Source organism: Agromyces sp. PvR057, assembly GCF_040547485.1.
Lineage (GTDB): Bacteria > Actinomycetota > Actinomycetes > Actinomycetales > Microbacteriaceae > Agromyces.
Window position 1 is genome coordinate 1134278 of sequence record NZ_JBEPPT010000001.1, and the last position, 224507, is coordinate 1358784.

General features: G+C 71.7%; 212 protein-coding genes, 4 tRNA genes, 1 pseudogene and 2 riboswitches (1 of these 219 cut by a window edge). Of the genes and pseudogenes, 130 read left to right on the forward strand and 87 right to left on the reverse strand.

Features of this window, described 5'->3' with window-relative positions:
* The first annotated feature begins 146 nt into the window (after window positions 1-146).
* Together ABIC29_RS05060 and ABIC29_RS05065 are read left to right on the forward strand one after the other, a co-directional pair.
* Complete coding sequence (locus tag ABIC29_RS05060; RefSeq protein WP_354243280.1) at window positions 147-722, forward strand: hypothetical protein; 576 nt, start codon at window positions 147-149, stop codon at window positions 720-722.
* A gap of 26 nt (window positions 723-748) precedes the next feature.
* A tRNA-Arg gene (locus tag ABIC29_RS05065) sits at window positions 749-820 on the forward strand.
* Between the two features lie 44 nt (window positions 821-864).
* Here the strand turns inward: ABIC29_RS05065 and ABIC29_RS05070 are convergent.
* Both ABIC29_RS05070 and ABIC29_RS05075 read right to left on the reverse strand, forming a co-directional pair.
* Entirely contained in the window at window positions 865-1281 is a 417-nt protein-coding gene (locus ABIC29_RS05070) for an arsenate reductase ArsC (RefSeq protein ID WP_116081118.1), read from the reverse strand.
* Between the two features lie 59 nt (window positions 1282-1340).
* Window positions 1341-2657, reverse strand: coding sequence for an FAD-dependent oxidoreductase (locus ABIC29_RS05075; protein WP_354244603.1), 1317 nt, complete (start codon window positions 2655-2657; stop codon window positions 1341-1343).
* 92 nt (window positions 2658-2749) lie between these two features.
* Here ABIC29_RS05075 and ABIC29_RS05080 point away from each other — a divergent pair, with 92 nt between their 5' ends.
* Window positions 2750-3100, forward strand: coding sequence for a metalloregulator ArsR/SmtB family transcription factor (locus ABIC29_RS05080; protein ID WP_116081120.1), 351 nt, complete (start codon window positions 2750-2752; stop codon window positions 3098-3100).
* A gap of 39 nt (window positions 3101-3139) precedes the next feature.
* Here the strand turns inward: ABIC29_RS05080 and ABIC29_RS05085 are convergent, their stop codons facing one another.
* Window positions 3140-3448, reverse strand: coding sequence for a hypothetical protein (locus ABIC29_RS05085; RefSeq protein WP_116081121.1), 309 nt, complete (start codon window positions 3446-3448; stop codon window positions 3140-3142).
* 175 nt (window positions 3449-3623) lie between these two features.
* Between ABIC29_RS05085 and ABIC29_RS05090 the strand changes: the two genes are divergently transcribed.
* Complete coding sequence (locus ABIC29_RS05090; RefSeq protein ID WP_116081122.1) at window positions 3624-4688, forward strand: ATP-dependent DNA ligase; 1065 nt, start codon at window positions 3624-3626, stop codon at window positions 4686-4688.
* A gap of 73 nt (window positions 4689-4761) precedes the next feature.
* Here ABIC29_RS05090 and ABIC29_RS05095 read toward each other — a convergent pair whose 3' ends face one another.
* A complete protein-coding gene (locus ABIC29_RS05095; protein WP_116081123.1) occupies window positions 4762-5280 on the reverse strand; it encodes an Lrp/AsnC family transcriptional regulator in 519 nt (172 codons plus the stop codon).
* Between the two features lie 128 nt (window positions 5281-5408).
* On the opposite strand from ABIC29_RS05095, the gene ald reads away from it, so the two are divergent.
* Window positions 5409-6509, forward strand: a complete 1101-nt coding sequence (gene ald / locus ABIC29_RS05100; protein WP_116081124.1) for an alanine dehydrogenase — start codon at window positions 5409-5411, stop codon at window positions 6507-6509.
* A 32-nt stretch (window positions 6510-6541) separates the two neighbouring features.
* Here the strand turns inward: ald and ABIC29_RS05105 are convergent, their stop codons facing one another.
* Both ABIC29_RS05105 and ABIC29_RS05110 read right to left on the reverse strand, forming a co-directional pair.
* Entirely contained in the window at window positions 6542-6850 is a 309-nt protein-coding gene (locus ABIC29_RS05105; protein WP_116081125.1) for a metal-sensitive transcriptional regulator, read from the reverse strand.
* Between the two features lie 2 nt (window positions 6851-6852).
* The gene (locus ABIC29_RS05110; protein WP_354243287.1) at window positions 6853-7239 is read right to left on the reverse strand and encodes a rhodanese-like domain-containing protein; all 387 of its coding nucleotides are present in this window, start codon (window positions 7237-7239) and stop codon (window positions 6853-6855) included.
* Window positions 7240-7399: 160 nt separating this feature from the next.
* On the opposite strand from ABIC29_RS05110, the gene ABIC29_RS05115 reads away from it, so the two are divergent.
* Both ABIC29_RS05115 and ABIC29_RS05120 read left to right on the forward strand, forming a co-directional pair.
* Window positions 7400-11086, forward strand: a complete 3687-nt coding sequence (locus ABIC29_RS05115; protein WP_354243290.1) for an AAA family ATPase — start codon at window positions 7400-7402, stop codon at window positions 11084-11086.
* Window positions 11083-11289 (forward strand): hypothetical protein, encoded by a 207-nt coding sequence (locus ABIC29_RS05120; RefSeq protein ID WP_354243293.1) that lies wholly within the window; start codon window positions 11083-11085, stop codon window positions 11287-11289. The genes ABIC29_RS05115 and ABIC29_RS05120 overlap by 4 nt, the downstream gene beginning before the upstream one ends.
* Before the next feature lie 55 nt (window positions 11290-11344).
* Here the strand turns inward: ABIC29_RS05120 and mscL are convergent, their stop codons facing one another.
* Genes mscL through ABIC29_RS05135 form a run of 3 tightly spaced genes read right to left on the reverse strand, consistent with a single transcriptional unit; the run spans window position 11345 to window position 12765 of the window.
* A complete protein-coding gene (gene mscL, locus ABIC29_RS05125; RefSeq protein WP_116081128.1) occupies window positions 11345-11782 on the reverse strand; it encodes a large conductance mechanosensitive channel protein MscL in 438 nt (145 codons plus the stop codon).
* Between the two features lie 29 nt (window positions 11783-11811).
* Window positions 11812-12150 (reverse strand): FmdB family zinc ribbon protein, encoded by a 339-nt coding sequence (locus tag ABIC29_RS05130; RefSeq protein WP_354243296.1) that lies wholly within the window; start codon window positions 12148-12150, stop codon window positions 11812-11814.
* Between the two features lie 36 nt (window positions 12151-12186).
* Entirely contained in the window at window positions 12187-12765 is a 579-nt protein-coding gene (locus ABIC29_RS05135) for a 5-formyltetrahydrofolate cyclo-ligase (protein ID WP_354243299.1), read from the reverse strand.
* Between the two features lie 71 nt (window positions 12766-12836).
* Here ABIC29_RS05135 and galU point away from each other — a divergent pair, with 71 nt between their 5' ends.
* From galU to ABIC29_RS05160, 5 genes are all read left to right on the forward strand, one after another.
* Complete coding sequence (gene galU / locus ABIC29_RS05140; RefSeq protein WP_116081131.1) at window positions 12837-13736, forward strand: UTP--glucose-1-phosphate uridylyltransferase GalU; 900 nt, start codon at window positions 12837-12839, stop codon at window positions 13734-13736.
* Between the two features lie 2 nt (window positions 13737-13738).
* A complete protein-coding gene (locus tag ABIC29_RS05145; RefSeq protein WP_116081132.1) occupies window positions 13739-14401 on the forward strand; it encodes a GNAT family N-acetyltransferase in 663 nt (220 codons plus the stop codon).
* 52 nt (window positions 14402-14453) lie between these two features.
* Window positions 14454-15485 carry a hypothetical protein gene (locus ABIC29_RS05150; protein WP_147309129.1) on the forward strand — a complete coding sequence of 344 codons (1032 nt, stop codon included), beginning with the start codon at window positions 14454-14456 and terminating at the stop codon, window positions 15483-15485.
* 67 nt (window positions 15486-15552) lie between these two features.
* Window positions 15553-15628 (forward strand) — tRNA-Ala (locus ABIC29_RS05155).
* A 93-nt stretch (window positions 15629-15721) separates the two neighbouring features.
* Window positions 15722-17233 carry an MFS transporter gene (locus tag ABIC29_RS05160; protein ID WP_116081134.1) on the forward strand — a complete coding sequence of 504 codons (1512 nt, stop codon included), beginning with the start codon at window positions 15722-15724 and terminating at the stop codon, window positions 17231-17233.
* Between the two features lie 39 nt (window positions 17234-17272).
* On the opposite strand, the gene ABIC29_RS05165 is transcribed toward ABIC29_RS05160, so the two are convergent.
* The 4 genes from ABIC29_RS05165 to ABIC29_RS05180 form a co-directional block, all read right to left on the reverse strand.
* Window positions 17273-18004, reverse strand: coding sequence for a DNA alkylation repair protein (locus tag ABIC29_RS05165; RefSeq protein WP_116081135.1), 732 nt, complete (start codon window positions 18002-18004; stop codon window positions 17273-17275).
* Between the two features lie 27 nt (window positions 18005-18031).
* Window positions 18032-19489, reverse strand: coding sequence for an MFS transporter (locus ABIC29_RS05170; RefSeq protein ID WP_354243304.1), 1458 nt, complete (start codon window positions 19487-19489; stop codon window positions 18032-18034).
* A gap of 158 nt (window positions 19490-19647) precedes the next feature.
* Window positions 19648-21033 (reverse strand): M20/M25/M40 family metallo-hydrolase, encoded by a 1386-nt coding sequence (locus tag ABIC29_RS05175; protein ID WP_116081137.1) that lies wholly within the window; start codon window positions 21031-21033, stop codon window positions 19648-19650.
* 32 nt (window positions 21034-21065) lie between these two features.
* Window positions 21066-21770, reverse strand: coding sequence for an NADPH-dependent F420 reductase (locus ABIC29_RS05180; protein ID WP_502915444.1), 705 nt, complete (start codon window positions 21768-21770; stop codon window positions 21066-21068).
* A gap of 140 nt (window positions 21771-21910) precedes the next feature.
* Between ABIC29_RS05180 and ABIC29_RS05185 the strand changes: the two genes are divergently transcribed.
* Window positions 21911-23035, forward strand: coding sequence for an LLM class flavin-dependent oxidoreductase (locus ABIC29_RS05185; protein ID WP_116081139.1), 1125 nt, complete (start codon window positions 21911-21913; stop codon window positions 23033-23035).
* A 5-nt stretch (window positions 23036-23040) separates the two neighbouring features.
* Here the strand turns inward: ABIC29_RS05185 and ABIC29_RS05190 are convergent, their stop codons facing one another.
* From ABIC29_RS05190 to hrpA, 9 genes are all read right to left on the reverse strand, one after another.
* Window positions 23041-24222 (reverse strand): cation:proton antiporter, encoded by a 1182-nt coding sequence (locus ABIC29_RS05190; protein ID WP_354243309.1) that lies wholly within the window; start codon window positions 24220-24222, stop codon window positions 23041-23043.
* Between the two features lie 16 nt (window positions 24223-24238).
* Window positions 24239-24733: a cation:proton antiporter regulatory subunit gene (locus tag ABIC29_RS05195; RefSeq protein ID WP_157413452.1), complete on the reverse strand. Its 495-nt coding sequence runs from the start codon at window positions 24731-24733 to the stop codon at window positions 24239-24241.
* 68 nt (window positions 24734-24801) lie between these two features.
* On the reverse strand, window positions 24802-25689 hold the full coding sequence (locus ABIC29_RS05200) for a metal-dependent hydrolase (RefSeq protein WP_354243312.1): 888 nt from the start codon (window positions 25687-25689) through the stop codon (window positions 24802-24804).
* A gap of 11 nt (window positions 25690-25700) precedes the next feature.
* Window positions 25701-25877: a hypothetical protein gene (locus ABIC29_RS05205; RefSeq protein ID WP_354243315.1), complete on the reverse strand. Its 177-nt coding sequence runs from the start codon at window positions 25875-25877 to the stop codon at window positions 25701-25703.
* A 79-nt stretch (window positions 25878-25956) separates the two neighbouring features.
* Window positions 25957-27111, reverse strand: coding sequence for an acyl-CoA dehydrogenase family protein (locus ABIC29_RS05210; protein WP_354244606.1), 1155 nt, complete (start codon window positions 27109-27111; stop codon window positions 25957-25959).
* A gap of 13 nt (window positions 27112-27124) precedes the next feature.
* Complete coding sequence (locus ABIC29_RS05215) at window positions 27125-28276, reverse strand: DUF4349 domain-containing protein (RefSeq protein WP_354243318.1); 1152 nt, start codon at window positions 28274-28276, stop codon at window positions 27125-27127.
* A 134-nt stretch (window positions 28277-28410) separates the two neighbouring features.
* Window positions 28411-29247, reverse strand: coding sequence for an aldo/keto reductase (locus ABIC29_RS05220; RefSeq protein ID WP_354243321.1), 837 nt, complete (start codon window positions 29245-29247; stop codon window positions 28411-28413).
* A gap of 12 nt (window positions 29248-29259) precedes the next feature.
* A complete protein-coding gene (locus ABIC29_RS05225; protein WP_354243324.1) occupies window positions 29260-30468 on the reverse strand; it encodes an MFS transporter in 1209 nt (402 codons plus the stop codon).
* 96 nt (window positions 30469-30564) lie between these two features.
* Entirely contained in the window at window positions 30565-34698 is a 4134-nt protein-coding gene (hrpA, locus tag ABIC29_RS05230; protein WP_354243326.1) for an ATP-dependent RNA helicase HrpA, read from the reverse strand.
* 86 nt (window positions 34699-34784) lie between these two features.
* Between hrpA and ABIC29_RS05235 the strand changes: the two genes are divergently transcribed.
* On the forward strand, window positions 34785-35621 hold the full coding sequence (locus tag ABIC29_RS05235; RefSeq protein ID WP_354243328.1) for an aldo/keto reductase: 837 nt from the start codon (window positions 34785-34787) through the stop codon (window positions 35619-35621).
* A gap of 73 nt (window positions 35622-35694) precedes the next feature.
* Window positions 35695-37671, forward strand: a complete 1977-nt coding sequence (locus ABIC29_RS05240; RefSeq protein ID WP_354243330.1) for a thioredoxin domain-containing protein — start codon at window positions 35695-35697, stop codon at window positions 37669-37671.
* Between the two features lie 39 nt (window positions 37672-37710).
* Here the strand turns inward: ABIC29_RS05240 and ABIC29_RS05245 are convergent, their stop codons facing one another.
* Window positions 37711-38223 (reverse strand): O-acetyl-ADP-ribose deacetylase, encoded by a 513-nt coding sequence (locus ABIC29_RS05245; protein WP_354243334.1) that lies wholly within the window; start codon window positions 38221-38223, stop codon window positions 37711-37713.
* A gap of 202 nt (window positions 38224-38425) precedes the next feature.
* Between ABIC29_RS05245 and ABIC29_RS05250 the strand changes: the two genes are divergently transcribed.
* Both ABIC29_RS05250 and pnuC read left to right on the forward strand, forming a co-directional pair.
* On the forward strand, window positions 38426-38890 hold the full coding sequence (locus ABIC29_RS05250; protein ID WP_354243337.1) for a DUF3054 domain-containing protein: 465 nt from the start codon (window positions 38426-38428) through the stop codon (window positions 38888-38890).
* Window positions 38887-39564: a nicotinamide riboside transporter PnuC gene (pnuC, locus tag ABIC29_RS05255; RefSeq protein WP_116081149.1), complete on the forward strand. Its 678-nt coding sequence runs from the start codon at window positions 38887-38889 to the stop codon at window positions 39562-39564. Before ABIC29_RS05250 ends, pnuC begins: the two co-directional genes overlap by 4 nt.
* A gap of 5 nt (window positions 39565-39569) precedes the next feature.
* Here pnuC and ABIC29_RS05260 read toward each other — a convergent pair whose 3' ends face one another.
* On the reverse strand, window positions 39570-39902 hold the full coding sequence (locus tag ABIC29_RS05260; RefSeq protein ID WP_116081150.1) for a hypothetical protein: 333 nt from the start codon (window positions 39900-39902) through the stop codon (window positions 39570-39572).
* A 154-nt stretch (window positions 39903-40056) separates the two neighbouring features.
* Between ABIC29_RS05260 and ABIC29_RS05265 the strand changes: the two genes are divergently transcribed.
* A complete protein-coding gene (locus ABIC29_RS05265; protein WP_354243341.1) occupies window positions 40057-41682 on the forward strand; it encodes a DUF7059 domain-containing protein in 1626 nt (541 codons plus the stop codon).
* 6 nt (window positions 41683-41688) lie between these two features.
* On the opposite strand, the gene ABIC29_RS05270 is transcribed toward ABIC29_RS05265, so the two are convergent.
* Entirely contained in the window at window positions 41689-42114 is a 426-nt protein-coding gene (locus tag ABIC29_RS05270) for a DUF1761 domain-containing protein (RefSeq protein WP_116081152.1), read from the reverse strand.
* Window positions 42115-42283: 169 nt separating this feature from the next.
* On the opposite strand from ABIC29_RS05270, the gene ABIC29_RS05275 reads away from it, so the two are divergent.
* The 3 genes from ABIC29_RS05275 (at window position 42284) to ABIC29_RS05285 (ending at window position 45254) form a co-directional block, all read left to right on the forward strand.
* Window positions 42284-43216, forward strand: coding sequence for a DnaJ domain-containing protein (locus ABIC29_RS05275; RefSeq protein ID WP_116081153.1), 933 nt, complete (start codon window positions 42284-42286; stop codon window positions 43214-43216).
* A 77-nt stretch (window positions 43217-43293) separates the two neighbouring features.
* Complete coding sequence (locus ABIC29_RS05280) at window positions 43294-44571, forward strand: M18 family aminopeptidase (RefSeq protein ID WP_116081154.1); 1278 nt, start codon at window positions 43294-43296, stop codon at window positions 44569-44571.
* Between the two features lie 149 nt (window positions 44572-44720).
* Entirely contained in the window at window positions 44721-45254 is a 534-nt protein-coding gene (locus tag ABIC29_RS05285; RefSeq protein WP_116081155.1) for a rhodanese-like domain-containing protein, read from the forward strand.
* Window positions 45255-45307: 53 nt separating this feature from the next.
* On the opposite strand, the gene ABIC29_RS05290 is transcribed toward ABIC29_RS05285, so the two are convergent.
* Window positions 45308-46693, reverse strand: a complete 1386-nt coding sequence (locus tag ABIC29_RS05290; RefSeq protein ID WP_116081156.1) for an L-serine ammonia-lyase — start codon at window positions 46691-46693, stop codon at window positions 45308-45310.
* 291 nt (window positions 46694-46984) lie between these two features.
* On the opposite strand from ABIC29_RS05290, the gene ABIC29_RS05295 reads away from it, so the two are divergent.
* The 3 genes from ABIC29_RS05295 (at window position 46985) to ABIC29_RS05305 (ending at window position 50191) form a co-directional block, all read left to right on the forward strand.
* The gene (locus tag ABIC29_RS05295; RefSeq protein WP_116081157.1) at window positions 46985-48088 is read left to right on the forward strand and encodes a ThuA domain-containing protein; all 1104 of its coding nucleotides are present in this window, start codon (window positions 46985-46987) and stop codon (window positions 48086-48088) included.
* Window positions 48089-48320: 232 nt separating this feature from the next.
* Complete coding sequence (locus tag ABIC29_RS05300) at window positions 48321-49349, forward strand: ATP-binding cassette domain-containing protein (RefSeq protein ID WP_116081158.1); 1029 nt, start codon at window positions 48321-48323, stop codon at window positions 49347-49349.
* A complete protein-coding gene (locus ABIC29_RS05305; protein ID WP_354243349.1) occupies window positions 49346-50191 on the forward strand; it encodes an ABC transporter permease in 846 nt (281 codons plus the stop codon). The genes ABIC29_RS05300 and ABIC29_RS05305 overlap by 4 nt, the downstream gene beginning before the upstream one ends.
* 27 nt (window positions 50192-50218) lie before the next feature.
* Here the strand turns inward: ABIC29_RS05305 and ABIC29_RS05310 are convergent, their stop codons facing one another.
* Complete coding sequence (locus tag ABIC29_RS05310; RefSeq protein WP_354243352.1) at window positions 50219-53434, reverse strand: ATP-binding protein; 3216 nt, start codon at window positions 53432-53434, stop codon at window positions 50219-50221.
* Window positions 53435-53511: 77 nt separating this feature from the next.
* On the opposite strand from ABIC29_RS05310, the gene ABIC29_RS05315 reads away from it, so the two are divergent.
* From ABIC29_RS05315 to ABIC29_RS05340, 6 genes are all read left to right on the forward strand, one after another.
* Window positions 53512-54033 carry a DUF3060 domain-containing protein gene (locus ABIC29_RS05315; protein WP_354243355.1) on the forward strand — a complete coding sequence of 174 codons (522 nt, stop codon included), beginning with the start codon at window positions 53512-53514 and terminating at the stop codon, window positions 54031-54033.
* 72 nt (window positions 54034-54105) lie between these two features.
* Window positions 54106-54897, forward strand: a complete 792-nt coding sequence (locus ABIC29_RS05320; RefSeq protein ID WP_354243358.1) for an alpha/beta hydrolase — start codon at window positions 54106-54108, stop codon at window positions 54895-54897.
* Window positions 54898-54977: 80 nt separating this feature from the next.
* Complete coding sequence (locus ABIC29_RS05325; RefSeq protein WP_116081163.1) at window positions 54978-55229, forward strand: helix-turn-helix domain-containing protein; 252 nt, start codon at window positions 54978-54980, stop codon at window positions 55227-55229.
* The gene (locus ABIC29_RS05330; protein ID WP_354243361.1) at window positions 55222-55713 is read left to right on the forward strand and encodes a Clp protease N-terminal domain-containing protein; all 492 of its coding nucleotides are present in this window, start codon (window positions 55222-55224) and stop codon (window positions 55711-55713) included. Before ABIC29_RS05325 ends, ABIC29_RS05330 begins: the two co-directional genes overlap by 8 nt.
* Window positions 55710-56657, forward strand: coding sequence for an ABC transporter ATP-binding protein (locus ABIC29_RS05335; RefSeq protein ID WP_354243364.1), 948 nt, complete (start codon window positions 55710-55712; stop codon window positions 56655-56657). The genes ABIC29_RS05330 and ABIC29_RS05335 overlap by 4 nt, the downstream gene beginning before the upstream one ends.
* Window positions 56654-57496 carry an ABC transporter permease gene (locus ABIC29_RS05340; RefSeq protein ID WP_354243367.1) on the forward strand — a complete coding sequence of 281 codons (843 nt, stop codon included), beginning with the start codon at window positions 56654-56656 and terminating at the stop codon, window positions 57494-57496. Before ABIC29_RS05335 ends, ABIC29_RS05340 begins: the two co-directional genes overlap by 4 nt.
* A 144-nt stretch (window positions 57497-57640) precedes the next feature.
* On the opposite strand, the gene ABIC29_RS05345 is transcribed toward ABIC29_RS05340, so the two are convergent.
* Both ABIC29_RS05345 and ABIC29_RS05350 read right to left on the reverse strand, forming a co-directional pair.
* Complete coding sequence (locus ABIC29_RS05345) at window positions 57641-58132, reverse strand: CoA-binding protein (protein WP_502915463.1); 492 nt, start codon at window positions 58130-58132, stop codon at window positions 57641-57643.
* Window positions 58133-58257: 125 nt separating this feature from the next.
* A complete protein-coding gene (locus ABIC29_RS05350) occupies window positions 58258-59553 on the reverse strand; it encodes an O-acetylhomoserine aminocarboxypropyltransferase/cysteine synthase family protein (RefSeq protein ID WP_354243370.1) in 1296 nt (431 codons plus the stop codon).
* A 161-nt stretch (window positions 59554-59714) separates the two neighbouring features.
* Here ABIC29_RS05350 and ABIC29_RS05355 point away from each other — a divergent pair, with 161 nt between their 5' ends.
* The 10 genes from ABIC29_RS05355 (at window position 59715) to ABIC29_RS05400 (ending at window position 68555) form a co-directional block, all read left to right on the forward strand.
* Window positions 59715-61220, forward strand: coding sequence for an AAA family ATPase (locus ABIC29_RS05355; protein ID WP_354243373.1), 1506 nt, complete (start codon window positions 59715-59717; stop codon window positions 61218-61220).
* Window positions 61217-61903: a potassium transporter Kef gene (locus ABIC29_RS05360; RefSeq protein ID WP_354243376.1), complete on the forward strand. Its 687-nt coding sequence runs from the start codon at window positions 61217-61219 to the stop codon at window positions 61901-61903. Before ABIC29_RS05355 ends, ABIC29_RS05360 begins: the two co-directional genes overlap by 4 nt.
* The gene (locus ABIC29_RS05365) at window positions 61900-63882 is read left to right on the forward strand and encodes a VWA domain-containing protein (RefSeq protein WP_354243379.1); all 1983 of its coding nucleotides are present in this window, start codon (window positions 61900-61902) and stop codon (window positions 63880-63882) included. The genes ABIC29_RS05360 and ABIC29_RS05365 overlap by 4 nt, the downstream gene beginning before the upstream one ends.
* Entirely contained in the window at window positions 63875-64486 is a 612-nt protein-coding gene (locus ABIC29_RS05370; RefSeq protein WP_354243382.1) for a phosphohydrolase, read from the forward strand. Before ABIC29_RS05365 ends, ABIC29_RS05370 begins: the two co-directional genes overlap by 8 nt.
* Window positions 64483-65901: an AMP-binding protein gene (locus tag ABIC29_RS05375; protein WP_354243385.1), complete on the forward strand. Its 1419-nt coding sequence runs from the start codon at window positions 64483-64485 to the stop codon at window positions 65899-65901. Before ABIC29_RS05370 ends, ABIC29_RS05375 begins: the two co-directional genes overlap by 4 nt.
* Window positions 65898-66200 (forward strand): antibiotic biosynthesis monooxygenase family protein, encoded by a 303-nt coding sequence (locus ABIC29_RS05380; protein ID WP_354243388.1) that lies wholly within the window; start codon window positions 65898-65900, stop codon window positions 66198-66200. The genes ABIC29_RS05375 and ABIC29_RS05380 overlap by 4 nt, the downstream gene beginning before the upstream one ends.
* An 89-nt stretch (window positions 66201-66289) precedes the next feature.
* A riboswitch (guanidine-III (ykkC-III) riboswitch) is annotated at window positions 66290-66355 on the forward strand.
* 14 nt (window positions 66356-66369) lie between these two features.
* The gene (locus tag ABIC29_RS05385) at window positions 66370-66696 is read left to right on the forward strand and encodes a DMT family transporter (protein WP_116081173.1); all 327 of its coding nucleotides are present in this window, start codon (window positions 66370-66372) and stop codon (window positions 66694-66696) included.
* A gap of 153 nt (window positions 66697-66849) precedes the next feature.
* Complete coding sequence (locus ABIC29_RS05390; protein ID WP_354243391.1) at window positions 66850-67281, forward strand: hypothetical protein; 432 nt, start codon at window positions 66850-66852, stop codon at window positions 67279-67281.
* Window positions 67275-67496: a helix-turn-helix transcriptional regulator gene (locus ABIC29_RS05395; protein ID WP_116081175.1), complete on the forward strand. Its 222-nt coding sequence runs from the start codon at window positions 67275-67277 to the stop codon at window positions 67494-67496. The genes ABIC29_RS05390 and ABIC29_RS05395 overlap by 7 nt, the downstream gene beginning before the upstream one ends.
* Before the next feature lie 6 nt (window positions 67497-67502).
* A complete protein-coding gene (locus ABIC29_RS05400; RefSeq protein ID WP_354243394.1) occupies window positions 67503-68555 on the forward strand; it encodes an NAD(P)-dependent alcohol dehydrogenase in 1053 nt (350 codons plus the stop codon).
* A gap of 44 nt (window positions 68556-68599) precedes the next feature.
* On the opposite strand, the gene ABIC29_RS05405 is transcribed toward ABIC29_RS05400, so the two are convergent.
* Together ABIC29_RS05405 and ABIC29_RS05410 are read right to left on the reverse strand one after the other, a co-directional pair.
* On the reverse strand, window positions 68600-69580 hold the full coding sequence (locus ABIC29_RS05405; protein WP_116081177.1) for a YeiH family protein: 981 nt from the start codon (window positions 69578-69580) through the stop codon (window positions 68600-68602).
* Window positions 69581-69615: 35 nt separating this feature from the next.
* Window positions 69616-71403 carry a dolichyl-phosphate-mannose--protein mannosyltransferase gene (locus tag ABIC29_RS05410; RefSeq protein WP_354243398.1) on the reverse strand — a complete coding sequence of 596 codons (1788 nt, stop codon included), beginning with the start codon at window positions 71401-71403 and terminating at the stop codon, window positions 69616-69618.
* 73 nt (window positions 71404-71476) lie between these two features.
* On the opposite strand from ABIC29_RS05410, the gene rsmI reads away from it, so the two are divergent.
* From rsmI to ABIC29_RS05465, 11 genes are all read left to right on the forward strand, one after another.
* Window positions 71477-72298, forward strand: a complete 822-nt coding sequence (rsmI, locus tag ABIC29_RS05415; RefSeq protein WP_116081179.1) for a 16S rRNA (cytidine(1402)-2'-O)-methyltransferase — start codon at window positions 71477-71479, stop codon at window positions 72296-72298.
* A gap of 225 nt (window positions 72299-72523) precedes the next feature.
* The gene (locus tag ABIC29_RS05420; protein ID WP_354243402.1) at window positions 72524-73624 is read left to right on the forward strand and encodes an NADP-dependent oxidoreductase; all 1101 of its coding nucleotides are present in this window, start codon (window positions 72524-72526) and stop codon (window positions 73622-73624) included.
* 41 nt (window positions 73625-73665) lie between these two features.
* Complete coding sequence (gene metG, locus ABIC29_RS05425) at window positions 73666-75225, forward strand: methionine--tRNA ligase (RefSeq protein ID WP_354243405.1); 1560 nt, start codon at window positions 73666-73668, stop codon at window positions 75223-75225.
* On the forward strand, window positions 75222-76115 hold the full coding sequence (locus ABIC29_RS05430; RefSeq protein WP_354243408.1) for a TatD family hydrolase: 894 nt from the start codon (window positions 75222-75224) through the stop codon (window positions 76113-76115). Before metG ends, ABIC29_RS05430 begins: the two co-directional genes overlap by 4 nt.
* 42 nt (window positions 76116-76157) lie before the next feature.
* On the forward strand, window positions 76158-77036 hold the full coding sequence (rsmA, locus tag ABIC29_RS05435) for a 16S rRNA (adenine(1518)-N(6)/adenine(1519)-N(6))-dimethyltransferase RsmA (RefSeq protein ID WP_199471348.1): 879 nt from the start codon (window positions 76158-76160) through the stop codon (window positions 77034-77036).
* Between the two features lie 4 nt (window positions 77037-77040).
* On the forward strand, window positions 77041-77967 hold the full coding sequence (locus ABIC29_RS05440; RefSeq protein WP_116081183.1) for a 4-(cytidine 5'-diphospho)-2-C-methyl-D-erythritol kinase: 927 nt from the start codon (window positions 77041-77043) through the stop codon (window positions 77965-77967).
* A gap of 71 nt (window positions 77968-78038) precedes the next feature.
* Window positions 78039-79904, forward strand: a complete 1866-nt coding sequence (locus tag ABIC29_RS05445) for an ABC-F family ATP-binding cassette domain-containing protein (protein WP_354243412.1) — start codon at window positions 78039-78041, stop codon at window positions 79902-79904.
* Window positions 79905-80087: 183 nt separating this feature from the next.
* Window positions 80088-80978, forward strand: coding sequence for a MetQ/NlpA family ABC transporter substrate-binding protein (locus ABIC29_RS05450; protein ID WP_354243415.1), 891 nt, complete (start codon window positions 80088-80090; stop codon window positions 80976-80978).
* Between the two features lie 102 nt (window positions 80979-81080).
* On the forward strand, window positions 81081-82109 hold the full coding sequence (locus ABIC29_RS05455) for a methionine ABC transporter ATP-binding protein (protein WP_116081186.1): 1029 nt from the start codon (window positions 81081-81083) through the stop codon (window positions 82107-82109).
* On the forward strand, window positions 82109-82768 hold the full coding sequence (locus ABIC29_RS05460) for a methionine ABC transporter permease (RefSeq protein ID WP_354243419.1): 660 nt from the start codon (window positions 82109-82111) through the stop codon (window positions 82766-82768). Before ABIC29_RS05455 ends, ABIC29_RS05460 begins: the two co-directional genes overlap by 1 nt.
* A 70-nt stretch (window positions 82769-82838) precedes the next feature.
* A complete protein-coding gene (locus ABIC29_RS05465) occupies window positions 82839-83486 on the forward strand; it encodes a Pr6Pr family membrane protein (RefSeq protein WP_147309131.1) in 648 nt (215 codons plus the stop codon).
* 22 nt (window positions 83487-83508) lie between these two features.
* Here the strand turns inward: ABIC29_RS05465 and ABIC29_RS05470 are convergent, their stop codons facing one another.
* Window positions 83509-84000 (reverse strand): MarR family winged helix-turn-helix transcriptional regulator, encoded by a 492-nt coding sequence (locus ABIC29_RS05470; RefSeq protein ID WP_116081189.1) that lies wholly within the window; start codon window positions 83998-84000, stop codon window positions 83509-83511.
* A 109-nt stretch (window positions 84001-84109) separates the two neighbouring features.
* Here ABIC29_RS05470 and ABIC29_RS05475 point away from each other — a divergent pair.
* The 5 genes from ABIC29_RS05475 (at window position 84110) to ABIC29_RS05495 (ending at window position 88916) form a co-directional block, all read left to right on the forward strand.
* Window positions 84110-84181 (forward strand) — tRNA-Gln (locus tag ABIC29_RS05475).
* Window position 84182: 1 nt separating this feature from the next.
* Window positions 84183-85625 (forward strand): bifunctional UDP-N-acetylglucosamine diphosphorylase/glucosamine-1-phosphate N-acetyltransferase GlmU, encoded by a 1443-nt coding sequence (glmU, locus tag ABIC29_RS05480; protein WP_116081190.1) that lies wholly within the window; start codon window positions 84183-84185, stop codon window positions 85623-85625.
* A gap of 38 nt (window positions 85626-85663) precedes the next feature.
* On the forward strand, window positions 85664-86641 hold the full coding sequence (locus tag ABIC29_RS05485) for a ribose-phosphate diphosphokinase (RefSeq protein WP_116081191.1): 978 nt from the start codon (window positions 85664-85666) through the stop codon (window positions 86639-86641).
* A gap of 6 nt (window positions 86642-86647) precedes the next feature.
* The gene (locus ABIC29_RS05490; RefSeq protein ID WP_116081192.1) at window positions 86648-88348 is read left to right on the forward strand and encodes a long-chain-fatty-acid--CoA ligase; all 1701 of its coding nucleotides are present in this window, start codon (window positions 86648-86650) and stop codon (window positions 88346-88348) included.
* Window positions 88349-88361: 13 nt separating this feature from the next.
* Complete coding sequence (locus ABIC29_RS05495; protein WP_116081193.1) at window positions 88362-88916, forward strand: hypothetical protein; 555 nt, start codon at window positions 88362-88364, stop codon at window positions 88914-88916.
* Window positions 88917-88976: 60 nt separating this feature from the next.
* On the opposite strand, the gene ABIC29_RS05500 is transcribed toward ABIC29_RS05495, so the two are convergent.
* The 5 genes from ABIC29_RS05500 to ABIC29_RS05520 form a co-directional block, all read right to left on the reverse strand.
* Window positions 88977-89339, reverse strand: coding sequence for a hypothetical protein (locus tag ABIC29_RS05500; protein WP_116081194.1), 363 nt, complete (start codon window positions 89337-89339; stop codon window positions 88977-88979).
* Window positions 89336-89677, reverse strand: a complete 342-nt coding sequence (locus tag ABIC29_RS05505; RefSeq protein ID WP_116081195.1) for a DUF202 domain-containing protein — start codon at window positions 89675-89677, stop codon at window positions 89336-89338. Before ABIC29_RS05505 ends, ABIC29_RS05500 begins: the two co-directional genes overlap by 4 nt.
* Window positions 89678-89682: 5 nt before the next feature.
* Window positions 89683-90039 carry a YidH family protein gene (locus ABIC29_RS05510; protein ID WP_116081196.1) on the reverse strand — a complete coding sequence of 119 codons (357 nt, stop codon included), beginning with the start codon at window positions 90037-90039 and terminating at the stop codon, window positions 89683-89685.
* Between the two features lie 49 nt (window positions 90040-90088).
* Window positions 90089-91549, reverse strand: coding sequence for an NADP(+)-dependent, decarboxylating phosphogluconate dehydrogenase (gnd, locus tag ABIC29_RS05515; protein WP_502915446.1), 1461 nt, complete (start codon window positions 91547-91549; stop codon window positions 90089-90091).
* 83 nt (window positions 91550-91632) lie between these two features.
* Complete coding sequence (locus tag ABIC29_RS05520; protein ID WP_116081198.1) at window positions 91633-92595, reverse strand: NAD(P)-dependent oxidoreductase; 963 nt, start codon at window positions 92593-92595, stop codon at window positions 91633-91635.
* A gap of 145 nt (window positions 92596-92740) precedes the next feature.
* Here ABIC29_RS05520 and ABIC29_RS05525 point away from each other — a divergent pair, with 145 nt between their 5' ends.
* The 8 genes from ABIC29_RS05525 to pth all read left to right on the forward strand — a co-directional run bounded on the left by ABIC29_RS05525 (window position 92741) and on the right by pth (window position 100423).
* Entirely contained in the window at window positions 92741-93799 is a 1059-nt protein-coding gene (locus ABIC29_RS05525) for a D-2-hydroxyacid dehydrogenase (RefSeq protein ID WP_116081199.1), read from the forward strand.
* 32 nt (window positions 93800-93831) lie between these two features.
* Window positions 93832-94638 (forward strand): IclR family transcriptional regulator, encoded by an 807-nt coding sequence (locus tag ABIC29_RS05530; protein ID WP_116081200.1) that lies wholly within the window; start codon window positions 93832-93834, stop codon window positions 94636-94638.
* Window positions 94639-94824: 186 nt separating this feature from the next.
* Window positions 94825-96237, forward strand: coding sequence for an MFS transporter (locus ABIC29_RS05535; protein ID WP_116081201.1), 1413 nt, complete (start codon window positions 94825-94827; stop codon window positions 96235-96237).
* Window positions 96234-97007: an SDR family oxidoreductase gene (locus ABIC29_RS05540; RefSeq protein ID WP_116082416.1), complete on the forward strand. Its 774-nt coding sequence runs from the start codon at window positions 96234-96236 to the stop codon at window positions 97005-97007. Before ABIC29_RS05535 ends, ABIC29_RS05540 begins: the two co-directional genes overlap by 4 nt.
* The gene (locus ABIC29_RS05545) at window positions 97007-97738 is read left to right on the forward strand and encodes a fumarylacetoacetate hydrolase family protein (RefSeq protein ID WP_354243433.1); all 732 of its coding nucleotides are present in this window, start codon (window positions 97007-97009) and stop codon (window positions 97736-97738) included. Before ABIC29_RS05540 ends, ABIC29_RS05545 begins: the two co-directional genes overlap by 1 nt.
* A 25-nt stretch (window positions 97739-97763) precedes the next feature.
* A complete protein-coding gene (locus tag ABIC29_RS05550; RefSeq protein ID WP_354243436.1) occupies window positions 97764-98819 on the forward strand; it encodes a zinc-binding dehydrogenase in 1056 nt (351 codons plus the stop codon).
* Window positions 98820-99017: 198 nt separating this feature from the next.
* Window positions 99018-99644: a 50S ribosomal protein L25/general stress protein Ctc gene (locus ABIC29_RS05555; RefSeq protein WP_116081204.1), complete on the forward strand. Its 627-nt coding sequence runs from the start codon at window positions 99018-99020 to the stop codon at window positions 99642-99644.
* 146 nt (window positions 99645-99790) lie between these two features.
* A complete protein-coding gene (gene pth / locus ABIC29_RS05560) occupies window positions 99791-100423 on the forward strand; it encodes an aminoacyl-tRNA hydrolase (RefSeq protein WP_354243439.1) in 633 nt (210 codons plus the stop codon).
* Window positions 100424-100485: 62 nt separating this feature from the next.
* Here pth and ABIC29_RS05565 read toward each other — a convergent pair whose 3' ends face one another.
* A complete protein-coding gene (locus ABIC29_RS05565; protein WP_354243442.1) occupies window positions 100486-101235 on the reverse strand; it encodes an RNase H family protein in 750 nt (249 codons plus the stop codon).
* A 162-nt stretch (window positions 101236-101397) separates the two neighbouring features.
* Here ABIC29_RS05565 and mfd point away from each other — a divergent pair, with 162 nt between their 5' ends.
* The gene (mfd, locus tag ABIC29_RS05570) at window positions 101398-105105 is read left to right on the forward strand and encodes a transcription-repair coupling factor (protein ID WP_354243445.1); all 3708 of its coding nucleotides are present in this window, start codon (window positions 101398-101400) and stop codon (window positions 105103-105105) included.
* A gap of 104 nt (window positions 105106-105209) precedes the next feature.
* Here mfd and ABIC29_RS05575 read toward each other — a convergent pair whose 3' ends face one another.
* Complete coding sequence (locus ABIC29_RS05575) at window positions 105210-106409, reverse strand: Na+/H+ antiporter NhaA (protein WP_354243448.1); 1200 nt, start codon at window positions 106407-106409, stop codon at window positions 105210-105212.
* Window positions 106410-106545: 136 nt separating this feature from the next.
* Here ABIC29_RS05575 and ABIC29_RS05580 point away from each other — a divergent pair, with 136 nt between their 5' ends.
* The 11 genes from ABIC29_RS05580 (at window position 106546) to ABIC29_RS05630 (ending at window position 116205) form a co-directional block, all read left to right on the forward strand.
* A complete protein-coding gene (locus ABIC29_RS05580; protein WP_116081208.1) occupies window positions 106546-107187 on the forward strand; it encodes a LysE family transporter in 642 nt (213 codons plus the stop codon).
* A 34-nt stretch (window positions 107188-107221) separates the two neighbouring features.
* Complete coding sequence (gene mazG, locus ABIC29_RS05585; protein ID WP_354243451.1) at window positions 107222-107923, forward strand: nucleoside triphosphate pyrophosphohydrolase; 702 nt, start codon at window positions 107222-107224, stop codon at window positions 107921-107923.
* Between the two features lie 82 nt (window positions 107924-108005).
* Window positions 108006-109274, forward strand: a complete 1269-nt coding sequence (gene hisS / locus ABIC29_RS05590) for a histidine--tRNA ligase (RefSeq protein ID WP_116082420.1) — start codon at window positions 108006-108008, stop codon at window positions 109272-109274.
* Between the two features lie 175 nt (window positions 109275-109449).
* Window positions 109450-110730 carry a phosphopyruvate hydratase gene (eno, locus tag ABIC29_RS05595; RefSeq protein WP_116081210.1) on the forward strand — a complete coding sequence of 427 codons (1281 nt, stop codon included), beginning with the start codon at window positions 109450-109452 and terminating at the stop codon, window positions 110728-110730.
* 82 nt (window positions 110731-110812) lie between these two features.
* The gene (locus ABIC29_RS05600) at window positions 110813-111406 is read left to right on the forward strand and encodes an FtsB family cell division protein (RefSeq protein WP_354243455.1); all 594 of its coding nucleotides are present in this window, start codon (window positions 110813-110815) and stop codon (window positions 111404-111406) included.
* A complete protein-coding gene (locus ABIC29_RS05605) occupies window positions 111403-111969 on the forward strand; it encodes a DUF501 domain-containing protein (RefSeq protein ID WP_116081211.1) in 567 nt (188 codons plus the stop codon). The genes ABIC29_RS05600 and ABIC29_RS05605 overlap by 4 nt, the downstream gene beginning before the upstream one ends.
* Complete coding sequence (locus tag ABIC29_RS05610; protein ID WP_116081212.1) at window positions 111966-113231, forward strand: S8 family serine peptidase; 1266 nt, start codon at window positions 111966-111968, stop codon at window positions 113229-113231. Before ABIC29_RS05605 ends, ABIC29_RS05610 begins: the two co-directional genes overlap by 4 nt.
* A 34-nt stretch (window positions 113232-113265) precedes the next feature.
* A complete protein-coding gene (locus ABIC29_RS05615) occupies window positions 113266-114687 on the forward strand; it encodes an NAD(P)/FAD-dependent oxidoreductase (protein WP_116081213.1) in 1422 nt (473 codons plus the stop codon).
* Window positions 114688-114940: 253 nt separating this feature from the next.
* On the forward strand, window positions 114941-115534 hold the full coding sequence (gene msuE / locus ABIC29_RS05620) for an FMN reductase (protein ID WP_116081214.1): 594 nt from the start codon (window positions 114941-114943) through the stop codon (window positions 115532-115534).
* Window positions 115535-115613: 79 nt separating this feature from the next.
* A tRNA-Leu gene (locus ABIC29_RS05625) sits at window positions 115614-115687 on the forward strand.
* 128 nt (window positions 115688-115815) lie between these two features.
* Window positions 115816-116205 carry an SHOCT domain-containing protein gene (locus ABIC29_RS05630; protein ID WP_116081229.1) on the forward strand — a complete coding sequence of 130 codons (390 nt, stop codon included), beginning with the start codon at window positions 115816-115818 and terminating at the stop codon, window positions 116203-116205.
* Window positions 116206-116268: 63 nt separating this feature from the next.
* Here the strand turns inward: ABIC29_RS05630 and ABIC29_RS05635 are convergent, their stop codons facing one another.
* Window positions 116269-117195, reverse strand: coding sequence for a Ppx/GppA phosphatase family protein (locus tag ABIC29_RS05635; protein WP_116081230.1), 927 nt, complete (start codon window positions 117193-117195; stop codon window positions 116269-116271).
* Between the two features lie 131 nt (window positions 117196-117326).
* Here ABIC29_RS05635 and ABIC29_RS05640 point away from each other — a divergent pair, with 131 nt between their 5' ends.
* The 4 genes from ABIC29_RS05640 to ABIC29_RS05655 are packed head-to-tail and all read left to right on the forward strand — an operon-like array spanning window position 117327 to window position 121775.
* Window positions 117327-117923, forward strand: a complete 597-nt coding sequence (locus tag ABIC29_RS05640; RefSeq protein WP_158551776.1) for a TetR/AcrR family transcriptional regulator — start codon at window positions 117327-117329, stop codon at window positions 117921-117923.
* Window positions 117920-119182 carry an MFS transporter gene (locus ABIC29_RS05645; RefSeq protein ID WP_116081232.1) on the forward strand — a complete coding sequence of 421 codons (1263 nt, stop codon included), beginning with the start codon at window positions 117920-117922 and terminating at the stop codon, window positions 119180-119182. The genes ABIC29_RS05640 and ABIC29_RS05645 overlap by 4 nt, the downstream gene beginning before the upstream one ends.
* The gene (locus tag ABIC29_RS05650; RefSeq protein ID WP_354243463.1) at window positions 119182-120444 is read left to right on the forward strand and encodes an amino acid deaminase/aldolase; all 1263 of its coding nucleotides are present in this window, start codon (window positions 119182-119184) and stop codon (window positions 120442-120444) included. The genes ABIC29_RS05645 and ABIC29_RS05650 overlap by 1 nt, the downstream gene beginning before the upstream one ends.
* Entirely contained in the window at window positions 120441-121775 is a 1335-nt protein-coding gene (locus ABIC29_RS05655; protein WP_354243466.1) for a D-arabinono-1,4-lactone oxidase, read from the forward strand. The genes ABIC29_RS05650 and ABIC29_RS05655 overlap by 4 nt, the downstream gene beginning before the upstream one ends.
* Here ABIC29_RS05655 and ABIC29_RS05660 read toward each other — a convergent pair.
* Together ABIC29_RS05660 and ABIC29_RS05665 are read right to left on the reverse strand one after the other, a co-directional pair.
* Window positions 121750-122484: an ABC transporter permease gene (locus ABIC29_RS05660; protein WP_116081234.1), complete on the reverse strand. Its 735-nt coding sequence runs from the start codon at window positions 122482-122484 to the stop codon at window positions 121750-121752. The genes ABIC29_RS05655 and ABIC29_RS05660 overlap by 26 nt on opposite strands.
* Window positions 122481-123389 (reverse strand): ABC transporter ATP-binding protein, encoded by a 909-nt coding sequence (locus ABIC29_RS05665; RefSeq protein WP_116081235.1) that lies wholly within the window; start codon window positions 123387-123389, stop codon window positions 122481-122483. Before ABIC29_RS05665 ends, ABIC29_RS05660 begins: the two co-directional genes overlap by 4 nt.
* A gap of 170 nt (window positions 123390-123559) precedes the next feature.
* Between ABIC29_RS05665 and ABIC29_RS05670 the strand changes: the two genes are divergently transcribed.
* Together ABIC29_RS05670 and ABIC29_RS05675 are read left to right on the forward strand one after the other, a co-directional pair.
* Window positions 123560-124126 carry a LemA family protein gene (locus ABIC29_RS05670; RefSeq protein WP_116081236.1) on the forward strand — a complete coding sequence of 189 codons (567 nt, stop codon included), beginning with the start codon at window positions 123560-123562 and terminating at the stop codon, window positions 124124-124126.
* A gap of 9 nt (window positions 124127-124135) precedes the next feature.
* Window positions 124136-125011: a M48 family metalloprotease gene (locus ABIC29_RS05675; protein WP_354243475.1), complete on the forward strand. Its 876-nt coding sequence runs from the start codon at window positions 124136-124138 to the stop codon at window positions 125009-125011.
* A gap of 92 nt (window positions 125012-125103) precedes the next feature.
* On the opposite strand, the gene ABIC29_RS05680 is transcribed toward ABIC29_RS05675, so the two are convergent.
* Complete coding sequence (locus ABIC29_RS05680; protein ID WP_354243478.1) at window positions 125104-126315, reverse strand: winged helix-turn-helix domain-containing protein; 1212 nt, start codon at window positions 126313-126315, stop codon at window positions 125104-125106.
* A 75-nt stretch (window positions 126316-126390) separates the two neighbouring features.
* Between ABIC29_RS05680 and ABIC29_RS05685 the strand changes: the two genes are divergently transcribed.
* Together ABIC29_RS05685 and ilvA are read left to right on the forward strand one after the other, a co-directional pair.
* On the forward strand, window positions 126391-127626 hold the full coding sequence (locus ABIC29_RS05685; RefSeq protein ID WP_116081239.1) for an AI-2E family transporter: 1236 nt from the start codon (window positions 126391-126393) through the stop codon (window positions 127624-127626).
* A gap of 4 nt (window positions 127627-127630) precedes the next feature.
* Window positions 127631-128869 carry a threonine ammonia-lyase gene (ilvA, locus tag ABIC29_RS05690; protein ID WP_354243481.1) on the forward strand — a complete coding sequence of 413 codons (1239 nt, stop codon included), beginning with the start codon at window positions 127631-127633 and terminating at the stop codon, window positions 128867-128869.
* 108 nt (window positions 128870-128977) lie between these two features.
* Here ilvA and greA read toward each other — a convergent pair whose 3' ends face one another.
* Together greA and ABIC29_RS05700 are read right to left on the reverse strand one after the other, a co-directional pair.
* A complete protein-coding gene (greA, locus tag ABIC29_RS05695) occupies window positions 128978-129469 on the reverse strand; it encodes a transcription elongation factor GreA (RefSeq protein ID WP_116081240.1) in 492 nt (163 codons plus the stop codon).
* Window positions 129470-129554: 85 nt separating this feature from the next.
* Window positions 129555-129965 carry a DUF4307 domain-containing protein gene (locus ABIC29_RS05700; RefSeq protein ID WP_158551777.1) on the reverse strand — a complete coding sequence of 137 codons (411 nt, stop codon included), beginning with the start codon at window positions 129963-129965 and terminating at the stop codon, window positions 129555-129557.
* A gap of 131 nt (window positions 129966-130096) precedes the next feature.
* Between ABIC29_RS05700 and ABIC29_RS05705 the strand changes: the two genes are divergently transcribed.
* Window positions 130097-130477, forward strand: coding sequence for a hypothetical protein (locus ABIC29_RS05705; RefSeq protein WP_158551778.1), 381 nt, complete (start codon window positions 130097-130099; stop codon window positions 130475-130477).
* A gap of 84 nt (window positions 130478-130561) precedes the next feature.
* Here ABIC29_RS05705 and trhA read toward each other — a convergent pair whose 3' ends face one another.
* Window positions 130562-131368: a PAQR family membrane homeostasis protein TrhA gene (gene trhA, locus ABIC29_RS05710; RefSeq protein ID WP_116081243.1), complete on the reverse strand. Its 807-nt coding sequence runs from the start codon at window positions 131366-131368 to the stop codon at window positions 130562-130564.
* A 73-nt stretch (window positions 131369-131441) separates the two neighbouring features.
* Between trhA and ABIC29_RS05715 the strand changes: the two genes are divergently transcribed.
* From ABIC29_RS05715 to phoH2, 3 genes are all read left to right on the forward strand, one after another.
* Window positions 131442-132227: an isoprenyl transferase gene (locus ABIC29_RS05715; protein WP_116081244.1), complete on the forward strand. Its 786-nt coding sequence runs from the start codon at window positions 131442-131444 to the stop codon at window positions 132225-132227.
* 60 nt (window positions 132228-132287) lie between these two features.
* The gene (locus ABIC29_RS05720) at window positions 132288-133406 is read left to right on the forward strand and encodes an aminotransferase class V-fold PLP-dependent enzyme (RefSeq protein ID WP_116081245.1); all 1119 of its coding nucleotides are present in this window, start codon (window positions 132288-132290) and stop codon (window positions 133404-133406) included.
* A 243-nt stretch (window positions 133407-133649) separates the two neighbouring features.
* On the forward strand, window positions 133650-135029 hold the full coding sequence (phoH2, locus tag ABIC29_RS05725; RefSeq protein WP_354243488.1) for an RNA 5'-3' helicase PhoH2: 1380 nt from the start codon (window positions 133650-133652) through the stop codon (window positions 135027-135029).
* A 176-nt stretch (window positions 135030-135205) separates the two neighbouring features.
* Here the strand turns inward: phoH2 and ABIC29_RS05730 are convergent, their stop codons facing one another.
* The 6 genes from ABIC29_RS05730 to xseA form a co-directional block, all read right to left on the reverse strand.
* Window positions 135206-135832: an MSMEG_1061 family FMN-dependent PPOX-type flavoprotein gene (locus tag ABIC29_RS05730; RefSeq protein ID WP_354243491.1), complete on the reverse strand. Its 627-nt coding sequence runs from the start codon at window positions 135830-135832 to the stop codon at window positions 135206-135208.
* Window positions 135833-135981: 149 nt separating this feature from the next.
* On the reverse strand, window positions 135982-137397 hold the full coding sequence (locus ABIC29_RS05735) for a class II fumarate hydratase (protein ID WP_502915447.1): 1416 nt from the start codon (window positions 137395-137397) through the stop codon (window positions 135982-135984).
* A 78-nt stretch (window positions 137398-137475) separates the two neighbouring features.
* A complete protein-coding gene (locus ABIC29_RS05740) occupies window positions 137476-138129 on the reverse strand; it encodes a carbonic anhydrase (RefSeq protein WP_116081249.1) in 654 nt (217 codons plus the stop codon).
* A gap of 114 nt (window positions 138130-138243) precedes the next feature.
* On the reverse strand, window positions 138244-138888 hold the full coding sequence (locus ABIC29_RS05745) for a DUF4245 domain-containing protein (RefSeq protein ID WP_116081250.1): 645 nt from the start codon (window positions 138886-138888) through the stop codon (window positions 138244-138246).
* Window positions 138888-139142 (reverse strand): exodeoxyribonuclease VII small subunit, encoded by a 255-nt coding sequence (locus ABIC29_RS05750; protein WP_502915448.1) that lies wholly within the window; start codon window positions 139140-139142, stop codon window positions 138888-138890. Before ABIC29_RS05750 ends, ABIC29_RS05745 begins: the two co-directional genes overlap by 1 nt.
* 10 nt (window positions 139143-139152) lie before the next feature.
* Window positions 139153-140457, reverse strand: a complete 1305-nt coding sequence (gene xseA / locus ABIC29_RS05755) for an exodeoxyribonuclease VII large subunit (RefSeq protein ID WP_116081252.1) — start codon at window positions 140455-140457, stop codon at window positions 139153-139155.
* A gap of 134 nt (window positions 140458-140591) precedes the next feature.
* On the opposite strand from xseA, the gene ABIC29_RS05760 reads away from it, so the two are divergent.
* Window positions 140592-141638 (forward strand): 4-hydroxy-3-methylbut-2-enyl diphosphate reductase, encoded by a 1047-nt coding sequence (locus ABIC29_RS05760; protein WP_116081253.1) that lies wholly within the window; start codon window positions 140592-140594, stop codon window positions 141636-141638.
* Between the two features lie 133 nt (window positions 141639-141771).
* Here ABIC29_RS05760 and ABIC29_RS05765 read toward each other — a convergent pair whose 3' ends face one another.
* The gene (locus ABIC29_RS05765; protein WP_354243499.1) at window positions 141772-142410 is read right to left on the reverse strand and encodes a DUF6264 family protein; all 639 of its coding nucleotides are present in this window, start codon (window positions 142408-142410) and stop codon (window positions 141772-141774) included.
* Window positions 142411-142421: 11 nt separating this feature from the next.
* On the reverse strand, window positions 142422-143453 hold the full coding sequence (gene fbaA / locus ABIC29_RS05770; RefSeq protein WP_116081255.1) for a class II fructose-bisphosphate aldolase: 1032 nt from the start codon (window positions 143451-143453) through the stop codon (window positions 142422-142424).
* 110 nt (window positions 143454-143563) lie between these two features.
* Between fbaA and ABIC29_RS05775 the strand changes: the two genes are divergently transcribed.
* The 6 genes from ABIC29_RS05775 (at window position 143564) to ABIC29_RS05800 (ending at window position 148351) form a co-directional block, all read left to right on the forward strand.
* Window positions 143564-144589 (forward strand): fructose-bisphosphatase class II, encoded by a 1026-nt coding sequence (locus tag ABIC29_RS05775; protein ID WP_158551779.1) that lies wholly within the window; start codon window positions 143564-143566, stop codon window positions 144587-144589.
* Window positions 144590-144737: 148 nt separating this feature from the next.
* Window positions 144738-145739, forward strand: coding sequence for a class II fructose-bisphosphatase (glpX, locus tag ABIC29_RS05780; protein ID WP_199471516.1), 1002 nt, complete (start codon window positions 144738-144740; stop codon window positions 145737-145739).
* A 46-nt stretch (window positions 145740-145785) separates the two neighbouring features.
* Window positions 145786-147168 carry an MFS transporter gene (locus ABIC29_RS05785; protein ID WP_354243503.1) on the forward strand — a complete coding sequence of 461 codons (1383 nt, stop codon included), beginning with the start codon at window positions 145786-145788 and terminating at the stop codon, window positions 147166-147168.
* 78 nt (window positions 147169-147246) lie between these two features.
* Window positions 147247-147636, forward strand: a complete 390-nt coding sequence (locus ABIC29_RS05790) for a VOC family protein (RefSeq protein ID WP_116082436.1) — start codon at window positions 147247-147249, stop codon at window positions 147634-147636.
* Between the two features lie 37 nt (window positions 147637-147673).
* Window positions 147674-147985: a hypothetical protein gene (locus ABIC29_RS05795; protein ID WP_147309136.1), complete on the forward strand. Its 312-nt coding sequence runs from the start codon at window positions 147674-147676 to the stop codon at window positions 147983-147985.
* Window positions 147986-147997: 12 nt separating this feature from the next.
* Window positions 147998-148351 (forward strand): hypothetical protein, encoded by a 354-nt coding sequence (locus ABIC29_RS05800; RefSeq protein WP_116081258.1) that lies wholly within the window; start codon window positions 147998-148000, stop codon window positions 148349-148351.
* Window positions 148352-148446: 95 nt separating this feature from the next.
* Here ABIC29_RS05800 and ABIC29_RS05805 read toward each other — a convergent pair whose 3' ends face one another.
* On the reverse strand, window positions 148447-149916 hold the full coding sequence (locus ABIC29_RS05805) for a DNA recombination protein RmuC (protein WP_354243508.1): 1470 nt from the start codon (window positions 149914-149916) through the stop codon (window positions 148447-148449).
* A gap of 103 nt (window positions 149917-150019) precedes the next feature.
* Window positions 150020-150637 (reverse strand): exonuclease domain-containing protein, encoded by a 618-nt coding sequence (locus ABIC29_RS05810; RefSeq protein WP_116081260.1) that lies wholly within the window; start codon window positions 150635-150637, stop codon window positions 150020-150022.
* Between the two features lie 66 nt (window positions 150638-150703).
* On the opposite strand from ABIC29_RS05810, the gene ABIC29_RS05815 reads away from it, so the two are divergent.
* Entirely contained in the window at window positions 150704-151507 is an 804-nt protein-coding gene (locus tag ABIC29_RS05815; RefSeq protein ID WP_354243511.1) for a class I SAM-dependent methyltransferase, read from the forward strand.
* Between the two features lie 35 nt (window positions 151508-151542).
* Here ABIC29_RS05815 and ABIC29_RS05820 read toward each other — a convergent pair whose 3' ends face one another.
* The gene (locus tag ABIC29_RS05820; RefSeq protein ID WP_354243514.1) at window positions 151543-153375 is read right to left on the reverse strand and encodes a histidine-type phosphatase; all 1833 of its coding nucleotides are present in this window, start codon (window positions 153373-153375) and stop codon (window positions 151543-151545) included.
* A 186-nt stretch (window positions 153376-153561) separates the two neighbouring features.
* Between ABIC29_RS05820 and ABIC29_RS05825 the strand changes: the two genes are divergently transcribed.
* Both ABIC29_RS05825 and ychF read left to right on the forward strand, forming a co-directional pair.
* A complete protein-coding gene (locus ABIC29_RS05825) occupies window positions 153562-154827 on the forward strand; it encodes a glycosyltransferase (RefSeq protein WP_116081262.1) in 1266 nt (421 codons plus the stop codon).
* Window positions 154828-154909: 82 nt separating this feature from the next.
* Complete coding sequence (gene ychF, locus ABIC29_RS05830; RefSeq protein WP_116081263.1) at window positions 154910-155983, forward strand: redox-regulated ATPase YchF; 1074 nt, start codon at window positions 154910-154912, stop codon at window positions 155981-155983.
* 42 nt (window positions 155984-156025) lie between these two features.
* Here the strand turns inward: ychF and ABIC29_RS05835 are convergent, their stop codons facing one another.
* The 3 genes from ABIC29_RS05835 to ABIC29_RS05845 form a co-directional block, all read right to left on the reverse strand.
* Complete coding sequence (locus ABIC29_RS05835) at window positions 156026-156592, reverse strand: hypothetical protein (RefSeq protein ID WP_116081264.1); 567 nt, start codon at window positions 156590-156592, stop codon at window positions 156026-156028.
* Window positions 156593-156912: 320 nt separating this feature from the next.
* Window positions 156913-157674 (reverse strand): patatin-like phospholipase family protein, encoded by a 762-nt coding sequence (locus ABIC29_RS05840; protein WP_116081265.1) that lies wholly within the window; start codon window positions 157672-157674, stop codon window positions 156913-156915.
* A gap of 142 nt (window positions 157675-157816) precedes the next feature.
* On the reverse strand, window positions 157817-158215 hold the full coding sequence (locus ABIC29_RS05845; RefSeq protein WP_116081266.1) for a hypothetical protein: 399 nt from the start codon (window positions 158213-158215) through the stop codon (window positions 157817-157819).
* 87 nt (window positions 158216-158302) lie between these two features.
* Between ABIC29_RS05845 and ABIC29_RS05850 the strand changes: the two genes are divergently transcribed.
* Together ABIC29_RS05850 and ABIC29_RS05855 are read left to right on the forward strand one after the other, a co-directional pair.
* Window positions 158303-158890, forward strand: coding sequence for an RNA polymerase sigma factor (locus ABIC29_RS05850; RefSeq protein ID WP_354243519.1), 588 nt, complete (start codon window positions 158303-158305; stop codon window positions 158888-158890).
* Between the two features lie 142 nt (window positions 158891-159032).
* On the forward strand, window positions 159033-160484 hold the full coding sequence (locus ABIC29_RS05855) for a hypothetical protein (RefSeq protein WP_354243522.1): 1452 nt from the start codon (window positions 159033-159035) through the stop codon (window positions 160482-160484).
* Between the two features lie 42 nt (window positions 160485-160526).
* Here ABIC29_RS05855 and ABIC29_RS05860 read toward each other — a convergent pair whose 3' ends face one another.
* Complete coding sequence (locus ABIC29_RS05860) at window positions 160527-161105, reverse strand: 1-acyl-sn-glycerol-3-phosphate acyltransferase (protein ID WP_116081268.1); 579 nt, start codon at window positions 161103-161105, stop codon at window positions 160527-160529.
* Window positions 161106-161195: 90 nt separating this feature from the next.
* Here ABIC29_RS05860 and ABIC29_RS05865 point away from each other — a divergent pair, with 90 nt between their 5' ends.
* From ABIC29_RS05865 to ABIC29_RS05880, 4 genes and pseudogenes are all read left to right on the forward strand, one after another.
* On the forward strand, window positions 161196-161510 hold the full coding sequence (locus tag ABIC29_RS05865; protein ID WP_116081269.1) for an NIPSNAP family protein: 315 nt from the start codon (window positions 161196-161198) through the stop codon (window positions 161508-161510).
* Window positions 161511-161598: 88 nt separating this feature from the next.
* Window positions 161599-161757 (forward strand): annotated as a pseudogene (locus ABIC29_RS05870) (GNAT family N-acetyltransferase); the annotation flags it as partial.
* A gap of 132 nt (window positions 161758-161889) precedes the next feature.
* Complete coding sequence (locus ABIC29_RS05875; RefSeq protein WP_354243526.1) at window positions 161890-163572, forward strand: ABC-F family ATP-binding cassette domain-containing protein; 1683 nt, start codon at window positions 161890-161892, stop codon at window positions 163570-163572.
* Window positions 163573-163678: 106 nt separating this feature from the next.
* Window positions 163679-164233 carry an RBBP9/YdeN family alpha/beta hydrolase gene (locus ABIC29_RS05880; RefSeq protein ID WP_116081271.1) on the forward strand — a complete coding sequence of 185 codons (555 nt, stop codon included), beginning with the start codon at window positions 163679-163681 and terminating at the stop codon, window positions 164231-164233.
* Between the two features lie 39 nt (window positions 164234-164272).
* Here the strand turns inward: ABIC29_RS05880 and ABIC29_RS05885 are convergent, their stop codons facing one another.
* Window positions 164273-165091, reverse strand: a complete 819-nt coding sequence (locus tag ABIC29_RS05885) for a hypothetical protein (RefSeq protein ID WP_354243529.1) — start codon at window positions 165089-165091, stop codon at window positions 164273-164275.
* A gap of 118 nt (window positions 165092-165209) precedes the next feature.
* On the opposite strand from ABIC29_RS05885, the gene ABIC29_RS05890 reads away from it, so the two are divergent.
* The gene (locus ABIC29_RS05890; protein ID WP_354243532.1) at window positions 165210-166064 is read left to right on the forward strand and encodes a DNA-formamidopyrimidine glycosylase family protein; all 855 of its coding nucleotides are present in this window, start codon (window positions 165210-165212) and stop codon (window positions 166062-166064) included.
* Window positions 166065-166166: 102 nt separating this feature from the next.
* Here the strand turns inward: ABIC29_RS05890 and ABIC29_RS05895 are convergent, their stop codons facing one another.
* Entirely contained in the window at window positions 166167-166391 is a 225-nt protein-coding gene (locus ABIC29_RS05895; RefSeq protein WP_354243535.1) for a hypothetical protein, read from the reverse strand.
* A gap of 63 nt (window positions 166392-166454) precedes the next feature.
* Window positions 166455-166820 (reverse strand): DUF4180 domain-containing protein, encoded by a 366-nt coding sequence (locus ABIC29_RS05900; RefSeq protein WP_354243537.1) that lies wholly within the window; start codon window positions 166818-166820, stop codon window positions 166455-166457.
* 103 nt (window positions 166821-166923) lie between these two features.
* Between ABIC29_RS05900 and ABIC29_RS05905 the strand changes: the two genes are divergently transcribed.
* On the forward strand, window positions 166924-167838 hold the full coding sequence (locus ABIC29_RS05905; RefSeq protein WP_354243539.1) for an Fpg/Nei family DNA glycosylase: 915 nt from the start codon (window positions 166924-166926) through the stop codon (window positions 167836-167838).
* A gap of 82 nt (window positions 167839-167920) precedes the next feature.
* A complete protein-coding gene (locus ABIC29_RS05910; protein WP_158551780.1) occupies window positions 167921-168508 on the forward strand; it encodes a GNAT family N-acetyltransferase in 588 nt (195 codons plus the stop codon).
* Window positions 168509-168565: 57 nt separating this feature from the next.
* On the opposite strand, the gene ABIC29_RS05915 is transcribed toward ABIC29_RS05910, so the two are convergent.
* Together ABIC29_RS05915 and ABIC29_RS05920 are read right to left on the reverse strand one after the other, a co-directional pair.
* On the reverse strand, window positions 168566-169795 hold the full coding sequence (locus ABIC29_RS05915; RefSeq protein ID WP_354243542.1) for a phosphotransferase: 1230 nt from the start codon (window positions 169793-169795) through the stop codon (window positions 168566-168568).
* Window positions 169796-169804: 9 nt separating this feature from the next.
* Window positions 169805-171769, reverse strand: a complete 1965-nt coding sequence (locus ABIC29_RS05920) for an anthranilate synthase family protein (RefSeq protein ID WP_116081277.1) — start codon at window positions 171767-171769, stop codon at window positions 169805-169807.
* 216 nt (window positions 171770-171985) lie between these two features.
* On the opposite strand from ABIC29_RS05920, the gene ABIC29_RS05925 reads away from it, so the two are divergent.
* Window positions 171986-172942, forward strand: coding sequence for a putative protein N(5)-glutamine methyltransferase (locus ABIC29_RS05925; RefSeq protein ID WP_354243545.1), 957 nt, complete (start codon window positions 171986-171988; stop codon window positions 172940-172942).
* A gap of 28 nt (window positions 172943-172970) precedes the next feature.
* Here ABIC29_RS05925 and ABIC29_RS05930 read toward each other — a convergent pair whose 3' ends face one another.
* On the reverse strand, window positions 172971-173615 hold the full coding sequence (locus ABIC29_RS05930; RefSeq protein ID WP_354243548.1) for a phosphoribosyltransferase: 645 nt from the start codon (window positions 173613-173615) through the stop codon (window positions 172971-172973).
* 255 nt (window positions 173616-173870) lie between these two features.
* Here ABIC29_RS05930 and ABIC29_RS05935 point away from each other — a divergent pair, with 255 nt between their 5' ends.
* Complete coding sequence (locus ABIC29_RS05935; protein WP_147309137.1) at window positions 173871-175685, forward strand: VWA domain-containing protein; 1815 nt, start codon at window positions 173871-173873, stop codon at window positions 175683-175685.
* Between the two features lie 101 nt (window positions 175686-175786).
* Here the strand turns inward: ABIC29_RS05935 and ABIC29_RS05940 are convergent, their stop codons facing one another.
* The 7 genes from ABIC29_RS05940 to ABIC29_RS05970 all read right to left on the reverse strand — a co-directional run bounded on the left by ABIC29_RS05940 (window position 175787) and on the right by ABIC29_RS05970 (window position 183484).
* Window positions 175787-177319 (reverse strand): MDR family MFS transporter, encoded by a 1533-nt coding sequence (locus ABIC29_RS05940; protein ID WP_502915449.1) that lies wholly within the window; start codon window positions 177317-177319, stop codon window positions 175787-175789.
* Between the two features lie 164 nt (window positions 177320-177483).
* On the reverse strand, window positions 177484-177675 hold the full coding sequence (locus tag ABIC29_RS05945) for a hypothetical protein (RefSeq protein ID WP_116081281.1): 192 nt from the start codon (window positions 177673-177675) through the stop codon (window positions 177484-177486).
* The gene (locus tag ABIC29_RS05950; RefSeq protein ID WP_116081282.1) at window positions 177672-178817 is read right to left on the reverse strand and encodes a cysteine desulfurase family protein; all 1146 of its coding nucleotides are present in this window, start codon (window positions 178815-178817) and stop codon (window positions 177672-177674) included. Before ABIC29_RS05950 ends, ABIC29_RS05945 begins: the two co-directional genes overlap by 4 nt.
* Window positions 178814-179722 carry a carboxylating nicotinate-nucleotide diphosphorylase gene (gene nadC / locus ABIC29_RS05955; protein WP_354243552.1) on the reverse strand — a complete coding sequence of 303 codons (909 nt, stop codon included), beginning with the start codon at window positions 179720-179722 and terminating at the stop codon, window positions 178814-178816. Before nadC ends, ABIC29_RS05950 begins: the two co-directional genes overlap by 4 nt.
* Window positions 179719-181374, reverse strand: coding sequence for an L-aspartate oxidase (gene nadB / locus ABIC29_RS05960; protein WP_354243554.1), 1656 nt, complete (start codon window positions 181372-181374; stop codon window positions 179719-179721). The genes nadC and nadB overlap by 4 nt, the downstream gene beginning before the upstream one ends.
* A 2-nt stretch (window positions 181375-181376) precedes the next feature.
* Complete coding sequence (nadA, locus tag ABIC29_RS05965) at window positions 181377-182735, reverse strand: quinolinate synthase NadA (protein WP_354243557.1); 1359 nt, start codon at window positions 182733-182735, stop codon at window positions 181377-181379.
* Window positions 182732-183484: an NUDIX hydrolase gene (locus tag ABIC29_RS05970; RefSeq protein ID WP_354243560.1), complete on the reverse strand. Its 753-nt coding sequence runs from the start codon at window positions 183482-183484 to the stop codon at window positions 182732-182734. Before ABIC29_RS05970 ends, nadA begins: the two co-directional genes overlap by 4 nt.
* 335 nt (window positions 183485-183819) lie before the next feature.
* Window positions 183820-183949: riboswitch (glycine riboswitch) on the forward strand.
* Window positions 183950-184098: 149 nt separating this feature from the next.
* Here ABIC29_RS05970 and gcvT point away from each other — a divergent pair.
* The 3 genes from gcvT (at window position 184099) to gcvP (ending at window position 188694) form a co-directional block, all read left to right on the forward strand.
* Window positions 184099-185292 carry a glycine cleavage system aminomethyltransferase GcvT gene (gene gcvT / locus ABIC29_RS05975; protein WP_354243563.1) on the forward strand — a complete coding sequence of 398 codons (1194 nt, stop codon included), beginning with the start codon at window positions 184099-184101 and terminating at the stop codon, window positions 185290-185292.
* Window positions 185293-185407: 115 nt separating this feature from the next.
* A complete protein-coding gene (gene gcvH, locus ABIC29_RS05980; RefSeq protein WP_354243565.1) occupies window positions 185408-185779 on the forward strand; it encodes a glycine cleavage system protein GcvH in 372 nt (123 codons plus the stop codon).
* A 23-nt stretch (window positions 185780-185802) separates the two neighbouring features.
* On the forward strand, window positions 185803-188694 hold the full coding sequence (gcvP, locus tag ABIC29_RS05985; RefSeq protein ID WP_354243568.1) for an aminomethyl-transferring glycine dehydrogenase: 2892 nt from the start codon (window positions 185803-185805) through the stop codon (window positions 188692-188694).
* An 87-nt stretch (window positions 188695-188781) separates the two neighbouring features.
* Here the strand turns inward: gcvP and ABIC29_RS05990 are convergent, their stop codons facing one another.
* Window positions 188782-189819, reverse strand: coding sequence for an LLM class flavin-dependent oxidoreductase (locus ABIC29_RS05990; protein ID WP_354243571.1), 1038 nt, complete (start codon window positions 189817-189819; stop codon window positions 188782-188784).
* A gap of 41 nt (window positions 189820-189860) precedes the next feature.
* Window positions 189861-191051: a pyridoxal phosphate-dependent aminotransferase gene (locus ABIC29_RS05995; protein ID WP_055856776.1), complete on the reverse strand. Its 1191-nt coding sequence runs from the start codon at window positions 191049-191051 to the stop codon at window positions 189861-189863.
* A 152-nt stretch (window positions 191052-191203) separates the two neighbouring features.
* On the opposite strand from ABIC29_RS05995, the gene ABIC29_RS06000 reads away from it, so the two are divergent.
* Window positions 191204-191965 carry an HpcH/HpaI aldolase family protein gene (locus ABIC29_RS06000; RefSeq protein ID WP_116081291.1) on the forward strand — a complete coding sequence of 254 codons (762 nt, stop codon included), beginning with the start codon at window positions 191204-191206 and terminating at the stop codon, window positions 191963-191965.
* A gap of 30 nt (window positions 191966-191995) precedes the next feature.
* Here the strand turns inward: ABIC29_RS06000 and ABIC29_RS06005 are convergent, their stop codons facing one another.
* Genes ABIC29_RS06005 through ABIC29_RS06020 form a run of 4 tightly spaced genes read right to left on the reverse strand, consistent with a single transcriptional unit; the run spans window position 191996 to window position 195912 of the window.
* Window positions 191996-192778 (reverse strand): CPBP family intramembrane glutamic endopeptidase, encoded by a 783-nt coding sequence (locus ABIC29_RS06005; protein ID WP_354243576.1) that lies wholly within the window; start codon window positions 192776-192778, stop codon window positions 191996-191998.
* A 43-nt stretch (window positions 192779-192821) separates the two neighbouring features.
* Window positions 192822-193400, reverse strand: coding sequence for an Lrp/AsnC family transcriptional regulator (locus ABIC29_RS06010; RefSeq protein ID WP_116081293.1), 579 nt, complete (start codon window positions 193398-193400; stop codon window positions 192822-192824).
* Complete coding sequence (locus ABIC29_RS06015) at window positions 193397-194746, reverse strand: M20/M25/M40 family metallo-hydrolase (RefSeq protein WP_354243579.1); 1350 nt, start codon at window positions 194744-194746, stop codon at window positions 193397-193399. Before ABIC29_RS06015 ends, ABIC29_RS06010 begins: the two co-directional genes overlap by 4 nt.
* Window positions 194747-194748: 2 nt before the next feature.
* On the reverse strand, window positions 194749-195912 hold the full coding sequence (locus ABIC29_RS06020) for a M24 family metallopeptidase (RefSeq protein ID WP_158551782.1): 1164 nt from the start codon (window positions 195910-195912) through the stop codon (window positions 194749-194751).
* 414 nt (window positions 195913-196326) lie between these two features.
* Between ABIC29_RS06020 and ABIC29_RS06025 the strand changes: the two genes are divergently transcribed.
* The 6 genes from ABIC29_RS06025 (at window position 196327) to ABIC29_RS06050 (ending at window position 204861) form a co-directional block, all read left to right on the forward strand.
* Entirely contained in the window at window positions 196327-197946 is a 1620-nt protein-coding gene (locus tag ABIC29_RS06025) for a peptide ABC transporter substrate-binding protein (protein ID WP_116081296.1), read from the forward strand.
* A gap of 124 nt (window positions 197947-198070) precedes the next feature.
* Entirely contained in the window at window positions 198071-198997 is a 927-nt protein-coding gene (locus ABIC29_RS06030; RefSeq protein ID WP_116081297.1) for an ABC transporter permease, read from the forward strand.
* Complete coding sequence (locus ABIC29_RS06035) at window positions 198990-199934, forward strand: ABC transporter permease (protein ID WP_116081298.1); 945 nt, start codon at window positions 198990-198992, stop codon at window positions 199932-199934. Before ABIC29_RS06030 ends, ABIC29_RS06035 begins: the two co-directional genes overlap by 8 nt.
* Window positions 199931-201667, forward strand: a complete 1737-nt coding sequence (locus ABIC29_RS06040) for a dipeptide ABC transporter ATP-binding protein (RefSeq protein ID WP_116081299.1) — start codon at window positions 199931-199933, stop codon at window positions 201665-201667. The genes ABIC29_RS06035 and ABIC29_RS06040 overlap by 4 nt, the downstream gene beginning before the upstream one ends.
* Window positions 201668-201904: 237 nt before the next feature.
* A complete protein-coding gene (typA, locus tag ABIC29_RS06045) occupies window positions 201905-203809 on the forward strand; it encodes a translational GTPase TypA (RefSeq protein ID WP_116081300.1) in 1905 nt (634 codons plus the stop codon).
* Between the two features lie 185 nt (window positions 203810-203994).
* Window positions 203995-204861, forward strand: coding sequence for a M23 family metallopeptidase (locus ABIC29_RS06050; protein ID WP_354243584.1), 867 nt, complete (start codon window positions 203995-203997; stop codon window positions 204859-204861).
* A gap of 17 nt (window positions 204862-204878) precedes the next feature.
* On the opposite strand, the gene ABIC29_RS06055 is transcribed toward ABIC29_RS06050, so the two are convergent.
* Window positions 204879-205682 (reverse strand): enoyl-CoA hydratase/isomerase family protein, encoded by an 804-nt coding sequence (locus ABIC29_RS06055; protein ID WP_354243587.1) that lies wholly within the window; start codon window positions 205680-205682, stop codon window positions 204879-204881.
* Between the two features lie 153 nt (window positions 205683-205835).
* Here ABIC29_RS06055 and ABIC29_RS06060 point away from each other — a divergent pair, with 153 nt between their 5' ends.
* The 5 genes from ABIC29_RS06060 to ABIC29_RS06080 all read left to right on the forward strand — a co-directional run bounded on the left by ABIC29_RS06060 (window position 205836) and on the right by ABIC29_RS06080 (window position 209824).
* Complete coding sequence (locus ABIC29_RS06060; protein ID WP_354243590.1) at window positions 205836-206324, forward strand: hypothetical protein; 489 nt, start codon at window positions 205836-205838, stop codon at window positions 206322-206324.
* A complete protein-coding gene (locus tag ABIC29_RS06065) occupies window positions 206321-206794 on the forward strand; it encodes a histidinol dehydrogenase (protein ID WP_116081303.1) in 474 nt (157 codons plus the stop codon). Before ABIC29_RS06060 ends, ABIC29_RS06065 begins: the two co-directional genes overlap by 4 nt.
* Window positions 206795-206831: 37 nt before the next feature.
* On the forward strand, window positions 206832-207152 hold the full coding sequence (gene fdxA, locus ABIC29_RS06070) for a ferredoxin (protein WP_055853876.1): 321 nt from the start codon (window positions 206832-206834) through the stop codon (window positions 207150-207152).
* Between the two features lies 1 nt (window position 207153).
* On the forward strand, window positions 207154-208272 hold the full coding sequence (dapC, locus tag ABIC29_RS06075; RefSeq protein WP_116081305.1) for a succinyldiaminopimelate transaminase: 1119 nt from the start codon (window positions 207154-207156) through the stop codon (window positions 208270-208272).
* Window positions 208273-208540: 268 nt separating this feature from the next.
* Window positions 208541-209824, forward strand: coding sequence for a citrate synthase (locus tag ABIC29_RS06080; protein WP_116082455.1), 1284 nt, complete (start codon window positions 208541-208543; stop codon window positions 209822-209824).
* A 118-nt stretch (window positions 209825-209942) separates the two neighbouring features.
* On the opposite strand, the gene ABIC29_RS06085 is transcribed toward ABIC29_RS06080, so the two are convergent.
* Together ABIC29_RS06085 and dapD are read right to left on the reverse strand one after the other, a co-directional pair.
* Window positions 209943-212606, reverse strand: coding sequence for a penicillin acylase family protein (locus ABIC29_RS06085; RefSeq protein ID WP_354243595.1), 2664 nt, complete (start codon window positions 212604-212606; stop codon window positions 209943-209945).
* A 99-nt stretch (window positions 212607-212705) separates the two neighbouring features.
* The gene (dapD, locus tag ABIC29_RS06090; protein ID WP_116082457.1) at window positions 212706-213653 is read right to left on the reverse strand and encodes a 2,3,4,5-tetrahydropyridine-2,6-dicarboxylate N-succinyltransferase; all 948 of its coding nucleotides are present in this window, start codon (window positions 213651-213653) and stop codon (window positions 212706-212708) included.
* 118 nt (window positions 213654-213771) lie between these two features.
* Here dapD and dapE point away from each other — a divergent pair, with 118 nt between their 5' ends.
* From dapE to ABIC29_RS06105, 3 genes are all read left to right on the forward strand, one after another.
* Window positions 213772-214869: a succinyl-diaminopimelate desuccinylase gene (gene dapE, locus ABIC29_RS06095; protein WP_354243598.1), complete on the forward strand. Its 1098-nt coding sequence runs from the start codon at window positions 213772-213774 to the stop codon at window positions 214867-214869.
* Window positions 214870-214876: 7 nt separating this feature from the next.
* The gene (locus ABIC29_RS06100; protein ID WP_354243601.1) at window positions 214877-216160 is read left to right on the forward strand and encodes a hypothetical protein; all 1284 of its coding nucleotides are present in this window, start codon (window positions 214877-214879) and stop codon (window positions 216158-216160) included.
* A gap of 173 nt (window positions 216161-216333) precedes the next feature.
* Window positions 216334-216507 (forward strand): DUF3117 domain-containing protein, encoded by a 174-nt coding sequence (locus ABIC29_RS06105; protein ID WP_067875042.1) that lies wholly within the window; start codon window positions 216334-216336, stop codon window positions 216505-216507.
* 183 nt (window positions 216508-216690) lie between these two features.
* Here ABIC29_RS06105 and ABIC29_RS06110 read toward each other — a convergent pair whose 3' ends face one another.
* Window positions 216691-217323, reverse strand: a complete 633-nt coding sequence (locus ABIC29_RS06110) for an O-methyltransferase (RefSeq protein ID WP_354243606.1) — start codon at window positions 217321-217323, stop codon at window positions 216691-216693.
* An 89-nt stretch (window positions 217324-217412) separates the two neighbouring features.
* Here ABIC29_RS06110 and ABIC29_RS06115 point away from each other — a divergent pair, with 89 nt between their 5' ends.
* Window positions 217413-217802, forward strand: coding sequence for a sec-independent translocase (locus ABIC29_RS06115; protein ID WP_116081309.1), 390 nt, complete (start codon window positions 217413-217415; stop codon window positions 217800-217802).
* Window positions 217803-217847: 45 nt separating this feature from the next.
* Here the strand turns inward: ABIC29_RS06115 and ABIC29_RS06120 are convergent, their stop codons facing one another.
* Entirely contained in the window at window positions 217848-219398 is a 1551-nt protein-coding gene (locus tag ABIC29_RS06120) for a succinic semialdehyde dehydrogenase (protein ID WP_354243609.1), read from the reverse strand.
* Between the two features lie 69 nt (window positions 219399-219467).
* Between ABIC29_RS06120 and ABIC29_RS06125 the strand changes: the two genes are divergently transcribed.
* A complete protein-coding gene (locus ABIC29_RS06125) occupies window positions 219468-220916 on the forward strand; it encodes an MFS transporter (protein WP_354243612.1) in 1449 nt (482 codons plus the stop codon).
* Between the two features lie 2 nt (window positions 220917-220918).
* Complete coding sequence (locus tag ABIC29_RS06130) at window positions 220919-222445, forward strand: pyridoxal phosphate-dependent decarboxylase family protein (RefSeq protein ID WP_354243615.1); 1527 nt, start codon at window positions 220919-220921, stop codon at window positions 222443-222445.
* 21 nt (window positions 222446-222466) lie between these two features.
* Here the strand turns inward: ABIC29_RS06130 and ABIC29_RS06135 are convergent, their stop codons facing one another.
* Both ABIC29_RS06135 and ABIC29_RS06140 read right to left on the reverse strand, forming a co-directional pair.
* Window positions 222467-223378, reverse strand: a complete 912-nt coding sequence (locus tag ABIC29_RS06135) for a hypothetical protein (protein ID WP_354243617.1) — start codon at window positions 223376-223378, stop codon at window positions 222467-222469.
* 5 nt (window positions 223379-223383) lie between these two features.
* A protein-coding gene (locus ABIC29_RS06140) for an Mrp/NBP35 family ATP-binding protein (RefSeq protein ID WP_116081314.1) crosses the window boundary here: on the reverse strand, window positions 223384-224507 show its 3' portion. 67 nt of this gene lie beyond the right edge of the window; the window shows 1124 of its 1191 coding nt (coding positions 68-1191); its start codon lies beyond the right edge, outside the window — the gene reads right to left on this strand; its stop codon occupies window positions 223384-223386.

Below are 224507 nucleotides of genomic sequence, written 5' to 3' on the forward strand. Positions count from 1 at the left end.
GTTCTCCGATCGTCATGGCCTGCTCGCGGGTGCTCGGATGCCGTCCGCGTTGGAAGGCCGTCGGAAAGGCTACCGCGAGCGGCGAGGTCAGCGCGTCGCCGTGCGCCGGAGGCCGGCGCTCGGCACAATGGCGTGCGGGGGTGCAGATGAGCGGGCAGGTCGGGACATCCGCGGATGCGCGAGGCGCACGCCGGCCGATGCACGGCGTCGTCGTCGTCGCCGCGAGCCTGTCGGTCTGGTGGCCCGCGTTCACCCTCGGCGCGTGGGGCGTGCTCTTCTTCGACCAGAACCTGATGGTGTGGGTCGCGTCGACCGCCGCGTTCGTCGTGGTGGCGTTCCAGCCGCGGCCGTTCCGGCATCGCGTTCGCCGGCTCATCGCGTTGTCGGTGCCGAGCCTCTGGCTGGTGCTCTCGTTCGTGCCCGATTCGGGCGACGACGACGTCGTGATGGGGTTGATCGACCTGCTCGCACTGGTCGTAGCCCTCGTCGGCATCCCGTTCACGCTCTGGGTGCTGGCCGCCATCTTCTGGCCCGATCTCGGCGCGGGGCTCTCGCGCGGCGCCGTGGCCGTCGGCATCGGCGCGATCGCCGGCATCGCGGTCGTCAGCTTCGTGCTCGGCGCGAACCAGGCGGCGTTCCTCACCTGCGAGGACTTCGAGTTGAGCGGCAACTCGAACCCGCCCGGATGCGTGCACGCCGACCCCGACGGTTCGGCGGATTGATCGACTCGGGTAGGCTTTTGCGGTCAGCCTCTGTAGCTCAATGGAAGAGCAGTTCCGTCCTAAGGAAAGGGTTGGGGGTTCGAGTCCCTCCAGGGGCACCGGTGCGGTGCGATCCGATCCGATGGATCGAGCGGCGCGATCGTCAGACCGATGTCGGCAGCAGCTCGGCGAGCAACGCCGTGACGCGGCCCCTGATGTCGTCGCGAACGCGCCGCACGGTGTCGAGGTCCTTGCCGGCCGGGTCCTCGAGCTCCCAGTCCTCGTAGCGCTTGCCGGGGAAGATCGGGCACGTGTCGCCGCAGCCCATGGTGATGACCGCATCGGATTCCTGTACGGCGTCGACGGTGAGGATCTTGGGCACCTGGTCGGCGATGTCGATGCCCTCCTCGGCCATCGCCTGCACGGCGACGGGGTTGATCTGGTCCCGTGGCTCGGATCCCGCGCTGAGCACCTCCACGCGCCCGTCGGAGAGGGCGCGCAGGTATCCGGCGGCCATCTGGGAGCGGCCGGCGTTGTGGACGCAGACGAACAGGACGGTGGGGCGACGATCAACGCTCATACTCAAAGGATAGACAGCCGTCGATGGAACCGGTGCCGCCGGCCTCGGTCGGATCGCCGTCACGAGCAGCAGGACCCGCCCGACGGGGCGGAATCGGTCGAGCAGACGCCGGTCGCCGGAAGCACGAGCTGCACGGTGCCGGCCGCCCCCAGGTCGCCGGCGAGCCACGCGGTGATCGAGCGGACCTGTTCGTACCCGGTCGCGAGGAGGAAGGTCGGAGCGCGTCCATAGCTCTTCATCCCGGCGATGAAGAAGTTCGGTTCAGGCTGTTCCAGTTCCGCGAAGCCATGCGGCTCGACGGTGCCGCAACTGTGCACGTTCGGGTCGATCAGGGGCGCGAGCCGGCGCGGGGCCTCGACGACCTCGTCGAGGTCGAGGCGGACCTCGCGCAGCATGGCGAGATCCGGACGGAACCCGGTGGCGTTGACGACGACATCCGCGGTGAGGGTCTCGATGCCGCCATGACGGGTGCCGATGAGGGACACCCCGCCCTCGGCCTTCGCCAGGCGCACGATCTCGAAACCGTCGACCATGGTGACGGCGCCGGAGGCGACGAGGCGTTCCATCCGCGCTCCGAGCGAGGCGCGGGCGGAGAGCTCGTCATCCGTCGATGCCGACACTCGTCCCGCGCGGGCGTTGCGGATCGCCCAGGTGACCCGCGTGCCCTCCGCCTGCCGGGCGAGCTCGGCGAGGTCGATGAGGGTGTTCGCCGCGGAATGGCCCGCACCGACGACGACCGTGTGACGTCCGGCGAATCGATCCCGCTCCGCCCCGAGCACGTCGGGCAGCGCGTGGCTGACCTGCGCGGCGACCTCCTCGAGGCCGAGCGGCTCGAGACCGTTCGAGCCGAGGCTGTTGGGGTTCCGGTAGGTGCCTGACCCGTCGATCACCGCACGCGCCAGGACCTCGGTGACCGACCCGGATTCGCGGAGCCGGAGGATGAACGGCGTCGTCGCGCGACCGGCCGAACGCGTGCGATCCATGCCCTCGCGGGTGACGGAGGCCACCTCGACTCCAGTGTTCACGCGGGAGGCGATCGCCTCGATGCCGGCGAGCGGGAGGAGGTAGTCGTCGATCAGCTCGGCCGCGTACGGTGCCGCGCCTGCGGTCGGTTCGGTCCAGCCGGTCTGCTCGAGCAGGCGCCGCGCGGCCGGGTCGACGAGGTGCTCCCATGGGGAGAACAGGCGGATGTGGCGCCACGCGGCCATGCTGCTCGCGACCGTTTCACCTGCCTCGAAAACGACGAAGTCGATGCCGCGCTCGACGAGGTGAGCCGCGGCGGCCAGCCCGATCGGCCCGGCTCCGATGATCGCGATCGGCAACGTGTCCAGCTGCGGTGAGCGACGGGCGGTCGGCGTGAGGTCGAGCAGGGTCATCTTCAACTCCCGATCCTTATATCGACGTGTTTCGATATGGAGAGTCTCGCCTGCTATATCGACAGATGTCAATATGAGGGTAGGCTGGCGGCGTGTCGACCGTCACCCTCCTCCCCGTGATCGACGCGGCAGCCTGCTGTGCGCCGCTGACCCGAGAGGCGCTCGATGCCCAGCAGGCCGACGATCTCGCCCGCTCACTGAAGGCGCTCGCCGATCCGACGCGACTCCGACTGATCTCGATCGTCGCCGCCTCCGAGGGCGAGGAGGCGTGCGTCTGCGACCTCACCGAGCCTGTCGGGCTCAGCCAGCCGACGGTGTCGCATCACCTGAAGATCCTCACCGAGGCCGGTTTCCTGAGCCGCACACAGCGCGGCACGTGGGCATACTTCAGGCTCGTCCCGGGTGCGCTCGACGCCGTCGCCCGGCTTCTCGTCACCGCCTGAGCGCCCGCGGGCGTCGGGCTTCCGCGGCTCCTCGGGGGTTCAGGTCCAGTCCACGGCGTGCGCCCAGCCGGCGATGTACGCCCGCTCGTTCGCGCCGAGGCGTACGGCCTGCACGGGAACGCCGTCGACGGCGAGGCCGCAGATCTCGAACACGCGACGCACGACGAACGGGCGCAGCGGTGCGGTCGGGTTCGCCAGGATCTCGCGCTGGAGTCCCCGGTCGAGCAGGGTCCACCACGTTCCGATGGGTGGGAGGCCGATGGGCGGGAGGCCGATCGGCGGGAGCCCCGTCTGCGGCAGCGATGGCGTGGCGCGCCCGGGCGAATCGGCGGTGATGCGGTGGTACATGGGTGTTTCCTCGTTCTGGTCGGCCACATCGTCGGGGCGACCGCAATAGACCATACGCCACGAACCCGAACAAAGGCAGGGCTTCGCCTGCGGGTTCTCCGGATGTCTCCGCCGGCCGTGCGAATGCTCCTGCGCGGGTCTGGGCGAACGGGCGTCCACGGAGCATGATGGGGGGATGGACCTGCCGGTGATGCCTCCTGTCTCGCCCATGCTGTCGAAGGCCGTCAAGGAGATCCCCGACGTCGGGCACGTCGAACCCAAGTGGGACGGCTTCCGCACGATCGTGTTCCGCGACGGCGACGAGCTCGAGCTCGGCAGCCGCAACGAGAAGCCGATGACGCGCTACTTCCCCGAACTCGTCGAGGCGCTGCGCGCGAACCTGCCCGAGCGCTGCGTGGTCGACGGCGAGATCATCCTCGTGCGAGACGGTCGCCTCGACTTCGACGCGCTGCAGCAGCGCATCCACCCCGCTGCGTCCCGGGTGGCGCTGCTCGCCGAGCAGACGCCAGTGTCGTTCGTCGCGTTCGACGTGCTCGCGCTCGGCGGCGACGACCTCATGGAGCGGCCGTTCGGGGAACGACGTGCTGCGTTGGTCGAGGCGCTCGCCGCGGCATCCGACCCGATCTTCGTGACCCCGGCCACGGCCGACCTCGACGAGGCGCGCGAATGGTTCACGCGCTACGAGGGCGCTGGGCTCGACGGTGTCGTCGCGAAGCCGCTCGACGGTGCGTACCTGCCCGACAAGCGCACGATGTTCAAGGTCAAGCACGAACGCACCGCCGATTGCGTGGTCGCCGGGTTCCGCTGGCACAAGACGGGAGGCATCGTCGGCTCGCTGCTGCTTGGACTGTACGACGACGACGGCCGGCTGCACCACGTGGGCGTCGCGGCCTCGTTCACCATGGCGAAGCGGGCGAATCTGGTCACCGAGCTCGAGCCGTTCATCGAAGAGGACCTGTCTCGGCATCCGTGGGGCGAATGGGCGGCCGCAGAGGGGCAGCAGGGCACGCGGATGCCGGGGGCGGTGAGTCGCTGGTCGGCGGGCAAGAACCTGTCGTTCGTGCCGTTGCGGCCAGAGCTCGTTGTCGAGGTGGGGTACAGCCAGATGGAGGGCGACCGGATTCGCCACACGGCGCAGTTCAAGCGGTGGCGCCCCGATCGGGATGCCGCGTCGTGCACGTACGCGCAGCTCGAATCGCCCGACGGGCTCGACCTGTCGCAGATCCTGCCCGTGCGCTGACGTCGAGCGCCACGCGGCGCTTCGCGTCCGCGGCCGTCCGCCGGCCATCGGTGGTCGCCCCGGTGGCGGTGCCTCAGATCACCGCGCGGAGGCCCGCCGAGAGCGCGGTGTGGTGCTCGAACACGAGGTTCGTCTCGGTGAGGGCGACGGCGGGATTGGCCGAGAGGTTCTTCAGCACGAACTGCCGCACGTGCTCGCTGTCGCGCACGCGCACGTGGATGAGGAAGTCCTCGGTGCCGCCGAGGAAGAACAGCTGGGCGACCTCGGGCTCGCGGCGCAGCTCGTCGGAGATCTGCTCCATGAGGTGTCGTGCGCCGGGCCGGATGCGCACGCTCACGAGTGCCTGCAGCGTGAACCCGAGCGCGATGGGATTGATCTCGGCGGTGTAGCGCACGATGACGCCGCGTTCGCGGAGCGAGCGCACGCGGGCGAGGCAGGTCGACGGGGAGATGCCGACGGCCCTGGCGAGGTCGACGTTCGGCGTGCGGGCGTTCTCGTGCAGGCGGGCGATGATCGCGCGATCGACCTCGTCGAGCTCCACCGGGCCCGAGGCGCTGCCGGGCGCTGTGCTGATCTGCGGCGCATCGGCCATGTCGCGGCATCCCTTCGAACAATCGGATTGGATACGGCTATGCTACCGAATTCTGTGCGGTCGATCTTTTGTTCGAGCGAATAAGCGGCGACCATTGTTCGTACAGTCCCATATCGTTCGGAGCCCCCATGTACATCGGCGTGCCTGCTGAGATCAAGAACAACGAATTCCGCGTCGCGATGACGCCCGCCGGCGTGCACACGCTCGTCCTGCGCGGGCACCGCGTGGCCATCCAGGCCGGTGCCGGCCTCGGCGCCGGGTTCACCGACGACGAGTACGTCACCGCTGGTGCCGAGATCGTCGCCACCGCCGCCGAGGCATGGTCGGCTGAACTGGTGCTCAAGGTGAAGGAGCCGATCGAGGCCGAGTACGGGTTCCTCCGCGAGGACCTCACGCTCTTCACCTACCTGCACCTGGCCGCCGACCTGCCGCTCACGCGCGCGATCCTCGACTCGGGTGTCACCGCGATCGCCTACGAGACCGTGCAGCTCGCCGACCGCTCGCTGCCGCTGCTCACGCCCATGAGCGAGGTCGCCGGCCGTCTGGCGCCGCAGGTCGGCGCCGCCGAGCTGCTCGCCTCCAAGGGCGGCCGCGGCGTGCTGCTGGCCGGCGTTCCCGGAACCACCCCCGCGAAGGTCGTCGTCATCGGCGGCGGCGTCGCGGGGGAGCAGGCGGCCGCGACCGCGCTCGGCCTCGGCGCCGACGTGACGGTCTTCGACATCTCGCTGCCGAAGCTCCGCGAACTCGACGCGCGCTACGACCACCGGATCAAGACCCTCGCGTCCTCTCCCTACGAGATCGCGCGGCAGGTCGCCGACGCCGACCTCGTCGTGGGCGCGGTGCTCGTGCCGGGCGCCGCAGCGCCGAAGGTCGTCACCGACGAGATGGTCTCCCGCATGCGCCCTGGTGCCGTGCTCGTGGACATCGCGATCGATCAGGGCGGATGCTTCGAGGGCTCGCGCCCGACCACGCACGCCGAGCCGACCTTCCGCGTGCACGACGCGATCTTCTACTGCGTCGCGAACATGCCAGGCGCCGTGCCCGCGACGTCGACGCCCGCGCTCACGAACGCCACGCTGCCCTACGCCGTGCGCATCGCGGATCTCGGTTGGCAGGAGGCGCTCGCCGCGGACCCGGCGCTCGCCAAGGGCCTGAACGCCACGGCGGGGCGCCTGACCAACGAGGGCGTCGCAGTCGCGCACGGGCTGGAGCTGCAGACGGCGCCGTGACGCCGAACGCGTGATCGCCTCGGTCGGCGGGGTCAGGAGAGCGTGAGGAACAGCTTCTCGAGCTCGTCGACCGTGAGGCGATCGCCTCGGGCTTCGGATGCCGCGCCGGGGCGATCCTCGTCGAGGCAGTCGCGCATGGCCGCGGCGACGATCGCGAAGCCCGCCTTGTCGAGTGCGCTCGACACCGCCGACAGCTGCGTCACGACCGTGCGGCAGTCGGATCCGGCTTCCACGGCGTCGATGACCGCGTTGAGCTGGCCGCGCGCACGCTTCAGCCGGTTCAGGATGCGACGCTGCGCGTCTGAGGCCGCCGCGCCCGCCGCCGCGGCATCCGTCGTCATGGTCACTCGGTGCTGCCGAGCGTGAGCGGCAGGCCCTGCCGGTGCCACTCGACGATGCCGCCCGAGATGTTCACCGTGTCGACGCCGAGGCTCTCGAGGTAGGCGGCGGCCTGGGCGCTGCGCCCGCCGACGTGGCAGAGCGTGTAGACGGTCGTGTCGCGGGGCACCTCGTCGACCCGGGCGACGAGTTCGCCGAGCGGGATGTGCAGCGCGCCCTCGATGCGGGCCTGCTCGAGTTCGCGCGGCTCGCGCACGTCGAGGATGACGGCGCCGTCGAGGTCGTGCACTTCGGTGGGGGTGATCTCGTGCATCGCGGCGGGTTCCTTCGGGTCGATGCCGTGCATTCGAAGGGGCACGGCGGGAGCGGTCGAGGCTATCACGATACCCATGGGGTATCCGAAGCGGGTCGGAACGGCGCTGCATCCCACGATTCCGCCGTCCTGGCCTTATCGTGTCGGTGTGCGGCGGCTCGATCGGAACGAAGAAGAAGAGGACCTCCTCCTCGACCCGGAGTCGGATGCCGCTGCCGAAGAACCCGAGCCGGAAGCGATGACTCAGAACCTCACGAGCCCTCACAGCCTCAGCCTCGGCGACCCAGACCTGGTCGCGGGCAACGTCGCCGAACCCTCGTGGCGCCGGTGGCAGCGCGAGCTCGAGACCGTCGGGGGCCGCTCGCCGCTCGTGCGCTTCGTCGACACGCCGCGCACGCGCATCGAGCTCTCGACGACGCACCCCGGCGGGCTTCCCCAGTTCATCACCGGCCGTTCGACGCTGCTCTCGAGCCTGATCCGCGACGAGCTCGCGCTTCGCAACGCCCGCCTCGCGGCCGCCGAGATCACCCAGAAGGGCGTCGAGCTGCGCTCGGTGCGCGGCGTCGAATCCGTGCACCTCGCGATCGGCCTCGCCTCGTGGCGCAACGGCGGCGAGGAGTTCCTCGCTCCGGTGCTGCTGCGCCCGCTGGCGATCCGCCGCTACGGCCGCGACTTCGAGCTGAAGCTCAAGGGCCAGCCGTTCCTCAACCCCGCGCTCGCCCGCGAGCTCCGCGAACAGTTCCAGATCACCCTCGACGCCGACGCGTTCGTCGCGCTCGCGATCACGAACGGCGTCTTCAAGCCCCAGCCCGTCATCGATCGGCTGCGTGGGCTCACGAGCCACCTGCCGTGGTTCCAGGTCGCCCCGCGCCTCGTGGTCTCGTCGTTCGCCGAGGTCGGCCCGTCGATGGCCGCGGATGCCGCCGAGCCCGACCATCCCCTCATCGACGCGATCGCGGGCAACCCGACCGCGCGTGCGGCCTTCGCCCACGGCGGCGAACGCGTTCGCCCGGTGCCGCAGGACGAGCGGCCGCCGTCGACCGACACGCTGCTGCTCGACGCGGACCCGGAGCAGGAGCGCGTGGTCGCCGAGATCGAGGCCGGCACCTCGCTCGTCGTGAAGACCCTCCCTGGCACCGGTGGCACCCAGACGATCGTGAACGCGGTCGGCGCACTCGTCGCGAAGGACCGTCGCGTGCTCGTCGTGGGCGCGCGCCGCGCCAGCCTCGACGGCATCGTGCACCGGCTCGGGCAGGTCGGGCTCGGGGGAGCGGCCGTCACGACGGCCGGCCTCCGCCGCGACCTGATCACGTCGATCTCGCGCAACGAGAAGGTCGAGCGGCCGAGGGTCGCCGATGTCGACGACGCGCTCGTGCGACTGCGCAAGGCGCTCGTCGACTACCGCTCGGCGCTCACCCGACCCGAGCCCTCGCTCAAGGTCTCGGTGCTCGACGCCCTCGGCGAGCTCGCACGCCTCGCACTGCTGCCCGCGCCGCCGTCGACCACCGCGCGGCTCTCGCATGCGTCGCTGGTGGCGCTCGCGGACGGCCGCGAGAAGGTGTCGCGCGACCTCGTGCGCGCCGCAGCGCTCGGCGAGTTCAAGTACGGCCCGGGCGACTCGCCCTGGTACGGCGCCTCGTTCGCGTCGTCGGCCGAGGCCACGGAGGCGCACGAGCTCGCCAAGCGGCTGAGCAACGTCGACGTGCCCCGCCTCATCGACCGGGGCCGCACCCTCATCGGCCAGACGCGGCTCCGCACGTTCGAGTCGATCGCCGAACTCGGCGTGTTCCTGCGCCTCCTGCTCGACGTGCGCGAGACCCTCGACCGGTTCCGCCCGTCGGTGTTCGACCGCCCGCTCGGCGAGCTCATCGCCGCGACGTCACCGCGACGCGACTCGCCCGGCATGTCCGGTGCGAACCGCCGCCGGCTGCGGCGGCACGCGCTCGAGTACGTGCGCCCCGGCGTGCACGTCACGGACCTCAACGCGGCCCTCCGCGGCATCCAGCAGCAGCGCACGCTGTGGCAGCGGTACTCCGAGGCCGGGTCGATCCCGGGCGTGCCGGTCGGACTCGACGACGTGCACGTCGCGCATCGCTCGGTCGAGAACGACCTCGCCGTGCTCGACGGGCCGCTCGGCCTCGTCGGCACGCCGCGTCGGCTCGCCGCCCGACCGGTGCGCGACCTGACCACGATGCTCACGGGGCTCGCGGCCGAATCCGAGGTGCTCGCGAACCTGCAGGAGCGCACCGCGCTGCTCGGCACCCTGCGCGACCTCGGCCTCGACCCGCTGCTCGTCGACCTGGCCAGGCGCCACGTGCCCGAGCAGGTCGTCGCCGCCGAGCTCGAGCTCGCCTGGTGGCAGTCCGTGCTCGAGCAGATGCTCGCGACCGACACCGCGCTGCTCGGCGCCGACACCGCGCTGCTCGACCGGCTCGAGGGCGATTTCCGCCTCGTCGACGAGGCGCACGCGTCGTCGGCCGGTCCGCAGCTGGCCTGGCACCTCGGCGAGAACTGGAAGGTCGCACTCGTCGACCACCCCGAGGAGGCCGGTCACCTCAAGCGCATGCTCCGGGGCGACCGCGTCGACGCCGCCAGGCTGCAGCACGACACCCCGCACCTGTTCCGGGCGCTCGCCCCGATCTGGCTCGCGTCGCCCTACGACGTCGCGGCCATCGATCCCTCGGTCTCGTTCGACACCGTGATCCTCGTCGACGCAGGCTCGACGACCATGGCCGAGAACCTCGGCGCCATCCGGCGTGCGAAGCAGGTCGTCGCGTTCGGCGACCCCGTGACGCAGACGCCGACCATCTTCGAGACCGGCCTCGACGATCCCGACGCGACGGATGCCGCGGCCGCCGACCAGCACGAATCCGACGGGGTCGACGCGCTGCACGCCGACTCCGCGCTCGCCCGCCTCGGCGAGCTGCTGCCCACCATGACGCTCACCCGCAGCTACCGCGCCGGCGGCGAGGACCTCGCCGAGCTCGTCAACCGCCGCTTCTACGGCGGCCGCATCGAGTCCCTGCCCTGGGCGGGGAGCTTCCTCGGACACGGCAGCCTGGGGCTGCACTACGTGCGCGGCAACGGCCTGCCCGACCAGGTCACCGGAACCGTCGAGAGCATCGACTCCGAGGTCGCCAAGGTCGTCGAGCTCGTCATGGAGCACGCCGTCAAGCGCCCGCGAGAGTCGCTCATGGTCGTCACCGCGAGCACGCGCCACGCGGCCCGCGTGCACCAGGCCGTGCTTGCGGCGTTCGCCAAGCGCACCGACCTCTCGGACTTCATCCTCAAGGACCGCGCCGAACCGTTCACGGTGCTCACGCTCGAGCAGTCCGTCGCGCAGAGCCGCGACCGGGTCATCTTCTCGGTCGGCTACGGGCGCACGCCGCACGGCCGGCTGCTCTCGAACTTCGGATCGCTCGGCGAACCCGGCGGCGACCGCCTGCTCGCCGTCGGCATGACGCGCGCGCGCCGGTCCATGGACATCGTCTCGGCGTTCCGGCCCGACGACATCGACGAGGAGCGCCAGTCGCACGGCGTGCTCGCCCTCGCCAGCATCCTCAGCCAGACCGAGGAGCGCGCCGCCGAGGAGTCGCGCGGCACGTCGGGCGCCTCGATGCTCGACGACCTCGCGGCCAGGCTCGAGCGCCGCGGCATCCGGGTCAGCTCCGGGCACCGCGGACGGCTCGCGCTCGCCGCCGCGAACGCGGGCAAGGCCGTCGTCGTCGAGACCGATGAGGTGCTCACGGCGTACAGCCTGCGCGAATCGCTTCGCCTGCGGCCCGACGTGCTGCGGCGCCTCGGCTGGCACTACCTGCGCGTGCACAGCTTCGAGCTGTTCGGCAACCCCGAGGCGGTCGCCGACCGGGTCGCGACGCTGCTCGGCAAGCCTCCGGTGCTGCCGCCGGATGCCGCGTCCGCATGAACGACGAACGTCAACGCGTCGAGCGGGCGAAGGGTCGCTCCCGGCGCGCACGCCTGACGCCGGCGCCCGGCACCGATCCGACGCCGGAGGCGCCCGCGCCCGGTCGCGACGCGGTCGCCGACGACGAGGACGCCGGACACGCGGCATCCGCCCACCCCGACGACGAGCGCCTGAGGCGCGAGAAGCCGCCGCACTGGGGCTGACGCGCGAATCGTGCGCGATGCCCGGGTGCGACGGCGTCTCCGGTCCGAAGCGGCGTCAGTGCCTGGGCTGGTGGGCCTCGCCGGTCGGGCGCTCGGCGAGCAGGTCGCGGATCTCCGACAGCAGCGTGAGCTCCGACTCGGGCGCGTCGGGGTCGGGCTGGCCGGCCTTGCGCTTCGCCTCGGCGCGTTCCTTGATGGTGTTCATCGGGAGGACGAAGACGAAGTAGACGACCGCCGCGACGATGACGAACGTGATGATCGCACCGAGCACGGCGCCGAACTTGACGTCGGAGGTGCCGCCGTCGAGGGTCGGAATGGAGACGACCAACGCCGTGTCGAGGCTGTCGGCGCGGAAGACCGCGCTGATCAGCGGGTTGATCAGGTTGTTCACGATCGAGGTCACCACCGCCGTGAACGCCGTGCCGATCACGACCGCGACGGCCAGTTCGATCACGTTGCCCCTGAGGATGAATTCCTTGAAGCCCTTCAGCACCGTGCCCCCTGCTGTCTCGTCGGTCAGGTCTAGGCCACGCTAGCGGTGGAGCCGCCCGAAGACGAACCCGACGAACCCGACGACGAGCCGCCCGAGGACGAGCCGCCCGACGAGCCCTTCGACGAGCCCTTCGAGGAATCGCTCGACGACCCCTTCGCCGCGGGCGCCGAGGAGCCGCCGGCGGAGCCGCCGCTGCGCGAGTCGGTGCGGTAGAAGCCCGACCCGTTGAAGGTGACGCCGATCGAGTTGAACACCTTGCGGAGGCGGCCTCCGCAGGACTCGCAGACGGTCAGGCTGTCGTCGCTGAAGGACTGCTGGATGTCGAAGGCGTTGCCGCACTCGGTGCAGCGGTACGAATACGTGGGCATGATGGGGCTTTCGGCTCGAGGGGGTGCGAACGCCGGTCAGAACGCGAGGATGCGCGTCGGGGTGACGACGCCGTTGACCGGCTGATCGTGCACCTCCCGCGGAACGTCCTCGACGAACTCGCTGTCGAAGACCACGGCGTACACCGGAGGACATTTTCCCATCGAACCGAGGGTTTTGTCGAAATAGCCTCGACCCCAGCCCAGACGCATGCCGGTTCGGTCGATCGCGGCGGCCGGAACGATGATCAGGTCGACGTCGTTGATCGCCATCGGACCGAGCAGTTCGCCGACCGCCTCTGGGGTGCCGTGCAGGCCGAGCACCTCGTTCTCGGACTCGCCGATGGTCCAGTCGAGGAGTCCGTCGTCGCGCGTCACGGGGAACAGCACCCGGATGCCGTGGCCCTCGGCCCACTCGACGAACGGACGCGTGTCGGGTTCGGACGGCATCGAGAGGTAGCACGACACCGACGCGGCATCCGTCGACCCGACCAGCTCCTCGAGCCTCGAGGTGAAGCCCTCGGTCGCGATCCGGCGTTCGTGGGTGGACATGTTCCGGCGGCGTTCGCGGAGCTCGGCGCGCAGAATCCGCTTCTGGACGGACGGATCGTCGGACATGCCCCTCATCCTAAGACGATGTTCAGCTTTCGTGACCGCGCGGGAACGGGCTTCCGGATACGCTGAAGCGCATGACTGAACGCATCACCAAGGCAGTGATCCCGGCGGCCGGCCTCGGCACTCGATTCCTTCCCGCGACGAAGGCGATGCCGAAGGAGATGCTGCCGGTCGTCGACAAGCCCGCGATCCAGTACGTCGTCGAAGAGGCCGTCGCCGCCGGGCTCGACGACGTGCTGATGATCATCGGACGCAACAAGAACGCACTCGCGAACCACTTCGACCGCGTCACCGAGCTCGAGCAGACGCTCGAGACGAAGGGCGACGACTCCAAGCTCTCGAAGGTCAAGGAGTCCAGCGACCTCGCCGACGTGCACTTCGTGCGCCAGGGCGACCCGAAGGGCCTCGGGCACGCCGTGCTCCGCGCTCGCAAGCACGTCGGCAACGAGTCGTTCGCCGTGCTCCTCGGCGACGACCTCATCGATGCCCGCGACCCGCTCCTCACGCGCATGCTCGAGGTGCACGCCGAGCGCGGCGCCACGGTCGTGGCCCTGCTCGAGGTCGACCCCGACAGCATCCACCTCTACGGCGCCGCGGCCGTCGAGGCGACCGACGAAGACGACGTCGTGCGCGTCACCGGACTGGTCGAGAAGCCGGCGAAGGAGGTCGCGCCCTCGAACTACGCCGTGATCGGCCGCTACGTGCTGAAGCCCGACGTGTTCGACGTGCTCGAGCACACCGAGCCGGGCAAGGGCGGCGAGATCCAGCTCACCGACGCGCTCATGGAGATGGCGGGCGACGTCGAGGGCACCGGCGGCGTCTACGGCGTCGTCTTCCGCGGGCGCCGCTACGACACGGGCGACAAGCTCGACTACATCAAGGCCGTCGTGCAGCTCGCGGCCGATCGCGACGACATCGGTCCCGAGCTCAAGCCGTGGCTCGTCGAGTACGTCGCCGGCCTCGGGCGCGACTGACGATGCCCGCCGCCGCGATCCCGACGCTCCGCGACGGCGACCTGGTGGTGCGCCCGATCCGGGCGCGCGACGCGAAGCAGCTCGAGCGCGTGCTGCTCGACAACCGCGCCTGGCTGCGGCAGTGGGAGGCCACGTATCCCGGCGGCGGATCGATCATCGACACGCGCGCGAGCATCCGCAACCTGCTCGCGCACGCGCGCGCCGGGCATGCGCTCCCGTTCCTGCTCGAGGTCGACGGCGAGATCGTCGGCCAGCTCAATGTGTCGTCGATCACCTACGGGTCGCTCTCGTCGGCCTCGATCGGGTACTGGGTCGCGCAGGGCGTCGCGGGTCGCGGCATCACGCCCGCCGCCGTCGCGCTCGCGACCGACTACTGCTTCCGGGTGCTGCGGCTGCACCGCATCGAGATCTGCATCCGACCCGAGAACGGGCCATCGCTTCGTGTCGTCGAGAAGCTCGGGTTCCGCTACGAGGGCCTCCGTCGGCGCTTCATCCACATCGACGGTTCGTGGCGCGACCACTTCTCGTTCGCGCTCGTGGCCGAGGAGATCCCGGGCGGCGTGCTCACGCGATGGCGCGACGGTCGCGTCCCGGTGGATGCCGCACGCATCCCGCTCGACGATCGCACCGCCGCGGCGCAGCCGCTTCGGCTATCAGATCATTGACACACCCCGCAAGCGCCCCCGGCATCCGTCCGTGGTGACCTAGCGTATTCACATGGGTGTGATCGGCGGGGGTCTGCTCGTGGCAGTGGCCGCGGCATTGTGGATCGCGTACCTCATGCCCATCTGGTTCCGGCGTCGGCAGTACCTCGCGACCGAGCGCAATGCGGTTCGGCTGCAGCAGACCCTGCGCATCCTCGCCGAGACGGCAGAGACGCCCGAGCCGGTGCTCATCGAGGCCAACGCACGTCAGATCGCCCTGCACCAGCGCGCCCTGCGCGAGCAGGAGCGCACGGCGCGCCTCGAGGCGCAGACCACCGAGCGACTCGCCATCGCCGAGCGCCGGGTCGCCCAGGCGGCGGCGGAGGCCGCGGCCGAGGTGGTCGCGCACACGCCCGTCGTCCCGCCGGCCGCGCCCACCGAGCCAATCACGGTCATCGCGCCGGATGCCGCGGCCGCTGTCCGCGCCACGACCGGAGCGTCGGCCGGGTCGCCCGTCGCGTCGCGTCGCGTGCTGCGCCGGCGCCGCGCCCTCTGCTCGCTGCTCCTGCTCGTCGGGCTGCTGACGGCCGTCGGCGGACTCGTCGGGCTCGTCTTCGGGGCCTCGCCGCTCGTCGCCGTGGCCGGCGGGGCGCTCGTCGCGCTGGCCTTGACCGCACTCGCGTCGCTCGCCCGTGTCCGCACGACCGCACCGGTCGCGGCGCCCGTGGCGCGTCCCGTCGTCGAGGCCTTCGAGCCCGTCGAACTCGCCGCAGACGCCGAGCGCCACGAGGGCTGGACCCCGCAGCCGCTGCCGAAGCCGCTCACGCTCTCGCGCGGCACGATCGCGGCCACCGCGATGGCCTCGATCGAGGCCGCCGCCGAACTGCAGCGCCTCGCGCAGGAGGCGGAGCGCGCCAAGCGCATCGACGAACTCGCGACGCCCGTTCCCACGATCGCTCCCGCCGCACCGGCGTCGGAGCCGGCGCCGGCGAAGGCCGCGCCCGAGCCGGCGAGCCCCTACGCGGGCATGGGTCTGGTCGGCGAACCGCAGCGCCGGTTCGGCGATCTCGACGCCGTCCTGCAGCGTCGGCGCAAGGTCGGCTGAGCGTCCGATCGAGCCCGCGGCGGTGGTCGGAACCACCCGTTCAGTGGTGATAGGCTCGTACTCGCTCGGGCCCATGGCGCAGTTGGTAGCGCGTCTCGTTCGCAATGAGAAGGTCGGGGGTTCGAATCCCCCTGGGTCCACCAGCAACCTGAAGGCTCCGGAGAAATCCGGGGCCTTCGGTGTTTCCCGGCCGGTGTTCTCGGCCCGGGTTTCCGAGGCGGCGTAGTCTGGCATGGATGTCGCAGCCACCGGTCACCAGGTCCATTCCCGTCTCCGAGCGGCACCGGTGGCGGGCGTACTGGATCTGCGTCGGCGTGGCCGCGCTCACGATCCTCGACCTGTCGAAGGTCAACGTCGGGCTCCCGTCGATCGAGGCGGCCTTCGACGCCTCGGCGACGCAGCTGCAGCTCATCGTCGCCGGTTACGTGCTGACGTTCGGGCTCACGCTCGTGCCCGCAGGTCGCATCGGCGACCAGCGGTCGCGCAAGACGCTGTTCGTCACCGGCCTCAGCCTCTTCCTCGTCACGAGCCTCGTGGCGGCGATCGCCCCGAACATCACGGTGCTGCTCGTGGCCCGACTGCTGCAGGGGGTCGCGGCCGGCATCCAGATGCCGCAGGTGCTCGGCATCATCCAGGAGCTGTTCCGTGGCAAGGAGCGCGGCAAGGCCTTCGGCCTCTTCGGGGCGACCATCGGCCTCGCCACGGCGTTCGGGCCCACGCTCGGCGGACTCATGATCGCGATCGGCGGGCCGACCGACGGCTGGCGCGGCATCTTCCTCATCAACGTTCCGCTCGTGATCATCGCACTCGTGCTGGCGATCTGGTTCCTGCCGGTGACGCGGCGGCCGTCGAACGATCCGCTCTCGCTCGACCCCGTCGGCCTGTCCCTCTTCGCCGTGACCGTGATCGCGCTCATGTGGCCGTTCCTGTTCACGACCGGATCGCCGAGCGACAACCCGGCGCGCTGGTGGGTGCTCGTGGTGTTCGTGCTCGCGCTCATCGGGTTCCTCTCGTGGGAACGGCGGTACGCGGCATCCGGAAACCAACCGCTCGTGCCGCTCGCCCTGTTCGGCGTCGCGTCGTTCCGCAACGGCATCTCGCTCGCGAGCGTCTACTTCGCCGCCATGCCGTCGATGTTCCTGCTCACGACCCTGTACCTGCAGGACGGGCTCGGACTCGAGGCCGTGTTCGCCGGCATGGTCAGCATCGGCTTCGCCCTCGTCAGTGCCGTGAGCTCGTGGATCGGCGGCAACCTCGTGAACCGCCTCGGTCGTCCGCTCGTCGTCGCCGGCCTCGTGCTGCTCCTCGTGGGCATCGCCCTGCTCGTGCTCGTCGCGATCACGACACCGCCCGAGATCACCCCGTGGGCGATGGCCGGCGCGATGGCGATCGCCGGTGCGGGCGGCGGCCTCGTGGTCTCGCCGAACCAGACGCTCACGCTCATGGACATCCCGGTGCGGCAGGGCGGGCTCGCCGGCTCGGTCGGGCAGCTCGGGCAGCGGATCGGCACGGCGATCGGCACTGCGGTGACGCTCTCGCTCTTCTACTCGACGATCTTCCGGGAGTCGGACGGCAAGCCCGACCTCGCCGTCTATCACCACGCGTACGGCTACGGCATGCTCGCGGTCGCCGTGCTCATCGCCGTCGCGTTCGGCATCGGGGTCGCCGACCTCGGCTCCCGGCGTCGGCGGCGCGGCCAGGACGGCACCGGTCCGGTCGACGGCGACGACGCCGCGGCCGTGGGCTGAGCGAGCTCAGCGCACGGCGCAGTGCGCACGGCGCCTCGCTCAGCCGATCGCGAGGATGCGGGCGCGTTCGGGCTTGTCGAAGTGCTCGAGCGCGGCACGCAGGGCGACCCGGGGCATGCCGGCCGCTCGGGGCTCGAGGAACGCGGTGAGCCGTGGACGGTCGAGATCGCCCGCCGAACGCAGGACCCAGCCGAGCGCCTTCGCGACGTACGGCTCCTGGTCGGCGGCGAGGGTCTCGGCGATCGCGTAGGCGTCGTCGAGCTCGCCGCGCTTGAGGAACGCGAAGGTCGCGACGAGCGCCGTGCGACGCTCGGGCCAGGCTCCGGATGCCGCGAGCCGCCCGAGGGGCGACCGATCGCGTTCGAGCAGCCACGCGCCGACCACGTCGCGTGCGGCGAGGTCGACGAGGTCCCACTGGTCGATGCGGTCGTGGCGGCGCAGGTAGAGGTCGTAGAGCTCGTGCCGCCGGGACTCGGGCGCGCGGCGATGCGAGGCCGACTTGCCCATGATGCTGCATGCGAGGGCGCGCACCTCGTGCGTCGGCTGCTCGAGCAGTGCCTCGAGCTCGGCCACGGGCAGGTCGAGCGCCGTCTTCGCGACGTCGAACACCGCGCCCATGCGCACCCCGATGAAGGGCGCCGAATCGTCGGGCGGGAAGAACCGCGTGTACTTCTGGCGCTCCTCGGGCGTCGCGAGGGCTTCGAGCCGGGAGACCAGCGCCGCGGCATCCGTCGCCGACGCCGGATCGGGCGACCCCGCGGCATCCGTCATCCCGCGCCCCCTCCCGTGCGCACGGCGTCAGCTTACGGCAGCGTGCTCCTGCGCCTCGGGAGCGTCGGAGAACGCGAGCTTCGGCACGAAGGCGAGCAGCACGACCGAGACCGCGGCCGTGAGCCCGCACACGATCCAGACGGTGAGGTAGCCCGAGAGCGAGCCGGCCGTGCCCTCGACCTCGCCCGACCCGCCCGTGAGGTGACTCGCGAGCGCGATGCCGAACACGCACGAGGCGATCGCGCCGCCGACGGTCTTGACCGAGTTCGTGAGCCCGGTCGCGACGCCCGTCTGACGCGGGGGAGCGGCCGCCGCGGCTGCGGCGGGCAGCGCGGCGACGAGGGCACCGGAGCCGATGCCCGCGATCACCATGTTCGTGAGCGTCTGCGCGTACGTGTCGTGCAGCGGCACGAACAGCAGGTAGCCGACGGCGACGAGGGAGGAGGCGACCATGAGCGTGATGCGCGGCGTGAGCCGGCGCGCGACCGACGAGTACGAGAGGGCGCCCGCGATCATCGCGATGAGGTAGACGCCGATGAGCAGCGACGTCTGGAACCCCTGCGTGCCGAGTCCGTAGCCGTAGACCTCGGGATCCGTTCGTGCGAACGTCGAGAGCGGCGCCTGGGCGCCGAGCACGCTGACGCCGAACAGGCCGGCGGTGATGAACACCGGTCGCAGCGACGGCGACGCGAACATGCGCACGTCGATGAGCGGGTCGTCGTGGTGGAGCTCGAACCGGGCGAAGACCGCGCCGAGCGCGATGCCGAGCACGATGAGCCCCCATGACAGCGGGTCGCCGACGCCATTCAGGCGGAGGAAGCTGAGACCGCCCGTGACGGACAGCAGCGAGAGCGAGACGAGGACGAGTCCGACCAGGTCGAGGCGACCGCCCGTGAGGTCGGGCGACTCCTTCACGCCGAACAGGATGACGAAGAAGCAGGCGGTCACCGCGATCGCGGGGATCAGCAGCACGGTCGTGAGCGGGAGCGCGTCGATCAGGGCGCCGCCGGCGAGCGCACCCGAGATGGCGCCGATCTCGAGCGCGGCGACGAGGACGCCGGCGGACTTCATGGTGAGCGAGGCCGGGTGTCCGGCCCGACGCGAACGCGACCAGATCAGCGCGATCTCGAGGGGCAGCCAGACCACGTAGAAGCCCTGCAGCGCCCACGCGGCGAGGAAGACGGGGAACGAGTCGGTGAAGGGCAGCACGAACGACGCGGCCGCGGTGATGGCGGTCGACCACACGAGCATGCGCTTGTGGCCCACCATGTCGCCGAGCTTCGCGAAGGCGGGCACGACGAGCGCCGACAGCATGAGCTGCGTGCCCTCGAGCCAGTTCACGTCGGCGTCGTGGATGCCGAGGTTGCGCGCGATGTCGGTGAGCATCGGGGTGTAGAAGCCCTGCAGGATGCCGCTCGTGAACTCGACGAACGCGAGGAATCCGACGATCGCGGCGAGTGGTCCGAGGCTGACGGCACGCGGCATCGGGGGCTCCTTCGGGTTGGGGTGGATTCACCCTAAGCCCTCGTGAGAGCGCTCCAGATCCGGGCACGGCCCCGGTTGGTCACGCTTCGGTCACACCTGGGCGGATGTCGCGACGGCGCGTCGCGACATCCGGCGCCCGGGTGCGTGGCCGGCCGTGCTCAGTCCGTCAGCGAGGCGAGGAGCGCGCGGTGGAACCGTTCGCCGCGTTCGAGGCTGTCGAACGTGACCGACTCGTCGACGCCGTGGATCGCCGCGCGCTGTGCCGCGGTCATCGCGAGCGGCGCGAAGCGGAACACGGCCGGCGAGAAGCGGTGGAACCAGCGCGAGTCGGTCGCCGCCATCACGAGGTACGGCGCGGTGATCGCCTCGGGATACGACGCGGCGACGGCCGCCTCGATCGCACGGAACGCCGGGCCGTCGGTCGCCGACTCCGGCGAGGGCTCGCTGCCGTCGAGCACGGTGACGCTCACGTGCCGATCGCGGATGACGCGGCGCACCCGCTCGGCGGTGCCTGCCACGGTCTCGCCGGGTGCGATGCGCAGGTTCAGCACGGCCGCGGCCTGCGACGGCAGCACATTGTGCGCGGTGCCGCCCTCGAGCATCGTCGCCGCGACGGTCGTGTGCACGATGGCCGCCGGCTCGCCGCCGAGCCGCGCGAACACGCGGGCCGTGACCCACGGCATCGCCGTGAGCGCCTGCAGCAGGAGTCGGGGAGCGCCCTTCGTGTGCGGCGTGAAGCTGCGCAGCATGGCACGCGCCGAGGCGGGAACGCGCTTCGGGAACGGGTTCGGGTGCAGGCGGTGCACCGCACGGGCGATGCGGTCGGTCGGCGTGTGCGCGGGCGGCGCCGACGCGTGGCCGCCCTTGCTCTCGGCGGCGAGCCGCAACGACACGATGCCCTTCTCGCCGACGCCGACCATCGCGGAGGGCAGTGCGACGAACGGGAACGGCGCGTCGACGACCGCGCCGCCCTCGTCGAGGACGAGCCACGGCGTGATGCCGCGAGACTGGAAGAGGTCGGCGATCGCCCTCCCGGCGCTGCCGTGATCCTCCTCGTTGCCGCCGAACGCGAGGTACACGTCGCGCGCGGGCGTGAAGCCGTCGGCGAGCAGGTTCTCGACCGCCTCGAGCAGCACGAGCATCGGGCCCTTGTCGTCGAGCGCGCCGCGACCCCAGACCGAGTCGTCGTGGATGCGGCCCTCGAAGGGCGGGAAGGTCCAGCCGTCGGCCTCGACCGCGGGCACGACGTCGTAGTGCGCCATGAGCACGACCGGGTCGGCGTCGCCACGGCCGCGCCAGTGGAGGAGCAGGCCGAGCGGATGCGGCTGCTCGAACACGAGGTGCTCGTGGGTGAGCGGGTAGAGCTCGGCCAGCAGGTCGCGGAAGGCGTCGAAGTCGGCCATGCCGCGCTGCTCGAGCTCGGCCGAGACGGTCGGCAGCGAGATCATGCGGGACAGGCGCTCGGGGGCGCCGGCGCGGACGGTGGGAGCCAGGGGCGTTGCGGGCGTCGCAGGAACCGCCGGCGCCGTGGGGGAGTCGGGCATGCGACCCAGCGTACGACGGGTTCGGCGCCCCGTCAGGCCGCGAGGTGCGCCGCGGGCGTCACGAGCGCGGTGAGCTCGGCCGCGCTGAGTTCGCGGCCGAAGGCGGGATGCCCCGGCTCGAGCGCGCGTCCGTTCACGAGGGGTCCGCCGTCGACGGCGTCGAAGCCGAGGTCGTCGATGATGCCGGCGAGCACCGCGCGGGCGTCGGCGTCGTCGCCGACGACCGCGAGCGCACGACGGAGGGGGGATCCGGCATCCATGCTGTCGTCCTCCATCTCGTGGTAGCCGAGGTGGTTCAGCGACTTGACGACCCGCGCGCCGGGGTTTCGGGCGGCCATGATCTCGCTCGTCGACCGCTCGTCGGCGTCGATCTCGGCGATGTGGCCGTCGACCGGAGGCCAGTAGTTCATGGCGTCCACGACGATGCGGCCGCCGAAGTCCGCCCACGGCACGCTCCCGGCCTTGCCGAACGGCACCGCGACGATGATCACGTCGGCGCCGGCCACGAGCTCGGCGGGTGACGCGACCTTCGCTCCGGGGGCGACGACCGAGACGAGGAGGTCGAGGGCGGTCTGGCGCGGCGAGCCGGCGAGGACGACCTCGTATCCGGCTGCCACGAGCAGCCGAGCGAGGGCGGTGCCCACCTTTCCCGCCCCGAAGATGCCGATCGCCGGCAGATCTGCCACGTGCATGTCTCCATTCTCGCGCGCACGCCCGACGGCGCCCGAAGGTTCCATGCGTGTGCATCAGGTTCAACCCGTCGAACGGATGCCGCATTCCCGGCGCCGCCCGTCATGGCCGACCGCCCGCGCGAGGAATACCATCGGGGAAGGCGGGGTTGGTCTATGCGAACGCATACGGATGAAGACGGAGCATCATGACCCACTACGAGTTCGGCGTCGACACGTTCGGCGACATCACCCTCGACGCCGACGGCGCGAAGCTCTCGCACGCGCAGGTGCTGCGCAACGTCGTCGAGGAGGGCGTGCTGGCCGACCGGCTCGGACTCGACTTCTTCGGGGTCGGCGAGCACCACCGCCACGAGTTCGCCGTCTCGGCGCCCGAGGTCGTGCTCGCCGCGATCGCCGCCCGCACCGAGCGGATCCACCTCGGATCCGCGGTCACCGTGCTGAGCAGCGACGACCCCGTGCGCGTGCACCAGCGCTTCGCCACGCTCGACGGCATCTCGAACGGACGCGCCGAGGTGATCCTCGGCCGTGGCTCGTTCATCGAGTCGTTCCCGCTGTTCGGCTACGACCTCGCCCAGTACCAGGAGCTCTTCGACGAGAAGCTCGAGCTCTTCGCCGCCCTGCTGCCGCAGGAGCCCGTCACCTGGAGCGGCAAGCTTCGGCCGGCACTGACCGACCAGCTCGTGTACCCGACCGTCGAGCACGGCTCACTGAAGACCTGGATCGGCGTCGGCGGCAGCCCCGAGTCCGTCGTGCGCGCCGCGCACTACGGCCTGCCGCTCGTGCTCGCGATCATCGGCGGCAGCGCAGCGCGCTTCGCACCCCTCGCCGACCTCTACCGGCGCGCGCTCGACCAGTTCGGCCACGAGCCGCAGCCCGTCGCGATCCACTCGCCCGGCTTCATCGCCGACAGCACCTCGGAGGCCCTCGACACGCTCTGGCCGCACTACGAGGCGATGATGAACAAGATCGGCCGCGAGCGCGGCTGGGGTCCCACGAACCGGCGGCACTTCGAGGACGAGGCCGTCGCCGGCGCGCTCTACGCGGGCGAGCCCGAGGCCGTCGCCCACCGCATCGCCGACGCGCTGCGCGTCACCGGCGCGACCCGGTTCGACATGAAGGTCTCCAACGGCGGGCTCTCGCACGAGGCCATCATGGGCAGCATCGAGCGCTACGCCACCCAGGTGGTGCCACGCGTGCGCGAGCTGCTCGCAGCGGACGCCGACATCGACGGCGAACTCGCCGCCGCGCGCGAACTCGCCGCACAGGACCGGGCGGATGCCGCGGCCGAACGGGCGAGCTCGGTCGAGTAGCCCGCTCAGGCGGTGGCCCGCGCGGCGCGACGCCGCACGATCGCGCGGAACCACGCGGCATCCGGGACCCGCGCGAGGAACGTGCCCGAGATGATCGTGATGAGCACGTAGGCCGTCGCGAGCGAGGCGAGCTCGGGTGCGGCACCGGATGCCACGGCGATGCCCGCGATCACGATCGAGAACTCGCCGCGCGGCCCCAGCGTGAAGCCGGCGCGCCACTGCCCGAGCGTGCCGACGCCCGCGCGCCTCGCCGCGTAGGCGCCCGTGACGACCTTCGTGGCGATCGTGACGACCGCGAGCAGGAAGGCCGGCAGCAGCATCGACCAGAGCGCCGACGAGTCGGACGTGATGCCGAAGAACACGAAGAACGTGGCCGCGAACAGGTCGCGGAGCGGCGTCAGCACGCGGCTCGCCGCCGCGGCGACGCGCCCGGAGAGCGCGATGCCGACGAGGAACGCGCCGACCGCCGAGGACACGCTCACCTGGGCCGCGAGCCCGGCGACGAGCATCGTGAGCCCGAGCACGCCGAGCAGCAACGGCTCGGCGTGGTCTGCCGGGAACAGGCGCGACACGATGTGGCCGTGCCGGAGCGCGACGTAGAGGATCACGCTGACCACGCCCACGGCGATCGCCACGCCGATGGCGCCCTGCAGGATGCTCGCACCCACCGCGAGCGCCGAGAGGATCGGCAGGTAGAACGCCATCGCGAGGTCTTCGATGACGAGCACGCCGAGGATCGCGGGCGTCTCGCGGTTCGACAGGCGCCCGAGGTCGCGCAGCAGCGTGGCCACCACACCGGAGGACGACACCCAGGTGACGCCCGCGAGCGCGACCGCCGCGAGCGGCCCCCACCCGAACATGAGCGCCACCAGGGCGCCGGGCACGGCGTTCAGCAGCGCATCGACGATGCCCGCCGCGCGCGTGGACTTGAGGCTCCCGAAGAGCTCCGGCGCGGTGTACTCGAGCCCGAGCAGCGCGAGCAGCAGGATGATGCCGATCTCGGAGCCGGCCTCGAGGAACTCGGCGCTCGCGTCGAGCGGCACGAGGCCGCCCTCGCCGAACGCGAGCCCGATCACGAGGTAGAACGGGATCGGCGACATGCCGATGCGCAGGGCGAGGCGCCCGGCCAGGCTCATGATGAGCAGTAGCGCGCCGACTTCGATCAGCAGCAGGGTGGTGTCGTGCATCGGCGGCGCCCGGCGATCAGTCGGGGCCGTTGGCGAGCAGCTTGGCTACTCCGTCGAGTCCTTCTCGCGTTCCGACGGCGACGATGACGTCGCCCGCCCGCAGGTGATCGGCCGGCGTCGGGGAGGGGATGATCGTGCCGTCGCGGACGATCGCCACGATCGACGCGTGCGTGCGCGTGCGGGCCTTCGTCTCGCCGAGGGTGCGATTCAGGTACGGGGAATCGGTCGGCAGGGCGATCTGCTCGGTGTACAGGCCCGCGGTCTCGTCGCTGAGGCTCGTGAGACGGCTCAGCATGACCGAGGCGCCGAGCACGTCGGCCAGCGCCGCCGCCTCGTCGTCGTTCAGCTGGATCGAGTCACGGCACGCGTCGGGATCGTCCCGATCGAAGACGCCGAGATCGCGCTCGCCGTCGCGGTGCGAGACGACGCTGATGCGACGCCCGCCTTCGGTCACCAGGTCGTGACGCACGCCGATGCCCGGCAGGTCGACCTTCTCGATGCGAATACCCACAGCGGATATCGTAACCCCGCTGACGGGGTGGCCGTCCGGTTCGGCGCGGCTCGCCTCGCCGCTGGACGTCAGCCCGTGACGCGCGTGCGCATCTCGAGCACCGGGGTGCCGTCGTCGTCGCCCAGGTCGAACTCCACGCGCGCCTCGACGAGCTCGCCGAGCGAGCCGACATGCGTGCCGCCGCACGGGATCTCGGCCGTGCCGTCCGGCAGCTCGGCGACCCAGGTGCGGCGGTCGGTGAGGCCCTCGCCCGGGCGGTCGATGCGAACGGGGGTGCCGGCGGCGATCCACTCGGCGATGGTCGCGGAGACGGCCTGCGCCAGGGCGTCGAGGTCGGCGTCGAGCAGGCTCGCGACGTCGAAGCCGGCGCGCCGCAGCGACTTGTTGAGCCGGTAGCGGTCGACCGATGCGCGGGGCTCGATGCGGCTCGATGCGATCGCGATGCCGTCGAAGTCGGGGCGGCCGAGCGCATCGGTGCGGGCGGCCTTCGACCAGTGCCCCTCGAGCGCGGCGTTCAGGGCGAGGGATGCCGCGTGGCACGCCGTGTGGCCGAGCGACAGGGCGCGGCGCGCCGTGGCATCCGCCGTGATGACGACGTCGTCGCCTTCGGCGATCGCCGCGTCGCCGGCGGCGGGGGCGTCGACGAGGTGCGCGACGACGAACGCCCAGCCCTCGGTGCCCTTGCGCACGGGGATGTCGGCGCCGAGGTGCAGCGTCGTGCCGTCGGTCGCCGCGACGACCGCGTCGACGACCGGCAGCTCGACGCCGCGCACGGCGATGGTGCCGGAATCGGCCGGCTGGTCGGGCCAGGCGGCGTCGACGGGGTGGAAGCTCGTGACGTCGGTCACGACCGCGAGCCGGTCGTCACCGACGCCCGCGACGTGCAGCACGACCGCACGCTGCATGAGCTCGCCGGCGGGATACGTGACGCGGGTGTCCTGCGTGGGGAGGGGCATCGGGGCGGTGCTCAGGCCTTGTCGCTGCGGCCGAGGAAGCTCAGCGGGATCGCCATCGAGATCGCGATGCAGACGATGCCCGCGAAGAAGACGATCGCCTCGAACCCGGCCACGTGCGTGGCATTGCCCATGAGCCACATGCCGAACACGAACACGGCCATGGCGATGATGAACAGAACGGCGCTCACGACGACCCCCTTGACGAGTACGCGGCGCTGCGCCGCACGAGGCCAGTCTATCGAGCGGATGTCGCGACCCGCCGGAACCTCATTCGGGGACGGGCCCCAGCCAGGCGTTCGCGACCGTCGCGTGGGCGGACTCGTCGTCGGAGGGGTGGAAGATGCCCGCGAGCACGTCGCGGGAGAGGCGCCCGATCTCGGAGCCCGCGAAGTAGCTCGATCCGCCGGAGACCCGCACGGCCTGGTCGACGACCTGCTTCGCCGTCTCGGTCGATCGCACCTTCACGCCCACGAGCTTCGCGAACCAGCGCGAGCCGTGGTCGACGAGCCCGTCGAGGTCGTGGGCCACGGCGAGCAGCTGCGGTTCGAGGGCGTCCTGCGCGAGCGCGGCGTCCGCGATGCGCCAGCGGATGTCGGGGTCGTGCGCGTACGGGGCGCCGTCGCGCTTCATCGAGGTGCGGCGGTGGGCCGCGGCCACCGCCAGGTCGAGGGCGCGGGCGCCGATGCCCGCGTACACCGAGGCCAGGAGCAGCTCGAAGCTCGCGAAGATGCCGAACACGAGCGGGTCGGCGTTGGGCCCGGGGTCGAGCCGGCGCACGATGCGATCGGATGCCGCGTAGGCGCCGTCGAGCACGGTCGTGCGGCTCTGGCTGGCGCGCATGCCGAGCGTGTTCCAGTCGTCGAGGATCTTCACGTCGGGGTCTTCGCGGTCGATGAAGCCGTAGACGAGCTTCGGGGCATCCGCCGACGCCGTGTCGAGCCCCATGGTGCCGAGCCTGGTCCACGCGGGCGAGAGCGAGGTGAAGATCTTTCGGCCCGAGTAGCGGTAGCCGCCGTCGGGCTGCGGATCGGCATCGGTGCGGGAGCCGAAGAGCATGAGGTCGTTGCCGGCCTCGCTGATGCCGAAGCCGAAGATCTCGCCCGCCCCGGCCTCGCGCTGCAGGAACTCGAGCGTGTCGTCGCCGCGGTCGGCGAGGATCTTCGCGACCGCGGTCCAGACGAGGTGCATGTTGACGGCGAGGGCGGTGGCCGGGGCCGCGCCCGCGAGGCGCATCTGCCCTCGCACCGCGTCGTCGAGTCCCCAGCCGAGGCCGCCGAACCGCGTCGGCACGAGCGCGCGCAGGTAGCCGATCTCGCGGAGCTCGACGAGGTCCTCGTCGAAGAACGCGTTCTCCCGGTCGTAGCGCGCGGCTCGTTCTCGGAAGCGTTCGAGCAGGTCGTCGTCGAGCAGGGTCTCGGGCATCGAGGTCACGTCGTCAGACTACGCCGGGGCGGTTCGCGTCGTCACCGGCGGTGCGGTCGGCACCGACGCCGACCGCCTCGCCCCGATCGTTCGGCGTGCCCGGCGTGCCGGTGGTGTCCGTGGTACTCGGCGTGCCCGGCTCGCCCTGCTCCCGGGCCTCGGCCTCGCGGGCACGACGGCGGGACGGACCCTGCGCGAGTCGCAGGATGCCGAGCACGATCGCGACCACGACGGCCGCCGCGAGCAGCCACGGAAGGATCACGCCGACGGCGACGCCCAGCCAGCCGAGGAAGAGCAGGAGCCCGTGCCAGCCGGCGACGAGTCCGCCCCAGAAGCCGTCGGGCGCAGGGGAGGGCGCGACCTCGACCGTCGTGAATCCGACCGTGAGGGTCGAGTACGCGATCTGGTCGTCGAGCTGCTCGCGCTGCTGCACGAGTCCGTCGAGCTCGCCCTGCCTGGTCGTCAGCTCCGACTCGATCGCGATCAGGTCGCCGAGGTCCTTCGCCTCGGCGAGCAGCGCGGTCATGCGCCCGACCGACGTCTTCAGCGCGCTGATGCGCGCGTCGAGGTCCTGATGCTGCTGCGTGACATCCGACGCGTTCATCGAGATCGAGGTGACGTCGCCGAGCTCGCGCAGGTCGTCGAGCACGGCGTCGAGGTCGTCGGCGGGAATGCGCAGCGTCAGCGACGCCCAGGCGGGCTCGACCTCGCTGCCGGGGTTCTCGGTGCGGCTGTCGACCCGCCCGCCCGCCTGCTCCACGATCTGCACGGCGTCGGCCGCGGCCACCACCGGGTCGTCGACCGTGACGTGCACGTCGCCCGTGGTGACGACGCTGCGCTCGACGGCGATCGAGCCCGCATCGCCGCCGGCCGCGTCGTCGCGCGCCGCCTCGTCGGACAGCGCGGCCTCGTCTGAGAGCGGCTGGGGCGCCGAGCCGTCGGCCGAGCCGTTCATCGCGGGCGCCTGCTCGGACATCGACGAGCCGCCGGCGCTGCATCCGGCGAGGAGTGCGAGGAGCAGCACCGCGCCGGCGCCGGCCATCGGAGCCACGACGGCGTCCCGTCGTCGTCGTCGGGCGAGCGGATGCCGGTGGTCGCCGACCTCCGATGCGGGCTGCTCATGACGCTCGACTCCGGTGCGGTTGCTGCGCTGCGAGGCTCTCATGGGCACACGGTACTGCGGGGCCCGAACCCGCTGTCTGGGCCTCGGCTGGGAGTGCGATCACGATCGGATTGCGCTTTGCTGGGAGTCGTCGGACGGCCCCAACGAACCCTGCGGCCCGCTCGTTCGGCTGCGCGTCAGTCGAGGTCGGGGTCTCGACCGGTGCGCTCGCCCGTCTCGAGGGCCGCGATCGCCGCGAGGTCCACCTCGTCGAGCTCGAAGTCGAACACGTCGAGGTTCTCGCGCAGGCGCGCGGGCGACGAGGCCTTCGGGATCGCGACGACGCCCTGCTGCATGTGCCACCGCAGCACGACCTGCGCGGGGCTGCGGTCGTGCCGTGCGGCGATGAGCGCGAGCGTCGGGTCGTCGAGCACGCGGCCGCGCGCGAGCGGCGACCACGCCTCCACCCGGATGCCGCGTGCCGCGTGATCGGCGCGGAGGTCCCGTTGCGGCAGCCACGGGTGCAGCTCCACCTGGTTGACCGCCGGCGCGACGCCCGTCTCGGCGACGATGCGGTCGACGTGGTGCACGTGGAAGTTCGACACGCCCACCGAGTGCACGCGACCCTCGGCCTGCAGCCGCACGAGCGCACGCCAGGTGTCGACGTAGCGGTCGGTCGACGGCACCGGCCAGTGGATCAGGTACAGGTCGATCGCCTCGAGGCCGAAGCGATCCATCGACGCGTCGAAGGCGCGGAGCGTCTCGTCGTACCCGTTGTCGTCCTTCCAGACCTTGCTCGTGACGAAGAGGTCCTCGCGGGCGACCTCGGTCTCGCGCACGGCGCGGCCGACCTCGGCCTCGTTCGCGTAGAACGCGGCCGTGTCGAGATGCCGGTAGCCGGCGTCGATGGCCGCGAGCGCCAGCCCCGTGGCATCCGCCGCCGGCACCTTGTAGAGCCCGAAGCCGAGCTGCGGGATGCGCGCGCCGTCGGCGAGGGCGAGTCGCGGGGCGGGCGGGAGCGGTGCGTCGGTCATGCGGGTCTCCGATCAGCTCGGTTGCAGCGGCACGGGTTCGGTGTCGGGGATCGGGCTCGCGTCGCGGCCGCGCAGGTCTGGATGCCAGCGACGTCCGAATGTCGGCACCAGCACCCCGACGAAGGCGAAGGCCGAGGCGATCCAGAAGGCGCCCTGCGCGCCGTAGCCGTCGATGAAGAAGCCGGCGAGGGCGGATCCGAGCGCCGCGCCGATGAGCTGCCCCGTGCCGACCCAGCCGTACGCCTCGGCGGTGTCCGAGAACTTCACGCTCGCCGAGACGATCGAGAACAGCACCGCGAGCGCCGGGGCGATGCCGATCCCGGCGATGAACAGGGTCGCCGAGAGCCACCAGAAGTCCATGACGAAGGCGGCGAGCGACATGCCCGCGAAGACGATGAACATGCGGCGCGCCGTGGCCCACGGCCCGATCGGGATGTGGCCGAAGAGCAGGCCGCCGGCGAGCGAGCCGACCGAGAAGATCGCGAGCACGAGGCCCGCCTCCGGGCCGCCGTGGCCGAAGACGGCCACGACGCCGGCCTCGACCGCCGCGCACGCGCCGATGAGGAGGAACCCGACGACGGTCGCGAGCAGCACCGCGGGGCGGGCGAGCACGACGCCGAACCTGCGCTTCGAGCGTGGGATGCGCACGCGCCCGAGTTCGGGGGAGCTGATGAACCAGGCGCCGCCGCCGACCATCATCACGGCGGCGAGCATGATCGCCCAGATGGTGCCGATCTGCGTGGCCACGAGCGTGGTGACGACGGGGCCGACGACCCAGATGATCTCCTGGGCCGAGGCGTCCAGCGAGAAGAGCGGGGTCAGCTGGCGCGAGTTGACCATCTTCGGGTAGATCGTGCGCACGGCCGGCTGCACGGGCGGCGTCGCGAGCCCGGTGATGAACCCGACGAGCATGTAGAGCGGCACGGTGAGGGGCAGCACCCCGATCGACACGATGCCGGTGACGCAGAGGGCCGTGGTGACGATGAGCACGGGGCGCATGCCGAGGCGGCCCATGACCCGGCTCGTCAGGGGGCCGGCGATGGCCTGGCCGATCGAGGTCGCCGCGAGCACGAGGCCGGCCGAGCCGTACGAGCCCGTCTGCTGCTCGATGTGCAGCAGGAACGCGAGCGAGAGCATGCCGGACGGGAAGCGCGCGGTGAGCTGGGCGGCGATGATGCGAGCGACGCCCGAGGTTTTCAGAAGGTCGGTGTAGCTTCCCACGGTGGCACCACTCTATCGATCCGGATGTCGCGGGCGAGGGGCCGTCGAGTCGCGTCCGGAGGCGCCTCGTGGACGCCGTGTCGGGCGCGCCGGCGCCTACTCGGCCGGCGCGGCGAGCGCCTTCGCGATGCGCTGGGGCGAGACGGTCTCGGCGGTGCGCAGCTCCTGCGCGAAGAGGCTGACGCGCAGCTCCTCGAGCATCCACCGCACGCGCACGAGTCGCTCCGGCGCCTCGGGGTCGATCGGCACGCGTCCGCCCGCCGCCTCGAACGCCTCGAACGACGGCGTGAACTGGTTCATGGCCTGCCGGTCGCGGCCGGGGTTCTCGACGAGCTTGGCGATGCGGGCGTTGATCGCGTCGAGGTACCGCGGCAGGTGCCGGAGTCGTTCGAGCCCGGTCGCCGAGACGAACCCGGCCGGCACGAGGCCCTCGAGCTGCGCGCGGGCGTCGCCGAGGGACGACATCAGGTTGATGCTCGAGGCCTTCGCGATCGCCCGGTCGACGTCGCGGGCCGTGCGGAGGATCCTGGCGACGAGCGCGACGGTCTCGAACATGCGGTCCACGACCGAGCCCGCGATCGCATCGCGCACGGCCTCGAACCCGTCCCGCGTGCGCACGAGCCCGTCGGGGTGCCTGGCCCGCAGCTCCGCATCGACGCAGGCCGCGACGCAGTCGTCGAGGAGCGCCCGCGTGCCCGTGTAGGAGCTCGTCGCGAGGGCGAGCTTCTCCTCGTTCGACAGGTGCTCCTGCACGTACGCGACGGGCGTCGGCGTGGCGAGCACGAGCAGGCGACGGATGCCGCGGCGCGACGCCCGGTCGCGCTCGGCGGCCGTGGCAACGAGCCGGAGCGCCACGGCCGTCTTCTCGTCGACGAGTGCGGGGTAGGCGCGGATCACGTTGCCCGCCTGACGCGTGTCGAGGTGCGCCGGCAGCTCGCTCCACTCCCACGTCGTGATGCCCGAGCGCTCGGCGAGGGCGGGATCGACGGCGGTGGGCGTGCCCGAGGCGGCGTCGCCCTGCGAGTCGGACGGTCGCCCGGATGCCGCGTCCCGGCCCGGTCGGCGCCGGCCACCGGCATCCGGGGTCGCCGTGACGGCCTTCGCGACGGCCTCGCGCGTGCGGTCGGCGAGCTGCTGCTGCAGGGCGGGCAGGTCCTTCGACGTGCCGAGCGTGCGGCCGCGCTCGTCGACGGCACGGTACGTGACGCGCAGGTGCGGGGGAACCCGCTCGAGGTCGAAGTCGCCCGGGTCGACCGGCGCGTAGGTGAGCGCGCGGATCGTGCGGCCCACCACGGCCGTGAACGGCTCGCGCTCCTCGCCTCGCTCCGGGCCCTGCGGGAGTTCGGCGGCGATCTTCGCAGCCCACTCGGCCGCGGGGACGACCTGCCGGCGGATCACCTTCGGCAGCGTGCGCAGCAATGCGGTGATGAGCTCGTCGCGGAGCCCGGGCACCTGCCAGTCGAAGCCGGCGGGGCTGATGCGCGGCAGCAGCACGATCGGCACGACCACGGTCACGCCGTCATCGTCGGTTCCGGGTTCGAACCGGTACGAGAGCGAGTAGGTCTGGTCGCCCTGGCGCCAGCGGTCGGGGAACCCGTCGCCGGTGTCGGCCACGGCGTCCTCGCCGAGCAGGTCGGCCCGCGTCATCGTGAGCAGGTCGGGAGTGCGGCGGTGCTCGGCGCGCCACCAGCGTTCGAACGAGCGGGTGTCGGCGACGTCCGCCGGCACGCGCGCCTCGTAGAAGCGCATGACCGTCTCGTCGCCCACGAGGATGTCGCGCCGCCGCGTGCGCTCCTCGACCTCGCCGAGCTCGCGCCTGAGCTCGCGGTTGGCGCGCACGAAGCCGAAGACGCGCTTGTCGAGTCGGCCGAAGTCCCAGTCCTCCTCGACGAGCGCGTGCCGAACGAACAGCTCGCGTGCGAGCGCGGCGTCGACGCGGGCCAGCAGGATGCGGCGCTTCGGGACGATCGGCACGCCGAACAGCGTGATCTTCTCGTCGGCCACGGCGGAGCCCTGGCGGCGCTCCCAGCGCGGTTCGCTGAACGTGCGCTTCGCCAGCGGGCCGGCGAGCTGCTCCGCCCATGCCGGGTCGATGGCCGCGTTCGTGCGGGCGAAGAGGCGGCTCGTCTCGACGAGCTCGGCGCTCATGATCGCGGCCGGCGGCTTCTTCGCGAGCGCGGACCCGGGGAACACGACGAAGCGCGTGTTGCGGGCGCCGACGAACTCGGCCTGCTGCCGGCGGCCCTTGCGCTCGGACTCGCGCGCCGAGCCGGCCCCGCCGCGCCCGGTCGACGTCTTGCTGTCGTCGCGGAGCCCGATCTGCGAGAGGAGGCCCGCGAGGAGGGCCCGGTGGATGCCGTCGCCGTTGGGTTCGCCGGCCTCGCTCGCGACGTGGAGCCCGAGCGGCTTCGCGAGGCTGCGGAGCTGCCGCACGAGGTCCTGCCACTCGCGCACGCGCAGGTAGTTGAGGTACTCCGACTTGCACAGACGGCGGAACGCGCTGCCCGAGAGCTCCCGCTGCCGGGCCTCGAGGTGGTTCCAGAGGTTCAGCAGGCTGAGGAAGTCGCTCGTCGGGTCGACGAAGCGTGCGTGGAACTGGTCGGCCTGCTCGCGCCGCTCGAGCGGGCGCTCGCGCGGGTCCTGCACGGTCAGGCCCGCGACGATCGCGAGCACCTCGCGCGAGACGCCCTGCGTCTTGGACTCGAGCACCATGCGCGCGAAGCGCGGCTCGATCGGCAGGCGCGAGAGCTGGCGGCCGATGCGGGTGAGCTGCGGGCCGCGTGCGGCCGCGGCATCCGCTCGCCCGTCGCCGCGCGTGCGCTCGTCGCGGCCTGCGCGCTCGTCGCGGCCTGCGCGGTCGCCGCGGTCGCCGCGGTCGTCGATGGCGCCGAGCTCGCGCAGCAGGTCGAGGCCGTCGCGGATGCCGCGCCCGTCTGGCGGGGTGAGGAACGGGAACTCCTCGATGGGCCCGAGCCCGAGCGACGCCATCTGCAGGATGACGGCCGCGAGGTTCGTGCGAAGGATCTCGGGGTCGGTGTACTCGGGGCGGCGCTCGAAGTCCTCCTCGGAGTAGAGGCGGATCGCGATGCCGTCGCTGGTTCGGCCCGAGCGACCCGAACGCTGGTTCGCCGAGGCCTGCGAGATCGCCTCGATGGGCAGGCGCTGCACCTTCGACCGCACCGAGTAGCGGCTGATGCGCGCCGTGCCGGCGTCGACGACGTAGCGGATGCCCGGCACGGTCAGGCTCGTCTCGGCGACGTTCGTGGCGAGCACGACGCGTCGGCGGAGCCCCGCGACCTTCGACGGCTCGAACACCCTGTGCTGGTCGGCCGACGAGAGGCGGCCGTAGAGGGGGAGCACCTCGGTCTCGCCGCCACGGCCGCCGCGGGCGGTGCCGTAGTGGGCCCGCACCGCGGCCTCGGCGTCGCGGATCTCGCCCTCGCCCGAGAGGAACACGAGCACGTCGCCCGACGACTCCCGGTCGAGTTCGTCGAGGGCGTCGAGGATGCCGCGCTGCACGTCCTTGTCGTCGGCCGCGGCGCCCTCGTCGTCGCTGTCGTCGCCGCCGGGGCCCGTGCCCTGCTCGGCGACGAGCGGGCGGTAGCGCACCTCGACGGGGTAGGTGCGCCCGGAGACCTCGATGACGGGCGCGGGCTCGGGTTCGGGCAGCGGCGCGCCAGAGGCATCCGTCTCGCTCGCGAAGTGCCGGGCGAAGCTCTCGGGGTCGATCGTCGCGCTCGTGACGATGACCTTGAGGTCGGGGCGGCGCGGGAGCAGGCGCTTCAGGTACCCGAGCAGGAAGTCGATGTTGAGGCTGCGCTCGTGCGCCTCGTCGATGATGATCGTGTCGTACTTGCGCAGGTCGCGGTCGCGGTGGATCTCGTTCAGCAGGATGCCGTCGGTCATCACCTTCACGCGCGTCGCGTCGCTCACCTTGTCGGTGAAGCGCACCTGGTAGCCGACGAGGTCGCCGAGCTCGACCTGCAGCTCCTCCGAGATGCGCTCGGCGATCGTGCGGGCCGCGATGCGCCTGGGCTGCGTGTGCGCGATCGAGGTGCGCCCGAGCTCGAGGCAGATCTTCGGCAGCTGCGTGGTCTTGCCCGACCCGGTCGCGCCAGCGACGATGACGACCTGGTGGTCGCGCAGGGCGCGCGCGATCTCCTCGCGCTGCCCGGAGACGGGCAGTTCGGGAGGATAGGTGATCACGGGGATCTGCGCAGGCGAGGACATCAGCCATCCATCGTATGTCGCCCGGTCGGCCTTCGCGCTCGGCGAACCCCCTGTCGGATCGCGTGGCCCCGTGATGGGATGGAGCCATGACCGACCAGCTCGTTCCCCGTGTCCAGCTCAACGACGGCTTCTCCATCCCGCAGCTCGGGTTCGGGGTGTTCAAGGTCGATCCGGGCGAGACCGAGCGCATCGTGAGCGACGCGCTCGAGGTCGGCTACCGGCACCTCGACACGGCGCGCATCTACGGCAACGAAGAGGGCGTCGGGCGTGCGATCGCGGCCTCCGGCATCCCGCGCGAGGAGCTCTTCATCACGACGAAGCTCTGGAACGACGACCAGGGCACCGAGTCGGTGCGCACGGCGTTCGAGCAGAGCCGCGAGCGCCTCGGCCTCGAGTACCTCGACCTCTACCTCATCCACTGGCCGACGCCGGCGCGCGACCGCTACGTCGAGACCTGGAAGGCGTTCGAGCAGCTCCGCGAGACCGACGGCCTGCGTTCGATCGGCGTCTCGAACTTCCTCGCGCACCACCTCGAGCGGCTCATCGCCGAGACCGAGGTCGTGCCGGCGGTCGACCAGATCGAGCTGCACCCGTACCACCAGCAGCCCGCGACCACGGCGTTCGCCGAGGAGCACGGCATCGGCATCGAGGCCTGGGGCCCGCTCGGCCAGGGCAAGTACCCGCTCTTCGACCTGCCCGAGGTGGCCGCCGCAGCCGTGGCGCACGGCGTGACGCCCGCCCAGGTCGTCATCCGCTGGCACCTGCAGCGCGGCCACATCCTGTTCCCGAAGTCGAACCGGCGCGAGCGCATGGCCGAGAACTTCGACGTGTTCGGCTTCGGGCTCAGCGACGACGAGGTCGCCGCGATCACCGGCCTCGAACGCGAGGGGCGCGTGAGCGCGCACCCCGACGAGTTCAACTGAGTCCGATGACGCGACGGCGGATGCCGCAGCCGCGCGCGGCACGTCGGTGCGGGTTCCCGGGGGCGGGCGCCAGATGAACCGCCTCGCCTCCGCGCTGAGCCCCTACCTGCGCTCGCACGCCGGCAACCCCGTCGACTGGTATCCGTGGGGTGAGGAGGCGTTCGCGGCCGCGCGCGAGCGCGACGTGCCCGTGCTCCTCTCCATCGGGTACGCGACCTGCCACTGGTGCCATGTGATGGCCCGTGAGAGCTTCAGCGATCCGGGCGTCGCGGCGTACCTGAACGAGCACTTCGTGGCGATCAAGGTCGACCGTGAAGAGCATCCCGACGTCGACGCGAGCTACCTCGCCGCAGCCTCGGCGTTCACGAAGCAGCTCGGCTGGCCGCTCACGGCGTTCGCGACCCCCGAGGGGCGGGCGTTCTACGCCGGCACCTACTTCCCGCCTCGGGCCGTGCAGGGCGTTCCGGCGTTCCTCGACGTGCTCGTGGCGGTGACGGATGCCTGGCGCGAGCGCCGCGGCGAGCTCGACGACACGGCGGCGGCCGTGGCCGAGGCGTTGGCGGCGTCATCCGTCACGTCGACCGAGGGGCCGCTGCCTGGAGCCGCCGAGCTCGCCGCGGCCGTCGCGTCGCTCGCGGCCGATGAAGACCCGGTGCACGGTGGATTCGGCGGGGCGCCGAAGTTCCCGGTCGCGCCCGTGCTCGACTTCCTCGTCGCGGCCGGGGCCGCGCCCGATGGCGGGGGGCGCGCGCTCGCCGAGCGCACCCTGCTCGCGATGGGGGCGTCGCCGCTCCGAGACCCCGTCGAGGGCGGGTTCTTCCGGTACGCGACGCGGGCCGACTGGAGCGAGCCGCACTACGAGCGCATGCTCACCGACAACGCGCTCCTGCTCCGGGTGCTCGCCGAGCTCATGACCGGGGCGGATGCCGCCGACGCGCTCGATGGGCTCGACCGGCTCGACCGGCTCGATGGGCTCGCGTCGGGCGTGAGCGCGTTCCTGCGGAACGTCATGCAGCTGCCGTCCGGCGGCTTCGCGAGCGCGCAGGACTCCGAGAGCGATGTCGACGGCGAGCGCTCGGAGGGCGGGTACTACGCGCTCACGGCCGACGAGCGCACGTCGCAGCCGTCGCCCGCGCTCGACGACAAGGTGCTCGCCGGCTGGAACGGGCTCGCGATCGGCGCCCTCGCACGCTACGCCGCGGTCGTCGGCGGCCCAGAGGCCGACGACGCGCTCGCCGCGGCGACCCGCGCTGCCGCGCACGTGCTCGCGCTGCACCTGCGCGCCGACGGCGCGTTCGTGCGCGCGTCGCTCGGCGACGCGGTCTCCGACGCGGTGGCGACCCTCGAGGATGTCGGCATGCTCGCGGGCGGCCTCATCGACCTCGCGCTCGCCACGGGCGAGGCGTCGTACGCCGTCACCGCGCGAGGGCTCGTCGACGGCGCGCTCGTCGACGGCCGGTTCGCGCCGTCCGGCGGGGCCGACCCGGTGCTCGCGTCGCGCGGACTCGCCCTGCCCGACGACCCCGCCGAGGGCGCGACGCCGTCAGGGCTCACGTCGTGCGCCGACGCCGCCCGGCGGCTCGCCGCCCTCGGCGCCGGCGACCGCTACCTCGACGCCGCGCGGTCGGCCATGGCCTCGGTGGCCGGCATCGCCGTGCAGCGTCCGATCGCGTTCGGCGGGTCGCTCGCGCTCATGGCCAGGCTCGACGCGCCGCTCGTGCAGCTCGTCACGGTGGTTCCGGATGCCGCGAGCACAGCCTCGGTCGACCCGTTCGCCGAGCCGACGGCCGTGTTCGACCCGCTGCTCGGCGAGGGCTTCCGGCCCGCGTTCGACCCCGCGGTCGAGCTGGCCGACGCGACCCGGCGGCACGCGGCATCCGTCACCGCGATCGTCACCGGGTCTCAGGCGCTGGCGTTCGCCGATGCGGGCTTCGAGCTGTTCGAGGGGCGCACCGCGACGGGCGGCGAGGCCACGGCCTATCGCTGCGAGTCGTTCGTGTGCGCCCTGCCCGTGCGGGCCGCCGACGCGCTCGCCGCGCTCGCGCGCTGAAGCGACCGACGTCTTCGCGCCGCCGGACCGCTCGTCGACTCATTCGGCACGACGAGCGTCGAGCGCGGCCCTCACCGCCTGGAGGGCATCGTCGGTACGGCACACGATCCGGACGAGGTCGACGCGCGTGCTCGCGGACGCGATCGTCTCGACGGCTGCCGCGACGGCGTCATGGAGCGGCCAGGCATAGACGCCCGCGCTGATGAGCGGGAACGCCACCGTGCGCGCACCGAGGTCGTCGGCGACCTCGAGCGCTCGCCGGTAGCAGGAGACGAGCAACGATCGATCCCGCTCACCGGCCGCGAAGTTCGGGCCGACCGTGTGGATCACCCAGCGCGCCGGCAGCTCGCCCGCCGTCGTCCACCCGGCGTCGCCCGTCGCGAGTCCGTCGGGGAACCGGGTGATGCAGTCGCGGAGGATCGCCGGCCCGCCTGCCCGGTGGATCGCGCCGTCGACGCCACCGCCTCCGCGCATGGCGCGGTTCGCGGCGTTCACGATCGCATCGACGTCCTGGGTCGTGATGTCGCCGGGCACAGCGGTGATGACGGGCACCAGGCCAGTCTCCCGCATCTCCGGTCTGAACGCCCGGGCGGTCGCGAGCGGTGCCCTCGTGTCGTCGAGGCCCTTCGCGTTCGAATCGTTGTTGCGTTGTTGCGTTGTTGCGTTGTTGCGTTGTTGCGTTGTTGCGCCGGTTCGCGGGGCAGAAGTCCCCAGAGCGGAGAAGCCCTGGCCGCGCCCGCCGTACGATGAGGGCGTGACTTCACCCTCGCACGAGCCGCGGTCGACCGGCGCCGGCACGATCGCGCTCGCCGCCGCACTCGACGCCGTGCTCGTCGTCGTGTTCGCGGTCATCGGCCGCAGCAGCCACGCCGAGGCGCTCGACCCCGCCGGACTCTGGGGCACCGCGTGGCCGTTCCTCGTGGGCGCCATGCTCGGCTGGACGGCGGCGCGCGCCTGGCGTCGCCCGATCGCGGTGTGGCCGACCGGCGTCATCGTGTGGGTCGCGACCGTCGTCGTCGGCATGCTGCTGCGAGCGGCATCCGGTCAGGGCACCGCGGTGGCGTTCATCATCGTGGCGACCCTCACGCTCGCGCTGCTGCTGCTCGGATGGCGGGCGATCGCCGGCCTGGTGCTGCGCCTGCGGGCGAGGAATGGCCGACCCGCGGCATCCGGAACCGAGGCATCGGCGACCGAGGCATCGGCGAGCGCCGCCTCGTGAACCCGATCGAGTGGCTCTTCGACGCCCAGCTCGTCATCGGCGACCAGGTGATCCTCTGGCGCGAGATCGTGGGAAACCTCTTCGGGCTCGCGAGCGCCCTCGGCGGGTTGCGGCGCAAGATCTGGGCGTGGCCGGTCGGCATCGTCGGCAACGCGCTGCTCTTCACGGTGTTCCTCGGTGCCGTGTTCGACACCCCGAACCCGGTGAACCTGCTCGGCCAGGCCGCGCGCCAGGTCATGTTCATCATCGTCTCGATCTACGGCTGGATCCGCTGGTCGCAGCACCAGCGTGCGGGCGGCGCGGACACGCCCGCGGTCGAGCCCCGCTGGGCGAGCTGGAAGGTTCGCGTGCTGCTCGGCGTCGGCATGGTCGGCGGCACGCTCGCGCTCACGCCGATCTTCCGTGCCCTCGGCTCGTTCGAGCCCGTCTGGGCCGACGCGTGGATCTTCATGGGGTCGCTGCTCGCGACCTACGGCATGGCCAAGGGCTGGACCGAGTTCTGGCTCATCTGGGTCGCGGTCGACCTCGTCGGCGTGCCGCTGCTGATCAGCGCGGGGTACTACGCCTCGGCGTTCCTCTACCTGTTCTACGGCGCGTTCACCATCTTGGGATTCATCACCTGGATGCGCGTGCAGCGCAGGGCCGAGGCCAGGCTGACCGACCTGCCAGGCTGACCGACCTACCAGGCCGACGGCACGCGATCGAGGACCTTCCACACGGCCGAGCTGAGTTCGGGGTGCTCGAGCGCGATCTCGCGCAGCAGCTCGAACTCGAACTTCGCGGCGGCACCCTCGCGGGCGGTCGGGTGATACGCCCGCGCTCGCGCCGGGCTCCAGCGCTCGGAGTGCAGGCGCTCCTCGCGGAGCGTCGCCACCACCTGCTCGTCGACCGACGGCAGGTCGGGCAGGAAGACCCAGGGGTCCTCGCCGAGACGGCATCGCAGTTCGATGAGCGCCGAGAGCTCGTCACGGGCATCCTGCCGCAGGTTCTCCAGCGTCGTCGCGTGTGTCATGGCGACCTCCCCTCGCTGTCTAGATCGTAACCAACGGTACGGGGGTCGTGTGTCGCGCGGGTTACGGGCCATGACCCCAGATGGCCATCGGATGACACGTGCGTGACGCCCCGTGTCGACGGGGCCTGCCGGGGGCGTGCGCTTGAATGGACGGATGGACGCGCACGAAGGATCCGACCCCGACCGCATCGGCACCGCGACGGCCGAGCGTCGGGGCGAGCTGCTCCGGCGGCTCCGCGACGACCTCGGGTCCTCGCGGTTCCACGTCGCGGCGCTCGAGTCGCTGTGGGGCGCCGAGGCGGCCGCGGCCCTGCACCGCGGGCAGCGCGTGCCGGCCAGGCGGGTGCTCGACGCCAGGCGTGCCGAGCACGCGGCCTCCGCCGACCTGGCGACCCTGGCCGAGCTGTTCGTGCTCGGGCTGCCGGTTCCGCGTGCCGAACTCGAGCGGGCACTGCCCACGGTCGGCGTCGACGGGGCGATCGAGCTCGGCCTGGTCGGCTCGGCCGGCACGGCGTCGGGCGACGACGTCGGGGGAGCGGATGCGGCGGCACGCGACATCCGGGCCCTGCTCGACCTCCGCCCGTACGCGTTCACCGACGCGCTCGGGTCCGGACAGTGGTGGATCGTCTCCGACCTCGGCGAACTCGCGCTCGGCCACGCACTCGGCGAGCATCACGTGCTCGGCGTCGGCGGCGCCTCGTCGACGCTGTCGGGCCTGATGATCCCGGATGCCGCGGCCAGCGTGCTCGACCTCGGCACCGGATGCGGCATCCAGGCGATGCACGCGTCGCGGTTCGCCGACCGCATCGTCGCGACCGACATCTCGGAGCGGGCGCTCGCGATCGCGCGCATGAACATGGAGCTGAACGGCATCGAGGGCGTCGAGTTCCGCCTCGGGAGCCTCTTCGAGCCCGTCGCCGGCGAACGCTTCGACCGCGTGGTGTCGAACCCGCCGTTCGTCATCACGCCGCGACGCGAGGGCGTGCCCGAGTACGACTACCGCGACGGCGGCATGGTCGGCGACGGCATCGTCGAGGCCGTGGTCACGGGCGTCGGCGAGCACCTCGAACCCGGCGGCGTCGCCCAGTTGCTCGGCAACTGGGAGTACCGTGCCCGCGACGACGCCTTCGACCGCGTCGCCGGCTGGGTCGAGCGCAGCGGCCTCGACCACTGGATCGTCGAACGCGAGGTGCAGCACGTCACCGAGTACGCCGAGACCTGGATCCGCGACGGCGGCACCCGGCCGGGCGAACGCTTCGACGCCCTCTACGACGCCTGGCTCGACGACTTCGCCGACCGCGGCGTGCGCCAGGTCGGCTTCGGGTACGTGCTGCTGCGGCGGCCCGAGGCATCCGACGCCCCGCGCCTTGCACGCCTCGAACGCCTGCACGGACCGCTCGGCGGCGACGGGTCGACGCTCGGCTCGCACCTGTCGGAGTGCCTCGTCGCGCATGACGCGCAGGCGCTCCTCGACGACGTCGAGCTCGCGCGCACCCGACTCGTGGTCGCACCCGACGTCACCGAGGAGCGCCACCACTGGCCAGGCGACGAGAACCCGACCGCGATGCTGCTGCGCCAGGGCGGCGGGTTCGGCCGCGCCATCACGCTCGACACCGGCCTCGCCGCGCTCGTCGGCGCCTGCGACGGCGACCTCGAGATCGGGCAGATCATCGCGGCCATCGCGCACCTGCTCGAGGTGGATGCCGCGGCGCTCACCGCCGAGCTGCTGCCCGCCGTGCGCACCCTCGTCGACGACGGGATGCTGCGCTTCGCGGAGTGACCGTCGTCAGACCGTGCCGGCCGGCGGCCACGCGCCGATGATGAGGCCCATGACGACGAACGTCACGAGCTCGTGCGCGATGTTCAGCAGTGTGAGCCCGGCGGGCCGGCCCTCGAACGCGTCGTGCGTGATGAACCGCGCGGCCGTGAATCCGGCCCAGCCGAGCAGCGCCGTCGCGAGCGCCACGAGCAGGAAGCCGCCCCCGATCGCCGTCCAGGCGACCGTGACCGCGACCGCGAGCACCCACGCCGAGATGAAGCTCACGAGCAGCGTGGTGAGGATCGGGCCGACGGCGCTGCGATCCTCCATGTCGACCTTCGCGACGCGCATCCAGTAGTTGCCGAACACCGCGGGGGTGTACCAGAACGAGCCCACGATCATCGTGGACAGGGTCGCGAGCAGCACGGTCCAGTAGTTGACCTCGATCGACATGGTTCGCCTCCGTCCGCGGCGTGGCCGCCCGGCCGGAGTCTATCGACGAGGAAACCTCAGGTGCGGGAGGCGGAGCGTGCGCGCGAACCGTGTCGGCGCGGCATCCGTCGCTCCGCCGACGTGCAGCGACACGGCGGTAGTCTCGTCTGCGCACAACGAAAGCGAGCCCATGCCCGACAGTCCGCTCTCCGCCTCACCGTACGAGGTGCTCGGGGTCCGCGCCGACGCGAACGCCGACGAACTCCGCCGTGCGTACCGCCGCGCGCTCCGGCACGCGCATCCGGACACCGGCGGCTCGACCACGCAGTTCGACGCCGTGCAGCGCGCGTGGACCCTCGTGGGAACGCCCAGCGCGCGCGCAGCGTTCGACCGCGGCGGCCGCAGTGCCGCGGCCGAGCCCACGCGGGCGACCTGGGCCCCCGCGCCGCCGCGCCCGCCGCGCGACTCGCGTCCGCTCGCGCGCTCCTACGGCCACCCCGGCGGGCTCACCCGGCAGCGCTACCTCGACGGCATCCGCGAGTGGGTCGGCCTCGGCGACGAGATCCCCGACCCGTACGACCCCTCGCTCGTGCGCCGCGCGCCGCGCGAGATCCGGCACCTCCTCGCCGATGCGCTCGCCGAGGAGGCCACGGCGCGTTCGCTCTCGACGCTCGGCATCGCGTTCACCGTCTGGCACGACGTGGCGACGGATGCCGCGGGGCCGGGGCTTCCCCCGAAGCTCGACCACCTCGTGCTCGGCCCGACGGGCCTGTTCGCCATCCAGTCGGAGGACTGGGGCGGCCCCGTGCGCTTCCGCCGGGGCGAGCTCGTCGGCGACGCGCTCGCGGGCGAGCGCCCGATCCGCGCCCTCGCGGCCCGAGCGAAGGCGATCGGGCGCGCCGCGAAGGTCAAGCCGACCGGGCTCGTCGTCGTCGTGCCCGACGAGTTCGCCGAGGAGCCGCTGCAGGTCGGCGGCACCAATCGCGGCGCCGTCGTCGTCCTCGCGCGGGCGTCGCGGGTCGCGAGCGCCGTGCGCGAGGGCATCCCCGGGTCCCCCTTCATCGGCGGCGCCGAGGTCATGGAGGTGCGCACGCGGCTGCAGCAGAGCGTGCGTTTCGCCTAGGTCACGATCGGGCGAACACCTCGCGGCGCGACCTCGGCCGGTTCGCGTCGGTCCCGGGCACGGTGTTGGATTGGACCATGCCCCTCGTTGACCGTGACGCCCACATCGAAGATCTCTCCGCCTTCATCCGCGAATCGCCGTCGTCGTACCACGCGGCGGCCGCCGTCGCCGATCGCCTCGTCGCCGCCGGCTTCCAGCGGCTCGACGAGCTCGACGAGTGGCCCGTCGGCCCCGGCCGGAGGGTGGTCGTGCGCGACGGCGCCGTCATCGCGTGGGTGCAGCCCGAGGCCGCGAGCGCGACGAGCGCCTACCGCATCATCGGCGCGCACACCGACTCGCCCTCGTTCAAGCTGAAGCCCGGCGCCTCCACGAGCTCCGAGGGCGTGCTGCAGGCGGGCGTCGAGGTCTACGGCGGTCCGCTGCTGAACTCGTGGCTCGATCGCGAGCTCGAGCTCGCCGGTCGTCTCGTGACCGCCGACGGCGCCGAGCACCTCGTGCGCACGGGCCCGCTGCTGCGCATCCCGCAGCTCGCGATCCACCTCGATCGCGAGGTGAACAAGGGCCTCACGCTCGACCGCCAGCGCCACCTGCAGCCGATCTGGGGCTCGGGTGCCGCGGGCGACGTGCTCGCGCACCTCGCGGGCATCGCCGGCCTCCACGCGGAGGAGGTCGCGGGGCACGACGTGCTCGTGGCCGACACGGCGGCTCCCGCGCGCTTCGGACTCGACGACGTGTTCTTCGCCGCCGGTCGCCAGGACAACCTCACGTCGGTGCATGCCGGGCTCGTGGCGCTGCTCGCGGCGGGCGACGACGCGGCATCCGACCATGTCAGCGTGCTCGCCGCCTTCGATCACGAGGAGCTCGGCTCCGAGTCGCGCTCGGGCGCGAGCGGGCCGTTCCTCGTCGACGTCCTCGCGCGCATCGCCGCCGGGCTGGGCGCCGACGAGCACGACCGCCGCCGCGCGTTCGCCGCGTCGTGGCTGCTCTCGTCCGACGCCGGCCACGCCGTGCACCCGAACTACCCCGAGCGGCACGACCCCGTGAACCGCCCGCACCTGGGCGACGGTCCGCTGCTGAAGCTGAACGCCAACCAGAAGTACGCGACCGACGCGCACGGCTCGGCGCTGTGGGCGCGGGCCTGCGAGCAGGCGGGCGTGCGCTTCCAGCCGTTCGTGTCGAACAACGCGATCCCGTGCGGCTCGACGATCGGTCCGCTGAGCGCGACGCGCCTCGGCATCCGCACGGTCGACGTCGGCACGCCGCTGCTGTCGATGCACTCGGCGCGCGAGCTCTCGCACGTCGACGACCTGGCCGCGCTCGCGGCGGCGGCGACCGCGTTCCTCACGCCGGCCTGACCCGCACGTCCGACCCGCCGGCCCGACGTGCAGGCAGGACCCGCCCGCCCGGCCAAGGCGGGCGGGTGCGACGGCACGTGGCCGGATGTCGCGGGTCGTCGTCCGGATTTCACGACCGCGGCGCGGCATCCCGATGGCAGCATCAAGGCATGACGCAAGATACCGCCACCGCCTCCCTGTTCGAGCACGTCGCAGCGCCGGTCGACGCGATCGCGCACTTCCGCGGACGCCTCGGCTTCGAGGCCGACGTCTCCGACGTGCACGCCGCCCTCGCCGACGGCGAGCCGTTCGTGCTCATCGACACCCGCAACGACGCGGCCTGGGCCCAGGGGCACGTGCCCGGCGCCGTGCACCTGCCACGTCGCGACATCGCCCGGCTCGCGGCATCCGTCGTGCCGACGGGCACCCCGGTCGTCGTCTACTGCTGGGGCCCGGCGTGCAACGGCGCGACGAAGTCGGCGCTCGAGTTCGCGACGCTCGGCCACCCGGTGAAGGAGATGATCGGCGGCTTCGAGTACTGGGTGCGCGAGGGCTTCGCGTTCGACACGGCCGACGGCCTCGCCCAGCGGGTGCCCGACGGGCTCACGAACGTCACGCCGACCGGGCTCACGGGGGCCGGTGCCGCGACCGGCGCCGCGGCATCCGTGACGGCGATCGACAGCGGCATCACCTGCGCCTGCTGAGCCCACGACGGGCGAACCGGCTCGGGCCGCGCAGCGCCGCCTGCACGGCCCGGTCAGCACTCCACGACATTGACGGCGAGTCCGCCGAGGCTCGTCTCCTTGTACTTCGACTTCATGTCGATGCCCGTCTGCCGCATGGTCTCGATGACCGTGTCGAGCGAGACGAGATGCGTGCCGTCGCCGTGCAGCGCGAGGCGCGCGGCCGAGACCGCGGTCGACGACGCGATCGCGTTGCGCTCGATGCACGGCACCTGCACGAGGCCGCCGACCGGGTCGCACGTGAGGCCGAGGTGGTGCTCCATCGCGATCTCTGCCGCGTTCTCGACCTGGCGGGGCGTGCCGCCGAGCACGGCGCAGAGCGCGCCGGCGGCCATCGCGCACGCGGATCCGACCTCGGCCTGGCATCCGCCCTCGGCGCCCGAGATCGAGGCGTTGCGCTTGACGAGGGAGGCGATCGCCGCGGCCGTCAGCAGGTAGCGACGGATGCCGGCGGCATCCGCGCCCGGAACGAACCTCAGGTAGTAGTGGCCGACCGCGGGGATGATGCCCGCGGCGCCGTTCGTGGGCGCGGTGACCACGCGACCGCCCGACGCGTTCTCCTCGTTCACCGCGAGCGCGAACGCGTGCAGCCACTCGGTCGACGTGTCGCGGGCGCCGGGGTGCGCGGCCTCGTCGCGTTCGTACGCCTCGAGGCGGCGGCGCACGTGGGGGGCCCGGCGCTTGACCTTGAGGCCGCCGGGCAGCGTGCCCTCGGTCGCGAGCCCGTGCTCGACGCAGACGGCCATCGCCGACCAGATCGCGTCGAGACCGGCGTCGATGCCGGCCTCGCCGTGCAGGGCGACCTCGTTCGAGCGCACGATGTCGCACATCGACACGTCGTGCAGCTCGCAGAGCTCGAGCAGTTCGGCCGCGGTGGAGTACGCGAGCGGGTATCGCACGACCTCGGACTCCTGCGGGGCGTCGCCGTCGCGACGGATGAACCCGCCGCCCACCGAGTAGTAGGTCTCCTCGACGAGCGGCAGCGCGTCGTCGTCGTGCCAGGCGTGCAGCGTCAGCGCGTTCGGGTGGCCCGGCAGCCGGGTGCGCGGCGCGAACGAGACGTCCTCGCTCGACATCGTGATCTGATGCCGCCCCGCGAGGAGCACCTCGGCGCCCTCGCCGAGCGCCGTCCAGGCGTTGCGCACGTCGTCGGGGTCGCAGTCGTCCGGCCGGAGGCCCCTGAGGCCCGCGACGACGGCGTCGGGGGTGCCATGGCCGAGCCCGGTCGCGCCGAGCGAGCCGTAGAGCGTGCACGTGACGCGGTCGACCCGGTCGAGCAGGCCGTCGTCGGCGAGGCGTTCGGCGAACGCCCGAGCCGCCCGCATGGGACCGACGGTGTGCGAACTCGATGGGCCGATCCCGATCGAGAAGAGATCGAGGGCGGAGACGAACGCTGTCACGGGTTCCAGCGTACGCCGCAGACCGTGCACGCATTCGCCGGCAGGGTGCACGGATCCTGCGTGGTCTGGCCGATCGTCGCCGAACTCGCGCGCGGCGATCGTCCGCGCACTTCTGCCGAGACTCGAGCGAAAGTTGAGCTTGGAACAACCGGGTATTGTCCGGACCGTTGACATCGATCGGACCGCCGCAATAGTCTCGTGGTGGTAGATATGTCGTCTGAGGCAACATATGGCGCAGGCGGCGAACGGTCCAGCTCGGAGAAACGGTCCACTCGAAGAGGAGAACGACCTATGAAGCACCATGTCCAACGTGCGATCACCGGCCTCTGCGCCGTCGGCGTCACGCTCGGCCTCGGCATCGCGGCTGCCCCCGCGAACGCCGCAGACAACGAGTACCAGGTGCTCGTCGTCGGGGAGACCCTCGGCTTCCGTCACTCTCACATCGACGACACGACCCGCGCGATCATCGAGCTCGGAGAGGCGCACGGGTTCGGCGTCGACGTCTGGGATCCGCCCCAGGGCAGCTCGCCCGGCCAGCCGGCGCTCACACTCGCGAGCTCGCCGTTCACCACCGCGGCCGACCTGTCGAAGTACGCGACGATCATCTTCGCCTCGCCGGTCGACGGCACGAACAATCTCGACCCCAACCGCCCGCGCCTGCTCGATGACGCCGAGCTCGCAGCCTTCCAGGGATACATCCGCGGTGGCGGCGGCTACGTCGGACTTCACGCCGCGACGGACTCGATGCACACGGTGCCGTGGTACAGCGAGCTCACCGGCGGCAGCGCACGCTTCCGCAACCATCCCGCCCAGCAGACGGCCACCATGCGCGTCGAGAGCCCGGGGCATCCGTCGACGAGCATGCTGCCCGCCGCGTGGGTGCGGTTCGACGAGTGGTACAACTTCACGACGAATCCGCGTGACGACGTGCACGTGCTCATCACCCTCGACGAGTCGACGTACAACCCGGGCGGTGGCGCGATGGGTGCAGACCACCCGCTCGCGTGGTGCCAGAACTTCGAGGGCGGTCGCTCCTGGTACGAGGGCGCCGGACACACGGATGCCTCCTGGACCGACCCGCTCTTCCTCAGCCACGTGCTGGGCGGCATCGAGTGGACGGCGGGCGAGGTGACCGGTGGCGGCGACTGCGTGACCTTCGGCGAGGTCGGCGGGATCCTGACGGGCCTCGCCGGCGAGTCGAAGAAGAACCAGAAGCTCGCCGGCGACGTCGCGGCGTACCTCGAGACCGCTGAAGCCGCGGCCGGCGCCGGCGATCACGAGCGTGCGACCCACGTGCTGAAGCAGGCCCGGGGCAAGGCGAACGGCATCCAGGACGCTGTGCTCGTCGCGAAGATCGCCGACCTCATCGAGTGGCAGGAGGCGCTCGCGTCCTGACGCGCGCAGCGGCAGTGAATCAACGGGACGGGCTCCGCCGCGACGGCGGGGCCCGTCCTGTGGCGCATGTCGCGGGCCGGCAGGCGGGCGGGCCGGCAGGCGGGCGGGCAGGCGGGCGGAGGCACCCGGTCCGGCGGCCGCATGCGGCCGAGTCCGAGCGCTGACACGTCCTGCCGTGGCATGTCAGCGCCGTGAAAGCCCCGTGTGAGCGCCGGCGCGCACCATGGTCGACATGACCACATTCACTTCACACGACACCACCGCCGGGCGCGGCTGGGCCGTCGAGGCCGAGGGCCTCGTGAAGACCTTCGGATCCAATCGCGCCGTCGACGGCGTGGACCTCCGCGTCGCGACCGGCACCGTCTACGGCGTGCTCGGCCCCAACGGCGCCGGCAAGACCACCACGATCTCCATGCTCGCGACCCTGCTGCGACCCGACGGCGGCACCGCCCGCATCTTCGGCCACGACGTGCAGCGCGAGTCGCAGGTCGTGCGCCAGCTCATCGGCGTCACCGGGCAGTACGCCTCGGTCGACGAGACGCTCTCGGCGAACGAGAACCTCTACCTGTTCTCACGCCTGCACGGCCTGAGCGGAGCGGCGTCGCGGCGCAAGTCGGCCGAGCTCCTCGAGGAGTTCGGGCTGACGGAGGCCGCCAAGCGACCGCTCAAGAACTTCTCGGGCGGCATGCGCCGACGCCTCGACCTCGCCGCGAGCCTCATCGCGCAGCCGCCGCTCATCTTCCTGGACGAGCCGACCACGGGCCTGGACCCGCGCACCCGCATCCAGATGTGGGAGACCATCCGCCGACTCGTGTCGTCGGGTTCGACGGTCCTGCTCACCACGCAGTACCTCGACGAGGCCGACCAGCTCGCCGACCGCATCGCGGTCATCGACCGCGGCCGGGTCGTCGCCGAGGGCACCGCGAACGAGCTGAAGGCGTCGGTCGGGGAGTCGACCCTCGAACTGCGCCTCGCGAGCGTCTCCGACACCGACGACGTCCGCGTCGCGATCCAGCGCGTGCTCGGCGTCGCGGCGTCCGTCTCGCCGGAGGCCGGTCGCATCACCGCACCCATGAACAACCCCGACCTCGTCACCGAGCTGCTCGTGACGCTCCGCGACGAGGGCATCCGCCTCGCCGAGATGAGCGTGCAGAAGCCCACGCTCGACGAGGTGTTCCTCACGCTCACCGGTCACGGCGTCGAATCCGACGACGAGGCCGAGTCCGCAGCATCCGCAGAGCTCGAAGGGAGCCGCGCATGACCACCACCACGCTTTCCCCGAAGGCGACCACCGAGTCGCCGATCGTCCCTGGTGCGCAACGCACCCTGAGGAACCGGGTCTCGATCCCCGAGACCGTCTCGCACACGTTCACGATGGCCTATCGAGGCCTCCTGAAGATCAAGCGCACCCCGGAGCAGCTGTTCGACGTGACGCTGCAGCCGATCATCTTCACCGTGATGTTCGTCTACATCTTCGGCGGTGCGATCTCCGGCGACATCCAGAGCTACCTGCCCATCATCATCCCGGGGATCCTCGTGCAGACCGTCATCACCGGCTCCATCGTGACGGGCGTGCAGCTGCGGGAGGACATGGACAAGGGCGTGTTCGACCGGTTCCGCTCGCTGCCCATCGCCCGCATCGCGCCGCTCTCCGGCGCGTTGCTCGCCGACACCCTCCGCTACGCGATCGCCACCACGATCACCCTCGCCATGGGCTTCCTGATGGGCTTCCAGCCCGGCGGCGGTGCCGGCGGCGTCGTGGTCGCGGCGCTGCTCGTGATCGCCTGCGCCTGGGGCCTCAGCTGGATCTTCGCCTTCTTCGGCGTGATCGCGCGCACGGCGTCGAGCGTGCAGGGCATCTCGATGCTCGTGCTGTTCCCGCTGACCTTCCTGTCCGGCGCCTTCGCTCCGACCGACACCATGCCGGACTGGCTGCAGACCGTCGTCGCCTACAACCCGGTCACGCACCTGGTGAACGCCGCACGCGAACTCATGAACACCGGCGTCTTCGGCGCCGATGCGTGGCTCACGCTGCTCGGCGCGGCCGTCATCGTCGCGGTGTTCGCCCCGCTCACCGTGAAGGCGTACATGCGCAAGGCGTGACCCGAGCGCCGGCCGCGGTCGGCGCCGTCACATTCCAGGAACGGGCTCCGCGATCAGCGCGCGAGCCCGTTCCGTGCGTTCGGCGTTCGACAGCACGGATGCCGCGGCGCGCGCGGCGGCGAGGCGCTCGGCGCCCGCGTGGTCGGCGATGACCGCGGCGATGTTCTCGAGGCGCAAGGCGGGAAGGTCCTGCCGCGAGTGCAGCACCTCGGCGAGCGCGAACGTCTCGACCGCGCGCTCGGAGAGCGACGGATGCCGCACCGCCCACGCGCTCCACCCTGCGGCGACCGTGCCGAGCACCGGCCGGTCCGTGAAGACGTCGCCCCGAACGCGCAGCGCCGCGACCGTGCGCCGCCGCATCAGCTCGGCCCACTCGGCGACGACGGCCTCCGGCCAGCCGGACTCCACGCCGCCCGCCACGAGCGCGGCGAGCGCGATCTGGTACCACGGCGACGATCGCTGGCGCGCCTGCGTGAACTGCGCGAGCACCTTCGGCGCCCGCTGGAGCGCGAGCGTGGTCTCGCCCCGGAGCCGGGCGATCTCGACGAGCCCGAGCTGCGCGGTCATCGCCTGGGGGATCCCGTCGCTCGTGATGCGGTCGTCGGCGGCCTGGATCGCGAGCCGCTCCTCGGCGTCGTCGAGGCGGCCGGCCGAGATGAGGTGGCTCGTGACCATCCAGTCGATCTGGAGCAGGTCCTGGGTCGCCTCGAGCCGCACCATGCCCGCGCGTGCCTCGGTCGCCCACTCGAGGGCTTCGTCGGAGGCGCCGCGCTGCCCGGCGAGCTCGGCGAGCATGAGCGCGGACATCGCGGAGGCCCAGGCGTCGCCGACCTGCTCGGCGAGGCGGTGCGTTCGCAGGGCGTACTCGGCGGCCAGGCCGGGCTCGCCCTCGTTCTCGGTGAACTGCGACTGCAGGATGTTCGCGAGCAGGGCGGTCTCGGGGTCGTCGGACTCCGTCATCGACGCGATGAGGGTGCCGGCCAGTTCGAGGTCGGGCATCGCGAGGAGGAACTGCGTGATGGCGTCGATCCACGGCGCCCCCGGGAGTCCGAGCCTGGCGACCGCGCGCAGGCGGGCGAGGGCGCGCAGGCCGACGGGGGTGTCCGCGGCGAAGTTCGTGCCGGCGATGAGGATGAGGCCGAGCGTCGCCGCCTCGGCGTGCGCGGCATCCGGCCGGGTGCCCCTGGTCGCGTCGAGCACGGCATCGCTGAGGCCGAGGATCTCGGAGTGCGCGCTCCTGACGGTCCAGAAGTAGCCGAGCGCGGCGAAGACCGAGGTGATCGTCGGCGCATCGCGTCGCTGGATCGCCGAGCGCAGCACGGCCACGAGGTTGTCCTGCTCGATCGCGATCGCGGCGAAGGTGGGCAGCTGCTCCGGCCCCCGCACCCGACCGAGCGAACGCCGCGAGAACTCGGAGGCCCAGCCGGCCATCGCCGCGATGACCTCGGCGCGGTCGTCGGCGCCGAGCCGCAGCTGCCCGAACTCGCGCACGGTCTCGAGCATGCGGAACCGCGGTTGGCCGAGCGCGTCCTCGGCGACGGCGAGCAGCGACTGGGCGATGAGCCCGTCGAGCACCCAGACGGCGTCGGCGGTGCCGAGCACGGCGTCCGCGGCATCCGCGCCGAACCCGTCGACGAACCAGGAGAGCCTCGGCAGCGCGGCCTGCTCGGCGGGCGTCAGCAGGGCCCAGCTCCACTCGATGACCGCGGCGAGCGTGCGCTGGCGTTCCGGCGCCGAGCGGTCGCCGCTCGCGAGCAGCGTGAACCGGTCGGCGAGCCGCGACTCGATCTGCTCGACGCTCATCGACCGCACCCGGGCCGCGGCGAGCTCGATCGCGAGCGGCAGCCCGTCGAGGCGATCGCAGAGGCGCTGGACGACGTCGAGGGGGAGGGACGCCGCGGGGCGGGCCGACCTCGCACGCTCGAGGAACAGGCGGGCCGCCGGGCCGGGCTCGGAGTCCGATCCGTCGCCGGCGAGCGTGGCGAGGGTCGCGAGCGGGTACACCTGCTCCGCGCCGATCGCGAGCGGGCTGCGGCTGGTCGCGAGCACCCGCAGGGTCGGCACGGCGGCCAGGAGCTCGGCGGTCCAGGTGGCGACGCCCTCGACGATCTGCTCGCAGTTGTCGAGCACGAGGAGCGTGGGCCGTTCGGCGAGCTGTTCGATGATGCGCGTGCGCGCGTCGCGACGCCCGACCGCCGTCTCGGCGAGCCGCTGGGCGGTACTGGCCTCGCGGATGCCGAGCGCGGAGCCGAGCGCGAGGGCCACGTCGTCGTCGGTGCGCACGCTCGCCAGCTCGACGACCACGACGGCGGGTGCCTCGGATCGCAGCGCGAGCTCCTGGGCGAGGCGGGTCTTGCCGAGGCCGCCAGGCCCGAGGATCGTCACGAGCCGGTGTGCGGCCATGGCGTGCTCGACCGCCTCGAGGTCGTCGTCGCGGCCGATGAGCGCGTTCGGCGCCGCGCGCACGCCCACCCTGCGGCGCGTGCCCGACGCTCCGGGGGGTGCGGGCTCGTCGCGCAGCAACTCGGCGTTCAGCGCGACGAGCCCGGCCGACGGCGAGACGCCGAGCTCCTCGCCGAGGCGTTCGCGGAACGCGGCGAACGCCGCGAGGGCGTCGACACGTCGTCCGGATGCCGCGAGCTCGCGCAGGTGCGCCTCGACGAGCTGCTCGTTGAGCGGGTGCAGCGCGAGCAGCACGTCGAGGTCGGCCGCGGCGCCCGCGTGGTCGCCGAGGTCGGCGCGCAGGCGCGCGCGGCGCTCGAGCAACGCGGATCGCGCCGCGGACGCCCGCTCGGAGAGCGCCTCGGCGATCGGCGCATCGCCGAGGTCGGACCCGGGGTCGCCGCGCCAGAGGGCGAGGGCGTGATCGAGCGCGGCGAGGTCGGATTCGGCGTCCGTCGACGACTGCGCGGCGAGCGCGAGGTCGAGCTGCGACGCATCGACCCCGAGCGCGTAGCCGCCGGGAACCGAGCGCAGCACGCCGTCGGCGGCGACCGTTCGCAGCCGGCTGACGAGCGTCTGCAGCGCGGCCTTCGCGTTGCGCGGCGGTGCGTCGCCCCAGATCTCGTCGACGATCGCCTCGACCCCGACCCCGCCGCCGGCGGCCCGCGGAAGTACCGCGAGCACGGCGATCAGCGCCTTCGCGAGCGCGCCGGGAGGCTCGACCCGGCTGCCGTCGGGGCCCTCGACCGAGATCGGGCCCAGCACGCGCACGCGGGGGGACTCGCCGGGGTCGGTGTGCACGGCACGAGCCTACCGGCGAGGTTCCGGGGCTGGAGCGCGGCGCGGTCGCCTGTCTAAGCTGGGCTCGGGGGGATGACATGCGCGCACCTGTGGGGACACTGCTCGGACTGACCGGAATCCTGCTGCTCGCCGGATGCGTCGGGCCGCCCGGCGGCCAGGGCGGGGGCGACGGCTCCAGTGGCTCCGGCGATGGGGCGGGCGCCGGCGGCCGAGAGCAGGTCTCGTGCGCGGAGGCGTCGAGCGTGACGCTCGACGGCGAGCGCGTGGCGTACGAGATCGTCGGCGACTGCGCCGAGGTCATCGTGCGCGGCAACGGCCTCGACGTGCGCATGGGGGCGACCACCGCGCTCAGCATCGATGGTCGTGCGAACGAGGTCGATTCGGGCTCCGGTGTGGGCGCCGTCACGATCAAGGGCGACGACAACGACGTCGAGGCGACCACCATCGCGTCGATCGTGATCGCGGGCAACGACAACGACCTCGAGGCCGAGACCGTCGGATCGGTCGAGATCAAGGGCGACGACAACGGCGTCGAAGCCGGCAACGACCCGCAACCGGTACGCGTGACGGGCGACGGCAACATGGTCGAGCGCCACTGACGTCGAGCTCGTCGACGCCGAACCGTCCGAAAGTCGCACGCGTCGCCGCGGCCGAACTGCGAGACTCGGGGTATGACGAACGCCGCCGAGCACGAGCCAGCACACGAACGATCGACCGGGCGCCGCGTCATCCGGATCCTGCTCGCGGTGCTGACTGTGCTCGTGCTGATCGTCGTCGGCTTCCTCGTGTGGGCGAACACGGTCATGCAGGGCGAACGGCCTGCGGCCCTCGAGGCGTGGACGGACGACCGGGTGAGCATCGAGTCCTTCGACGACTCGGTCGTGATGACCCCCGTCGACGCGGCATCCGATCGCGGCCTCGTGTTCATTCCCGGGGCGAAGGTCGACCCGTACGCCTACCTGGCGAAGCTCGTCGACGCCGCCGCCGAGACCGGCACGACCGTCGTCATCACGAAGCCCACGCTGAACCTCGCCTTCTTCGACCAGCGCCCGCTCGACACCTTCACGAGCCACGCGCCCGACGTCGACGAGTGGTACATCGGCGGGCATTCGCTCGGCGGGGTGCGTGCGTGCATGATGGCGGCCGACGGCGAGGAGGTCGCCGGCCTCGTGTTCTTCGGCTCGTACTGCGCGAACGACGTGAGCGGCACCGACCTCGCCGTGCTCAGCATCTCGGGCAGCGAAGACGGGCTCAGCACGCCCGACAAGATCGAGGGCGCCGCGCACCTGGTTCCGGCCGACACGACCTACGTCGAGATCGAGGGCGCGAACCACGCGAGCTTCGGCAACTACGGCGTGCAGCCGGGCGACGGCGTCGCGACGATTCCCGACGGCGACGTGCGGGCGGCGATCACCGATGCCCTCGTGGCGTTCTGGGGCGATTCGGGCGCGTCGGGGGAGTAGCGCGAGCGGATGCCGCGGCATCCGATCGCTTCTGAGCAACTCTGGTTGACAATCCCTGATAAGCAACATAGGTTGCTTCCATGACCCCGCCTACGCCGATCGGCCAGAGCCCGGACCCCACCGGCGCCGAGTCCGACGATCTCGCCGCCGTCGTCGCACTGCGCGATCTCGCCGACCGCCTCGAGGACGCCGCCGTCGAGCGCGCCATGCGCGCAGGCTGGAGCTGGGCCCAGGTCGCCGAGGCCCTCGGCGTCACCCGCCAGGCCGTGCACAAGAAGCACCACCGGCGACTGGAGACCGCGGGGCTCGAACTGAGGAGGCGCAATGCCTGAGCACCTGCCCGACGGTCTCGCCCCGACCCTGAAGTCGGTCGTGGTCGGCTCGATCGACGAGGCCGCATCGCGAGGCGCGGCCAAGGTCGAATCCGAGCACCTGCTCCTGTCCATCGCGGCGAGCGGCGACATCGCGGCGGACTCGTTGGCCGAGGTCGGGCTCGACTACGAGGGAATCGAGTCGGCGCTGCGCGTCGAACGGGAGCACGCGCTGCGGGCTGCGGGCATCGAGCCGGTCGCCGAGCAGCGGCTGCTCGCGACACGCGACTCCCGTCCCGGCTGGGGCGCCTCGATCCGCGACGCGCTGCGACGCGCGAACTTCAGAGCTCACCGGGGCCGATCCCGCGACGAGCGCGAGCGGCTCGCCGTCGCCGATGCGGCCGTCGGCGCGCTGCGCGCCGATCTCGGCACCGTTCCCAGGGCGATCGCCTACGCCGGCATCGACCGGACGGCGCTCATCGCGCGTCTCGAGGCACTCGGATGACTCCGTCCGCGACGAGCGGAGGGAGCGCCCCGCCGGCCATCGCCGTCGAGGGGTTGTGCATGGACTACGGCACGCAGGAGGTGCTCCGCGATGTGACCTTCGAGATGCGCACCGGCGAGGTGCTGGCACTCCTCGGTCCGAACGGCGCAGGCAAGACGAGCACGATCGAGATCCTCGAGGGATTGCGGATCCGATCGGCCGGGCGCGTCGACGTGCTCGGCGTCGACCCGGCGCTGGCCGATGAACGGTGGCGTGCACGCGTCGGCATCGTGCTGCAGTCGTGGCGCGACCACGCCAAGTGGCGCGTGCGCGAGATCCTCGCGTATCAGGGTTCGCTCTACGCTCCGTATGCGACCGAGGAGGTCGCGCGGCCATGGGACGTCGACTCGCTCCTCGCCGCGGTCGGGCTCGCCGAGCACTCCGACCGGATGCTCAGATCGCTCTCCGGAGGCCAGCGCCGTCGCCTCGACGTCGCGATCGGTCTCGTCGGCCGTCCGGAACTCGTGTTCCTCGACGAGCCGACCGCGGGGCTCGACCCGCAGGCGCGCCGGGACTTCCACGACCTCGTGCGCCGCATCCGGGAGGAGTTCGACGCGACGATCCTGATGACGACGCACGACCTCGCCGAGGCCGACGAGCTCGCCGACCGCATCGTCATCCTCGCCGACGGGCGCATCGTGGCCGACGGCACCGCCGACGAACTGGCCCGGGAGATCGTCGGCGACGACGAGGTGCGCTGGAAGCTCGACGGGCGGCCCGTCGCGTGCCGGGTGCCGGACTCGACCGCGTTCGTGCGAGAGCTCCTGCAGGAGCACGAATCCGGCATCGCCGACCTCGAGGTCCGGCGTGCAACGCTCGAGGACACGTACCTCGCCATCGTGCGGTCGGCCGAGTCGACGACCGGGCCTGTGCGCGACCACGACCTCGCGGAGGCGAACCGGTGAGCATCACTGCCACCGGTGCGCGTGCCGGGCTGTCGCGCGGGCTGACCGAGCTCCGGCTCGCCTTCAGCGGCGCCGAGCTGGTCGGCCAGCTGCTCTGGCCCGTCGCGACGCTCGTCGCCGTGTTCCTCGTGCGCGACGTGCCGGTCGGCGACGGCTACACGCTCGACACGTTCATCCTGCCCGGCGCGCTCGGCATGTTCGTCGCGCTCGGCATGCTCCTGGTGGTGCAGCAGCTCGCCGCCGACCGCGAGGACGGCTCGCTCCTGCGAGCGAAGATCACTCCCGACGGCATCCCGGCGTACCTCGTCGGCAAGCTCGTGCAGATCTCGACGACCGTCCTCGCGTACCTCGCGATCGTGCTCCTGCCCGGGCTGTCCTTCGTGGATGGGCTCGACCTCGGCCGGCCGGGCTCCTGGCTGACGTTCGCGTGGGTGGTGCTGCTCGGGCTCGTCGCCACGCAGACCGTCGGCGCGGTGCTCGGATCGCTCGTCGCGAGCTCTCGCGGCGCGGGCTACGTCTCGTTGCCGATCCTCGGACTCATCGCGATCTCGGGCATCTTCGCCCCGATCACCGCGCTCCCCGCCTGGCTGGCGTGGATCGCCCAGGCGTTCCCGGTCTACTGGCTCGGCCTCGGCATGCGCTCGGCGCTCCTCCCGGACTCTGCGGCCGTCGTCGAGATCGGTGCATCGTGGCGAACCGTCGAGACGGCCCTCGTGCTCGGGGCATGGGCGATCGCCGGACTCATCGTCGCGCCTCTCGTGCTTCGCCGGATGGCGCGCAAGGAGTCGGGTTCGCGCGTCGCCGCGCGGCGCGAGCGGGCGCTGCAGCGGGTCGGTTGAGCATGCGACCGGCCGCGCGCTTCGAACAGCCGAATCCGCCGATGCGTGCGGTCGGGGCGATCAGCGCGGCGGATGCCGCGGCGGACGACGGATGCCCCGGGACCGCGCGGTTCCGGGGCATCCGAGGTTCAAGGCGACCAGCGCCTAGCGGACGGTCTTGCGCGCCGTGATCTGGCCCGTGTCGAAGCCGAGGAGGTGCAGTCCACCGTGGAAGCGGGCGTGCTCGACCTTGATGCAGCGGTCCATGACGACGGTGAGGCCCTGCTCCTCGCCGGAGTAGGCGGCATCCTGGTTCCAGATGCCGAGCTGCACCCAGATGGTCTTCGCGCCGACGGCGACGACATCGTCGATGACGCTCGGGATGTCGCTGCCGCGGCGGAACACCACGACGATGTCGGGCACCTCTGGCAGGTCCTTCAGGCTGGCGTACGCCGGCTGGCCGAGGATCTCGGTCTCCATCGGGTTGACGAAGTACAGGCGGTAGTCGCTCGACTGCTGCAGGTACGTGCCGACGAAGAAGCTCGAGCGCTGCGGCTTCGGCGAGGCGCCGACGATCGCGACCGACTTCGCGGCTCGGAGGATCGCGAGGCGCTGCTTGGCGTCGGGGCCGACCCAGGTGCGCTGCGACTTCAGCAGCTTCGCGAGCGGCGAGCTCGCGGGCAGGTCGCACGAGAGGCCGTTGACGAGGCGAACGGTCTCGAGGTCTTCGGATGCCGCGGCATCCGTCGTGGCGGTGGTGCTGTCGGTGTCGGTCACGGTGCTCATCGTGCTGCTCCAGTCGCGGCCGTCAGGGCCTGGTCGAGGTCGTCGATGATGTCTTCAACGTCTTCGATGCCCACGCTAATCCGCACGACGCCGGGAAGCACGCCCGCGTCGACGAGCTGCTGCTCGGTCAGCTGCGCGTGCGTGGTCGACGCCGGGTGGATGATGAGCGTCTTCGCGTCGCCGATGTTCGCGAGGTGCGACGCGAGGTTGACCGACTCGATGAGGGTCTGGCCGACGGCGCGACCGCCCTTGACCTCGAAGCTGAAGACGCTTCCGGCGCCCTTGGGCAGGTACTTCTGGGCCCGGTCGAAGTGCGGGTGGTTCGGCAGGCCGGCCCACCAGACGTTCTCGATGCGCGGGTCGGACTCGAGCCACTCGGCGACCGCGCGCGCATTGTCGATGTGGGCCTGGATGCGGTACGGCAGCGTCTCGACGCCCTGCGCGAGCAGGAAGGCGGAGTGCGGAGCGAGCGCGGGACCGATGTCGCGGAGCTGCTCGGCGCGCAGGCGCGTGAGGAACGCGTACTCGCCGAAGTTGCCCGACCACTCGAGTCCGCCGTAGCTCGGCACGGGCTGGCCGAACAGCGGGAACTTCTCGGAGTGCCAGTGGAACCGGCCGGACTCGACGACGACGCCGCCGAGGGTGGTGCCGTGCCCGCCGAGGAACTTCGTGGCCGAGTGCGTGACGATGTCGGCGCCCCACTCGATCGGGCGGTTCAGGTAGGGCGTCGCGATCGTCGAGTCGACGATGAAGGGGATGCCGTGGGCGTGTGCCACGTCGGCCAGCCCCTCGAGGTCGGCGATCTCGCCCGACGGGTTCGCGATGGTCTCGACGAAGAGCGCCCTGGTCTTGTCGGTGATCGCGGCTGCGTAGTCGGCGGGGTCGGAGGAGCGCACGAACGTCGTGTCGATGCCGAAGCGGCGGAGCGTGACATCCAGCTGGGTGATCGAGCCGCCGTAGAGGTTCGCCGAGGCGACGATGTGGTCGCCGGAGCCCGCGAGGCTCGCGAACGTGATGTACTGCGCCGCGAGGCCCGAGGCGGTGGCGACGGCGCCGAGGCCGCCTTCGAGGCTCGCGACCCGCTCCTCGAAGCTCGCGACCGTCGGGTTCGCGAGGCGCGAGTAGATGTTGCCGTACTTCTGCAGCGCGAAGCGCGCCGCGGCGTCCGCGGTGTCGTCGAAGACGAACGCACTCGACTGGTAGATCGGGAGGGCGCGTGCGCCCGTCACCTGGTCGGGGATGTTGCCCGCGTGGATGGCGCGGGTCTTGAAGCCGTATTCGCGGTCTGCCATACGGCAACGCTAGCCGCGCCGCACACGCCCGCCCGCGGCATCCGTAATGCGGAGCAATCAGATCGCGGAACGCGACCGGTTAGGCTGGCGCGATGTCGGATCGATGGCACAGGGTCTCCGCTTCGCCCACCGCGCCCGGGGCGGGCCATGGCGTGGCCCCGATGGCTGCCGAAGACCTGTTCGCGCAGCCCGTCGAGGCCGCCGACGCCATCGCGCTCGACGAGAAGCTGCGCCAGGCGTACTACTGGATCGTGAACCGCGCGGTCATCTCGCCGTACTACGACCTCGAGTTCTCGTCGGGTGCGCCGCTCTCCTTCGGGCTCGGCGACGCCGGCGCTCAACTGACCCTGCCGACCGAGGCGTCGTTCTCGTCGAACGTGCTGGTGCCCCTGCTCTCGTTCGCCCTGGGCGGCAAGTGCCTGCTCGTCGGCGGCCCCGGGCGGGGCAAGACGACGGTCGCGGTGATCATGGGCGTGCTCGCCGGCTCGTCGGCCGACGACGTGCGCCGCGGCGTGCAGCAGGGCCAGCCGCAGCTGACCGTGAGCGACCTGGTCGGCATCCCGTTGCCGAGAGACCTCGTGAACGCGTCGCGACTGGCCGACATCGGCATCGCGTGGCGCGAGTGGCTCACGCGGCCGGTGAAGATCGTCGACGAGTACAACCGCATCCCGACGAAGACCCAGTCGGCGCTGCTCACCATGGTCGCCGAGGGCTATGTCGAGAGCCACGACCAGATGCGGCGCACCGCACCGGAGTCCGGCGTCGAGAGCTGGTTCTTCACCGCGAACGACGACGCCGGCGGCGGCACCTTCCCCGTCATCCAGGCGTTGCGCGACCGCATGGACGTGACCGTGCAGTCGGCCGGATTCAACAGCCGCTTCTTCGACGAGCTCATCGCACGGGTCGAGGCCGGCGAGAAGCCCGAGGAGCACGTGCCGCAGGAACTCGTGTTCTCGGGCGAGGAGCAGGAGCGCATGCGCGCCGAGATCCGCGCGGTGCCGATGCCGCGAGCGGTGCGGCGACGGCTCGAGTACTTCTTCGGCCACTTCGAGTTCGTGCAGCACGCCGGACGGCGCTTCGAGTACCGCACGAAGGACACCGCGACGACCGCGGGCGGCCGGGTCGGCGAGATCATCGAGGCGAACTCCGGCGCCGACCTCGAGGCCGACCTCGGCGCGCAGACGCTCAACGGGCTCTCGGTGCGGGCCATGCAGACGCTCATCGTCTACGCCAAGGCGATGGCGTGGTTCCGCGGAACCGGCGCGGTCTCGCTCGCCGACGCGGCCGCGGTGCTGCCGTTCGCGTTGCGCGGCAAGCTGCTGCCGAACCTCGCCCATCCGCGATTCGACGTCGGAGCCGAACGCGAGCTCGCGACCGACACGGCGAGCTGGCTCGGCGACCTCTTCGCCGAGTCCTGCCGGCAGTACGACGCGCTCGGGCGCGACCACGACGACCCGGTGGGCGACCTGCTCGCCGAGCTCGATCGCGGGCTCGGCGGCGTCTCTCCGGTCGACGTCTCCCGCCGCATCACCGCCGTCGAGACCCGCATCCGTCGCATCGCCGACACCGGCAAGCTCTACGGACGCGACTTCGACGACCTCATGACGCTCAAGTACCTGCACCAGCGGTACACCGCCTATCTGCGGTGGGCGGAGCAGGCGCGGTGATCCGCGTCGCGGGCACCGCGGCGAACTCGCCGCTCGCCGCGGTGCCGCTCGAGACGGCGCTGTCGGATGCCGCGGCCCACTGCCCCGACCTCGATCTCGCGCTCGCGGCGGCCAACGTCGGGCGCAGCGGGGGAGATCCGCTGCGCTTCGCCGTGACGCTCGGCGCCGGGTTCGCCGAACTCGAGGCGGCGCCGTCACGGGCCGATGCCCTCGACCTCGTGGCCGTCGCGGGCTGGCGGGCCGGCGTGCTCGGCCTTCGCGACGACGCGCTTCGGCGCCTCGAGACGATCCGGTCCGACGAGCGGATGCGGCCGGCAGCGGCGGCCGTGCTCGGGCTCGACACCGACGAGGTCGACGGGTTCATCGAGCGCCAGGCGCGGGACCGTTACTGGTGGCCCGGCCGGGATCGCCTGCGCGGGTACGTGTGCTCGGCCGGCGGATTCGCGGGCCTCGGCGGTGCGTGGATCGCGCCGCCTGACGGCTGGTGCGCCCTCGCCGAGCCCGGCGCGTTCGGCGTGCACGCCGCCGGTGACTGGTGGCGACTCGACGCCGATGTCTGGGGCGCGAGGCTCATCCGCCTCGCCGAGGCACCCGAGGCATCGGCGACGGCGGACCCGTGCGTGAGCATCGTGTGCCGCCCCGACACGCACCTGGCCTGGCTGCACGTTCGGGATGCCGGGTGAGCGGCGCGGGGGGCGAGGCTCCCGTCATCGGGCCGGCCGACGCCGTGAGCGTGCCGCTCGTCGGCGAGGCGCGCGCGGCCTGGGAGCACGCGCAGGGCCTGTGGGGTGTGCGCATGCACGACGCCGAGCTGCGGCCGGGCGCCGGCGATGCGCAGGGCGCGGCGGCGTGGTTCACGTTCCCGCCGTCGATCGCCGTCGACCCGGTCATGCTCGTCGATGACGGCATCTCGGGGGAGCTCGAGAGCGTCTTCGCCCACGAGCTCGGCCACCACGTGCTCGCGCCGAGTACGCGTGTCGACTCGTTCAAGATCGTGCAGCAGATGGCGCGCGCGCTCGCCGCCGCGGGCGCCGTACCCGTTCGGCCCGAGCCCGCGCAGCGGCTGGCGAACCTCTGGTGCGACCTGCTCGTCAACGCCCGCGTCGCCGTGCTCCAACGTCGACGCGGCGTTCCGGGCGTCGACATTCCCGAGCCCGGCGCCGCGCCGGGTTCGGCCCCCGGGGTCGTCCGGCTCATGCACGGCCTCTTCCGGAGCGGGTTCGATGCGCAGAGCCGGCTGTGGTGGGTGTACCGCCGCGCCTACGAGCACGTGTGGGGCCTGCCGGCCGGCACGATGTGCCCGGTCGACCCGCCGCCGGTGCCGGTGCGACCCGTCTCGGCGGCCGCCGCCGCGCACGTGCCGAAGCCGCTCTCCGAGGTTCCCGAGAAGTTCCGCGAGCAGGAGCGCGAGCTCCGCGAAGCCCAGGAACGCGCGGCGCGCATCGCTGACGAGCTCTCGCGCATCACGATGACGACGCCCGAGTTCGACGCGGATCGCGTGGCCGGCCTCGTGCGCACGTTCGCGAGCGATCCCGTCGCGGGGGCGCTGCGATTCGGGGTGCTGACCGCGCCGTACCTCGTCGAGGCCGAACGCGCCGAGCAGTCGGGCGGCGGGCTCTCCGGTGCCCGCGCCATCGGCGGCAGCGGTGGGAACGCCGGCGGATGCTCGTCCGACGCGGCGCCGCCGACCGCCGAGGAGCTCGGGCGCGTGCTCGCCGATCGTCGGCTGCACGAACCCGTGCCGGCGCGCGACCTCACCAGCAGGGCCCGCACCGCAGACGGCGAGGGCGACGTCGGCCCCGGCGGCGACGGTCAGGGGGCGGGTCAGGGGCAGGGCTTCAGCGTCGCCCAGACCCTGCGGCTGTACCCCGCATCGGTCGCCGACGACGTGATCGCCACGTGGTACCGCACGACCGCGGCGCCGTGGGTCAGGCCGTTCACCGAACGCAGGCCGGACCGCCCCGTCGCGGACCTGCCGGGGCCGATCGAGCTGTGGGACGCCGGCGACGAGCTCGCGGACCTCGACTGGTCGGCGACGTTGCAGGCGGGTGCGGTGGTCGTGCCTGGCGTGACCACGCGCCGGCGCTCACGGATCGACGACGACCCCGAACCCGAGGAGGCGAGCATCGAGCTCGACCTCTACCTCGACTCGTCGGGGTCGATGGCGCGCCCGAGCGAGGGCTCCCCGGCCGTGCTCGCCGGCACGATCCTCGCGCTCTCGGTGCTCCGCGGCGGCGGCCGGGTGCGGGTCACGAGCTTCTCGGCGGCGGGTCAGGTCGCGGGCGGCGAGCGGTTCAGCCGCAATCCCCGCGAGATCGTCTCGTCGCTGGCGTTCTTCTTCGCCAGCGGCACGAGTTTTCCCCTCGACGTCTACGGCGATCGCTATCGACGGCTCGCGCCGCCGCGCGACGGGGTGCGCCGCCATGTCGTCGTGCTCTCCGACGACGGCCTCGTCTCGATGTTCGGCGTCGGCAACGAGCCGTTCGCCGATGTGGCCCGACAGGTTCGCGAGAAGCTCACGACCGGAACGCTCGTGCTCCAGGACCGCTGGCGGCGGGTCGGGCCGCTCGCCGAGGCCGCCGGCTACGACGTCGTCTACCTGGATTCGATGGAGGAGGCGCCGCGCGTGTGCGCGCGCCTCGCGGAGGTGTTGCGTGGCTGACCAGGACGACCTGCTCGCGGCCTGGGCCGTGCTCGTCGGCGACATCGACGCGGTGTGGGCCGCGGCCCGACCCGGCCCGTCGATCGATGCCGTCGCCGCCCGGCTCGCGAGTGCACCACGGGCGTTCCTCGACGACCGCGTCGTCCTCTCGGCGCTCGCGGGCGACGTGCTGGGCGGTCGGCCGCTCACGGCGCTCGCCTTCGCCGACGATCCGCGGGTTCGACTGGGTGCGGCCCTCGCGCTGTGGCTCGTCGCGAGCGAGGAACTGGTCGAGCCCTTCGTTCCCGCGTTCCGAAGCGGGACCCCCGCGCTCGCGGTCGACGCGCTCGCGCTGCGGGTCGCGTCGGTCGCCGACCCGCGCGACTGGCTCGCCGACGACGATCGGCGCGACGAGGCGGCCCGCACCTTCCTGCTGTGGTGCGGGTTCCTGCCGGCCGGGGAGGACGCCGTGGCGGCGCGCTCACTGCTCGTCGCGCGGGATTCGCTGGCCAGGCACCGCGAGCTCGCAGACGCATACGCCGAGCACCGGCACCGCGCCGAGGTCGCACGCCGGCTCGCCGATGCGCGTGCGAAGGAGGCCGCGGCGAGGTACTCCACCGAATGAGCGACCCCGACCGGCCCGATCCGCTCGAGCTCGCCGAGTACGCCCCGGGCGGGGCCGCCGTGCTGAGCGACGCCGAGCGGTGGCCGACGCTGTCCGAGGAGGGGCGCACCCGGCTCGAGCGGTGGCGGCGGCATCCGCACGCCCCGCGCTGGGTGCACGCGACCGGCGACCGCCTGCGCGAGGAGCAGCTCGACCGCGTGCGGCGGCCGCTGCCCGTCGAGGGGTGGCTCGACGGGCACCTCGCGACGGCGCGTCGCCTCATCCGCTATCGCCGCATGTCGGGGCTCGACCGGCTCGAGGACTTCCCGACCTCGTCGCGCCGCGACCTCGTCGACGACCTCGCCGCGTTCGTGCCGCTCGACGCCGACCTCGACCTCGCCGTGCACGGCACGAGCTCGGGGTCGACGGGGGCCGCGCTGGTGCTGCCCGACGACGTCGAGGAGGTGGCGCGCGGATTCCACCTGCTCGTGGGTCTCGCGGCGAGGGCGGGAGTGGACTGGCGACCCGACGGCGAGCGCCTCGCCGTCGTGCAGGTCGTGCACCAGCGGCAGGCGTTCACCTACGTGTCGATCGTGAGCTCGTTCGACCAGCGTGCGATGGCCCGCGTCAACCTGCACGGGTCGGCCTGGCCGACGGATGCCGCGCGCGCGGCGTTCCTCGCCGATGCCGACCCGCAGGTGGTCACCGGCAATCCCACGAGCCTGGCCGAGCTGCTCGCGCCCGAGTTGCGATCGGCGATCCGTCCGCTCGCGATCTTCTCGGGCGCCATGGCGTTGTCCGCGCCGTTGCGCGCACGGCTCGAGCAGGCCTTCGGATGCCCGGTCTTCGACGTCTACGGCCTGCACGAGACCCGGCCGGTCGCCGTGCGCACCGACGATGGGCCGTTCCGCGTGCTCGATCGCCGGGTGCTCGTCGAAACGCTCGACCCCGCCGGACGCCCGGTGCCCGATGGCGAGGTCGGCGAGCTCGTCGTCACGGCGGGCGAGAATCCACTGCTGCCCCTCGTGCGCTACCGCACGGGCGACTTCGGTCGTCTCGTGCGACTGGCCGACGGAGGGGTCGGCATCGCCGACCTGGAGGGGCGCGAGCACACGCGCTTCGTCGCGGCGGGCGGCGGCCTCGTGCCCGGCGTCGATCTCACACAGCAGCTCCAGGCGCATGGCGCGCTCGGGTGGAGCGTCGAGCAGGCGGCCGACGGATCCGTCGCGGCGCGCATCGCCGGCGGTGATGCCGACGCCATCGGCGCTGCGCTCGGCGCGCTGCTCGGCCGCACGGTGGCGGTCGATCGGGTGGATCGGGTCGCCGACCTCGGCGAGGGCAAGCCGCGTCGGTACCGCAGCCTGGCGGGCGATGCGCCAGGTCGCGCGGACTCCGCGAGACCTGGCGCGCCTCCCGCCGATACGATGGGCCGATGATCCTCGAGCACGCGCTGCTGCCCGTCCTGCCCGGCCTCGAGCTCGAGTTCGAGGCGGCGTTCGACGAGGCGCGCCACATCATCGCCTCGATGCCCGGCTTCGTCGACCTCACGCTGTCGCGCGGCGTCGAGTCGCCGTCGACCTACCTGCTGCTCGTGCACTGGCAGAGCGTCGAGGCGCACGAGGTCGGGTTCCGCCATTCGCCCGAGTACGAGCGCTGGCGCGCCCTGCTGCACCGCTTCTACGAGCCCTTCCCCGTGGTCGAGCACTTCGCCGAGGTCGCCGCCGTCGAGGCCTGAGCGGCGCGAGCGGGAGCAGGCGAGCCGCCGCACCGCCGCACAGGCAGGGCTGCACAGGGCCTGCACAGTGGGCTTCGCTATCGTCGACGGCAGTACCGCGAACGCGGTCTCCGGACGAGGGCACCCAGTACCCGGAACGCGACAAGACTGGCTCAGGGAGTGAGCAGTCATGGCTTGGATCATCCTCATCGCGTCCGGTGTCCTCGAGGCCGTCTGGGCCACCGCGCTCGGTCGTTCCGAGGGCTTCACGAAGCTCTGGCCGTCGGTCGTCTTCGGCGTCGCGCTCGTGGCCTCGATGGGCGGCCTCGCCTTCGCCATGCGCGACATCTCGACCGGCACCGCCTACGCCGTGTGGGTCGGCATCGGCGCGGCCCTCACCGTCGTGTGGGCGATGATCACGGGCGACACGGATGTCTCGTGGGCGAAGGTCGCGCTGCTCGTCGGCCTCGTCGGCTGCGTCGTCGGCCTGAAGTTCGTCGACGCGGGCAGCCACTAGGGCCTCGCCGCGGGTTCGGTGACGGGCGGATGCCGGCGGCGCTGCCGGCATCCGCTGCCCCGCCCGGAGGGATGTAAAGAATGCTTGACCTCCAGTACGAAATGTCTTACATTCAGGGTGTCAAGAATTCTTGACACACCGAAGGGGGAGACGATGTCGTACGAGGAGAAGGGCGTCTGGTCGTTCCTGGCGATCGCCGTCATCGGCTACGCGGTCTACCTGGGCATCCTGCTCCCGCGCCTCGCGGGCACGCCGATCGCCGACGTCGACTACGTCTGGCCGATGGTGTGGACCATCGGCGGCGCGATCGTCGCGGGCATCGTCTCGCGCATCCTCATCGAGATCGTCGCGCCCAGCGAGACATACCGTGCAGACCAGCGCGACCGCGAGATCGAGCGCACCGGCGAACGCGTCGGCAACTCGTTCGTCGTCATCGGCGCGCTGGCCGCCCTGATCCTGGCCTGGTTCGAGGTCGACTGGTTCTGGATCGCCAACGCGGTGTACCTGTGCTTCGTGATCAGCGGCATCCTCGCGAGCCTCACCAGACTGGCGGCCTACCGCACCGGGGGGTTCCAGGAATGGTGAAGCCCACGCGCGTGACCAACGCCATCCGCGGCCTGCGGTTCGCCCACGGCGAGATGACCCAGGCCGACCTTGCAGGCCGCATCGGGGTCACCCGCCAGACCGTCATCGCCATCGAGCAGGGCCGGTACTCGCCGTCGCTCGAACTGGCCTTCCAGATCGCGCGCGTGTTCGGGGTGCCGCTCGACGACGTCTTCCAGTACCCCGACGGGGAGTGAACGACCATGAACGAGACGCAGCCTGGGATCCATGCCGGCGGGCGGCCCGCCACGACCGCGATGACGGCCGTCGCGCAGCACCGCTACGGCGGTCCCGACGTGCTCGCGCTCGAGACCGTGACGGCGCCCGTGCCGAAGGTCGACGAGGTGCTCGTCGCCGTGCATGCCGTCGACGTCGCCTCCGGTGACGTGCGGGTCATGCGGGGCGAGCCGAGGCTCATGCGGGCCTTCTTCGGACTCCGCAGGCCGAGGGTTCCGACGGTCGGCCGCGACATCGCCGGCACCGTCGCGGCGGTCGGGTCGGCGGTGACCGGGTTCGCCGTCGGCGACCGCGTCTGCGGCGAGGCCTCGCAGGGCGGCTGGGCCGAGTACGCCGTGCTGCCCGAGCGGTTCGCGGTCCGACTGCCCGACGGCATCCGGTTGGAGGATGCCGCGACGCTGCCGGTCTCGGCCGGCACCGCGCTGCAGGGGTTGCGGCTCGCGGGCATCGACCCCGCGCGGCCGGTCGACGCGTCGGGCGACCGCCCTCGCCTGCTCGTCATCGGCGCCTCGGGCGGCGTCGGGGGATTCGCGGTGCAACTCGCTGCGCTCGCCGGCTGGGAGGTCGTGGGGGTCTGCAGCGGGGCCAAGGCCGACCACGTGCGCGCCCTCGGCGCCGACCGGGTGCTCGACCACGGCACCCCGTGGACTGCGGCGGAGCCCGACGGCCGGTACGACGCCGTGTTCGACCTCGCGGGCGCCCAGTCGCTCAGCCGACTCGCCCGGCTGGTGCGGCGCGGGGGCACCGTGGTGCTCTCGGCCGGCGGCGGAGACGGGCTGCTCGGACCGATCCCGCGGCTGCTCGGGGCGATGCTGCGAGGGCCGTTCATGCACGCCTCGCTGAAGCCGCTCGCTGCGGCACGCAGTGCCGAAGACCTCGATGCGCTCGTGGCGCTGCTCGCCGACGGTCGCCTCCGCCCGATGATCGACCGCATCGTGCCGCTCGCCGAGGTTCAGAGCGCGGTGCGCGCCTACCTGGCCGGCGAGATCCGCGGCAAGCTCGTGCTCTCGGTGCGCTGAGCGGCGAGCGCCCGCCGAGCCCTCGTTCGACGAGTGGCGCCCGGTCAGCCGAGCAGCACCGCGCCGTAGGCGAGCGTCGCGACGAGCACCCACGACGTGAGCCCGACGACCAGCGCCCGCCATCCGGTGGCCGCGAGGTCGGTGAAGCGGATCGACGCACCGAGCGCGAAGAGCGCCATGGCCAGCAGCGCGGTCTGCACGACGTCGGCCGCCTCGAGCACCGGTGCGGGCACCGGAAGGAACGACGCGACCAGCACCGCCACGAGGAAGCCCGCGATGAAGAGCGGCACGATCGGGGGGCGCGGGCCGTCTGCCGACACGTGCCTGCGGCGTTCGACCGCCGCGGTGACCGCGACCATCGGCGCGAGCAGCAGCACGCGGGTGAGCTTCACGACGACCGCGATCGCAAGGGCCGCCTGGCCGCCGAGCTGGGCGGTCGCCACGACCTGCCCCACGTCGTGCACCCCCGCACCGACCCAGTGACCGAACTCCACGTTCGACAGGCCGAGCGGATGCCACAGCGCGGGCAGCACGGCGATCGCGAGGGTGCCGCACAGCGTGACGAGCGCCACGGGCACCGCCTGGTCCTCGGCGCGGGCGCGCACCGTCGAGCCCATCGCCCCGATCGCGGAGGCGCCGCAGATCGCGAATCCGCTCGCGACGAGCAACGGCTGGTGGCCCGGGAGTCCGAACGCCCGACCGAGCCCGATCGTGCCGACGAAGGTCAGCACCACGACCGCGACCGTCGTGACGATCGTCACCCAGCCGAGGTCCGCGATGTCGACGAGGCTCAGCTTGAGGCCGAGCAGCACGATGCCCGCGCGGAGCAGGCTGCGTGACGCGGTGCGGAGCCCCGGAGCGAGCCTGCCGTCGAGGAGGCGCTGCACCGCCGGAACCTGTCCGACGACGATGCCGATGGCGACCGCGCCCGTGAGCAGCGGCAGCGCCGGGAGCGCCAGGTGCACGAGCCACGCGACGACGGCCGCGGATGCCGCGACCGCGAGTCCCGGCATCCGTTCGCGCATTCCGACAGGCTAGCCGAGCGCGGCTGGGCGGCCGATCAGCCCCAGGACGGCAGCCAGAAGTGCAGCTGCCGGAAATCGGGCGTGATCGGGATGCCGGTCCAGAGCGGGTAGAAGAACGCCGAGACGAGCACCGCGAGCACGAGGTACACGCCCACGGTCGCGATGCCGCGTTCGCGGCGCCACCACACGTCGTCGCGTCGACCGAGCACGAGCCCCGCGACCGCCGTGAGCGCGAGGAGCATGTACGGCTCGAACGCGATCGAGTAGAACTGGAAGACCGTGCGATCGAGGTACATCAGCCACGGCAGGTACCCGGCGCCGAGCCCGAGCAGGATGAGCCCGGTCTGCCACTGCCGATACCGCACGAGCCGGTACACGAGATAGAGGCACGCGATCGCCGCCGCCCACCAGATGATCGGGTTGCCGATGCCCATGATCGACGACCAGCAGGTGTCGGCGCCGCACCCGCCGGAGCCGTCGTCGGTCGAGGCGAAGTACATGTTCGTCGGCCGGATCATGAACAGCCAGGTGAGCGGATTCGACTGCCACGGATGCGTCGCGTGCACGCCGATGTGGTAGCTGTAGGCCGACTGGTGGTAGTGCCACAGGCTCTGCAGCGCGAGCGGCACCCACGAGAAGAACCCGGAGGCCCGGTTCGCCGGATCGTCGGCCCAGTGCCGGGCGTACCCGCCATCGGTGACGAGCCAGCCGGTCCACGAGGCGACGTACACGACGAACGCGACCGGCACGTAGAGCAGGAACGTCACCGGGCCCTGCTTCAGGATGGCGGCGGTCGCCCAGAACGGCACGCCGGCGCGCCGCCTCGCGAGCGCGTCGACGACGACGAGGTAGACGCCGAACGCCGCGAGGAACCACAGGCCGGACCACTTCACCGCCGTGGTCGCGCCGAAGGCCGCGCCCGCGGCGATCACCCACGGGCGCGCCCAGAGCGCGGGCCCGTAGTGCGGATCGGCGCCCGATTCGCGCGCCAGGTCGAGCCCGCGCTGGAGCCGATCCCGCGCCCAGGCACGATCGAGCAGCACGAACCAGAAGCCCAGCAGTGCGAAGAGCATGACCCAGTTGTCGAGCAGGGCAACGCGCGACATCACGATCGCGTTGCCGTCGATCGCGAACAACAGGCCGGCGATGACCGCCAGGATCGTCGACGGCCACAGGCGACGCGCGACCATCATGAGGATGAAGACGGCGGCCGTGCCGGCGAGGGCGGTCGTCGCACGCCACCAGAACGCGCTCTCGGCCCCGCCGACGAGGCCCATGCCGAGCGCGATCATCCACTTGCCGAGCGGCGGATGCACGACGTACGAGCCGTCTTCGGTGAACGTGTCGGTGTCGCCGTTCGCGAACGGCTCGTCGGCGGCCTCCGGCCACGTCGACTCGTAGCCGTTGTGCAGGAGCGTCCACGCGTCCTTCACGTAGTACGTCTCGTCGAAGACGATCGCCTGCGGGTGCCCGAGGTTCCAGAAGCGCAGCACGGCGGCGAGCAGCACGACGATGGCCGGGCCGCCCCAGTACCAGAGCGCCCGCCGGCGCGGCGTCGAGAGCGTGCGCGCCCACCACTCGTCGAGGCGCGTGCCGCGCGGCTCGGGCTCGTGCGCGGGCTCGGCATCGTCGCCAGGCCGGGGCTCGGCGTCGCGTTCGGTCGCGGATGCGGCCGCTGCGTCGTCCGGCGGTGCCTCCTCTGGCCGCGGCGAGGAGGACGGATCCGGTGCGGCCTCGGTCGCCTGCTGCGTCGTGGGCGCTGGCTCGATGGTCGCGACAGGCCCGGTGTCGGGGTCGCCCGCGGCAGCCGTTCCTGAACTCATGCGCCCCAGAGTAACCCGCGCGGGCCGGGCGTGAAGCGACACCCCGAACCGCGCGGTGCGCGAGACTGGGGGCATGATCATCCTCGCGGCGACGCCCATCGGAAACCTCGGCGATGCGTCGGTGCGCCTGCGCGAAGCGCTCGAGGAGGCGAAGGTCGTGGCATCCGAGGACACGCGCGTCACGCAGCGCCTGCTCGCGGGCCTCGGCATCGCCAACCGCCCCCGCCTGATCGCGCTGCACGAGCACAACGAACGGCAGAAGGCGGCCGAGCTCGTCGAGCTCGCGCGCGACACCGACCTGCTCGTGCTGAGCGACGCGGGCATGCCGACCGTCTCGGACCCGGGGTTCCCGCTCGTGCAGGCCGCGGTCGCGGCGGGCGTCGACGTCACGGCGATCCCTGGTCCGAGCGCGGTCATCACGGCGCTCGCCGTGGCCGGCCTGCCGACCGACCGGTTCTCGTTCGAGGGGTTCCTGTCGCGCAAGGCCGGCGACCGGTCGCGCCGCCTCGCCGAGCTCGCGGGCGACCGTCGCACGCTCGTGTTCTTCGAGGGGCCGTCGCGTCTGGCCGCGAGCCTCACGGCGCTCGCCGAGGCGTTCGGCCCCGATCGCCGGGCCGCCGTGTGCCGCGAGCTCACCAAGCTGCACGAGGAGGTCCGTCGCGGTCCGCTCGGCGAACTGGCGGAGTGGGCGGCCGCCGGCGTGCGCGGCGAGATCTGCATCGTCGTCGCCGGGGCCGAGGAGCGGGCGGCGGATGCCACGACGGCCCTCGACCGCGTGCTCGCGCTCGCGGCATCCGGAACCCGGCTGAAGGACGCCGCGTCGCTCGTGGCCGCCGAGACGGGCCTCGGCAAGCGCGATCTCTACGAGGCCGCGCTCGCGGCACGTTCGAGCTGAGCCGCGCCCCGGCCGCGCCGCACCGGACCGCGCCGAACCGCACTGAACCGCACCGATCCGCGCTGGACCGCACCGATCCACCACGAGTCGCACCGGCGCGCGAAGAAGTGCGCTCTCGTGCGCAGGTGCGCGAGGACCCGACAGCGGGCTGGGAATCCGAGGTTCTGTCACCATTTCGGGGGTGAAAGGCGGAGAATGGGAGGACCACGCACAGGGAGGTGCGACATGGCCCACGAAGTCAGGTTCGCAACGTTCGGCGGCCCCGAGGTGCTCGAGATCGCCGAGATGCCGACGCCCGTACCGGGCGAGGGCGAAGTGCTCGTCGAGGTGTACTCGGCAGGCCTCAACCCGGTCGAGAGCGCGATCCGCCGCGGAGAGCATCCCGAGCGATGGCGGATCGAGCCGCCCTCGTCGCAGGGGCGCGACCTCGCCGGCCAGGTGATCGCGGTCGGCCCAGGCGTCGCCCGGTTCGACCGGGGCGATGAGGTGCTCGGCTTCGTCGAGCGCGGCGCGCAGGCCACGCACGTGGTCGTGCCGGAGGCGAACCTCATCGAGCGCCCGCCCGCCCTCTCCTGGGAGGTCGCGGGGTCGCTCTACACCGCGGGCACCACCGCATGGACGGTGATCGAGGGGCTGAACCTGCAGCCCAACGACACCGTCGTCGTGACCGCGGCCGCCGGTGGCGTCGGATGCCTCGCCGCGCAGCTCGCACGGCTCAGGGGCGCGAGCGTCATCGGCACGGCGCCCGACGCGCGGTTCGACTTCCTGCGCCAGTTCGGCGTGATCCCCGTGTCGTACGGACCGGACCTCGCCGGGCGGGTGCGCGACCTCGCCCCGCATCCGGTGAGCGCGTTCCTCGACTTCCTCGGCGGCGAGGCCGACGAGGCGCGCGCGCTCGGCGTGCACCCCTCGCGCGTCTTCACGCTGACCGACTGGGACGCCGTCGAACGCGACGACGCCGTGCGCGCGCGAGCGGGCGACGTGGTCGCGCTCGGCCGGGTCGCCGCGCTCGTCTCCGCCAGGCGCATCCGCCTGCCGATCGCCGACGTGTTCCCGCTCGGCCGGGTGGCCGACGCCTACCGCGCGCTCGAGAAGCGCGAGGCGCCGGGCAAGATCGTGCTCGGCATGCGCGTCGTCGACTACCCCAATCAACGCGTGAACGTGCCGGAGCTCAAGGAGCAGGACGTCACGCTCGGCGTTCCGACCGAGCACGCGCACGTCGACGTCGAGGAGGCCGTGCCGTCCGCCATCGGCGACGGCAGCGTGCGGCGTCGTCGTCGCGAGGCGCACGAGCATGCGGAGGCCGACGCCGTCGGCCGCGAGTAACGCGGCGATCGGGGCATCCGCTCGCCCGTAGGATTGAGGGCATGGCCGAAGGCTCCTCGTTCTATGTCACCACGCCCATCTTCTACGTCAACGACGTGCCCCACATCGGGCACGCGTACACGGAGGTGGCCGCCGACGTGCTCGCGCGCTGGCACCGCCAGGCGGGCGAGCGCACCTGGATGCTCACGGGCACCGACGAGCACGGCCAGAAGATCCTCCGCACGGCGACCGCGAACGGCGTGACCCCGAAGCAGTGGGCCGACAAGCTCGTCGACGAGGCGTGGAAGCCGCTGCTCGAGACCGTCGACATCGCGAACGACGACTTCATCCGCACGACCGACGCGCGCCATGAAGAGAACGTGCAGAAGTTCCTCCAGAAGCTCTACGACGACGGCCACATCTACACCGGCGAGTACGAGGGCTACTACTGCGTCGGCTGCGAGGAGTACAAGCAGGAGTCCGACCTCGTGCCGGGCACCGGCGAGTACGAGGGCCAGCTCGTCTGCGCGATCCACTCCAAGCCCGTCGAGCTGCTGCATGAGAAGAACTACTTCTTCCGCACCTCCGCCTTCGCCGAGCGCCTGCTCGCCCTCTACGAGGAGCGGCCCGACTTCGTGCAGCCCGAGTCGGCGCGCAACGAGGTGCTCGGCTGGGTGCGCTCCGGCCTGTCCGACCTGTCGATCTCGCGGTCGACGTTCGACTGGGGCGTCAAGGTCCCGTGGGACGAGACGCACGTCGTCTACGTCTGGTTCGACGCGCTGCTGAACTACATCACCGCCGTCGGCTACGGCCAGGACGACGAGGAGTTCGCGAGCCGCTGGCCCGCGCAGCACGTCGTCGGAAAGGACATCCTCCGCTTCCACGCGGTCATCTGGCCGGCCATGCTCATGGCGGCCGAGCTCGACGTGCCGCGCGGCGTGTTCGGCCACGGCTGGCTGCTCGTCGGCGGCGAGAAGATGTCGAAGTCCAAGCTCACGGGCATCGCGCCCGAGCAGATCACCGACACCTTCGGCTCCGACGCGTTCCGCTACTACTTCCTGCGCGCGATCGCGTTCGGCCAAGACGGCTCGTTCTCGTGGGAGGACCTCTCGGCGCGCTACCAGGCCGAGCTCGCGAACGGCTTCGGCAACCTCGCGTCGCGCGTCATCGCCATGATCACGCGCTACTGCGACGGCGTGGTGCCCGCATCGACCGCCCCGACCGAGGCCGACCTGGCGATCGCCGCGGTCGAGCAGCGGGCGACGGATGCCTCGTGGTCGGCCATCGACCGCATCGCGATCCACGAGGCGATCGCCGCCGTGTGGGAACTCGTCGACGCGCTCAACGGCTACATCACGAGCGAGGAGCCGTGGGTGCTCGCGAAGGATCCCGCGAACCGGGCCCGCCTCGAGACCGTGCTCGCGACCGCGTACCACGGGCTCGGCACGCTCGCCGTGCTGCTGTCGCCCGTGCTGCCCAAGGCGACGGCGAAGCTCTGGACCTCGCTCGGCGCGCCGGGCACCGTGCAGGAGCAGCGCATCGACCGGGCGAACGAGTGGGCCGTCGGCTCGCAGGTCGCCGCCCTCGAGGCGCTCTTCCCGCGCATCGAAACGGCTGAATGAGCGCCGAGCACCTCCGCACCAGGAGCGACGGCGGCCGACCCGTCGAGTACCCGCCGCTGCCCGAGTCGCTCGCGATCGGCGTCTACGACAACCACACGCACCTCGAGATCGCCGACGGCGCACTGCCGCTCAGCGTGCACGAGCACCTCGAGCGCGCGGCATCCGTCGGCGTGATCGGCGCGGTGCAGGTCGGTACGGATGTCGCGACGAGCCGTTGGTCGGCCGACATGGCCGCGCGCGAGCCGCGCCTGCTGGCCGCCGTCGCCCTGCACCCCAACGAGGCGCCGGAGCTCGAGGCGGCGGGCACCCTCGACGACGCGCTCGCCGTGATCGACGAGCTCGCGGCGCAGCCCCGCGTGCGCGCCGTCGGCGAGACCGGTCTCGACTTCTATCGCACCGAGGCCGACGGCCGGCCCGCGCAGTTCCGCTCCTTCGAGGCGCACATCGACATCGCCAAGCGGCACGACGTGGCCATGCAGATCCACGATCGCGATGCGCACGACGACGTCGTGGCGACCCTGCGACGGGTCGGCGCGCCCGAGCGCACGGTGTTCCACTGCTTCTCGGGGGGCGACGAGCTGGCGCGGCTCGCGGCATCCGAGGGTTGGTACCTCTCGTTCGCGGGCAACGTGACGTTCAAGAACGCCGAGAACCTGCGCGACGCGCTGCGGATCACGCCGCGCGATCGCATCCTCGTCGAGACGGACGCCCCCTACCTGACGCCCGCGCCGTTGCGCGGCCGCCCGAACGCGCCCTACCTCGTGCCGCACACGGTCCGGTTCATGGCCGACGTGCTCGGCGTCGACCTCGACGAGCTCAGCGCCGATCTCGCGTCGAACACGCGGCGCGTGTACGGCTCGTGGGAGGATGAAGCCCGTGTGGGGGAGTGAACGACCGACCGGGTCCGGTGCGACCGGCGTGAGGTGCGAGGCATGAACGCGCATCGCCACGAGGCCGAGGGCGCGCCGACGATCGCGCGCCTGCTCGGGCCGGCGGAGATCCGCGACCTCGCCGAGCTGCTCGACGTGACGCCGACCAAGAAGCTCGGCCAGAACTTCGTGCACGACGGCAACACCGTTCGCCGCATCGTGCAGGTCGCCGGCGTGCAGTCGGGCGAGACCGTGCTCGAGATCGGGCCGGGGCTCGGGTCGCTGACGCTCGGCCTGCTCGAGGCCGGCGCCGACGTCATCGCCGTCGAGATCGACAAGCGCCTCGCCGCCCAGCTGCCGCACACCGCGAGCGTCATGCAGCCGGGCACGCAGCTCACGGTCGTCACCGAGGACGCGCTGCGCGTGACCGAGCTGCCCGGCGAGCCCGTGCGCCTCGTCGCGAACCTGCCGTACAACATCTCGGTGCCGGTGCTGCTGCACCTGCTCGAGCACTTCGCCTCGCTGCGGTCGGGCATCGTCATGGTGCAGGCCGAGGTCGGGCACCGGCTCGCGGCCGAGCCCGGCTCGAAGGTCTACGGCGCGCCGAGCCTCAAGGCGGCCTGGTACGGCGACTGGCGCACGGCCGGCCAGGTCTCCCGCATGGTCTTCTGGCCCGTTCCGAACGTGGACTCCGTACTCGTCGGCTTCGAGCGCGGCACCGAGCCCGGCACGATCCAGGAGCGCCGGGCGACGTTCGCGCTCATCGACGCGGCGTTCCAGCAGCGCCGCAAGATGCTGCGCCAGTCCCTCTCCGGCGTGCTCGGCGGGTCGGCTGCGGCGGCGAGCGAGGTGCTGGTGCGCGCCGGCGTCTCGCCGGAGTCCCGCGGCGAGCAGCTCGTGATCGACGACTTCCTGCGCATCGCCCGGGCGGCCGGGGAATGACCCGATGACGATCGCCTGGACCGAGGAGGCCGTGCACGTGCGCGCGCCGGGCAAGGTCAACGTCTTCATGCGCGTCGGCGACGTGCAGCCCGACGGCTACCACGATGTCGCGACCGCCTACCAGGCCGTGTCGCTCTACGAAGACGTGCGGGCGTGGCCCGACGACGAGTTCAGCGTCGCGTTCGGCGGCAGCATCGACACCTCCGGTCTCGTGACCGACGGCTCGAACCTCGCGATCCGCGCGGCGAAGCTGCTCGCGCGTGCCACCGGGGTCGCCGGCGGCGTGCGCCTCGAGATCGACAAGCACGTCCCGATCGCGGGCGGCATGGGCGGCGGTTCGGCGGATGCCGCGGCCACGCTCGTCGCCTGCGACGCCCTCTGGGGCACGGCCCTGCCGAAGGAGGAACTGCTCGCCCTCGCGGCGCAGCTCGGCGCCGACGTGCCGTTCTCGCTCACGGGCGGAACGGCGATCGGCACCGGACGAGGCGACCGGCTGAGCCCGGCGCTGGCCACCGGTTCGTTCCACTGGGTGCTCGCGGTCGCGGAGTTCGGCCTCTCGACGCCGGCCGTGTACGGCGAGCTCGACCGCATCCGCAGCGAAGACGGACGCAACGTGCCGCGTTCGCCGGTCGTCGACGCCGAGGTGCTGCAGGCGCTCCGCGCCGGCGACCCGGTGCTGCTCGCGCAGTCGATGCACAACGACCTGCAGGAGGCGGCGATCCGGCTCGCACCCGGGCTCGGCCGCATCCTCGAGCTCGGCGAGTCGCACGGCGCGCTCGCGGGCATCGTGTCCGGATCCGGGCCGACGGTCGCGTTCCTCGCCGTCGACTCCGACTCGGCGCTCGAGCTGCAGGTCGCACTCTCGGCCGCGCGCCTGCATGCGATCCATGTGCACGGCGCGGTGCACGGCGCGCGCGTGCTCGCGAACTGAGCCGGCGAACCGAGCCCGAGCCCGAGCCGACGCGCCGCACGCTCAGGCTCGACGGCTAGGCTCGACGGGACATGGCACATCTTCTGGGCGCCGAGCGCCTGCACCTCGAGTTCCCGACGCGCACCGTCTTCGACGAGGTCACCCTCGGCATCGACGAAGGCGACCGCATCGGCGTCGTCGGCCGCAACGGCGACGGCAAGTCCACGCTCCTGAAGCTGCTCTCGGGCCGCATCGAACCCGACGGCGGGCGCGTGACGATGCGTCGCGGCATCCGCATCGGCATGCTCGACCAGTCAGACGTCGTCGATCCCGGCCAGACCGTGGCCGAGGCCGTCGTCGGCGGCATCGACGAGCACGTCTGGGCCGGCGACCCGAAGGTGCGCGACGTCATCGGCGGCCTGCTGTCCGACGTGCCGTGGCACGCGCAGATCTCGAGCCTCTCGGGCGGCCAGCGCCGCCGTGTCGGCCTGGCGGGCCTGCTCGTCGGCGACTGGGACGTCGTGTTCCTCGACGAGCCGACGAACCACCTCGACGTCGAGGGCATCGCCTGGCTCGCCGGGCACCTGAAGCAGCGCTGGGCCTCCGGGCAGGGCGCGCTCGTGGTCGTCACCCACGACCGCTGGTTCCTCGACGAGGTCTGCACCGACACGTGGGAGGTGCACGACGGCATCGTCGAGCCCTTCGAGGGCGGATACGCCGCCTACGTGCTGCAGCGCGTCGAGCGCGACCGCATGGCCGCGGCATCCGAGGCGAAGCGGCAGAACCTCATGCGCAAGGAGCTCGCGTGGCTGCGCCGCGGCGCGCCGGCGCGCACGTCGAAGCCGAAGTTCCGCATCGACGCGGCGAACGAGCTCATCGAGAACGAGCCGCCGATCCGCAACAAGGTCGAGCTCGACCGGCTCGCCGTCTCCCGACTCGGCAAGGACGTCGTCGACCTCATCGACGTGTCCGTCGAGTACCCCGTGTCGGATGCCGCGCCGGGCGCCCCGGCGACCCGCACCGTGCTGCACGACATCGAGTGGCGCATCGCGCCGGGGGAGCGCACCGGCATCCTCGGCGTCAACGGCGCCGGCAAGTCGACCCTGCTCGGACTCGTGACGGGTGCGGTCGAACCGACGAGCGGCAAGGTCAAGCGCGGCAAGACCGTGCGCATCGCGACCCTCAGCCAGGAGTTGAACGAGCTCACCGAGTGGGCCGAGCAGCGCGTCTCCGCGGTCGTCGCCGAGCAGCGCACGAGCTACGAGGTGGGCGGCAAGGAGATGACGCCGGGGCAGCTGCTCGAGCGCCTCGGCTTCACGACGGCGCAGCTCTCGACGCCCGTCAAGAACCTCTCGGGCGGGCAGAAGCGCCGACTGCAGCTCCTGCTGATCCTGCTGCAGGAGCCGAACGTGCTCATCCTCGACGAGCCGACGAACGACCTCGACACCGACATGCTCGCGGCCATCGAGGACCTCCTCGACTCCTGGCCCGGCACGCTGCTCGTCGTCTCGCACGACCGCTACCTCATCGAGCGCGTCACCGACCGCCAGTTCGCGATCCTCGACGGGCACCTGCGCGACCTGCCCCGTGGCGTCGACCAGTACCTCGAGCTGCGCAGGGCGACGGATGCCGCGCGCCGCAGCGATGCGGCGGACTCGCGTCGATCGGACTCCGCGTCCACGGCCCCCGCTTCCCCCGCGACGGCGCAGGCCGCCGCCGCTGCCCCGGCACTCGCGGGCGCCGAGCGGCGCACCGTCGAGAAGGAGCTCGCCTCGATCGACCGTCGGCTCGAGAAGCTGCAGGGCGAGATCGCGCGTGCGCACGAGCGGCTCGCGAAGCACGACCAGAGCGACTACGTCGGCCTCGGCGAGCTGGGCGACGACCTGCGCGCGCTCGAGACTTCCGTCGTCGACCTCGAGACCCGCTGGCTCGAACTTTCTGAGATTCTCGAGGCCTGAGTTCGCAGATACTGTGACGATCTGTGTCCAGTGGCGGATTCGGGCAAAGAATCTTCACCTAACGTAGAACTGCGCCCGCGTTCGCGGCATCGAAGCCCCCACTGTGACCGACCGTGGCGGAGCCATGCCTGCTCCACAGCCATCAGCACCAGGACGCGCGCGTCGACGTGAAAGGAACACACCATGGCACACCGCACCAAGCTCATCGCCGCACTCGCAGCCGTCCCCCTCCTGCTCGGCCTCGCCTCCTGCGCCTCCGCGGGCTCCGGCGACGCGGCCGACGAAGTCGTGAAGATCGGCGTCGTCGGCAAGGCCGACCCGCAGTGGGCCGCGTTCGAGAAGGCCGCCGAGAAGGAGGGCATCGACATCGAGCTCGTCGACTTCTCCGACTACGCGCAGCCGAACCCCGCCACGACCGAGGGCGAACTCGACCTCAACCAGTTCCAGCACATCGTCTACTTGGCCGACTACAACGTGTCCGCCGGTGAAGACCTGACGCCCATCGGCTCGACCGCGATCTACCCGCTCGGCCTCTACTCCACGAAGTACGACTCCGTGAAGGACATCCCCGCGGGCGAGACCGTCGCCGTGCCCGACGACGCCTCGAACCAGGCCCGTGCGCTGCTCGTGCTGCAGTCTGCTGGACTCGTCGAGCTCAAGAGCGGCGGCACGACCTTCTCCGACCTCGCCGACATCGACGAGGCGAAGTCCAAGGTCAAGGTCACCGCGCTCGAGGCCTCGCTCACGCCGACGTCGCTGCCCGACGTCGCGGCCGCGATCATCAACAACGACTACGTCGCCGACGCCGGCCTCTCGTTCGACGACGCCATCGCGCAGGACGACCCGACCGACCCGAACGCGCTGCCGTACGTGAACATCTTCGCGACCCGCGCCGAGGACGCCGACAACGAGACCTACCTCAAGCTCGTCGAGATCTTCCAGACCGACGCAGACGTGCAGGCGGGCCTCCTCGAGTCGTCGGGCAACACGGCCGTGCCGCTCGAGGTCTCGGTCTCCGACCTGAAGGACTCGCTCGCCAAGGTCGAGGCCGACACGAAGGCCGCCAAGGGCTGATCGCGCCGACGTCCGCATCCGCGGATCGTCCGCACCGTGCGGGCGGCGGGAACCGTAGCATCGGTCCCGTCGCCCGTTCCGGCGTTCTGGAAGGAGCACCACATGGCCCTCGTCAGCCTCACCGACGTCACCAAGTCCTACCCCTCACCCGAGAAGGGCGCGGCGCCGGTCGTCGCCGTCGACTCGGTGAGCCTCGAGATCGAGGCCGGCGACGTCTACGGCATCATCGGCTACTCGGGCGCGGGCAAGTCCACGCTCGTGCGGCTCATCAACGCCCTCGAGCCCACGACGTCGGGCACGATCGAGGTCGGCGGACGCGCGATCACGACCATGCCCGAGCGCGAACTCCGCGGCATCCGGCTCGAGATCGGCATGATCTTCCAGCAGTTCAACCTCTTCAACTCCAAGACGGTCAGGGCGAACGTCGCCTACCCGCTCCAGGTCGCCGGTGCCTCGAAGGCCGAGATCACGGCGCGCGTCGACGAGCTGCTCGCGTTCGTCGGACTCACCGACAAGGCGCGGAGCTACCCCGACCAGCTCTCGGGCGGACAGAAGCAGCGCGTCGGCATCGCCAGGGCGCTCGCGACGTCGCCGCGCCTCCTGCTCGCCGACGAGGCGACGAGCGCGCTCGACCCCGAGACGACGCAGGAGGTGCTCGAGCTCCTCAAGCGCGTGAACCGGGAGTTCGGCGTCACCATCGTGATCATCACGCACGAGATGGACGTGATCCAGTCGATCGCCACCAAGGTCGCGGTCATGGACGGCGGCCGGGTCATCGAGTCCGGCGACGTCTTCGACGTGTTCTCCTCGCCCCGCAACCCCTCGTCGGCGCGGTTCGTCTCGACGGTCGTCAAGGGCATCCCGTCGCCGGCCGAGGCGGCCGTGCTGCGCGACCGCCACGACGGTCGTCTCGTCACCATCTCGTTCCGAGACGGCGACGTGTCGCAGGCGGCCGTGTTCCTCGACCTCGCGAACGCCGGGCTCGAGTTCGAACTCGTCTACGGCGGCATCAACGACATCCAGGGGCGGGCGTTCGGTCACCTGACGCTCGCGATCAGAGGGGCGGATGCCGCGATCGACTCGGCGCTCGCGAAGATCGGCGCCCGCGCCGAGGTCACGGAGGTGGCGTGATGGATCGCCTGTTCGAACTCGGATCCGAGTTCTGGGTCGCCGCGGCCGAGACGCTCTACATGGTGGCGCTCACGCTGCTCGTCGGCGGGCTGTTCGGCCTTCTGCTCGGCATCGTGCTCTACACGACGAGGCCGGGCAGCCTGCTCTCGAACAAGCCGGTCTTCAACATCGTCAACGTCGTCATCAACTTCTTCCGCCCCATCCCGTTCATCATCTTCATCGCGGCGGTGCAGCCGCTCTCGCGCCTCGTCATCGGCACGGGCATCGGCAACGACGCGATGATCTTCGCGCTCTCGATCGCGTCGTCCTTCGCGATCTCGCGCATCGTCGAGCAGAACCTGCTCACGGTCTCGCCCGGCGTCATCGAGGCCGCGCGGGCGATGGGAGCCGGACCGATCCGCATCCTGCGCACCGTCGTGCTGCCGGAGGCCCTCGGCCCGCTCATCCTCGGCTACACCTTCGTGCTCGTGGCACTGGTCGACATGACGGCCGTCGCGGGCGCGGTCGGCGGCGGCGGACTCGGCGCGTTCGCGCTCACGTACGGCTACCGGCAGTTCGAACCGGTGGTCACGTGGGCCGCGGTCATCCTCATCGTCGTGTTCGTGCAGCTCGCGCAGTTCCTCGGCAACTGGCTGGCCCGCAAGGTCATGCGCCGATGATCACCTCGGGCGGGTCGCGCGGGCGGCGGGTCGCCTCGCCCGTCGTGGAGCCGTCGGTAGGATCACCGGCATGAGAGGTCGCATCGCACCCGTGGTGTTCCGCCTGGTGTTCGCGATCGCCGCGCTGTCGGCCATCGCGTTCCAGCTGTTCGCCGTGCACATCCCCAAGGGCTACAGCGTCTTCAACTTCTTCACGTACTTCACCAACCTGTCGAACATCCTGATCAGCATCGTGTTCATCGTCAGCGCGGTGCGCCTGCTCCGCGATCGGGCCGCCCCGACGCCGACCGACTCCGCGATCCGGGGCGCGGCCGTCGTCTACATCGCGTTCGTCGGACTGGTCTTCAACACCCTGCTGCGCGACGTCGACCTCGGAGACCTCGACCCGGTGGTGAACGCCATCCTGCACTTCGTGCTCCCGATCGCGGGCGTCGTGGATTGGCTGGTCTGGCCGCCGAAGAACCGGATCCCGGCTCGCGCGATCCTCTGGTGGATGGTGTTCCCCGTCGTCTACACGGTGTTCTCGCTCATCCGCGGGGCCGCGACCGGCATCTACCCCTACCCGTTCTTCAACCCCGGCGCGGTCGGCGGGTACGGCGCGGTCGCGCTGTACTGCCTCGGCATGCTCGTCGGGTTCCTCGCGCTCTCGTTCGGCGTGCGCGGTCTCGGGAACCTGCGCAACAGCCCGGCTCGCGCGCTCGCCACCGACCGCACCTGACGGACGCGAGTCGTCGGTCTCGTCAGTCGAAGCCGAGGCTCAGCTTGCGCAGCAGGCCGGCGAGCCGCTTCTGCTCGCCCGCCGGGAGGCCGGAGAGCAGCTCGGCCTCGGCATCGACGAGGCGCGTGATCGCGGCATCCACCCTGGCGAGTCCCGCCGGGCTCATCTCCACGAGGATGCCGCGGCCGTCGTTGGGGTCGGTCTGCCGGTTCACGAGCCCTCGCTCGACGAGCCGGTCGATGCGGTTGGTCATGGTGCCGCTCGAGACGAGCGTCTGCTGCAGCAGCTGCTTCGGGGAGAGGCGGAACGGCGCGCCCGCGCGACGCAGCGCCGAGAGCACGTCGAACTCGCTCGACTCGAGCTCCGAGCGCGTGAACGCCTGGCGCCGGGCACGATCGAGGTGCTTCGAGAGGCGGGCGACGCGCGAGAGCACCTGCAGGGGTGCGAAGTCGAGGTCGGGGCGTTCGCGCTCCCAGTCCTCGACGATGCGGTCGACCTCGTCGGCATGCGTCATCCACCCAGTATCCCGCGAACGGAGCGGCGCGCGTGCCGCCCGGACGCACCGGACACGGCGGCGCGTCTGGCAGACTGGAGGCCGCTCGTGCGCCGCGGCGCCCGAGTGGTCCGCCATAGTGTAACGGCAGCACGACAGCCTTTGGAGCTGTTCGGTCCAGGTTCGAATCCTGGTGGCGGAGCATGGACCGCAACCTCGCCATCATCGTGCTCGCCGCAGGCCAGGGCACCCGCATGAAGTCCGCCATCCCGAAGCTGCTGCACCCGCTCGCGGGCGCGCCGGTCGTCGGGCACGTCCTCGCGACGGCGCGTGCGCTCGACGCCGCCCACGTCATCGCGGTCGTGCGCCACGAACGCGACCTCGTCGCAGCCGCCGTCGAGGCCGAACTCCCCGGCACCCGCATCGTCGACCAGGACGAGATGCCGGGCACCGGCCGTGCCGTCGAGCAGGCGCTCGCGGCGCTCCCCGCCGACTTCGAGGGCGAGGTGCTCGTCCTGAACGGCGACGTGCCGCTGCTGAACGCCGACACCCTCGCCGGATTCCTCGAACTGCACCGCGGCCGCGCCGCGGCGGCATCCGTCATGTCCGCGCTCTACGACGACCCGACCGGCTACGGCCGCATCGTGCGCGACACGGCGGGCCAGTTCGACCGCATCGTCGAGCAGAAGGACGCGAACGCGGCCGAGCAGTCGATCGGCGAGATCAACGCCGGCATCTACGCCTTCGGCGCGGCAGCCCTGCGCGACCAGCTCGCGAACCTCACGACCGACAACGCGCAGGGCGAGAAGTACCTGACCGACGTGATCCAGCTGCTGCGCGCAGCGGGCTCCGAGGTCGAGGCCGTGCCCGTGTCCGAGCCGTGGCTCGTCGCCGGCATCAACGACCGCGCCCAGCTCTCCGAGACGGCGGCCAGGCTGAACGCCCTCATCATCCGGGGATGGCAGCTGAACGGCGTCACGATCGAAGACCCCACCACCACGTGGATCGACCTGACCGTGCGCATCGCACAGGACGTGACGATCCGCCCCGGCACCCAGCTCAAGGGTGCGACGCTCATCGAGACGGGTGCGGTCGTCGGCCCCGACACGACGCTCACCGACTGCGAGGTCGGCGAGAACGCCGACGTGCGCCGCACCGACGCCACGCTCGCCGTCATCGGCGCGGGCGCCACGGTCGGACCCTTCTCGTTCCTGCGGCCGGGCACCGTGCTCGGCGCCGACGGCAAGATCGGGGCGTTCGTCGAGACGAAGAACACCACGATCGGCACGGGCAGCAAGGTGCCGCACCTGTCGTACGTCGGCGACGCGACCATCGGCGAGCACTCCAACATCGGCGCAGGCTCGATCTTCGCCAACTACGACGGCATCCGGAAGCACCACTCCGAGGTCGGGTCGCACGTGCGAACCGGCTCACACGGCGTCTTCGTCGCGCCGGTTAGGATTGGGGACGGCGCCTACACGGCCGCCGGCACCGTCGTCCGAAAAGACGTCCCGTCCGGCGCCCTCGCCGTGAACGTGGCACCGCAACGCAACATCGAGGAGTGGGTCCAGACGCACCGGGCCGGTTCTGCGGCGGCTGACGCCGCCGGGGCCGCGCGCGAGGCATCCGGTTCCGACGCCGACTGAACGCACCGCGCCGAGCGCAGGTGGAGAGGACACAGCACATGTCGGGAATCGAGACCACCGGATCGAAGCGGCTCGTGCTCGTGTCGGGGCGGGCGCATCCCGCCCTCGCCGAGCAGATCGCGCACGAGCTCGGCTCGGAGCTCGTGCCCACCGACGCGCGCACCTTCGCGAACGGCGAGATCTACGCCCGGTTCGACGAGAGCGTGCGCGGTTCCGACGCGTTCGTGATCCAGTCGCACACCGCGCCGATCAACGAGTGGCTCATGGAGCAGCTCATCATGCTCGACGCGCTCAAGCGTGCCTCGGCGAAGCGCATCACGGTCGTCGCGCCGTTCTACCCCTACGCACGTCAAGACAAGAAGGGGCGCGGCCGCGAGCCGATCTCGGCCCGTCTCGTCGCCGACCTCTTCAAAGCGGCCGGGGCCGACCGCATCATGTCGATCGACCTGCACGCCGCGCAGATCCAGGGGTTCTTCGACGGGCCCGTCGATCACCTCTTCGCCATGCCCGTGCTGCTCGAGGAGTTCAAGAACTCGCTCGACCCGTCGACGCTGACCGTCGTCTCGCCCGACATGGGCCGCGTGCGCGTCGCCGACATCTGGAGCGACAAGCTCGGCGCACCCCTCGCGATCATCCACAAGCGCCGCGACCCGCTGGTGCCGAACCAGGTCTCGGTGCACGAGATCGTCGGTGACGTGAAGGGTCGCGTCTGCCTCCTGGTCGACGACCTCATCGACACCGGTCGCACCATCGTCAAGGCGGCCGAGGCCCTCAAAGACGCCGGCGCGATCGGCGTCGTCGTCGCGGCGACGCACGCGGTGTTCTCGCCGCCCGCGACCGAGATCCTGCAGTCCGAGGTCATCGACCGCGTCGTCGTCACCGACACGCTGCCCGTGCCCGAGGAGAAGCGCTGGGACCGCCTCACCGTGCTCCCCATCGCGCCGCTGCTCGCACGCGCCATCCACGAGGTCTTCGAAGACGGTTCCGTCACGAGCATGTTCGACGGGGCGGCGTAACCGCCGATGACCATCTCGACCCCGCGACCCTGGCTCGCCGGGTACGCCGAGGGCGTGCCCCACGACCTCGAGCTGCCAGAGGGCTCCCTGTACGACCTGCTCGCGACCTCGATCGCGGAGCACCCGTCGAGCGTCGCGCTCGAGTTCTTCGGACGGGAGACGACGTACGCCGAGCTCGGCGAACACGTCGATCGCGCCGCGGAGGGCCTCCGCCTGCTCGGCGTGCAGAAGGGCGACACGGTGGCCATCGTGCTGCCCAACTGCCCGCAGCACATCGTCGCGTTCTACGCCGTGCTCCGGCTCGGCGCGATCGTCATCGAGCACAACCCGCTCTACACCCCGCGCGAGCTCCGGCACCAGTTCGAGGACCACGGCGCGCGCTTCGCGATCGCGTGGGACAACGTCGTCGAGACGATCCGCGAGTTCCCCGCCGACCTCGGCGTGAAGCACGTCGTCTCGGTCGACGTCACGCGGGCGATGCCGTTCCTCACGCGCGCGGCCCTCAAGCTCCCGATCGCGAAGGCCCGCGAGTCGCGTGCGGCGCTCACCTCCGGCGCCAAGGGCACCACGACGTGGTCCGACCTCGTCGGCGCCCAGCGCATCGCCCCGAACGTCGTCGCGCCCGAGGCATCCGATGTCGCGCTCATCCAGTACACGAGCGGCACCACCGGGTCGCCGAAGGGTGCGACGCTCACCCACCTGAACCTGCTCGCGAACGCGGCGCAGTCGCGGGCGTGGGTGCCGACGATCGAGCGCGGCAACTGCGTCGTCTACGCGGTGCTGCCGATGTTCCACGCCTACGGGCTCACCCTCTGCCTCACCTTCGCGATGAGCATGGGCGCACGCCTGGTGCTCTTCCCGAAGTTCGACCCCGACCTCGTGCTGCCGGTCATCAAGAAGCGGCCGCCGACCTTCCTGCCGGCGGTGCCCCCGATCTACGACCGGCTGACGAAGGCCGCTGCAGCCAAGGGCGTGTCGCTCGAGGGCATCCAGATCGCGATCTCCGGTGCGATGGCGCTCACCCCCGCGGTCGTCGAGCCGTGGGAGGCCGCGACCCGCGGCGTGCTCGTCGAGGGCTACGGCCTCTCGGAGTGCTCGCCCGTGATCTCCGCCAACCCGGTCGCCGGCAACCGCAAGCCAGGCACCATCGGGCTGCCGCTTCCCTCGACGGAGTGTCGCGTGGTCGATCCCGACGAGCCCACGGCGGATGTCCCGGCCGGCGGCGAGGGCGAACTCGTCGTGCGCGGGCCGCAGGTGTTCCAGGGGTACTGGAAGAAGCCCGACGAGACGGATGCCGTGTTCGTCGCCGACCCCGATGGCGGCGCGCCGTGGTTCCGCACCGGCGACATCGTCGCGATCGACGACGACGGCTTCGTGCGCGTCGTCGACCGGATCAAGGAGCTCATCATCACCGGCGGGTTCAACGTCGCCCCGACCGAGGTCGAGGAGGCGCTGCGCACGTACCCCGGCATCGACGACGTCGCGGTCGTCGGCCTGCCAGACGAGCACTCGGGCGAACAGGTCGTCGCGGCGGTCGTGCTCGCCGACGGACAGCGTCTCGACGAGGCGGCGATCCGCGAGTTCGCGCGCGAGCGCCTCACGCCGTACAAGGTGCCCAAGCGCATCGTCGAGGTCGACGAGCTGCCGCGGTCGCTCATCGGCAAGGTCATCCGCCGCGAGGTGCGCAACCGCCTCCTGGCCGGCTGAGGGGCCCGAGCCCATGTCCTTCCTGTCTTCGGATGCCGCGGCCGCCCTCGCGGCGCTCGCAGCACTCGAGGGCGCAGAGGGCGAGGTCGCCCCGCTCGACCGGCTGCGCGCCATCCGCTCGCTCGTGACGGCCCTCGAGGGCGACTCGGCCTCGCTCGCGGCCGCACGCGAGGCGGTCGACGCCGGCGCGAGCTGGGAGGACATCGCGGAGGCCGCGGGACTCAGCGCGTCGGCGGCGAAGTACCGCTGGGCGGGTGACGACCACACGATCGCCGACCGTCAGGAGGCGAGTCGCCGTCGCAAGCGCGAGCGCCCGTCGAGCGTGCCGACCGACCTGCCCGGCGAGAGCGTCTCCGAGGCCGCCAGGCGTCTCGGCCTGACGCCGCAGGCGATCTACCAGCGCGTGACGCGGGGCCTCGTCGAGGCCCGCACGGTGACCCTGCCCGACGGGCGGTCGTACAAGCGGGTGTTCTTCGAGCCGGCCGAGACCGTCGGCGACGACACGGGAGCGCGCACCGACGCCCCGTCCGTCGCCGGCGGCGGCCCTGAGGGCGCTGACCGCGCCTGAGCCGACGACGGCATCGACGCCCTCCCTCCGACCAGGCAGGTCGGGGCAGGCCGGGCCTGGTCAGGTGGGGGTGCCGACGCCGTAGCGCGGAGCGGCCGGAAAGAGGCCGAAGTTCGCGAGGTGGTGGCGCGCGCCGTTCTCGGTGGTGACGTAGCACTGCCAACCCGGCCCGCCCGCGGCGAAGAGCTCGAACGGGGCATCCGTCGACAGGTCGCCACCCGTGGCGCCTGCCGCGGCGGTCGCGAACGCCGCGCAGGCGGAGCGCGCGGTGGAGGTCGCGACCGAGAACGTCGAGAGCACGATCGGCAGCACCATGGCGGCCAGGGCGAGCATCACCGCGACGCGCATCGCGCGCTGGCGTCCGGGGCGGCGAGGACGGTCGACGGGCTCGTAGCCCGCGAGTTCGGGGTGGTCGTCGGTCATCTGGTCGCCTCGATCGAGATGGACACGACGCCGGCGAGCGCGGCGAGCAGGACCGTGGCCGTGACGCCGAGCATGGCCCATGAGGACGGCGGCACGAGCCCGTGGCGCGCGTCGAGCTGCCGGCGCCGGATGGCGCCGTGGGCGATCGCCACGCCGGCGAGGACGAACAGCGCGATGCCCGCCGAAGCGAGTGCCGGCTGGTTCGAGATGAGCCCGTAGCGTAGGGCGAGCACCGCGTTCACGGCGATCGCCAGCCCGGTGCGACTCCACGACAGCGCCGTTCGCTCCGCCTGCAGGCCGGGGTCGCGGGGCGGGGGATCGGAGTGGGCCAGCGTCATGGGCGTCAGCGGGACAGCAGGATCATGACGGCGATGATCGCCGCCGAGAGCAGGGCGATGCCGGCCAGCAGCGGCACGACGAAACTGTAGGCGAGCGGCCGATCGTTGCGGATCGCGATCTCGTTGGCGCGCCAGCGCACGTAGGAGAGGCCTCCGAGCAGCGCGGCCGCGACGGCCAGGCCGAGCGCGAGGATGAGCACGAGGATCCGCGGGCCGATGCTCTGCGCGAACTCGAACAGCAGCACGCCGCCCGCCAGCAGGGCGAACGCCGTGCGGACCCAGGCGAGGAATGTGCGCTCGTTGGCGAGGGTGAAGCGGTAGTCGGGGTCCTGGCCCTCGTCCTGCCACGCCGGCTTGCGCATTCGTCCTCCGTCGTGCTCGGCCCCGGACTCGCGTCCGGGGCCAAGGATACTAGTGGGTCGACGGGGTGGTGGCGATCTCGCTGCGGTCGCCCGACCAGAGGGTGTGGAACACGCCCTCCTTGTCGATGCGCTTGTAGGTGTGCGCGCCGAAGAAGTCGCGCTGGCCCTGCACGAGCGCGGCCGGCAGGCGGTCGGCGCGGAGGCCGTCGTAGTAGGCGAGCGACGAGGCGAAGGCCGGGGCCGGGATGCCGGTCTCGACCGAGCGCACGACCACGCGGCGCCAGGCGGCCTGCGCCCGCGTGAACGCCTCGGCGAAGTACGGGGCCGAGAGCAGCAGCTCGAGGTTCGGCGTCTCGTCGTAGGCGTCGGCGATGCGGTTCAGGAACTGCGCGCGGATGATGCAGCCGCCGCGCCAGATCTTCGACACGGCGCCGAGGTCGATGTTCCAGTCGTACTCGACGGCACCGGCGCGGATCGCGTCGAAGCCCTGCGAGTAGGCGACGATCTTCGAGGCGTAGAGCGCGAGGCGCACGTCTTCGATGAACGCGTCGACCTGGTCGGCCGGGATGCGCTCGGCCTCGTCGGGGCCGGCGAGGCCCTTGGCGACGGCGCGCTGCTCGGGGTGCGACGACAGGCCGCGGGCGAACACGGCCTCGGCGATGTTCGAGACGGGGGTGCCCAGGCTGAGCGCGGTCTGCACGGTCCAGACGCCGGTGCCCTTCGAGCCGGCCTCGTCGAGGATGACGTCGACGAGCGGCGCACCGGTCTCGGCGTCGACCTGCTTCAGGACCTCGGCGGTGATCTCGATGAGGTAGGACTCGAGCTCGCCCTTGTTCCACTCGGCGAAGACCTCGGCGATCTCGGCGGGGGTCTTGCCCGTGCCGCGGCGGATGAGGTCGTACGCCTCGGCGATGAGCTGCATGTCGGCGTACTCGATGCCGTTGTGGATCATCTTGACGAAGTGGCCGGCGCCGTCGTGCCCGATGTGGGTGACGCAGGGCTCGCCCTCGGCGACCGCGGCGATCGACTTCAGGATCGGGCCGAGGGTGACCCACGACTCGTCGGAGCCGCCGGGCATGATCGAGGGGCCGTTGAGGGCGCCCTCCTCGCCGCCCGAGATGCCGGCGCCGACGAAGTTGATGCCGGTCTCGCGCACCTCGCGCTCGCGGCGGATGGTGTCGGTGAACAGGGCGTTGCCGCCGTCGACGATGATGTCGCCCGGCTCGAAGCGGCTCGCGAGTTCGGAGATCACGGCGTCGGTGCCCTTGCCGGCCTGCACCATGATGATCGCGGTGCGCGGCTTCGCGAGCGAGGCGACGAACTCGTCGTACGTCTCGGCGGCGACGAAGCCCGCTTCGGGGTGCTCGGCGATCAGGGTGCTCGTGCGCTCGAAGGAGCGGTTGAACACGGCGACGGTGTTGCCCTCGCGACTGGCGAGGTTGCGGGCGAGGTTCGACCCCATCACCGCGAGTCCGACGACGCCGATGTTTGCTGATCCGGTTGCAGGCACGAACACTCTCCTCGAAAAGATGTGGGGGGACGTCTCAAGCGTACTGTGAGGCGGCCTCACCGTTGCACGGTGTTGCTGAGAGGTCATCGGGACCGCTCGGCGATGAATCTGCGGGTCACGGCGATGTCCCGGTCGCCGAGTCCGCGTTCGACGAGTTCGTCGAACGCGGCGCGGAGGGTCGGCAGCAGCACGGGATCCGTGCCGGTGGCCGCTGCGGCCTCGGCGGCGAAGCGCAGGTCCTTGACCATGTACTCGGCCACGCCCGAGGGGGAGTCGTCGCCCGTGACGAGCTTCTCCTTGCGGCTCGCGAGCAGGTTCGATCCGGCGTATCCGCCCGAGAGCAGGCCGAAGAGCGCGTCGAGGTCGATCCCCGAGCGCTCCGCGAGCACGGCGGCCTCGCCGAGCGCGAGGATCGTGGCCGAGACGATGAGCTGGTTGCACGCCTTGGCGACCTCGCCGGCGCCGAGCGGGCCGAGGTGCACGGGCGTGCCGCATGGCGCGAGCAGGGCGGCGGCGCGGGCGGCGTCGGCCTCGTCGCCGCCGAGCATGATCGAGAGGGTGCCGGCCTTCGCGCCGTCCTCGCCACCCGAGACGGGGCAGTCCACGACACGGACGCGACCGTCGGATGCCGCGGCGAGCCGCTCGGCGAGGTCGCGCACCTGCGGAGCCGACGACGTCGACCCGATCATGAGCGTGGATCCGCCCTCGCGTTCGAGCAGGCCGGCCAGCATCCCGTCTGGGCCGTCGAGCACCTGCTCGAGCTGGGGCAGGTCGGGCAGCATCGCGAGCACGGCGTCGGCGCGGAGGCCGAGCTCGCGCGGCGTGGCGGCCCACTCGGCGCCGAGCTCGAGGAGTTCGGGCTGCGGGCGACGTGCGGTGATGACGACACGGCGTCCGGCGGCGAGCAGGCGTCGGGCCATCGGCGCGCCCATCGACCCGACTCCGACGACGCCGATGACGTGGTCGTCGGGGCGGGGGACGGGCCCCTCGGAGGGGAGCGGGTCTGCCGCGCGTTCGGCGTCGGCGGGATGTTCGGCGTTGGACATGCTGGCATCCTATCGGAATCACAACCAGTCGTACATGGTTCAACCTGCTGAACATCCGCTATGCTGAACACGCTGACCGCGTCGGAGGGGCCCGTGGGCCCGTCCCTCGCCCGGTCGCCGAAACCGCACTGAAGGGGAAGACCGGATGCCCGACACCCAGAACCGCCTGCGAGCCGTGGTGGCGGTGCCGCTCTCCGAGGAGCACTGCCGCCTCATCGAGACCCTCGAGCCGCGCATCGACCTTGTGCGCGATCACGCGCTGACCCGCCCGATGCGCGGACCGGCCGACTGGTCGGGCGATCCGGACCACGTGCGCACGCCCGACGAGCAGGCCGAGTTCGACGCCATGGTCGACTCCGCCGAGGTGCTGTTCGGCATCCCCGACGTCGAGCCCGCCGCGCTCGCGCGCACGGCCACGGCGAATCCGGCGCTCCGCTGGGTCATGACGATGGCCGCGGGCGGCGGCAGTCAGGTCAAGGCGGCCGGTCTCGACCGCGAGCAGCTCGATCGCATCGCCTTCACCACGAGCGCCGGCGTGCACGGCGGCCCTCTCGCGGAGTTCGCTGTGTTCGGAGTGCTCGCCGGCGCCAAGGGCCTGCCTCGCCTGCTCGCCGACCAGCGGTCGACGACGTGGCCCGAGCGCTGGGAGATGCGCCAGGTCGACGAGATGACCGTGCTCGTCGTCGGCCTCGGCGGCATCGGCGCCGAGTGCGCGCGACGCTTCAGCGCGCTCGGCGCCCGGGTCTGGGGTACCACGCGCACCGGCGATCCGGTCGAGGGCGTCGACCGGCTCATCCCCATCGACGAGCTCGAGTCCGCCGTCGCCGACGTCGACGCGATCGTCATGACGCTGCCGGGCACCGAGGCCACGCACCACCTGCTCGACGATCGGATCCTGCACGCCGTCAGGCCCGGCGTCATCGTCGCGAACGTCGGGCGCGGTACGGTGATCGACGAGGCGGCGCTCACCGCGGCGCTCGATGACGGGCGGGTCGGCTTCGCCGCACTGGACGTCTTCGAGTCCGAGCCGCTCACGGCGGCGTCGCCGTTGTGGTCCCACCCGTCCGTGCTCGTGAGCCCGCACACCGCGGCGCTCTCGCGCAAGGAGGAGGAGCGCATCGCCCGGCGCTTCGCCGACGACGCCTCCCGGTTCCTCGACGGCCTGCCGATGCGCAGCGTGGTCGATACGGTCGAGTTCTACTGATTCCCGCGGATGCCGCGGACGAGAGGGGTGGCATGTCCGACGAGTCAAACGCGAAGGCCGACCGCCAGGGGCGCGACCCCGCGCCGGCCGTCACCCGCAGCATGCGGATCCTCGGGCTGCTGGCCGAGGCATCCGGGCCGCTGACCCTCACCGAGATCGCGAGCGGGCTCGGGCTCGCGAAGTCCTCCACCGCGAACCTCTGCCTCGCGCTCGAGGCGGCGATGATGGTGCAGCGCGTGCCGCTCGGCTACCAGCTGGGCCGTCGCACGATCGAGCTGGGCGGCGCGTACGCGTCGCAGTTCAGCCAGGTGCGCGAGTTCTACACGGTCTGCGAGACCTCGCCCGTGCTCGTGCACGAGGTCGTGCAGGTCGCGATGCTCGACGACACCGAGGCGCTCTACCTCGCGCGGCACGAGGGCTCGCGCAGCGTGCGCTTCGGCACCCCGCTCGGGTCGAGGCTGCCCGCCGCGCTCAGCGCGACGGGCAATGCCCTGCTGATGGCGATGGACGACGCGGATGTCGCGGCGCTCCTCTCCGACCAGGCGCCGTTCCCTCGGCTCACCGACCGCAGCATCCGCGACATCTCCGACCTGCTCGTGAAGCTCGCCGCCGCGCGCGACCGAGGCTGGGCGCTCGACGACGGGGAGTCCTTCCCCGGCATCGTCGGGGTCGCCGTGCCCCTCGAGGGCTGGGCGCCGAGCGACCCGAGCCTCGCGCTGGGCGTCGCGCTGCCGGTCGCCGAGGCGACGCCCGGGCGCGTCGCCTCCGTGGCGGCCGCGCTGGTCGACGCCGCGGCGAGGCTCACGAATCCCCTGAGCGCGGGCCGCAGCCGGGGCTGAGGCCCGCCCGCGGCATCCGCTCGCCCGGATCCCGTCGTGCCCCCGCACGGCGGGATTCGTCGCGCCTCCACGCGCCCGCGCGCCATCCGCTCCATCGAACTGCGTCCAAAGGGTTGAACTAAGTACAACACGTTGGTACAGTGGCCGTCATCGCGACTCGTGCGAGCCGATCAAAGGAGATGGCACATGACCGGTACAGCCCCCAGTCCCACCGCGGTGAACGACGATCCCGAGTACGCCGCCAACCTCAAGCGCGCGACCTACGCGTCGAGCGTCGGCAGCGCACTGGAGTACTTCGACTTCGCGCTGTACGGACTCTCGACGGCGCTGATCTTCAACGTGCTGTTCTTCCCGCAGGACGACCCGGCCATGGCCACGGTCGCCGCGTTCGCGACCTACGGCGTCGGGTTCCTCGCCCGCCCGTTCGGTGGGCTCTTCTTCGGCCGGCTCGGCGACCGGCTCGGCCGCAAGTGGGTGCTCGTCATCACGATCATGCTCATGGGCGGCGCCTCGACGGCGATCGGCCTGCTGCCGACCTACGAGGCCATCGGCATCTGGGCGCCGATCCTGCTCGTCACGATGCGCCTGCTGCAGGGCTTCGGCGCCGGGGCCGAGCAGGCCGGTTCGACCGTCCTGATGGCCGAGTACGCGCCCGTGCGGCGGCGAGGCTTCTTCTCCTCGCTGCCGTTCATCGGCATCCAGGCGGGCACCCTGCTCGCCGCGCTCGTCTTCAGCCTCATCACGCTGCTGCCAGAGGAGGCGCTGCTCAGCTGGGGCTGGCGCGTGCCGTTCCTCGCCTCGTTCCTGCTCATCATCGTCGCGCTGTTCATCCGCATGCGCCTCAAGGAGACGCCGACCTTCATCGAGCTCGAGAAGCACGAGCAGGTCGCCGAGAAGCCCGTGAAGGAGATCTTCACGAAGGGGCTGCCCGGTGTCATCGTCGGCATCGGCCTGCGCATGGCCGAGAACGGCGGCTCCTACATGTTCCAGGCGCTCGCGCTCGCGTTCTTCGTCTCGGTCGTCGGCCCCGAAACCGACAAGAGCCTGCTCACCTGGGGCGTCACCTTCGGTTCGCTGCTCGGCATCTTCACGGTGCCGCTCACCGGTGCGATCTCCGACCGCGTCGGCCGGCGCACCGTGTACCGCTTCGGCGCCGTGTTCATGCTCCTCTACGCCGTGCCGGCGTGGTGGCTCATCTCGCTCGGCAGCTACCCCATCGCCATCGCGGCCGTCGCGGTCGGCATCGGCATCGCCGTGAACACCATGCTCGGCCCGCAGTGCGCCATGCTGCCGGAGCTCTTCGGCAACCGCCACCGCTACCTCGGCGTCGCCATGGCCCGCGAGCTCTCCGCGGTGCTCGCCGGCGGCCTGGCCGGCGTGCTCGGCGCCTACCTCATCGCCGTCAGCGACGGCAACTGGGTGCTCCTCGCGATCTACATGGTCGTGCTCGCGCTCATCACGACGGCGTCGACCTTCCTCGTGCCGGAGACGCTGCGCCGCGACCTCACCCGCACCGACGACGCGATCAAGGTCTCGAGCGCCGAGTCCGGCGACGACGTCGACGCGAGCACGCTCTCCATCCGGACGATCCAGTGGTGACCGGGCTCGCCGCCTTCGACCTCACCGGGCGCACGGCGCTCGTGACGGGCTCGAGCCAGGGCATCGGGCGAGCGCTCGCCGGGGGCCTCGCGGCCGCGGGTGCGACGGTCGTCGTGCACGGTCGCGACGCGGGCAAGGCCGCACGCGCGGCCGACGAGATCGCCGAGGCGACGGGTGCGCGCACCCTCAACGCGGTCTTCGACGTGACGGATGCCGCGGCGGTCGACGCGGGCATCGCCGCCCTCGAGGCCGAGCTCGGCACGCCCGACATCGTGGTCAACAACGCGGGCATCCAGCGGCGTGCACCGATCGCGGAGTTCAGCGACGCCGACTGGCACGACCTCGTCGAGACGAACCTGTCGAGCGCGTTCCACCTGTCGCGGCGCGTCGCCCGCGGCATGATCGAGCGCGGGTCGGGCAAGCTCATCCAGATCGGCAGCGTGCAGTCGCAGCTCGCCCGCCCCTCGATCGCGCCGTACGCGGCGACCAAGGGCGCCATCGTGATGCTGACGAAGGGGCTCTGCGCCGACCTCGCACCGCACGGCGTGCAGGCCAATGCCATCGCGCCCGGCTACTTCGCGACCGAGCTCACGCAGGCGATCGTCGCCGACGAGACGTTCTCGGCGTGGGTCCGCGGCCGCACCCCGGCGGGCCGCTGGGGCGAGGTCGACGACCTCGTCGGCGCGCTCGTCTTCCTCGCGAGCGGCGCGAGCGACTTCGTGAACGGCCAGACGATCTACGTCGACGGCGGCATGACGGCGGTGGTCTGATGCGCATCGCCAGGATCGCCACGCCCGCCGGGCCGATGCACGTGCGGGACTCCGTCGACGGCTGGGTGCCGATCGAGGACCCGTATCCCGCGTTCGCCGAGGGGAGGCGCCCGGTCGACGCTGGGACGCCGATCCTCGGCGAGCTCCTCCCTCCGTGCGAGCCGCTCGTCGTCGTGGGCATCGCGCAGAACGGCCCGGAGCATGCCTCGCCCGTGCAGGCGTGGCTGAAGAGCCCGCGCTCGGTCGTGGCATCCGGTGAGCCCGTGACCCTGCGCCGCGACGCGGGCGTCACGGTCGCCGAAGGCGAGATCGCGCTCGTGATCGGGCGCGACACGACCGGACTCACCGCGGCGAACGCGCACGAGTACGTGCTCGGCGTCACCGCGGTGAACGACCTCTCGAGCCCCGACCGCGCCTCGAGCGATCCGCGCAACTTCGAGTCGAAGGCGGGGGAGGGCTACACGCCGCTCGGCCCCCTGATCGACACGGATGCCGACCTCGACGACGTCGCGCTCGAGCTGCGCATCGACGGCGAGCTCGTCGGATCGACGAGCAGCCGCGCGCTGCCGGCGTCGCCGCGCGAGTGCCTCGCCTACCTCGCGGCCTGGACCACGCTCGGCCCGGGCGACGTCGTCATGACGGGCGCACCGACCTCGCAGGCGCCCATCGACCCCGGCGCGCTCGTCGAGGTCGAGGTCGCCGGCATCGTGCTCGTCACCCCCACCCGCTGACCGACCACCGTTCCCCGGAGGACCCATGCCGAACCTCGGCGTCGTCGCCCACGCGGCCGACGACCTGCGCATCGAAGCGCTGCCGGAACCCGAACCCCGAGCCGACGAGGCGGTGCTCGAGATCGCGTTCGGCGGCGTGTGCGGCTCCGACCTGCACTACTGGCGGCACGGCGCGGCCGGGGCATCGGTGCTGCGCGAGCCCATGGTGCTCGGGCACGAGATCTCGGGCACCGTCGTGCGGTCGGCCGCCGACGGATCCGGGCCGGCGGCCGGCACGCGGGTCGCGGTGCACCCGCTGACCCCGCACGGCGACGGGAGCACGCCGTGGCCGGCGGACCGCCCGAACCTCGCGCCCGCGTCGAGCTACCTCGGCTCCGCGCTGCACCTGCCGCACACGCAGGGCGGGTTCGCGAGGCGCGTCGCACTGCCGACCCGCCTGCTGCACGCCGTGCCCGAGGCGCTGCCGCTCGACGTCGCGGCGCTCGCCGAGCCCGCCGCGGTCGCCTGGCACGGACTCGAACGCGCGGGCGACGTGCGCGGCAAGCGCGTCGTCGTCATCGGGGCCGGGCCGATCGGCCAGCTCGTCGTGGCGGTCGCACGCCACCATGGCGCGGCCGAGGTCATCGCGACCGACCTCCACGACCTGCCGCGTCGGCTCGCCGAAGCGCACGGCGCGAGCTCGCTCGCAGCGACGGATGGCGCGGCCATCGCCGCGCTGCATGCCGACGTCGTCGTCGAGTCGAGCGGCACGGTGCCCGGCCTCGCGAGCGCGATCGAGGCCGCCAGGCGCGGCGGCACCGTCGTGCTGCTCGGACTCCAGCGCGCCGGGGACGTGCCGGCCGCCGTGGCCACCGCGATCACGCGCGAGCTCACGATCGTCGGCTCGTTCCGCTTCGCCGACGAGTTCGACGACGTCATCGCGGCCCTCGCCGACGGCAGCCTCGACGTGTCGGGCATCGTCACGCACGTGCTGTCGGCAGACCGGGCGCTCGACGCGTTCGGCATCGCGGCCGACGCCTCGATCTCCTCCAAGGTGCTGCTCGACTTCGCCGCAGATCCGGCCGGCGACGACATCGGGTAGACTCTCCCATTGAACTTCGGCGAGGGATGCCGTGCACCCGCGAGAGCGGGCGGCGCACGACATCCGTGATCGACGCGGTGGGAGCAGGCTCAACGGCTCATTCCTCACGCATCCGCGCATCTTGCATGCCGCGCGTTCGAGTTGAAGAAGACATCAGACACACGATCTGGGCCGACTGAGCCCGCAAGGAGAAGAACCATGGCTGAAGACAACAAGGTCGTCGCAGACATCCGCGACTCGTTCGGCAAGGGCGCCGCCCGCAAGATCCGCGCCGTGGGCAAGATCCCCGCCGTGATCTACGGCCACGGCACCGAGCCCCAGCACGTCACGCTGCCCGGCCACCAGGTCGCGCTGCTCATCCGCAAGGCGAACGCCGTGCTCGACCTCCAGATCGAGGGCAAGAGCCAGCTCGTCCTCGTCAAGGACGTCCAGAAGGACCCCGTGCACCAGATCATCGAGCACATGGACCTCATCGTCATCAAGAAGGGCGAGAAGGTCCAGGTCGAGGTCCCCGTGCACGTCGAGGGCGAGACCGCTCCCGGCACCATCGCCGACCTCGACTCGCACACCCTCCTGCTCGAGGTCGAGGCGACCCACATCCCCGAGAGCGTCGTCGTCTCGGTCGAGGGCCTCGAAGAGGGCTCGCAGATCCACGCCAAGGACGTCGAGCTGCCCAAGGGCGCCTCGCTCATCACCGACGCCGAGTCGCTCGTCGTCAACGTGCACACCCCGCAGAAGGCCGACCTCGGCGAAGAGGCCGCCGAGGCCGAGGCCGCTGAGGCCGAGGCCGCCGAGGCTCCTGCCGAAGAGGCTGCCGCCGAGTAATCTCAGCGCACGCACGCCGATCGGGCCTGCGGCATCGCACCCGGGTACGCTCGGATGCGGGCCGCGGGCCCGTTCCCGTCCCGCCCGCGTGCGCCGGCTCGCCGGCACCGACACGCATCGACATCGCAACGAACGGAGACGATCGCATGGGCCTGACCGACCTGTTCCGCCTCCGCCGGAAGGAAGACCCCACCGTGGCCGCGAACACCTGGCTCGTCGTGGGCCTCGGCAATCCCGGAGCCCAGTACGCCGGCAACCGGCACAACGTCGGGCAGATGGTCGTCGACGAGCTCGCGTACCGCATCGGCGCGAGCTTCAAGACCCACAAGACGCCGTCGCGCGTGGCCGAGGGCTTCCTGCGACCCGGCGGGCCGAAGCTCGTGCTCGCGAAGTCGAACGGCTTCATGAACACCTCGGGCGGGCCGGTCTCGGCGCTGCTGAAGTTCTACGGCCTCGAGCCCGATCGGCTCATCGTCGTGCACGACGAGCTCGACATCCCCTTCGACACCGTGCGCCTGAAGGCGGGCGGCGGCCACGGCGGCCACAACGGCCTCCGCGACATCCTGAAGGCCACCGGCAACGCCGACTTCACGCGCGTGCGGGTCGGCGTGGGGCGCCCCCCTGGCCGCCAGGACGCGGCCGACTACGTGCTCAAGGACTTCTCGGGCACCGAGCGGGCGACGCTCGCGAACCTGGTCTCGGATGCCGCGGACGCCGTCGAGGCCATCGCCGACGTCGGACTCGTGGCGGCGCAGCAGAAGTTCCACTCGCCGGCCTGAGCCGTCTCGCCGCAGGCGCCTCGTGGCCTCGTCGGCCGGTCGTCGCGTGCGCGGCGACCGCGTCAGATCAGCCCGCGGAGGTACTCCTCGGGCGAGGTGCCGGCCGCGCGCGCGAGCTGCAGCAGCCGCTCGTGCTCCTCGGTCGAGAGCTCGACCGTGAGCTGGTGCCACGCGTCGGGCGCGTCGTCGAACGAGAAGAGGGCGTCGTCGTCATCGGCGCCGGCGTCGGCCGGGACGGACTCGTCGATGACGGATGCCGCGGCGAGTTCGAGCTCGACGTCGTCGATCGCGTCGACGGATGCCGCGGCATCCGTCGACACGGAGGCCCCGCGCGTCGCGTGCCCGCCGACCTCGTCGCGCCACCCGGGACCGGACGGCACCGACGTGCCGCTCCGGTACGCCTCGGCGACCGCGCGCGCCCGCGCGTCGGCGGCCTCGTTCATGGGGTGGCCGACGTGGCCCTTGACCCATTCGAACCGGTAGCGGCGTCCGGCGAGCTCCTCGTCGAGCTCCTTGAGGAGCTCGACGTTCAGCACGGGCTTGCCGTCGGCCTTGCGCCAGCCCTTGCGCTTCCAGCCCTGCATCCACTTCGTGATGCAGTTGATGACGTACTGGCTGTCGCACAGCACGAGCAGCTCGTCGTCGAGGTGCGCGGTCGCGCGGAACAGCTCGAGCACCGCCCGCAGCTCGCCCTGGTTGTTCGTCGCGTGCTTCCAGCCGCCGGCCGCCCAGCGGTCGTCGTCGACGTACCAGGCCCACCCGGCGGGGCCGGGGTTTCCGAGGGCGGATCCGTCGGCGGCGGCAGTGATCACGGGGTCTCCTCCATGGGGTTCGGTGCGGCGCCCATCGTATCGGGCGGGGCCGACGGCGCCCGACCGGCGCAGCAGCCGGGCGACCGGCGCAGCAGCCGGGCGACCGGCACAGCAGCACGGGTGGCCTGCGGCGGTGTCCGAGGCCGCGCGTAGACTCGCATGGTGATCCTGCAGGGCTTGAACACGGCGCTTTCGCGCGCCTCCACCATCGACCGCGCGCTCGGCGAAGCCCTGCGCAGCGCCGATTTCTCCGCGCCCGACGGCCTCGATGCGCCGCTCCTGGCCGGGCTGCTGCAGCGCCGCGCCGAGGCCGGGCTCCCGCCCGCGCTGCTCGTCATCACCGCGACGAGTCGCGAGGGCGAGCAGGTGCGCACCTCGATCACGCCATACCTCCCCGATGCCGAGGTGCTCGAGTTCCCCGCATGGGAGACCCTGCCGCACGAGCGCCTGAGCCCCTCGGCCGAGACCGTCGGCCGTCGGCTGCACGCCCTGCGACGCCTGCGCGACTGGCACGCCGCCGGGGCGCGGCATCCGCTCGTCGTGGTCGCGTCGGTGCGCGCCGCGCTGCAGCCGCTCGCCGACAACCTCACGGCGCACGAGCCCATCGAGCTCGTGCCCGGTGGCCGGGGCTACGACCTGCCCGAGATCTCGCGCACCCTCGTCGATCTGGCCTACGCGCGCGTCGACATGGTCGCCAGGCGCGGCGAGTTCGCGCTCCGCGGCGGCATCCTCGACGTGTTCCCGCCGACCGCCGACCACCCGGTGCGCGTCGAGTTCTTCGGCGACGAGGTCGAGGAGCTCCGCGCGTTCTCGGTCGCCGACCAGCGCTCGCTGCCCGAGGTCGTCGAGCGGGTCGTGCTCGCGCCGAGCCGCGAACTCCTGCTCACGCCGCCCGTGCGCCAGCGGGCCCGCGAGATGGTGCTCGAGTTCCCGAGCCTCGCGGGGCTCCTCGAGAAGGTCGCCGAGGGCATCCCGGTCGAGGGCATGGAGTCCCTCGCGCCCGCGCTGCTCGAACGGCTCGTGCCGCTCGCGCACTACCTGCCGGTCGGCGCGGCCGTCGCGGTGATCCATCCCGAGCGGGTCGCGGGGCGCGCCGTGAGCCTCGCCGAGACGAACCAGGAGTTCCTCGGTGCGGCGTGGAGCGCCGCCACCGCCGGGGCCGACGCGCCGATCGACCTCGCCTCGGGCGACTTCCTCACGGTGCGCGAGTTCCGCGAGGCCGTGCTCTTCAGCGCACCCGGCGAGCCCGACCCGAAGCGCGCCTGGTGGACCTTCTCGAACTTCGACATGGGCGACGCCGCCGCCGTCGTCGCGGCGTCGGCCGACGGCGCGGCCGCCGCGGCCGCCGCGAGCGTGTCCTCCGACTACGTGCGCGTCGCCGCCGACGCGATGCCGAGCTTCGCCGGCAACGTCGCGGGCGCGGTCGAGCACGCCGCAGGGCGCCTGCGCGACGGCTGGAGCGTCGTCGTGGCATCCGAGGGCCAGGGGCTGGTCGAGCGCGCCCGCGACGTGCTCGCCGAGGCCGGGTTGGCCGCACGGGTCGTCGAACAGATGCCGGCCGACCTCGAACCGGGCGTCGCCTACCTCGTGAAGGCGGGGGCCTCGCACGGCTTCGAGGTGCCGGAGGCCAGGCTCGGCCTTCTCTCCGAGGCCGAGTTCTACGGGCGCGCCGCCGGCTACGAGGCCAGGCGCAGCGCGAAGCTCGCCCCCCGCCGGCGCAACGTCGTCGACCCGCTGCAGCTCAAGGCGGGCGATTTCGTCGTGCACCAGACGCACGGCATCGGCCGCTTCGTCGAGATGGTGCAGCGCGAGGTGGCGACCGGCAGTCGGCCGACTGGCCCGAGTCGCACCGCCGGCATCGCCGGGCAGCCGAAGGCCGTCCGCGAGTACCTCGTCCTCGAGTACGCGGCGTCCAAGCGCGGCCAGGCGGGCGATCGCCTCTTCGTGCCCACCGACCAGCTCGACCTGCTCTCGCGCTACGTCGGCGGCGAGGCGCCCGCGCTCTCCAAGATGGGCGGCAGCGACTGGGCGCAGGCCAAGGGCCGCGCGCGCAAGGCGGTGCGCGACATCGCCGTCGAGCTCGTGAAGCTCTACTCGGCCCGCATGGCCGCCAAGGGCCACGCCTTCGGACCCGACACGCCGTGGCAGCACGAGCTCGAGGAGGCGTTCCCGTTCACCGAGACGCCCGACCAGGTGCAGACCATCGACGAGATCAAGGCCGACATGGAGCGGCCGATCCCCATGGACCGCCTGCTCGCGGGCGACGTCGGCTTCGGCAAGACCGAGGTCGCCGTGCGCGCGGCGTTCAAGGCCATCCAAGACGGCAAGCAGGTCGCGATGCTCGTCCCGACCACGCTCCTCGTCAAGCAGCACCTCGAGACGTTCACCGAGCGCTTCGCCGGGTTCCCGGTGCACGTGCGCGCCCTCAGCCGGTTCCAGACCGACAAGGAGGCCCGCGAGACCATCGCCGGCCTCGGCGACGGCACGGTCGACATGGTCATCGGCACGCACCGCATCCTCACCGAGAAGGTGAAGTTCAAAGACGTGGGGCTCGTCATCATCGACGAGGAGCAGCGATTCGGCGTCGAGCACAAGGACGCGCTGAAGAAGCTCAAGACGAACGTCGACATCCTCGCGATGAGCGCCACGCCGATCCCGCGGTCGCTCGAGATGGCGGTCACCGGCATCCGCGAGATGTCCACGCTCGCGACCCCGCCCGAAGACCGGCACCCGATCCTCACGTTCGTCGGCCCGTACTCCGAGCAGCAGGTCGCCGCGGCCATCCGTCGCGAGATGCTCCGCGAGGGGCAGGTCTTCTTCGTGCACAACCGGGTCTCGTCGATCAACCGGGTCGCGGCGCAGCTGGCCGAGCTCGTGCCCGAGGCGCGCATCGCGGTCGCCCACGGCCAGCTCAACGAGCACGTGCTCGAGCAGATCGTGAACGACTTCTGGGAGCGCAAGTTCGACGTGCTCGTCTCGACGACCATCATCGAGACCGGCCTCGACATCTCCAACGCCAACACGATCATCATCGACCGCGCCGACAAGTACGGCCTCAGCCAGCTGCACCAGCTGCGCGGCCGGGTCGGCCGAGGCCGCGAGCGCGCCTACGCGTACTTCCTCTGGGATCCCGCGAAGCCGCTCAGCGAGACCGCGCACGACCGCCTGTCGACGATCGCGGCCAACAACGACCTCGGCTCGGGCATGCAGGTGGCCCTGAAGGACCTCGAGATCCGCGGTGCCGGCAACCTGCTCGGCGGCGAGCAGGCCGGGCACATCGCCGGCGTCGGCTTCGACCTCTACCTGCGCATGATCGGCGAGGCGGTGTCGACCTTCCGCGGCGACGTGGCCGAGGGGCAGACCGAGCTGCGGCTCGAGCTGCCCATCGACGCGCACATCCCAGAGGAGTACGTCGACTCCGAGCGCCTCCGCCTCGAGGCGTACCAGAAGCTCTCGGCGGCGAGCGGCCCCGCCGCGAAGGACGAGCAGATCGGCCAGGTGCTCGACGAGCTCGTCGACCGCTACGGTGCACCGCCCGCGGCAGTGAAGAACCTCGTCGCGGTGTCGCGGCTCCGCCGGCTGGCGCAGTTCGCCGGACTCTCCGACGTCGTCGCCACCGGAACCAGGCTCCGCATCTCGCCGGCGAACATCCCCGACTCGCGTCGCGTGCGCCTCGAGCGCATGTACCCGGGCTCGAAGCTCGTCGCGGCGAGCGACGTGATCCTCGTGCCGTTCCCGGTGCGCGGCGGCGAGCTGCCGGGCGACGCCGACCTCATCGAGTGGGTCGCGAACCTCATCACCGCGATCTTCCCGCTCCCCGAGCCGGCGGATGCCGCCGGCGGCGCGTCCGCGGCGGGCGGCGCGGCCTAGCCGGGCGGCCGTCCGCGGCATCCGCTCGCATCCGACCCGAGACGCAGCCCGTCGAAGACGGAGCCCCGCAGGCGCAGCGGTCGCGCCGCCGAGCTGTCAGGCCGTCATCGTGAGAACGGGCCTCCCGGTCCGCCGACGGCGCCCTTCGCCCCGTACTGCCGCGAGCGGATCGTGACGGCGATGCCCGCGAGCACGATCGCGATGCCCGAGCCGAGCAGCACGGCGAGGGTGCCCTCGTCGGCGATCACGGGGTCTCCGGCGAACGCGAGCTCGTTCATGAGCAGCGACACCGTGAAGCCGATGCCCCCGAGCGCCCCGACCATCGCGATGTCGCCGATGGTCAGTGCGGCGCCCGTCCGATGCCTGGCGAAGAGCATGCCGATGCCGCCCGCGAGCATGATGCCGACGATCTTGCCGACGGGCAGGCCGACGACGATGCCCCAGAAGGCGGGGGAGAGCTCGCCGACGCTCACCTGCGGGATCGCGACCATCGCCGCCGTGAGCGCGAACAGCGGCAGGATGACGCCGTTCGAGAACGGCTCGAGCCCGTGCACCGCGCGACCGCCCGGTCGTCGCGCCATGACGAAGCCGAGCGCGACGCCGGCGATCGTCGCGTGCACGCCGGACTGGTAGAAGAAGTACCAGCTCAGTGCGGCGAGCACCCACAGTGCGGCCATGACCGGCCACTGCGGTCGCCGCGAGAGGATCCAGGCCGAGCGGGGCTTCAGCATGCGGCTGACCGCGCCGAAGAGCGTGATCGTGATCGCGGCGAGCCCGATGTACGCCATGCTCGCGTCGGCGGTGAAGAAGAACGCGATGATGAGGATCGCGATGAGGTCGTCGAGCACGGCGAGCGCGAGGAGGAACACGCGCACGCGCGTCGGGATGAACCGGCCGAACACGGCGAGCACGCCGAGCGCGAAGGCGATGTCGGTCGCGGTCGGGATCGGCCAGCCGCCGACGGTGTCGGTGCCCGCGGTGAAGCCGACGTAGATGAGCGCGGGCACGACCACGCCGCCGAGCGCCGCGATCGCGGGCAGCAGCGCCTTCGAGGGCGAGTTCAGCTCGCCGATGACGAGTTCGCGCTTGAGTTCGACGGCCACGATGAAGAAGAAGACCGCGAGGAGCCCGTCGCTGATCCAATGGCCGGCCGAGAGGTCGAGCCCGAGCCACGGCAGGTCGAGGTGCGCGTCGAGCAGCTCGATGAGCGACTCGCCGAACGGCAGGTTCGCGAGCACGAGCCCGAGGACCGCGGCGACGAGCAGCAGCACGGCCGCCCAGCGTTCGGACCTGAGGATGTTCATGGGGCACTCCGATCATGAGTGCGACGCGGATGCGGCGGCGCGCGGGCGTCGACGGGACAGGTACGGCGGTCTCCCGCCGGCCGACCAGACTTCCCGGCGCTCCTCGTGGAATCCTATCGGCGCGTACACTCGTGCGGTGTCGTTCTCGGTGTGGGTCGCGTTGGTCGCGGCGAGCGTGGTGATCTCGTTCACCCCCGGCGCAGGGGCGATCAACACGATGGGCAACGCCCTGAAGTCCGGGTTGGGTCGCGCGCTCTGGGGCATCCTCGGGCAGCAGGCCGCGCTGGTCGTGCACATCGTGGTCGTCGCGGCCGGGCTCGGCGTGCTCGTGGCGAACTCGCCGATCGCGTTCGACGCGATCCGGTACGCGGGCGCGGCGTACCTCGTCTACCTCGGCATCCGGCAGTTCCTCGCGAAGCCCGTCGTCGAGGACGATGGGCGATCGGATGCCGCGGCCGCCGCCGTTCCGCCCGACGAGTCCGGCTGGTCGATGTTCCGCCGCGGCCTGCTCGTCAACCTGCTGAACCCGAAGGCGATCGTGTTCTTCCTCGCGTTCCTGCCGCAGTTCATCCGCCCGGGCGAGCCGCTGCTGCCGCAGTACCTCATCGTGGCGGCGACCGTGATCCTCGTGGACGTCGCGGTGATGTGGGGCTTCTTCGCGGTCGCCGCGAGGTCGTTCCGGAGGGTCACCTCGTCGGCGAGGGGGCAGACCGTGCTGAACCGCGTGTTCGGCTCGCTGTTCCTGGCGGTCGGCGTCGCGCTCGCGGCGATCCACTGAGCGCGTCGCCGTCGAGCCTGCCTAGGCTGGGGGCATGACCGAGCCCGCCGAGCCGCGCACGCACGAGGCCCTCGAGGAACTCATCGCGACGGTCGCCCTGCTGCGGGCGCCCGGCGGATGCCCGTGGGACGCCGACCAGACCCACGAGAGCCTCGTGCAGTACCTCGTCGAGGAGAGCTGGGAGCTCATCGACGCGATCGAGTCCGGCGACCGCGCCGAGATGATCGAGGAGCTCGGCGACGTGCTGTACCAGGTGCTCTTCCACGCCGACATCGCCGCGCACACCGAGGGCGAGGCGTTCGACATCGACGACGTCGCCCGGCACATGACCGCGAAGATGGTGTCGCGGCATCCGCATGTCTTCGGCGACCGCGAGGCCGAGACGGCCGACGACGTCGTGGCCTTCTGGGAGGACCTGAAGGCCGAGGAGAAACCGCATCGCACGAGCGTGCTCGACGGCGTGCCGCGCGGCATGCCGGCGCTCGCGCTCGCGCAGAAGCTGCTGGGCAAGGCCGAGAAGGCGGGGGTGACGGTCGACGTCACGGCGCCGGATGCCGCGGTGTCGCCCCCGACCGAAGACGAGCTCGGTCGGCTCCTGTTCGAGCTCGCGGCGTCCGCCCGGTCGCAGGGGCTCGACGCCGAGCGGGCGCTCCGTGCCGCGTTGCGGGCCTTCGAGGACGACGTGCGCGTCGTCGAGTCGTCGGCCTCGGCATCCGTCGCCCCCGAAGCCGGCTGACGCCCGTGCCTCGCGCGCCGGGGCGGAGGCCGGCGCGACCTCGAGTGGAGGGCGCGCGCGCCGTGCTGGAAGAATGGTCGTCATGGCCGCATCCGTCACCCCTCCGCGCGGAATGCGCGACTTCCTGCCAGCCGAGAAGGCCCGGCGCGAGCACGCGCTCGGCGTCATCAGGGGCGTGTACGCCTCGCACGGCTTCGACGAGATCGAGACGCCCGTCATGGAGGACGCCTCGCGCCTGCACGCCGGCCTCGGCGGCGACAACGAGAAGCTCGCGTTCGCGGTGATGAAGCGCGGCATCACGCCAGACGACCTGACGGCCGCCGCGGCATCCGGAGACGCCCTCTCGCTCGCCGACCTGGGCCTGCGCTACGACCTGACGGTGCCGCTCGCGCGGTTCTACGCGACGCACCGCGCGGCGCTGCCCCCGGTGTTCCGCTCGATCCAGATCGCGCCCGTGTGGCGCGCCGAGCGCCCGCAGAAGGGCCGCTACCGCCAGTTCGTGCAGTGCGACATCGACATCATCGGCGAGGCCGGCCCGCTCGCGGAGCTCGAGCTGCTCACCGCGACCGTCGCGGCGCTCGACGCGCTCGGGCTCGGCGGCTGCACGATCCGGCTCAACGACCGGCGGGTGCTCGCGGGCATCCTCGGGTCGTGGGGTGTTCCCGACGAGCTGCGCGAGCGCGCGCTCATCACGATCGACAAGCTCGACAAGATCGGCACCGGGGGAGTGGCGGCCGAGCTCCGCGAGCTCGGCATCGTCGACGAGGGTGCGGATGTCGCGGCCGAGCTCGAGGCGCTCACCACGGCCGACTGGCACCTCTACGACGGCGTCGTGCCGCCGCCCGCGTGGCTCGATCGCGACGCCTACGCCGACCTGCTCGCGCTGCGCCTGACCATGCCGCACGCGAAGATCGAGTTCGACCCGACGCTCGTGCGCGGCATGGGCTACTACACGGGCACGATCTTCGAGATCGCGCACCCCGACTTCGGCTACTCGCTCGGCGGCGGCGGGCGCTACGACGGCATGATCGGCCGGTTCCTCGGCCAGGACGTGCCCGCGTGCGGCTTCTCGATCGGCTTCGAGCGCATCGTCGACCTGCTCGCGGTGCGCGACGAGGGCCGCCCCCGCGCGGTCGTGCTCGTCTACGACCCCGCCGTCGAGCCCGCGACCCTGCTGAAGCTCAAGCACGAGCTCGTCGCATCCGGAACCCGGGTGCGCTTCGAGCGCCGCGTGAAGAACGCGCGTGCGCTGTTCGAGCGCATCACCGCCGACGGCTTCGACGCGGTCGCCAACGTGACCGCGGAGACGACGGATGCCGCGTCGTTGAGCTTCCGCGACCTCACCGCCTGACCCGGTTCCGGCCCGACGCCCGGTGCCCGGTCCGCCCGGCGCCGGGCGCACCGGGGCGCGGCGCCGGACCGCGGCATCCGACGCGGATCGTCATGCCTGAGCGAGCCTCACTAGACTGGCCTGCGGATCACGACGGAGTCGTCCACCGCACACACCCATCACAGAGGAGTTCACTGTGGCATTCATCGAAGCTGTAGGCGCACGCGAGATCCTGGATTCTCGCGGCAACCCGACCGTCGAGGTCGAGGTCCTGCTCGACGACGGCTCTCTCGCCCGTGCGGCGGTGCCCTCGGGCGCCTCGACCGGTGCGTTCGAGGCGTACGAGCTGCGCGACGGCGACAAGGACCGGTACCTCGGCAAGGGCGTGCAGAAGGCCGTCGACGCCGTGCTCGACGTGCTCGGCCCGGCGATCGAGGACCTCGACGCGAGCGACCAGCGTCTCGTCGACGCCACGCTCATCGAGGCCGACGGCACCCCCAACAAGTCCAAGCTCGGCGCCAACGCGATCCTCGGCGTGAGCCTCGCGGTCGCCAAGGCCGCGGCCGACTCGGCCGACCTGCCGCTGTTCCGCTACCTCGGCGGCCCCAACGCGCACGTCCTGCCCGTGCCGCTGTTCAACGTCATCAACGGCGGATCGCACGCCGACAACGGCATCGACATGCAGGAGTTCTTCCTCGCCCCGATCGGCGCAGAGTCCTACTCCGAGTCGCTGCGCTGGGGCGTCGAGACGTACCACGTGCTCAAGGGCGAGCTGAAGGCGGCGGGCTACGCCACCGGCCTCGGCGACGAGGGCGGCTTCGCCCCCGACCTGCCCAGCAACCGCGAGGGCCTCGACTTCCTCGTGAAGGCGATCGAGAAGGCCGGCTTCACGCCGGGCAAGGACATCGCGCTCGGCCTCGACGTCGCCGCCACCGAGTTCTTCAAGGACGGCGTCTACCGCCTCGAGAACGCCGACTGGTCGGCTGAGAAGCTCATCGAGTACTACGAGGGCCTCGTGCGCGACTACCCGATCGCCACGATCGAGGACGCACTCGCCGAAGACGACTGGGACAACTGGAAGGCCCTCACCGACGTGCTCGGCGCCAAGGTGCAGCTCGTCGGCGACGACCTCTTCGTCACCAACCCCGAGCGCCTGGCCGACGGCATCCGTCGCGGCGTCGCCAACTCGCTGCTCGTCAAGGTCAACCAGATCGGCACGCTGACCGAGACCCTCGACGCGGTCAGCCTCGCGCAGCGCTCCGGCTACACGGCGATGCTCTCGCACCGCTCCGGTGAGACCGAGGACACGACGATCGCCGACCTCGTGGTGGCCACGAACGCCGGTCAGATCAAGGCTGGCGCGCCCGCCCGCAGCGAGCGCGTCGCCAAGTACAATCAGCTTCTGAGGATCGAAGAAGAGCTCGGCGAGTCCGCGGTGTTCGCGGGTCGCTCGGCGTTCCCGCGGTTCACGGCCTGATCGGCTCGACCGCTCCGACTGGCGGGGGTGGCCGTGAGGCCGCCCCCGCCGGTTCGCGTCCGGGGTCAGCGGAGGAGGGGCGATGGCGAAGAGACCGGTGAGGGCACCGGCGACGCCGACCGCGTCGTCGGCCAAGGCCGGCGCCACCGGGCCCGGGGCCACGAGGCCTGGCACCACGAAGCCCGGCAGGGCGAAGCCGGGCACCACGAAGCCCGGCACGGCCGCTCCGCCTCGCGCCTCGGCCGGTCGTGGCGCGGCGGGCTGGCTCGGCGGCATCCGATTCTCAGGTTTCTCGCTCATCATGATGGGGGTCCTCGTGCTCGCGGTCGTGGTGCTCGCACCGACGATCGCGCAGCTCGCGGAGCAGCGCCAGAAGATCGCCGAGCTGCAGGCCACCGTCTCGGAGCAGGAGTCCGAGGTGCAGCGCCTGCGCGACGAGCGGGAACGCTGGAACGACGAGACGTTCATCATGACCCAGGCGAGGGATCGACTGGCGTACGTGATGCCCGGCGAGGTGAGCTACCTCGTCATCGACGACCGGCCCGAGGCCGCCAAGGCCGACGCCGAGACGTCGGTCTCCGCCGACGTGACCGAGATGAAGGGGGACTGGATGAGCACGATCCTCTCCTCCGTGATGATCGCGGGCCTCGCGCCCGCAGCAGGAGGTGCCGGATGACGCGGCCGCCGTTCGACCCCGTGACCGAGCGGGACATCCGCATCGTGTCCGCCCAGCTCGGCCGTCAGGCGCGCGACGTCGTGGGCATCCCGGCCCGCTGCGTCTGCGGTGCGCCGACCGTCGTCGCGACGTCGCCGCGCCTGGCCGACGGCACGCCGTTCCCGACCTTCTACTACCTGTCGCACCCGGCGGCGACGGCCGCGATGTCCTTCCTCGAGGCCGCGCAGCTGATGGTCGAGTGCAACGAGCTGCTGGCCTCCGACGCAGCCGTCGCCGAGGGCTATGCGCAGGCGCACCGCGACTACCTGGCCGACCGCGAGTCGTTCGGCGAGGTCGCCGAGCTCACGGGCATCTCGGCCGGTGGCATGCCCGCACGCGTGAAGTGCCTGCACGCCGTCGTGGCGCACGCGCTCTCGGCCGGCCCCGGTGCGAACCCCATCGGCGACCTCGCCCTCGAGCGGTCGACGTGGTCGCCCGACGTGTGCCAGTGCCCCGACTACGGCGTCGACGACCTCGACGCCGGCGACGCGGCTCCGAGCACGGACGAGCGCGAGCCGGCGTGACCACCGCCCGCACGGTCGCCCGGCTCGTCGCAGCCGTCGCCGTCGGCGCCGTCGTGGCGCTCGCGGGTGCCGCGCCTGCGCAGGCCGACACCGTGCGCGACTACCAGTACTGGCTCGCCGACTACGGGTTCACGACCGCCTGGAACACGACGAAGGGCAAGGGCGTCACCGTCGCGGTCATCGACACGGGCGTGAACGGCAACGTCGCCGAGCTCCGCGGCGTCGTCAAGGGGGGCACGGATGTCTCGGGCATCGGCACGCCAGACGGCCAGACCCCGGTCGGCGACAACCCGACCCACGGCACCATGGTGGCCTCGCTCCTCGCCGGGCGCGGCACCGGCGCGGGCAACGGCGTCATCGGGGTCGCCCCAGAGGCCGACCTCCTGACCGTGTCGGTCGCGTTCGGCGTCGAGACGGGGGCCGCCAAGTCGAACGACGACCAGATCGCCGAAGCGGTGAAGTGGTCGGTCGACAACGGCGCCGACGTCATCAACATGTCGCTCACGCGCAACACCCGTGACTGGCCCGAGAGCTGGGACGACGCGTTCATGTACGCGTTCGAGCACGATGTCGTCGTCGTCGCCGCGGCCGGCAACCGTGGCAGCGGCACGAGCGAGGTCGGCGCCCCCGCGACGATCCCCGGCGTGGTCGCGGTCGCGGGCGTCGACAAGGAGAAGAACGCGAGCTTCGACGCGAGCTCGCAGGGCATCACGCTCGCCGTGGCGGCCCCGAGCGAGGACCTCGTGGGCGTGCTGCCCGACGGGGGGCATGCGGTGTGGAGCGGCACGAGCGGTGCGGCGCCGCTCGTCTCCGGGCTCGTGGCGCTGATCCGGGCCGAGTATCCCGACCTCGACGCGGCGAACGTCATCGAGCGTCTCATCAAGACGGCCGATCCGCACGGCCACGACGTGCCGAGCCCGCTCTACGGCTGGGGCATCATCGACCCGGTCCCCTCGCTCACGGCCGAGGTCGAGCCGGTGACCGAGAACCCGCTCGGCAGCCTGTCCGAGTGGATCACGCTGCACCGCCGTGCCGACACCCCCGTCGAGACCGACGCCCCCGAGGCGCAGGAGATCGTGCCGATCGCGGATCCGCCGCAGCCCGTCGACGTCGAGACGCAGACCCTGCTGCCGACGCCGTGGACGCTCGCCTACATCACCCTGCCGCTCTCACTGGTCGCAGGGTTTGGTACGCTAGCAGCGCTGTTGGGCATCGGTGCCGCTCGGCATACCAGGCGGGCCGCTCGCGTACGCGAGCCGTGATCGCAAGCATCAAGAACTGAGGAGTCCATTCACCGTGCCCAAGATTCTCATCGTCGGCGGTGGCTATGCGGGGTTCTACACGGCGTGGAAGCTCGAGAAGTGGCTGCGCGCAGGCGAGGCAGAGGTCACGATCGTCGACCCGCTGCCCTACATGACGTACCAGCCCTTCCTTCCCGAGGTCGCGGCGGGTTCGATCGAGCCGCGTCACGCGGTCGTCGCGCAGCGTCGCCACCTCAAGAAGACGAACGTCGTCACCGCCAAGGTGACCGGCATCGACCACGCTTCCAAGTCCGCGACCATCACGCCAGAGGTCGGTGAGCCGTGGCAGTTCGAGTACGACATCGTCGTGGTCACCGGCGGCGCCGTCTCGCGCACGTTCCCGATCCCCGGCATCGCCGACAACGCGATCGGACTGAAGACCATCGAAGAGGCCGTCGCGATCCGCGACCGCGTGCTCACGAACTTCGACAAGGCCTCGAACCTTCCCGCGGGCCCCGAGCGTGATCGCCTGCTCACGTTCGTCGTGGTCGGCGGCGGCTTCGCGGGCATCGAGGTGTTCGCCGAGCTCCGTTCGTTCGCGAGCTCGCTGCTCGAGTTCTACCCGCAGCTCTCGTTCGACGACACGCACTTCCACCTCATCGAGGCCATGGGCCGCATCATGCCCGAGGTCTCGCTCGAGACCAGCCACTGGGTCATCAAGCACCTCGCGCAGCGCGGTGCCGAGATCCACCTCGACACGCAGCTGCAGAGCGCCGTCGACGGCGTCATCGAGCTGTCGACCGGTGAGAGCTTCGAGTCCGACCTCATCGTCTGGACCGCGGGCGTCATGGCCAACCCGGCCATCGTGCGCACGAGCGACCTCCCGGTCGAGGAGCGCGGCCGCATCAAGACGCGTGCCGACCTCCGCGTCGGCGACGACGACGACATCGTGGCCGACGCCTGGGCGGCCGGCGACATCTCGGCGGTCCCCGACCTCACCGGCGGCGGCGTCGGCGGCTACTGCGTGCCGAACGCCCAGCACGCGGTGCGTCAGGGCAAGCTCCTCGCGAAGAACATCGTCGCGGTCCTCCGCGGCGAGGAGCCCAAGCAGTACTTCCACAAGAACCTCGGCGCGGTCGCGGGCCTCGGCATCGGCTCGGGCGTCTTCCAGTCGGGCAAGATCGCGCTCAAGGGCCTCATCGCCTGGTTCGCGCACCGCGGCTACCACGGTCTCGCGATGCCGAGCTGGGAGCGCAAGTTCCGTGTGTTCTGGGGCTGGTGGAACAACTTCTGGCTCGGTCGCGACCTCGTCTCGCTGAGCGCCGTGCAGCAGCCGCGCGCCCAGTTCGAGGCGTTCGCGGCACGCCCGAAGCCCGCGGTCGCCGCGGCTCCGGTCGAGCCGGCCGCCGCGCCGAAGGCCCCCGCCAAGGCGAAGGCCGCCTCGAAGCCCAAGGCCGAAGCGGCCGCAGCGAAGTAGGCACGATGCGATGCCGCCTCAGGGTGGCGTCGCACCGCGGTCGCGGCTGCGCGCCGCGACCGCACGTTCCCTCCGAACGGCGCGTGACGTACCCCGTCACGCGCCGTTCCGTCGTCTGCGGTGCGGCCTCCGGGGCGGTCGGACCGCACCCGTCGGCGTCATCCGGCGACGCACTGTGAAGGCGTGTTGCGCCCGTTTACCGCGGGAGTCGCCCTCGGTTCCGGCGCCCGGAATGCGGGGTTAGTGTCGCCCCATGCCCACCATCAACATCGTCGCCGTCTCCGGAAGCCTGCACGCGCCGTCGAAGACCACGGTCCTCACTCGCGAGATCCTCGAGGGGTTCGCGACCGCACTCCGATCCGGCAGCGGGCGCGACCTCGTCATCGAGACGCACCTCATCGAGCTGTCCGACATCGGCCCCGAGTTCGCGGGGGTCCTGAGTCGCGGCGCCTTGCCGCCCGCCGCCGAGGAGGCGCTGCGCCGCATCGAGTCGGCGACCCTCCTCATCGTCGCGAGCCCGGTCTACCGCGCGTCCTTCACGGGCCTCTTCAAGCACGTGTTCGACTTCGTCGGGCAGTACGCCCTCATCGACAAGCCCGTGCTGCTCGCGGCCACCGGCGGCAGCGACCGCCACTCGCTCATCCTCGAGCACCAGTTCCGCCCGCTGTTCTCGTTCTTCCAGGCGCTCACGCTGCCGATCGGCGTCTACGCGAGCGACACCGACTTCGTCGACTACCAGGTCGACTCCGCCGACCTGCGGGCGCGCATCGACCAGGCGATCGAGCGCGGCGTGCCCGTCGTCCGCAGCTCCGTGCTCCCGGTGTCCGAATACGTCAACGCCTGGTGACGTCGGTCGCGGCGATCGAGCGAGGAGGGCGATCGCCGCGAAGTAGGGTTGACGCGATGGCGCCCACGGGCGGCATCGCGCTCCCGTAGCCCAATCGGCAGAGGCAGGCGACTTAAACTCGCCTCAGTCTGGGTTCGAGTCCCAGCGGGAGCACGAAACGGGGCGCGTGCAACACGCCCGTCGAATCCGTTGCGAAGGTCCTACGATGCGCGGATGCCGCGCGCTAGGGTTCGAGTAGTTCCGGCGCTCGACCGGGCGACCCGAATGAAAGGCAGCGCCCCATGAACAACATCTGGGAGTTCTTCGTCTGGCTCTTCTGGATCTACATCCTGTTCGCATGCATCTGGATCTTCATCTCGGTGTTCATCGACATCTTCCGCGATCACTCGCTCAATGGCTGGGGCAAGGCGCTCTGGGTGATCTTCCTGGTCTTCCTGCCGTTCCTCGCGGCGCTGATCTACATGATCGCGCGCGGTCGCGGCATGGCAGAACGCAACGCGTCCCGCCTCGTCAGCGCCCAGGCCGAGAGCGCGGACTACATCCGGAACGTCGCGGGCACCTCCGCCGCGTCGCCTGCCGCCGAGATCGAGAAGAGCAAGCAGCTCTTCGACTCCGGTGCGATCACGCAGGCCGAGTACGAGGCCCTGAAGGCGAAGGCCCTGCAGGCGTGACGCCTGCCTGAGCGTTACGCACGTCGACGGGTCGATCGGGATTCCCGGTCGACCCGCCGTCGTTCAGGTCAGGCGGTCGAGCCTGCGCAGGATCAGCCCCTCGCGGAGCGCCCACGGCGACACCTCGAGCTCCGGCACGTCGAAGGCGCGCATCGCCTCCGAGAGCACGACGGCGCCGGCCACGATCTGGAAGGTGCGATCGGCGGTGATGCCGGGCAGCGCTGGCCGCGCGTCGGCCGGGATGCGCGCGAGCCGCGGGATCCAGTCGTCGAGCCCCTTGCGCCGCAGGATGCTCCGTTCTCCGGAGCCGACGCCCTCCTCGGTCCATCCCGCGAGCCGGGCGAGGGAGCGGATGGTCTTCGACGAGCCGACGACGTGGTCGGGCGCAGGCAGGTGGCCGAACTCGCCGACCGCGTCCCGCAGCACCTCGGACGCGTGCGCCCTGAGTCGCTGCACGTCGTGCGGCGCGGGCGGGTCGTCGGGCAGGAAGGCGATGGTCGAGCGTCCGGCACCGAGGGGGAGCGAGCGCGCGACATCCGGGATCTCGTCGATGCCGTTCGCGATCTCGAGCGAGCCGCCGCCGATGTCGAACAGCAGGATGCGGTCGGCCGACCAGCCGTACCAGCGGCGGACCGCGAGGAAGGTGAGCCGGGCCTCGTCGTCGCCCGAGAGCACCTGCAGTTCGACGCCCGTCTCGTCGGCGATGCGCGCGAGCACGGCCTCGCCGTTCGCCGCCTCGCGGATCGCCGAGGTCGCGAAGGCGAGCATCTCGTCGATGCCGGCCTCCTGCGCGACCGCGGCGGCGTCGGACACCGCTGCGAGGATCGCCTCGACGCCCTCGGCTCCGATGGAGCCGTCGGGCTCGAGGTAGCGCATGAGCCGCAGCACGGACTTGTGCGAGGCGGCCGGGATCGGGCGGGCGCCGGGGTGCGCATCGACCACGATCAGGTGCACGGTGTTGGAACCGACGTCGAGGACTCCGAGGCGCATGCAGCGAGCGTAACGTGCGCGGGGTGTGCCGAATGGCCGGCTCTGGTGCATACTGTTGCAACTGGGTCATCCGTCCCAGTTCAGTCCCGGTCCCGACCGGGGTGTCGGCAGCGTCGTCGAGAGGAGCCGTCGTGACCCGCATTCCCGCCCAAGAGCGCCGCGCCGCGCTCATCGGAGCTGCGCTGCGCGTCGTCTCCCGCAACGGTATCGCGCAGGCGACCACCAGGGCGATCGTCGCCGAGGCCGGCATGAGCCTCGCGAGCTTCCACTACGCGTTCGACTCGCGAGATGAGCTCATGGACGAGCTCATCTCGACCGTCATCGAGAACACGCGTCGCGCGATCATGCCGGAGGACCTCGCCGACGGCGCGCTCGTCGACGTGATCGAGGCCGGCGTCGTGCGCTACTTCGAGCACCTCAAGGCCGACCCCGAGCACGAGCAGGCGATGCTCGAGCTCACGCAGTACGCGTTGCGCTCGCCCGAGCGCCACCCGCTCGCGCAGGCCCAGTACCGGCGCTACGTCGAGCTCGCCGAGCAGTCGCTCGAGATCGCGGCGGAGCGCTCCGGCGCGGTGTGGCACGTGCCCGTCGCGCAGGTCGCGCGCGTGCTCGTGGCCTTCACCGACGGACTCACCCTGACCTGGCTCGTCGATCGCGACGACGCCGCCTCCCTGGCGGTCGCCCATGCGGCCGCCGACGCCCTCTCGAGAATGGCCGACCCCCGATGACGAGCCTCGACCTCACGCCGCCCGCAGCGCTCGACGAACCCACGCGGCGCGTCCCCGCGGGCTGGATCGCCTCCTTCGCCGCCCTCTGGTTCGCGATCTGGATGGCCCAGCTGACCCCCGTGCAGCTGCTGCTGCCCGCGCAGATCGACGCGACGCTGCATCCCGAGAACTGGGTCGACAGCGTCGTCGCGTTCGGCGTGATCTCGGGCATCGCGGCCGTCGCCACGATCATCGCGTACCCGCTCACCGGTGCGGCGTCCGACCGCACGACGTCGCGCTTCGGTCGCCGTCGTCCGTGGATCGTGATCGGTGCGGTCGTGTTCGCGGCCTCGCTCGCGCTGCTCGGACTGCAGACCGAGATCTGGGGCATCGGTGCGGCGTGGGTCGCGGCATCCATCGGCTTCTGCATCATGACCGCGGCGCTGACGGCGACGATCTCGGACCAGGTGCCGGTCGGCCAGCGCGGCTTCGTGTCCGGCTGGATGTCGGCGCCGCAGGCGGTCGGCATCATCGTCGGCCTCCTGCTCGTGACCGAGCTCGTCACCGACCAGGCGCTCGGCTACGTGATCCTCGGCGTCGCCCTGCTCGTGCTCATGGTGCCGTTCCTGATGCGGCACGACCAGCCCCTTGCTGCGGCGGAGCGCACGAGGGTCACGGCCAAGGGCGTCATCGCGAGCCTCTGGATCAGCCCGCGAACGCATCCCGACTTCGGCTGGACCCTGCTCAGCCGCGTGCTCGTCTCGGTCGGCAACGCCCTCGGCACGAGCCTGCTGCTCTACTTCCTCATGTTCGGGCTCGGCGACGACAACGCCGAGGACGACCTCATCATCCTCACGCTCGTCTACATGGTGTTCGTCGTCGCGGCATCGCTCTTCGGCGGGCGGCTCTCCGATCGCCTCGGCCGGCGCAAGGCGTTCGTGTTCGTCGCAGCCGCGCTGCAGGCCATCGCCGCGCTCATGCTCGCGCTCGTGCCCGACCTCTCCGTCGCCATCGTCGCGGCCGGCATCCTCGGCCTCGGCTACGGCTGCTTCCTCTCGGTCGACCAGGCGCTCGCCACGCAGGTCCTGCCAGACGCCGCGTCGCGCGGCAAGGACCTCGGCATCATGAACATCGCGACCGCCGTCCCGCAGGCCATCGCGCCGCTCATCGGCGCGGCCGCGGTGGTGCTGACCGGCTCGTTCGTGCTGGTCTTCGTCTTGAGCGCGGTGTTCGCGTTCGCCGGTGCGATCGCGGTCTCGCGAGTTCGGAGTGTGCGCTGATGGTCGACCTGTCGATGTCCCAGCTGTCGATGACGGCGAGTGCGAAGGCGACGGATGCCGCGCCATGGGCCACGCCGTCGCGGTACTGGCCGGCGCTCACCGCCGCGACCGCCCACCTGGACGCCCCCGTCGGCGCCCTGCACCTCGGCGCCCTCCGCCACAACGCGCACGACATGCTGCGCCGCGCGAACGGCATGCCGATCCGCGTCGCGTCCAAGTCGATCCGCGTGCGGAGCGTCATCGAGGCGCTGCTGCGGCTGCCCGGCTACCACGGCGTACTCGCGTACACGCTCGCCGAGGCGATCTGGCTGGCCGACACGGTCGACGACATCGTCGTCGGCTACCCGACCGCGGAACGCGGCAGCATCCGTCGCCTGGCGACCGACCCGCAGCTCGCGGGCCGCATCACGCTCATGGTCGACTCGATCGCGCAGCTCGATCTCGTCGACGCCGTCATCGCCCCGACCGAGCGGGAGCCCATCCGCATCGCGCTCGAACTCGACGCGTCGTGGAACGCGCCGCTGCTCGGCCACCTCGGCGTCCGTCGCTCGCCCGTGTACGAGCCCGCGGATGCCGGCGCGCTCGCGGCCTACATCGCAACCCGGCCCGGGTTCCGCCTCGTCGGCATGATGGGCTATGAGGCGCAGATCGCGGGCGTCACGAACCGTCCGGCGGGCAAGCCGGTCGACGGCGCCGTCAACCGGTGGATGCAGTCGCGGTCGATGCCGGAACTCGTCGAACGTCGCACGCGCGCGGTCGCGGCGGTGCGCGAGCACGCCGACCTCGAGTTCGTCAACGGCGGCGGCACCGGCTCGCTCGAGGCGACGTCCGCCGATCCCTCGGTCACCGAGGTCGCGGCAGGGTCCGGACTCTTCGGCGGGCACCTGTTCGACGGCTACGCCCACTTCACGCCCGCACCGGCCGCGGCATTCGCCATGGACGTCGTGCGTCGCCCGAGCGCGCACCACGCGACGATCCTCGGCGGCGGATGGGTCGCCTCCGGCCCGCCCGCACCCGACCGCCTGCCGCGCATCGTCTGGCCCGAGGGCCTCGAGATGCTGCCGCGCGAGGCCGCCGGCGAGGTGCAGACGCCCGTCACCGGGCCCACGGTCGCACGGCTGCGTGCCGGCGACCGGGTCTGGTTCCGGCACACGAAGTCGGGCGAGCTCTCGGAGCACCTGAACGAGTTCCAGCTCGTCGACGACGACCGCATCGTCGACGCGCTTCCCACCTACCGCGGCGAGGGAAAGGTGTTCCTGTGACCGCGACCGGAGCCACCTGGCGCAACTGGGGCCGAACCGAGTCCGTGCAGCCCGTGCGCGTCGAACGACCCGACTCGGCCGGCGCGGTGCAGCGGGCCGTGACCTCGGCCGCCGCATCCGGCCTGCGCATCAAGCCCGTCGGGTCGGGGCACAGCTTCACCGGCATCGCGGTCGCCCCCGGCGTGCAGCTCGACCTCGCCGACGTGTCCGGCGTGATCGCGGCCGACCCCGCGACCGGCCGGGTCACGCTCGGCGCGGGCACGCGCCTGTACGACCTGCCGCGGCTCCTCGCGCCCTACGGCCTCGCGCTCGCGAACATGGGCGACATCGACCGGCAGACGATCGCCGGCGCGACCTCGACCGGCACCCACGGCACCGGACTCGGCTTCGGCGGCCTCGCCACGCAGATCGTCGCCGCGAAGCTCGTGACCGGCACGGGCGAGCTCATCGAGGTGAGCGAGACCGTTCGGCCCGAACTGCTGCCCGCGGTCCGCGTCGGGCTCGGCGCCCTCGGCGTGCTCGTCGAGGTGACCCTGCAGCTCGTGCCCGCGTTCGTGCTGCACGCCGTCGAGCGCATCGAGCCGCTCGACGCCGTGCTCGGGGCCTGGGGCGAACGCGTCGCCGGCGCCGACCACTTCGAGTTCTACTGGTTCCCCCACACGGGCAGCGCCATGACGAAGACGAACACGCGGCTCCCGGGCGACGCCCCGCGAGACCCGCTCGGCCGGGTCTCCCGCTGGGTCGACGACGAGCTCCTCGCGAACGGCCTCTACCGCGGCGTCTGCGCACTCGGCAGGGTCGCGCCGTCGACGACGCCCTTCCTCGCGCGCCAGCTCGACCGGTTCACGGGCGACCGGGACTTCGCGGACTTCTCGCCCGCGGTGTTCACGACCAACCGTTCGGTCCGGTTCCGCGAGATGGAGTATGCGCTGCCGCTCGAGGCCGTACCCTCCGCGTTCGGCGCCGTGCGTTCGCTCATCGAGCGCAAGGGATGGCGGGTGAGCTTCCCGCTCGAGGTGCGTGCTGCGGCATCCGATGAGAACTGGCTGTCGACCGCGTACGGCCGCGACACCGGGTACATCGCCGTGCACCGCTACTTCCGCGAGGACCCGACCGAGTACTTCACGGCGGTCGAGGCGATCATGGACGATCACGGCGGGCGCCCGCACTGGGGCAAGATGCACACGCAGACGGAGGTCACGCTGCGCGAGAAGTACCCGCGATTCGACGACTTCCTCGCCGTGCGCGACGAACTCGACCCCGAAGGGGTCTTCCGCAACCCGTACCTCGACCGCGTGCTCGGAGTCAGGGCGTCCGTCGACGCAGGGTGACCGACCCGAGCACGATCGAGCCGACGATCCACGCGAAGATCACGAGCACCTTCGAGAGGATCCACCCGGCGCTCTCGGAGTCGGCGGCGACGGCCTGCAGCGCGTCGATCGCGAAGCTGAGCGGCAGCCACTCGCTGATCGTCTCGAGTGCGTCGGGCAACTGCTCGCGCGGGATGAAGATGCCGCAGAGCAGGACCTGCGGCAGCACGAGCAGCGGCATGAACTGCACGACCTGGAACTCGGTGCGGGCGAAGGCGCTCGCGAGCAGGCCGAGCGCGGTGCCGAGCACGGCGTCGGCGACCGCCACGGCGAAGAGCAGCCAGATCGAGCCCTCGATGTCGAGGCCGCACACCCAGATCGCGAACGCCACGGCGATGGCCGTCTGCGCGACCGCGAGCAGGCCGAACGCGAGCGCGTAGCCGAGCAGGAAGTCGCCTCGGCCCATGGGCATCGAGAGCAGGCGCTCGAGCGTGCCGCTGCGGCGTTCGCGGAGCGTCGCGATGCTCGTCACGAGGAACATCACGATGAACGGGAAGAGGGCGATCATCGCCGGACCGATGTCGTCGAAGACGTCGGTGTCGGTGAAGATCCACGCCACGAGCCCGATGAGCAGGCTCGGCACGACGAGCAGGAGGCCGATGGTGCGCGGATCGTGCCGGATCTGGGAGAGCACGCGCCCCGTGGTCGCGAACGTGCGAACGAGGTTCATCGGGTCGCCGCCGATCCGGCGTCGGGACGGCCGGGATCGCGGGGGCCGGGATCCGGCCCGCCGGGATCGAGCGGATCGGGCTCGAGCGGTTCGGCCAGGACCGGTTCGGGCTCGGCGGGCTCGGCGGCGTGGCGAGGGCCGGTGCGCTCCCGCGCACGCGACGGCAGGTCGGGCGCCCCGCGCTCGATGAGCCGCAGGAACGCGGTCTCGACGTCATCGGTGCCCGTGAACGCGAGCAGGCCCTCGACGGTGTCGTCGGCGAGGAGCGCGCCGTCGCGCATGAGCAGCAGCCGGTCGCAGCGCTTGGCCTCGTCCATCACGTGGCTCGAGACGAGCAGGGTCGCGCCGTCGTCGGCGAGGGTGCGGAACAGGTCCCAGAGCTGCACGCGGAGCACGGGATCGAGCCCGACGGTCGGCTCGTCGAGCACGAGCAGCTCTGGTTCGCCCAGGAGCGCCGCGGCGAGCGATACGCGCCCGCGCTGGCCGCCCGAGAGCGACCCGACGAGCCGATCGGCGGCAGCCCCCAGGTCGGTGCGCTCGATGACGCGATCGACGTCGGATGCCGGAGCCCCGAGCACCCGGCGGAAGTACGCCAGGTTCTGGCGCACCGTGAGGTCGTCGTAGACGCTCGCCTGCTGGGTGACGTAGGCGACCCGCCTGCGCAGCGGCGGGGCGCCCGCGGGAAGTCCGAGCACCTCGATCGAGCCGGACTGCACGACCTGGACGCCCACGATGGAGCGCATGAGCGTCGTCTTGCCGCTGCCGCTCGGACCGAGCAGCCCGACGATCGCACCCGAGGGAACGGCGAGCGAGAGCCCGTGGAGCACCGCGATCGAGCCGCGTCGCACCTGCAGGTCGTCGACGATGACGGCAGCGCCCGTCGCGGCATCCGAACCGGTGGTCATGTGGTGATTCTTCGCCTGCTCGGCCCGCGTGTCGAGTCCCGCCCCCGATCGATCCGAGAGGATCCTCTCCGGTTGCTCCGAGTCTCATGGGAACCCCGGGTGCGCTCTCAGCCGATCGATAGAATGATGGGCATCCCAGATCGTTGCAGCAGCGCTTAGGAGTCCGTGCCATGGAATGGCTCATCCCCGTCATCATCGTCGTCGCGCTCGTGCTGGTCATCGGGATCTACCTCTGGGCCACGTACAACTCGCTCGTCACGCTCAACGTGCGCGTCGACGAGGCGTGGAGCGACATCACGGTGCAGCTGAAGCGTCGCGCCGACCTCATCCCGAACCTCATCGACTCGGTCAAGGGCTACGCCGCCCACGAGAAGGCCGTGTTCGAGAACGTGACGCGAGCGCGCGCCGAGACCCTGCAGGCGCAGGGGCCGGCCGACGCCTCCGCGGCCGAGAACCACATGCAGCAGGCCCTGAAGTCGATCTTCGCGGTCGCCGAGGCCTATCCCCAGCTGCAGGCGAGCCAGAACTTCCTGCAGTTGCAGTCCGAGCTGGTCGACACCGAAGACAAGATCCAGGCGTCGCGCCGGTTCTACAACGGCGGCGTGCGCGAGCTCAACACGAAGATCAAGGTCTTCCCCAATACGCTCTTCGTGCGCGGGCTCGGGTTCAACGAACGGGACTTCTTCGAGGTCAGCGAGCCGGCGGCCATCGCCGAGCCGCCGCGCGTGCAGTTCTAAGGGCCGGCGTTGTACCGAGCGATCGCCAGGAACAAGCGCAACACCTTCTTCATCATCCTGTTCTTCCTGGCCATCGTCGGCGGGCTGGGCTGGCTGGCCGCAGCGATCTACCACGACGTGACGATCGTCGTCGTGACCGTGGTCATCGCGACGGCGTACGCGGCGTTCCAGTACTTCACGGCCGACCGCCAGGCGCTCGCGATGTCCGGCGCCGTCGAGCTGCACAGCAAGGCCGATCACCCGCGGCTCTGGCGCACGGTCGAGAACCTCTCGATCGCCACGGGCACGCCCATGCCGCGCATCTACGTCGTCTCCGACCCCGCACCGAACGCGTTCGCCACGGGGCGCGATCCGGAGCACGCGGTCGTCGCGGCGACCACGGGACTGCTCGAGATCATGGACGACGCCGAGCTCGAGGGCGTCATGGCGCATGAGCTCGGGCACGTGCGCAACTACGACATCCGCCTGTCGATGATCGTGTTCGGGCTCGTGGTCGCCGTCGGGTTCATCTCCGACCTGTTCGTGCGCATGGCGTTCTTCGGCCGCAACAACAACAACGGCAACCCGATCCTGATGGTCGTCGGCCTCGTCGCGATGCTCATCGCGCCGCTCGTCGCGAGCCTCGTGCAGCTCGCGGTGTCACGCCAGCGCGAGTACCTCGCCGACGCGACGGGGGCGATGACGACGCGGCATCCCGACGCCCTCGCCAGCGCGCTCGAGAAGCTCGAGACCTACGGCAGGCCGATGCAGCGCCAGAACTCGTCGATGGCCCACCTCTGGATCGCCGACCCGCTGAAGCCCGGAGCACTCAGCCGGCTCTTCGCGACGCACCCGCCGATCGCCGACAGGGTCGCGCGACTCGAGCGGATGGGCGGCAGCTTCTAGGGGAGCGGCGCCCGGCGAGCCCATTCGGGGCGGCGCGCTCGCACGACCGCCGCGATCGGACGGGAGCGGCGCGGCTTCACGCGCTCACGACCTCATGCGGAGGCCGCGAGCTCGGGCCCCAGCGCTTGCGCGAGGTTGCCCCGGTCGGCCACGACGATCTCGTCGAGCCCCTGCCAGGCGGCCGCGCGCCGGAGGGCCGGCACGAGCCGCGCTGCGGTGTCGGGCGGCGCCGTCGCCTCGCTCCACGCCGACTGCACGCGGAGCACGCGGTTCTTGCGGTCGTTCTTGAGGTCGACCCGGCCGACGACGTCGTCGTCGATCAGCACCGGCAGCGAGTAGTAGCCGAACACGCGCTGGGGCTCGGGCGTGTAGATCTCGATGCGGTAGTGGAAGTCGAACATGCGCTCGGCGCGCGGGCGGAACCACACGACCGGGTCGAACGGCGAGAGCACGGTCGCGACGTCGATGCCTCGCGGGCGGCGGGCGTCGCGATGCACCCAGGTTGCGGCGGGCCTGCCGCCGACGTTCCATCCCGGCACCTCGACGGGCACGAGCACGCCATCGTCTTCGAGATCGCGCAGGGCGTCGCGCACCTGCACGCGCTTCATGCGCCAGTAGTCGGCGAGGTCCGCCTCGGTCGCGATGCCGAGGGCGGATGCCGCGCGCTCGACGAGGATGCGCACCGCCTCGGCCTCGTCGGGCGGCGGCGCGAGCAGTTCGGCCGCGAGGGCCTGCTCGGGAAGCGCGTAGACCCGTTCGAACCGTCGCCGTTCGACGCACACGACCTCGCCGACGCGGAACATCCACTCGAGCGTGCGCTTGACGGTCGACCAGCCCCACCACGGCCCGCGGCGCTCGTTGGCGTCGTGCTCGATCTCGCTCGCGCGCATGGGTCCGTTGGCGGCGAGTTCGGCCTTGAGCCAGTCGGCGAGCTGACGGTTCTCGACGAGCCAGCCGTTCCAGGACTCGCCGCGCTGCCGGTACTCCTCGCGTCGGAACTCGAAGAGGGGCCACATCTCGCGCGGCACGAAGGCCGCCTCGTGGGCCCAGTACTCGAGGGTGCGGCCGCGTCGACCGGTGGTGACCCGGTCGAGCAGGGCCTTGTCGTAGCCGCCGAGGCGACTGAACACGGGCAGGTAGTGGCTGCGTTCGAAGACGTTGACCGAGTCGATCTGCAGGAGGCCGAGCCGGTCGAGCACCCCGGAGACCTGCCGGACTCCGGGCGCTGCCGGCACGGGGCGCCCGAAGCCCTGCGCGGCGAGCGCGATGCGGCGGGCGAGTGGGGGACTGACACGTTCGACCATGGTGCTCGCACCTTATCGGCGCCCGCCGACATCGCACATGCCGCCGGGCGCATGCCCCCCGCCTAGACTGGAGCGATGGGCCAGGGTCGGGGCAGGTTCGTCGGCAGGAGACGCGCGATCGAGCGCGCGCCCGAGCCGCAGCCGCAGCCGCAGCCGCAGCCCATCGCGCCGCAGCCCGCCGACGTGCGGAACTCCATCCCGTTCGGCATGCGACTGGCCGCGGCATGGTCGTGGCGGCTGCTCCTCGTCGTCGCCGTCGTCGCCGTCGCCATCTTCCTGATCGTCCAGCTGCGCTACATCGTCATCCCGCTGCTCGTCGCCGTGCTCATCGCCGCCCTCCTGGTGCCCTTCTCGAGCCTGCTGCAGCGGCATCGCTGGCCGAAGTGGCTGGCCATCACGGCCGCCATGCTGAGCGCGCTCACCGTGGTCGGCGGCCTGCTCACCCTCGGCATCTGGCAGATCGTGCGCGGCTCCGACGAGCTCGCGGCGCAATCCGTGCTGGCCTGGAACGACTTCCGCACCTGGCTCCTCGAAGGCCCGTTGCACCTGAGCGCCGCGCAGCTGAACGACGTCGTCGACCAGATCGTCGCGGCCGTGCAGTCCGACAGCGGCATCCTCGTCAGCGGTGCGCTGTCGGTCGGGTCCACGCTCGGCCACTTCTTCGCCGGCACGCTGCTGGCGCTCTTCGCCACGCTCTTCATCCTCATCGACGGCCGTGGCATCTGGGGCTGGATCGTGCGGGTGTTCCCGCGTCGTGCCCGTGCCGCGGTCGACGGCGCCGGCTTCGCCGGCTGGACGACCCTGCAGAACTTCGTGAAGGTCCAGATCCTCGTCGCGACCATCGACGCGATCGGCATCGGGCTCGGCGCGTTCCTCCTGCAGGTTCCGCTCGCCGTGCCGATCGCCATCCTCGTGTTCCTCGGCTCGTTCATCCCCATCGTGGGCGCCGTCGTCACGGGAGCGCTCGCGGTGTTCGTGGCGCTCGTCTACAACGGTTTCTGGCCGGCCGTCATCATGCTGGGCGTGGTGCTGCTCGTCCAGCAGCTCGAGGGCCACGTCCTGCAGCCGCTCATCATGGGCACCGCGGTCAAGGTGCACCCGCTCGGCGTCGTGCTGGCCGTGGCGGCGGGCTCCTTCCTCGCCGGCATCCCGGGCGCGCTCTTCGCCGTGCCGATCGCCGCCGTGCTGAACGTGATGATCACCTTCGTCGCCGGCGGATCCTGGAAGCAGTCCGCCGGTCCACCGGTCGTCCCGAGCTCGCCGCTCTGGCGCACCGTGCCGCAACGCCCCGGCTACCAACGAGGAGAATGAACGCGTGATCAGCACCATCCCGGGCCCCAGCCTCGCCGACTTCGATCACGCCCGCGACGTCGTCGCAGCGGTCGTCCGTCGCACGCCCATGGAGTCCTCGCGGTTCCTCGCCGACCGCCTCGGCGTGCCCGTGCACCTCAAGTGCGAGAACCTCCAGCGCACCGGCTCCTACAAGCTGCGCGGCGCCTTCAACCGCCTGAGCGCGCTCAGCCCGGAAGAGCGGGCGCGCGGGGTCGTGGCGGCGTCCGCCGGCAACCACGCGCAGGGCGTCGCGTACGCGGCACGCGAGCTCGGCATCCGGGCCACGATCTTCATGCCGGTCGGCGTCGCGCTGCCGAAGCTCGACGCCACGCGCGCGTACGGCGCCGACGTCGTGCTGCACGGCGACTCGGTCGGCGAGACGCTCGAGGCAGCCCAGGCGTTCGCGAACGACACCGGCGCGGTCGTGATCCCGCCGTTCGACCACATCGACGTCATCGCCGGCCAGGGCACGCTCGGGCTCGAGGTGCTCGACGAGGTCCCGGATGTCGCGACGATCGTCGTGCCCATCGGCGGCGGCGGCCTCGCGGCGGGCGTCGCCAGCGCGGTGAAGCAGCGCGCCGCCCTCGAGGGCCGCACGATCCGCGTGATCGGCGTGCAGGCCGAGAACGCCTCGCCGTTCGTGCCGTCGCTCGCGCAGGGCCATGCCGTGCAGGTGCCCGTCGTGCCCACCATCGCCGACGGCATCGCCGTGTACACGCCGGGGGAGCTCACGCTCGAGATCATCCGCGAGACCGTCGACGAGGTCGTCACCGTCAGCGACGACGACATCGCCCGCGCCCTGCTCGTGCTGCTCGAACGCGCGAAGCTCGTCGTCGAGCCCGCAGGGGCGGTGTCGGTCGCGGCGCTCATGAGCGGCCGCATCCACTCCGACGGCCCCGTCGTGGCGCTGCTCTCGGGCGGCAACATCGACCCGCTGCTCATGCAGCGCGTCATCGCGCACGGCCTCGCGGCATCCGATCGCTACCTCACGCTCGAGATCGGCCTGCCCGACCGACCGGGCCAGCTCGCGCGCATCGCCGAACTGCTCGCCGAGGCGAACGCGAACGTCATCGAGGTGCTGCACACGCGGCACGGCAACGGCCTGCAGATCTCGGAGGTGGCGCTCCGCCTCTCGGTCGAGACGCGCGGCCCGGCGCATCGGGCCTCGGTGGTCGATGTGCTGCGGCGCGCGGGGTACGAGCCCCGCATCGTCTCGGAGTAGCGATTCGGCCCGGCGGGTGCGGCAGCGCATCGGCGAACTGGCCCGTGAGACGCCGATGGCGCCGACCGATCGGTCGGCGCCATCGGCGCGTTCAGCGTGCGGTTCGGGCTACTGGCCGCCCCACGTGTCGACGGCCGTGACCTCGACGGCGATCTCGCGGCCGTTCGGCGCGGTGTAGCTGGTCTTGTCGCCGACCTTGAGGCCGAGGATCGCGGCGCCGAGCGGGCTCTGCTCGCTCCACACGTCGAGCTCGGAGTCGCCGGCGATCTCGCGACTGCCGATGAGGAAGGTCTCCTCGTCGCCCGCGATGACCGCGGTGATGACGGTGCCGGACTCGACGATGCCCTTCGAGGCGGGCGCATCGCCGACCTCGGCGCTCTTCAGCAGGCCCTTGAGCTGGCGGATGCGGGCCTCGATCTTGCCCTGCTCGTCCTTCGCGGCGTGATAGCCGCCGTTCTCCTTCAGGTCGCCCTCTTCGCGCGCGGCTTCGATGCGCTTGGCGATCTCCTCGCGGCCGGCGGTCGAGAGCTGCTCGAGCTCGGCGGCGAGCCGGTCGTACGCATCCTGCGTGAGCCAGGTGACGGTGGCGTCCTGCGCCATGGTGCCCTCCTGCGGGGACGCGGCGCTCTGCACCGTGTCCGAATAGACGTGACGCCCCGACGACTGTCGAGGCGAATGTCCCATGTTAGGTGAGCCAGCAGCTCGAAATCAAACCCGTCGCGGCGTCGCGTGCGATGCGCACGGACTCGGTGAGACTGCGCATGTGGCGCTCGGACGCGGGGATCTCGACGACCTTCCACCCGACGACGGTGAAGTCGTCGTCGAGCGCCTTCACGGCGCATGCGGTGGTCTCGCCCGCCGGGACCGAGAGGGTCCAGGTGACCTCGACGGATCGCTCGTCGTTGTGCACGACGTGCGAGGTGTCGGTGGCCTGCACGCTCGCCTGCTGGCCGTCGAGGCCGGCCCACACGACCCATGAGACCAGCACGATCGCGAACGCGATGCCCGCACCGATGAGGATCACCAGGTCGCGACGCCTGCGCTTCGGGGTGCGCCCGTAGCGCGCGGCGAGCTGGTCGGGTTCGGGGGTGGGCACTCGGAATCCTCGTGGGTCGGATCGTCTAGGCTTGCCTTTCAAGCCTAACCCGCTCGGGTGATGCCCGAATCCGCCGTGAGAGAGAGTCCGATGCGCTCCGTGCCCGCCAGTTCCATCCGCCGGATTCGTCTGTGAGCGCGGCGACGGCACTGCTCGCGATCCACGGCACGATCGCACCGCTCGTGCGCGCATCCGAAGACCAGGAGTTCGACCCGAACGACGTCACTCCCGGCGTCTGGGGCTTCGTCATCACGTTCGCGATCATGGTCGCCGTGCTGCTCCTCGTGCTCGACATGACGCGTCGCATCCGGCGCACGAACTACCGCGCCGAGGTGCAGCAGGAGCTCGCGCGCGAGATGGCCGAGAACGCGGCGGCGAGCGACGGGCAGACGGATGCCGCGGCATCCGGTGCCGGCCCCGCCGCGGCCGGCTCGACCGACGCCCGCCCGGACGGCGACGAGCCGGACGCAGCCGACGGCGACGCGGCATCCGGAGGCGGAGCGACCCGCTGAGCGACGCGCGCCGCCCGCGCGCACCGCACGGCCGATCGACCGTGCACGGCCGTCGACCGATCGCGCGCAACCGCTCGAGCAGCCTCAGCCCACGTGGTAGACCGGCGCCATGGCGATGATGAGCGTCGCCGTCCAGTGGCACATGAACGCCAGCACCGTGCACGTGTGGAAGATCTCGTGGAACCCGAACACGCCGGGCACGGGGTTCGGCTTCTTCAGCGCGTAGACGACGGCGCCGAACGAGTAGAGCAGGCCGCCGACGACGACGAGCACCATCATGGCCACGCTCGCCGCGAGCAGGTCGCCCAGGTACATGACCGCGGCCCAGCCGAGCAGCAGGTAGAGGGGCACGTACAGCCAGCGCGGCGCCGTGATCCAGAACACGCGGAACCCGATGCCGATCAGGGCGCCGGCCCAGACGACCGCGAGCAGGGTCCAACCCTTCGCCGGCGGGAGCGCGAGGATCGCCAGCGGCGTGTAGGTGCCCGCGATCAGCAGGAAGATGTTCGCGTGGTCGATGCGCTTGAGCAGGAGCTTGGTGCGCGGCTTCCAGTCGAACCGGTGGTAGAGCGCCGAGTTGCCGAACAGCAGCATCGAGGTGAGCGTGAACACGGCCGACGCCCACTTGGCCGGAGCGCCCTCGGCGAGCACGATGAGCACGATGCCCGCCACGATCGTGAACGGGAACGTGCCCGCGTGGATCCAGCCGCGCCAGGTCGGCTTGACGTCATCGGTCGGATTCGCGAGCGAGTCGTCGAGGAACGGGATGTTCGGCAGGTCGGGACCATGCGTCTCACGGGCGATCGAGGTGTCCGCGACGTCCTCTGCGGCGACGGGCTTGGACAGCTCGTGCACGAGATCATCGGCATCGCGGCGGCGCTCAGGGCTCATGGACACAGCGTAGGGCCTCCGCGATCACGGCCCGCTGTGAGTGTCTTCGGCCCAGTCGCGGTAGCGTAGTGCCGTGCAATCCAGCGATCCGTCCCTCGGTCGCGGCATCCTCTACCGCCTGTATCAGCGCCGGCTTCGACGCGGACTCGAGCAGGAGTCGCTGCCCCGACACGTCGCGATGATCATCGACGGCAATCGCCGGTGGGCGAAGCAGCTCGGCTACGACACGGCCGCCCACGGGCATCGCGCCGGTGCGGCGAAGGTGCGCGAGTTCCTCGAGTGGTGCGACGACCTCGACATCCAGGTCGTCACGCTCTACCTGCTCTCGAGCGACAACCTCGGCAACCGCGCGAGCGACGAGCTCGCCGCGCTCATCGAGATCATCGCCGAGCTCGCCGAGGAGCTCTCGCACTACCGCGACTGGCGCGTGCAGCACGTGGGTTCGGATGCCGGCCTGCCGACGCCGCTCGTGGCCGCGCTCGACGCGGCGGAGCACCGCACGGCCGACAAGCGGGGCATGCACGTCAACCTCGCGGTCGGGTACGGCGGCCGCAAGGAGATCGTCGACGCGATGCGCTCCATCGTGGCCGCGCACCACGCGGAGGGCGGCAGCCTCGACGACCTCGCCGATCGACTCACGCCCGACCTCATCGGCCTCCACCTCTACACCGGCGGGCAGCCGGATCCCGACCTCGTGATCCGCACCTCGGGCGAGCAGCGCCTCAGCGACTTCATGCTCTGGCAGGCCGCCCACAGCGAGTTCTACTTCGTCGAGGCCCTCGGTCCCGACCTCCGGCAGGTCGACTTCCTGCGCGCGATCCGCGACTACGCGAAACGGCATCGACGCTTCGGCGGCTGAGATCCGCCGTACGCCGTGCGCTGCGGTCTGCCAAGATATGGCTCGAAGAAGGGGGCATGAATGGGCATCGACGCATTCGTCGACGGGTTCGGAGAGGAACCCGGGTATCTCGATTTCGGTCGGTTCGGTCCGCTCTCGCGGGCCGCGGCCGAAGAGAGCAGTGCCCTCACCCATGTGCTCGAGCGCTCGCGGCACGGCAGCTCGTCGGTGTTCCTCGAGCAGGACGCCCGCGTGCGCGAGGCGGCCTCCGCCCTGACCGGGTTCCCGGCCGAGCAGGTGGTCTTCGTGCCCAACACCACGTCCGGCCTCATGCACGCGCTCTTCGGCCTGACGGGCGGCGTGCTGCTCTCGGCCGAGGAGTTCCCGAGCCTGCCGATCGCCGCCGTGCGCGCCCAGGAGGCGCTGAACGTGGTGCAGCCGGTCTGGCTCGAGACCGACCACGGCAAGGTCACCCCCGGGCAGATCCGCGACCAGCTCGAGCACGGCGTCAGCGCCGTCGCGGTGAGCCTCGTCGACGCGCGCACCGGCTACCTGTGCGACATCGAGGGCATCCGCCAGGTCATCGGCGACCGGCTCCTCATCGTGGACGCGATCCAGGGCTTCGGCGTCGTCGACGCACCGTGGCAGGCGGCCGACGTCGTCGTCACCGGCGGCCAGAAGTGGTGCCGAGCCGGATGGGGCACCGGATTCCTCGCGATGTCCGACCGCGCCGTCGAACAGCTGACCCCCGTGTTCTCGGGCTTCTCGGCGACCGAGGAAGCCGAGCCGTGGGGCTTCGTGCCGCCGCCGGCCCCCGGTGTGAAGGCGTTCCGCGTGTCCAACCCCGACCCGATCGCGCAGGCCAGGTTCGCGGCCGCGATGGAGGAGCTCGCCGAGGTCGGCGTCGAGAACGTCAACGCCGCCGTGGCCGAGAACGTCAGCCGCGTCATCGACCTCGCCGACGAGTTCGCGATCGCGGTCGTGTCCTCGCGCAACGAGCAGGAGCGTGCGGGCATCGTCGTGCTCGAGCCGCCCGCCGACCAGCTCTCGGTGCTCACCGCCTCGCTGCACAACCACGGCGTCACAGCCACCACCAGGCTCGGGCAGGTGCGCCTCAGCGCCCACGCCGGAACGGATGCCGAGACGCTCGACATGCTGCGCTCCGCGTTCGTGTCGTACGGGTCGGCCGCGACGTACTGACCCGGCGCCGGCTGCGGCCGCCCGCGGCATCCGCTCGCTCAGGTGGCGGACCGCTCGGAATGTGAACACTGCGTGACGTGCCCGCAGGTCGCCGCGTGTCGCTGACGCCGTTTCGGCACGGCGGACGTAGCGTCGCAGACATCGGGCAAGGTGCCCGAACGAGTCGGCTCGTGAAGCGCTCGTGTAGGAGGATTCGCCGGCCGGCGCGAGAGCCGAGCGGAAACGCTCGGGGCAGGAGCGGTCGTGGCCTCACTCGAAACCTCCAAGTCCGTCGCAACGTCCACCGGTCGCGAACAACGACCGGATGCCGCATCGCCCGTCGGTGCCGCGCAGGACGAGCGCACGTACGTGCTCGACACCTCGGTTCTCCTCTCGGATCCGAAGGCGCTGTTCCGGTTCGCCGAGCATGCGGTCGTGCTGCCGGTCATCGTCATCACGGAACTCGAGGCCAAGCGCAACGATCCCGAGATCGGCTACTTCGCACGCCAGGCGCTGCGGATCCTCGACGAGCTGCGCATCGAGCACGAGCGACTCGACTTCCCGATCCCGGTCGGCGACGGCGGATCGCTGCGCGTCGAGCTGAACCACTCGAGCATGTCGGTGCTGCCGAGCGGCCTGCAGTTGAACGACAACGACACGCGCATCCTCGCCTGCGCCGCGAACCTGGCGAACGACGGCATCGCGGTCACCGTGGTCTCCAAGGACCTGCCGCTCCGCGTCAAGGCCGCCTCGATCGGCCTCGACGCGCAGGAGTATCGCGCCGAGCTCGCGCTCGACTCCGGCTGGACCGGCATGAGCGAGATCACGCTCGGTTCGAACGACATGGCCAAGCTCTACGAGCACGAGCACCTCTCGCTCACCGAGGTGGAGGGCGTGCCCGTGAACACCGGGCTCGTGATCCACTCCGATCGCGGCTCGGCGCTCGCCCGCGTCGTGGGGGAGCGCGACGTCCGGCTCGTGCGCGGCGATCGCGACGTGTTCGGCCTGCACGGCCGCTCGGCGGAACAGCGCCTCGCGATCGACCTGCTGCTCGACCCCGAGATCGGGATCCTCTCGCTCGGCGGCCGTGCCGGCACCGGCAAGTCGGCGCTCGCGCTCTGCGCGGGCCTCGAAGCAGTGCTCGAACGGCAGCAGCACAAGCGGATCATGGTGTTCCGCCCGCTGTACGCGGTCGGCGGCCAGGAGCTCGGCTACCTCCCGGGCGACCAGGGCGAGAAGATGAACCCGTGGGGCCAGGCGGTCTTCGACACGCTCGGCTCGGTCGTCTCCGACAACGTGCTCGACGAGGTCGTCGATCGCGGCATCCTCGAGGTGCTGCCGCTCACGCACATCCGCGGGCGTTCGCTGCACGACGCGTTCGTGATCGTCGACGAGGCGCAGTCCCTCGAGCGCAACGTGCTGCTCACCGTGCTCTCGCGCATCGGGCAGAACTCCCGCGTCGTGCTCACCCACGACGTCGCACAGCGCGACAACCTGCGCGTCGGCCGCCACGACGGCGTCGCCTCGGTCATCGAGACGCTGAAGGGACATCCGCTCTTCGCGCACATCACGTTGACCAGGTCGGAGCGCTCGGCCATCGCGGCGCTCGTCTCGGAGATGCTCGACGGCGCCGAACTCGCGTAGGCTGCCGGCCGGTCGGCAGGCCGTCGCACGCGGATCAGGACGGATGTCGCGCACCCGTCCTGATCCGGCGTCGTCTGCCTGAGCCCGCGTCGTCGCCGAGAACGGCGTCGGCGTCGTGGCCCGCGTCCCGAGGTGCGGCGTACGGCAGCACGGCAGACGGATGCCGGGGCGCGGCGTCAGCCGTAGATCCGCTCGGCGTACGAGGGGCCGTAGTACTCCTCGAGCGACTCGACCGAGTCGTCGGGGCGCTCGAGCGCGTGGGCGATGACGGCACGGCGGGGCGCGGCATCCGGAATCCAGCCCTCGGCCTGCCAGGCCTTCGACCGCAGGAACGCCTTCGAGCAGTGGAAGAAGACCTCCTCGACGGCGACCTCGACGACGAGGCCGGGCACGTGCCCGCGCACCCGCATGCGCTCGGCATACGGCACGTCGCGGAGCAGCCGTGCCCGGCCGTTCACGCGGAGCGTGTCGCCGCGGCCCGGGATCACGAAGATCAGGCCGACGTGCGGGTTCTCGAGCAGGTTGTGGAACCCGTCGGCCCGCCGGTTTCCAGGGCGCTCGGGGAGAGCGATGGTGTGCTCGTCGAGGACGAGCGCGAACCCGGCCGGATCGCCCTTGGGCGAGACGTCGGCGTTGCCGGCAGCATCGGCCGTCGCGATGAAGCAGAGCGGCGAGGCGTCGAGCCACTGCCGGTCGATGTCGTGCAGGGAGGTTCGCGATTTGTCTCGCACCGCGGGCAGCGGATGCCCGACGATGTCCTCGAGTTCGGCGATGCTCGTGACCGGGGTGCCTCCATGATCCATTCCCTCAACCTACGCCGGTTCGGGATGCCGCGCCTCGGCCGTACTGGGCACGGCGACCTCGGTCCGGCCGGCGCTCGGCCCCGACGCCGAACGCCCGCCGCACAGGTGCGACGGGCGTTCGATGCTGCAGCGGCGGAGGCCGCGGGGGACTACTTCGCCTGCGGCGGGCGCGTCATCGACAGGAGGTCGAGCGCGGTGTCGAGCTGCTCCTCGGTGAGGTCGCCTCGCTCGACGTAGCCGAGCTCGATGACGGCCTCGCGAACCGTGACGCCCTGCTTGACCGAGTGCTTCGCGATCTTCGCCGCCGCCTCGTAGCCGATGAGCTTGTTCAGCGGGGTGACGATCGAGGGCGACATGCCGGCGAGGGCGGTGAGCCGCTCGAGGTTCGGCTCGAGGCCGTCGACCGTCTTGTCGGCGAGCACGCGCGACGCGTTCGAGAGCAGGCGGATCGACTCGAGCAGCGCGGTGCCCATGACGGGGATCTGGACGTTGAGCTCGAACGAGCCCGAGGCGCCGGCCCACGCGACCGTCGCGTCGTTGCCGATGACGCGGGCGGCGACCATGAGCACGGCCTCGGGGATGACGGGGTTGACCTTGCCCGGCATGATCGACGAGCCGGGCTGCAGGTCGGGGATGTGCAGTTCGCCGAGCCCCGTGTTCGGGCCGGAGCCCATCCAGCGGATGTCGTTGCAGATCTTCGTGAGGCTGACGGCGATCGTGCGGAGTGCGCCCGATGCGTCGACGAGGCCGTCGCGGTTGGCCTGGGCCTCGAAGTGGTCGGCGGCCTCGGTGATCGGCAGCTCGGTCTCGCGCTGCAGGATCTCGATGACGAGCTGCGGGAAGCCGGCCGGCGTGTTGATGCCGGTGCCCACGGCCGTGCCGCCGAGCGGGACCTCGGCGACGCGGGGGAGCGCCGTGCGCACGCGCTCGATGCCGAGGCGGATCTGGCGGGCATAGCCGCCGAACTCCTGGCCGAGCGTCACCGGCGTGGCGTCCATGAGGTGTGTGCGCCCCGACTTGACCACCTCGGCCCAGGCCTCGGCCTTGGCCTCGAGGGCCACGGCAAGGTGGTCGAGCGCGGGGATCAGGTCGTCGATGAGCGCTGCGGTGACGGCGATGTGCACCGAGGTCGGGAACACGTCGTTCGAGGACTGCGACGCGTTGACGTGGTCGTTCGGGTGCACCTCCGCGCCGAGCTTGCGCGTCGCGACGGTCGCGAGGACCTCGTTCATGTTCATGTTCGACGACGTGCCCGACCCGGTCTGGTAGGTGTCGACCGGGAAGTGCTCGACGAAGCCGTGCGTGCCGGCGATGACCTCGTCGGCGGCCGCGACGATGGCGTCGGCGATGGCGCCGTCGAGCACGCCGAGCTGGGCGTTCGCCTGCGCCGCGGCCTTCTTGATGCGCGCGAGCGCGGCGACCTGCGCCGGCTCGAGGCCCTTGCCCGAGATCGGGAAGTTCTCGACGGCGCGCTGGGTCTGCGCGCGGTACAGGGCGGCGGCGGGAACCCGCACCTCACCCATGGTGTCGTGTTCGATGCGGTAGTCGGCGGTGTTGTCGACCAAGGTCATTCCTTCCGGTTCGCGTGCCCGTGGAACTCGTGCAGCGGGCGGGATGTGTGTGGCGGATGCCTCTGGCGGGAGTCAGATGCGACCGACGACGACGTCGGTGTCGACCAGTCCCTCGGAGAGGCGGTAGTTGGCGCCCACGATGGCCAGCGTACCCGCTGCGACCGAGTCGCTGATCATCTCGGACTCCTCGAGCAGGCGCGACACGGTCGAGCGCAGGTGCTCGCGCCCGACGTAGGCGGCATCGACCTTCGCGTCGTCGATGGGCGCATCGGGGTCGCCGCCCGCGACGCGTCGGACCGACGGGACGATGCTCGCGATGAGGCCCGCGATGTGCGCGGGCAGCGGCTCGGCGTCGGCCGTCTGCGAGGTGATCGCGGCCTTCACGGCGCCGCAGGCGTCGTGGCCGAGCACCACGATGAGCGGCACGTTCAGCACCCCGACGGCGTACTCGAGCGAGCCGACGACCGATGAGGAGATGACCTGGCCGGCGTTGCGGACGACGAACGCGTCGCCGAGGCCGATGTCGAAGATGATCTCGGCCGAGAGCCGCGAGTCGCTGCAGCCGAAGATGGCCACGAGGGGACGCTGCCCCTCGGTGAGCGACGCCCGACGCTCGACGTCTTGGCGGGGATGCAGCGGTGCGCCCGAGACGAAGCGCTCGTTGCCTCGGCGCAGTTCGCGCCAGGTTTCGGCCGGTGTGGTGGGACGGGCGGGAGATTCGGTCACTGCGGCTCCTCGTGACGATGCGGGGCGGTGCTCAGCGTGCGGTGCGGGTGCTGCGAGTGGTGCTGGTGGTGCGGGGTGCGGACCAGCGCATGCCCGTTGCCTGGGCGCGACGGGTCATCGCTGCGCCTCGACGGTGTCGGCGATGGCGGAGGCCAACGTCGCGAACTCGGCGTCGCTCGCCGTGCCGATGAGCACGAAGACGGTGCTGCCCGATTCGGTCGTGAGCCCGTAGCGGGCGTTGCCGACGTCGTCGGTCGAGTCGCGGTTGTCGTAGATGGTCCAGTCGACGCCGTCGATCTGCACGGTGCCCGTCGCGAGGGTGCGCGCGAGCAGTTCGGCCGACCAGGTCGCGTTCGCGTCGAGGCCCTGGGAGAGGCCGATGAACTCATCGCTCGGCGTGAGGTAGCCGGTGTACCACGACGTGATGCCGTCGGTCTGGCTGCGACGCAGCTCTGCGGCGTTCGCGCTCCAGCCCTCGGGCAGCTCCGGCACGGCGAGCGGCTCGTCGCTGCCCGCCTGGGCCTGCTCGGCGATCGCCGCGACGTCGATGTCGGGGTGCATCGGGTCGTTGCTGCGCGGCACCGCGAGCACGATCACGAGCACGACGGCGAGGCTCGCGACCAGGGCGTAGACGAGGTTTCTCGTGGTCTTGCGCTCGCGGTACTCGCGCGAGTTCTTGGCCTTGCGGGCGGCGGTCTCTTCGGGCGTCTCCGGCCGCCCGAGCTCGGCGACGATGCGCCCCTGACCGGACTCGGCCATCAGTGCGAGACCTCGTCGGATACCGCGGCACGACCGCTCGCGCCGGTCGCCGCGGCGGAGCGCGCCGCATCGAGCCTGGCCTTCGCGCCGACCAGCCACTCTTCGCAGCGCGCGGCGAGCGCCTCGCCGCGCTCCCAGAGGGCGAGCGAGTGCTCGAGGGTCGCCGAGCCCTGCTCGAGTTCGGAAACGACCTGCACGAGTTCGTCGCGGGCCTGCTCGTAGCTCAGCTCGGAGACATCCGTGGTTGGGGGCATGGCCGCCATTCTATTCGGCGCCGCTGACAGGTTCGTCGGACGGGGTCGCCGGCTCGAACCCGCCGTCGAGCGCGTCGTCGGGCGCGTGCGGCGTGGCACCCGCGTGGAGTGCGCCGAGCGACTCGGCGCCGATCGTGCCGTCGGCGAGCGTGAGGGTGAGGCGGGTGCCGGCAGGGGCGCCGGTCGCGTCGTGCACGACGTGTCCGTCTGGGCCCTGCACGATCGCGTACCCGCGGTCGAGGGTCGCCTGCGGGGAGAGCGCGCGGAGGTGCCCGCGCAGTTCGCCGATGCGGGAGGCCTGCCGTTCGATGTGGCGGTCGACGAGCTCGGACCCGCGGGCCACCCACCGGGTGAGCTCCTCGGCCCGGCGGTCGACGATCCACGCGCCGTCGGCGAGCACGGGGCGCATGCGGAGGTGCCCGATGCGGTCGATCTCGCGGGTCAGGATGGACGAGAGGCGCATGCCGAGGCGCGCGCGCACCTGGTCGACCCTGGCGAGCTCTTCACCGACGTCGGGGATCACGCGCTTCGCGGCATCCGTCGGGGTGGAGGCCCGGAGGTCGGCCACCTCGTCGAGGAGCGGCCGGTCGGCCTCGTGCCCGATCGCGGAGACGATCGGCGTGGTGGCCTCCGCCGCGGCGCGCACCACGCGCTCGTCGCTGAAGCCGAGCAGGTTCTGGAAGTCGCCGCCGCCGCGGGCGATGATGATGACCTCGACCTCGGGATCGGCGTCGAGCCGCTTGATGGCGGCGGCCACCTCGGTCGGCGTGCGGTCTCCTTGGACGGTCGCGTGGACCGTGCGGAACTCGACGGCGGGCCAGCGGAGGCGGGCATTGCGCAGCACGTCCTTCTCGGCGTCGCTGTCGCGCCCGGTGATGAGGCCGACGACGCCGGGCAGGAACGGCAGCGGCCGCTTGCGGGATGCCGAGAACAGGCCCTCTGCGGCGAGGGTCGCGCGCAGCCGCTCGAGGCGCTCGAGCAGGTCGCCGAGGCCGACGTGCTTCATGTCGTACACCTGGAACGAGAGCGACCCGCCCTTGACCCACCAGGTCGGCTTGACGAGCAGCACGGCGTGGTCGCCCTGCTTGAACTGCTCGGTGAGCTTGGCCCGCACCGACGACCACATCGTGAACGAGATGGTGGCGTCGGCCTCGAGGTCCTTCAGCTTGCCGTAGACGTTGCCGCCCGAGCCGCCCCACTGGGTGATCTCGCCCTCGACCCACACCATGCCGAGCCGCTCGATCCAGTCCTTGAGCTTGCCGGACAGCGTGGAGACCGGCCACGGGGCATCACGCGTCGCCGTGGCATCCGTCATCGTGTTCTCTCCCTGGTTCGTGCGGCGTTCGAGCCGGCCTCGGCATTCGCGGACCCGCCGCGGTCGGCGGGTGCCCAGCCGGCCCCGCGTAGGATGGGAACGTGACGACCACCACCCCGAAAATCGGCCTCGGCATGCCCCGCGTGCCCGGCCTGCGCGGCCGGCTCAAGGATATCCCCGTCCTCGGACACAAGCGCGTCCTGCTCGCCGCCCCCCGCGGATACTGCGCCGGCGTCGACCGCGCGGTGATCGCCGTCGAGAAGGCCCTCGAGCACTACGGCGCCCCGGTGTACGTGCGCAAGCAGATCGTGCACAACATCCACGTCGTCACCGAGCTCGAGTCCAAGGGCGCGATCTTCGTCGACGAGGTCGACGAGGTGCCCGAGGGCGCCCACATCGTCTTCAGCGCGCACGGCGTCTCGCCGGCGGTGGTGAACGCGGCATCCGACCGCGGACTGCACGCGATCGACGCGACCTGCCCGCTCGTGACCAAGGTGCACCGCGAAGCCGTGCGATTCGCACGCGACGACTTCGAGATCCTGCTCATCGGCCACGAGGGTCACGAGGAGGTCGAGGGCACCGCCGGCGAGGCGCCCGACCACGTCACGATCGTGAACAGCCCAGACGACGTGCCGAACATCGACGTGCGCGACCCCGACAAGGTCGTGTGGCTCTCGCAGACCACGCTCTCGGTCGACGAGACCATGGAGACCGTCCGCCGCCTGCGCGAGCGGTTCCCGAACCTCGCCGACCCGCCCAGCGACGACATCTGCTACGCCACGCAGAACCGCCAGGTCGCGATCAAGAAGGTCGCACAGGATGCCGAGCTGGTGATCGTCGTCGGTTCGGCGAACTCCTCCAACAGCGTTCGCCTCGTCGAGGTCGCGCTCGAGTACGGAGCCAAGGCCGCCTACCGGGTCGACTACGCGAGCGAGGTCAAGCAGGAGTGGCTCGACGGCGTCGCGACGGTCGGCGTGACGAGCGGGGCATCCGTTCCCGAGGAGCTCGTGCACGAACTGCTCGAGGCCCTGGCCGATGCCGGCTACGGCGACGTCAGCGAGGTGAAGACCGCCGAGGAGGACCTCATGTTCTCGCTCCCCAAGGAGCTCCGGCGCGACCTCGCCGGCAACCGCGACGACCGCGCGCTCGGCGGGCGCACGCGCTCGACCTCGCAGGCCTGACCTCGACGTCCGACGCCCCGCGGCAGACTTGGTCTGCCGCGGGGCGTCGTGCTGTCGCGAGGCGTGCTGTCGCGGGGCGTGCTGTCGCGAGGCGTGCGGTCCCGCCCTCGAGCTCGCGGTCCGGACGGGTGGTCTAGACGCTCGCGGAGCTGAGCGAGGTCAGGAAGTCGGGGTCGCTCGCGAACACGAGCATGCCGATGATCGTCACGACGACGAACGCGACGACGCCGGCCGCGACCGGGATCCACCACGAGAGGCGGCCGGCCCGAAGGCGCGCACGCGACCACAGCAGTGCGCCGATCCAGAGCAGGAGCTGCAGCAGGACGCCGGTCGCGATGATCGTCGGCACGGCGGGGCCCGGGGTGAACGAGGTCGGCCCGTCGACGCCGAGCATCGCCGACGAGAGCTTCGCCGACTCGAGCGCGGTCGTCGGCAGTTGCACGATGGCCACGATGTTGTAGAGCAGGCCGAACACGCCGAACACGAGCAGTGCGATGGTCCAGAGGCGGTCGCGGGGGATGGCCGGAGCGACCGCCTGCCCCACGCCGGGCGCAGAGCCCTGGGCTGCGGCGGGCGGCACGGAGGCCTCGGCCTGCGCCGCGTCGGCCGCGGCATCCGGAACCGCCTTGGGGTCGACCGGCGGCTGCCAGGTCCACCCCTCGGGGGCGTACTCGCCGTAGCGCGGACGAGGCCGCTCGTCGCTCGGGGGAGCCTTCGGGGACGAATCCTGCCCCGAGGCTCCGGTCGGGCGAGCGGCCTCGTCGTGCGTCATATGTGGGCGCCCTATGCCGAGATCGAGTTGCCGGCGGAGCCGAGCTGACGGGTCGACTCGACCACGCGAGCGGCCATCGCGGTCTCGGCGACCTTGCCCCAGGCGCGGGGGTCGTAGAGCTTCTTGTTGCCCACGCCGCCGTCGACCTTGAGCACGCCGTCGTAGTTCTTGAACATGTAGTCGGCGATCGCGCGCGTGTAGGCGTACTGCGTGTCGGTGTCGATGTTCATCTTCACGACGCCGTTCGCGACGGCCTCGGCGATCTCGGCGTCGGTCGAGCCGGAGCCGCCGTGGAAGACGAGGTCGAGCGGCTTCGGGCCGGTGCCGTACTTGGCGGCCAGGCCGTCCTGGATGTCCTTGAGCAGCGACGGGCGCAGCTTGACGTTGCCGGGCGCGTACACGCCGTGGACGTTGCCGAACGTGAGGGCGGCCATGTAGCGGCCCTGCTCGCCGAGGCCGAGCGCCTCGACGGTCGAGATCGCGTCGTCGAGGGTCGTGTAGAGCGCCTCGTTGGAGCCCTCGTGCTTCACGCCGTCCTCTTCGCCGCCGACGACGCCGATCTCGACCTCGAGGATCGCGTTGATCGCCTTCATGCGGGGCAGGATCTGCTGCGCGATCTCGAGGTTCTCGGTCAGCGGCACGGCCGAGCCGTCCCACATGTGCGACTGGAAGATCGGGTTGCCGCCGGCCTTGACGGCCTCCTCGGACGCCGCGAGCAGCGGGAACACGAAGTCCTCGAGCGCGGGCTTCGGGCAGTGGTCGGTGTGGAGGGCGACCGTGACGGGGTAGCTCTTCGCGATCTCGTGCGCGGCCGCGGCGAAGGCGAGGGCGCCGGTGGCGCGGGCCTTGACGGTGTGGCCGGCGAAGTAGTCGGCGCCACCCGTGGTGACCTGGATGATGCCGTCGGAGCCGGCCTCGGTGAGGCCCTGCAGCACCGCGTTCAGGGTCTGCGTCGACGAGACGTTGAACGCCGGGAAGGCGAAGGCCTTCGCCTTGGCGGTGTCGAGCATCTGTGCGTACTGCTCGGGGGTTGCGATGGGCATGGCGCTCCTTCGGAAGGCAACAGGATTCCTCCGAAGTCTACCGAGGTTGCGAGGAGTGCTCACGTGCGTTGCGAGGCGTGCGGATGCCGCGACTGGGCGATGATGGGACGATGCCCCCGTATCCAGCCGCCGCATCCGAAGAGCCGTCGCCTGCGAACGGCGCGGATGCCGCGGCGTGGATCCCGTCGCCCGGGCTCCGTCGTGCGCTGCTCGACGCCGTGCGCGCGGCCGCGGCCGCGGCTCGTCCGCTCGTGGGCGGCGGCGACGGCGACGCGGTCGATGCGGCCGCGGTCGACGCGCTGCGCGGCGCGCTCGCGGGCGTGCCCGCCGACATCCGCGTGGTCTCGGGCGAGGGCGAGAAGGACGACGCGCCCATGCTGCATCCCGGCGAGCGGTTCGGCACGGGCGCGGGCGCGGCGCTCGACCTCGTCGTCGACCCCGTCGACGGAACGCGGCTCGCGGCCGCCGGGCGACCCGGTGCCATGGCGATCCTCGCGGTCGCACCGCGCGGGTCCTTCGCCGACCCGGGGCCCGCGTTCTACCTCGACAAGCTCGTGCACGCACGGCCCGGCGGCGGGGTGGACGCGGGCCTCGCCCTCGACCTGCCCGTCGGCGAGAACCTCGCCAGGCTCGCCGCGGCTCATGGCCGCCCGGTGTCGTCGCTCAGGGTCGCCGTGCAGGCGCGCCCTCGCAACGCCGAGGCCGCCGACGCCGTGCGCGCCGCCGGCGCGATCCTTCATGCGTTCGAGCACGGCGACATCGAGCGGGTCGCGCACGCCGCGGCCCCCGACGGCGACCTCGACCTGCTGCTCGGCATCGGAGGTGCGCCGGAGGGGCTCCTCGAGGCGGCGATCGTGCGCGCGCACGGCGGGGTCATGCACGCCGGGTTCGCCGAGCAGTCCGCGGTCGAGGCCGCGCGCATCGAGGCGTTCGCGACGGCACTCGGACCGGGCGCCGTCGAGCGCGGGTTCGTCACGGCGGCCGGCCTTCGCCTCGACGACCTGTGCGCGGCATCCGCCCTCGTCGTGATCGCGCCGGTGACGGCCTGCGCCCTCGCCGCGGTGCGGGCCGGGCTCGTGCTCGTCGACGACACCGCGCCCGGCGGACTGGTGACCGCCGCATTGCCCGCCGGTTAAGAATCGACGTTCTTTCTGCTCGGGTCGTCCCGAAAATCGACTCCTCCGCGTGCCCGCTGCCTAGTCTGGAAGACGAGCGCGTACGGAGCCGACGGCCCGCCATGGGCCGCTCGGGCCGGTCGCACCGACACCGGAGGACCACTCGATGATGATGAGCACCGACGCCGCGAGCCTGTACCTGCACCCCGATCGCAACATCGCGCTCGAACTCGTGCGGGCGACCGAGGCCGCGGCGATCCGCTCCTACCCGTGGATCGGCAAGGGCGACAAGCTCGGCGCCGACGGTGCTGCCGTCGACGCCATGCGCGCCTTCCTCGGCACGGTGGACTTCGACGGCGTCGTCGTGATCGGCGAGGGCGAGAAGGACGCCGCCCCCATGCTCTTCAACGGCGAGCGGGTCGGCACCGGGCGCGGACCCGCATGCGACATCGCCGTCGACCCGATCGACGGCACGTCGCTCACGGCCGCAGGCCGGCACAATGCGCTCTCGGTCATCGCGGTGGCCGATCGCGGCACCATGCTCGACGCGTCGACCGTGTTCTACATGGACAAGATCGTGACGGATGCCACGGGCTTCGGCGTCGTCGACATCCGCCGGCCGATCGGCGAGAACCTGCGCGCGCTCGCCGCGGCGAAGGGCAAGGATGTGAGCGAGCTGCGCGTCGCGGTGCTGAACCGCGAGCGCCACGAGCAGCTCATCGCCGACATCCGCGAGGCGGGCGCCGGCACCCGCCTGATGAGCGACGGCGACGTCGCCGGCGGCATCAACGCCGCGCGCTACGAGTCCCGCATCGACATGTGCGTCGGCATCGGCGGCAGCCCGGAGGGCATCACGACCGCGTGCGCGATCAAGGCGCTCGGCGGATTCATGCAGGGCGTGCTCGCGCCGAAGGACGACGCCGAGCGTGCCCGCGGCGAGGCCGCCGGACTCGACTGCGACCGGGTGTACGAGCTCGACGACCTCGTGCGCGGCGACAACACGTTCTTCGTCGCCACGGGCGTCACCGACGGCGAGCTGCTCGAGGGCGTGCGCAAGAAGGGGCCGATCATCCGCACCGAGTCGATCGTGCTCCGCGGCAAGTCCGGCACGATCCGGCGCATCGTCGCCGACCACTCCGTGGAGAAGTGGCTGTCCGACGCCGACAGGTGACCGTCGAACGCTCGCAGGCGTCGGCGGGTCGTCCGACAATGGGACGGTGACCGACCGCCCGAGACTGCCACGCGCGCTGCGTCCGTTCGGCGCCGCCCAGTACCGGCTGCTCGCGCTCGCGCTCGCGGCATCGTTGCTGTCGGCGGGCGCCTGGCTCGTCGCGGCCGTGTGGCAGGTCGTCGAGCTCGGCGGAACCCCCGTCGACCTCTCGTTCGTCGCGGTCGGGTCGAGCCTCGGGCTCGTGCTCGCGGTGCTGATCGGCGGCGTCGCGGCCGACCGCATCCCGCAGCGACGCATCCTCATCGTCGTCGAGGTCATGCGGGCCGTGGCCTTCGCGGTCGCCGCCGTGCTCGCGGCGACTGGGGTCATCGAGGTCTGGCACATCGCCGCCATCTCGTTCGTGCTCGGCCTGGCCGACGGCTTCTTCTACCCGGCGTACTCGGCCTGGCTGCCCGCGATCCTGCCCGGCTCGCAACTGCTGGCCGCGAACGGCATCGAGGGCGTCCTGCGCCCCGCCGTGATGCAGGCGGCCGGGCCGGCGCTCGCGAGCGCGTTCATCGCGCTGCAGGGGCCGTGGTTGGCGTTCGGCGCGGTCGCCGTCATGCAGGTCGTCGCCGTCGTGGTGCTGGCGGTGATGCGCGAGACGCCGGTTCGCCGCGACCCGGACGAGGTCGTGCGGCACCCGGTGCGACAGTCGTTCATCGACCTGCGCGACGGCTTCACCTATCTCGTGCGCACGAAATGGCTGCTCGCGACGCTCGTCTTCTCGATCGTCCTGGTGTTCATCATCATGGGGCCGATCGAGGTGCTGCTCCCGTTCGCCGTGAAGGACCAGACCGGTGGCGGGGCCGGGGCGTTCGCCCTCGCACTCGCCGCGTTCGGTGTCGGCGGGGCGGTCGGTTCGCTCTCGGTGGCATCGTTCCGCCTGCCGCGGCGCTATCTCACGCTCATGATCCTCGCGTGGGGCGTCGGATGCCTCCCGCTCGCGATCATCGGATACACCTCGCAGCTCTGGGTCATGGTCATCGCGCTGTTCCTGGTCGGGCTCCTCTTCGACGGCGCGCAGGTCGTCTGGGGAACGCTGCTGCAACGCCGCGTGCCGCCGTCGATGCTCGGACGCGTGTCGAGCCTCGACTTCTTCGTCTCGCTCGCCCTGATGCCGGTGTCGATGGCCGTCGCCGGACCGGTCGGCGAGGCGATCGGGCTCGCGCCGGCGTTCCTGATCGCCGGACTCGTGCCGCCGTTCATCGCGTTCGCGACGCTCGCGATCGCCCGGCTCGGGCAGGACGAGCTCGCGCATCCGCTGGATTCCGCGCCGTCGACCGATGCGGTGGGCGTCGTCACCGGCGCCGAGGCGGCGGGCGGGTTCGCGCCTCCGGCCGACGAACCGCATCCGATCGCCGGGCGCGACGACCCGCTCCGCGACTGACCTGCCGGCGCGACCCCTCGACGCGCGCCTGCCGGGTGTGCGAGGGTGGGCGCGAACAACGCGAACAAGGGAGATCCGATGGTGGACATCAGCGACGCGTTCCCGGGCTTCAGCGTGCATGACGTCGGCGCGGCCCGAGCGTTCTACGGCGACGTGCTCGGACTGCCCGTCGAGGAGTCGATGGGAGGTCTGAGGCTGACCCTCCCCTCGGGGCAGGGCGTCTTCGTCTACCCGAAGGACACGCACGAGCCCGCGTCGTTCACGATCCTGAACTTCGAGGTCACCGACCTCGAGCGCACGGTCGACGACCTGAACGCCGCCGGGGTCGTGACGAAGATCTACACCGACCCGCACTCGTTCGGCACCGACGAGCGAGGTATCGCCTGGGGGTCGAAGTCCGGCCAGGGGCCGGACATCTGCTGGTTCCGCGATCCTTCGGGCAACGTGCTCAGCCTCATCGCGCAGTGAACCTCCGGCATGCTGCGGGAGCTGGTAGACCCGAGGCATGTTGGGGCAATCGCTGAATTCGCCGTGGGCGTCGAGCAGCGGCGTGTACACGCACACCTGGACGTTCCAGGTGACGCATCCGGGGCGCACGATCGTCGAGGTCGCCCTGACCTCGGTCAACAGCGTCGATGACGACGACGGGACATTCGCCCGGTTCGGCGTCTCGCAGATCGTGAGCGACAGCGGGGTCGAGAACTTCGGCGACGACGGCCCGCCGGTCGTCGCCCGCGACGGCGTCACGAGCGTGAGCGTGCGGATGTTCGTGGTCAACTCGTTCGCCCGCGGACGCGTCTCGCGGAACTTCTGGTGAGGGGGACGAGCGATGATCGACGAGACGGCGAGCAGTGAGCAGGTCGACACGCGGCAGCAGGTGAGCGTGCTCTACGACCCCGAGACGGGGCGGGCCGTCCGCGGCCACACCTTCGTCGGCGTGGACGACGAGCTGACGGCACCGGAGGGCCGGGACGCCCGCGAACGCGTGCTGCGCGAGGAGGCCGGAGCGGACCGTGCCTCTGCACGACTGCGGTTCGCCGACGCCGCGGCCGACCTGCGCATCGAGGCTCCGGCGGAGCTCGAGGTCGTCGACGATGTCGTGTCGGCCCGCCCGGTGCACCTGAAACGGCGCAAGGTGGATCCGGAGATCTTGCGCACGCTGCCCCCGCAGCGACGCGACTGACCGCTCCGCCGAACGCGCGCCGCCCGCCGCGGAGGTGGTGTGCGAACGCGTCGACCCAGCGCTGCCCGACTCGACGGAGCCGGTGCGCGCCCGCGTCAGATCGAGCGGATCTCGGGGTCGATGTCGGCGGCGAAGCTCTCGTCGTCGGAGCCGAGGTCGAGTTCAGCGTCGATGACCGAGGATTCGGGTGCTCCGGCGTCGGACCCTGCCTCGATAGCCGCCGTCTCGGTCGAGGCGGCCGAGGTGAACTCGTAGGCCGTCAGCTCACGGGGGCTCTCCTCGATGCCTTCGAGCTGCGCGAGCACCTTGGTCTCGTCGAGCGCCCTGAGCTTGCGCGCGGTGGGCATGACGCGGGTCTCGAGCGAGCCGACGAACGCGTTGTAGTCCTTGACCGTGCGCTCGATGGTGCGCCCGAGCTTCTCGATCTGGCCGGCGGTGACGGACAGGCGCGAGTAGAGCTCGCGGCTGAGGTCGAAGAGGGTCTTGGCCTCTTTCGTGAGGACGTCTTGCTGCCAACTGAACGCGACCGTCTTCAGCACCGACCACAGCGTCACGGGGGAGGCGAGCGCCACGCGCTTCGAGAACGCGTAGTCGAGCAGGGCCGGATCGGTCTCGAGCGCGCTCGAGACGAGCGACTCGCTCGGGATGAACGCGATGACCATCTCGGGCGAGGCGCCGAGCCCGGCCCAGTAGGTCTTGCCGCCGAGGGCGGTGATGTGGTCGCGCACGGCCTTGACGTGCTGCTTCATGAGCGCCTCGCGTCGGGCCGCTTCTGCGCCGACCGCGGTGAGCGGGATCTGGCTGGCCTCGAGGTAGGCGTTGAACGGCACCTTCGCGTCGACGGCGATGTTCTTGCCGCCCGGCAGGTGGATGACCATGTCGGGGCGCCCGGCGCCCGAGTCGGTGTTGATCGAGTGCTGCGTGTCGAAGTCGACGCGCTCGAGCAGCCCGGCGGCCTCGACGACGCTGCGCAGCTGGGTCTCGCCCCACACGCCGCGTGTGCTGTTCGACCGCAGCGCGGAGGCGAGCGTCTCTGCGGTGGAGCGCAGGCGCTCCTCGTTCTCTGCGGCGATCTTGAGCTGCTGGCTGAGCTCGCCGTGCTGGCGGTGCCGCTGCGTCTCGAGCTCGGTGACCTTGGCCTGCATCTCGGTGATCGTCTGCTTGACGGGCGCGAGCGCCTGCAGCACCTTGCTGTCGGCCGCCTCGCGTGCCTCGCGCTGCTGCTGCTCTGTGCGCTGGCGCTCGACGATCTCGCGGTACTGCGTGCGCGCCGACTCGATCTGCTCGCGCAGGCCGACGGTCGTGGCCTGCACCGAGGCGAGCTCGGCGCGGAGCTGCGCCTGGACCTGCTGCTCGTCGGCGCGGATGCGCGCCTGCTCGGCCGAGCTGCCGGCCTGCAGCGAGGCGATCTCGGCCTGGTGACGGGCCTCGACCAGTGCGGGGTCTTCGGACGGGACGACGCCGGCCGCGGCATCCGTCGCACGCTTCGATGCGAGGAACCACGTGGCGAGCGCGCCGAGCGCGATGCCGACGACGAGGCCGATGACCAGCAGCAGGATCTCCATGCCGCCAAGTGTGGCAGCGGCCGCCGACATCGCCCGCGATGCGGCTCGGCGAGGCCGAGAAGCGGCGCCGATGCGACGCCGAGGCGACGCCGATGCGGCGCCCCTACTGCAGCGCCATGGGGCCGTGCGCCGCCGCGCGCGTGGCGGTCGCGGCCTGCCCGATCGCGCCGAACGGCACGCGCGTCACGTGGGCGAGCCGGTCGAGGTCGTCGACGTCGTGCCGACCGGCGGCGTGCACCATGATCGCGGCGCAGGCCTCGGCATCGGCCAGGGCGTCGTGGTGCGAGAAGCCCTCGAAGCCCGCGGCCATCGCCGCGACGGGCAGCCGGTAGGACTCGAGGTGGTAGGTCTTGCGCGCGACCTGCAGGCTGCAGAGCGACCGGTGGTTCGGCACGTCGAGGCCGACCGCCTCGGTGGTCTGCGCGATGACGCGCATGTCGAAGCCCGCGTTGTGGGCGACGAGCACGTCGACGCCCGCGAACTCGCGGAACACCGGGAGCAGCTCGGCCCAGCCCGCGGCATCCGCGACCATGTCGCGCGTGATGCCGTGCACGCGCACGTTCCACTCCGAGAACTCGTCGTGGGGGAACGGCGGGCGGATGTAGCGGTGCAGGCGATCGACGACGACGCCGTCGCGCACCTTCACCAGTCCGATCGAACAGGCCGACGCACTCGACGGGTTGGCGGTCTCGAAGTCGATCGCGGTGAAGTCCACTGGCACGAGGGCATCGTGCCATGACCTGCCGACGGTTGACGGATGCCTCGCCGCTGGCGTGGAATGGGCGCCATGACCGAGACGACCGAACCCGCGCCCGACGGCGGCGGACCCGTTCCGCCGCTCGGGGACCCGGCGGCGCCGACGACGATCGCGGCGGCGAGGTCGTTCGGCGCGGCGGCATCCGTCTACCACCGGTCACGGCCCGGGTACCCGGCCGAGGCGGTCGCCTGGCTCGTCGGCGACGCGGTCGACGTGCTCGACCTCGGCGCCGGAACGGGCAAGCTCACCGAGGCGCTCGTCGCGCTGGACGTCGACGTGATCGCCGTCGACCCGGTCGAGGAGATGCTCGACGAGCTGGAGCTCGCCGTTCCCGGCGTGCCGCGCATCCTCGGCACGGCCGAGGAGATCCCGCTCGAGGACGACACGTTCGACGCGGTCGTCGCCGGCCAGGCGTGGCACTGGTTCGAGCCGCATCGCGCGCTGCCCGAGATCGCGCGCGTGCTCCGGCCAGGCGGCGTGCTCGGCCTCGTGTGGAACAGCCGAGACCTCCGGGCCGACTGGCTGCGCGAGGCGGGCGGGATCATGCACGAGCGTCATGACGCGAGCGCGACGTTCGAGGCGTACGTGCGCATCGGCGCGCCGTTCGGCGTGGTCGAGGAGCACACGGTCGAGTGGACCGAGCGGATGTCGCGCGGGCGGTTCCTCGAACTCGTCCGCTCGCGGTCGTACTTCATCACCGCGTCGGCGGCCGAGCAGGCCTCCACGATCGGCGCGCTCGAGGTGCTGCTCGACACGCATCCGGATCTCGCGGGTGCCGTCGAGCTCGAGGTGCCGTACCTCACGCGCTGCTTCCGCGCGCGGCTCATGGGCTGAGCCGCGCGCGGAGGCACCGGCCGCGGCCGGCCGCGCTAGCCGCGCTGCGCTCGCCGCACCCGACGGGCGACGACGGATGCCGCGACGCCGGCCGCGAGCAGCAGCATGGCCGCCGTGGCCGCCCCGGTCTCCGCGCCCGTCTCGGCGAGCCGCGGGCCGGCAGGGGCGGATGCATCGGACGCGACGGCCGCATCGTCGGCGATGAGCGGGCTCTCGGTGGTCGCGACATCCGCGAGGCAGCGCCGCAGCTCGGTCGTCTTGACCCAGCTCGAGCCCTCGGCGACCGGCGCGCAGCCCTCGGCGAAGGCGATCTCGCGTTCGTTGGAGAGCATGCGGACGAGCGGGGTGTATGCGCTGCCGGTCGCGGGGTCGACGCCCTTGCGCGCGACGACGTCCCACTGCACGTTCGCGGCCATCGGGGTCACCTGCGCGCCGCGCCAGGGGTTGCCGGCGTAGTCGTACACGTCGGCCGCGCTCGCGGGCGAGGCGACGTCGGGCGCGGCCACGGTCGAGCCCGGCAGGCGCAGCAGGGCCGCGAACGGGATGATCGTCTCGGCGTGCGCGAACCGGAAGGTCGCCGCCACGTCGCCGCCGGCGGCACGCGCGTCGATCGTCGCGAAGAAGTCGTCGAGGAGCGGCTTCGCGATGCGGAAGGTCTCGTCATGGCCTGCGAGGCTCGGGCCCTTCTCGTAGAAGTCCTCGGCGTCGAGCAGGTACGCGAACCACTCGGCGTCGGCCTCGTGCCCGACGAAGTACGGGTCGAAGTCGAACTCGTGCGGTGCGACGTTCTCCTCCTGCATGTCGACGGCGATGATGTAGAGGTTGTAGAGCGTCATGGCCGCGTCGACGGGGCTCTCGATCGACTTCTCGGGGTCGCCGCACGCATCGGGGTCGGCCGCCGGGTCGGCGCCCGGCGCACAGGTCGCGGGGCCCGTCTCGGTGCCGTCGGCGGTGTTGAACCACGTGTGGGCGTCGTCGGCGCCGATCTGCGCGATGAACGCCGGCGTGAAGATGCCGGACAGCAGTTCGTCGGCGACCTCGACCGAGCGGGGCAGGTCCTCGATGAAGTCCGTGGCGGCGGCGATCGTGCCGCCGTCGTCGGTCTGCTCGTCGAGGTAGGCCTCGTACGCCTCGGCGATCTCGCGCTCCGGGGATCCCTCGGCCTTGTCGGTTCCGTCGGGATTCTCGACCTTGTGGAAGTACAGGCGCTCGGGGTGCGCGACGAGCGGCGCGTCGGGAGAGGGCGCCGTGGCGCCGGCGGCGGCCGCGGCATCCGCGAAGCCCAGCAGGAAGTTCTCTCCCGACTCGGTCGCGCGCGCCTCGCCAGAGGTCTCGGCGACGATGCGGTCGCCGGCGGCGGCGGCCTGCTCGAAGAGCGGCGCGTTGCGCTCGTAGGCACGCGCGCCGATGCCCTGGTGCTGCGTCGCGCCCTGGCCGGTGAGCATGCCGTAGCCGTTCTCGACGTTCGCGGCCGTGATCGCGTCGAGGTTCGCGATGAACGTCGTGCCGATCTCGGGGGTGAGGAATCCGCCCTCGGCCACGGCGGTCTCGGACAGACGGTGCAGCAGCGCGTCGTACTTGTAGCCCGAGAGGCCGCGCGACCCGTGCCGTGCGACCGATTCGGTCGCGATCGTCGTGTAGCCGGCCGGCGCGGGGGAGTACGCCGCGAGGTCGGCCGGGGCGGGGGCGAGGTAGGGCTGCTTGCTGCTGTAGAAGCCGGTGGGCACGGGGGCGTCGGATGTCTCGGCCGCGACGGCCGGGCCCGCGAGCGCGGCGGCGGCGAGGGCACCGAGGGCGCCGGCTGCGAACGCCAGGCGCGCGGCGTGCGCACCGCGGAGTCGACGGCGGGTGGGGAGCGGGCGGAACATGGGACCTCCGTGCGTAGGGGTACGGGCCCCGACGATCGGGCCTCGTCAGGAGTACCGGCGGCGGGTGAACGGCAACCGACGGCCGGGTGACCGTCCGGCGTCGACACGGGCTCTGGCCCGGGCACGTTCGGGCACCGATCGGGTCTCCGCTTGACCGCCATCCCCGCACGGGAGGATTCTTCAGGGATGAAGTACCTGCTCGCCGTCTGGGACGGCGGGGGAGCGACCCCGCCGAACCTCGGCATCGCGCGCCTGCTCGTCGCGCGCGGCCACGAGGTCGTCGTCCTCGGCGACCCGACCCTCGCCGACGCGATCGCCGACACCGGGGCCGTGCATCGAACCTGGCCGACCGCGCCGCAGCGCAGGTCGACAGCCCTCGAAGACGACGTGCTGAAGGACTGGGAGTGCCGCACGCAGCTCGGTGCGCTGCTCCGGGTGCGCGATCGCCTCATGACCGGCCCGGCCGCCCGCTACGCCGCAGACGTCGTAGCTGCGCTCGACGCCGAGCCGTTCGACGCGGTACTCGCCGACGGCCTGCTCCTCGGCGCGCTCATCGGCGCGGAGGCGCGCGGCATCCCGACCGCGGTGCTCGTCGGGAGCGTGTACCTGCAGCCCTCGCGCGTGCGCCCGCCGTTCGGCCTCGGGCTCGCGCCCGCGCACAACGCGCTGGGCCGGGCGCGCGACCGCGCGGCGTACGCGCTCATGACGGCGGCCGCCCGTGTCGGGATGGGCCCGGTCAACGCGGCCCGTGCCGAGCACGGCCTCGCGCCGGTCCGCAACCCCGGCGAGCAGTGGGATCATGCCGACCGCGTACTCGTGCTCACCGGCTCGGCGTTCGACGACCCGCCGCCCGACGCGCCCAACGTGCGCTACGTCGGGCCGGTGCTCGAGGACATCCCGGCCGACGGCCCGGGCCTGACGCTGCCGCCCGGCGATGCGCCGCTCGTGGTCGTCGGACTCTCGAGCTCCTACATGGCGCAGGCCGACCTGCTCACGAGGATCTCCCGGGCGCTCGCGTCGCTCCCCGTGCGCGCCGTGATCACCACCGGGCCCGCGATCGATCCGGCAGACGTTCCCGGCGCGAAGAACGTCGTCGTCGTGCGCGCCGCCGCCCACGCGCAGCTGATCCCGCAGGCCGCGCTCGTGATCACCCACGCGGGCCACGGCACGCTCATCAAGGCGCTCGCCGCGGGGGTTCCGGCGCTCTGCATCCCGCTCGGCCGCGACCAGCCCGAGAACGCCGCCCGTGCGGCCCGTCACGGTGCCGCGGTCGTGATCCCGGCGAAGTCGGATGCCTCCGCGATCGCGACGGCGGTGCTCGGCCTGCTGCTCGAGCCCTCCTACCGCGACGCGGCCACGGAACTCGGCGAGCGCATCCGGGCCGAGATCGATTCGGGGGCGCTCCTCGCCGAGGTCGAGGGACTGGCCGCGGTCGGGCGTCGCCCGGCCTGACGTCGATGCCGACGGCCGCGCCCGGGTGCGGCATCCGCTTCCGATGAGGCCGCGGGGCGACGCACCGGTACGATAGACCCCCGTGGCTCTCACTATCGGCATCGTCGGCCTGCCCAACGTCGGCAAGTCCACCCTCTTCAACGCCCTCACCAAGAACCAGGTGCTCGCGGCGAACTACCCGTTCGCGACGATCGAGCCCAACGTGGGCGTCGTGAACCTGCCCGACCCGCGCCTCGAGGTGCTCGCCGGCATCTTCGGCTCGGAGCGCATCCTGCCCGCGGCCGTGTCGTTCGTCGACATCGCCGGCATCGTGCGCGGCGCCTCCGAGGGCGAAGGCCTCGGCAACAAGTTCCTCGCGAACATCCGCGAGGCCGACGCGATCGCGCAGGTCGTGCGCGGATTCGAGGACGCCGACGTCGTGCACGTCGAGGGCGCCGTCGACCCGAAGTCCGACATGGAGACCATCAACACCGAGCTGATCCTCGCCGACCTCGAGACGCTCGAGCGCGCCATCCCGCGCTTCGAGAAGGAGATCAAGGGCAAGAAGCTCGACCCCTCGGTGCTCGAGGCCGCGAAGGCCGCCCAGGACGTGCTGCAGCGGGGCACGCCGCTCTCCGCGGCATCCGTCGACCTCGCGCCCGTGAAGGAGCTTGGCCTGCTCACCGCGAAGCCCTTCATCTATGTCTTCAACGTCGACGAGGCCGTGCTGACGGATGATGCGAAGAAGGCCGAGCTCGCGGCGCTCGTCGCCCCCGCCGAGGCCGTGTTCCTCGACGCGAAGATCGAGTCCGAGCTCATCGACCTCGACCCCGCGGACGCCGCGGAGCTGCTGGCCTCGACCGGCCAGGAGGAGTCCGGCCTCGACCAGCTCGCCCGCATCGGCTTCGACACGCTCGGCCTGCAGACCTACCTCACGGCGGGCCCGAAGGAGTCGCGTGCGTGGACGATCCACAAGGGCGACAAGGCCCCGCAGGCCGCCGGCGTGATCCACACCGACTTCGAGCGCGGCTTCATCAAGGCCGAGGTCATCTCATTCGAGGACCTCGTCGAGACCGGCTCGGTCGCCGAGGCCCGCGCCAAGGGCAAGGCCCGCATGGAGGGCAAGGACTACGTCATGCAGGACGGCGACGTCGTCGAGTTCCGCTTCAACGTGTGACCGTCGGCACGGACCCGGCCCTGGTCCTCGGCGCGATCCGGCTCAGGCGCCGGAACGCTCCGTTCGCCCGTCGTCGATGAGCGGTGCGGCGTGGGTGCCGGCCGGGCGGTTCGCGGGGTCGGCCTCGGTTTCCGCGGGACGCACCTCGGCCTGAGCAGGCGTCGTGGCGGGCGCAGTGGCGGCCGGCGCAGTGGCGGCCGGCGCAGCGGTGCGATCGGCGTCGGGGGTCGCATCGGGATCGACCTCGGCCGCGCGGCTGGCGTGCCGGTCGGCCTCCGCCTGGAGGGCGGCGGCGCGTTCGCCGCGTTCGGCGCCTTCCCGGGCCAATTGTTCGGCGTCGAGGCGGGCGCGCTCGGCGTCGGCCTCGGCCTGCGCAGCGCTCGACTGCGCGGCGAGGCGATCGGCCTCGGCCTGCGAGGCGGCAGCCGCCTGTTCACGTGCGTCGCGGGCGGTGTCCTCCGCCTTCTCGCGCAGGTCGGCGGCGCGTCGTCGATCCGCCTCGACCTTGGCCTCGGCCCGACGACGGGACGTGGCGACCACGGCGATGACGACGATGATCGCGATCACGACGATCGCGACGACGATCCAGATCCAGATGCTCGAATCCATGGTGTGTTCCACCTTTCTCGGGAATGCCGCCATTCAACGCGCCGGGTCCCGCGGCGGCCAAGGGGTTGTGCCGCGGAGTGCTTTCTGCCACGGTTCCGCCCGGAGGCGCACGATCCCGGGGCCGGGGCGGCGCGGGTGCGAAGGCGGAGGGGCACGACGGTCTCAGCGGGGCGGTCGGCCCCTCCTCTCGGCGGTGATGGAGTCCAACCGATTCCGATCATCGTGCGCGCCGCGAACCGCACGCACCAAGCCCTTGACAAGCACGGGCGGTTGCAGCACTATCCGCGACCGCAATCGTCGCGACTGCAACCGTCGCGCCTTCAGGCGGTCAGCACCGCACCGCCGTCGCGCTGCGCTGCCGCGTCCAGCGCTGTCGCTGCCGCGCGGCGCCCTTCGGCGATGAGCCTGGGCGCGTCGGACATCGTCCATTGCGCCATGCCCTCCATCTCGGGCTGGATGAGCACGACCGAGGGGTCGCTCGCAAGCTCCTGGGTGCGCGAGACGGTGCGCATCATGCGCACGTTCTCCCATTTCGCGTGCAGTCGCACCACGATCACGCGAGACGCGCCGAGTTCACGGGTGGCGGCGACCGGGACGTTGTCGACCATGCCGCCGTCGGCCAGGAGCGTGCCGTCGCGGCGCACGGGGGCGAGCAGGCCGGGCACGGCGATCGTCGACCTGAGGGCCACGCTCAGCGGGCCGCGGTCGATCGTCACGGCCTGGCGGGTGCGGAGGTCCGTGGCGACGGCGCCGAACCTGCGCGGGAACTGCTCGATGAGCGGATCGGTGCCGAACACGCGATGCACCGCGTCATCGAGCGCGCGCGCGTCGAGCAGCCCCCAGCGGGGAGCGAACGACCACCGCGCGATCGCGCGCCAGCGGAATGCGAGGGCGGCCCGCTCGATCTCGATCGGGTCGAACCCGGCCGCGTATGCGGCGGCGATCATCGCGCCCGAACTGGTGCCGGCGACGATTCCGGGGGTGATTCCCCGTTCGGCGAGCACCTGAAGGACGCCGACGTGCGCCGCGCCGAACGCGGCCCCGCCGCTGAGCGTGAGGCCCAGTGTCTGGTCATCGGCCATGGCGTCCCTCCCCGGTTGCTCTCGTGAGCGTACCGCGCGGGCGTGGGATGGTTCTGGGTGCTCGCAGTGAGGTTCCTGAATGCCGCCTCGATGCACGCCGAACACGATGCGCCGGATCCGCCCGGGGCGGAGTCGTGCGGGATCAGCCCCGCAGGTCGTCGAGCGAGGCGATCGGCACGATGCCCGCCGCCGCGGCGATGAGGCGGGGATCGGCGGTGACGAGGGCGTCGGCCTGCAGCGAGGCCACGGCCAGGTATTCGGCGAGGGGAGTGTCGTTCCAGTCGAGGCGTACGGCCAGCTTCCACGCGACCGACCGGGAGACCCGATCGCCGAGCAGCCGGATCTTGAGCTCGGCGAGGCGCTCGAGCTGGTCGCGGCCGGCGCGCTCGTCGAGCCGACCTCCGTGCACGTCGCGATACAGCAGCGAGAGCACATGCGAGCGCAGCACGGTTGGCGCAACGAGCTGGTGCACGGTCGGAACGGCGAGGTCGTCGCGAATGATCGTCAGCGCGGCATCCGCATCGATGGCGTATCGCGTCATGCGCCCATGGTCGCAGGCGGCACCGACATTCCCCGGAACGTGCGGCGTGCCGTGCAAGGTTCGCGGCAGACTCGACACAGACAGTTCGTGACGACCGCCAGCACCGACGCCGACGCCCCCGACGCGACCCAGGAGGTGACGATGCCCGACGGCACCGAGTCCGCCGGCGACCGGGTCGAGCCTCGCGATGACGTCGTGTGGTTCACCGACGTCGTGCGCGCCCACTCGACCGCGCTCGTGCGCTACTTCGCCCGTCGCGGTCCCCGGCAGGATGCCGACGACCTCGCCGCCGAGGTGTTCGCGACCGCGTGGCGACGCCGCGACGACGTGCCGGCCGAGGCCGTGCTGCCGTGGCTGTACCGCACGGCGGGTTTCATCCTCGCCAACCACCGCCGCAAGCAGGTCGACCTGCCCGTCGACGAGGTGCCGGAGTCCGGCGGCGTGCGGGTGGGCGAGGATCCGGAGCTCAGCGTGCTGTTCGACGCCGAGCTGCGCGGCGCCCTCGAGAGCGTCGGCGAGCGCGATCGCCGCATCCTGCTGCTGCACGCCTGGGAGGGCCTCGACGGCGCGGAGCTCGCCGCGGTGCTCGACATCTCGCGATCCGGTGCGGATGCCGCGCTGTCGCGGGCCCGGAAGCGCCTCCGCGAGGCCTGGGGCGAGCGGCTGTCGTTCTAGCGCGGGGTGATCCACCGGGCCGCGCCGGCCACCCTGCAAGGTTCTGACCCCGAGCGACACATTCCCTCATGAACGCGGAACTCCGCCCGGGCGGAGATCGGCGGCACCGACGACAGCACCGCGCACACCGGAGGCGATCCCCATGAACGACGACCGCGAACTCGACCCCGAGGCGCGGCTCCGCGCCGCAGACCCCGCAGCCGGCGTCGAACCGCGCGCCGGGTTCGTCGACGAGGTCGTCGCCGCCGCCGCGGGCGACTCGACCGCGTCCACGGCGCCGGGCGCATCGGGCGCACCGGACGGGACCGCGGCCGGCGAATCCGACGCAGCCTCCGGCCCGGCAGCCCCCGTCACCGACCTCGGCGCGGAACGCGGCCGTCGGCGCCCCCGCTGGATTCCGGTCGCGGCGGTCGCGGCATCCCTCGTCGTCTTCGGCGGCGCGGGCTACGCGCTCGGCGCGGCGAACGGCGGGTCGACGAGCCTCGCCGACGGCGCGGCCCCTGCGATCTCGCTGCAGGGACCCGGCAGCGGCGCGATGCCCGAGCAGAACGCGGCCCAGGCTGACTCGCGGGCGGGTGCCGGCGCGGCCGACAAGATGTCGGCCGACATGAGCCACCTCTACGGCTCCGGTCGCAACGAGTTCAGTTCGTCGGGCCTCGGCACGACGGCCGGCACCGCGCTCGGGTACGGGTACGACGCCCCGGCCGCGTCGAACGCCGAGACGGTCGCCGCGCTCGCCGCCGCGCTCGGCGTCGAGGGCACCCCTGCGTTGCAGGGCGGCTCGTGGGTCGTCGGCCCGCAGGACGGCACCTCGGCGAGCCTCACCGTCGGCCTCGACGGCACGTTGAGCTTCTCGTTCTACGATCCGCGGCTCGACCCGTGGTCGTGCCCAGCGACCGGAGGCGGCTCGGGCGGGTCGGAGGGCGGCGACGCCGTCGCCCCGGACCCCGGCACCGACCCGACCATCGAGCCGGGCATCGTCGTGCCGTGCGAGCCGACCGGTTCGGCGCCGAGCGAGGCGACCGCGATCGACGCCCTGCGCGCGATCATCACCTCGACCGGCCGCGACGCCGACGCGTTCGAGTACTCCTCCCAGACCTGGGAGGGTTCGGTCACCCGCACCGCGCAGGCGTGGCCGGTCATCGACGGCCAGCGCCTCGACCAGGGCTGGAGCGCCGAGGTCTCCGAGGAGGGCGTGCTGAGCGCCTCCGGGGCGCTCGCCCCGATCGTCCCGCTCGGCGAGTACGAGATCGTCAGCGAGCAGGAGGCCTTCGAGCGGCTCTCCGACCCGCGATTCGGCGCGCAGATGACGAACCTCCCGATCGCGTACCGAGCGGGCGCCGTCACGGACACGGCGACCGAGTGGGTGCCGCCGACCGCGCCGCCGGCGGCGCCGACATCCGGCGCCGCGATCGCCTGGCCCGTGAACCGGGTCGAGATCGTCAGCGCCCGCACCGGCCTCGCCAGCCAATGGCAGCCCGACGGCAGCGTGCTCGTCGTGCCGGCCTACGAGTTCACGGATGCCGGTGGCGGCACGTGGTCGGTCATCGCCGTCGCCGAGTCGAAGCTCGACTTCTCTACCGCGACGGAGTGACCCGGGTTCCGGAGCGCCGGTGCGACGACCGGCCCCCCGGGATCAGACGACCTCGGCCGTCTCCTCGCGCAGCCGCGGCTCCGTTCTGGACCCGGGGCGGAACCCCGCCTTGTCGGCGTAGAAGGCGCGGATGCGGTCCATGTCGGCGGCGACGTCGCCCGTGAGCTCGATCGTGGGTCCGAGGCCGGCCGTCATCGTCGTGCGGTCGACGTAGCCGAGCGTGACCGGCATGTCCGTCTCGCGGGCGATGCGGTAGAAGCCCGACTTCCAGGTCGTGTTGGCCCCGCGCGTGCCGTCGGGCGTCACGACGAGCCCGAAGACCTCGCCGCCGCGGATCCGGCCGACGACCTCGCCGACGACGCGGCTCGGGTCGTCGCGGTCCACCGGGATGCCGCCGAGCCCGCGCATGATCGGGCCGCGCCATCCGGTGAACAGGCTCTTCTTGCCGAGCCAGCGGAAGTCGATGCCGAGGTGCCAGGCGATCGCGAGCATGAGCGCGAAGTCCCAGTTCGAGGTGTGCGGCGCACCGATGAGCACGGTGGGGCGGTCTGGCGCCGGCCGGGTGGCGAGCTGCCACCGGCTGCAGGCCCAGAACGCGCGGGCCAGGAGTCGTCGGAGCATCCGGCCAAGGTATGCGAGCGCATATGGCTCGGGCGGCATGCGATCGGGCGGGTGGCGACCGCGTGCCCGCGGGTGCGGCAGGATGATCGCATGACCAACCCTGTCACCGTGCACCTGCGTTACGAGATCGATGCCGACAAGCTCGCGGAGTTCCGCGAATACGGGCAGCGCTGGATCCGGCTCGTCAACCGCCTCGGCGGCACGCACCACGGCTACTTCCTGCCGAGCGAGGGCGACAGCGACGAGGCGTTCGCGCTCTTCACGTTCCCGTCGCTCGCCGACTACGAGCAGTACCGCCTCGCGTCGGCCGACGACCCCGAGTGCGTCGAGGCGTACCGGTTCGCGGTCGAGACGAAGTGCATCCGACGCTACGAGCGCCGGTTCCTCGCACCCGTCTTCGCGTGACGATCGATCCCGACGCCTGCTCGGGGCCTACGACGACCAGCTTCGAACGGATGCCGAGACGCCGAGTGCGATCGCGGTCGACCGTCTCGGCATCTCCCGCGCGCTGACCGCGGCGCGAGCGCGAACTGCGCTCGCGCTCGCCACGACGCTGATCCACAGCGACTCGACCGAGTTCTCGCGGCCGATCCTCGAGCGGTCCGGGCTCGTGAAGGTCTCGACGACGACGCCGTACCGCCGGCGGCGCTGAGCTCGGATCCTCGGCCGTCGAACGCGCGGCCGTCGAACGCGCGGCCGTCGAACCCGGCCGCTGGATCCGCGGCCGCCCGCCCCGCGGCGGACCCAGCGCAGGCTCCCAGCCTGCGCTGACTAGGGTTGACCGGTGACTGCAACACTCGTGGCCCAGGGCCTCGCGGGCGGATACGCCCACCGCACCCTGTTCGAAGACCTCGACCTCACGGTCGCGCCCGGCGACGTCGTGGGCGTCGTCGGCGCGAACGGAGCGGGCAAGTCGACGCTGCTCGGCATCCTCGGCGGGGCGATCCCCTCGATGGCGGGCACCGTGTCGCTCGCGCCGTCCGACGCCTTCGTGGGGTGGCTGCCGCAGGAGCACGAACGCGTCGAGGGCGAGACGATCGCCCAGTACGTCGCGCGTCGCACGGGGTGCGCCGAGGCATCCGCTCGCATGGATGCCGCGGCGGAGCTGCTCGGCGCCACCGACGTGCCCGACGGCGTCGACGCCGGCGAGGAGTACTCGGTCGCCCTCGAGCGCTGGCTCGCCGCCGGCGCGGCCGACCTCGACGAGCGGCTGCCCGCCGTGCTCGCGGAGCTCGGACTCGCGGTCGGCGCGGGCGCAGGGGTGGGCGCACCCGTCATCACCCCCGACTCGCTCATGACCGGACTCTCGGGCGGGCAGGCCGCACGCGTGGGCCTCGCCGCGCTCGTCTGCTCGCGCTTCGACCTCGTGCTGCTCGACGAGCCCACGAACGACCTCGACCTCGACGGACTCGCCCGGCTCGAGGCCTTCGTCGCCGGCCTGCGGGGCGGTGTCGTGCTCGTCAGCCACGATCGCGAATTCCTCGCGCGCACCGTGACGAAGGTGCTCGAGCTCGACCTCGCACAGCATGCCAACCGCGTCTACGGCGGCGGCTACGACGCCTACCTCGAGGAGCGCGAGACGGTGCGCCGCCATGCACGCGAGGACTACGAGGAGTTCGCGTCGAAGAAGGCCGACCTCGTCTCGCGCGCCCGCGTGCAGCGCGAGTGGTCGAGCCAGGGCGTGCGCAACGCCATGAAGAAGTCGCCCGACAACGACAAGATCCGCCGCAAGGCCGCGAGCGAGTCGAGCGAGAAGCAGGCGCAGAAGGTGCGTCAGATGGAGAGCCGCATCGCCCGCCTCGACGAGGTCGAGGAGCCGCGCAAGGAGTGGAAGCTCGAGTTCACGATCGGCCAGGCGCCGAGGTCGTCGGCCGTGGTCGCGACGCTCGCCGCGGCATCCGTCACCAGGGGCGACTTCACGCTGGGGCCGGTGTCGCTGCAGGTGCAGGCCGGCGACCGCATCGGCATCACGGGCCCGAACGGCGCAGGCAAGTCGACCCTGCTCGGGCTGCTGCTCGGCCGCATCGAGCCCGACGGCGGGCGCGCGAGCCTCGGGTCGTCGGTCGCGATCGGCGAGATCGACCAGGCGCGCTCGCAACTCGCCGGGCGGATGCCGCTGGCCGACGCCTTCGAGGCGCTCGTGCCCGAACTCAGCTCGGGCGAGGTGCGCACCCTGCTCGCGAAGTTCGGACTCAGGGCCGACCACGTGCTGCGCCCCGTCGACGACCTCTCGCCCGGGGAGCGCACCAGGGCCGGCATGGCGCTGCTGCAGTCCCGCGGGGTCAACGTGCTCGTGCTCGACGAGCCGACGAACCACCTCGACCTGATCGCCATCGAGCAGCTCGAGCAGGCGATCGAGGGCTATGAGGGCACGCTGCTGCTCGTCACCCACGACCGCCGCATGCTCGAGCACGTGAACCTCGACCGGCGCTGGCACGTCGACGGCGGGCGCGTCACCGAGAGCTGAGCGCCGTGCGGCGCTCGCCGCAACCGTCGGCGCAACGTCAGGAAATCTGCGGACGCTGGCAGTCACACGGGATGCCGCGGGCCGCGCTCCTTGGCAGCATGAGGGCATGACCCACCTCATCGTGCCCGGCATCGGCGGCTCCGGGCCCACCCACTGGCAGACGCGCTGGGAGCGCGACCTCGGCGCGAGCGTGCGCATCGCGCCGTCCTCGTGGGACGAACCGCGCCTCGACGACTGGCTCGCCGCACTCGATCGGGCGAGCGCCGAGGCCGGTGCCGACGCCGTGATCGTCGCGCACAGCATGGGATGCCTCGTGGTCGCCGAATGGCTCCCGCGCAACCCGGGGCGCGCCTCGGCGGTGCTGTTCGTCGCGCCGCCCGACCCCGACGGCGAGCGCTACCCCGACCAGGCGAGCGAGTTCGCGCGCATCGGCGGAGGTCCGCTGGGGCTTCCCGCCCTCGTCGTGGCGAGCGACGACGACCCGTACGGCAGTCGCGCCTACGCCGCCGGGTTCGCCGAGCGCGTCGGCGCCGGGTTCGTGTCGGTCGGACCGCTCGGGCACATCAACGCGGCGAGCGATCTCGGCGAGTGGCACGAGGGGCGAGAGCTGCTCGACGACCTCGTGGCGCTCGCGCAGCGCACACGGCCCGAGTTCGCCTGAGTTCGACCGGCGCGCGCTCCGCGATCCGGGGTCGGTCGCTCAGGTGGTCGGCTCGTCGAGGCAGGTCACCTGCTGCACCCAGCCGTAGGCGAACGCGTCGTTGCCGAAGACGACCGGTGCCGCCTCGTGCGCCACGACCTGCTCGATCTCGATGGTGACCTCGGTGTCACCCGACCAGGCGTCCGCGTCGTTGCTGTAGGCAACGAGCACCTGGAGGTGCTCGCAGTCGGCCTCCGTGAACAGCGCCGCCTGCCAGCAGCCTTCCGTCCAGGTCTCGAGGCAGAGGTCGGTGTACCGGCCGTCGCCGTAGTACTCGATCGCCGCGGGGAACGCATAGCCCGTCTCACTCGACTGGTACCGATCGACCATCGAGTCCTCGAACTCCTGCTGCGCATCGGTCGCCACCGTCGTCAGCAGGCGACCTCCGGCGATCGCGGCGAACGTGATCACCGCGACGACGGCGAGCGAGCCGGCCACGATGCCGACGATCGCCGGCCAGCGCAGCGTGCGTCGCCGAGGCGGCTCGGTCGGCTGCGCGGGAGCGAATGCGGTCGTCGGCAGGGGAGCGGGCGTGAGCGGTGCCGCCTCGACCGGAGCCGGAGCGGCGAACGTCGGCGCCGGTGTCGGGGCGCCGACCGGTGCTCCTGGCAACGCGGGCTCGGCCTCCTGCAGGAGCACGCCCCTGGCGGCGTCGAGCGTTGCGGCCCACGCCTCGGCCTGCCGTCGCTGTTCGGGATCGGGGTAGCGCGACGGATGCCTGGCCCACGATTCCGAGGAATGGGCGCGCTCGACGAGGTCGGCGGTGAGTCTGGCGTCGGGGGAGATGCGCAGCACGTGCCGCGCCGTGTTCGGGTCCACAGCGCGATCGTAGTGGTCGCCTGCGTCGCGAACCGCATCGGTGTCCCGTCCGTGCCGATGTGCGCGCCTGCGACGATCGAGGGCTGACGCCGTCGGCGGGGTGTGCAAGGCTGACCGCATGCCCGAGTCACCGGAAGTGCAGGCACTCGCCGAAGAACTCGACGCCCGGCTGACGGGCCGAACGCTCGCCGAGGTCGACACCGTCGAGTTCCGCATCGCGAAGACGCGCGCCCGCCCGCCGGAGTCCCTCGTCGGCGAGCGCGTGAGCGGCGTGAGCCGGCACGGCAAGCTCCTCGACCTGGCCTTCGGACCCGCCGGCCATCTCGTCGTGTCGCTCGGCCGCCACGGGTGGGCGCGATGGTCGAGCCCGTCCGTCGAAGCGGATGCCGCGTCATCCGAACCGCCGCCGCCCACGCTCGCGACGCTCGTGTTCGACGAGGGGCCGTCGCTCGACCTCACCGACGCCGGCGAGTGGGTCTCGCTCGGATGCTGGGTGGTCGACGACCCAGCCGAGGTGCCGGCGGTCTCCAAGCTCGGCCCCGACCCCGCAGGCGAGGGGTTCACCCGCGACGCGTTCGACGGCGCGGTCGTGGGCCGCCGCAAGCAGGTCAAGGCCGTGTTGCAGGAGCAGGAGTCGCTCGCAGGCATCGGCAACGCGTACTCCGACGAGATCCTGCACGCGGCGAAGCTCTCGCCGGTGGGCCATGCGTCCGCGCTCGGCGGTGACGAACTCGATCGGCTGTTCGACGCGACCGTCGGCGTGATCGGCGCGGCGATCGCCGAACGGCGGGGCGTGCCGATCGCGCGGCTCAAGGCAGCGAAGGTCGCCGCGATGCGCGCGCATGGCCGAACGGGGGAGCCGTGCCACGTATGCGGCGACACGATCGCGGACTTCTCGTTCGCGAGCACGACAGCCCAGTACTGCCCGACCTGTCAGACGGGTGGTGCCGAGCTGCCGCTGAAGGGCGCGTGAACGTCAGCCGTGGACGCCGACGGCGGGGACGTGGGAGCCGCCGACCTGCGACCGCGAATCGACCGACATGCGACGGGCGCGCGGCCGACGTGCGACCTCGGCCTACGCCGAGAGCGGCGTCTCGCGCGGTGAGCCCGCGTAGACGCGGCTGAGTGACTCGGGCGCCGCCGAGAATCGGCCAGGCCGACCCTCGGCGGTCAGGTATTGCACCCGGATGCCGCGACCGATGCGGGTCACCTTGGTGACCTCGTAGACATGGCCGGCCACGTTCACGAGGGTGTCGCCCACCTCGAGGTGGCGGGCCTGCCGCAGCTCGATCGTCTTCATAGTGAGAGCTTCTCACCAACCACCGACATTCGAACATGTGTGCGGATGCGGGTGGCGCATCGGTCAACCGGTCGCGGCGAGCTTCCGCTCGAGCTCGTCCTCATCGCGCACGAACCAGACCTGGCTGCCGCGGTTCGATTCCCACACGTAGTCGCTCAGCGCGCGGCTCGCCTCGATGTACTCGGTGAGGTCGCCGACGATCGCGAGGCGCACTCGATAGGTGACGAGCTTCTGCGTGAACGCACCCGCGAGGCCGGTGCTCAGGTCGAAGAACGCGGGGTCGAGGCGTTCGACGGGCACGGCGGCGGTCTTCGCATCGTGCGACCAGGCGCTGCCGATGAGGTCGATCGCGTCGTCTTCTGACGCGATCGGCTCTCCCTCGACGGGAAGCGTGAAGACGCGGAGGTCGCTGCTCGGCTCGTTCGACATGTTCCGACCCTAACCGCGCCGGATCGAACGGGGAACGGGTGGGCGCGAACGGGTGGGCCGGAACGGGTGGTCCGGCGTGGGTGGTCGGTGGCAGCATGGGGTCGTGCCCGAACTTCCGGAGGTCGAAGCGCTCGCCGCGTTCCTCCGCGAGCGTGCCGTCGGACGCACGATCACGTCGGCCGCGGTCACCGCGATCTCGGCGCTGAAGACGTTTGATCCGCCGCTGAGCGCGCTCGCCGGCGGCGCGATCGCGGCGGTCGATCGCCACGGCAAGTTCGTCGACCTGACCGTCGGCCGCGATCCGGGCGCGGAGGTCGTCGATCCCGGCGACGCCGTCGGGGCGGGCCCGCCGGTGCACCTGGTGTTCCACCTCGCCCGCGCGGGCTGGCTCCGCTGGTTCGACGAGGTGCCGAAGACGATCCTGAAGCCGGGCAAGGGCCCGATCGCGCTGCGCCTGAAGCTCGACGACGGGTCCGGTTTCGACCTCACCGAGGCCGGCACGAAGAAGTCGCTCGCGGTCTCCGTCGTGCGCGATCCGAACGCGGTTCCCGGCATCGCCAGGCTCGGTCCCGATCCGACGGCACCGGGGTTCACGCTCGCCGACTTCCAGGCGGTGCTCGACGGGCGCCGCACGCAGATCAAGGGCGTGCTGCGCGACCAGTCGGTGTTCGCGGGCATCGGCAACGCCTACTCCGACGAGATCCTGCACGCGGCCCGCATGTCGCCGTACGCGCTCGCCGCGAAGCTCTCGCCCGAGCAGGTCCTGACCCTCTTCGCCGCGCTGCGCGACACGCTCGCCGAGGCGATCGCCACGGCATCCGGTCGCCCGCCGGCCGACCTGAAGGACGCGAAGCGGCGCGGCATGCAGGTGCACGGGCGCACGGGCGAGGCGTGCCCGGTCTGCGGCGACACCGTGCGCGAGGTGCGGTTCGCCGACTCGTCGTTCCAGTACTGCCCGACCTGCCAGACCGGCGGCAGGCCGCTCGCCGACCGGGTGCTGTCCCGCCTGCTGAAGTAGCGACCGGGCGCCGCCAGGCGATGCGCATGCGGGGTCTCCGAGGCTCGACGGGATGTCGGTGGTCCGCGAGAGCATCGGGGTGATGAACGACGCTCACTCCACCACCCGGCTCATGCTGACCCCGCTCACCGTCGACGACGTCGACGACATGTTCCGCGTCTACGGCGACGAGCGCACCTGGCAGCACCTGCCGACGGGTCGACACGTCGATCGCGACCAGACCGCGAGGGCTGTCGAGAAGGCGACGCAGAGTCGAGAAGCCCACGGCTTCGGCATGAATGCCGTGCGGCTCCGCGTGCCCGTCGGCTCACTCGCCGCGGGCGACTTCGTCGGCGTCGCCGGTGCGAACATGCTGGTGATGGGCGCCTGGAACCTCGGCTACCGGTTCGAGCCCGAGGCGTGGGGGCACGGACTGGCCGGCGAGGCGGCCAGGCTGTCGCTCGAGGTCGCCGTCGCGAGCGCGCCCGACGCCCCGGTGACCGCGCGCGTGTTCGCGACCAACCCGGTCTCGATCCGCGTGCTCGAGCGGCTCGGCCTCGACCTCGCCTGGCGCGGTTCGTCGGGTGCCGAGCCGCTCGGCGGCGGCGACACGACGCACCTCGAACGACTCGTGTTCACCGACCGAGACCTCGACGATGAGCTCCTCGATGCCGTCATCGCGCTCGGCTGACGTCGGCGCGGGCCGGGTCCGTGGGGTCGGGCGAACCCGGCACGCCCGTTCGGCGGGTCAGCGATCCGCCGTCTCGGCCGCGAGCAGGTCGGCCGTTCGCACCAGCCACGTCCCTGGGTCGTCGCGATGATAGACCCGTTCGTCGGGCTCGATCCGATCGAGGAACCCCCGGTAGATGATCGCCTGCCGCAGGGCGGCGACGGGTCCGAGCAGGCGCAGCGCCTCGGCGGGGTCCGACCCCGGCACGGCCCTCGACCAGACCTGCGTCCAGTGCGCGCGGGCTGAGTCGCGGTCCGTGGGCGTCAGCCGTTCCGTGAACGCCGCCTCGTCGAGCAGCGGGTGGCCGACGCCGGAGTCGCCCCAATCGAGCAGCGTCAACTCGAGGCCGATGCCACGGAGGTTGCCCGTGTGGAAGTCGCCGTGCACGAGCGTGTCGGGCAACCCGCACGCCTCGATTCGGCGTGCCCGTACGTCGAGGCCGTCGATCAGGGTCGAGACGGCGGCGCGCTGCTCCGGCCCGAGCTCGTCGGCGGACGCCTCGAGGGCGTGCGATCCGGACTCCGCGATCGCCGGCAGCCGCCAGTCGGGCAGTCCCATGCCGAGCAGCTCTTCGATGGATCCGACGGTGTCGCGCTGCAGGTCGACGAGCAGGTCGATCATGGCCTCGCGTTGCGCACCGGTCGAGACGAAGAGGTCCTCGCCCGCGATCTCGGCGAGGAGCGCGGCATCGCCACGGCGGGCGATCAGGCGCGGTACGGCGTGGCGCGACATCCGCTCGATGACCGCGCCCTCGTGCGCGAAGAACGGCGGCACCTGCTTCAGCCAGACGGTGCCCGCGGCCGTCGGCAGCATCCACAGGTTCGAGAGGTTCCACGACTTCACCTGCCCGGGCCGGCCCGTCAGCGCGATGCCGCGGGCGGCGAGCTCCGCCTCGGCCCACTGCAGGACGCGCGTCGGGCCCTCGGGTTCGGCCCACGGCATCCGCAGCGCCTCCGGTGCCGTGACCGCCGCATCCGCCGCGCTGACGGGCGACAGCTCGATCGGCGGCACGGCCTCGATCTCGGCGAGGTAGCGCACGAGGTCGGGTGTGACGTTCGGCCTCCGGTCCACGTCGAGCAGGCGCAGCACGATCACCTCGAGTCCGAGCGACGTGCGCGCCGCGGCGACGACCGGCCGGGCGAACGGCAGCCACGGCTCGGCAGCCGTGAGCACGGGCGTCGTGCCGAGCACCTCGCCCGACGGCAGGCACAGCACGAGCTCGACCTCGCGCGTGCGCCCGTCACCCATCCCCGAAGGCTAGGGCACCATCGCCGCCGGTGTCAGCACGCCGTTCACGAGTCGCTCGAGCAGCGCGAGGCCGTCGGGCGAGGTGACCGACTCGAGGTGCCCCTGCACGGAGGCCACGCCGCGGCCGCGCAGGGCGTGCACGACGTCAGTCGCGGCATCCGCCGCCACCTCGAGCTCGAGTCGCGGCGTCGTCGAGCGGTCGGTCGCGAGCGCCGAGAACGTGTTGTAGAAGCCGATCGCCGCGGGCTCGCCGAACACGTCGATCGGCACCTGCACGCCCTGCCTGGGCGTCGGCAGCGGCGCGAGCGGCAGCCCGGCGAGGTCGGCGAGCACCTGGTGGCTGAGGCACACCGCCAGCAGCGGCCGATCGGCCTCCAGGCGGGCGGCGATCAGCGTGCGCATGCGGGCGATGCGCGGATCGGCCGCGTCCCGCGGGTCGCCGGGTCCGGGGCCGAACACGACCAGGTCCTGGGAGGCGGCATCCGGAGCCTCGTGCCACGGCACGAGCCGCACGTCGAGGCCGAGGTGGCGCAGCTGGTGCGCGAGCATCGTCGTGAAGTCGTCGTTCGCGTCGATCACGAGGGCCGTCAGACCGCGCGGCTCGTGCGCCTGCTGCGGCGACCTCCAGAACGCGGCGAGGTGGTCGTTGCGTGCGGCGAGCAGCTCGGCATGGAGGTCGGCGACGACGGATGCCGCGGCACGGCCGGCACCGGCCCGGGCACGGGCGGGAACGGGCGCAGCCGGCCGAGCCGCGACATCCGCCCGGGGGATCGCCCCCAGCGCCGTGAGCATGCCGGCCGCCTTCGCGCGGGTCTCGGCGACCTCGCCGACCGGGTCGGAGTGGCGCACGAGCGTCGCGCCGACCGGCACGCTCACGCGGCCGTCGCGCAGGTACGCCGTGCGGATCAGGATCGGCGCGTCCACGTCGTAGCCGCTCGCGGTCGGCGTGAACCGGGCGAACACGCCCGCGTAGTAGCCGCGCGCGGTCGGCTCGTGCCTGGCGATGACCGAGCAGGCGTTGCCCATGGGGGATCCCGTGACGGTCGGGGCGAACATCGTGCGGCGCAGCACCTCGCGCGGATCGAGGTCGGAGTGCCCCTCGAGCAGATACTCGGTGTGGGTGAGGCGCGACATCCGCTTCAGGAAGGGACCGCGGATCCGCCCGCCCTCCGGGCAGACCGCGCTCATCATCTTCAGCTCCTCGTCGACGACCATGACGAGCTCCTCGCGCTCCTTGACGTCGTGCAGGAACGCGAGCAGCCGGTCGTCGAGCGAGTCGGCCGCGGCGTCCGCCTCCGTCAGCACGTCGTGGCGGAACGTGCCGCTGATCGGGTTCATCGAGACCAGGCCGTCGATCGACGAGACGTGGCGCTCGGGGGTCGCCCCGACCGCCGCGAGCCCCGGCGTGTGCACCGCGAACGTCCAGAACGCGCCGTGCTCGTGCTCGAGCAGTGCCCGCAGCCATCCCAGCACGGCGACGGCAGGGGGCACGTCGGTGGAGCCCACGAACTCGCGCCGGATCACGAAGTTCGCGCCCTCGCCGCGCCCGATCTCCTCGTCGATCACGCGGCGCACGATGTCGGCGTACGCCTCGTCGCTCACGTCGACGTCGAGATCGGCGACGACGACCGGATGCCGCGGCAGCGCCTCGATCGCCTCGTCGACCGGCACCGCGGCACGCTCGCGCACCACGAGGCAGCGGATCGGCGCCCCGTCGTCGTGCGCCGCGAACCCGCGCTCGCGCACCTGGCGGAACGGCACGAGCGCGAGCACCTCGGCCCCGTCGAGCGGGATCTCGGCGAGCAGTTCGACGTCGACGACCTCGCCGACCAGCACGTCGACCACCGCCTCGTGCTCACGGCGGATGACGGCGAACGGCGGGGCGTCGACGCCGGCCGCAAGGAGCGAGGCGAGGAGGGCGGCCTGGCGCTCGGCGGGCGTCGTCGGCGGCACGGACGGATTCGGTGCGGTCATGAGGTCTCCGGAGGTCTTCTGGCCGTCGGGCCGGAACCTTCCGCAGATGCGAAACGACCGCCCTCGGGCGGTCGTCGTACGTCGAAACGTGGAGTCCGCCTAGGAGGCGAGCCACCAGCTGCAGGTCGACGTGGTCATGCCGACGACTCTAGGTCATGCGGGCGCGGCGCACCACCCGCGCGTCATGCGCGGTCGTCGGCGGGCTAGCATTCGGGAATGCCCGCAGCCCCGGATCCCGCGCTCGTCGCGCGCCTGCGCGCCGCCGGCTGCGTGTTCGCCGAGGACGAGGCGGCCCTGCTCGAGGCGGCCGTCGTCGAGCGGTTCGGGCGCACGGGCGCGGATCGCGCGTCGGTGTCGGCGTCGTCATCGTGGGCGTCGGTCGAAGCGGATGCCGCGGCCGAGCTCGAGCGCATGGTCGCACGCCGCGTGGCCGGCGATCCGCTGGAGCAGGTGCTCGGCTGGGCCGAGTTCGGCGGCATCCGGATCCTGCTCGAGCCAGGGGTGTTCGTGCCGAGGCGGCGCACCGAGTTGCTCGCCGAGCGGGCCTCGACGTTCACGTCGGCGGTCGCGGCATCCGGTCGGGTGCCCGTCGTCGTCGACCTCTGCTGCGGCGCCGGCGCGATCGGCGCCGTGATCGCGGATGCCACGCGGCCGATCGAGCTCGTCGCCGCCGACCTCGATCCGGCGGCCGTGCGCGCCGCCCGGCGCAACCTCGAGCCCCGCGGCGCGCGCGTCGTCGAGGGCGACCTCTACGCGCCGCTCCCCGCCGACCTGCGCGGGCGCGTCGACGTGCTCGCCGTGAACGCCCCCTACGTGCCCACCGGCGAGATCGCGATGATGCCGCCGGAGGCCAGGGACCACGAGGCGCTCGTCGCGCTCGACGGCGGAGACGACGGGCTCGACGTGCATCGGCGGGTCGCGGCATCCGCTGCCGACTGGCTCGCGCCCGGCGGGCGGCTCCTCATCGAGACGAGCCGACGGCAGGCGCCCGTCACCGCGGCCCTCGTCGAGGCGGCCGGGCTCTCGGCCGAGATCGTGCGCGACGACGACCCCGGCGCCCACGGCGCGGCGGAAGACCAGGGCCGCGACGGCGGATGGGCCGACGCCCACGACGAGCACGACGACCACGACGAGCGAGGCGGCACCGTCGTCGTCGGCACGCTGGCGGGGTGACCCGCGGTCCGCGTCGGCGCCGGCCTGCTCAGCGGCTCGACGCGAGCAGCGCCTGCACCTCGGCATCCGTCGTCTGCGTGAACTCGAGGTAGTACTGCCCGACCGCCATGAACGCGGACGGCGTGGCGAGGCACACGAGCTCGTCGATCGCCGGCGACGCCACCAGGTCGACGGCGGCGTCGGGCGAGGCGACCGGAACGGCGAGCACGACGGATGCCGCGCCGCGCTGCCGTGCGACCAGGCACGCCACCCTGGCCGTCGCGCCCGTGGCGACGCCGTCGTCGACGATGATCGCCGTCCGCCCGGCCAGGTCGACCGGGGGAGCATCGCCGCGGAACCGTCGGACCCGCGACTCGAGCTCCGCGCGCTCCCGACGCTCGACGGCCCCGAGCGTGCGCTCGTCGACGCCGCCATGCCGCAGCACGTCCTCGTTCAGCACCCGTGCGCCCTGCTCGCCGATCGCCCCCATGGCGACCTCCTCGTGGCGGGGCAGGCCGAGCTTGCGCACGACGAGCACGTCGAGCGCGAGCGCGTCGGCGACGGGGGCCGCGACCGGCACCCCGCCGCGGGGGATCCCGAGCACGACGGGATGCGACCACGGGCCGTGCTCGCGCAGCAGGCTCGCGAGTCGGCGGCCAGCGTCGCGTCGGTCCTCGAACACTCGTTGCGTCATGGTGCACCTGCCGTCCGGCCTACCCCCGCGATGCGCGGGCGTCAAGCGCGCGTTCCGTCTGCGGGTCCTTCCGGTGCGGGGGGCGCGAACGCCGTCGCGCGGTGCCGACGTCGATTCCGAACCCGTGGAAGACGAGTATTTTTCGTCTCAGGCGGTGCGTAACCTACACTGAACGAAATCCATCCCCTTTACCCGGGGGGAACCCGAATCGAAGGATGCGACGGTGCCCTTGCAACCGTCGGGCTTGGAGTGTCCGTGGGGCGTCACAGCGTCACCGCATCGACGAAGACGTCGAGACGCGGTCTCTACCTGTCCGTCATCGCCGCAGTCGTCGTCATCGGCGTCGTGGCGTCCGGCGTGTACCTCTGGATCGGGGGGCACCTCGATCCGTCGCAGGCCGCAGCCGGATCCGAATGCGAGAGCGTCGAAGAACTGCACATCGTCGCCGATACGACGATCGCGCCGGTGCTGTCCGACATCGCGGCCGACTTCGACGCCGCCAACGACGGCTGCGTCAGCACCGAGGTCACCTCGCAGGAGTCGGCCGACACCTCGGCCGTGCTCGCCTCGGGCGGACTCGACGTCGACGCCTGGGTGCCCCAGTCCTCGGTGTGGGTCGACCGGGCCGCTGCCACGGCCGCGTCGCTCGGCCGGGCGACGCCGAACGCCCGCGTCGGCCAGACCATCGCGGTCTCGCCCGTCGTGTTCGCCACGGCGGCTTCCGATGCGACCGAGATCGCGAGCGAACCGCTGACCTGGTCACGGGTGCTCGACGGCTCGCTGCCGGCGATCCTCCCAGACCCCGAGGCGTCGGCGGCGAGCCTCACGAGCCTCGTCGGGCTCGGTGCCCACGCGCCCGCCGACGACCCGCGTCCGCTCGCAGCGGCGATGATCTCGCTCGGCAAGTCGATTCCCGCGTCGACGAGCGCCGCGTTCGGCGCGCTCGCGACGGCAGCGCAGCCGAGCGTCGTGCTCACGAGCGAGGCGCAGGTCGCCGAGTACAACGGCGACGACCCGAGCGAGACGCTCACCGCCGGATACCCGACCGACGGCACGCTCATGCTCGACTACCCGCTCGTCCGCATCGGCGACGCCGCCGACGAGGCTGCGCTCGCCGCCGAGGGCGAGGCAGCCGGCACGTCCGCCGAGCCGTCCGCCTCCGAGGGGTCGACGCCGCGGGTGCAGACGGTCTCCCTGGCGGCACGCACGTCCGACACCGCGGCCTCCGATGTCGCACGCGAACTGTCGGAACGAGGGCGACTGCTCGCCACGTTCGAGAAGGCCGCGACGGCCGCCTACGACCGCCTCACTGCGGCCGGGTTCCGCACGGCCCTCGGAGCCGGCAAGATCGACACGCTCGGCATCGCGCCGGAGGGCCCCGCCGCCGAGGTCGTGCCCGTCGACGCGGCGACGGCGCTCACGCTGCTGCGCACGTGGGGCGTGCTCTCGCTGCGCGCACGGTACCTCGCCGTCATCGACGTGTCGGGGTCGATGGAGGAGCCCGCCGACAACGGCCTTCGCCGCATCGACATCTTCCAGCAGGCGGCGATGAACGCCGTCTCGAAGTTCTCGGGCGAGGTCGACCTCGGCGTGTGGGCGTTCTCGACGCTGCGCAACGGCGACCTCGACTACGAGGAGCTCGCGCCCATCGCGCCGCTCGGCGATGCCGCGCACACCCAGCAGATCGGCGGCATCATCCAGTCGCTCCCGAGCCGCCTCGGCGGGGCGACCGGACTCTACGACAGCGTGCTGGCGGCGGTCGGCCGGGTCCGCGAGGGCTACGACCCCGAGAAGGTCAACGCCGTGCTGCTCATCACCGACGGCAGGAACGAGGACGAGAACGGCATCGACCTCGACGGCCTGCTCGCGGAGCTGGCCAAGGGCGAGGAGGGCACGCAGCCGGTGCCGGTCATCCTCATCGGGTTCGGGCCCGACACCGACCTCGACGCCATGCAGAAGATCGCGAAGGTCACGAAGGGCGGCGCCTACTCGGCGTCCAAGCCCGAAGACCTCGGCACCGTGCTGGTCGACGCGCTCTCGCAGCGCAGCTGCCGCCCCGACTGCGGCTGATCGGCGGTCTCGCCGACACACGGAACGGGCCGGAGCGCACTGCGCTCCGGCCCGTTCCGTGTTTCACCGGCGCTGTCGCGCCGCGCGGATGCTCGCGGCGCTCAGTGCGCGACGAAGTCGGCGTCGGTGTCGGCCGGACGGCGCACGAAGATGCTGCCGACGATCGCGAACAGCGACAGGATGGCGCCGACGAGGAACGCGGTGTGGATTCCGGCGGCCTGGGCGGCCTCGGCCGACGGAGCGGTGGACGCCGCCGCGGCGCTGCCCGCGGCCATGACGGTGATGAACAGCGCCGTGCCCGCGGCCCCGCCGACCTGCTGCACGGTGCCGACGATCGCGGATCCGTGCGCGTAGAAGCGGGGTTCGACCGAGCCGAGGGCCGTGGTGAAGAGCGGCGTGAACATGAACGCGAGTCCGGCGGACAGCGCGATGTGCGCGGCCAGGAGCAGCCACGGCGACGTCTGCTCGGAGACGAGCGTCAGCGACCAGAGCACGCCGCTCACGAGGATGCTGCCGGGCACGAGCAGCGGCCGCGGGCCGAACCGGTCGTAGAGGCGGCCGACGGTCGGGCCGAGCAGACCCATCACGAGTCCGCCGGGCAGCAGGAGGAGCCCGGTCATGATCGGCTCGAGGTGCAGCACGTTCTGGAGGTAGATCGGCAGCAGGATGATCGTGCCGAACAGCGCGGCCATCATGACGGCCATGAGGGCGATCGAGACGGCGAAGTTGCCCGACGTGAAGGGACGCAGATCGAGGAGTGCGCGGTCGCGGCGCTGCAGCTGCAGCTGGCGCAGCACGAACGCGAGGATGCCGAGTGCGCCGGCGCCGAGCGAGATCCACATCTGCGCGGCCGTCGCGGTGCCGGCCGCCTCGCCGCCGATGAGGCTGAGGCCGAACACGAGCCCGCCGAATCCGATCGCCGACAGCACGACCGAGAGCACGTCGAGCGGCACGCGCTTCGGCGTGTTGACGTTCTCGACGCGCCGGATGCCGATGATGAGCATGCCGACGGCGATCGGCAGCACGAGCCAGAACATGAAGCGCCACGAGAGGAAGCTGAGGATCAGACCCGACAGCGTCGGCCCGATGGCCGGGGCCACCGAGATCACGGTCGAGACCCGGCCCATGAACCGGCCGCGGTCCGACGGGGCGACGAGCGTCATCAGCGTGGTCATGAGCAGCGGCATCATGATCGCCGTGCCGGTGGCCTGCACGACGCGGCCGCCGAGGAGCATCTCGAACCCCGGCGCGAGCGCCGAGATGAGCGTGCCGGTCGAGAACAGCCCCATGGCGGCGATGAAGACCGCTCGCGTCGAGAAGCGCTGCAGCAGGAAGCCGGTGATCGGGATCACGACCGCCATGGTGAGCATGAACGCGGTCGTCAGCCACTGCGCGGCCGAGATCGTGATGCCGAGGTCGACGACGAGGTGGGGGATGGCCACGCCCATGATCGTCTCGTTGAGGATCACGACGAAGGCGGCCGCGAGCAGCAGCCAGATCACGCGCGAGTTGCGTGCGCCGTGCAGGGCCTCGTCGTCGGTGTGGTGGTGCTCGTGCTCGGACCCGGCGGCCGTCGAGGCGATCGGGCCGGAGTCGAGGTCTGAGGAGACGTCTGGAAGGGCGCGTTCAGTCACGGAGCGGATCCAATCGGCAGAAAGAGGATGTCGCGCGGCGTCGCGCAAGAAGGGTCGTCGGCTGTGACGGAAGTCACCGACCACAGTGACAACCCGAGCGGAGCGCCGTGCTATTCCCGATCAGTGCGAAGCATCGCAACGCATGGATCAGCACGTGGCGGTGCTCAGGGGGCGGGTGCCGGCCCGTCGATCGGGGTCGGCTGCGGCAGCCAGTCCTTGAACATCGACTCCTCGGGAGCGAGCTCGGACCTGAGGCGCGCTTCGACCTCGGGGCTGTACTTCGCCGGCTCGGGCTGCTCGTTCTGCTCTGACTCGTTCTGCTCTGACTCGTTCTCGGGAACGTTCGCGTCGATCATGAACCCACGATAGCCCGCACCGCCGACACGGCGGTGCCGACGGCGGCCGCGGCATCCGCGATCTCCTCGTCGGTCGTCGTCGGACCGAGCGTGAAGCGCACGGCGGTCTGCGCGAGGTCGGCGGGGATGCCGATGGCCGTGAGCACGTGGGAGGGGTCGCTGCTGCCGGCGGCGCACGCCGATCCGCTCGAGCACGTCACGCCGATCCGGTCGAGCTCGAGCAGCACGGCCTCGCCGCTCGTGCCCGGGAAGACGAACGACACCGTTCCGGGCAGGCGCCGCTCGGCGTCGCCGGTGAGTCGCGCGCCATCGACGCCCGCGAGGATCCGCCGGCGGAGCTCCAGTCCCTGTCGGGCGGCCTGCACCGCCGCATCCGCTCGCTCCGTCTCGGCGAGCCGCAGCGCCGTGGCGAAGGCGACCGCGCCGGCGACGTTCTCGGTGCCCGACCGGCGGCCGCGCTCCTGGCCACCGCCGTGCAGCACGGGTTCGAGGGCGACGCGACCGCGGGCGACGAGCACGCCGGTGCCCTTCGGTGCTCCGACCTTGTGACCGGCCAGCGAGAGGGCATCGACGCCGAGGTCGTCGAGATGCAGGTCGAGGTGACCAGCCGCCTGCACGGCGTCGGTGTGCATGCGTGCGCCCGCGTCGTGTGCGATCGCGGCGAGCTGGGCCACCGGCTGGATCGTGCCGATCTCGTTGTTCACGAGCTGCACCGACACGAGCGCGGTGTCGGGCGTGATCGCCTCGGCGAGGGCGTCCGGGTGCACCACCCCGCCAGCGTCGACGGCGACCTCGGCCACCGTGAAGCCATGGTGTCTCGCCAGGTAGGCGGCGGATTCGAGCACGGCCTCGTGCTCGATCGGCGAGATCACGAGGTGGCGTCCGCGGGGTCGCGCGAGCGCGATGCCCTTGATCGCGAGGTTGTCGGCCTCGGTGCCGCCGCTCGTGAACACGACCTCGCCCGGCCGGCATCCGACGACCGCCGCGACCTCTGCGCGTGCCCACGCGAGCGCCCGGGCCGCCTCGTCGCCGAGTTCGTGGCGGCTCGACGGGTTGCCGAACGCGCCCGTCAGGTACGGCCACATCGCCTCGATGGCCTCGCGGCGCACCGGGGTCGTCGCGGCGTGGTCGAGGTAGATCACGGTCGCGAGCCGCCCGCGCCGGCCGCGCCGGCCGAGCCGCCCGCGTCGCCGAGCGAGATGTCGATGTCGAGCCCGAGGTCGAGCGCGCGCGCCGAGTGCGTGAGCGCGCCGACCGAGACGACGTCGACGCCCGTCGCGGCGATCACCGCGACCGTGTCGAGGTTCACGCCGCCGGAGGCCTCGACGATCGCGCGCCCGTCGATGCGCCGCACGCCCTCGCGCAGGTCGGCCGGCTCGAAGTTGTCGAGCATGATCGTGTCGGCGCCGCCGGCGAGCACGTCGTCGAGCTGGTCGAGGCGGTCGATCTCGACCTCGAGGTGGGCCGTGTGCGGCATCCGGTCGCGTGCCGCTCGCAGGGCGGTCGCCAGGTCGACGCCCCCGGCCGTGAGCACGGCGAGGTGGTTGTCCTTGGCCATGATCGCGTCGGAGAGCGAGCGCCGGTGGTTGCGCCCGCCGCCGTCGCGCACCGCCTGCCGCTCGAGGCTGCGCAGGCCGGGCGTGGTCTTGCGGGTGTCGACGATGCGTGCGCCGGTGCCGGCCACGGCCGCGACGTACCGGGCGGTGAGGGTCGCGACGCCCGACATGCGCTGGCTCAGGTTGAGGGCGACGCGCTCGGCGGTGAGGATGCCGCGGGCGGGCCCGTGCACGCGGGCGAGCACGTCGCCTGCGGCGAACCGGTCTCCGTCGGCGGCGAGCCGCTCGACCTCGATCGCCGGGTCGACGATGCGGAACGCGGCGGCGAACACCTCGATGCCGCTCAGCACGCCGGGCTCGCGCGCGACGAGCGCGGCCGTGGCCGTGGCACCCGCCGGGATCAGGGTCTCGCTCGTGAGGTCGCCCCACGGCGCGTCCTCGTCGAGCGCTGCGGTGACGATGCGGTCGATCTCGCGGCGGTCGGTGCTCATGCTGCCTCCTCGGCTTCGGGGTCGAATCGCGCGAGCTCGTGCAGGTGGCGCGTCACGGCGGGGGAGGCCGATGCCGCGTCGGCCGCGGCATCCGACCTGAAATGCGCGCCGCGGCTCTCGGTGCGGGCGCTCGCGGCGGCGACCGTGAGGCGCGCGAGGTCGAGGAGGTTGCGATCCTCGGCGGTGCGGCGGTCGTGCACCTCCGGCGCCCGCCATGCCTCGAGGACGTCGGATGCCGCGGCGAGCCCCGCTGCCGAGCGCTCGAGTCCGACGTGCTCCCACATGAGCGCCTGCAGTGCGGCGCGGTCGACGGGGGCCCGCCCGTCGGTCTCGGCGGGGCCACGATGAGGATCGCCCTCGGCGGCGGCGGAATCGCGGGGGTGTCGGATCATCCCTCCGTCGAACGGCGCCGGTGCGGGTGCGATCGCGGACGCGCGGGCGTCGGCGTCGATCGCGCGGGCCGCCCTGTCGGCGAAGACGGCGGCCTCGAGCAGCGAGTTCGAGGCGAGCCGGTTCGCGCCGTGCACGCCGGTGCGGGCGGTCTCGCCGACGGCGTAGAGCCCGGTCAGGCTCGAACGCCCGTCGAGGTCGGTCACGATGCCGCCCATGGCGTAGTGCGCGGCCGGCGTGACGGGCACGGGTTCGGCGGCCCAGTCGAAGCCGGCCTCGCGGCAGGCCGTCGTGAGCCCCGGGAAGCGCCGGTCGAGGAACTCCCGGCCGAGCGCGGTCGCGTCGAGCAGCACCGGCTCGCCGTGCTGCTCGAGGCTGCGGCGCCAGACGGCGCGTGCCACCACGTCGCGCGGGGCGAGTTCGGCCTGCTGGGCGACCTCCGTCATGAAGCGATGCCCGTCGTGATCGCGCAGGACCGCGCCCTCGCCGCGCACCGCCTCGGAGATGAGCGGCGTGCCCGGCGCGGCGAGCGCGGTCGGGTGGAACTGCACGAACTCGAGGTCGGCCACCTCGGCGCCCGCGCGCCAGGCCGCGGCGACGCCGTCTCCGGTCGCCACGTCGGGGTTCGTGGTGTGTCGGAAGAGCCGGCCCGCGCCGCCGGTCGCGAGCACGACGGCATCGGCGTGCACGTCGACGAGGGCGCCGGATGCCGAGAGCAGGCGCGCGCCGACGACGCGCCCGGCGTCGGGCTCGGCGGCGGCATGCGGCGCGGCATCGGGGTCGCGCCGCGACTCCGTGAGCAGGTCGACGAGCATCGTCTGCTCGTGGATGCGCACCGCCCGGCGTCGCACGGTGGCGACGAGTGCGTGCTCGATCGCGGCGCCCGTGGCGTCGCCGCCGGCGTGCAGGATGCGGGCCCGCGAGTGCGCCGCCTCGAGGCCGCGCTCGAGCCCGGAGTCGCCGTGGTCGAACGCGACCCCGAACCGGATCAGGTCGCGCACGCGCGCCGGGCCCTCGTCGCAGAGCACGCGAACGGCCTCCGGGTCGCAGAGGCCGGCGCCCGCGGCGAGCGTGTCGGCGAAGTGCCGCTCCGCCGAGTCGTCTGGGAACAGCGCCGCGGCGATGCCGCCCTGCGCGTGGCGCGTGTTGCCGTCGGCGAGCTCGGCCTTCGTGACGAGCTCGACGTCGTGGCCGGCGTCGGCCGCGCGCACGGCGGTCCAGAGCCCACCGATGCCGCCGCCGACGACGAGCACGCGCGCCATGGTCAGGCCCCCGCGGGCACCGCGACGGGCGGCTTCGCCTGGGTGGTCGCGGGCGGCTTCGCCGCGAGCATCCGCTCGAGGGCGAGGCGTGCGGGCTCGGCCACCTCGTCGGCGACGGTGATGCGGTTCACGACGCGCCCGGCGACGAGCTCCTCGAGCACCCAGGCGAGGTAGCCGGGGTGGATGCGGTACATCGTCGAGCACGGGCAGACCACGGGATCGAGGCAGAAGATCTCATGCTGCGGGTACTCGGCCGCGAGTCGCTGCACGAGGTTGATCTCGGTGCCGATCGCGAAGGTCGAGCCCGCGGGGGCGGCCTGGATGGCCTTCACGATGAAGTCCGTGGAGCCCGCGGCATCCGCGGCGTCGACGACCGGCATGGGGCACTCGGGGTGCACGATGACCTGCACCCCCGGGTGGTCGATGCGCGCCTGCGCGATCTGGTCGACCGTGAAGCGGCGGTGCACCGAGCAGAAGCCGTGCCAGAGGATGACGCGGGCGTCGTCGAGCTCGGCCTCGGTCGACCCGCCGAGCGGCTTGCGCGGGTTCCACATCGGCATCTGCTCGAGCGGAACGCCGAGCGCCTTCGCGGTGTTGCGCCCGAGGTGCTGGTCGGGGAAGAAGAGCACCCGCCGCCCGCGCTCGAACGCCCACTCGAGCACCGTCTTCGCGTTCGACGAGGTGCACACGATGCCGCCGTTGCGGCCGACGAAGCCCTTCAGCGCTGCCGAGGAGTTCATGTACGTCACCGGGATGACCGGCACGCGGCCGTCGGCGTCGGTCGCCGTGAGGTCGCCGTAGACGTCCTCGAGGTCGGCCCAGCACGCCTCGACCGACTCCTCGTCGGCCATGTCGGCCATCGAGCAGCCGGCGGCGAGGTTCGGCAGGATCACGGCCTGCTCGGGCGTCGAGAGCAGGTCGGCGGTCTCGGCCATGAAGTGCACGCCGCAGAAGACGATGGCCTCGGCATCCGGACGCGTGAGCGCCGCGTTCGCGAGCTGGAACGAGTCGCCCACGAAGTCGGCGTGCTCGACGACCTCGTCGCGCTGGTAGAAGTGCCCGAGCACGACGACGCGGTCGCCGAGCGTCGCCTTCGCGGCGCGCACGCGGTCGTGCAGCTCGGCGTCGCTCGCGGTGCGGTACGACTCGGGCAGCGCGCCCTGGCGGGGCGACCCCGTGGGGATGACGTCGCCCATCGACGAGCCGGGGCCGTATGCCACGGGGCCCGCGTCGAACTCCCACGGCCCCTTGGCGAGGTCGGGGGAGCAGGTGCTGCCAGATGCGGCCCCCGCCTGGATGAGCTGGATCGAACGGTCGACGGATGCCGCGAGCCGGACGTCGCTGGGCTGGACCATCGTCATGGGTGTCTCCTCAGGTGCGGGGCGATCGGGATGCGGAACGCGCCTTGGATGCCCGCCTCGGCGGGATCGGCGGCGCGGTAGAGCTTGGGCGGCCGGTGCGGCGTGCCGGTGCGCACCTCGCCGGTCTCGACGAGGGCGCCGGACGCCTCGACCGTGCGGCGGAAGTTCGCCGGGTCGAGCGGGCGGCGCAGCACGGTCTCGTAGACCTCGCGGAGTTCGGCGAGCGTGAACGAGTCCTCGAGGAACGCGTGGGCGATCTGCGAGTAGCCGAGCTTGGTGCGCAGGCGCCCGAGCGCGTAGGCGACGATCTCGTTGTGGTCGAACGCGAGTTCGGGCAGGTCGTCGGCGTCGAACCAGCGCACGTTCGGGTCCTCGATGGCGCCGCTCGTCTCTTCAGGGCGCACGAGCGCCCAGTAGACGACGGAGACGACGCGCTCGTCGGGGGAGCGGTCGGGGGTGCCGAACGTGTAGAGCTGCTCGAGGTAGCGCGGCGTGACGCCGGTGGTCTCCTCGAGCGTGCGCGCGGCCGCGCCCTCGAGGCTCTCGGCCGCGCCGAGCCAACCGCCCGGCAGCGCCCACCGGCCCTCGCCTGGCTCGCGCAGGCGTCGCACGAGGGGGATCCACAGCGACCGGTCGGCCGGCTGCTCGGCGTGCACGGGCTGCTCGCCGTGGGCGACGCCGGGTTCGCGCGCGAAGATCACGGTCGACACGGCGAGGCGTGCTTCGGCGAGTTCGATCGTCCGGGACATCCGCGCCTCCTTCGTGTCATCGTGACTCTAAGTACGCGATCATCTTACAGTCGAACTGACACGAACCGAAATCGAGGAGGTCACGGGCCGTCGCGGAGCGGTGGGAACGGGCCGTCGCGGAGCGTGGGAGAGGGGTGCACCGGACCCCCATCCGATGCACCCCCCGATGCGCGTCACGATGCGGAGCAGGGCTCACGCCGTCGGGCGGCACTTGAAGCATCCTCGATCCGGTCGCTCTCACCTAATCGGGGCGACGTCGCGTGACACCCGTCCCGTCGCCCTGCACGGGGCGCTGAGCGCTGTTAGAATCGGCCCACAATCTCATACCGGGCCATCGACGCATCGCGGGAGAGCCGGCAGCATCGTGCAGACAGGTCGTCAGACCGGGTCCGCGCAGCGCACAGGCCGGCACCGAAGGAGCAAGCCTCCCCGCCAATCTCTCAGGTACAACACCGCGATGAACACGGCCGCTCTGAAAAGTGGATGCCGCATGCTGCGGCGCCCCGCCCACGGTGAAAGCGCTTCTGCGTGAAACTCTCAGGCTCATGACAGAGGGGGAGTTCTCAAGCGGCATTCGCCGTTCGATGCGACGAACGCACCATTCAGGAGAACTCGTGACCCAGGATCCCGGTACCACCAGCCCCGCAGCCGCGCCCGCCGAGGCGACCCGCGAGCGCCGCAGCCCGCTCGACGCCGTGCACCGCGCCGCGGGCGCGAGCTTCACCGACTTCGCCGGATGGCAGATGCCCGTCCGCTACTCGAGCGACCTCGCCGAGCACCACGCCGTGCGCACCACCTCCGGCCTGTTCGACCTGTCGCACATGGGCGAGATCGTCCTCATCGGACCGGATGCCGCGGCGGCCCTCGACTACGCCCTCGCCGGGCGGCTCTCGGCGATCGAGATCGGCCAGGCGAAGTACTCGCTGCTGCTCGCCGACGACGGCGGCATCATCGACGACCTCGTCGTCTACCGCACCGGGGACGACCGCTTCATGGTGGTCGCGAACGCGTCGAACGCGGCGGTCGTCGCCGACGAGCTGCGCACGAGGGCGGCCGGGTTCGACACGATCGTGTCCGATGAGAGCGACGACATCGCCCTCATCGCGCTGCAGGGCCCCGACGCCCGCGCCGTGCTGCTCGAGACGCCGGGCTTCGGCGCCGAGGGCCCTGGCAACGACGAGGAGGACTTCGACGCGCGCATCGCGGCCCTGAAGTACTACCGCGCGTTCCCGGCCACGTTCGAGGGGCAGCCGGTGCTCGTCGCGCGCACCGGCTACACGGGCGAAGACGGCTTCGAGCTCTACGTCGCGCCCGAGCACGCGCCGACCCTGTGGGCCGCCCTCGTCGAGACCGGAGGCCCGCGCGTGACGCTCTGCGGGCTCGCCAGCCGCGACACGCTCCGCCTCGAGGCGGGCATGCCGCTCTACGGGCACGAGCTCGGCCGCGACATCCTGCCCGTGCAGGCCGGCCTCGGCCGCGTCGTCGCGCACGCCAAGGAGGGCGAGTTCGTCGGCCGCGCCGCGACCGCCGAGGGCCCCGCCGACGACGCCCGCGTGCTCGTCGGGCTCACGACCGAGGGACGCCGCGCGCCGCGCGCCGACTACGAGGTCTACGACGGCGGCGGGGCGGATGCCGCGCTCGTCGGCGTCGTCACGAGCGGCGCCCTCTCGCCGACCCTCGGCCACCCCGTGGCCATGGCGTTCGTCGCACCGACGGCCGTCGAGGCGGGCGGCCTCCACGTCGACGTGCGCGGAACGCGCATCGCGGCAACCGTCGTCGCCCTGCCCTTCTACAAGCGCACGTCCTGACGCCCGAGCCGCCCGGGCCGGAGCCCTGACGGCCGGCCGCGCACGGCGCGCCACGGCATCCATCCGAGACATCCGATCACCACACCGACCTCCACCAGACCTCGAGGAGCACACCATGACCGACCAGACCGAACTGCAGTACACCGAAGAGCACGAGTGGGTGCTGGTCGACGGCGACACCGTGACCATCGGCATCACCGACTACGCCGCCGAGAAGCTCGGCGACATCGTCTACGTCGACCTGCCCGCCGCGGGCACGGCGGTCGCCGAGGGCACCGTCGTCGGCGAGATCGAGTCGACGAAGTCGGTCGGCGAGCTCTTCGCACCCGTGAACGGCGAGGTCGTCGAGGCCAACCAGGCCGTCGTCGACTCGCCCGAGCTCGTGAACACCGACCCGTTCGGCGAGGGCTGGCTGCTGAAGATCACCGCCCCCGAACTGCCGAAGCTGCTGAGCCACGCCGAGTACCGCGCCCTCACGGGCGAGTGACCCCCGAGTAAGGACCGCACCCGATGAGCACCTCCTCCACGTTCGACCTCGACGCCTTCGGGCGTCGCCACATCGGCACCACCCCGAGCGACCACGGCCTCATGCTCGCCGAGCTCGGCTACGACTCGCTCGAGTCGCTCATGACCGCCGCGGTGCCGTCGTCCATCCGCATGGGCGAGGTGCTGAACTCGGCGATCCCGGCCGCCGCGACCGAGCGGGAGGCGCTCGCCGAGCTCGCGGCGCTCGCCGACCAGAACGCGGTGCGCACGTCGATGATCGGCCTCGGCTACTTCGGCACGATCACGCCGGCCGTGATCCAGCGCAACGTCCTCGAGAACCCGAGCTGGTACACGGCGTACACGCCATACCAGCCCGAGATCTCGCAGGGCCGCCTCGAGGCGCTCATCAACTTCCAGACGATGGTCACCGACCTCACCGGGCTCGACACCGCCAATGCGTCGATGCTCGACGAGGGCACCGCGGTCGTCGAGGGCATGCTCCTCGCTCGCCGAGCCTCGAAGTCCCCGTCGCACCGTTTCGTCGTCGACGCCGACGCGCTGCCCCAGACGCGGGCGCTCCTCGAGTCGCGCGCCGAGGCCGTGGGCATCGAACTCGTCGTCGCCGACCTGCATGGGGCAACGGATGTCGCCGCCCTCGGCGAGCACTTCGGCGTCTTCGTGCAGTACCCGGGCGCCTCTGGTCGCGTCTGGAACCCGGCCGCCGTCATCGCCGCCTCGAAGGCGCAGGGCGCGCTCGCCGTGGTGGCCGCCGACCTGCTCGCCCTCGCGCTCCTCACGAGCCCGGGCGAGCTCGGTGCCGACGTCGCCGTGGGCACGTCGCAGCGCTTCGGCGTGCCGATGGGCTTCGGCGGGCCGCACGCCGGCTTCATGGCCGTGCGCAAGGGCCTCGAGCGCCAGCTCCCGGGCCGCCTCGTGGGCGTCTCGCAGGACGCCGCGGGCCACCCCGCGTACCGCCTCAGCCTGCAGGCGCGCGAGCAGCACATCCGCCGCGAGAAGGCGACCTCGAACATCTGCACCGCGCAGGTGCTCCTCGCCGTCATGGCGTCGATGTACGCGGTGTACCACGGTCCCCGGGGCATCCGGCACATCGCCGTGACCACCGCGGCGAAGGCGAAGGCGCTCGCCGACGCGCTCACGGGCTTCGGCCTCACGCTCGCCCACGACGCCTACTTCGACACGATCCGGGTGCACGTGCCCGGCCTCGCGAAGAACGTCGTCGCGAGGGCGCACGACCTCGGCCTGAACGTGTGGGAGGCCGACGAGGCGACCGTGCACATCGCGGTCGACGAGACGACCACCGAGCGCGAGCTGTCCCTCGTCGTCGAGGCGTTCGGCTTCGGCGAGCGGGCGGATGTCCCGGTGTCGCTGTCCGAGCTGCCCTCGAGCCTGCCCGGCGACCTCCGCCGAACGAGCGCGTACCTCGAGCACCCCGTGTTCAACACGCACCAGTCCGAGACGCAGATGATGCGCTACCTCAAGCAGCTCGCCGACCGCGACTACGCGCTGGATCGCGGCATGATCCCGCTCGGCTCCTGCACGATGAAGCTCAACGCGGCAACCGAGATGCAGGCCGTCACCTGGCCCGAGTTCGCGAACCTGCACCCGTTCGCGCCCGAGGCCGACGTCGTCGGCTCGCTGGGGCTCGTCGAGCAGCTCGAGACCTGGCTCGCCGAGGTCACGGGCTACGACACCGTGTCGCTGCAGCCGAACGCCGGCAGCCAGGGCGAGCTCGCGGGCCTCCTCGCGATCCGCAGCTACCACCGCGCCAACGGCGAGGCCGAGCGCGACCTCTGCCTCATCCCGTCGAGCGCCCACGGCACGAACGCGGCCTCCGCGGTGCTCGCGGGCATGCGCGTGGTCGTCGTGGCGTGCGACGAGCTCGGCAACGTCGACCTCGACGACCTTCGCGCGAAGATCGCCGAGCACGCGGCATCCATCGCGGCGCTCATGATCACGTACCCCTCGACGCACGGCGTCTACGAGCACGACGTGCGCGACATCTGCCAGGCCGTGCACGACGCCGGCGGACAGGTCTACGTCGACGGCGCGAACCTGAACGCGCTGCTCGGCTTCGCGCGCTTCGGCGACTTCGGCGGCGACGTCTCGCACCTGAACCTGCACAAGACGTTCTGCATCCCGCACGGCGGCGGCGGCCCAGGCGTCGGACCCGTCGCGGCGAAGGCGCACCTCGCACCGTACCTGCCCGGCCACCCCATGGCCCAGCGCGCCGACCACGCGGGCGGCTTCGTGCACGGCGGCGGGCCCGTCTCGGCTGCGCCGTACGGCAGCCCGTCGATCCTGCCGATCTCGTGGGCGTACGTGCGCATGATGGGCGCCGAGGGCCTCGCGCAGTCGACCGCGTCTGCAGTGCTCGCGGCGAACTTCGTGGCCTCGCGCCTTCGCGAGCACTTCCCGGTGCTCTACACGGGCGAGAACGGCCTCGTCGCGCACGAGTGCATCCTCGACCTGCGGCCGTTGACGGCCGAGACGGGCGTGAGCGTCGACGACGTCGCCAAGCGGCTCATCGACTACGGCTTCCACGCGCCGACCATGTCGTTCCCCGTCGCGGGCACGCTCATGGTCGAGCCGACCGAGTCCGAGGACCTGGCCGAGCTCGAGCGCTTCGTCGAGGCCATGGTCGCGATCAAGGCCGAGGCCGACGCCGTCGGCCGCGGTGAGTGGCCGGTCGACGACAACCCGCTGCGCGGCGCGCCGCACACGGCCGAGTCGGTCATCGCGGGGGAGTGGAACCACCCCTACACCCGCGAGCAGGCGGTGTACCCGGTGCACTCGCTCGTGCGCAACAAGTACTGGGCGCCCGTGCGCCGCATCGACCAGGCCTACGGCGACCGCAACCTCGTGTGCGCCTGCCCGCCGGTGGAGGCGTTCGCGTGACTTCGAGCCCGACCTGAACGACGAAGGGCGGATGCCGCGGCATCCGCCCTTCGTCGTCTCGTCGGTGGCCGAGCGTCGTGCCGCCGGTCAGGTCGGGTGACTCGTGCCCGCGCGCGCGGCGTGCCGTTGGCGCAGCTGCGGCAGCACCTCGCGCCCGAGCAGTTCGATCGCAGCGACCGGATCGGGACCGAGCGGCGGGCCGAACGACAGGTGCGACGCGCCGAGCGCCATGACCTCGTCGCAGCGGTCGACGACGCTCTGCGGGTTGCCGCTGATGCCGAGGCGGAGCATCGCGGGCGTGATCGCCGCGACGGCCGCCGCCTCGTCGCCGGCGCGCAGGGCGGCCTCGCTCTCGGCGAAGTCCCCGGGCGCGAGGCCGGCCCGCGAGAGCAGGTAGGGCGAGAACGCGCCGCCGTAGTATGCGAGCTTCAGGGCGAGGGCGCGGTCGGCCTGCCCCTGGTCCTCATCGAGCGCGAGCCACACGCAGGCCGGCATGTCGAGGTCGGAGAGGGCGCGGCCCGCTGCCTCGGCGCCTTCGGCCACGAGCCCGCTGGCCGTCGTGTAGTGCTCGGGCGGGAACAGCAGCGCGAGCACGCCATCGGCCTCGGCACCGGCGAAGGCGAGCATCTTCGGGCTCATCGCGCCGATGTAGATCGGCACCGGGGTCGGCTCGAGGCGGAGGTAGGCGTCGTCGGTCCACGCGGTGCCCGCCCCTTCGGTCTGCGATGGCTTCGCACCCGCGAGCAGGGCCCGGATGGCGCGCAGGGCCTCGCGCGTCTTCGTGAGCGGCAGCTTCTGGTCGATGCCGATCCACGAGAGGAAGTCGCCCGCACCGGCGCCGAGCCCGAGCAGGAACCGTCCGCCGGTCACCTCCTGCAGGGTCGCTGCGGTCATCGCGAGCTCCGACGGGTGCACCGAGTACGGGTTCATGATGCCGATGCCGAGCTTGATCGTGCTCGTGCGCATGGCGATCGCGCCGAGCAGCACGGGCGCCGAGCGCATCATGAGGTCGTTCGACACCCAGAGCTGGTCGATGCCGGCGTGCTCGGCGGCGACCGCCATGTCGATGAGTTGGCCGGGGCTGAGGTCGTTGTTGACGCGGAGGCTGAAGGCGGGTCGGGTCATGGGGCTGGCTTCCTCGTTCTTCCGGCTCGGTTCGGGGTGCATCAACGCGCCGACGCGGATGCCTCGGCGCGGCGGCCGAGTGCCAGACCGCCGTCGGTCTCGCGGTACCAGTCGATGAAGCGTTGCATACCGAGCCGGATGCCGTCTTCGGAGGTCGCGAGCGACACGCGCAGGTGGTGCCCGGCGGTGCTCCCGAACGCGGTGCCGGGGGAGAGGGAGACGCCGCGACCCACGAGATCGAGCGCGGAGCGCCGGGCATCCGCCTCGGGGGCGAGCGGGATCATCAGGTAGAAGGCGCCTGCGGGCGCAGGCACGTCGATGCCGGCCTCGCGCAGCACCTCGACGGCGACGTCGCGACGTGCGCGGTAGGCGTCGCGCATCTCGCCGACCGCGCGCTGCGGGCCGGTGACGGCTGCGAGGGCGGCCGCCTGGGTCACGCTCGAGACGCACGAGATGCTGGTCTCGAGCACGCGCGAGACGCCGCCCGCGAGCCATGTCGGCAGCACGGCGTAGCCGACGCGCCACCCGGTCATGGCGTACGTCTTCGAGAAGCTGTAGACGGATGCCACGTGCTCGGGCGCGTACTGCGCGGCGTTCGCCGGGCTGCCGTCGAAGATGATCTCGTCGTACACTTCGTCGCTGATGACGAGCAGGTCGTGGCGAACGGCCAGTTCGACGATCTGTCGCACGGTGTCGGCGGGCAGCACCGCGCCCGTCGGGTTGTTGGGCGAGTTCAGCACGATGGCGCGGGTGCGCGGCGTGATCAGCCGGGCGATCTCGGCGAGGTCGGGCTGGAATCCGGATGCCGGGTGCAGGCCGTAGTGCACGGCCCGTGCGCCGATCAGGGTGGCCTGCATCTCGTAGTTGGGCCAGGCGGGGTCTGGCACGAGCACGTCATCGCCGGGGCCGACGACCGCGGACATGATCGCGTCGATGGCCTGTACGGCGCCCTGCGTGACGAGCACCTGCTCGACCGATGCCGTGGACCCGTAGTCGCGCGCGACACGATCGCGCAGCGCCGAACGCAGTGCGGGCATGCCGCCGCTCGGCAGATACGAGGAGCCTCGTCGTGTGGCCTCGAACGCCGCCTCGACGATGTGCGCGGGGGTGGCGAAGTCGGGCTCGCCGATCTCGAGGCGCACGATGTTGTCGGGCGCCGTGAACACCAGGTCGAGGATCTCGCGGATGCCCGATGACGGGAGCTGGGCGACGCTTGGGGTGAGGTTCGGCATGGATTCCTTCGGACGAGCTCGGGCTGCGTGGTGTGCAGTACTCCGTCAGGATAGCCGATGTGGCTGGGAATGTAAGCCGAATGATCGAAGATGCATGATATTTGAAAGGTGAATTGGCCATCAGGTATTCGAAGACGTGAAACAATTGGTGCATGACCTCTTCCACGATCGCCGCGCCCAGCATCGGCGCCTGGTCCATGCTCGGCACCTCGGCCGCGGCATCCGTCATGGCTCGCATCGGAGCCGACTGGCTCGTGCTCGACGCGCAGCACGGCCTCTATGACGACCGCTCGGTCGTGGAGTCGCTCGCGCTGCTCACCGCGGGCGGCATGGCCGAGACCACGCACGTGCGCGTTCCGCACAACTCCGCGTCCTGGATCGGCCGGGCCCTGGACGCCGGCGCACGCGGGGTCATCGTGCCCATGGTGCAGAACGCCGAGCAGGCGAGAGCCGCGGCCGACGCCTGCCGCTACGCGCCGGCGGGCACCCGCTCGTGGGGGCCCATGTCCGCGTACTGGGGCGGCACCGTCCCGACCGCCGAGGCGTCGAACGCGCGCGTGCAGTGCGCGGTCATGGTCGAGACGCCGCAGGCGATCGCCGACGTCGAGGCCATCGCCGCGGTTCCCGGCGTCGACATGGTGTTCGTCGGGCCCTTCGACCTGGCGATCGCGCTCGGAACCACGGTCGAGGCGTTGCTGGCCGACACCTCTGCCGACTCGCCGCTCGATCGCGTCGTCGCCGCGTGCACCGCGGCCGGCATCGTGCCGGGGTCGTTCGCCGGCAGCATCCCGATCGCCGCCGCGCTCGTGGCTCGCGGATTCCGCTCCGTCGCCGTCGCGGTCGATACGGCGATCCTGACGCAGCACGGCGGCGAGCTCGTTCAGCAGGCCCGAAGGGCAGCCGAGTCCGCGTAGGCGGGGCCGCGCCGCCACGGGCCGGCGCGGTCAGCGTGCGCCGAAGAGCCCCGGCCATGCTGCCAGCGCGAGCGGGTAGCCCACGAACGAGACGACGTCGAGGAGCGTGTGCGCGACGACGAGCGGCATCACGCGGCCCCACCGGGCGTAGCACCAGCCGAAGACGATGCCCATCGCGACGTTGCCGATGAACGGGCCGAAGCCCTGGTAGAGGTGGTAGGAGCCGCGCAGCAGGGCGGCGCCGATGATGATCGTCCACGTCGACCATCCGGCTTGGCGCAGTCTCGTGAACAGGTATCCGACGACGATGATCTCCTCGGTGAGTGCGGCGCGCAGGGCGGCCAGCACGAGGATCGGGATACTCCACCAGTAGGGGAAGCCCGACGACGCCTGCACCTCGACCGTGATGCCGACGGCCCGTCCGACGAGGTACAGCGCGATGCCCGGAATGCCGATGGCCGCGGCCAGCGCGACGCCCGCGAGGGCGTCGCGGGCGGGGCGGGTGAGATCGAAGCCGATGCGTCGGAACGGATTCGCGCCGCCGTCGGAGAGCAGGTAGAGCACGAGCGCGACGGCGAACAACGCGAAGAAGACCGCGAGGAACTGGTACGTGAAGTCGAGCCATTCGCGGCTCGCCTGCGGTGGGTTGATCGACGTCGACTGGTCGGCGAGCGATTCGCCCTTCGTCAGGTCGGCGACGAGCGAGACGATCGAATAGACGGCGGATGCACCGAGCGAGAGTCCGAGCACGATCACGACCTCGATCGCGATGCGCGGCCGGGTCATCGACGAGGAGGGGGAGGGCGCCGTCATATCGTCATCGTACGGTCGACGCGCCCTCCTCGCCTGCGGCGGCTCAGGACCGACTGCGCCGCCCTTCGCCGCGTCCCGGCGTCTGGTCGTCCTCGGGGAGGATGTGGCGCAGCGGCGCGGCATCGTCGACCCTGCCGAGGCTGATCATCGTCTCGACGCTCTCGAGTCCGTCGATGGCCCAGATGCGCTCGAGGAGCAGCCGTTGGAGGTCGGCGTGGTCGCGCACCCTGAATCGGGCCATCATGTCGTGCGCCCCGGTCAGGATGAGGATCTCGGTGAGCGACGGGATCCGCCGCAGTTCGGTCACGATGCGCAGCGGATCGGCGTTGGCCGCGAACTTCATCGGGATCACGACGAGCATCGGGAAGCCGAGCGCGCCCCAGTCGACCTCGATGCTGTGCCGCTTGATCACGTGGGTGCGCTCGAGCCGTGCGACGCGCTCGGCGACGCTCGGAGCGCTGAGGCCGACCTTCGCGGCGAGCGCGCGCTGCGAGATGTGCGAATCCTCGTGCAGGATGTGCAGGATGCGGCGGTCGATGGCGTCCAGCGCCACCGGCTCGTGCGCCTCCTCGAGGATCGCGAGGATTCCCGCCGGTCGCTCCTCGGGATCGGTCGTGCTCATGATGCCGCGAACCCGGATCGGTCGAGCTCCCGGAGGAGCTCGAGGGTGAACTGGATGTGGTGCAGGTAGTCGTCGACATAGCCGTGCTCGTCGAAGCCGTGCATGTTGCCGGCGGGGCGCAGCGTGCCGGTCGGGGAGATGAGCGGCGCACCCAGGTGCTCGAGGAAGAACGCGCCGGGGCCGGAGCCGGTCATGACCTCGTAGATCACGGGCTCGCCGTCGAACGCCGTGCGTGCCGCGTTCACGACCGACGTCGCGAAGGGGGTGTCGACGGGGGAGAACGCCGGCTTCATGTTGCGGATGAGGCCGACCTCGATGTCGGGGTTCGTCGTCGCGAGGTGCGCGCGCAGCGCCTCGAAGCAGGTGTCCGGATCCATGCCGGGCACGAGCCCGAAGCGTACGCGTGCCTCGCAGCCTGCGGCGATGCTCTGACGGATCGACGGGTCGACCTCGAAGCCCGAGAGACTCATCGACGGGGCGAAGATGAAGCGCTCCTTCAGCCGTTCGACCGCATGGGGCTGCAATGGATCGATGCCCTCGATCGCGATCGACGGACCCGGCAGGCTCAACTCCTGCACGCGTGCGCGGGCGGCCTCGTCCGGCACGAGCGCACCGTCGGTGAACCCCGGGATCGCGATCAGGCCGTCGTCGTCGAGGAAGGAGCTGATGACGCGCATCATCTCGAGCGGAGCGGAACGCACGACCGGGGAGTACGACGGATGCTGGTTCGCGTCGAGCACCGTGAGGCTGAGGCTGACCTCGAGTGCCCCGCGGCAACCGAACCCGATCGCAGGGCGGCCGTCCTCCTCGCGCAGGTAGCTCTCCCAGAGGCAGGCATCGGAACGCAGGAGCGCGCTGTGCTCGGCCAGGACGGCGTCGAGGCCCGGGCTGCCGATCTCCTCGCATGGGTCGGCCATGAAGATGATGCTGAACGGCAGTCCGTCGGGGTGCTCCTGCTCGAACAGCGCGAGCGCACGCAGGCGGCTCGTCACGTCGGCCTTGTCGTCGCACGCGCCACGGGCGTACATCGCGCCATCGACGATCTCGGCCGCGAAGGGCGGCGACGTCCAGCGGGTCTCGTCGCCGGCCGGTTGCACGTCGTAGTGGTTGTAGAGGAGGAGCGTGCGCTCGGAGAGCCCACGACGGAACCCGACCACGACGGGACCGTGCCCGGGGATCTCGAACCGCTCGATGCGATCCATGAGCGGCGTCAGCCGGCCCTCGAGCCAGTCGGCGGCGTCGGCGATCGCAGCGAGATCGCCGGAGACCGTGGGGAATCTGCAGAACGCCTGCCAGTCCTGGATGCTTTCGGCCGCGCCGTCGACGATGCGGGGGTCGAGCGCCATCGTCATGCTCCGCGCGAGATGGCGACGGGGGTGAGGTCGTACGGGTAGTCGGTGATGAGCTCGTGACCGGTCTCGGTGACGAGCACGATGTCTTCGAGGCGCACGCCTCCGAATCCCTGCCGGTAGCAGCCCGGTTCGATCGCGATGACATCGCCGGCGACGAGCACCGCGTCGTTCTGTCCGAGTCCGGGAGCCTCGTGCACCTCGAGGCCGATGCCGTGTCCGAGGCTGTGGAAGTACCCCTCGATCAACACCTCGCCGGGGGCCTTCGTCAGCTGGGTCGGCTGTCCGGCCTCGATCATCGGCTCGCAGGAGATGCGGTGGAGCTCGGCGACCGGCAGTCCCGGCCGGATCGCGGCGAGCGTGCGGTCGAACGACTCCTTCACGATGCGGAAGTACATCGCCAGTTCCTCGTTCACCTCGCCCTTGACGAACGTGCGGGTCATGTCCGAGTTCCCGCCGGACTCGACGTCGCGCGGGCAGATGTCGACCGTGATCGGCTCGCCCTCGAAGATCTGGCCGGACCCGGCGTGGTGACCGATGCAGGTCTGCTCGCCGTGCGCGACGATGAGTCCGGCGTCATCGCAGCCGTTCTTGAGGAACGCCGCCCGGATGCCGAGCTTGAGGTTCTCGCAGGTCAGCGGTTCCCCATCGAGCAGCAGGCCGCCGTCCGTGTCGACGGTGGCGCGCTCGAGCGCGGCCGCCACGCTGGCCACGCCGGCCTCAGCGGCGATCTGCGCCCGCCGGATGCCGGCGAGCTCGGCCGGGTTCTTCACCCGGCGCCTGGCCACGAACTCGTCACGGTCGACGCGGAGCACGATGCCGTTCGACCGCAGGTGGTCGGCGACCTCAAGCGGGAACGACGGCGGCACGATCGCCTCGTCGATGCCGATCCGGCGGCACGCCTCGACCAGGGCGTTCAGCTCGGCGGTGTCGGGGTCCTGACCCTGTGCCCGGAAGTCGTCGTATCCGAGCGTCTCGAGGGGGAAGACCGTCATCCCGTCGATCGCCTGCATGCGGGCGACTTCGAGCGACTTGATGGCGGTGTACTGGCGACCGTCGACCTCTGCGTAGAGGAAGGGGTCGTGCACCTCGTTGGTGATCACGTGCCGCATGTCGGCGGCCATGGTGTTCGAGTACATCAGGATCGGGGCGGTCGTGGGCATCGTCGGGACTCTTCTCTCTGCCGGATGGGAGGGCGGGTGCACGACAGCTCTATCGAACTCCGCTCGGGGTGATACAAGCATAGGCGAGAACGCGCGAAACGCCAATGCATGTAAGCCAAATACCAACTCCAGCCTGACATCGTGAATCTCGCGGGCCGGCGATCAGGGCAGCGGGGCGACCGAGTGCACGAGATTCGAACGATTCGTCATTCGACACCGATTACTTGCACGGATGCCGCGAACACGCAAAGAATGCGAGCCGTAAGGAAAATCCCGTCGTCAAACATTGCCGGTCTATAACACTTTGGATTTCGATTTGGGCGGGGGTGGCCCGCTGTTTAGTCTCTTCCCTAACAGCAACGGATCTGGGCCCTACCGTGCGCAGAATCTGTTCACCTGAATCCTGGAGGAACATTGAAGAGATCACGTATCGGGATCGGCGCCATCGCGTTGTTCTCGGTCGCTGCACTGGGGCTCGCGGGCTGCAGCAGCGACAGCGGCACCGAAAGCACCGACTCGGCCAGCTCCACCGCCATCGTCTCGACGAACGGCAACGAGCCGCAGGCGCCCCTGGTGACGACCGGCACCACCGAGGTCGGCGGCGGCAAGATCCTCACGTCGATCTACGCCGGACTCGTTAGCTACCAGGCCGACGGCTCCATCGTCAACGAGGTCGCGGACTCGATCGAGTCCGACGACGCGACGACCTGGACGGTCAAGCTCAAGGACGGCTGGACCTTCACGAACGGCGAAGCCGTCACGTCCAAGTCGTTCATCGACGCCTGGAACTACGGCGCGAAGTTCAGCAACGCCCAGGGCTCGTCGTACTTCTTCGACAACATCGTCGGGTTCAGCTACGACGAGGACACCGAGCTGACCGGTCTGAAGGCCGTCGACGACACGACCTTCACCGTCGAGCTCTCCTCGCCCGAGGCCGACTGGCCTCTGCGTCTCGGCTACACGGCCTACATGCCGCTGCCGTCGGTCGCGTACGAGGACATCGAGGCGTTCGGTGAGAACCCCATCGGCAACGGGCCGTACATGCTCGCCGAAGAGGGCGCATGGAACCACGACGTCGAGATCAACCTGATCACCAACCCCGACTACGACGGCGTTCGCAAGCCCGTCAACGGCGGTCTGGACATCCGGTTCTACACCTCGCAGGACGCCGCGTACGCGGATGTCCAGGCGGGCAACCTCGACGTCCTCGACGCCGTTCCGGACACCCAGTTCGAGAACTACGAGGCGGAGTTCGGCGACCGTGCCGTGAACCAGCCCGCGGCGATCTTCCAGGCGTTCAACATCCCCTACTACCTCGAGCACTGGACCGGCGAAGAGGGCAAGCTGCGTCGTGCGGCCATCTCCATGTCGATCGACCGCGGTGAGATCACCGATGTCATCTTCCAGGGAACCCGCACGCCGGCGACCGACTTCACGTCGCCGGTCATCGACGGCTACTCGGACTCGCTCGAGGGCGCCGAGGTGCTCGAGTTCAACCCCGACGAGGCGAAGAAGCTGTGGGCAGAGGCAGACGCCATCGCGCCCTACGGTGACACCGTCTTCACGCTCGCGTACAACGCCGACGGCGGCCACCAGGCCTGGGTCGACGCAGTCACCAACAGCATCAAGAACACGCTCGGCATCAACGCCGAAGGAAAGTCGTACCCCGACTTCAAGTCGGCGCTCGACGACCGCGTGAACGCGAAGCTCACCGGTGCAACCCGCGCCGGATGGCAGGCCGACTACCCCTCGCTGTACAACTTCCTCGCACCGCTCTACCAGACCGGCGCCGGATCGAACTACGAGGGCTACAGCAGCGAAGAGTTCGACTCGCTCCTCAAGGAGGGCTCGAAGTCGGCGACCGTCGAGGACGCCACCGCGAAGTACCAGGAAGCTCAGGAGGTCCTGCTCAAGGACCTGCCCACCATTCCGCTGTGGTACTCCAACGTGACCGGCGTCTCCGGTGACACCGTCGACAACGTCGAGTTCGGCTGGGATTCCGTCCCGCTCTACTACGCAGTCACCAAGGGTTAGTCTCTAGTAGTCGAATTCCGATACATACATGATGTCCGGGGTGGGAGACCACCCCGGACATCATGATGAATGAACCAGAAGCGAACGCGATGAACTCTCTCACCTCCGCAGCAGGAAGCTGCTGATGCTCCGATACACGGGCAAACGCCTCCTTCAACTGATCCCCGTCTTCTTCGGTGCGACATTCCTGATCTATTTCATGGTGTTCGCCCTGCCCGGAGATCCCATCTTGGCGCTGTACGGCGACCGTCCGCCGGCGCCCGCGGTGATCGAGCAGGTTCGTCAGCAGTACAACCTCGACGAGCCGTTCATCGTTCAGTACCTCCTCTACATCGCGGGACTCTTCCAGGGCGACCTCGGAACGACCTACTCGGGGCGTCCCGTCTCCGAGGTGCTCGCACAGGCGTTCCCCATCACGCTTCGGCTCGCACTCCTCGCCCTCTTCTTCGAGGCGGTCGCCGGAATCTTCGTCGGTCTCGTCGCCGGTCTCCGCAAGGGCAAGTTCTTCGATTCGACCGCTCTGGTCGTGAGCCTGCTCCTGATCTCCGTTCCGACGTTCGTCGTCGGCTTCGTGCTCCAGATCGTCGTGGGCATCAACCTGGGCTGGGCCAGCCCGACCGTGAGTGCGCAGGCTCCATGGAACGAACTCGTGCTGCCGGCCATCGTGCTGGCGTCCGTGTCCTTCGCCTACATCGTCCGGCTGACGCGAAGCAGCGTCTCCGACAACCTGTCCGCCGACTACGTGCGCACGGCCACCGCGAAGGGTCTCCCGCGTCGACGGGTCGTCAGCGTCCACGTCCTCCGCAACTCGCTCATCCCCGTCGTCACCTTCCTCGGCGTGGACCTCGGATCGCTGATGGTCGGCGCGATCGTCACCGAGGGCATCTTCAACATCAACGGCGTGGGTGGAACCGTCTATCGGGCGATCACCCTCGGCGAGGGCCCGACGGTCGTCTCGTTCGTCGCGGTGATGGTGATCATCATCATGCTCGCCAACCTGCTCGTCGACCTTCTCTACGCCGTGCTCGACCCGAGGATCCGTTATGTCTAATCGCGAACCACATCCGCACTTCGTCGCCGAGCTCGAAGACACGCCGATCCAGCCCATCGATCGACTCGATGAGACCGAGAAGGCACGCAGCACCTGGTCCGATGCATGGGAGTCCATGCGTCGCCGTCCGGCCTTCTGGATCTCCGCGGTCCTCATCTTCGTCATCGTCGTGATCGCCCTCTTCCCGAGCTGGTTCACGTGGTATCCGCCGAACTCCGACTGCTTCCTCAAGAACAGCAACGGCCCGCCCGAGCCCGGGCACCCCTTCGGCTTCACGCGGCAGGGTTGCGATGTGTACTCCCGCACCATCTTCGGCACCCAGGCCTCGGTGACGGTCGGCCTGCTCGCGACGATCATGGTCACCCTCTTCGGCATGGTCATCGGCGCCCTCGCCGGGTACTACGGAGGATGGCTCGACGCCGTCGTGTCGCGCGTCGGCGACATCTTCTTCGCGATCCCCACCGTGCTCGGTGCCATCGTGCTCATGACGGTGCTCCCCGACCGCAGCCCGGCCACCGTCGCCATGGTGCTCGCCTTGTTCGCCTGGCCGCAGATCGCGCGAATCATGCGCGGTTCGGTGCTGTCCGCGAGCAAGTCGGACTACGTGACCGCGTCGATCGCGCTCGGCGTCTCGCGCTTCCGCATCCTCGTGAACCACGTCGTCCCCAACGCGATCTCACCGGTGATCGTGGTCGCCACGGTGTCGCTCGGCACGTTCATCGTCGCGGAGTCGACGCTGTCGTTCCTCGGAATCGGCCTTCCGCCGGACGTGATGTCGTGGGGTAACGACATCGGGCAGGCGCGCACGTCGATCCTCAGCAACCCCATGGTCATGTTCTATCCCGCCGCCGCCCTGTCGATCACCGTGCTGTCGTTCCTGATGCTCGGTGACGTCGTGAGCGACGCACTCGACCCGAAGGAGAGGGCGCGCCGATGAGCAATCCGACCGCAGCCAACACTCCGTCCAACGGCACGCCGCTGCTCCAGATCCGCAACCTCGAGGTCGGTTTCCGCACCCAGCGCGGCGTCGTCCCCGCGGTCCGCGGCATCGACATCACCCTGCACCAGGGCGAGACCCTCGCGATCGTCGGCGAGTCCGGTTCCGGCAAGTCGACGACCGCGCAGTCGATCATCGACCTTCTGCCCGGCACCGGAAAGGTGACGGGCGGCGAGATCCTCTTCGATGGAGTCGACCTCACGAAGCTCTCGCCGTCGGCCATCCAGTCCATCCGCGGGCGCCTCATCGGGTACGTCCCCCAGGACCCGATGTCCAACCTGAATCCCGTGCTGAAGATCGGCTACCAGGTCGAGGAGGCGATCAAGGCCAACAACCTCGCGCAGGGCAAGGCCGCTCGTGAACGCACGATCGAGGTCCTGCAGGAGGCGGGGCTCGCCGACGCCGACCAGCGGCTCAAGCAGTACCCCCACCAGTTCTCGGGCGGCATGCGGCAGCGTGTGCTGATCGGTATCGGACTCTCGGCGCGGCCCAAGCTCCTCATCGCCGATGAGCCGACCTCCGCCCTCGACGTGACCGTCCAGCGTCAGATCCTCGATCACCTGGGCACGCTCACGGCGGAGTACGGCACCTCCGTGCTCTACATCACCCACGACCTCGGCCTCGCCGCGGAACGCGCCGACCAGCTCGTGGTGATGTACAAGGGCAAGATCGTCGAGTCCGGGCCGTCGGTCGAGATCCTCCAGAACCCGCAGCACCCCTACACGCAGCGACTCATCGCCGCGGCCCCGAGCCTCGCGTCCAAGCGCATCGAGGCCACCAGGGTCACCGGTCACGAGCCCGACGAGATCTTCAGCGGGGGCTCCGACGACCTGACGCTGATCGAGCGGGCCGAGAGCCGCGAACGGGAGGACACGCGCGAGGACTTCATCTCGGTGAAGAACGTCTCGAAGCTGTACAAGGTCCGCCAGTCCAGCTTCAGCTCGATCGATCTGCTCGCCGTGAACGATGTGAGTTTCGACGTCAAGAAGGGCACCACGACCGCGATCGTGGGCGAGTCCGGATCCGGCAAGTCGACGATGGCCAAGCTGATCCTCCAGCTCGAGTCGCCGACCTCCGGATCGGTCAGCTTCGACGGGCGAGATGTCGGTTCGTTGCGCGGGCGCGACGTGCTCGCCTTCCGGCGCCGTGTCCAGCCGGTCTTCCAGGACCCGTACGGCTCCCTCGATCCGCAGTACAGCGTCGGCAACACCATCGCGGAGCCGCTCAAGGTGCACGGCATCGGCACCGCCAAGGAGCGCAACGCACGCGTGCTCGAACTGCTCGACCAGGTGTCGCTGCCTTCGGCCACCCGTCATCGTTATCCGAGCGAGCTGTCCGGAGGCCAGCGTCAGCGCATCGCGATCGCGCGCGCTCTGGCGCTCAAGCCCGATGTCCTCGTCCTCGACGAGGCTGTCTCAGCGCTCGATGTGCTGGTGCAGGGGCAGATCCTCAACCTGCTCACCGAGCTGCAGGCGGAGCTCTCGCTCACGTACCTCTTCATCACCCACGACCTCGCGGTCGTCCGCCTCGTCGCGGACAACGTGTGCGTGATGCAGAAGGGACGCATCGTCGAGGCGGCGACGACCGACGAGGTCTTCGAGAACCCGGCGCAGCAGTACACGCGCGATCTGCTCGCAGCCATCCCCGGCGCGGGCATCGAACTCGCGAGCTGATTCGGCCGCGACGCGCTCGGAGCGAACGCGAACGCCCGGCATCCGACCCTCGGATGCCGGGCGTTCCGTGTTCTCAGGTGAAGACGGCCTCGGCACGGTAGGCTTGTCGGGCGCGTGCCGTCGATCTCGGTCGCGCATCCCCAGACCTTCACCAAAGCGCTTCCGCGTTTTCCGTCGTGCCGCCGTCGCGGCCACGGGGCGCCGCACCACGAAGCCCACCAGCCCAGAGGACCGAACATGGCGAACGCCACCCGCAACGACCTGCGCAATGTCGCGATCGTCGCACACGTCGACCACGGCAAGACCACGCTCGTCGACGCGATGCTCAACCAGACGCACTCGTTCGCCGAGCACGCGCACGTCGAAGAGCGTGCGATGGACTCGAACGAGCTCGAGCGCGAGAAGGGCATCACGATCCTCGCCAAGAACACGGCGATCTCGTACAACGGCCTGCACTCCGGCGGCACCCCCATCACGATCAACGTCATCGACACCCCGGGTCACGCCGACTTCGGCGGCGAGGTCGAGCGCGGCCTGTCCATGGTCGACGGCGTCGTGCTCCTCGTCGATGCGAGCGAGGGCCCGCTGCCGCAGACGCGCTTCGTGCTCCGCAAGGCGCTCGAGGCCCGCATGCCGGTGATCCTGCTCGTCAACAAGACCGACCGCCCCGACGCGCGCATCGACGAGGTCGTCGCCGAGAGCCAGGACCTCCTGCTCGGCCTCGCCTCCGACCTCGCCGACGACGTGCCCGACCTCGATCTCGACGCGATCCTCGACGTGCCCGTGGTCTACGCCTCCGGCCGCAACGGCGCTGCGAGCCACACGAAGCCCGAGAACGGCGAACTGCCCGACAACGACGACCTCGAGCCGCTGTTCGAGGCGATCCTCGAGCACATCCCGGCACCGACGTACGACGACGAGCACCCGCTGCAGGCGCACGTCACGAACCTCGACGCCTCGCCGTTCCTCGGCCGTCTGGCGCTGCTCCGTGTCTTCCAGGGCACCATCAAGAAGGGCCAGACCGTCGCGTGGGTCAAGCACGACGGCTCCGTGCAGAGCGTCCGCGTGACCGAGCTGTTCCTCACGAAGGCCCTCGACCGCTACCCGGCCGAGAGCGCCGGCCCCGGTGACATCGCCGTGGTCGCGGGCTTCGAGGACATCATGATCGGCGACACGCTGGCCGACCCCGAAGACGTCCGCCCGCTCCCGATCATCGCCGTCGACGAGCCCGCCATCTCGATGACGATCGGCACCAACACCTCGCCGCTCGTCGGCAAGGTCAAGGGCCACAAGCTCACCGCCCGCATGGTGAAGGACCGCCTCGACCGCGAACTCGTCGGCAACGTCTCGCTCAAGGTCGTCGACATCGGACGCCCCGACGCGTGGGAGGTGCAGGGTCGAGGCGAGCTCGCGCTCGCGATCCTCGTCGAGCAGATGCGTCGCGAGGGCTACGAGCTCACCGTCGGCAAGCCCCAGGTGGTTACGAAGCAGGTCGACGGCAAGACGCACGAGCCGTTCGAGCACCTCACGATCGATGCCCCCGAGGAGTACCTCGGCGCGATCACCCAGCTCCTCGCGGCGCGCAAGGGCCGCATGGACAACATGTCGAACCACGGCACCGGCTGGGTCCGCATGGAGTTCATCGTCCCGAGCCGCGGCCTGATCGGCTTCCGCACCGAGTTCATGACCACCACGCGCGGCACGGGCATCGCGAACGCGATCTCGCACGGCTACGACGCGTGGGCCGGCCAGATCGTGACCCGAAACAACGGCTCGATCGTCGCCGACCGCTCGGGCGTCGTGACGCCGTTCGCGATCATCGCCCTGCAGGAGCGCATGACGTTCTTCGTGAACCCCACCGAAGAGGTCTACGAGGGCATGGTCATCGGCGAGAACTCGCGCAACGACGACATGGACGTGAACATCACGAAGGAGAAGAAGCTGACGAACATGCGTCAGTCGACCTCCGACACGTTCGAGTCGATGACGCCGTCGCGCCAGCTCTCGCTCGAGGAGTGCCTCGAGTTCGCGCGTGAGGACGAGTGCGTCGAGGTCACGCCCGCCGCGGTGCGCATCCGCAAGGTCGAGCTCGACGCCACGGCTCGTGCCCGCACCACGTCGCGCCTGAAGAAGCAGGGCTAGTCGCCTCCAGGGGCGGATGCCGCGGGCCCGAGCCTGCGGCGTCCGCCCCTTTTCGCGTCCTGAAACGCCGCTGAGACCCCGGCGCACACGTGTTGCGGAGGTGAAGTTGAGGGTTTGTACAGAAACATTTCATACGTTGGAATGATTCACCTGGACGCCCCCGACCAGAAACACCTGCTCCACCTATGCCCTTCCCCCACTTCGGCCGCCGAGCCGCACCGCGATCACGCGCGGCCGTTCGCGGACTCCACGCCCGTGCCCTTCCCGCCGACCTGTCCTTCCGTGCGGCGTTCGCCGCGGTGCCGTCGGTTCGCTCGTTGCTTCCGCGGCGCGCCGGCCTCGTGCTCCTCGGTCTCGGATTCGTCGGGGCGATGGTCATCAGCTCGAGCGTTCCCGCCCTCGCCGTGAGCGCGAGCGACACGACGGTGTCGGTGTACGCACCGGCCCAGGGCGCCGGAGACACGGTCGTGCTCGAACCGCAGACCATCGAGGTCGCGAGCGACGCCGTCATGCCGGCCGCCGTCGCCGGTGCCACCGCGAGTGTGAGCGCCTACTCGGTCGAGGCTGCTCCGCCGCCCATCCTGTCGCAGGTGGCGAGTGTGGGATCCGTCTCGCTCATCGAGACCGACCGCATCGTGTGGCCGGTGCTCACGCCCGAACGGCGCAGCGACGGCTTCGGCCCGCGCTCGGCACCGTGCGCCGGGTGCTCGACGGTGCACGACGGCGTCGACTTCAATCCCGGCAACGGCTCGCCGGTCGTGTCCATCGCCGACGGCGTGGTCGTGCTCGCCACCGAGAACGGCGGCGGCCTCGGCGTGAACATCGAGGTGCAGCACAACATCGGCGGCACCCTCGTGACCTCGTCGTACGCCCACATGCAGAGCGGCTCGATGCGGGTCGGGGTCGGCGAGAAGGTCACTGCCGGACAGCAGCTCGGCCTCGTCGGCACGACCGGTCAGTCGACCGGACCGCACCTGCACCTCGAGATGTTCGGCGCCGACGGCGCTCGGTTCGACGGCTTCGCCTGGCTGGCGATGCGCGTCACCGGCTGATCCTCAGCGGCTGACCGTCAGCGGCTGAACCCGGGGGAGCGCTTCTCGAGGAACGCCGCGACGCCCTCGCGCATGTCGTCGGTGCCGACCGCCTCGGTGAATCCGCCGATCTCGATCGCCACGGCCTCCTCGGTCGGGCGTCCGGCGGCGCCGACGAGCACGCGCTTCGCATTCGCGACCGCGACCGGCGAGCTCTGCGCGATCTGCGCGACCGTCTCGCGGGCGCCCGCGAGCAGCGCGTCTCGGTCGGCGAATCGACGCACCACGAGGCCGGCCTCGACCGCCTCCTCGATGCCGATGCGGCGTCCGCTGTAGATGAGCTCCCTGGCCCGCGCCGGGCCGACCACTCGGGGCAGGCGCACGGTGCCCCCGAAGCCCGGAATGAGCCCCAGGCGCACCTCGGGCTGGCCGAAGCTCGAGGCATCCGTCGCGTAGATGACGTCGCACGCGAGTGCGAGCTCGAGCCCGCCGCCGAGGGCGAATCCGTCGACGCACGCGATCACCGGCGCGTCGCAGCCCTCGATGCGAGCGGCGACCCGGTGGCCGAGCTCCGCGGAGCGGCGGCCCTCCTCGGGTGTCGCGCCCGCCATTCCGGCGATGTCGGCACCGGCGACGAACGCGCGACCGCCGGCGCCGACGAGGAGCACGCCCCGAACGGATGCCGCGGCATCCGCGATGCGCACGAAGGCGTCGTCGAGCGCCTCGAGCACCGTCGACGAGAGCGCGTTGAGCGCCTTCGGACGGTCGATCGTGACGATCGCGACGTCGCCGTCGAAGACGAGGTCGACCTCGGGGCGGGCGGGTTCGGTTTCGGCCGTCATCGTCATCGATCCTCTCGGTTGGGCTGCGTCTTCACGCTACGGCATGCGCTCGATGGAGCGCGGCGTCGCGGGCGGCGCCGGTGACGGTCCGTGGCCGTGCGGTCGGCTCGCCGCTAGAATCCGAGGACACCCCGAAGCCACCGAGGAGTCCTGATGCCATCACCGTCGACCAGTGCCCGGATGCCGCGCACGATCGTTCGCGCCGCACTCGCCGTCGCGACGGCGGGGCTCGCCGCGGGCCTGCTCACGGGCTGCGTGAATCCCGTCGAGGACCTCGTGCAGAACGGCGTCGAAGACGCGATCGAGGGCGCCACGGGCGGAGACGTGAGCCTCGGCGGCGAACTGCCGGCCGGCTTCCCGTCGGAGATCGCGATCGTCGGCGGCGAGATCACCGTCGGCATCGGCACCGGCGATTCGAACGGCTGGGTGGTCGTCGTGAAGTCGACGGAGGCCGACCCGGCGACGGCTGCGGCCGCCGCGCTCGAGGAGTCCGGTTTCGCGGAGGACACCACCATGACGCAGGAGCAGCGCGACGCGCTGACCGGTGGCCAGCTCGACGCGAAGCTCTACTCGAACGACTCCTACTTCGTGCTGCTCGCCGTGCAGGAGGACACCGTTTCGTACACGGTGACGCCGAAGTGAACGAGCTCGGCGAGGCCGGCCTCGTGAACCGCATCGCGACGCTCGCGCTCGCCCTCATCGTCGGTGCGATCTACGGCACGCTCGGCACGGTCGGCCACCGTCAGGCATGGCAGGTCGGCGACGTGACCCTGCCGTGGGGACTCGTGCTGGCGCTCATCGGCGTCGCGGCACTGCTCGTGGCGTTCCGCACGATCGGCGGGGGGCGCCTGGTCGCCGCCGTGGCCGGGCTCGGCGTCATCCTCATGGTCGGCCTGCTCACCCTGCCCGGCCCCGGTGGTTCGGTGCTCGTCGTGGGTGATCTCACCGGCACGATCTGGTCGATCGGCCCGGCGCTCGTCACGGTGTTCGTCGTGGCGTGGCCGCGCCTGCCCGCGCGGACCGCGAACCGACCCGGCGGCACCGACGGGGGTCGGTCGTTCTCGACGACCGACGACGGCCGGGCGGCGTCGCCTGGCCTCGGCGCGGCATAGACTGAAGTCCCAGTCTTCCGAAAGGACCGCGAGCCAAGTGACCTACGTCATCGCCCTTCCGTGTGTCGACGTCAAAGACCGTGCCTGCATCGACGAATGCCCGGTCGACTGCATCTACGAGGGTGAGCGCTCGCTCTACATCCACCCCGACGAATGCGTCGACTGCGGCGCCTGCGAACCCGTCTGCCCCGTCGAGGCCATCTACTACGAAGACGACCTCCCCGACGAATGGGCCGACTACTACAAGGCCAACGTCGAGTTCTTCGACGACCTCGGCTCGCCCGGCGGCGCCGCCAAGGTCGGCGTCATCGCCAAGGACCACCCCGTCATCTCCGTGCTGCCCCCGCAGGCGCACTGACATGGCGCTCGGCACGCTGCCCGACTACCCGTGGGACCTGATGACCCCGTACCGGGAGCGCGCGGCCGTGCATCCCGACGGCGTCGTCGACCTCTCGATCGGCTCGCCGGTCGATGAGACGCCCGCGGTGATCCGCGACGCGCTCTCGGCCGCGACCGACGCGCACGCCTATCCGCAGACCGTCGGAACGCCCGAGCTCCGCCGGGCCATCGTCGAGTGGTTCGAGCGTCGCCGCGGCGTCGTCGGCACGGGGCTCGGCGAGCGCAACGTGCTGCCGACGATCGGCTCGAAGGAACTCGTCGCACTCCTGCCGCTGATGCTCGGCGTCGGCGAGGGCGACGTCGTCGTGCATCCTCGCGCCGCGTACCCGACGTACGCGATCGGTGCGGCCATCGCCGGAGCCGACGCCCTCGCGTCCGACGATCCCGCCGAGTGGCCGGCGGAGACCAGGCTCGTGTGGCTGAACAGCCCTGGCAATCCCGACGGTCGCGTGCTCGACGTCGACGCCCTGCGGGCCGCGCAGGCCAGGGCTCGCGAACTCGGCGCCACGATCGTGAGCGACGAGTGCTACGCCGAACTCGGCTGGGACGCCCCGTGGGACGCCGAGCGGGTGCCGAGCATCCTCGATCCCCGGGTGAGCGGCGAGGATCGAAGCAACACCCTCGCCGTCTACTCCCTCAGCAAGCAGTCGAACATGGCCGGCTACCGAGCCGCGTTCATCGCCGGATGCGGGCGGCTCATCGAGCAGCTGACGAACGTGCGCAAGCACGCCGGCCTCATGCTGCCCGCGCCGCTGCAGGCCGCCATGGTGGCCGCGCTCGGCGACGATGCGCACGTGGCAGCGCAGAAGGCGCGCTACCGTGCACGCCGTGACGTGCTGCTGCCCGCGCTCGAGGCCGCCGGATTCCGCATCGACCGCAGCGAGGCCGGCCTCTACCTCTGGGCCACCGAGGGTCGCGACGCCTGGGAGTCCATCGGTCGACTCGCCGACCTCGGCATCGTCGCCGGTCCGGGCCACTTCTACGGCGATCACTACCCGCAGCACGTGCGGCTCTCGCTCACGGCGACCGACGAACGCGTCGCCGCCGCAGCGCGCCGGCTCGCGGCATCCGCCGCCTGAGTCGAGGCGCATTCGGCCGGCCCGTCGCGCGGCAGCATCCCTCGGGCTGCCGCGGGTGCGGCCTCGTTGTGGCGCTGGGACAGCGCGGGCGGGGCCGATCCGGTCGCAGACTGTCGAAACCGGCAACTCCACTCCGGTTCTCTTGGCGGATGCGACAGTGTGCCCCAGCCACGTCTAGGCTGTAGTTCGGACCGCGGCCGAACCGCGCCGCGGGTCGGAAAGCAGGTGACCGCACTTGACGATCACAGGAGGCGCCGTGAGCGACGTCGTGAACAACGCCGAAGGCCAGAAGCCCCTTCAGGCGACCCTGAACTTCCCCGGTGGTACCGCGGAGTTCCCCATCCGTGCCGCCGTCGACGGCGCCTCGAGCATCGACCTGTCGACGCTGACGCGACAGACCGGGTTGACCGCACTCGACTACGGATTCGTCAACACGGCGTCGACGCAGTCGGCGATCACGTACATCGACGGCAATCAGGGCATCCTGCGCTACCGCGGGTACCCGATCGAGCATCTGGCCGAGCACTCGACGTACCTCGAGGTCGCCTGGCTGCTGCTCTACGGGTCGCTGCCGAGTGCCGACGAGCTCGGCGAGTTCGACGAGAAGATCCGCCGCCACACGCTGCTGCACGAAGACCTGAAGGGGTTCTTCTCGGCGCTGCCGCACACGGCGCACCCGATGTCGGTGCTCTCGAGCGCGGTGTCGGCGCTGTCGACCTATTACGAGGGCCAGGACGACGACGTCGAACTGACCATGATCCGCCTGCTCGCGAAGCTGCCGGTCATCGCCGCGTACGCGCACAAGAAGAGCCTGGGCCAGGCGTTCCTGTACCCCGACAATTCGCTGAGCTTCGTCGACAACTTCCTGCGCCTGAACTTCGGCAACATGGCCGAGCCGTACGAGATCGACCCGGTGCTCTCCAAGGCGCTCGACCGCCTGCTGATCCTGCACGAGGACCACGAGCAGAACGCGTCGACGTCGACCGTGCGCCTCGTCGGCTCGACGGGTGCGAACCTGTACGCGTCGATCTCGGCCGGCATCCAGGCGCTCTCGGGTCCGCTGCACGGCGGTGCCAACGAGGCCGTGCTGCAGATGCTCGCGCAGATCCGCGACTCCGGCGAGGGCGTCGGCCGGTTCGTCGAACGCGTCAAGCGAAAAGAAGACGGCGTCAAGCTCATGGGCTTCGGGCACCGCGTCTACAAGAACTACGACCCGCGCGCCAAGCTCGTCAAGGAGTCGGCCGACGAGGTGCTCGCAGGCCTCGGCGTCTCCGACCCGCTGCTCGACATCGCGAAGGAGCTCGAGCAGTTCGCGCTCGAGGACGACTACTTCAAGGAGCGTCGTCTCTACCCGAACGTCGACTTCTACACGGGTGTCATCTACAAGGCCATGGGCTTCCCGACCCGCATGTTCACCGTGCTGTTCGCGATCGGCCGCCTTCCCGGCTGGATGGCGCATTGGCGCGAGATGAACCTCGACCCGCAGACCAAGATCGGTCGCCCGCAGCAGTTGTACGTGGGCGAGCCCGAGCGCCGCTACCCCGGCGCCTGAGCGCACGCGGCACCGTCGCCCGCCGATGCGGGTGAGCCGATGCCGCGGCAACCGAGACGCCGAAGGGGCGCCACGTTCGCGTGGCGCCCCTTCGGCGTCGGTGCCGTGCGGCGTCGCGCTACTCCGCCGTGGTCTCGTTCGGTGGCGGTGACGGCGCCGGGGTCACGCCGGCCACCGGGCGCAGGCTCAGGGTCTCCTTCGCGGCCCCGCGCACGGCGTCGAGGGTGAACGGCCACGTGCGGGTGTCGCCGTGCTGCCAGAGGGGCGCCTGGTCGGTGTAGTTGGCGTGGAACGCGTGCCCCGACGCCCCGGTGAGGTTGATCCACGTCGAGGCGTCGAAGTCGCTCAGGTCGACGACCATGCGCATCGACGGCACCCAGTCGACGCCGTAGCCCTGCGTGGCATCCCATCCGATGGCGTCGACCACCGACGATCCGCCGCCGAGCTCGTAGGGGCCGCGGTTGAACAGCCATTCGATCGGCGCGATGCCCGAGGTGCCGAAGCTCTGGTTCGTGAGGGTGAGCGTGTGCAGGCGCCCCCAGCGCCAGGAGTCGGCGTTGCCGCCCATGCGGCTGGACGCCTCGCTCCAGGCCTCGTCGAGGGCGTTCGCGATCATCGCGTCTCGGCCCGCGATGCCGAGGCGCTCGTTGGTCCACCAGGAGGCGTCGGGCTCGGCGAGCAGGGTGCCGACGACGTCGAACCACCGGTCGCCGCCGGTGGGGCGGGTCTGCTCTGGCAGCGTCTCGAACATGTCGGCGAGCAGCGTGCGCCAGAACACGGCGAAGTACGCGGCCTCGGGGCTGTCGGCGTCGGCCAGGCCGTTCCAGCCGGCGAGGAGGTCGGCACCTCGGGCGGCGTCGCCCGAGAGGTCGAGTTCGGCGATGACGGGGAGGAACGCGGCGGCATTCGCATCGCTCGTGTCGAGCTGGATGCGCGTGAAGTCGTCGGCGGTGAGCTTCTCGCCGGCGTCGACCTTCTCCTTCAGGAGGCGCTCGATGGCGGCGGCGCGGTAGCCGTAGTCCCAGTCGGCCGTGAGGAACGGCCCGCCGTTCGCGACGGCGTTGTTCGCGGTCACGAGGTAGCCCCTTGGCGGATTCAGGACGTTCGGCAGGTCGCCGAAGGAGATCTCGCCCGCCCAGCCGACGTCGCTCGTCCATCCGGCCTGCGGGAGCGTGCCGTCGCCGCGCTTGCGGATCGGGATGGCGCCGGGGGCCTGATAGCCGATGTTGCCGTCGATGTCGGCGTAGATGAGGTTCTGGGCCGGCACGTCGAACTGCGACGCGGCGGTGCGGAACTCGGTCCAATCGCGCGCGCGGTCGAGCGCGAAGATGGATTGCGCGGTCGTGCCGGGCGTGAGGGCCGTCCACTGCAGCGAGAGCTCGGAGGTGCCCTCGGGGGCGCCGGATGCCGCGGGGTACGTCTCGGCGACGGCGGCGAAGTCCGAGCCGATGCCCGTGACGATGGGCCCGCGCCCGGTGGATCGCACGGTCACCGTCACGGGCGCGCCGCCGGCCACCTCGATCGTCTCCTGGCGCACGGCGAGCGGCATCTGCGCGCCGTCGAGCTCGTATGTGTCGTCGGTGACGCGTTCGAGGTAGAGGTCGGCGACATCGGGCCCGAGGTTCGTGAACCCCCACGCGATGCGCTGGTTGTGGCCGATGATGATCCCGGGCAGGCCCGCGAAGGTGTAGCCGGCCGTGTCGAACGTGCACTCGTCGGTCAGCGCGGCGCAGTGCAGGCCCATCTGCGCCCAGATCGAGGGCAGGGCCGGTCCGAGGTGCGGGTCGTTCGCGAGCAGGGGCAGGCCCGACTCGGTGAGCGCGCCGGAGACGACCCACGAGTTGGACCCGATGTCGTTGCCCTCCGGTCCGAGCAGCGCGGGAATCCCGTCGAGGGTGGCGCGCAGCGACGTGAGCGCGGCCACGTACTCGGCGTCGGCGGCAGCGGCCTCGTCGCCCACGGGGGCGGATGCCGCAGCCGGCGCGCTCGCGGCATCCGTCACCTGGGCGTCGGAGGCGAGCGGGGTCGCAGCGCCCGCCGAGGCCGGTGCCGAGGCGGCGGGCAGGCCGTCGACGATGGTGGGCGCGGTCGACCAGTCGAACCCCGGATGCAGCCGTGCGACCTCCTCGGCGGGCAGCGCCGTCGAGAGCAGCGCGCGATCGATCTCGTCGCCGAGGTTCGACCTGAGGTCCCAGGCCATGGCCTTGAGCCAGGCGATCGAGTCGACCGGGGTCCAGGGCTCGGGGGAGTAGCCGGGGTTCTGCAGGCCGAGCACGGCGTACTCGAGCGACAGCTCGGCGCCGCTGCGGGTGGCGAGATAGGCGTTCACGCCCTCGGCGTAGGCCTCGTAGTAGGCGCGCGAGGAGGCGTCGAGCATGTCGAACTCCTGCTCGGCGATGCCGCGCCAGTCGAGCGTGCGGATGAACGTGTCGGTGCCGACCTGCGACGCCCCGAAGAGCTCGGCGAGCCGCCCCGCGGTGACGTGGCGCCGGAAGTCCATCTCCCAGAAGCGATCCTGCGCGTGCACGAAGCCCTGCGCGTAGAACAGGTCGTGGTCGTTGTCGGCGACGAGTTGGGGGATGCCGGCATCGTCGCGGTACACGCTCACGGGGGCGACGAGGCCTGGGGCGTCGAGCCGCCCGCTCGTCGTGGGGAACGACCGCTGCACGGTCCACCAACCGACGCCGCCCGCGACGATCACGAGCAGCAGCACGACGGCCAGGAGCCACGTGAGCGCTCTCAACCAGCTGTGGTGTCGGGTTCTGGGTGCGTCGGTACCCACGTCACTCCTTCGTGATCGCCGATGACGACGGCCGCCGGGCAACGGCCTGAGGCACCACTGTAATGGAGCGCGCGGGCCCTGCGAACGGCCCTTCGGAACTCAGGCGTGCAGGGCAGTGTTGAGCGTCACGCCGTGGCCGTCGCGCGAGAGCACCTCGACCCGGCCGTTGACCGAGTTGCGGCGGAACAGCAGGTTCGGCACGCCCGAGAGCTCGACGGCCTTGACGGTTCGCCCGTCGCCATCGCCGAGGAGGGCGACCTTGGTGCCCGCGGTGACGTAGAGGCCCGCCTCGACGACCGTGTCGTCGCCGATCGAGATGCCGATGCCGGAGTTCGCACCGAGCAGCGCGCGCTCGCCGATGGCCACGCGCTGCGTGCCGCCGCCCGAGAGGGTGCCCATGATCGAGGCGCCGCCGCCGATGTCGGACCCGTCGCCCACGACGACGCCCTGCGAGACGCGCCCCTCGATCATCGATGTGCCGAGCGTGCCGGCGTTGAAGTTGACGAAGCCCTCGTGCATGACCGTGGTGCCCGGGGCCAGGTGCGCGCCGAGGCGCACGCGCGAGGCATCCGCGATGCGCACGCGCTCGGGGGTCACGTAGTCGAGCAGGCGCGGGAACTTGTCGAGCCCGGTCGCGTGGATGCCCGCCCGCTGCAGCGCCGGCCGCAGCCGGTCGAAGTCGGCGGGGTGCACCGGGCCGGCGTTGGTCCAGACGACGGCCGGCAGATGGCCGAAGATGCCGTCGAGGTTGATCGTGTTCGGGGCGGAGACCAGGTGGGAGAGCAGGTGCAGGCGCAGGTACGCGTCGGCGGTGCTCGCCGGTGCCGCGTCGAGGTCGATCGTGAGCTCGACGGTCTCGACGCGCACGTTGCGCCTGGCGTCCTCGCCCGCGAGCGCCGCGTGCTCGGGGCGCAGTGCGGTCGCCTCGTCGCCGAGACGCGGCGCCGGGAACCAGGCGTCGAGCACGGTGCCGTCGCCGGCGATGGTCGTGAGGCCGGCGGCGGCGGCGGTGCGGGCGGGGCTGGGGGCGGCGTCGTTCGCAGGCATGGTCCAAGGGTAGCGATGCGGTCGGGCGGATGACGCGGCGCGTCGGCTCGCGGCGGTCGCGCCGACGTCGTGCACGCCGTTCGACTGCGGCAGCCGCCGCCATCCGTAGACTCGACGCATGCCGTCAGCCGATTCCGCGCCGCCCGCGCTCGACCCGACCGCCGACTCCGTCACGCTCACGAGGGCCATCTGCGACATCCCCAGCGTGTCGGGCGACGAGACGGTGCTGGCCGACCTCGTCGAGCAGGCGCTCGCCACGGCATCCCACCTCGAGCTGTACCGCGACGGCGACACGATCGTCGCGCGCACGAACCTGGGGCGCGAGCGCCGCGTCGTGATCGCCGGGCACCTCGACACGGTGCCGATCAACGGCAACGTGCCGACCCGCTTCGAGACCGATGGCGGCGTCGACTACCTCTGGGGCCGCGGCACGACCGACATGAAGGGCGGTGTCGCGGTGGCGCTGAAGCTCGCCGTCGAGCTCGCCGAGCCCGCCTACGACGTCACGTGGATGTTCTACGACCACGAGGAGGTCAACGCCGAGCTGAACGGCCTCAAGCGCCTGGCCGAGTCGCGGCCCGACCTGTTCGAGGCCGACTTCGCGATCCTCGGCGAATCGTCGAACGGGCAGGTCGAGGGCGGATGCAACGGCACGCTCCGCGTCGAACTGCGCACCAGGGGCACCCGCTCGCACACCTCGCGCCCGTGGATGGGCGTCAATGCGATCCACGCGCTCGCCCCGGCGCTCGAACGGCTGGCGGCCTTCGAGGCCGAGACGGTCGAGGTCGAGGGGCTGGCCTACCGCGAGGGACTCAGCGCCGTCGGCATCCGTGGGGGAGTGGCCGGCAACGTCGTGCCCGACGAGGCGGTGCTCACGGTCAACTACCGCTTCGCACCGAGCCGCTCGGTCGACGAGGCGATCGCGGCCATGCGCACGCTGTTCCCCGAGTACGAACTGACCGTGACGGATGCCTCGGCCGGCGCACGTCCCGGGCTCGACGACCCGTTCGTGCAGGGGTTCCTCGCGGCTGTCGGCGCCGAGGCCAGGCCGAAGTACGGGTGGACGGATGTCGCGCGCTTCAGCGCGCTGGGCGTGCCCGCCGTGAACTACGGGCCCGGCGACCCGAGCCTCGCGCACACCGACGACGAGCGCGTGCGCCTCGATGCGATCGTCGCCTGCGAGGTGGGCCTGCGCTCCTGGCTGACCGGCGCGTGATGCCCGCATGACCGACGTGAGCGCCGACGCGGCGGCCCGCGACCCGGAACCCGATCCCGCGACGGCACGCGGATCCGAGATGCGCGAGCCCGACCCGTTCCGGGCGACGCGGTGGTCGCCGCGGGTGCGGTGGCGCCTCGCGCCGTGGTGGCTGCGCGTGATGCTCGTCTTCGCCGGCGCGCGCGCGATCACGACCGTGTTCGTGCTCGCCCTCGCGAGCGTGCAGGGCGCGAATCCGTGGACGTCCGCGAAGCCGGGCTACTTCGAGTTCGCGAACATGTGGGACGCCCGCTGGTACCAGATCATCCTGCTCTCGGGGTATCCGAGCGAGCTGCCGCAGACGGCGGACGGCCACGTCGCCGAGAACGCGTGGGCGTTCATGCCCGTCTACCCGGCCTTCGTGGGCATGCTCACGTGGTTCCAGATGCCGTGGAACGTCGCCTCGGTGATGGTGTCGCTCGCGGCGGGCCTCGGCGCGGCACTCGTGTTCCACCGGCTCATGTCGCGGTTCCTCGAACCGGATCGGGCGATGTTCGCCGTCGTGCTCTTCTGCGTGGCGCCCGTCTCGCCGATCATGCAGTTCGGCTACGCCGAGTCGCTCGGCTACCTGCTGCTCGCCACGGCGCTGCTGCTGCTCGTCGATCGGCGCTACGGGTGGCTGTTCCCGGTGATCGCGCTGTGGTCGTTCACCAGGCCGGGCGCACTCGCGTTCGCGTTGACGCTCGGCCTGCACTGGCTGTGGCGCTGGTGGCGGCGGCGAGACGACCCGTTCCCGATGCGCGAACGCGTGCTCGCGGCATCCGCCACCGCCTTCGCGGTGCTCTTCGGATTCGGCTGGCTGCTCGTGGCCGCGATCGGCACCGGCGACCTGCACGCCTACACCGACACCGAGCTCGCCTGGCGCGCCGCGTACATCGGGTACGGCGAGCTCGTGCCGTTCACGGCCTGGTTCGAATCGGGCGGATGGTGGCTCGGGCAGCCGCTCGGCGCGCTCGCGGTCGTGGCGCTGATCCTCGGCTTCGGGCTCGTGCTGTTCACGCGGCCGGTGCGCCGGCTCGGGGTCGACATCCGGCTGTGGTCGGCGAGCTACGCGCTGTACCTGCTCGCGGTGTTCTTCCCGCAGTCGAGCGTGTTCCGCATCACGTCGCCGCTGTTCCCGCTGCTCGGGGCCGCGGCGATCCCTCGCGCGAGGTGGTACCGCTGGGGCATCGTCATCGTGTTCCTCGCGCTGCAGATCGGATGGCTGCTCATCGCGTGGGGCATCGACGGCCGCGACTGGACGCCGCCGTGACCCCCGTCGTGATCCGCCCGGCGATCATCGCGGTGATCGGGGCCTGAGGCCGCCCGTGCGACGTTTCGCGGCGCTGCGGGTCGCCCTGAGTCATCCACAGCCTCACGGCGATTTCTCAGGACTGCTTCCGATGAACGATAATGGGAAGGTACAGCCACGAAAGGGGTAGCTCAATGGCGGCCATGAAGCCACGCACCGGAGACGGGCCTATGGAGGCTGTGAAGGAGGGTCGGCTGATCATCGTGCGGGTACCGCTCGAGGGCGGCGGACGCCTTGTCGTCTCGGTGAACGATGCTGAGGCCAAGGAGCTCTACGACGTGCTCGGCGGCGTCGTCAACCCGGCCTGACCAGTTCCACTCGTCTCGAGCCGAGCCCGCGGTGCGGTGCTCGGCTCGAGGCATGCCCGGAGGCGCGTTGCCGCCTCCCGCAGGGCGCCCGCGCGCGGTGAATGCCGCGTCACGAGGTCGTGACGCGGCATCCGTCGTCTTCGAGGGCCCAGGCGCCGGAGGTCTCGGCCGCCGGCCCGCGGGTCAGGCGCCGAGCTTGACGATCTGCAGCAGTCCGTCGCCCGCGGGGGAGACGGCCGTGGCCACGGCGGGCGATGCGGCGAGCTCGGTGATGAGCGCGCGGAACGCCGTCGCCTCGTCGTCGCGGCGCGCAGGATCGGCCACGCGCCCGCGCCAGAGCGATCGGGCGACGAGCACCGAGCCGGTCGGCTTGGCGAGCCGGAGCCCGTGCTCGACGTACTCGATGACCGAGCCGGCATCGGCGTCAATGAACACGATGTCGTAGGAGTTCTCGTTCATGCGGGGGAGCACCTCGCTCGCGCGCCCGGCGATGAGTCGCACGCGGGCGGCGGCCACGCCGGCATCCGCGAAGTTCTCGCGGGCGGCCTGCAGGTACTCGTTCTCGGTGTCGATCGAGGTCAGCAGCGCACCGCGGGCGGCCTGCAGCATCCAGAGACCCGACACGCCGACGCCGGTGCCGATCTCGATGATCGACTCGGCGCGCGCGGCGGCCGCGATGACCGCGAGCTGTGCGCCGACGGCGGGCGAGACGGGGTCGATGCCGAGCTCGACGGACTGCTGGCGCGCGCGGGCGACGGCCTCGCTCTCGACGACGGATTCGTCGACGTACTTCCAGTTCAGGTCACGTTCGGACACGATGCGGCTCCCGGCACTCTCTCAGCTGTCAAGCCTACGGCCAGCCGCGTGTGCGATTCGCACGCCTCGCCGCCGACTATCCTGTAACGGTGTTCGGTCTGACGTTCGAGAAACTCCTCATCATCGGGGTGATCGCCGTGTTCCTGCTCGGCCCCGAACGCCTGCCCCATTACGCGGCGCAGCTCGGCAAGTTCGTGCGATCGATGCGCGACTTCGCCAACGGCGCGAAGGACCGCATGCGCGAGGAGATGGGCCCCGAGTTCGACGACGTCGACTGGCAGAAGCTCGACCCTCGCCAGTACGACCCGCGCCGCATCATCCGCGACGCGCTGAGCGACGCCGATCCGTTCGCGGCGCCTGCGACGCCCGTGGTGGCCAGGGCGGCGGTCAACGAGAACTCCGCCTACCTGCAGCGGAAGCGCAAGCGAGAGGCGCTCGGCGCGGGCGACCTCGCCCCGTTCGACTCCGAAGCGACCTGAGCCGCGGCATCCGCCTCGAACCGCGCGGGATGCCGCGGCGACGCGTCAGGCGCGGCGGATCGCCTTCAGCGCCTGCGAGACGAGCACCATGACCGGCACGAGCGTGCGGTACTCGGCGGCCGTGCGCGGCAGCGGGATGAGGCCGGTCGAGCGGGCGACCGTGATCGGCTCGACGAAGCGCAGCAGGCCCTCTCGGCCGTTGCGGCGGCCGACGCCCGACTGCTTGACGCCGCCCATGGGCGCCGAGACGGCCGAGAACGACCCTCGGTAGCCCTCGTTGATGTTGATGCTGCCGGCCTCGAGGGCGTCCGCGACGCGTGACGCGTGCCGCTGCGAGCCCGAGAAGATCGACGCGTTCAGGCCGTACTGGCTCTGGTTCGCGGCGACGATCGCCTCGGCATCGCCGTCGACGAGGTAGAGCGACGCGATCGCGCCGAACGTCTCGTCGGCGTACACGCTCATCTCCGGCGTGACGCCCGTGAGCACGGTGGGCTCGAAGAACCACGGGCCGAGGTCGGGCCGCGCCGTGCCGCCGACGAGCACCGTCGCGCCCTTGGCGACGGCGTCGTCGAGGTGCGCCTGCACCCTGGCGAGCTGGGCGGCGCTCGTGAGCGAGCCGTAGTCGGCCCGGTACTCGAGCTCGGAGCCGAGTGCGGCGCCCTGCAGGCGCGTCACGAGCTCGCGCTGGAACGCGCCGGCCACCTTGCGGTCGACGTAGAACCGCTCGACCGAGACGCAGAGCTGGCCCATGGCCGAGAACGCGGCGTGCGCGGCGCCGCGGGCGGCGTCGACGGGCTCCGCGTCGTCGAGCACGAGCAGCGCGTTCTTGCCGCCGAGCTCGAGCGAGGCGCCCACGAGGCGTCGGCCGGCCTTCTCGGCGACCTTGCGCCCCGTGGCCGTCGAGCCCGTGAAGCAGATGTAGTCGGCGACATCCGTCACCGCTTCGCCCACCTCGGCCGCGGGGCCGGTGACGACCGCCCAGAGGGCCTCCGGGACGCCGGCGTCGATGAACGCGCGACGCAGCGCGAGGATCGACAGCGCGCCCTGGTCGTCGGCCTTCTGCACGACCGCGCAGCCGGCCGCGAGCGCCGGCACGACGTCCATGGCGGCGAGGCTGAGCGCGTAGTTCCACGGCGTGATCACGCCGGCGACGCCCTTCGGCCGGTACCGCACGCTCGCGGTCAGCACGGTCGGGATGCCGCCGCGGCGGGCCCCGCCGCGCAGCACCCTGCGCGCCTCGAGGGCGTTGAACCGGGTCACGGATGCCGCCTGGAACACCTCTTCGAAGGCCTGGCCGCGCGTCTTGCCGCTCTCGAGCTGGATCAGGTCGAGCAGCAGCTCGCGCCGCTCGAGCACGAGATCGTGCGCCCGGAGCAGGACTCGGCGGCGCTCGGCGAAGCCGGCCCTGGCCCACGCCAGCTGGGCGATGCGGGCGCGAGCGGTCGCGTCGAGCACGTCGGCGGCGCTCGACTGCGGCAGAGAGTGCAGGGTTTCGCCGGTGGACGGCGTCGGCACCTCGACCGTGGCGTCGCTCGAAGCGACGATCTCGGCGGTGAGGCGGGCGAACAGGTCGGGGGAGGCCAGGGTGGCGCGCATGCGGCACAGTCTAGGACAGTTGACCCACTTCGGTCCGATCGGCTTCGCGGAGCGCACTACACTGCCTCCATGACCGCAACGGAGCGCCCCCTCTCCCGTGGCGTCGTCACCCGATACGCCATCGGTTCCCTCGGAACCGGTGGCTTCGCGACGCTGCCCGGACTCGTCCTCGTCTTCTACATGACCGACACCCTCGGTGTCACCGCGCTGTTCGCGGGCCTCGTGGTGACGGCGGCGAAGGTCTGGGACGTCGTCATCGACCCGTGGATCGGCGAGCACAGCGACCGTGCGCTCGCCCGCACGGGCACGCGCCGCACCTGGATGCGCGTCGGCGCCGTCGCGCTGCCCGTCGGGTTCGTGCTGACCTTCGCGGTTCCTGCCGGACTCGCGCCCGCGGCATCCGGCGTCTGGGTGTTCCTCGCGTTCCTCGCGACGGCGACGGCGTTCAGCCTGTTCCAGGTGCCCTACATCGCGCTGCCCGCCGAGCTCACCTCCGACTACGACGCGCGCACCCGGCTGCTGTCGTGGCGCGTGGTCGTGCTGAGCCTCGCGATCCTGCTCTTCGGCGCCGGCGGGCCGGTGCTGCGCCGCATGGGCGGCGACGACGAATCGCTCGGCTACCTCGTCATGGCGATCGTCGCCGGCCTCGTGATCGGCGCGGGCATGCTCATCGCGGTCTCGACGGCCCCGCGCGGCCTGCCCGGGGTGCAGGCGCCGCGCCGCGGCATCCGTGCGGCCTACGCCGAGGGCTTCGCGGCGCTGCGCCGCAGCCCCGCGTTCCGCGCACTGCTCGCGACCTTCGTGCTGCAAGGCCTCGCGACGGGCGTCATGCTGGCCGGCGCGAACTACGTCGCCGTGTGGGTGCTCCGGAGCGAAGACGCGCTCACGCTCCTGTTCGTGGCGCTCATCGCGCCCGCCGTGCTCTGCGCACCGGTGTGGAGCCGCATCTCGCGCGGCATCGGCAAGGAGCGGGCGTTCCAGTGGGCGAGCCTGCTGTTCGCCGTCGCCGCGCTCAGCATGGTCGGCATGATCTGGGCCCCCGGCGCGTGGGTCTACGTGCCCGTCGCGCTCGCCGGTGCCGCCTACGCGGGCATGCAGACGCTGCCCATGGCGATGCTGCCCGACGTCATCTCGCACGACGCCCGCGAGCACGGCGAGGGCCGCGCCGGCAGCTTCGGCGGCATCTGGACCGCCGGCGAGACCGCGGGCATGGCGCTCGGCGCGACCGTGCTGACGATCGTGCTCGCCCTCACCGGCTACCTCGAGTCGACCGGTTCGACGGTCGTCGAGCAGCCGTCGGCCGCCGTGGCGGGCATCGCCGTGAGCTTCAGCGCGCTGCCCGCGCTGCTCGTGTTCCTCAGCCTCGTGCCGCTGTCGCGGTACGGTCTCCGGCGCAAGGACATCGTGGCGGATGCCGCTGCTCCGGCCGCTGCGGTGCCCGACGCCGCGACCCCACCCGCTTCGGCCGCCTCCCCGGCGCAGCCGACCCCCAGGAACGACTCGCAGGAGACGGTGTGACCATGAACGACTTCCGACGCGACCCCGCCGAAGTGCTGGCCGAGCTCGCGGCCCTGCGCGAAGGCGATGCGCCGACGCACGGCGGCCGGGTGCTCTCGTACGTCTACGACTCCGGACTCGCCGAGCTCGATGAGCTCGCCGCCTCGGCCGCGCGACTCGTGCAGCCCGTCAACGGCCTCGACCCGACGACGTTCACCTCGGTCGCCGCCATGGAGGCCGGTGTGGTCGGCTTCGCGCGTCACGTGTTCCACGGCGGGACCGACGGCTCCGACTCGGCCGAGGTCGTCGTCGGCTCGGTCACCTCCGGCGGCACCGAGAGCTGCCTGCTCGCCGTCAAGACCGCACGCGACGCCTGGCGCTCGGTCCGCGTCGGCACCCCGCGCATGCCGCGCATCGTCGCGCCGATCACGGTGCACGCCGCGTTCCACAAGGCGGCCGAGTACTTCGGGCTCGTGCTCGACCTCGTGCCCGTCGATCCCGCGACCGGCACGCTCGCGGCATCCGCGATCGAGGATCGACTGGGCGACGACGTGGCGCTCGTCGTGGTCTCGGCCCCGTCGTACCCGTTCGCGAGCCTCGACCCGGTCGCCGACGTCGCGGCGGTGTGCCATGCGCGCGGCATCGCCCTGCACGTCGACGCCTGCATCGGCGGCTTCGCGCTCGGCTTCTGGCCAGACCGCCTGCCCGCATGGGACTTCGCCGTGCCCGGCGTCACGAGCCTCTCGGCCGATCTGCACAAGTACGGGTACGCGCCGAAGGGCGTCTCGGTGTTGCTCACGCGCGGCCGCGACCGGCAGCGCCACCAGTACTTCCGCACGACCGGGTGGCCCGGCTATCCCGTCGTGAACCCCACGATGACTGGCTCGAAGCCCGCCGGTCCGCTCGCGGCGGCCTGGTCGATCATCGAGGTGCTGGGCGAAGACGGCTTCGCCGAGCTCTCGGCGAAGACGGCGCGTGCCACGGCGGCGCTCCGCGAGGTCGTCGAGGGCATCGAGGGCCTGCGGGTCGTCGGCGTGCCGACCGGTCCGCTCTTCGCGGTCGCCGTCGACGAGTCGGTCGAACCCGAGCGTCGCGTCGACCCGCACCACTGGGCGGATGCCGCGCGCGCCTCAGGCTGGCTCCTGCAGCTGCAGCCGGGGCTCGTGCAGTCCGACGGCACGCGCCTGCCGCACACCACGCACCTCACGATCACGCCCGTGACCGAGGGCGTCGTCGACGACCTCTCCTCGGCGCTGGTCGCCGCGGCCGACGCCGTGCGCGGCGTGCCGCAGGTCGACGGGCAGCTGGTGCTCGCGGGCCTCGCCGACGCGCTCCCCGGGGGCATCGAGCCCCTGCTCGCGACCTCGGGCGGGCTCGACTCCGACACCGCCGCCGGCCTGCTCGGCGCGATCGGGCTGCTCGGTGCCGGCGACGGCGGACTCCCGGCGCAGATGGCCCCCGTGCTCGCGCTCGTCGAGGCGCTCCCGTCGGAGCTCACCGGGCGCCTGCTCGTCGAGCTGCTGGCGCGCGTGGTCGAGCCGCGCTCCTGAGCCGCCGCGCGTCGTTCGCGGTCAGTTCGACGGCAGGCCGCACCGCTCGGTGAAGTAGGCGAAGAGGTCCTCCTTCAGCGCGGCCGAGGCGCGCACCTCGTACTGGCCCGACCAGCCCTCGCTCGTCGTCACGACGAGCGGCAGGATGGTGCCGCGCTTGTCCTCGGCACCGGCGTGCGGGTCGCACCGCGCCGGTCGCACCGGCAGCGAGATCGTCGACGGCGCGTCGGAAGCCTCGACGTGCGCGCTCGTCGTCGACCAGTTCAGCCCGTCTTCGGCCGAGAGCAGGGTGGTGCCGAGCACCTCCGAGAGGTCCACCGAGCCGGATGCCGCGCCGGTCGGCTGCACGGCGATGTCGAGGTACGCGCGGCGGTCGACACCCGATCCCGTCGAGCGCAGGTGGTCGGCGAGGGCGAACGCGGCAACGGACTCGACGGCGCCCGCGAGGCATCCGCTGTTCTGCAGGCGCGGGAGCGTGTCGTACGGGTCGTCGGCCGGGATGGTGCCCGTCGCCGAGCCGCCGTCGGCTGCGACCGTGACGAGCGTGACCTCGGCCGGACCCGCGTCGCCGTCGCAGCGCGCCGGCGTCACGTCGACACGGTACTGCACCGACCGGCCATCGGCGATCGTGCGCGGACCCTCGAAGTGCAGGCCGGGTTCGAGGCCCGGCGCCTCGACGTCGAACGACGCGAACTCGAGCTCCGACCCCGTGCCGTTGTCGAGCTGCACCACGAGGCGGCCGTCGACGACGTCCTGCCGGCTCTGCAGGACGCTCGCGGAGATGCCGGCGGGCAGGTCGGACGTCGGGCCGTCGTCGACGGGCTGCTGCGCGCACGCCGCGGTCGCGACGACGGCGAGCAGCGCGAGCGCGCTCGCGGGCAGGCGCACTGCGCGCGCACGCCGACCGTTGCGGCGGGCGGCGGCGCGCGGCATCGGGATCACCGCACCGAGACGTCGAGCCTGCGGCCGGAGAGGTGGCGGGGCCGCGTCGCGATGACCCCGGCGACCCGTTCGATGGCCTGGGCGGCCGGATCGTCGGGCGCGCCCGCCACGACCGGGATGCCCTCGTCGCCGCCCTGCCGCAGGGCGATGCTGAGCGGCACGCTCGCGACGAGCGGAACGGCCTCCGACTGCCCTGCCGAGAGGCGTCGCGCGACCTCGGCGCCGCCACCCGACCCGAACAGGTCGAGCACGGTGCCGTCGGGGCCCGCGAGCCCGGCCATGTTCTCGACGACGCCGATGATGCGCTGGCCGGTCTGCCGTGCGACGACGCCAGAGCGCTCGGCGACGTCGGCCGCCGCGGGCTGGGGGGTCGTGACCACGAGCACCTCGGCGTTCGGCAGCAGCTGTCCGAGCGAGATCGCGATGTCGCCGGTGCCGGGCGGCAGATCGATGAGCAGCACGTCGAGGTCGCCGAAGTAGACGTCGGTGAGGAACTGGTTGAGCGTGCGGTGCAGCATCGGGCCGCGCCACGCGACCGCGACCGACGAGGCGCGCGAACCGGGCTCGGCGGGCTCGACGAACATGCCGATCGAGATGACCTTCACCCCGTGCGCGACGGGCGGCAGGATCATGTCGTTCACCTGCGTCGGGCGCGCGGCGAGGCCGTCGCCGTCGACCAGGCCGAGCAGGGCGGGGATCGAGAACCCGTGCACGTCGGCGTCGATGAGCCCGACCGACAGGCCGCGCGCCGCGAGCGCGACCGCGAGGTTCGCCGTGAGCGTGGACTTGCCGACGCCGCCCTTGCCGCTCGTGACCGCGATGACCCTGGTCAGGGTGCCCGGGCCGAACGGGTTGCCGCGGCCGGCCTTGGCGCCGCGGAGGCGCTCGGTGAGCGCCGTTCGCTGCGCCGGCGTCATGACCGTGAGCGTGACGTCGACCGCGCCCTCGCCGGCGACCGTCTCGGCCGCCTGTCGCACGTCGCGCTCGATGCGATCGGATGCCGGGCAGCCGACGATCGTGAGCCGCACCACGACGTGCACGCGATCGCCGTCGACCGACACCGACTCGAGCATGTCGAGCTCGGTGATGGGCTTGCGGATCTCGGGGTCGATGACGGACT

Bases quoted from the DNA above. Each gene is read 5' to 3' on its own strand.
- dapD (WP_116082457.1), bottom strand. From the start codon at position 213,653: ATGCCTGCGAACGACGCCGCCCCCAGCCCCGCCCGCACCGCCGCCGCC.
- ABIC29_RS05820 (WP_354243514.1), bottom strand. From the start codon at position 153,375: ATGTTCCGCCCGCTCCCCACCCGCCGTCGACTCCGCGGTGCGCACGCC.
- mazG (WP_354243451.1), top strand. From the start codon at position 107,222: ATGACCGAGCCCGCCGAGCCGCGCACGCACGAGGCCCTCGAGGAACTC.
- dapE (WP_354243598.1), top strand. From the start codon at position 213,772: ATGCCGTCAGCCGATTCCGCGCCGCCCGCGCTCGACCCGACCGCCGAC.
- ABIC29_RS05800 (WP_116081258.1), top strand. From the start codon at position 147,998: ATGATCGACGAGACGGCGAGCAGTGAGCAGGTCGACACGCGGCAGCAG.
- ABIC29_RS05815 (WP_354243511.1), top strand. From the start codon at position 150,704: ATGACCGAGACGACCGAACCCGCGCCCGACGGCGGCGGACCCGTTCCG.
- ABIC29_RS05750 (WP_502915448.1), bottom strand. From the start codon at position 139,142: ATGCCCCCAACCACGGATGTCTCCGAGCTGAGCTACGAGCAGGCCCGC.
- ABIC29_RS06005 (WP_354243576.1), bottom strand. From the start codon at position 192,778: ATGACGGCGCCCTCCCCCTCCTCGTCGATGACCCGGCCGCGCATCGCG.
- ABIC29_RS05670 (WP_116081236.1), top strand. From the start codon at position 123,560: ATGGAATGGCTCATCCCCGTCATCATCGTCGTCGCGCTCGTGCTGGTC.
- ABIC29_RS05420 (WP_354243402.1), top strand. From the start codon at position 72,524: ATGGCCCACGAAGTCAGGTTCGCAACGTTCGGCGGCCCCGAGGTGCTC.
- glmU (WP_116081190.1), top strand. From the start codon at position 84,183: ATGGACCGCAACCTCGCCATCATCGTGCTCGCCGCAGGCCAGGGCACC.
- ABIC29_RS05375 (WP_354243385.1), top strand. From the start codon at position 64,483: ATGAGCGACCCCGACCGGCCCGATCCGCTCGAGCTCGCCGAGTACGCC.
- ABIC29_RS05895 (WP_354243535.1), bottom strand. From the start codon at position 166,391: ATGAAGACGATCGAGCTGCGGCAGGCCCGCCACCTCGAGGTGGGCGAC.
- ABIC29_RS05630 (WP_116081229.1), top strand. From the start codon at position 115,816: ATGAACAACATCTGGGAGTTCTTCGTCTGGCTCTTCTGGATCTACATC.
- ABIC29_RS05440 (WP_116081183.1), top strand. From the start codon at position 77,041: ATGACGATCGCCTGGACCGAGGAGGCCGTGCACGTGCGCGCGCCGGGC.
- ABIC29_RS05450 (WP_354243415.1), top strand. From the start codon at position 80,088: ATGGCACACCGCACCAAGCTCATCGCCGCACTCGCAGCCGTCCCCCTC.
- ABIC29_RS05090 (WP_116081122.1), top strand. From the start codon at position 3,624: ATGGACCTGCCGGTGATGCCTCCTGTCTCGCCCATGCTGTCGAAGGCC.
- trhA (WP_116081243.1), bottom strand. From the start codon at position 131,368: ATGAGCCCTGAGCGCCGCCGCGATGCCGATGATCTCGTGCACGAGCTG.
- ABIC29_RS05760 (WP_116081253.1), top strand. From the start codon at position 140,592: ATGCCCCGCGTGCCCGGCCTGCGCGGCCGGCTCAAGGATATCCCCGTC.
- glpX (WP_199471516.1), top strand. From the start codon at position 144,738: ATGATGAGCACCGACGCCGCGAGCCTGTACCTGCACCCCGATCGCAAC.
- hisS (WP_116082420.1), top strand. From the start codon at position 108,006: ATGGCCGCATCCGTCACCCCTCCGCGCGGAATGCGCGACTTCCTGCCA.
- ABIC29_RS05575 (WP_354243448.1), bottom strand. From the start codon at position 106,409: ATGAACATCCTCAGGTCCGAACGCTGGGCGGCCGTGCTGCTGCTCGTC.
- ABIC29_RS06040 (WP_116081299.1), top strand. From the start codon at position 199,931: ATGAGCAATCCGACCGCAGCCAACACTCCGTCCAACGGCACGCCGCTG.
- ABIC29_RS05535 (WP_116081201.1), top strand. From the start codon at position 94,825: ATGACCGGTACAGCCCCCAGTCCCACCGCGGTGAACGACGATCCCGAG.
- ABIC29_RS05460 (WP_354243419.1), top strand. From the start codon at position 82,109: ATGGATCGCCTGTTCGAACTCGGATCCGAGTTCTGGGTCGCCGCGGCC.
- ABIC29_RS05495 (WP_116081193.1), top strand. From the start codon at position 88,362: ATGTCCTTCCTGTCTTCGGATGCCGCGGCCGCCCTCGCGGCGCTCGCA.
- ABIC29_RS05350 (WP_354243370.1), bottom strand. From the start codon at position 59,553: ATGGCAGACCGCGAATACGGCTTCAAGACCCGCGCCATCCACGCGGGC.
- ABIC29_RS05970 (WP_354243560.1), bottom strand. From the start codon at position 183,484: ATGTCCCGGACGATCGAACTCGCCGAAGCACGCCTCGCCGTGTCGACC.
- ABIC29_RS05910 (WP_158551780.1), top strand. From the start codon at position 167,921: ATGAACGACGCTCACTCCACCACCCGGCTCATGCTGACCCCGCTCACC.
- ABIC29_RS06130 (WP_354243615.1), top strand. From the start codon at position 220,919: ATGAACGACTTCCGACGCGACCCCGCCGAAGTGCTGGCCGAGCTCGCG.
- pth (WP_354243439.1), top strand. From the start codon at position 99,791: ATGGGCCTGACCGACCTGTTCCGCCTCCGCCGGAAGGAAGACCCCACC.
- ABIC29_RS05355 (WP_354243373.1), top strand. From the start codon at position 59,715: ATGGCTGCCGAAGACCTGTTCGCGCAGCCCGTCGAGGCCGCCGACGCC.
- ABIC29_RS06135 (WP_354243617.1), bottom strand. From the start codon at position 223,378: ATGCCGCGCGCCGCCGCCCGCCGCAACGGTCGGCGTGCGCGCGCAGTG.
- ABIC29_RS06030 (WP_116081297.1), top strand. From the start codon at position 198,071: ATGCTCCGATACACGGGCAAACGCCTCCTTCAACTGATCCCCGTCTTC.
- ABIC29_RS05185 (WP_116081139.1), top strand. From the start codon at position 21,911: ATGACCCACTACGAGTTCGGCGTCGACACGTTCGGCGACATCACCCTC.
- ABIC29_RS05745 (WP_116081250.1), bottom strand. From the start codon at position 138,888: ATGGCCGAGTCCGGTCAGGGGCGCATCGTCGCCGAGCTCGGGCGGCCG.
- ABIC29_RS06060 (WP_354243590.1), top strand. From the start codon at position 205,836: ATGCCATCACCGTCGACCAGTGCCCGGATGCCGCGCACGATCGTTCGC.
- ABIC29_RS05110 (WP_354243287.1), bottom strand. From the start codon at position 7,239: ATGGGTATCGTGATAGCCTCGACCGCTCCCGCCGTGCCCCTTCGAATG.
- ABIC29_RS05880 (WP_116081271.1), top strand. From the start codon at position 163,679: ATGACCCACCTCATCGTGCCCGGCATCGGCGGCTCCGGGCCCACCCAC.
- ABIC29_RS05060 (WP_354243280.1), top strand. From the start codon at position 147: ATGAGCGGGCAGGTCGGGACATCCGCGGATGCGCGAGGCGCACGCCGG.
- ABIC29_RS05555 (WP_116081204.1), top strand. From the start codon at position 99,018: ATGGCTGAAGACAACAAGGTCGTCGCAGACATCCGCGACTCGTTCGGC.
- greA (WP_116081240.1), bottom strand. From the start codon at position 129,469: ATGGCGCAGGACGCCACCGTCACCTGGCTCACGCAGGATGCGTACGAC.
- ABIC29_RS05105 (WP_116081125.1), bottom strand. From the start codon at position 6,850: ATGACGACGGATGCCGCGGCGGCGGGCGCGGCGGCCTCAGACGCGCAG.
- ABIC29_RS05720 (WP_116081245.1), top strand. From the start codon at position 132,288: ATGGGCATCGACGCATTCGTCGACGGGTTCGGAGAGGAACCCGGGTAT.
- ABIC29_RS06015 (WP_354243579.1), bottom strand. From the start codon at position 194,746: ATGGCGCTCGACCCCCGCATCGTCGACGGCGCGGCCGAAAGCATCCAG.
- ABIC29_RS05410 (WP_354243398.1), bottom strand. From the start codon at position 71,403: ATGAGTTCAGGAACGGCTGCCGCGGGCGACCCCGACACCGGGCCTGTC.
- ABIC29_RS05405 (WP_116081177.1), bottom strand. From the start codon at position 69,580: ATGCGCGAACGGATGCCGGGACTCGCGGTCGCGGCATCCGCGGCCGTC.
- rsmA (WP_199471348.1), top strand. From the start codon at position 76,158: ATGAACGCGCATCGCCACGAGGCCGAGGGCGCGCCGACGATCGCGCGC.
- ABIC29_RS05455 (WP_116081186.1), top strand. From the start codon at position 81,081: ATGGCCCTCGTCAGCCTCACCGACGTCACCAAGTCCTACCCCTCACCC.
- nadC (WP_354243552.1), bottom strand. From the start codon at position 179,722: ATGAGCACCGACCGCCGCGAGATCGACCGCATCGTCACCGCAGCGCTC.
- ABIC29_RS05085 (WP_116081121.1), bottom strand. From the start codon at position 3,448: ATGTACCACCGCATCACCGCCGATTCGCCCGGGCGCGCCACGCCATCG.
- ABIC29_RS05145 (WP_116081132.1), top strand. From the start codon at position 13,739: ATGCCCGCCGCCGCGATCCCGACGCTCCGCGACGGCGACCTGGTGGTG.
- ABIC29_RS05320 (WP_354243358.1), top strand. From the start codon at position 54,106: ATGACGAACGCCGCCGAGCACGAGCCAGCACACGAACGATCGACCGGG.
- ABIC29_RS05995 (WP_055856776.1), bottom strand. From the start codon at position 191,051: ATGCCGAACCTCACCCCAAGCGTCGCCCAGCTCCCGTCATCGGGCATC.
- ABIC29_RS06100 (WP_354243601.1), top strand. From the start codon at position 214,877: ATGACCGACGTGAGCGCCGACGCGGCGGCCCGCGACCCGGAACCCGAT.
- ABIC29_RS05260 (WP_116081150.1), bottom strand. From the start codon at position 39,902: ATGACACACGCGACGACGCTGGAGAACCTGCGGCAGGATGCCCGTGAC.
- ABIC29_RS05490 (WP_116081192.1), top strand. From the start codon at position 86,648: ATGACCATCTCGACCCCGCGACCCTGGCTCGCCGGGTACGCCGAGGGC.
- ABIC29_RS05945 (WP_116081281.1), bottom strand. From the start codon at position 177,675: ATGATCGACGCGAACGTTCCCGAGAACGAGTCAGAGCAGAACGAGTCA.
- ABIC29_RS05845 (WP_116081266.1), bottom strand. From the start codon at position 158,215: ATGACGCGATACGCCATCGATGCGGATGCCGCGCTGACGATCATTCGC.
- ABIC29_RS05135 (WP_354243299.1), bottom strand. From the start codon at position 12,765: ATGTCCGACGATCCGTCCGTCCAGAAGCGGATTCTGCGCGCCGAGCTC.
- ABIC29_RS05380 (WP_354243388.1), top strand. From the start codon at position 65,898: ATGATCCTCGAGCACGCGCTGCTGCCCGTCCTGCCCGGCCTCGAGCTC.
- ABIC29_RS05775 (WP_158551779.1), top strand. From the start codon at position 143,564: ATGCCCCCGTATCCAGCCGCCGCATCCGAAGAGCCGTCGCCTGCGAAC.
- ABIC29_RS05505 (WP_116081195.1), bottom strand. From the start codon at position 89,677: ATGACGCTGGCCCACTCCGATCCCCCGCCCCGCGACCCCGGCCTGCAG.
- ABIC29_RS05600 (WP_354243455.1), top strand. From the start codon at position 110,813: ATGGCGAAGAGACCGGTGAGGGCACCGGCGACGCCGACCGCGTCGTCG.
- ABIC29_RS05520 (WP_116081198.1), bottom strand. From the start codon at position 92,595: ATGTCCAACGCCGAACATCCCGCCGACGCCGAACGCGCGGCAGACCCG.
- ABIC29_RS05825 (WP_116081262.1), top strand. From the start codon at position 153,562: ATGAAGTACCTGCTCGCCGTCTGGGACGGCGGGGGAGCGACCCCGCCG.
- ABIC29_RS05220 (WP_354243321.1), bottom strand. From the start codon at position 29,247: ATGACCGACGCACCGCTCCCGCCCGCCCCGCGACTCGCCCTCGCCGAC.
- ABIC29_RS05285 (WP_116081155.1), top strand. From the start codon at position 44,721: ATGACGCAAGATACCGCCACCGCCTCCCTGTTCGAGCACGTCGCAGCG.
- ABIC29_RS05525 (WP_116081199.1), top strand. From the start codon at position 92,741: ATGCCCGACACCCAGAACCGCCTGCGAGCCGTGGTGGCGGTGCCGCTC.
- ABIC29_RS05210 (WP_354244606.1), bottom strand. From the start codon at position 27,111: ATGCCCGAGACCCTGCTCGACGACGACCTGCTCGAACGCTTCCGAGAA.
- ABIC29_RS05335 (WP_354243364.1), top strand. From the start codon at position 55,710: ATGACTCCGTCCGCGACGAGCGGAGGGAGCGCCCCGCCGGCCATCGCC.
- ABIC29_RS05390 (WP_354243391.1), top strand. From the start codon at position 66,850: ATGTCGTACGAGGAGAAGGGCGTCTGGTCGTTCCTGGCGATCGCCGTC.
- ABIC29_RS05650 (WP_354243463.1), top strand. From the start codon at position 119,182: ATGGTCGACCTGTCGATGTCCCAGCTGTCGATGACGGCGAGTGCGAAG.
- ABIC29_RS05305 (WP_354243349.1), top strand. From the start codon at position 49,346: ATGACCACCACCACGCTTTCCCCGAAGGCGACCACCGAGTCGCCGATC.
- ABIC29_RS05200 (WP_354243312.1), bottom strand. From the start codon at position 25,689: ATGCCCCTCCCCACGCAGGACACCCGCGTCACGTATCCCGCCGGCGAG.
- ABIC29_RS05150 (WP_147309129.1), top strand. From the start codon at position 14,454: ATGGGTGTGATCGGCGGGGGTCTGCTCGTGGCAGTGGCCGCGGCATTG.
- ABIC29_RS05445 (WP_354243412.1), top strand. From the start codon at position 78,039: ATGGCACATCTTCTGGGCGCCGAGCGCCTGCACCTCGAGTTCCCGACG.
- ABIC29_RS05130 (WP_354243296.1), bottom strand. From the start codon at position 12,150: ATGCCCACGTATTCGTACCGCTGCACCGAGTGCGGCAACGCCTTCGAC.
- ABIC29_RS05325 (WP_116081163.1), top strand. From the start codon at position 54,978: ATGACCCCGCCTACGCCGATCGGCCAGAGCCCGGACCCCACCGGCGCC.
- ABIC29_RS05395 (WP_116081175.1), top strand. From the start codon at position 67,275: ATGGTGAAGCCCACGCGCGTGACCAACGCCATCCGCGGCCTGCGGTTC.
- ABIC29_RS05545 (WP_354243433.1), top strand. From the start codon at position 97,007: ATGCGCATCGCCAGGATCGCCACGCCCGCCGGGCCGATGCACGTGCGG.
- ABIC29_RS05160 (WP_116081134.1), top strand. From the start codon at position 15,722: ATGTCGCAGCCACCGGTCACCAGGTCCATTCCCGTCTCCGAGCGGCAC.
- ABIC29_RS06105 (WP_067875042.1), top strand. From the start codon at position 216,334: ATGGCGGCCATGAAGCCACGCACCGGAGACGGGCCTATGGAGGCTGTG.
- ABIC29_RS05385 (WP_116081173.1), top strand. From the start codon at position 66,370: ATGGCTTGGATCATCCTCATCGCGTCCGGTGTCCTCGAGGCCGTCTGG.
- ABIC29_RS05095 (WP_116081123.1), bottom strand. From the start codon at position 5,280: ATGGCCGATGCGCCGCAGATCAGCACAGCGCCCGGCAGCGCCTCGGGC.
- ABIC29_RS05275 (WP_116081153.1), top strand. From the start codon at position 42,284: ATGCCCGACAGTCCGCTCTCCGCCTCACCGTACGAGGTGCTCGGGGTC.
- ABIC29_RS05280 (WP_116081154.1), top strand. From the start codon at position 43,294: ATGCCCCTCGTTGACCGTGACGCCCACATCGAAGATCTCTCCGCCTTC.
- ABIC29_RS05765 (WP_354243499.1), bottom strand. From the start codon at position 142,410: ATGACGCACGACGAGGCCGCTCGCCCGACCGGAGCCTCGGGGCAGGAT.
- ABIC29_RS05930 (WP_354243548.1), bottom strand. From the start codon at position 173,615: ATGACGCAACGAGTGTTCGAGGACCGACGCGACGCTGGCCGCCGACTC.
- ald (WP_116081124.1), top strand. From the start codon at position 5,409: ATGTACATCGGCGTGCCTGCTGAGATCAAGAACAACGAATTCCGCGTC.
- ABIC29_RS05295 (WP_116081157.1), top strand. From the start codon at position 46,985: ATGAAGCACCATGTCCAACGTGCGATCACCGGCCTCTGCGCCGTCGGC.
- gcvH (WP_354243565.1), top strand. From the start codon at position 185,408: ATGACCGACCAGACCGAACTGCAGTACACCGAAGAGCACGAGTGGGTG.
- ABIC29_RS06120 (WP_354243609.1), bottom strand. From the start codon at position 219,398: ATGCGCGCCACCCTGGCCTCCCCCGACCTGTTCGCCCGCCTCACCGCC.
- msuE (WP_116081214.1), top strand. From the start codon at position 114,941: ATGCCCACCATCAACATCGTCGCCGTCTCCGGAAGCCTGCACGCGCCG.
- ABIC29_RS05190 (WP_354243309.1), bottom strand. From the start codon at position 24,222: ATGCACGACACCACCCTGCTGCTGATCGAAGTCGGCGCGCTACTGCTC.
- ABIC29_RS05730 (WP_354243491.1), bottom strand. From the start codon at position 135,832: ATGGATCATGGAGGCACCCCGGTCACGAGCATCGCCGAACTCGAGGAC.
- ABIC29_RS06050 (WP_354243584.1), top strand. From the start codon at position 203,995: ATGCCCTTCCCCCACTTCGGCCGCCGAGCCGCACCGCGATCACGCGCG.
- ABIC29_RS05270 (WP_116081152.1), bottom strand. From the start codon at position 42,114: ATGTCGATCGAGGTCAACTACTGGACCGTGCTGCTCGCGACCCTGTCC.
- ABIC29_RS05180 (WP_502915444.1), bottom strand. From the start codon at position 21,770: ATGGAACCTTCGGGCGCCGTCGGGCGTGCGCGCGAGAATGGAGACATG.
- ABIC29_RS05835 (WP_116081264.1), bottom strand. From the start codon at position 156,592: ATGGATTCGAGCATCTGGATCTGGATCGTCGTCGCGATCGTCGTGATC.
- ABIC29_RS05120 (WP_354243293.1), top strand. From the start codon at position 11,083: ATGAACGACGAACGTCAACGCGTCGAGCGGGCGAAGGGTCGCTCCCGG.
- ABIC29_RS05920 (WP_116081277.1), bottom strand. From the start codon at position 171,769: ATGACCGCACCGAATCCGTCCGTGCCGCCGACGACGCCCGCCGAGCGC.
- ABIC29_RS05170 (WP_354243304.1), bottom strand. From the start codon at position 19,489: ATGCCGCGTGCCGTCAGCCTCGGACCACTCGCCGCGATCGTCGGATTC.
- ABIC29_RS05890 (WP_354243532.1), top strand. From the start codon at position 165,210: ATGCCCGAGTCACCGGAAGTGCAGGCACTCGCCGAAGAACTCGACGCC.
- nadB (WP_354243554.1), bottom strand. From the start codon at position 181,374: ATGGCGCGCGTGCTCGTCGTCGGCGGCGGCATCGGTGGGCTCTGGACC.
- ABIC29_RS05635 (WP_116081230.1), bottom strand. From the start codon at position 117,195: ATGCGCCTCGGAGTCCTCGACGTCGGTTCCAACACCGTGCACCTGATC.
- ABIC29_RS05665 (WP_116081235.1), bottom strand. From the start codon at position 123,389: ATGACCACCGGTTCGGATGCCGCGACGGGCGCTGCCGTCATCGTCGAC.
- ABIC29_RS05660 (WP_116081234.1), bottom strand. From the start codon at position 122,484: ATGAACCTCGTTCGCACGTTCGCGACCACGGGGCGCGTGCTCTCCCAG.
- ABIC29_RS05915 (WP_354243542.1), bottom strand. From the start codon at position 169,795: ATGGGTGACGGGCGCACGCGCGAGGTCGAGCTCGTGCTGTGCCTGCCG.
- ABIC29_RS05530 (WP_116081200.1), top strand. From the start codon at position 93,832: ATGTCCGACGAGTCAAACGCGAAGGCCGACCGCCAGGGGCGCGACCCC.
- ABIC29_RS05510 (WP_116081196.1), bottom strand. From the start codon at position 90,039: ATGCGCAAGCCGGCGTGGCAGGACGAGGGCCAGGACCCCGACTACCGC.
- ABIC29_RS05175 (WP_116081137.1), bottom strand. From the start codon at position 21,033: ATGCCCGACTCCCCCACGGCGCCGGCGGTTCCTGCGACGCCCGCAACG.
- ABIC29_RS05860 (WP_116081268.1), bottom strand. From the start codon at position 161,105: ATGCTCCGACGACTCCTGGCCCGCGCGTTCTGGGCCTGCAGCCGGTGG.
- ABIC29_RS05805 (WP_354243508.1), bottom strand. From the start codon at position 149,916: ATGGAGATCCTGCTGCTGGTCATCGGCCTCGTCGTCGGCATCGCGCTC.
- ABIC29_RS05865 (WP_116081269.1), top strand. From the start codon at position 161,196: ATGACCAACCCTGTCACCGTGCACCTGCGTTACGAGATCGATGCCGAC.
- ABIC29_RS05500 (WP_116081194.1), bottom strand. From the start codon at position 89,339: ATGACCGACGACCACCCCGAACTCGCGGGCTACGAGCCCGTCGACCGT.
- metG (WP_354243405.1), top strand. From the start codon at position 73,666: ATGGCCGAAGGCTCCTCGTTCTATGTCACCACGCCCATCTTCTACGTC.
- ABIC29_RS05215 (WP_354243318.1), bottom strand. From the start codon at position 28,276: ATGAGAGCCTCGCAGCGCAGCAACCGCACCGGAGTCGAGCGTCATGAG.
- ABIC29_RS05550 (WP_354243436.1), top strand. From the start codon at position 97,764: ATGCCGAACCTCGGCGTCGTCGCCCACGCGGCCGACGACCTGCGCATC.
- ABIC29_RS05265 (WP_354243341.1), top strand. From the start codon at position 40,057: ATGGACGCGCACGAAGGATCCGACCCCGACCGCATCGGCACCGCGACG.
- rsmI (WP_116081179.1), top strand. From the start codon at position 71,477: ATGATCATCCTCGCGGCGACGCCCATCGGAAACCTCGGCGATGCGTCG.
- ABIC29_RS05070 (WP_116081118.1), bottom strand. From the start codon at position 1,281: ATGAGCGTTGATCGTCGCCCCACCGTCCTGTTCGTCTGCGTCCACAAC.
- ABIC29_RS06035 (WP_116081298.1), top strand. From the start codon at position 198,990: ATGTCTAATCGCGAACCACATCCGCACTTCGTCGCCGAGCTCGAAGAC.
- dapC (WP_116081305.1), top strand. From the start codon at position 207,154: ATGGCGCTCGGCACGCTGCCCGACTACCCGTGGGACCTGATGACCCCG.
- xseA (WP_116081252.1), bottom strand. From the start codon at position 140,457: ATGACGGATGCCACGGCGACGCGTGATGCCCCGTGGCCGGTCTCCACG.
- ABIC29_RS05485 (WP_116081191.1), top strand. From the start codon at position 85,664: ATGTCGGGAATCGAGACCACCGGATCGAAGCGGCTCGTGCTCGTGTCG.
- ABIC29_RS05680 (WP_354243478.1), bottom strand. From the start codon at position 126,315: ATGGTCGAACGTGTCAGTCCCCCACTCGCCCGCCGCATCGCGCTCGCC.
- ABIC29_RS05470 (WP_116081189.1), bottom strand. From the start codon at position 84,000: ATGACGCATGCCGACGAGGTCGACCGCATCGTCGAGGACTGGGAGCGC.
- hrpA (WP_354243326.1), bottom strand. From the start codon at position 34,698: ATGTCCTCGCCTGCGCAGATCCCCGTGATCACCTATCCTCCCGAACTG.
- nadA (WP_354243557.1), bottom strand. From the start codon at position 182,735: ATGACGATGGTCCAGCCCAGCGACGTCCGGCTCGCGGCATCCGTCGAC.
- ABIC29_RS05855 (WP_354243522.1), top strand. From the start codon at position 159,033: ATGAACGACGACCGCGAACTCGACCCCGAGGCGCGGCTCCGCGCCGCA.
- fbaA (WP_116081255.1), bottom strand. From the start codon at position 143,453: ATGCCCATCGCAACCCCCGAGCAGTACGCACAGATGCTCGACACCGCC.
- ABIC29_RS05645 (WP_116081232.1), top strand. From the start codon at position 117,920: ATGACGAGCCTCGACCTCACGCCGCCCGCAGCGCTCGACGAACCCACG.
- ABIC29_RS05925 (WP_354243545.1), top strand. From the start codon at position 171,986: ATGCCCGCAGCCCCGGATCCCGCGCTCGTCGCGCGCCTGCGCGCCGCC.
- ABIC29_RS05400 (WP_354243394.1), top strand. From the start codon at position 67,503: ATGAACGAGACGCAGCCTGGGATCCATGCCGGCGGGCGGCCCGCCACG.
- ABIC29_RS05315 (WP_354243355.1), top strand. From the start codon at position 53,512: ATGCGCGCACCTGTGGGGACACTGCTCGGACTGACCGGAATCCTGCTG.
- ABIC29_RS05115 (WP_354243290.1), top strand. From the start codon at position 7,400: ATGACTCAGAACCTCACGAGCCCTCACAGCCTCAGCCTCGGCGACCCA.
- typA (WP_116081300.1), top strand. From the start codon at position 201,905: ATGGCGAACGCCACCCGCAACGACCTGCGCAATGTCGCGATCGTCGCA.
- ABIC29_RS05465 (WP_147309131.1), top strand. From the start codon at position 82,839: ATGAGAGGTCGCATCGCACCCGTGGTGTTCCGCCTGGTGTTCGCGATC.
- ABIC29_RS06000 (WP_116081291.1), top strand. From the start codon at position 191,204: ATGACCTCTTCCACGATCGCCGCGCCCAGCATCGGCGCCTGGTCCATG.
- ABIC29_RS05430 (WP_354243408.1), top strand. From the start codon at position 75,222: ATGAGCGCCGAGCACCTCCGCACCAGGAGCGACGGCGGCCGACCCGTC.
- ABIC29_RS05605 (WP_116081211.1), top strand. From the start codon at position 111,403: ATGACGCGGCCGCCGTTCGACCCCGTGACCGAGCGGGACATCCGCATC.
- ABIC29_RS05330 (WP_354243361.1), top strand. From the start codon at position 55,222: ATGCCTGAGCACCTGCCCGACGGTCTCGCCCCGACCCTGAAGTCGGTC.
- ABIC29_RS06125 (WP_354243612.1), top strand. From the start codon at position 219,468: ATGACCGCAACGGAGCGCCCCCTCTCCCGTGGCGTCGTCACCCGATAC.
- ABIC29_RS05685 (WP_116081239.1), top strand. From the start codon at position 126,391: ATGGGCCAGGGTCGGGGCAGGTTCGTCGGCAGGAGACGCGCGATCGAG.
- ABIC29_RS05240 (WP_354243330.1), top strand. From the start codon at position 35,695: ATGAACCGCCTCGCCTCCGCGCTGAGCCCCTACCTGCGCTCGCACGCC.
- ABIC29_RS05165 (WP_116081135.1), bottom strand. From the start codon at position 18,004: ATGACGGATGCCGCGGGGTCGCCCGATCCGGCGTCGGCGACGGATGCC.
- ABIC29_RS06020 (WP_158551782.1), bottom strand. From the start codon at position 195,912: ATGCCCACGACCGCCCCGATCCTGATGTACTCGAACACCATGGCCGCC.
- ABIC29_RS05235 (WP_354243328.1), top strand. From the start codon at position 34,785: ATGACCGACCAGCTCGTTCCCCGTGTCCAGCTCAACGACGGCTTCTCC.
- ABIC29_RS05990 (WP_354243571.1), bottom strand. From the start codon at position 189,819: ATGACCCGACCCGCCTTCAGCCTCCGCGTCAACAACGACCTCAGCCCC.
- ABIC29_RS05075 (WP_354244603.1), bottom strand. From the start codon at position 2,657: ATGACCCTGCTCGACCTCACGCCGACCGCCCGTCGCTCACCGCAGCTG.
- ABIC29_RS05840 (WP_116081265.1), bottom strand. From the start codon at position 157,674: ATGGCCGATGACCAGACACTGGGCCTCACGCTCAGCGGCGGGGCCGCG.
- ABIC29_RS05790 (WP_116082436.1), top strand. From the start codon at position 147,247: ATGGTGGACATCAGCGACGCGTTCCCGGGCTTCAGCGTGCATGACGTC.
- ABIC29_RS06055 (WP_354243587.1), bottom strand. From the start codon at position 205,682: ATGACGGCCGAAACCGAACCCGCCCGCCCCGAGGTCGACCTCGTCTTC.
- ABIC29_RS06010 (WP_116081293.1), bottom strand. From the start codon at position 193,400: ATGAGCACGACCGATCCCGAGGAGCGACCGGCGGGAATCCTCGCGATC.
- galU (WP_116081131.1), top strand. From the start codon at position 12,837: ATGACTGAACGCATCACCAAGGCAGTGATCCCGGCGGCCGGCCTCGGC.
- ABIC29_RS05795 (WP_147309136.1), top strand. From the start codon at position 147,674: ATGTTGGGGCAATCGCTGAATTCGCCGTGGGCGTCGAGCAGCGGCGTG.
- ABIC29_RS05900 (WP_354243537.1), bottom strand. From the start codon at position 166,820: ATGTCGAACGAGCCGAGCAGCGACCTCCGCGTCTTCACGCTTCCCGTC.
- ABIC29_RS05300 (WP_116081158.1), top strand. From the start codon at position 48,321: ATGACCACATTCACTTCACACGACACCACCGCCGGGCGCGGCTGGGCC.
- gcvP (WP_354243568.1), top strand. From the start codon at position 185,803: ATGAGCACCTCCTCCACGTTCGACCTCGACGCCTTCGGGCGTCGCCAC.